Genomic DNA, 229,822 nt, shown 5'->3' with positions numbered 1-229,822 from the left:
AACACATAAAGGAAATCATGGTAAAAACATGAATTCGCTAAATATTTCAGTATAGAAGGGCAGAGTAGCCAACTATTCAATAAAAAAGAACCTTATTATCCAATAAGGTCCTCTTTACTCATTATGAAATAGCTTGTCTGCTTTCTACGTCTCGACCTAACTTTCTTTTGATACGCTGCAGTGCGTTGTCAATTGACTTGACGTGGGTGTTTAATTCTTTCGAAATTTCAGCGTATGAATGGCCGTCCATATACAGCGTCAATGCTTTTCTTTCCAATTCACTAAGTGTTTCCGCAATTTTTAACTCACGGTCTTCCACTTTTTCTTGATGAATCAGCACCGCTTCCGGATTAGCAATTTGATCGCCAGGAATCATATCCATCAGCGTATAGTTTGATTCTTCATCATACAGAGGCTTGTCCAATGAAATGTACGAATTTAACGGACCGTGCTTTTGACGAGTAGCCGTTTTAATCGCCGTAATAATTTGTCTTGTGATACATAACTCCGCAAAACCTTTAAAAGATGTTAGCTTGTCTTCATTAAAGTCGCGAATTGCTTTGTACAGTCCAATCATTCCTTCTTGGACGATATCTTCTTTTTCAGCCCCAATCAAAAAGTATTTTCTTGCTTTACCCCTCACAAGATTTTGATACTTGTTGATTAAATACTCCAATGATTTTTCGTCTCCACTATGAACCATTTCAACCAAAACATGATCTTCTAACATAGCATAATTTTGAACTTTTTCAATTACGATGCCTACGCTCACTCATATCCCCCCGTTACACTTAGTTGAGTTTTGATGTGTTCTAAACTGATGCATGATCTACTTACTACGACGCTACTGCAATACGGTCCAGAAACGTAAAAAGCGTACAGGTAAACTGTCGCTTTCCTCTCTCACTTTATGCTCCCCTGCATCTTTCTATAATCTATTATAAAGAAGTATAACCGATAAAAATCAAAAAGGTTGTCGAAATATGAAAGTGTTTGCAAAAAAAATCAATTTTTATAGAAAATTCACACAAATCACTTTATTGTTTCATATAGTGACAGCAATCTGTCAAAAAAACAATAAAAAAATAATTCCACATTAAATAAACTTACTCAAGCAGAGTAAGTCGAAGTTGCAGATGATACTGCGCATATAGGATTAGTTGCCTTCCGGCTTATCAGCATTTTTTGTTCCCTTGCTTTTATAAGGCTTTGCATTTTTCTTCTTTTTTGCACTCGCCTGCCAGCGGTTCCACCCTTTTTTTCCGGTGCCTCGCCCCGTGCCGCCTTTACCTTTTGCTTTACTCATACGTATTCCTCCGTTACCTGCGTGTTTGTTACAATAAAAAAAGACCCCGTCCAAAGTCGGAGTCTTTTTTGGATTGCATAAAATTATGCTTTTACAACGTTAGCAGCTTGTGCACCGCGTTGACCTTGCTCGATGTCGAAAGTCACTTTTTGACCTTCGTCTAAAGATTTGAATCCGTCGCCTTGAATTGCGCTGAAATGTACGAATACATCTTCTCCGCCTTCAATTTCGATGAAACCGAAACCTTTTTCTGCATTAAACCATTTTACTGTACCTTCAGTCATACTATTTCCTCCAGTGGTGGAATTATTCCACACATATATTACTACCCTTGCTCAATCGTACTATTTCCAGATAAAAATTTCTTTTGAAGAATATTTCTCTTCTTTCAATTTCATACCGAACAAAAATAATTAACCTTAGTGTAACATATCAATTTAGAAATAGCAAGTTTCTGTTCTAAGACAGGCTTTATGCTAATTATGTATCGGTTAAAACCCTCTGTGTAAGCTTTGAAGCTACCAACATTTCTGGATTGTGATGCGGCATAAAATTTTTTCATTCAGCAATATGTATCATCTGCACAAAAATAAATATTTCATATTCTGCTTTCTAAGACACTATGACACTTATAAATGGACATGTACATTTTTTATGAATTTATTTTCCACTCTCTTTCTTCCCGTGCAATAAAATAACCATTAATTACAAAAAAAGATAATAATAGTATATAATGATACGTGATTTATAGCTAAGGAGGAACAACATGATTCGTGAACGATCACTTTTGATAAAAGGACTCATCTTTTTACTAGCTGTTTTTATTTTAGACATCCCTTTCCCTAACTCAGCGCCGCTTATTAATTCTGTCTTTTCTTTTTTAGGTCTTCCCATTTATGGAAATGAAGAAACAATGACGGGATTCTATTATGCTAACAATGCGTGGGCAATCATGCTTTTAATAAGTCTTTTTTTACTTTATAAAAGTTTAAACCGTCATCGTTTAAAACTAACGATTTTAGCTGCATTCATCGTTACTTCCGGCCCTAGGTTCATGATTGAAGTAATGCAAAAGACCGTGTTGTCAGGAATGTATGCTGTTTCTTACGATGCTGAAAACAGCAATTGTACATTCGAGACTAATAAAAGAGAAACCATATTAAGGGGAAACTGCAAGCTTTCCTTTGAAAATAACCGTTCAAAGCCTGTTACATTTGAAGTCGCCATCGATAAGCGCGCTTTTTTTGAAGATGAACAGCCTTTTTTACAAATGATGAATAAGCCCAAACTTCATACCGTTACGCTAGAATCAAAGGGGTATCAAACTGTAGGAATTACTTCATCTATCAAAGTAGCTGATTTACCCTCTGAACTCTATATCGGGGAAATGAACGGCTTTCACGTCAACATTTATCAAAACGGGAAAAAGCGTTATTTATAAGCATAGAAAAAGCCCTTATAGGGCTTTTGAAATGAGTGAATTACCAGCCAAAGCCTCCGCCGTAGCAGCTGCAGCCGATGATCACTAATAAAATAAATAATACAACTAATAAAGCAAAACCAGATCCACATCCAGCGTTTCCAGACATACGAACACTTCCTTTTCTTTAGTTACTCTTTCCTCAAGAAAAACGCCGCTTGCATTTCGCTTGAGTTGGATTATCTTATGCCTGAACACGCCAATTTGACTCTGGTTTTTTCTTTTTTCTTTTTCCTTCTTGCCATGCACCTCATTAATAAAAGAAGAAAACAGCCTAAGAAAAGCGCTAACTTCGCTTCTTCTCCTCTGTTCAAAAGAGATTAAATCAATCCAATCTAAAGACGAACAAATAAGGTGCATGAGCTGAAACCTACGTTCACCATTCCAATAAAAAATCCGAACGCGTTACATTCATCGTTCGAATCTTCTTCTTAAACTAAAATGCTTTTCAGCCTCTCTTACAAAATCATTTATTTCACTAGCTTACGTCTTTCAGAAGACCGTACTTCCGTACGTTTTCCGATACCTAGTACATAGTAGCTCAGCACGACAATAGCTAAAAAGATAATGCCGACAATCAGCGATATGCGCGTTTCATCATTAAACCACATGCCTACAAGCACCATAAGTAAAAATACGATGGTTACGTAGTTCGTCACAGGAGCAAAAGGCATTTTAAATGGATGCTGGTCCATCGCCGCTCCTTTTGCTTTTCGAAAACGAATTTGACTGATAAGAATCACAAACCACGGAATCATACCTGGAAGCACGCTCGCACTGTACACGTACACAAAAACGTTTGGCGGTGCAATATAATTTAAAACAACGCCCGCAGCTAAGCCAATCATCACCGCAACGGTACTATAAATAGGCACACCGTTTCTAGAAACCTTTGTAAAAAAGGCCGGAGCCTGACCGTTTACACCTAGCGTGTAAAGCATACGTCCCGCACTGAAAATTCCGCTGTTACATCCAGACATTGCCGCTGTGATCACGACAAAGTTAATAATTCCCGCCGCTGCTGTAATTCCTACTTTAGCAAACGTAGAAACAAACGGACTGCCGAGTGAATCCAGCTCGTTCCACGGATACACCGTTACAATTACAAAGATGGCGCCGATATAAAAAATTAAAATACGCCAAATTAAGCTTTGAATTGCACTTGTTAACGTTTTTTTAGGATCTTTTGCTTCTCCTGCTGTAATTCCAATAAGCTCTACTCCTTGATAGGCAGCAATAACAAGCGACAATGCAAAGAAAAAGCCTGACCATCCGCCTGTAAAGAAACCGCCGTTTGCCCACAAATTTGACAGGCCAAGCGCTTCTCCGCCGTTTCCAAGACCGAAGAAAATAAGGCCCAGACCGGCAATAATCATGAGAACAATCGTCACGATTTTAATCATTGCAAACCAAAATTCAAACTCTCCAAACGATTTCACCGAAATTAAATTGGCCCCACCCAGAATAACCATGGCGACAATTCCCGGAACCCACGCCGGTAAATGAGGGAACCAGTACTGCATATAAGCTCCGACTGCAATAATCTCTGCCATGCCGACAATTACCCACTGAAACCAGTTGCTCCAAGCCGTGATATAACCAGCTAACGGATGAATATATTTATGACCGAATGTCGCAAATGAACCCGTACTTGGCTCTAAGTAAAGCATTTCTCCCATTGCACGCATAATAAAGAAAATAAAAACGCCGCAAATAGCATACGCAAGCAGGACGGATGGCCCCGTCCATTTAATGGTGCTTGCTGAACCCATGAATAACCCTACCCCAATCGTTCCTCCGAGAGCAATCATTTGAATATGACGAGATTCAAGCCCTCTTTTTAACTCTTTGTTTGCCAATTCACTTCCCCCTAGCCCCTCGTGATGATTTTCTCTTCTATTAAGAAATTCTTTTATTCCCCTGTCCTGATAGGGAACTATCATCTTTTTTCTTTTTCATAAAGAAGTACGAACATACCACAAATACAGCAATCAGCAGCGTGAGATAAAACTGAGTGCGAAGTGAATCAATAAATGCCATCGCAATAAAGATACTTGTAATTGCCGCAATCGTTCCATACGTTAAATAAGGAAACAGCCACATTCTGATTTTTAATGCTTCTGGATTTTCTTTCTCGTATTTCTTTCTCATGCGAAGCTGTGAAAAAGCAATAACAAGGTACACAAGAAGCGCTACGCCTCCCGATGCGTTTACTAAAAATAAAAAGATTTTATCAGGTGAAAGATAGTTAAAACCAACGCTGATGTAAGAAATCACGGTACATCCTACAATGGCATTAAACGGAATACCTTTTTTATTCACTTTCAAAAACATGCGCGGCGCGTCTCCTTTTTGCGCCATTGAGTAAAGCATACGAGAACTCGTGTATAGACCTGAATTTAAGCAAGAAAGAACAGCAGTCAGTACGATAAAGTTCATAATTTGAGCCGCTGCCGGAACGTTTACCAGCTCTAGTATCGAAACAAACGGACTTTTCATTAAGCTTGAAGAATCCCACGGAAGAATAGTCACTAAGATTAAAATAGACCCAAGATAAAAAAATAAAATACGATAAATAACAGTATTTGTTGCGATGGTGATCGCTCGCTCAGGCTGTGCCGATTCTCCAGCCGCTGTTGCGACAATTTCTGTTCCCATAAAAGAAAACATCACAATCGCCACCCCTAAAAAGACGGAGCTGATTCCATTTGGAAGAAATCCGCCTCTGTGAAGAAGGTTCGATGCTCCCGGAGACTCTACTCCCGGTATTAAACCGAGGATGATCGCTCCTCCTAAAAGTAAAAACAGCACTAAACTAACTACTTTAATAAGTGAAAACCAGTATTCAAATTCACCAAATGATTTAACAGAGTATAAGTTCGTTAACGTTAATAAAAACGTCAGGATCAGACTCACACCCCAAGACGGTAAAGACGGAAACCAATATTGAATAATCGTTGAACCCGCAATCGCTTCAACTGCAATAACAATTACCCAGAAAAACCAGTACAGCCAGCCGATTGTGTAGCCGGCCCACGGCCCAAGCGCTTCTCTTGCATATGTTGCGAACGAGCCGCTTGAAGGATTAGCTGTGGACATTTCTCCCAGCATTCGCATAACTAAAATGACAAGCAAACCGGCAAACGCGTACGAAAAAATGGAACCAGGACCCGCTGCGTTAATGAGTGATCCGCTTCCAATGAACAAACCGGCACCAATGATTCCTCCTAAAGAAATCATGGTTATGTGTCGAATTTTTAATTCTTTTTTTAACTCAGGCGGTTGATGACTCATGTTAAAATCCTCCTCATAGGAACCGTCATTTAAAGAATTACACGTTCTTCGCATCGCGCGTTAAATATGTAAGCCCTTACAATAATGTGGACAAATACCTGCCGTTTTCCTACCCTCCTTTTATCTGTGCATTCAAATGAAGCCTTCACTTGACGAAAAAGATAGCTTCATTCGACAAAAAATACTTTTCGAATTATATGATAATTTATATTAAACAACTTTGTCTATTGTTTTTTTGAAAGGAAGATCATTTTAATTTACTAACGATAAACTCTTTCCCCTATCGTAATTCTTTACTTCAAAACATCTTTTCTTATACTTTACCGACACTTCTTTCTTTTCGTTTTGTCAAAATCACTATAAAAACCATAGATTCATTGGTTCTTTAAACAAAAGTGTTTATTTTTAATTTTTTTGAACATTTTTGTTAAAAAACTATGTACAAAACGATAATAAAGTGATTATAATACAGGTATAGGGTGTTGGAATATTAATTATGTTGCAAATTTTCTAAAAAAGGGGTAATGAAAATGAACACAATGAATATCAACGAAATCAAACAATACAAACACGAGCCTTTCACAGACTTTACGATTGCACAAAACAAAGATGCATTTGAATCTGCATTAGAACTTGTACAATCAGAGCTTGGCAAAGACTATCCTCTTGTAATTGGCGGAGAATTAATTACAACAGAAGATCAAATTCAGTCCATTAACCCAGCAAATAAAACAGAAGTTATCGGCCGCGTGTCAAAAGCAGATCAAGACTTGGCTGAAAAAGCAATGCAAGCAGCACTTTCTACCTTTAACACGTGGAAAAAAGAAGCGCCGGAAGCACGAGCAGATATTCTTTTCCGCGCAGCGGACATTATTCGCCGCCGCAAGCATGAATTTTCAGCTTACCTTGTGAAAGAAGCCGGAAAACCGTGGAAAGAAGCAGATGCTGATACAGCAGAAGCAATTGACTTCCTTGAATACTACGCTCGCCAAATGGTTCAGCTAAAAGACGGCGCGCCTGTTGAGAGCCGCGAAGGTGAAGAAAATAAATTTAACTACATTCCGCTTGGTGTCGGCGTTATTATTTCACCGTTTAACTTCCCGTTAGCAATCATGGCTGGAACAGCTGCAGCAGCAATCGTAGCAGGAAATACGGTTCTATTAAAACCGGCTAACAACACGCCGGTTATCGCAGCAAAATTTGTAGAAGTAATGAAAGAAGCTGGCCTTCCAGACGGCGTACTGAACTACGTGCCGGGAAGCGGAAGCGAAATTGGCGACTATTTAGTAGATCATCCAAAAACACGCTTCGTTTCATTTACAGGTTCTCGTGAAGTAGGCTGCCGCATCTATGAACGCGCGGCAAAAGTACAGCCTGGTCAAATCTGGCTAAAACGTGTTATTGCTGAAATGGGCGGTAAAGATACGGTCGTTGTAGATAAAGATGCTGATTTAGATTTAGCTGCTTCTTCTATTGTGTATTCAGCATTTGGCTTCTCTGGACAAAAGTGTTCAGCAGGCTCTCGTGCAGTTGTTCACCAAGACGTATACGATATCGTTCTTGAAAAAGCAGTTGCGCTGACAAAAACATTAACAATGGGCAGTCCTGAAGATGTGAACACGTATATGGGACCTGTTATTGACCAGGCTTCTTTCAACAAAATTACAAAGTACATTGAAATCGGTAAAGAAGAAGGCCGTTTAATGATGGGCGGAGAAGCAGATGATTCAAAAGGCTACTTCATTCAGCCTACGATCATTGCAGATGTAGATGAAAAAGCACGTTTAATGCAAGAAGAAATCTTCGGCCCAGTCGTAGCATTCTGCAAAGCGCGCGACTTCGATCATATGATGGAAATTGCTAATAATACAGACTACGGCTTAACAGGTGCCCTTCTTTCAAATACGCCTGAACACATCGAGCGTGCAAAAGAAGAGTTCCACGTCGGAAACCTTTACTTCAACCGCGGTTGTACAGGTGCCATCGTTGGGTACCAGCCGTTTGGCGGGTTCAACATGTCAGGAACAGATTCAAAAGCTGGCGGCCCTGATTACTTGATTCTGCACCTGCAAGCAAAAACAACAAGCACAACGCTTTAATACTCAGTAGAGCAGCCATAGGCTGCTCTATCTTAAAACAACAAGGGATTTTTTCTATAGGGGGAGATATTTATGTTAGCAGAGGTATCTAAAAATGTGTTTCTTCACGCTTCCCAAAATAAAGCGCTAAACAAAGCGGCGAAAAAATGGGGTCTTCGCTTTGGTGCAGCTCAAGTGGTAGCTGGCGACACGATTGAACATGCGATCAAAAAAGTACGGGAACTGAATGAAAAAGGACTTGTTTGTACGCTTGATCATTTAGGGGAATTTGTTTCAAGCAGAGAAGAAGCCATCGAAGCAACACAATATAACGTCAGAACGCTGGAAGCTATGGGGCAAGCCGGTGTAACGTGCAACTTATCTGTCAAAATGACGCAGCTTGGTTTGGATATTGACCGCAGTTTTTGCGTTGAGAACATGTGCCGCATTCTTGAAACGGCGAAAAAATACGATAACTTTGTTCGAATCGACATGGAAGACTATGCGCACTGTCAAATGACGCTAGATATTTTACGAGAGCTTCGAGAGACGTTTGATAATGTTGGAACGGTTATTCAAGCTTACCTGTTCCGCGCTGAACAAGATGTAAAAGAGCTAAGAGGCATTCCTCTTCGATTGGTAAAAGGCGCGTATCAAGAATCACCAACCGTGGCGTTTCAAGATAAAGCCCAAATTGACGAGAACTATATGCGGATTATCGAAGAACATTTGCTCAGCGGAACATACACGGCGATTGCATCTCATGACCACAATATTATTGCAAAAGTAAAAGAGTTCGCTCACAAAAACAGCATCCCGCGCACCCAGTTTGAATTTCAAATGCTGTACGGATTCCGAACAGATATGCAGCTTAGCCTCGCAAAAGAAGGCTATACAATGCGCGTATACGTTCCCTTTGGCAACGACTGGTTTGGCTACTTTATGCGCCGCTTAGCGGAAAGACCGCAAAACGTCGCATTTGCTTTAAAAGGTTTCTTTTCTAAATAAGCATTAATTTAGCAAGTCTCATAATGAAAACGCTATCATTCTTTTGTGCCCTTTGCGGATGCTTCTGCAAAGGGCTTTTTTTATACGATTTCTCTTCCCTTTTCGTGTGTATTACGATAAAATATAAATACGAACAAATGTTCTTTTCATTTCAAACAAAAAGGAGAGTACATATGAATCCTCTATCAAAATTAGAACTGCCTCCTAAGCTAGAACCTTATCGAAAAGAAATTGAGCAAACATGTAAACCTTATATCCATCTCCATACGGTTATGAATAGTCCAAAATTATATGAAAGCAAGTTTGGCGGCAACCCTTACCTTCCTCTAGAAGCAAATCATCCTCTAGACTCCGAGGGCAAGCCGATGCTGCTGATGGCACAAATCAATTTTTCTGAAGTTCCTTCCTATGAAAACATGCCCTCTCAAGGCATGCTTCAATTTTTCATTTGCGGAGCTGATAACAAAAACACCGGTGATGTGTATGGTCTGGATTTTGACCACCCTGCGACTCAAAAAGACTTTCGCGTCGTTTTTTATGAAGATGTAACAACCGACGAAAACAAATTAACAATGGATTTTACGTATCTTGAAGACATTGACCGAGATATGTTCCCTATTCCTCAAGAAGTAGGTTTACAGTTTGAAATAAGAATCGAACCTGTTTCCCCTACTGACTATCGCTATAACGCTGTAGAACCAGGTTTTTTTGACGATGAAGAAATGGAAGAAATCTACTGGGATGAGCTTACGGGCGAGTATCACAAAATGGGCGGATACGCTTTTTTCACTCAAAGCGATCCTCGAGACTACGATGAAGCGCTGCGAGCATACAACATTCTGCTTCTTCAATTTGCCATGGACGACGACGCTGATATTATGTTTGGTGATGCAGGAGTGGCCAATTTCTTTATTAAAGAACAAGACCTTCGCAACCGTAACTTTAAAGATGTTTTGTACAACTGGGACTGCTGTTAAAAAACACCCTCTTAGAAAAGTATCTAAGAGGGCGTTTTTTATATGGCTTTTACTACTCAGCCTGTTTTCCTTGCAGCATTCAGCATTTCTTTAAACTGCTGTAACGCTTTTACATCTGCAAATGCGCTTGTAGGAATAACATATCCGCTCATTGCGCTAACAAGGATAAAGATATGTTCATCGGTTTCTCTAATTTGAGTGATGCTTGACCAAGGAGTCTTCACTTCTCCTTTTGAGCTTTTCTCTACCAAGGCCTCTTCCGTAACCATCATCGTATGCTCACCCGTCAGACTGCTGTTATCTCCTTCATTTATTACCTTTACGATGTTCTTTTTAATACTTCCGTAAAAATATTTCGGATAAAATAAAAACCACAGCACCGCAAGCAGCGCAAACGCTACGAACATGCCAAGTAAAAATTCTCCTTCAACCCACGAAACAAGCAAAGGAATAAGAACAAAAATAAGCGACATCCATCGCTGAACTCTCAGCACTTTTTGGACTCTTTCCGAATGTTGAGCGTGATGCATGTTAAAAGCTACGTAATCATCTTTGGTTAACGTATAGTGATATTCCATATTAATCTCCAATTCTACTAAATAACAACAAAATAAAATATACCTCATTTGGTGTTATATGTATATAAAATTGCACTTCTTTATAAGCTTTTCTTATGAAAAGCATCACCTTTTTGTCATTTATTTACACGTATACATCACGTAAACTTAACTAGTACTCTACTATTTAAGGAGGAATGTTCATGACTTTTACACTGACGCATATTGATCATATTCAGCTAGCTGCACCCCCGAATTCAGAAAGCGAAGCTCGACACTTTTTCGGAACCGTTCTTGGCTTAACAGAAGTCGAAAAGCCGGAAAGTCTAAAAAAGCGCGGCGGCGTGTGGTTTGAATTTGGTTCTTATCAGCTGCATATTGGTGTTGAACCTGCCTTTTCACCTGCAAAAAAAGCGCATCCGGGCTTTCACGTTAAAAATCTACCTGCGCTCAAAGATCATCTGACTAGCTTCGGTATTTCTTTTATAGAAGACCAAAACATTCCCGGCGTCGAAAGAATTTACGTGGCGGATCCTTTTGACAACCGAATAGAGTTCTTAGAGAAAGTGAATCTCCCTTTTTCTAACTGAATGTTCGACAAAACATGAGCTCTTATTTAAGAGCTCTTGTGTTCTTTTGGTCCTCCTTTTTGCTTTTCTTTCCACAGCATGTACAGCAACAGCCCCAGTACACAAAATGCCACGCCAAACATTGCTAAAGGAAATAAAAGTGTATTAATAAAATGATGATAAACCCATGAGTCGTTCATCTAACTAGTTCCAATACGCACCGTTTTTTTACAGTATGCCCTACTATAAACTTTTTTATGTTGTGTTAAATATGCTGGTTTCTATCATATTTCTTTTTCTTTTTAATAGAGTAAATAGTAGATACATAACATTCTTCTCTTAGAGCTCTCATCCGCTGATTTCAAAGTTTCATTAGAGGAGGTTTATTCTATGAAAAATAAGTTCACTGAAAAGCCTAAAAAGCTTTTTTGGATCCTTTCTTATAAATCATTAATTATCGCTATACTATTTGTTCTGTTAACATCTGCCGCTATTTTTACCGTCACGTATTCAACTCTTCAGCATACGCTCCGCTCAAACGTTGTCTATCAAGCACTATCAAATTATAAAGCTCAAAGTTTGTTCTACTTCATGCATACGGAAAACCATCATTTCTCTCATGCCTTTGAAGAAGATTTCTCTCCGCCTCCTCTTTCTTCTGTCGCTCTGCAGCTGGCGACGAATATCCGCGTGGCGGATACAAGAAGTCTCTTTGGATCAGAACTGCCCGGCTTTTCTATTTTTGATTCTCATATTCTACTAGCCGGTGAAGGAACGGATTATACGACGATTCCTCATGAGTCAGCTCCTCCGCTCGAAAGCATTTCTGGGGAGCGTGATTTGGATCCTGCTGAAAGCAAAACGTACGAAGAAAGTAAAAAACAGTCTCAAACACAGGCCAAGCAAAGTACGGGGGACAAAAAAGTTGTGTATATCTACCACACGCACAGCTGGGAATCTTATTTCCCTTTACTTGGTATGCAAGGTGAAGCGAACGAAAATAAAGCAGTTGATAACAAAACCAACATCACGCTCGTTGGTCAAATGCTAGGAATGGAATTAAAAGCAGACGGAATCGGCTCGGAAGTAGATACAACTAATATGACGCAAAAGCTGAATGAAAAAGGCTGGGGTACAGGACGAGCCTATGCGATGTCTCGAAGCGTAGTGGAAACAGCTCTTCAGCAAAACAAAGACGTTGATTATTTAATTGATATTCATCGTGATTCACTGCGTCAAGAAAAAACAACGGCTGCTATCAACGGAAAATCGTACGCTAAAATGATGATTGTATTAGGTGAAGCAAACCCGAAATTTGATGAAAATGTTAAAATGGCCAAAGCGATTCATGAAAAGCTAGAGGAAAAATATCCAGGCCTTAGCCGCGGAGTGTTAAGCAAAAAGAAAACTAGCGGCAATAATGGACTATATAATCAAGACTTATCCGACCGCTCCATTTTGATTGAAGTAGGCGGCGTCGATAACAATATGGAAGAACTCACAAATACCGTCAAAGCTTTTTCTGATGTGTTCAGCGAGTACTACTGGCAAGCTGAAAAAGTAAATGCGCAGTAAACAAAAACTAGCTACCCCAGGTAGCTAGTTTTTGTTTCTATAAGAGTCACGCTTCTCCTCTTCTTCACACGCAAAGCATACAAGCTTCCCTTCAACAACCACACCGTTCAAAAATCCTTCTAAGCAGTACACTTCCTTTTGACATACCGTGCAAATTCCAACGTATTCTTTCACGACTTTATCACTCCTTATATCATATTAAAAATCAAAAAAGAAGCTCTATTAAAGAGCTTCTTTCCGTATACATCATTCTCCTTCAATTCAACAAACGGCTCATTTCCTCAGGAGAAAGCGGCTTATCAAATATATAGCCTTGACCGATATGACAGCCTTGTTCCGTCACAAACTGCAGCTGTTCTTCGTTTTCTATTCCTTCTGCGGTGAGATCAAAATTAAGTTTTTTTCCCATTTGAATAATCGTTTCCACTAGCACTTTTCCAACTTCGTCTAAGTCGTCAATAAATGATTTATCAATTTTTAACGTATTAATCGGCAAGTGTTTCAAATAGCTAAGGGATGAATAGCACGTTCCGAAATCATCCATCGCCACTTTTATCCCTAGACTCCGCAGGCGGTTTAGCACTTTTTTCGATTCTTGACTGTTTTGAATGACGCTTTCAGTGATTTCAAGTTCCAGAAAGTGCGGCTCAAGGCCTGTTTTTTGCAAGATTTGCTCAATCTCCGCTACGAATCGTGAGGACTTCAGCTGAATAGGTGATACGTTTACTCCTATTTTGCTCGCTTTTGAATTCAGCTCCGTCCATGCTTTCATTTGCTTGCACGCTTCTTCTAACACCCACTTGCCAACGGGCACAATTAGACCTACTTCTTCTAAAATAGGCAAAAATTCATTTGGATAGACGGTACCAAATTTTGCACTATTCCAGCGGATAAGCGCTTCTGCCCCTATCACACCAGACGTTTTCAAATCGATTAACGGCTGATAAACCAGCTGAAACTCATTTCTTTCTAACGCATACTTTAACTCATTCTCCATGCTGATTGTTTTAATGATTCGTTCATTTGATGAAGATGAACTCATTTCATATGTGTTTCGTCCATTTCGTTTTGCTACATACATCGCAATATCTGCTTGCTTGATCAGCCGGTCAATTAGTTCATCTGCGTCTTTTGGGACAATTTTCTGCTGATATTTCTTTGAAAATAGGCTGATGCCAACGCTTGTAGAGGTTAGCACTTTATCTCCGTCTACATAAAAAGGAAGCGACATTTCTTTTACAATCTGCTCGGTCATTTCTTCAATTTCCTCAACAGTTTTTAGTGTATGCAGCACTAAAATAAACTCATCGCCCCCGTGCCGCGAGATAAAATCAGAGGACGGAATACATTTTTTTAATCTTTCTGCTACGCGCCTAAGCAGCACATCTCCGTGATGATGGCCAAGCGTATCATTTATTGATTTAAAGCGGTCTAAGTCTAAAAATAAAATGGCCAGCTGTTCAGGAGATTCTCCATCTAAAAGCAGTTTTTTCAGCTGCCTGTTTAACCAGTAGCGGTTAGGCAAATTGGTTAAAGGATCATAATAAGCCATTTGCTTAATTTTTTCTTCATATGCTTTTCGTTTTGTAATATCATTACGAATCGATACGTACTGATACGGCTTGCCCCGTTCATCTAAAAAAGGAACAATGGTTGTATCCACCCAGTAATATGAACCGTCTTTTGCCTTGTTTTTTATTTCTCCGTGCCATACCTTACCAGAGCTGATCATGCTCCACAACTCTTTAAAAAACAAGCTTGAATGATGTTTCGAATTAATAATGCGATGATCTTGACCGAGGAGCTCATGTCTTTCATACTTAGAAATTTCGCAGAATTTATCGTTCACGTGATTGATGAATCCGCGGCTATCCGTAATCGCTACAATCGATGATTCGTTTAACGCAAGTTCTATATCATTTAGTTTTTTCAGCGCTTCTTTAAATTTATATTCAAAATGCCTGTTTTCCATATCCTATACACCTTTATCAAAATTTTAACGATAAAACAAAACCCATGACGAAATGATAGAGAGGAATCGTGAATAATGAATACAATTTAATCAGCAATGGACAGCGAATTAGTTTGTCCGATTGCCTTACATTCGTAAAATAGTAAGCGTACAATTGCTGCTTTTCCTCTTTACACCTTTAAAAACTTCTTACACGCAGTTTGTAAAAGGATTGATAGATAGTTTCGTTTATCCATATCTTTTATCACAACTTTTCTATGGTACCATTAAAATGATTTTTATAGAAATGAAAGTGTACTTTCTTCACGTAATTGACATACCTTTTGATGGTAAAAAGAAAAAAAGCCTCTGCTTTAGACAGAGGCTTTTTTCACTTTCTTCTTACGAGCTTGTACGCGCCAGCCACGGAAGAACAAGGTCTTGAAAGGTTTTATTATACACAACAATTCGATTAAGATAATACGGATCGTTATCTTTTGTAATAAGGTGGGGAGCTAGGATAGCTGCTTGGTGAAAACCGGCATTTTTCACAATTTTAGCTACGTCATCATTTGCATTGCCATATGGATACGCAAAGTAAACAGGGTCTACCCCTAAATGTCGCTTAATCGTTTCTTTGCTTTTTCGTAAATCTTCAGCAAACGCGCTGTATTTAGCAGGCGTCAGAAATAAAGGCTTGCCTTCTTCTAAACGGTGCATATTATATGTATGCGAACCGATTGTCGCAAGGCCGCTGTCTTTCATTTCTTTTAGCTGACTCCACGAAGCCATGTTTAAATTTTGAAAGTCCTCTGCCCCCACTTGTCCTGCGATTACATATAGCGTAAACGGAATGTTTTCCTTTTTTAAAATTGGAAACGCGTTTTGATAAACGGTACGGTCAATATCATCAAATGAAATCCATACGCAGCGTTTTGGAAACGTGCCTTTTTGCTGATACGTTTCAATATCTTTTGGCGTAACGAACGTAGCGTCAAGTTCCTTCAGCTTTTTCAACTGATGTTCAAAATCATTGCTGTAGACGCTGTACTCTGTCAGTTCGTCAGACTTTGTAACTGAGCTGACAACTCGATTAAACCAATTATGCTTGCGCACGCGATGATAATTTAAACCTAAGCATCCGTTCGTCTCAAGCGCTGGCTCCACGGTCGTTGTTGCTTTCGCCTTGTCTTCCCAGTTCACTACTTTAAAGAAAATAAAGCCGACTACCGCTACCGCAATCAAAAGAAAGAATACATATTTCTTCATGCGTGCTTCCTCTCTTCAGTATGTTTTAACGGATTAACATCAAATTCGATGTACTGTGCACGCTGAAGCTCTTGAATTTGATCCTTCGATAAAAGCTCAAGACGCTCTAAATCTTTAACACTCGTATACGCCGGCTCTTTTCGTCGGTTTAAGCTTCCAAATCTCTTTTTATTGTAGGATCTCCATAAAAACAGAGCCAGGAAAAAGAAGCAAAAAATAGCGAGTCCAATTACTAAAAACGTTCGAATTTCGCCGTTCGTCGTTTTGAACGCAATTTTTAATACCCCGCTGTAACGGTCATTTACGCCGATAACAGCTGAAAGGAAAAACCAAAGAACAATAGCACAATAGAGCCAAAAAACAGATGAAACAATGATGCTTATCACGAATCGAGCAAGAGGCTGTTTGGCTTGAATCATGATTTGCTCTTCGTTAAGCCGCGGTCTGGACTGCTCCATGTAGCATAGCCTCCTTTCACTCTCGATCTGATAGCACGAGGAAATGCACCCACTACCACAATCGTATTCACAATCCAGTAAAGCGCTGGGTACCATGCAGCCCATACGTAATACCGCTTCACGTTGTCGTATTTTGAATCAATTTTCAGCGCAATAAACAGCTGAATTAAGCTCATAAACACAAGGGAAAATGACGTAAACGTAAACCAAAACAGCATGTCTTGAGGGCTGCTCGCCGTAACAAGCAGCATGATAGTCACAAACAGCCATGCGAATGACCAAAGAGTACTGATCCACTGCTCTAGGTATACAATCCAAATTCTGCGCTGCTTCCATTTTAATAACACTTTCCAGTGGCGAAGCATTACCTCTTGTCCGCCTTGAGCCCAGCGTACTCTCTGCTTCCAAATTCCTTTTAAGGTTTCAGGCACAAGCATCCAGCACAATGCCCGCGGTTCATAGCGGATATCCCAAAAGCGCTGCTGCAGCTTCCAGCTCACAGCGATATCTTCCGTAATCATGTCACGATCCCACAGCCCGACGTCCACAAGTGCTTTCTTTCGAAAAGCCACCACTACGCCTGAGACCGTCATTACTTTTCCTAAAATTCGCTGTGTTCGTTTAATAGAACCGATAATAGAAGAATACTCCACTAGCTGAATGCGACTCAGCAGTGTGTTACGGTTTCGAATGCGCGGATTTCCGGTAACGGCTCCCAGCCGTTCCCCTTTATGAAGAAAATGATGGATTAGATAATACGGAGCGTTTTGATCTAAAATAGCGTCGGAATCTAAGCAGATTAAAAACTCTGCTTTAGATGCGTGCGCACCTAAATGTAACGCATTGGCTTTTCCTTTATTTTCATAAAGCTGAATCACACGAACTTCAGGGTGATTTCTGCTGATGTCCTTTAATATATCAGCTGTTCCATCCGTGCTTCCATCGTTAATAAGGATGATTTCTTTAGACGGATAATCTAACGCCAAAAGGTGCTTAAGCGTTTCTTCAATCGTTTCTTCTTCATTATAGCAAGGCACTAAAAAGCTCACTAACGGCCAATCAATTGTTGAAAAATCAACTTTAGGATCTCGGTCGCGATAGCGTATGTAAATAAGCGTGCCTGCAATCCAAAATAAAGACATGATAAATGGATACCAGAAAACAAAGCTCGCAAGCTTTTCAAATCCAGGTATTAATACGTGTTGCATATTCATTTTTCTGACTCCTTCACTCCAATTAAAATTGCACAGAGTGACAATTTTATCACTAAATTGGTTAAATAGAACATAGTAATTTTAACCATCTAAAAAAAGATACTTTTAAACTACTCTTATTCCTATATTATACAACCCTTATATGTAAGTAAAAGGCACCAATAAAGGATGGGCAAGTTACCTACTTAAAGAAGTGAAATATAGTATCTTTGCAGATTATAAGCGTGATGGTTGCAGGTAATATATGAAAGAAACCCTTTCCCTAAGGAGGAATAACGAGTATGAACGAACAAATTCAAAAGCTGCTCAATAACTTAATTCAACTTGAACACGTCTCTTCGACTTTATACCTAGCTATGTTTAACTATATGAATCGATTAAACTATAAAGGAATGGGCAGCTGGCTGCGTCTGCAGTCTGAAGAAGAGCGCACTCATATGCTAAAACTCATTGACTGCTTAGTTGACCGCGGCGGAACGGTAGAATTAAGCTCTTTGCCTGCTCAGCCAAGTGAGTTTGGGACACCGTTAGAAACGTTTCAAAAAGTATTGGGGCATGAGATGTTCGTCACGAATTCTTATCGTCAAGCGCTTCAATTTATCAGCCAAGCGAATGACCTCAAACGTTAGTCATCATGCAGGACTTTTTACGAGAGCAAGTCGACGAAGAGGCCCAAGCTCAAACGATTGTAGACCGTCTAAAAATCTCCCAAAATAACCCTCCAGCTATTTTTATACTCGATCAAGAACTAGGACAGCGAAAAGCTGCACCAGCGGGTGAAGCAGCTGCGCAAGGTTAAAAGCACAGAAGAGTGTAGAACAATGTGCAGAACCAATAACACGACGCCCGTTTCCTTGTTTCGAGTTGGTATTCACCACGGCTATTATGGCTATCCGCCTAATGTGTATAACGCCATTCAAAGGCTTATGAATCAATATATGCATCAGCTTCACTATCATCGACCTCAATATGTTCACATCTACTACGTGCACCCTTCTCTTATTCACTACTACCTTCACTAAGTTAAGGAGAATAAGAACTTTGCTTCTTGAAGAAATTCACCGTTTCTCCACCCTAATTCAGGAATTCCAATCAAAAATATGGATATTTATGCTAATATAGATTTTGTTAATTAAATAAAGAAACAATTATTAGCGGGGTGTCATATGGATAATCAATACGTTGTAGGATGGGGAACGCTGGCTTTAATTAATGCCGGATTAGCGCAAGGTAAAAATCGAACGGGTCTGAACTGGTTCTTATTATCTCTTGCTTTAGGACCGCTTGCTACCTTCAGCTTACTGCTGGTAGAAAAACGATAAAAAATTGGTTCAAAGCTCATTGCTTTGAGCTTTTTTCTTTATTTTCTAACTATAACTGCTCTTCAAAACAAGTAAAAAAGCTCCGCTTGAAATTTTTTTCTCGACTTAATATGCATAAATCTATTCATCATTCAGCGTAAATCTGACTGCATTTTTTCAATAAAAAACCTACTCTTCAGAAAAGGAAGGAAGCTCCTTTTTAAACCTTTGTTTCTGACAATAAAATCAAAAGAAAGAAAAACGCTTATATTCTATGCTTTTCTAATTAACAGATTAACTGTTTTCTACAGATGATGACCATTTACACGGGACAGCTGTGCATCTACTGAACGAGGTCAAACTTCCTGTATTTCTCAATCTGTAGAATGAATAAATACTCATTTGCTTCATTTGACAAAGAAATAAATGCTGTGTAATTTAAGTAACATACCCCATCTAAAATGTTTTTAGAAAGGATTAAATAGCAAGATGCGTACAAAAAAAGAAGAGTGTATAATTGACGAAATGGGAAGAGTATCCCTTCCTTCTTTGTTTATGCAACTAACGAAACTCAAGACGAACGACAAAGTTTTTTTACGGAGCTGTGATGATTGGATTATTATCGATCATCATGATGAAAATGTCCCGGTTCCTTCTCATATCTTCATTCGAACAATTGACCACATGGGTAGAATAGTCATTCCGAGATCCCTGCGAAATGACTATGAACTTAAGCCCTTTGATTATGTAGAACTATACGTGGTAGAACAGCAAATTGTGATGAAAAAAAGAGACGAAAAATCGATAGCGCTTTCACAAAAACCTGCGGCGTCTCCTCCTTATTATGTAACATTAGCCGGCCGGCAGATTCAGCTCACTTCTGAACTTTTAACGTCCGTCGAACTGGATGCAAACATGGAGGTCCAATTTTTTATTAACAAAGAAAATAACATTGTGATTCAGAAATATGAAATGAATTTTGGTAAGAAAACGACTTTAACATTTACAGCTCAATCTCGAAAAATTGATGACCGTTTTCGACTTACTATTCCTAAAAAGCTGCGAGATGGTTTCTCCATCCACTCAGGTACGATGTTAAAAATCAAGACAGGTAATAAGCAGCTCATTTTAGAAAAAGTGGAGAATGAAAAAGAGATTAGCAGCGTATTATCTCAGCAAATAGAAGCAGCAATTGTTGAAAAATTACGGAAATAAGAACGACGCCAAAAACAAATGGTTTCCTACGACTTCAAAGCAAAAGCTAAGAGTTACGCATAGACTGATCCTTTCTATACTCAACTCTTAGCTTTTAGACTTATCTTCCATAAACCCGTTACTCCCCATGATAACGCCATCTCCAAAATAAAACATAATTTCTATATTCATCAAAACCCTTGTGAATAATTTCAAATTATACGTATAATAAGGTACCTTGCACAAAGGAGGCTGATTTAGTTGAAGATCTCAACAGGAACTGAATTTTACGATAATGACGAGACGTTTCTAGCCTATACAAAACGCCGGCAGCAAAAAGAAAATGCCAACGATACGATTGAAAAACCGGTCATTTTACAGCTTCTAGGTGACGTTACAGATGCAGACGTTTTAGACTTAGGGTGCGGAAATGCTGGATTTGGCGTGGAGCTTCTTGAACAGGGATGTTTCTCTTATACCGGAGTAGACGGCTCGATCAATATGATAAACGCAGCTCAGCAACAGCTTTCAAACTATCCAAATGCAAGAGCGCTCCATGAATCGATGGAGCATTATACTCCACCACGCACCGAATATGATTTGGTTACTGCAAGACTGTCTCTCCACTACATGGAAGACTTAGCCTCCATTTTCACTAAAGTGAATCAAGCGCTCAAACCTGAAGGAAGATTTATTTTTTCTGTGGAACATCCAGTCATTACTTCCACTTTGCAGCCCTCTTCTTTGCGCACAAACTGGACGGTGGATAACTATTTCTCAATGGGATTCCGTCAGCAGCACTGGATGGGCGGATACGTTCAAAAGTATCATCGCACGCTTGAAGAGTACTTTTCTTTAATGCAGAAAAGTGGATTTACCGTCACACATTTAAAGGAAGCATGCCCTCAAAAAGAACACTTCGACAGCGCTGAAACCTACGAACGTCGAATGCGCATTCCTTTGTTTTTGCTGATGAGCGGCGTCAAGAACAGATAAGCGCCTAGATGAAAAGAGCATCAAAGCCTTTGATGCTCTTTTACACTTACTCTTCACAATAGCAACATCCGCTATATTTCTGTTGTTTGGCGTCACTAAACCCCTCTTTCTTTCAAAAAACTATTTTAGTTAATCGTCTAACTTTTTATCAAAAACAAAAGTAGTCATCGCGACATCTTCTTCAATGTTAATGTCTGAAAAAACTCTTATAATTTTTGCATGGACAAGTTTTTCAAACTTATCTCTTATCTCTGAACAATCATAAATTTTTTTCACTAGTTCCGTGCGTGCCTCATGAACCATCCTTTTGCCTTCAGAAGAAGTTATCATAAACTTTTCTACATTCGTAAGATTGCCTTTCATTTCGCTAACAGCCCACGTATCTACAAAACGAGTAGTGATTTCTCTCGGTCCATTTCCAACCTGCTCTTTACGGATTTCGCGCACCAAGTTACTAAATTCATGCTCTCTATTTCTACTCATATTCAAATTCTCCTTTCATTATCTTCTAATCTTTTTTTCGTTAACATTAAGTAACTAATCGTTAAAGCAATAATTCCTAGCGATAAAAATAAACTTCCAATTTGATAATTGTTATTCACAATAATAAATCGTATTGTGGCAGTAATTCCAATATATAAGAGATAACTTAATGGGAAATGACAGCTTTCCTTAAAGTAAGTCATAATCATCGAAACAAAAGCAAAATATAAAAAGAAAACAAGTACTTTTCCAAGGATTTTATGAACGTTATTATTTCCTGTTAAGGCATCATTCATAATATAAAAAAGCTCTCTCAATAAAAAATAAACGAGTATAAATCCAAGGATAATCAGTGAGACATTTAAAATAAATTGATATGTCGTAATTAGATACTGCCTTTTTTTACGTAAAAATAGTTCCAACACCTTTGTATCCCTTCCTTTTATCTAATTTCCTTACATTGATTCTATTCATGTTAGCAAAAAGCTCAAAAACTATTAGCCTGTTTTAGAGCTTGCTGCTTTATTAGTTGTCTCCAACATATTCACTCCTCCACAAAAAAACCCATCATAAAGAGATTTGTGCATAGCTGTACAAATTTCTTTATGATGGGTTAACGACTCAGCATTTTTCAATACTTGTTATCCAGCCCTTCATATATCTACATATAGTCAAGTCACCAAAGATAAAAAAACATATATGATGAATTTCTATCAATAAGCTTCTTTACAATTAATTATAGCGCAATACGTCAAAACTTCAAATAAAGATTTACTTAGCGTTTACACTGATATAGTTTTTAACTACTTCTTCATTTAACATTGATTGGCAGCGGAGCATAAGAAGCTACAAGCTGCTGTTCACGCATTTCTTCCCAGAAGGCTGCCGGAATTACTGTATTTAATGCCGCTTTGTCTTCAGCAATACGCTCTGGACGACTGGCGCCAGGAATAACAGCAGCAACCGCTGGATTAGCCAGTGAAAATTGGACAGCAGCGGCTTTAATGCTGATCTGATGACGATCTGCAATCGCTTTGATTTTTTCTACTTTTATCATAATTTCTGAAGATGCTTTTTGATATTCAAAGTGCGTACCTCCAGCAAGAACGCCTGAGCTGTATGGTCCGCCGACAACAATGTCCATATTATGCTTTACGGCTTCGGGCATCACTCGCTGCAGCGCACGTTCATGATCTAACAGCGTGTATCGGCCCGCTAGCAATGATACATCCGGCTTTGCTTCTTCTAACTCCAGCATGATTTCAATTGGTTCTACTCGGTTTACTCCAAGTCCCCATCCTTTAATAACTCCTTCTTCACGCAAGCGCGTAAGCACACGAAATGCGCCCGTTCGAGCAGACTCAAATTGTCCTACCCACTCATCTCCATAAAAATCTTGCGCAACATCATGAATATACACAAAGTCCAAGCGATCTGTTTTCAAACGGTTTAAACTTTGCTCGATTGAACGAAGAGTTGCATCCGCGCTGTAGTCATTGATAATTTTATTTTTACGGCCGAATTCAAAAAGCCCGCCTTTTTCTCCCATGTCACGTGAAGATGTGTCTTCTAGTTCATCTGAAATGACGCGACCTACTTTTGTACTTAGCACATACTCATCGCGGTTTCTTTTTGATAGTGCTTCACCAAGGCGCATTTCTGCTAAGCCAGCTCCGTAAAGAGGGGCTGCGTCAAAGTAACGGATGCCGCTTTCCCAAGCAGCATCAACCGTTGCTATGGCCTCTTCTTCTGGAATATTACGATACATATTGCCCAGTGGTGCTGTTCCAAATCCTAGTTTCCCCTGCAGTATTTCTCTCATATTCATAAAACCTCCTGAAATTTTTATATCTCTATTTTAGAAATTAATTAGTATGAAGGCGAATCCAACGACCAATCGATTCATTAAATGTCTTGTTATTCCCTGACAAAATTCATTATGAAGCATGGAAACAAGAAAGAAAAGTACGCACTTTAAAGTAATATGGGAACTAAAAAGTAACCTACTAAGGAGCAAATGAGTTTTTCAGACTCTTCTTTTATTTATGTACTTTCTACTTCTTACTCATGCAAACAAACATTGTGCATACAATAAGCAGAAAGCTACTTTATAAATGAGGTGAGATTCTTGAGAGATGAATACTTCAAAAAAATTGAAGATAAGCTCGATAAGCTTGATGAAATGGACGATTCCACAATGAAAGAAGAACAAAAAGATGAGTATTTTCAAAGTTTGCTAGATGATATGGATGATTTGTTAAAAGACATGCGCCAGCGAGAAAAAGACTCGAATCATCTTGTCAGTGAACATATGAAGACGGTTAATGACATTTTTGATAATGCAATCAAAAATTTAAAAAAAGACCGAAGCTAGCGTGTAACACTTCTACTTCATTTAAATATACTGACTTTTCTGTTTTTTTGAGCATAAAAATATAGTATTTCATATGTGAAAATGGTATTTTCAGTATACGCAAAAAGTAAGAGTGAAAAAAGGAATGGAAAACATTCACTTTAAAGAACAAGTAAAAACGAAGGAAGAACTTCGCGGTATAATCGGCGCGCCTAACAAATTGGCACATCAAAAAATAATTTCTTATCTAGATCGACACTGCCGGGAATTTATTAAACATTCCCCTTTTGTCATCATTGCTACAGCTGATCATAAAGGAATTTGCGACAGTTCTCCGCGGGGTGATCATGCTGGTTTTGTACAAGTCGTTGATGAGAAAAGGCTATTGATTCCAGAGAGGAGTGGCAATCAAAAAGTAGATTCATTGGAAAATATTTTATCTAATCCTCAAATAGGGCTGCTTTTTTTGATTCCAGGCATAGAAGAAACGCTGAGGGTGAACGGCAAAGCTTGTATTGTCAAAGACAAAACGATGCTTGAAACAATGACGGTTCACAATAAAACTCCGCTGCTTGCTATCAGCGTCGAAGTACAAGAATGCTTTCTCCATTGCAGCAAAGCGTTCAAGCGATCAAAACTGTGGACTCCAGAATCTTGGGAAAGAGTCGAAACGCTTCCTTCTGCAGCTAAAATAGTCGCGGAACACGCAGGCTTTTCCAACCTAGAAAGCCGTACCAATCCCGAAGAAAGCAAAACTCAGCACCTCTATGACAAAAGCCGCTATAATGCGGCTTTTGTCATTTTACCATCAAAAAAGTATACCTCCGGCAATGATCAGAATTGGTAACAAAGCAAGAAGCACGCCTTTTTTTGAACCTCCTATGTATTCATGATCACCATAGGCGCGGCCTGTTCTGAAATCGACTTTCACCTGAGATTCTTCTTTTTTACGTTCTTTTTTCATTCACTTCGCCTCCTAGCGGCAGTTGAGCGTCAATTTGCTTAATATGATGCTCTAAATGAGCGATATAATCTTTAGCCAACCACTGGAGCGAAACGAACTTTCCATCTTCTAATTCAAATTGATACATATGCTTTTCTGTTGGTATATGAGAAAGAACGGAAGCAATTTGCTTATTTAAACTGCGCCATAGGGCAACTATTTCTTCCATGGACGTATCTTGATAGTGCTGCAGTTCTACCCATTCATTTTGTTTATAAGACATCAGGGCCAAAGGTGTTTTTTCATGCTGCACATTGATAAACTGCTGCAAATTGTGAATGGCTGAGTCACATAAGTGCCCCACAATTTCTTTTGGTGACCACTTCTTAGGAGCAGGACGGTTTGACGCCGCTACTTCAGAGAATACTTCAAGCTTTTTAGGAAGCTTTATCACCCATTCATTTAACTGAACAATCGTCATTTCCATGTTCATTTCTCCTTTAAGCACGTTTTTATCAAAAACCTTCCCCATATAGTATTCATCGGCTAAATCTCCGTCTACAACGAGTGAACATACTTTTTTCCCTTCTATTTCAAAACCCATCTTTTTATACAGCGAAATGGCCGGTTCATTGTGTGTCATCACCGTTAACTCCACTCGTTTAATGCCGCTCTGCGCTGCCCATCTCTCCATTTCTTTAAACAACGAAGTTCCTATTCCTCGGTTTCCGTAAGATTGAAGCACGCCAACAGCTAAGTATGCGCTGTGTTTTTTTCGGTTGACGCTTCCGCCAATCACAGATAAGTGACCAACAAGCCGTCCGTCTTGTTCCGCCACTAAAATGGTCGAGTTCGGCATCTTTAAAAAATTGGTAATCATTTTTTTCTGCTGTTCAAGTGTAGTTGCACGCTCATTTTCTTCGTACAGCATATATGCTGTTTCTTTATCAAGCTCTTTATTTAACGCTAAAAAAGCAGCTGCATCGGAAGCTAAAATTTCTCGAATCACATTTCCCCCTACTTTCGTCAATAGTAGTTAACTAGAAAAGAACGTTAATAAAAGAATGATATCCTTACACACGCGCTGAACGTTTTCCAAGAAACGCAGTGAAGATAAAACATATACTAAAAGCGACGGCGGAAACAAAAAAGCCAAGCATCCACCCTAAGGCTCGCATAAACGTATCTTCATTGGGATACAGAGGCTTAACGCTTAGCCACTGGATTACCATAATTAATGCCATTATTAAATAAAAGCTGCTTCCTGTTAAAGCCATTTTAAGACGGTCTTTAAATGGCCCTGTCCATGCTGCACTAAAAGTGCTCCACGTGAAAATACTTACAATCGTCGCTAAAAACATAAGAACAATATGTAGATAAGGGATATCTGTAAACATAAGAAAATAGAGTAAAAATATTGTAGTACCAAAATATAAAGCATTAATGCCAAACAAATAGCCTCCGCTTAGCCAGTGATTTTGAAACCACTTTTTCTTGCTGAGACGCTCTACCATTCCGCTGGGCACCCACAGCGTACGCGGAAAAATAATCATAACCAGCACAAATACCATGCCGGCCAAAAAGAATGTTAACACCTTTTCATCAGCCTTTCTATTCAAAATAAATATGGTTAATTATACTATTACTAACAAAATTAAACTATTGTTTTCTTTACTAATGAAGAGGCTGAGACATAACAAAATTACTCCAACCTAAGGACGAACAAATGAGATAAATAAGCTGGAATTCTTGTTACACCGCTGTTGATTTCCGTGCAAGGCTTCGCTTTCCGCGGGCGGCCGGTGAGCCTCCTCGTCGCTTGCGCTCCTGCGGGGTCTCAACTGTTCCGCTTTTCCCGCAGGAGTCTTCACCTTGTCCTCCAATCAACAGCTAGAAACTACTATATACATGACACCTACGTTCACCATACTAATAAAAAAACCGAACGAAGTTGATTCTGCATTAAGAATCTCGATTCATCATTCGGATCTTCTTTCACCGAAAATACTTTTGTCACAGTTTTTTTCTACGCCTATTTACACTCTTCCTCCGGTAAACGGATTGATTTCCCCTGTTAAATCACGTCCTGCTTTCTTTTCTTCGTGTGCAATGCGCTTGCCAATCGCAATTTTATTCCAAATTATTGGCACCCATATACACGCTCCGAATAAAATCATCCAAAAAAGTTCTTCCATTTCTTCCACCCTTTCATCATCTTCTCTTATTTTGAAGACAATAAGAAACGCCTATACGCTTTTTACTCTTGATTCGAATCCTTGATACCGTATGAAAAGAAATGAACTAGGATTGATAAAGCCATTCCGTAAGTGGTCCAAGCCGCTAGTAAAATGGCGTACTGATGATTGATAAAAAACACTCCGCTTGAAATCAGCAGCAGGATAAAACTAATCCATTTTATTTTTTTCATTACTCTATCCCCTTTACTTAACCTTTTACAGTAAGTTTCTTATTGTTTACTTGTTATTACGGACAAACTGTATAAAAGTTCCATATTTTTGAAATAAACGAAAAGTAATTTGATAAAACGTTAAGCTATCGATTATCATATACCTTAAAGTAAGCTTTACGATTCATGAGTGGGAGTGAACTATCTTGTCTTATAGCATGAAGGAAATGAATGAAAAAACCGGGCTTTCCGCACCGACTTTACGCTACTATGAAAAAGAAGGAATTCTTCCTTTTGTAGAGCGTGATGAAAATGGAAAGCGCCTCTATAATGATACGAATATTGAATGGATCCGTTTTATCTTAGCTCTGCGTTCAACGGGCATGCCGCTTGCAGAAATCAAGCGCTATGTAGAGCTCTATAAACAAGGCGAAAGCACGATTAAAGAACGAAAAAACATGATGCTTCAGCACAAAGAAGCGGTGGAAGAAGAAATGGCCAAAACCTTTAAATACCTTGAACAAATTAACTATAAGCTCACTTTGTACGACTCACTAGAAGCAAAATTAACGCAAAAAGAAATTAAAATTTAAACACAAAAGTCCGCAGGTGCACCTGCGGACTTTTTATCAATACAGTGAATTTACGGTATTCAACAGCTCTTCTGACCATGTCCAATCGCTAATTTCAACGGCATCTGTTACGTGGTGCAATTTACTAGCTCCGATAATGCTTGATGTTACAGCGGGTTGATTCAATACCCATGAAAGAGCAAACTGAGACAAGCTTACTTCATTTTTTTCTGCTAACTTGCGATACTGCTCCACCAGCTGAAAGTTTCGATCTGTAAAGTAGTTTCGCAGCAGCTTTTCACCATGCGCAGCGCGGCTTTCTGGCGGCACGTCATTTGATGTTTTATATTTTCCTGAAAGCATGCCGCGCGCTAACGGACTGTATACCATAACGCCTACACCTTCAGATTGACTAAACGGCAGCAGCTCTTGTTCAATTTCACGAGAGAGAAGATTATACTGAGGCTGAACGGAAATGAATTTTTCAAGATTCATTTTGTCACTAATATGATGAGACTTTGCGATTTGCCACGCGGCATAATTGGAGCAGCCAATATAACGAACTTTGCCTTGGCGAACTAAATCATCTAGCGTGCGAAGCGTTTCTTCCATAGGTGTATGGTGATCAAAAAGATGGACTTGATAAAGGTCAATGTAGTCTGTCTGCAGTCGTCGCAGCTGATTATCCACTTCTCTCATAATATGTGTGCGTGAAAGGCCTTTATCATTTTTGCCTTTCCCTACGGCAATGCCGACTTTTGTTGCAAGCACAACATCATCTCGTTTTCCTTTTAACGCGCGTCCAATAATTTCTTCAGATTCTCCTGTGCCATATCTAAACTCTTCATCCTGCCCTTTTCCATAATAGTTGGCTGTGTCAATGAAGTTAATTCCATTGTCAATGGCGCTATGTAAAATAGCTGCCGACGCTTTTTCGTCAATCCATCGCCCGAACGCCATAGTACCTAGACATAAATTTGATACTTCCAGACCTGTTGTTCCAAGCTTTCGATATTGCATCGATACCCTCTCCTTTTTATGGCTTTCTTTACTCTCTCTTATCATACACCTTAACGTCCACTTTAAGACAAGCCTTAAGCGTGCGTGCATATACAAAAAACGGCTAGGAACAGGCAGTGCTTCTAGCAATTTCCGGGTTCATTTTCCGTTTATTTTTTTGTAATTAGCTTCTTTATTATACATAATATGGTAAGATAAATCATAGCTTACTCGTTATCGAAATTCCATTAAGCTAACGCTGTTAAAATAACGGCAATTCCATTAAAACAAGCGTGAATGATCATACTTGGAAGCAGCGACTTTGTTTTTTCGTACACCCATGCAAACACGAGACCTGATAAAAAGTTAACGGGCAAGGTATTGTACGTTGGAATATGCACTAGCATAAAGATAAACGAACTTCCCGCCAATCCAAACACAATTCCTCCTTTACGTTTCAGCCACGTATAAAAAAATCCTCGGTAGATAATCTCTTCATAAAAAGGTGAGATTACAGCGGCTGAAACAAAAGCAAGTATAAATGAAAACAGCGACAGGTCCTGCTGTAAACTGGCTGTTTTTTTATTTTCATACGTCATACCAAACCATTCCATTAGCACAACAATTGCCACACTTCCTAAGATCAGCACAAAAAGCCAAAAAAGAATGCGCGGCCAGTGCCGTTTTGAAAACGATTGAAAACCAATTTTTCTATCACCAGTCTGAACCATCAGCCCATACAGAGCTGATAAAAACACAGCTGCCATAACAAACCCAGTAGCTGTTCCAGCATAAAGATCATTTTTAAACAGGGAATGTAAAGCATCCTGCAATATGCCTTCAATTAAGATAGGCACACCCACAAACGTGACGACCAGCATAATTACGAATGATTTTATCGTCCATAATCCTTGATTTTTTTGTTTCAATTTACTTCGCCTCCCTTTTACATATATTCACTGTAAAAGGTGACGTAACGTTACCTGCAAGCATTTTTTTGGAGGGATTAAACATGATTTATTTTTCTACGGGGCAAGCCGCTAAAAAATTAGGCCTCACGGTGCGTACGCTTCGTTACTACGATCAAATTGGCTTGCTTCATCCGTCGTCAAAAGCCGAAAATGGAAAGCGCTCTTACTCGGAAACGGACTTAGTCACATTAGAGAAAATTACCCTTTTAAAAAACTTAGCCGTTCCTTTGCGAGATATTGAACTTATTCTTCATCAAGTAAGTATTGATGAACTTCTAGGGATTCATCAGCAAAAACTTCAGCAAAATGCTTCAGAAATTCAGCGAGCTTTAGAACACACGCACACGCTTCGCAACAGTATAAAAATAGAAGGTGAATTGAATTGGAAGCAGCTCCTTCCTTTAGTTGACAATGAAACTAATGTCAAGAGCAGCTGGACGGATCTGCTTTCGCTTTCATTAGAAGAACGCGAGATTCTGCAGCATGATTTGCCGAAAATGGAGAATGCGAGTGCCGATAAATGGATTAGCATAATAAAGCGAATTCAGCTTTGCTTAAAGCATCAGCGTGCACCTCAATCTGAAGATGGGCAGCTGATTGCAGCAGATATTCTGCTTTTATCAGCTGAACTATTTGGGCAGCATACCGCTTTAGAAGAAACTTTTTGGGATATTCGCAAATCTCCTGAGGCATCAAGTTCACTTAATCTCTACCCTATTGACAGCGAAGTCCTTCAATTTATTGAAGATGCGATTATTTTTTACGAACAACACGTAAAGGAATGAAGGTATTGAAAAAAGAAAAGCTGTTTGCTAATTCTTCTTATAAAAGATTATTTATTTCAAGCACTGCAGCAAGCTTCGGAGATTTGTTCGATATGTTTGCGGTGATAACGCTTTTTACATACGTGTGGCACGCAAATTCCCTCTGGATTACGCTTATTCCAGTCGCGTACGCTTTGCCTAGCATCCTGCTAAGTCAAGCAGCAGGAAATTTAGCGGACCGCTGCGATAAAGTACAGCTGATGTTTCTGTCTGAACTAGTCCGTCTTCTGTTCACATGTCTATTATTTTTCACAAATGAACCGCTTTTGGCACTAGGAGTGCTGACGCTGCGCTCGATGAGTTCTGTTATGAAAGTGCCCGCACAGCTCGCTTACGTTCGAGAAGTGGTCAAAGAAGAACAGCTGCTTCAGGCCTCTACTTTACAAAACATTATGTTTCAAATTGCCAAAGTTGTGGGGCCGTTTCTCGGAGCCGCCGCGCTGACGTTTACAACGCCAAAAGCATGCATTTTAGTTAACGCCGCAGCTTGTATAATTTCTATCGGCGTGTTGTTTTCACTTAAAAAAGCAGGTAAAAACATTCAAGGGCAAGCTGCTCGTTCTTCCCATCAACCGAAAGAAACGTACTCAAACGGCTGGAAAATCGTCTTTCAGCACTCAATCCTTTTACGCGTCGTTATGCTGTTTCACCTTTCGTATTTTGTAGTCATGCTTGTTGACGCTCAAATTAGCATCTTCCTTCGAGATGTACTGCCTCACCATCCGGAAATACTCGGCTGGCTGCTTTCTGGAATCGGACTGGGAGCGCTAGCAACAGGAGTATATCTTAATAGAAAAAAACAGGTTCACCATCCATTTAGACTTTTATCACTCGGCCTGCTTCTATTTGGAGGGTCTTTATTTTTTATCAGCTGCTTTAATCCAGCCGTTATGTCACGCTATTTCATTTTGATTGCTGCACCTATTGGAGGGGCCGGAGTTGGGCTTAATTTACTGCTGTTTAACTATATCGTTCAAACATGCAGCGACAAGGAACACCTCGGAAAAGTGTACGGATTCATTAACACCTTAACGAGTGCCGTTTTACTTACTGCTCCTCTTCTTGGAGGCATGGTCGTAAAGCTTGCAGGTGCTCAGACGACTTTTTTAACGGCGGCAATCATCCGTAGTAGTCGTTGGATTTGTGAGTATACTGATGCCTCTGCGTGATAAACGGGAAGGAAACGTTCAGATTGACGCATAAAAAACAGCTTGAGGTTGTACCTCAAGCTGTTTTTATAGACTTCTGTTCATTAACCAGCGGCTACCTAAATCAAAGCAGCTAATACGTTCGGTACTGCAATAGCTCCAAAGCGTTTTGCATCTTCAACTCGGCTCACCTTGCGCGTCTTTTTGGCTGAAAAGAATGTGCCTGTACTTCCTAGCACGATACTGTCAATAAGGTATGCCAAAGCTAAAACGAGCGATACTGCCCCCATTGTGCCTGATACAAAATAGAGATAGCTCCACTTCCCTGTAAAAGCAGCAAGAGCAAGAACAATCCCGACCATCACGATTCCTGCTATAAATCCTTTTTTAATCATTGCATCCCTCTTCCCTTCCTACTCCTTAAATTTTACCATATACTTCTTTTTTTGTATGACACCTTACATTTCATTCTACTACACTCACATTTTATGGTAAAATTAGTAAGAGAGGTGGTACATATGAAAAAACGTCAAGGAATCACGCTGCTTTTATTTATACTCGGAGCAGCCTCTATTTCTTTTGGAATGGCTTTAAAAAATATCTTTCCTTATTCACCTGCAGCTGGCTGGATTCTAGGGACACTGCTTTTGCTAGGAAACTCATTTTATACGAGAAGATACTTACATAGAAGGTCAATTAAGAAGTAAATATCCGTCCCGAGCCGTATATACAAACCTTCATTCGGTTATGGTAAAATAGATAAGCAAAAACTGGATGTAAGGAGATTTTGAGTTTGAAAACAGGATTAATATCTGGCATTATATCTTTAATTATTGTGATTATCATTTCTATTACAGCAGGCAACTGGCAGTATATTTACTATATTTCAGGTCCTCTTGGCATATTACTTACAGCGATTGCACTCGTTACGCTTCTCGACGCATTTCGATTTGAAACGAGAGGTCCTTACTTTACACCCGTCCGGCAGCGAGAGGATACAGAGTGGATGAAACGTTTTATTATTGCAGCTGTTCCTCATTTAGTTGCTTCATGTATTTGTATTTTATTTTTATAGAAACCAAAAAGCCAATGAATGATATTCATTGGCTTTTCTCATTTACGAAATGCCGCGGGACATGCCGTAATAATCAATGCGGTAGTCCACAGATCCTTCTGCAAATACATTTACAGCTGATTTGGAATCTTTTTTCGGGAATACCCGGGAAGTGAAGACAATTTTGCCGCCGTTTATATAAATTTCGACGATGCTTTTGTCGACAAATACGCGAACATCGACTTCGTTTGACGCTGTCCATTTTTCAGAGCGAACCACACCGTATTCCGTTGCATATTGATGGTGGAATGAAGAGCGGTCGAGTCGCACTTCTTGCTTTTCTGTATCAAACAAGAGGCGAAGCTCTTCTTCTTTACTATTAAACAGCTCTAAACCAAACTGTTTGGCCCCTATCTCGCGGAACGTCATATTGATTTCATAGGCATTGTTTGTTGCTTCATCAATAATCACTTCTTCATTTTTTAGCGTTCCTCTAAAATGAACCGCTTGATCTCGAAGCTTATTTAACTCTTCTACAGGCTTTTGAACGAGTTCATTTCCTTCAAGCGAAAGCTCACGAGGAAGAGTTAATGCATGGGCCCATCCGTATTCGTCTGACGGATAGTCAACGTCCGGGTTTCCAATCCATGCAAATAGCAAGCGACGTCCGCTTTCATCTTGGAACGTTTGCGGTGCATAAAAGTCAAACCCTTTATCAATTTCACGGTAATACTCCATTTCAAACGTTAAACTTTCCACATCGAATGTTCCCACTGCGTAAATCACATTATAAATATTATGAAAATCGTGGCCATCCGTTTTGATTCCTTGCGGTGAAAAGACAAACACATCTTTTCCGTCCAGTTTAAAGTAATCCGGGCACTCCCACATATAGCCAAAGTCAGGAAGCGATGTTTTAACTTCGCCTTTAAATGACCACTGAAGCGCATCGCTTGATTCATATACAATTAATGCGCCCGTCTCGTTTTCACGCTGAGCGCCTAGCAGCATATAATATGTATCATTTTCTTTCCATACTTTCGGATCGCGCACATGTCCTGTATAGCCATCAGGAACACCTCGTACCGCTGGATTATTCGTGTATTTCTCTACACTTCCATCCCTGTCTAGCATCGCGATACATTGATTAGCTGAACGTGAGCCGTCTTCGTATTTTACATTCCCCGTATAAAACAGCAGCCCTTGACCATCTTTTTCAATCGCGCCGCCTGAGTATGCGCCGTGCGATTCATATTCTTCCGTTGGCGTTAACGCAACCGGAAGGCGTTCCCACGTTACTAAATCCGTAGATTTCACATGAGCCCAGTGCTTCATTCCATGCATCGCACCGTACGGATACCACTGATAAAACACGTGATATTCACCGTTTAATTGAATCAATCCGTTTGGATCATTCATCAGCCCGTACTGTGGATGAATATGATAAATCGGCTGCCAGCTGTCTTTGATTGCTTTGTCTTTTAATGCTTCTAACTCTCCAGATTTTGCTTCTAAAATCGTTCTGTACTTTGATTCAGCCATTTCTTCAATCCCTCCAGCATCTAAAAAAAGAGAACGTATTCTCCTTGCACTCTATGATATAAAATTTCAAGTGAAAATGCTACCAAAGAACGAATGTTGTCGTTTTCTTGTGTCGGATTTTATTGATAAGTTTTTTTCTGTTTTTATAGCAGAAAAGAAGGTTTTTCTGTCAGGTGGTTGAATACTATATACAATCAAATTTCACCAGCCTGTACGAGCGTCCGACGGCACTTGCAGATTTTTTTAGCGAATCATTTGCGTTTTACAGGAAGTATTCAACAAAATGGTAAACCCTTCATATTACATATTATAAAAGGAGGAAATGTCATGACAAAAGAAAACGTAAAAGAAACAGTAGGTAAAGAAACAAAAGGTGGAAGCAAAGAATTATTAGTCGGCACGCTAGTAGGTAGCGTAGTGGGTGTAACAACAGCTTTACTAGTAGCGCCAAAGTCAGGAAAAGAGCTGCGTGCTTCTATTCAAGACGGAGCGAATCAAGCACTTGCTAAAACAGGTCAAGTGAAAGAAACGGTATATGCAAAAGGCCAAGACCTCAAACAGCGCACGGCTCGTCTTTCACAAAAAGTCTCCGAACAGTCTTCGCAAGTTGTCAACAAAGTGAAATCTCTGCGCACTGCTAAAGAACAGCCGCTTGCAGAAACGGCTGTAGCAGAAGAGCTTGAAACGACAGAAATCGTTCAAGATCCTGTTCTTGAAGCTGAAGCGGTGCAAGAAGAATTAAATACAATTACGCAAGAAGTAAGTGACTTAGAACAATCTGTCGATGAAACAAGACGTTAATAACAAGCTGTAGAGATATCTCTACAGCTTTTATGTATATTCGCTACCCTTCCTTCCACCCTTCAAAAAAATAGCCTCCGTACGGACACGGCTCTGATTCCGGCAGTTCTTCATAACGCTGTCCGCTGTAATACTTCGCCAGCACAATCTTAGGCTTAAAAGCCGCTCCCCCTTCACTGTCTTCTTTTTCCGCTCCCCTTTCTCTCATCAAACAAAAAATATCTATTCCCGCAAACTCTCCGTACCCTTGATAGCACGACTCATAATAAACTTTACCAGGTGTCACCAAATAACACTCCCGCTGCCACGACGGCTGCTTACTGTAAACACTCGCAATACTTATTCCGCTCACTGAACACTTCCAGCTGCAAATTCCAACCATACAACGCCTCCAACGACTTGATAGTCTATTCATCTACAACTTTTGATAAAATCAAACATTCTTTAAAATGTACAGAATTCTCTTTTCCGCCTAAAAAACTATACTGCCAGATACCCCATCCTCTTAATTTCGCCCCAAACAAACTCCCTATTCTGTCTTCAGTCTAAAAGCCACACTCCCAGATTCCAGTCCCCTTGACTTCACCCCAAAAGGTTCACCTAAGCGTAAGTTGGCAGCCCGCAAGGGAGGGGGCAACTTACGCTTAGGCCTAGCTCTGTCTCCTTGGCTGCTCTTTAGCCAAGGAGACAGAGCTACATCGATAAAAATAAAAAATAAAAAAGGTCTGATAAATCGACCATTTCTGGTGATTATCAGACCTCAAGTTTTTCTGCATTTGAGCGGCTTATTTGCTGTTCAAGCGATTTAGCCAGCAGTACAATTTCATGATCTACATATTTTGTTTTGATTTCTTCAATTTCCATTAATGTTTTAGAAAAACTTTCTGCGTTATTTCCCTGTCTGTGCTGCACATCTTTAAAGAAATCAAGCAGTGCCTCGTTAGACTGCGTTGGACGGCTAAAATCAATCGTGTACATTTTGTACCCCAGTGTTAAATTTGTTGTAGTTGTCATCATTATTTCCCCCATTCTTCCTATAGTGATATATCTTCTACTCTTTACCCTTTAATTCCTTCTTTTTAACCTAAATTAATTAATTTTTTTAAAAAAACTTCCCATTATAAGAAAAAACACCCTTATAACAAGGATGTTAGAGTATTCTTCCCTTCGGTACAATTCCAGATGCAAAGTCATCTTTGAACTTAAAGCTAGCAGAATTGTTTTCCTCTAGAAAATGTATTTCCCATTTAAAGACGGGATATTCAGGCTTGTACATTTTGACTTTCTGATCGGGATTTTCTTCTAATCTTGCAATTACTCGTTTGAATCCTTCATATGCAATCCACCAGTCGCTCCCTGTTTCATCAGTAATAAAACAAATGGAACTGTCAATTAAATGAAGGTTTTGCTTGATATCATTAGCATTGGTAAAATACGCATTTCCAAAGGTTTGAAGACAACGATCGCAATACCCTGCTTTGCCTCCGTCTTTATAAATCCAGTGCGCAATTGGATCACTGCAGTCTTTACACGTATTCGTCACTTCTTGAAGGAATGTTTTGCCGCTCCACTGCTCTTTTTCATTTTCAAACACGGTCCATACTAAATAATTCTCCGTTTGTTCTGAAATAAAAAGGCGAAACGGCTCGTCTCGATGCCAAAAATGAATATTTTGTTCGTCTGATTCTTCAAAGTCAATGACAAAGTTATCTCGTTCTAATATATGTCGAATAACATTGGTTAAAAAGGTAACATCCATATAAGGACCTCCCGTACTATGCATGGCTGCTAGTAAAAATAGCATTTATGAGTTAAAACATATCACGAGCGCTGAAATAACGTCAACGATTACCTCTTGCTTTCTCTGAAAACTGGAAAAGAAATGGGCAAACGCGCTATAATGGTAGTCATGTTGAAACGGAAAGGAGATCTTATGAAGTTTACCGTTCAATCAGCTGCACTTTTTCTTCTCTTTTTTATTTGTTTAAGCGGTTGTTCTGAAAACACCGAGCAGTCAAAAAAACCAGCTGGCTATTTAGTTCAAGGGCGAATTTTAGAAGTGAAACAGAATGAAATTCTCATTGCAAACGTCATTCCTCGAGATACTGCGCTTGACTATACAACCAAAGAAATACTTGGCTCTAGCGATGTACAGCCTATTTATGTAAAAGTTTCGGATGATCAAACATACAAAAAAGGACAGCTCGTTAAAGCATGGCTCAAAAAAGACAAAAGCGTTCAGTATTCCGTTCCGGCAAAAGGCGAAGCTGTTGAAGTCAGCATTTTGAAACAGCCGTAGAAAAGCTCCTGTTACGGGAGCTTTCTTCTTGTCAGCTGCCGTCCGGTCCGATTCATTTTATGCTGTTCAAAATCCCATTTTTCTAAAAAGCGCTTGGCGGATGTATAACCAGATTCATATAAAAACTCAATTTCTTCTTCTTTTAATGCAAAATCCGTTGCCGTAATCACCCCCGTTGGAATTTGCACCGTTCGTTCTTTTGTCTCCGCGTTCAAATACCGCAAATCGTGAGCTTGTAGCATCGTCGTAAACATACTTTTAAATAAATGGACCGGGGTCGGAATAATAGCGGCTGTATCAATTTCTTCTTTTACAAATCGAAAGCCAAACGTCGGGAAACGCGGATGCTCCGTATCAAACAGCCAAATGGGAAAATTGCTTAAAAGCGCTCCATCGACAATATATGACCTCTTGAACCCGTTGGATTTCCAAATGACGGGACGAAAGAAAAAAGGAATGGACGCACTCATCATCACAGCTTGTGAAATTTTCATATCGCTTGGCTGCATTCCGTATCGGGGCAAATCGTCAGGCAGCACAAGCATCTGTCCGTTCGAAATATCTGAGGCAATAATTTTTAGCTTATCTGCCGGCAAATCCGCAAACGTTTCGATTCCTTTTTCACGCAGCAGACCGTACACCCATTTTTCCAAATAATCATTTTTATAAAAACCTAAATGAACCATCAGTTCAATCAAGTTGCCAATGAGAGGAATTCGGTTAATGATCGTTTTTCCGCGAAACTTGGCATAGTCCATGTTTTGAAGCTCTCTGCGAATTTCCCCGCTTTTATAGCCGCTCGCCAAAAGTGCCGCAATCAACGCTCCGGCTGACGTACCTGCTAGACGCTGCCATTCTACATTGCTTTCTTCCATCGCTTCAATCGCACCCGTAAATGCAATTCCTCGAACGCCTCCCCCTTCAAACACAGCATCTGCTTTCACATCTTTCCCCTCCTATACAACTCTCTAGTTTTTATATACCCTTTTTTATATTCAGGTTTTCGCTACTCCATACCTTTTATTTTTCCAACATAAAAAGACTGTTTCTTTGATCGAAACAGTCTTTTCTTTACAGTCGCTTTATTACCATTCGATAGTAATTCATTGTCAGCCAGTAGAAAATGAAATAAATAACCCCGTATACTGCATCCGCTATTAAAACAGGAACGATCAGACTTTCACCGGTTAGATTCGTAATGACCTTCAGCGCAAATAGACTGTGCAAGATGCCAATTACTAAAGGCAAACCAAACGTAAACAGCTGCTGCTTTCGAACGGCGCTCATCATTTGAGACACTGAAAACCCAAGCTTACGCAGAACTTCAAATCTTTTGCGCTCTTGTTCGGCTTCGGAGATTTGCTTAAAATAAATAATACTGCCCGTTGCCATCAAAAAGACGAGCCCCAAAAATCCTCCAATAAAAATAAACAATCCTTTACTCATTAAGCCTGCCTGAAACACATCATAGTATGAAGTATGGCTTTCTCCAGCTTCTTTTGCGATCTGATGATAGTTCTTAGTAAGTTCATTTTGTTTGTTTCCATCATCCGTATTAAATACGTACACCGCTTGCTTTTTTCCACCCTTTGAAAGGTTGATAAACGTGTCGTGATTGACTACAAACTGATAGCCGGCACTCTCAGAATCAAGAATAAGCGAAGGTTCTGATTTAATGACTTTTAAAGCAAGCTGTTCTGATTTGTTCAGCTGCACAGCTGCCGTTTTACCTGTACTAGGTTTAAACACTTTTCCTTTTGCCATCGAATCAAACACAACGGTTTCGTTTGCGTTTAACGCAGGAAGCGAAACGCCATTTTTCCGCACTTCCTCTTCATCTAAAAAGCTGATTCGCTCACCATCTCCATAGTAACTGGATGTAATAAATCGAAAGTCCGATAAATCAGCAGAATGCTTCACGATATGATAGACATACTGATTTGATTGGATATCTAACTCACGCAGTACATCCCTAAAGTCTTGCGCTGCGTTTTTGCTGTGCAGCGTATAGTCATAAGGCTGCATACTTCTGGCGTCGGCTTTTGTATTATAGTACGAGGAATACGTCACACCAACTGCTACAAGTGTAGTAGCCGACAAGATCGTAATTAATGTTAACACTCTTGCATTTGCTTTAATTCGATACATCATGGTAGAAACGCTTAGTATATTTGCAAACGAATAATAGCCGCTTGCATGCTCTCGGTAAAGTCCCATCAACCACTCAATTGTGGCTTTAAAAAGTAAAAATGTACCGAAAATGACCGAGAACAGTACAACTGCTACAATTAGAAAAAACCTAGGCGTCACAATGTTTCCTGATGAAAGGTAGTACCCGTAGCCAACGAGTAAAATACCCAGTCCTCCCACTACAATTGAGCGTTTCGAATTCATTTTATTTACGCGTTCACTTTTGCTTTCTGCTTGAAACAGATCTAATAGCGTATAGCGGTACATAATAAAATAGCCTTGAAACGATATAAAAACGGTAACAATCAAAAACACTACGGCTGTTTTTAAAACCGCTTGAAGAGAAAATGTTAGCGTAATAGAAAGCGACAGTCCCATAAGCTTTAGTAAAAACAGCACAAACAGCCTTGAAAACACGGTACCTAGTAAAATACCGACCACCAAAGAAAAAATCCCCAGCAGCATATTCTCGTAAAAAATCATTTTCCCAATCGTACGTTTTTCAATGCCGACTAAGTGATACAGCCCGAGCTCTCTCTTACGCTGTCTGATAAAAAATGAGTTTGTGTACCAAATAAAGACAACAATAAAGGTAAGCAGAACGTAATTTGAAGCATTAAAAATGCCCTGCAGCCTCATCTCTTCTCCAATAACCTTTGAAATCGATTGGTCGTACTGAAGCGTAGCAAACACATAGTACACAATAATACTAAAAATCATTGAAAAGAAATAAAGGCTGTACCGGCTAATATTTTTGCGCATATTCTTTTTAACAAGATCAAATACGGTCATAGCCTTCACCGCCTAATGCGCCTTGAATGTTCATAATGCGTTTAAAAAATGCTTGTCTCGTTTGTTCGCCTTTAAACAGCTCCGTGTAAATTTGTCCGTCTTTAATAAACAGCACGCGGCTGCAGTAGCTTGAAGCCAGCGGATCATGCGTCACCATAATAATGGTGGCACGGTCTTCTTGGTTTAATTGCGACAGCTTTTCAAGCAGGCTTGAAGCGGCTTTCGAATCAAGAGCTCCGGTAGGCTCATCGGCGAAAATAACGGCTGGATTCGTAATCATCGCTCTCGCTGCTGCAACGCGCTGTTTTTGTCCGCCAGAAATCTCATACGGATACTTATCCGCCAGCTCATTGATGCCTAGTCGCGTTGCGGTGTCTTTAAGCTTCGCTTCCATTTCTTTCTTAGACATTTTTGTAACCGTAAGCGGCAGAAGAATATTTTCTTTTACCGTTAACGTATCCAATAAGTTATAATCTTGAAAAATAAATCCTAGATGATTGCGTCTGAAAGCAGACAGCTTCTTATCTTTCACGAGCGCTACGTTTTCTCCTTGAATCCATACCTCGCCATCGGTGGGTTGGTCAATCGTTGAAAGAATGTTCATCAGCGTCGTTTTTCCCGCTCCGGATGGTCCCATAATACCGACAAACTCTCCTTCTTCAATTGTAAAATCAATTCCTTTTAGCACTTCGTATACGTTCCCTCTCGATCCAAACGTTTTGGTTACATTTTTCCCTTCAAGGACAATACTCATTTTCCTTCCCCCTTTCGTTCTTTTGTAGGCCACACGCTTTTCACCCGCTGCGGCAGCTCATTTTTTGTTATAATGTCATATTTCCGAACTTCGTTACCTCGAACGAAAAGGTCAATAACCGTTCCTTCTTTTAACTGTTTAATCGTTGTAAACGTTTGAAACGTTGTTTGTCCTTTTTCGTTTATTACTGAAATTGTATATTGAACTCGTCCATATTCTTCCACTTTTTTTGCTTCTTTTGGGATAATCCCGTATTGATGCTCCGTTGCGGCGTTTTGATAAATCTTTACTCCTCCTATACCTGCTCCCACGACAAAAAGCAGAGCTAAGAGAATAATCCATTTTCGCTTCATGTACGTTCCCTCCTTGTGTATAGCTCTATCTTACTTTGAAACAAGGAAAGATTCGTTTGAAGCAGATGACAATCTCAGCGTGCAATCTTACATTTTTGAAAGGTTATCAAAAGAATTCGGTTTGTAGAAGGTCAGAATCACCGTGGTTCCTTCGTGTAAAAGTGAATTCACCTCTATTCGATGGCCAAGAGCATCTGCAATTTTTTTTGAAAAATACAGCCCTAGTCCCGTAGCTCCTTTCGTTTTTCTTCCCGCATTTCCTGTGAATCCTTTTTCAAACACTCGGGGAAGATCTTGAGTTGGAATCCCTTTCCCTTGGTCAGCGATAAATAACTTCACATACTTCGGCGTTTCTTCACTAAAAAAAGAAAGCTTTCCTTCTAGAGGACTATATTTAATGGCGTTAGACAGTACTTGCCTCACAACAAACTGCATCCACTTTGGGTCAGTGTGCACCAGTATGTCTAGATTTTTTTCATCAATATGCAGTTTCTTTTCAATACACCATTTTGAGAAGTACGCAACGTTTGGAAAAACAAGTTCGCTTAGCGACACTGGCTGCACCTGATAATCTTTTTCTAAGTACTGCAGGCGTGCAGAATATAAATTCTGATCTACTAATCCGTCAATTTTCATCCACTCATCTTCAATATCCTTTAGCCAAGGCCATTTATAAAGCTCTGTACGATGAGCATTAATAAGCAGCTTCATCGCAGTAAGCGGCGTCTTAATCTCATGAACCCAAGTCGTTACATATTCCTGCTGCTCTCGCTGCTGTACGTGAAGAACATGAGTTTGTCTGCGATACACACGATCTATATGCTGCAGCAGACTCAGCATGTCTTCATCTGCTTTCGTTCGAACGTAGGAATGCATTTCTTGCAAATCATACGCATCATTCTTCAGCATTAAGCTTAGTTTTTTTAGGAATCTTCTTTCTTTTACTCCTCTCCATAAAAGGAACAAAATCAGCAGACACAGCGTTAAAAGATTCAAATACCAAAATGAAGTGGACGATACCTTAATCTCATACTCCAGCAGCAGCAGAGCGTCGATTATACTCAGCCATAGAAGAACAAATAAAATCCAGCTTAGTCTTTCTCTTAAAAAACTTTTCCACATTTTAATTCACCAAATATCCTTGGCCTTTTTTGGTCACAATTTTATCATTCAGCCCGATTTCTTCCAGTTTGGTGCGAATACGTGTGATGTTGACAGAAAGCGTATTGTCACTTACAAATTTCTCATCTTCCCATAACCTTCTCATAAGCTCTTCTCGCGATACAATCTTGCCTCGCTCTTCCAAAAGAAGCCGTAAAATAAAAAATTCATTTTTCGTTAAATGAATTTCTCGATCGTTATAATGCAAACTTCCTTTTTTTAAGTCTAGCACCGCGCCGTTCCACTCGATAACGTCTGAAATCGTATCTCCATATGAATACGTTCTGCGCAGAAGCGCCTGTACTTTAGCAACAAGAACATCCAAGTTAAACGGCTTTTGAATATAGTCATCTGCCCCAACATTCATTGCCATAACAATATCCATTGGGTGTTCACGAGAGGAAAGAAAGACGATAGGAGTTTTTGAAACCGTACGTATTTGCTGACACCAGTAAAACCCGTCATATACAGGCAAATTCACGTCTAAAATGACCAATTCTGGGCTTTCTGCAATAAATACTTCCATTACCTTTTGAAAGTCTTCTACTCCAGCCACTTCAAATGACCACTGTTCAAATTTCTCTTTCACTAATTCATATATTTTGCCATCGTCTTCTACAATTAAAATTTTCATACCTTCACCTCTGTATTTTCCTATATATTATGTATACCCGGCTATTGAGTATTTTTTTGAAAGCTCATCGAATCCATTAGCATGACAGCAATTTTCTTAAAAACAAACCATTTATTTCTGTAAAACGAAGAAGGAACGAGTATTATCGTAGTGTAAACTTGTATATGTTACAAGTTTCTCTGTTTAAATACTACAAAATAATGACAATATCGTTAATAAGTAATCTTTAAACTCCATTAAATGCTCATTTTTTGTTACTATAGTATATAAGATGAAAACTTAAACTAATTTGACATGTGGATATGTAAAAAGGAGCTAGTTATCAATGAGTGTACCCAACAAATTACGCGACAACGCAATGGTGATGTTAAAAGAGACAAGCCGAACATTTTTTATTCCAATTAGCCACTTGCCGGCAGAATTGCAGGATGCAGTAGGATCTGCTTATTTATGTATGAGGGCAATTGATGAAATTGAAGATCACCCTGAGCTAGAAGCCGGTGTAAAAAGCCGCTTGCTTTACGCCATTAGTGACCTGTTAAAAAAGTCTTTTAACGAAGACGAGTACATGGCATTAGTAGGTCCTTATCAAGCTGATTTACCTGACGTAACGCTTCAGCTCGGCAACTGGATTGCGCTTTGTCCGACTGGAGTTGCAGACCAAGTATTAGATGCAACTTCTATTATGGCCAAAGGAATGGCCGATTGGGTAGAAAAAGACTGGCATATTCAAAATGAAGCGGATTTAGATGACTATACGTTCTACGTAGCTGGTCTAGTAGGTGTGATGCTTAATGACATTTGGAAATGGTATGACGGCACGGAAACAGACAAAGAATTAGCTATTGCGTTTGGACGCGGCTTGCAGTCTGTTAATATCCTGCGCAACACCTCGGAAGATTCAGAGCGCGGAGTCAGCTTCTTTCCTAACAATTGGAGCAGAGAAGATATGTTTGCCTACGCTCGCCGCAATCTTTCACTAGGAAAGAAATATTTGGAAGACGTCAAATCGCTTCCGATCCTTCATTTCTGTAAAATTCCGTTAGCGCTTGCTGATGGAACATTAAACGCCTTGATGAAAGGAAAAGAAAAAATGACGCGTGACGATGTAAATAAAACGGTAAGTGAAGTTGTGGATATGTAAAAACAAAAGCACGGAGCCCCTGGGTTCCGTGCTTTTTATATTTCTACCTGCAAACTTTCATATAAAGCGGTTATTTCTCCTTGAATAATTGGGTAGTGTTTCAGGGTCGGAACATTTGAAAGCTTTGGCGCTCGTTTTTGCTCAGCAGCTGCAGCTAGCTGAGCAAATGTTTCCTTAAGCTCCCGTTTCTCCGTTTCTGACAGCTCATATCCTTCAAACGACGCAAGAAGCATATAACCTAACTGCTGCGTAGCGACAACGGCAGGCCACAGTCCTTCAAGTTTGACGGCCGTTTTAGAATATTCTCCAATCACATTATCGTACAGCGCCCGAAGATTAACGAGTTCGCCTTGAAGCTTATTTCTTTCTCGTTTAATTTTTTCTTCATCTTGTTCGGTGCTTAGCATTTCTAAAAACTGTCCTTCTTTTCGTATCACATCTCCAAGCAAATACGGCAGACGAAGCGAAGAAGCTCGTTTAAAAACTAATACTGTACCGACCACTCCGATAATAGAACCAATAACAATATCAATCACTCGAGCAGACGTAAAATAGCTAATCGCTTTATCCGGATGACCGCTTTCAGCAATTAAAAGAGCATTCGGTGTGATAAAGAGCGTGCCAAGCGCGTAGTTTTTGACAATTACAATTTCAATCGTCGACTGAAGCACAAAGACAATGAGCGCAATGACGATTCCCGTTGGCTCAAGCATCAGAATTCCAGTTCCAATTAAAATACCTAAAATGGTTCCGACAGAGCGCTGAATACCTCGCTGAACCGTTGCACGTACGGTTGCCCCAAGCATCACTCCTGCGCACGTAAGCGGAATCCAGTAAGACCTTGGAATATTTGTTGTGTAGGCAACCGCTGCCGCAACAATCATAATAATTCCGTAGCGCAAAGCATTTTTAAGTACATACGAACGTTTGTGAAAAGCAGATTTTAACCGTGTTTTTACGCTGCCTTGTGAAAATTGAATATACTCCGTTTCTTTTAATTCCTTCATTTGAAGAACGGCATTTACATCTAATAATAATGTGCGCAGCTCTTCTTTGATGGACAGCTCTTCAATTTCTTCTCTTACATCTCGAATTTTTTTATGCTTTTTTAATGTGGCCATTTCGGATGCGAACGTTTCAATTACCGCTTGTGCTTTTTTAGAAACAGCCGGATTAAAATCGTTTGCAGCGGCCATCACAAAGATAAACAGCCCTTCGGCTTTTTGATTTAATAAAAACAGCCGGTGCGCAAACGATGATTTCTTTCGATTAATTTTCGCTTGTTTCATCGCTGTTTCCGCTGCCCGGAGCTCGACAACCGTTTTATGCTGTTCCGCGTGAAACGATTCTGTACCGAGCGACCCGACAAATGAAGCTAGCTGCCTGTACGCTTTCGCTACAGCAGCAGTTTCAGGTCCGCGCGGGTTAATAAGCCAGCCGCTCATGCTAATACACCAAGACAGTGCTCCTCCTAAAAAAACGAGTCCGGCGTGTAAAAAAACAGCCTGCAAGTTCGGAGCTGGAATGCTCGTGCTCACAGCAAATGAAAGAACAAAAAACATGGCAGAAGGTCCCGGGATTTTTAACGCTCCAAAGACATAAACCGATACGGCTCCAATCACACCAAATAAAATGGTTTTCATCCAAGCCACGTCAGCAAATAACGAGCCGAGTGTAAAACAGAGCGTAACGCCCAGCAAAGCTAAAAATAACTTAACGGCCCGCTGCGCATAAGGCTCATCTTTTGTATATAAATATGTAAAGCCGCCAATGCTTGCAATGAGTCCGTACTGCAAATGATCAAACAAAATCCCTATCAAAATCGGCAGACTTGAAGACAATCCTGAGCTGATTCCTCTTACCCACGGAGAAGAAGCGTGGTTAAAGCGAAAAGCGGCTTTGATTCCCGGCGCTTTTGGAGAAGCCTCAATTTTATGATGAATTTCCGTATGATTATATGCTGGTGACTTTTTGTCATCACTCACCTTGATCTCCTCCTTTCTCTCCATATATCTTTCCTGTTCTTAAAACGAGATAAACCTAAAAAACCGCTGTTCCTATCCGTATTGTGTTTAGGAACAGCGGTTTTTATCCTTGTGAGCAGCATACAGTAAAAACAAAAAGCAGATGAAACGAATGTCTCATCTGCTTTTTACTAACAGCTCTACTGCTTCTTTTACTAAGTTTTCCGTATTCTCGCCTTTTTCAATGCTTTCTCTTACGCATTGCTCAAGATTGGTGCTGACAATAACACCCATCGTACGATCGATTGCGCTTCTAGCTGCTGAGAGCTGTGTCACGATGTCACGGCAATCTTTTCCTTGTTCCATCATATTTAACACGCCTTTTAACTGACCTTCAATACGTTTCAACCGATTTTTAACTTGCTTATCATATTCCATCATACTACTACCTCCGCTCATGCATGATTGCGTTTCTTGCTTTTAAGCTGTATGCAAGAAGTAAATGTATACACAACTTTATACCTGTTAGGGTATGATGTCAAGTAAAGGAAATTAACTCTTTTTTTCACCTAGGACCCACCCACATACAAATAGACACTTCACACTCCATTTAATCTGAATCGTAAGTAGATAAACACCAGAAAGTATAACCCCCGGAATATTATGGGGGCTTTTTGCATCTTACAGATGAGACGAAATGATCATTTTTACATAATTGTTAATACTTGTTTACACCGTATTTATTGTCTTGTAATCTAAACTTAGCAATCTGAGAGTATAGTTAAGCTGTAAAAATGACTACACTGGAGGTTTGAGATGGCTACATACGGGAAAAAATTAATAGCAAGTCTATTCGCTATATTTCATCTTCTGATAACCGCGGAGCCGGCTCATGGGTTGGAAATCAATTAGAACAATACTCACATGGTACGCGCGTACAATTTATCGTGCAATAATAGCTGAACAAGCTTTACTTTGAAGAGGTGAAACAATGAAAACAAAATGGAAAGAACAAGAGCTAACCATGTCTTATCATCAGTTTACGCTGTTTCAAAAAGGACAGCCAAAGCCCCATCACGACTGGAGTGATGAAGATATTCAAAAAGGATATGTCGCAGACGATAAAGCCATTTCGTTTGAAGCGGTGTCGAACACAAAAGCCATTATTGAAGTATGGGTAAACGAAGCTCCAGACGCATCACGGGCTGAAAAAACCACTCGCCTTCCTTTTCACGTTGAAAGCGATGGGATTGAAATCAAAAGCGTTCTATCTGAAACTTTAAGCTACGACATTCCAAAAGGGTATTATTACGTCACATGCCTGACCATTCCTCTTCAAGAAAAAACAAACTCAGGCCTTTATTTAGTGAAGTATTTACTGCATTTTGAAAGTCAATAAAAAGAAGGCAGCCTACTGTAAACAGTTCAGGTAATATAGAACAGTAATAACTCATAAAAAGCTCAGAGCGATATATAGCTCTGAGCTTTTTGGTGCAAGATACTAAAATATCCAGCCGTTAAAGACCATACCTAAATTAATAATAAAATGAAAAACTATGGCTGGGTATATGCTTTTTGTCTTTAAAACGACAAATGCATAGAAAAGTCCACCAAAAGAAAAAAGCAAACTCATGATTACAGGAATTCCTATTGATATGTGCAAAAGACCGAATCCAATACTCGTAATGAAAACAGCAGAAAAAGTGGAAAGATTACTTTTTAAATGAGATAACATGATCCCTCTCCAAAGCAACTCTTCTAAAATAGCGTGTATAACGGAGAATACTATACCGTATATGACGAATGATTTTGTATAGCTTATATCTTCAACGAACAGTAACGGTACAAAGATTGTAGCCGAACCAATTAGACCAAACATAAAAAAATACGTTAGCTTAATCGAATGATATGGCATCACTATACGTTTCTGCCAGTCTGGTAGTGATGCAAAAAGAAATACCTTTTGTTTGGACAACAAAACTGAAAGCAATAGTCCACCTATGATAAACAGAAGTAAAACTCTGTTTATCATGATTTTCATCTTTTTAGATAGATCCCATTCAATAAAATAATTGCTTCCTACTTGAAGCATACATATCCTACTAAAAAGAATAGAAACAGAGAAACCGTTGAACGATATTTAGAGGTTAAAGCATAGCTGAACAGCAAGGCTATGATGGGTAGCATGCCCCAAGCAAATAACTTATAAGAAAAAAGAATAATACCCGAGAAAAATAAACTTATTATAAGGATGAGTAATACATTTATTCGTAAATATTGGATATAAAACTCCTCCTGTTACTGTCCTTCTGATTCGCTTTATGGTAACTAGACTTTAACCAAACAATTTTTATTTAAGCAATGAAAATAAACTGAATACCTCCATAAAAATAAAAAATCGAGGGTAAAACCTTTGCGATTTCACCCTCGATTTTCCGTACTACTATTTCAGACACTCAAGATACTGACCGTTCTCTGTTTATTTACCATGGTATTCATAAGTTTCTTTATTTGATATAAACGGGCTGATTTCACCTAGTGAGAACAAGTGCAGCTCATGCATCGCTCTTGTACATGCCGTATAAAATAAATTTCGCTCATATTCATCCTGATAAGATTCACTCGACGCATTGTAAATGATGACGGCATCAAATTCAATTCCTTTTGCTAAGTAAGCTGGCAGAACAAGCATGCCTTTTTCAAATGAACTTGTTTCTTTTGTCAGCAGTCTTGCAGACATCGAAGCAGGCAGTGCTTGAAATGCTTCTCGGCTTTCTTCAGCAGTTTTGGCAATCACAGCGATCGTTTTATAGTTTTGTTGCTTCAATTTATTAATTTTGTCTATGATCGCCTCATGCAGGTCTTGGACGTTATCTGCAGCCGTAACGGTTGGCTTCGCACCGTCTCGATTAAACGGCTCAATTAAATGACCGTTTGCTACCATATCCCTTGAAAACTCGACAATTTGACGTGTTGATCGGTAGCTTCTTGTAAGAGTCAGCGTTTCTGCTTCTTTCTCTTCATACAGCTCGCTTGAAAGAATGGTCGGTGCGTTCAAGGCGTGCGCATAGATCGCTTGATTCAAGTCTCCAAGCAGCGTCATTCTGGCATGCGGAAACAGCTCTTTTAAGAACGCTAGCTGAAACGGTGAATAGTCTTGTGCTTCATCAATAAACAAATAGCGAATGACAGGATTCGCCTTGCGCCCTTCAATTTGATCTTTTATATACAAGTAAGGCGTTACGTCTTCATAAGACAGCTTCATGTTCATGACTCTTTCTACCGTATTTTTAGCTGTTTCGTCCCATCCTTCTACGTGGGAAAAAAGGTGATGTCTTTCAAACAGCTGCATATAGATACGGCGAATGTCGATAAATTTAAGCTGCTTGATGGCCTGCTTAATAAATTTCATTTTCTTAGCTACAACGGCTTTGGCTAAATACGCTTGTTCCCGGTCAAAGTCATCGAATGAACTTTCCGTATAGCCTTCCTTTTTCTGCAGATGCTGATAGGCCTCCACATAATCTTCTTTTTCTAAAAGCTGAATTTCTTCTTGAACCCAATCTTTTTTCCGCTCAAGTTTTTCAAGCTGGTTGATGAGCTTAAGCGCCCACTCCGCTACGAGCTGCATTCTGTTAGGAATAGAAATTCCTGTATCAAGTGAGTAGAAATAAGACAGCAAACGCCGAGCGGATAACACGATTTCGCCGCGAAACTTAATGTTTTTAAAAATGATGTCTTTAGTAGACAGCTCTTCGATATACGCATCTACTTGCTTTTTAAATTCACGGCTTGCTTTGTAGCGAATTTCCTGCATTCTTTGTTTTTTTGTCGCGGCATCTTTTTCCGTTAGTAAATATTCGATTTGAACAAACAAATCCTCCACTTCAAACTCGTTTCCTAACCGCCCATCGGCATATTGCTGAAACGTTGTTTGTTTCATATTGTCTTCTCCAAGCTCCGGAAGAACGGTTGAGACGTAGCTGTTAAAAAGCGGATTTGGTGAAAACAGCATCATGTTTTCTGCAGTCAGCTGCTTTCGGTGATGATAGAGAAGATAAGCCACGCGCTGAAGAGCCGCAGATGTTTTACCGCTCCCTGCTACTCCTTGAACGATCAGCACTTTATTTTTTTCATTTCGAATAATTTGGTTTTGTTCTTTTTGAATGGTTCCTACAATACTTTTCATTTGACTGCTTGCATTGTGTCCGAGCACTTCTTGAAGCAGCTCGTCTCGAATGGTAATTCCTGTATCAAACATGCTTTTAATTACGCTATTTTCGATAATAAACTGACGCTTTAGCTTCATCTCTCCTTTTATCGCTTCACCTGGCGTTTCGTACTGCGCTTTTCCCGGTGAATAATCATAATAAAGACTCGAAATAGGCGCACGCCAATCATAAATTAAAAACTCTTCATCTTTTTGATCCATTAAAGAGCCCACACCCACATAAATAGCTTCCGCTTCTTTTTCACCATTCTCTATAAAATCAAAACGTCCAAAATAAGGGGATTGCGTTAGCTTTTTTAATGTTTTTAATTGATCATACACTTGTCTATGGGTAATTTCACGTTCAGCTAAAAGTTCTGCCTGTTGCTTAATGCTCGTAAATGTCTCAATCACGTCATCCGGCTCATCCATATTAACCGTGACATCGTCCCAAAACGTGCTTCGCAAATCGACAATTTCACCTTTTACGCTTCCTACGCTTTTGCCTATTTTTTCAGCTTTTTGGCTGATTTCTTCGACTACCCAATCAACTCGCTGCTGTTCTTCTGTTAAATTTTTATCTTTCACTTATCCACACCCCTTACACACGTTACCCGATAACAAGACTTGTTACCGGGTAAAAGCGATCGTTGTTTATTTTTTCAGAGTCTACATACTTCCCTACTGAGTTCGTAAATCCCTGCTATGTAACCATATTATGTCTTAATTTCCACCGTTAGTATACTGAAAAATAATGAGCTCCACAACAAAAAGGGCTGAGAAAGTCTCAAGCCCCTTATCTTTATAAGTTGTTCCTCTACTTATTAGCTATTACTGTTTCCAAAAAGTTAGCAGATGAATGATGGCTGACACCACTTCTACCCCTTGAAACGCCAGTAAACCTGCTGCTGCCGCTGTAAACAATCCGACTACCGCTTCTTTAAAAATGAATGGCATTGATACCAGCTCCTTTGCTTATTTAAAATAAGTAGATTTGTTATCATTCTACTCCTTTTTTCAGAATTTTCAATACCTTTTTATCAACAAAATAAAATAAAAACGCTTTCACTTTATAAAAATAAAGTGAAAGCGTTTTTTAAGCTTCCTTTTCTAATGCATTCAGCGCAATCGAATAGTCCAATCCTTTTCCTTTTTGCACAATATGCTGCACTTTGCCCATATTACACGCTTCTTGCGCGCTAACGGTCATGCCGTTTGTTAACTTAAGCTGAACAGGTTCTTCCGCAATTCGTACGTCGCATGCTAAGGCTAACTCATACCCTCCGCCAAACGTAAAGTTTGTAAGAAGCGCAATCGTTTGTTTGGAGCTACATGAAATGCGCTGAAAAATAGCTCGGGCTGTTACTGCATGAATCGGCTGATAAAGTTTTCCTGTTTCTTCACGTAGGAAAGAAGTTGTTCTATGATCGCCGTTCATTTTATAGTACTCTCCCATAAATACAATAGACCCAACCGACGCATCGTGCTGAAGCTCATTCATCGTTTCCTGCAGCTCATACATAACTTCACTGTTCAAACGATTGAGCATCGACTGATTCATTCGTACAACCGCCACGTGATTTCTTTTTTCTACTTTTATAAATCTTTTCATCATTCCTCCGCCCTTTCCCCTGTCGTTCTTTATAAATAAAGCGCTTTCAAAAATTTTCGCTTTTTAATAGAAAAGTTATTTTCATAGTTTCATCATACAACAAACTCATAATTATTTCCATTACTTTTTTAATTTTCCGTCAATACTTCCATGAATCATTTCCATGTTTTTATCAAATAAGACGTGCTATAGTATAAACAGCACAAATGGAGCTGAACTCACGGATAAAAGGAGTAATTACTATGAAATACGACTTAACAAAATGGGAGCCTCACGGCTATTCTTGCCCTGTGGAAGCAGCTGTTGATGTAGTCGGAGGCAAATGGAAAAGCGTCATTTTATATCAATTATCGAAGGAACGCCGGCGCTTCAATGAACTGCGCAGACTCATTCCCGGCGTGACGCAGCGAATGCTCACGCTGCAGCTTCGCGAACTTGAGCGCGACGGAATTATCCACCGCGAAGTCTATAAACAAGTTCCGCCTAAAGTAGAATATTATTTAACACCTTTTGGAGAAACGCTCATCCCTATTATAGAGCTGATGTTTAAATGGGGATATGATCATACGGATAAAATTGCTGAAGCAAGAATTCAAGCAGAAAAAGAGTAAAAAGCACGCAAAGCGTGCTTTTTTATACATGTTTACGAATTAATAATTCTTTTAACCCGTACACAAACGTGCTTTCAATCGGCTTTAACTCAAATGCCGGGCTCCAGTCCATCTGCGGATAGCGGTCAATCAGCTCGGCCAGCATAATTTTTGCTTCTATTCGAGCCAGCGGTGCTCCTAAGCAAAAATGAATGCCTCTTCCAAATGCCATGTGCACATTTGGCTTTCGATCGATTTTAAATACATCTGGGTCTTCAAAATACTGCGCGTCTCGATGCGCAGATCCCATCCATGGAACGACGTGTTCGCCCGCTTTTAGTTTCTGACCGGCAAGAGTCACATCTTCTTTTACGATTCGGTGAAGAGCCTGAACGGGTGAACGATAGCGAAGAACTTCTTCAATCGCAGAAGGCAAAAGTTCTTTCTCTCGTTTGAGTCGTTCAAAAGAAGCTTTGTCTTCCATTAAACAATAAATCGTATTTGAAATTAAATTTGTGGTTGTTTCGTTTCCTGCAATCAGCAGTAAAATAGAAAAACCGACGATTTCTTCATCCGTTAGCTGTTTCCCTTCTTCTTTTGCCTGAAGAAGCACGGAAATAATATCATCTCCTGGCTGCGTGCGTTTTTCTTCAATAATTCGATAAAAGTAAGTTTCTAACTCATCGTTTGCTTTCATTTTCTCTTGCTGCAATTTTTCGAGCGTTTCACGTTCGTTATTAGAGGGGCCCGCTACGATAATATCCGACCAATCTTTAAACTGACGCTGATCTTCTATCGGCAGACCTAAAATATCGGCAATTACCATAACCGGAAGCGGATAGGACAGATGCTCGACTATATCAATATCTTCAAGATGCTCCACTTCTTGTAATAATTCAGCGGTAATACGCGCAATTTTAGGCTCCCATGCTTTCATTGCTTTAGGCGTAAAAGCTTTATTAACAAGCGCTCTCATTTCAGCATGCTTAGGCGGATCAATATTAATTAGGCTCGTTCCTAGAGCAGTTTGTCTTTGGTTTTGTGGAGGTCTTCGATCAGAAGAAAAAATATTTTTTTGTTCCAGCACTTCTTTGACCCCGTCATAGTGAAAAACATCCCATACCTGCCTTTCTTCATCCCATTGCACAGGCGCGCTGTTTCTCATCTCTTCATACCATGAAAAAGGATTAAAGCGCTCTTCTTTTGTTTGAATCGTATTCACTTGACGGACAATTCCGTTTTCTCTTTCGGTTTTCATGTTAAAACCTCCCCGTATCGTTCAAATAGAATGACTGTGTAGTCATCTATGACCAAATAGTACCATATATACGAATTTTCTTAAAAATGATAGCTGTATATTTTAGTAAAAATGAATCGATAGAAGGATATTTTTTACAAAAAAGGGTAGGCGCATAGCGCCTACCTTTTTAAGAATAATGTTCTTCTGGTTTTTGTAATCGGTTGTCTAACGCGTACGCGCCGCTTCCCGCTAGAATCATATGAAGCGAAACGACAAAAAGGGCAACCTCAAGCTCATAGCCGCCTGTAAAACCAGCACCGCTTTTCGCTGTAAAAATAGCGCCAATCATCACAATCGCAAACAGAACACCGATTAAACGCGTTTGAAATCCAAGAATCATAGCGGCTCCCCCTACGAATTCAATAACCGCAACCGCATAAGCGAAAAACGCAGGAATGCCCATGCTGTGGAAAAAACCGACCGTATTATCAATACCGCTTTGAAATTTGCCAAGGCCATGAATAAAAAACGTTAGCCCTAACATAAGACGAAGTAAAAACGTTCCAAGCTGATAGCTTTTCATTTCTTTCCCTCCTTTTTTACTTTTGTCTGCACATGTAACAATTTTAGTTACAACTGTGAACAAATTCAAGGGGTTAGAACAGAAAAACAAAATATCAGCAAATTTCTTTATCTCATTTTAAACGTTTCTTTTGGAAATAAGACAATACTCCCTGCTCAGTCACGCTGAAGATAAGAGAGAAAAGCAAAAATATGATCGTGAATAATGAGTTCTGCCGTAGGAGAATGACTCTTTAATGGCAGGTGCTCAGAATATCGAAACCGGTTGAATTTATTTACGTCAACATGGTGAACGGCCTGCACCTGAAAATCTTCTATTATCGCTTTTACTTGGGCAAAAGGCGGCATCACAAGAGATTCGGTTCCAATTTTTTGCAGGCACTCTCTGCTTATGGCATGAGGAACAGCGGTCATCGAGCTCATTAATAAGTCGTTTCTTCCTACCGTCTCATTTAACACGTACTTCCACCCTTGCACAACGTGCGTGAGCTTGGCTTCATCTTCACATACGTTTAAAGCTACATCAACACCGCTCGCTACTGCTGAGACAAACGGATACAACTCTTGAGCTGAAAGAACAAAATCCCCGTCTATAAAGAGAAGAATATCTCCTGTTGCTGCAAGTGCCCCCGCAGCTCTTCCGCAATCATGTCCCAACCGCTCATCGTAGACGAGGGTTTTGACGCCCTGTTCTTTGGCATACGCCTCCGACTGATCAGTAGAACCGTTAATTACGACAATGATTTCTAATGGCTCAAGTTTTCTTGCTTCTGCAATTACTTGTTTGATTGTTCCTTCTTCATTGCAAACTGGAATAATAACAGACAGCTGTTTGCCTCCATAAAAAGAAGATAATTTCCCCCAGCCGTGCTCCACGATTGGAATGGGCTGCGCAAGCATATCCACTCGCCTTTTACGATTTGACGCAAGCGTATAGTATGTTTGAAGAAGCTGCTGATAGGATTGAATTCGCTCTTTGCTGCGCAGCGGGCGATCAAACGGACGAAAGCTTCCTTTCCCCTCTGTTTCAATCGACATAGACATACTTACGCGGTACTGTGTTAAAAACGTCACAAATAAAGAAAGAGGAGACAGCTCCCAGTAGTTCTTCAAAACGCTTAACAGCACCCCGTAAGGCGCTTTTAAATAAGCGTTGGCATGATGAGGCTTCCCAATCGCATGATGTAAAACCGCACTCCACGTCAGCTCACTGCGGTTGCAAGCATTCATTTTCGTTTTCCCCCACTTGTTTAGCACAACTTCGCTATGTCCAAATAACAGCGGCTGAGCAAAACGTTCAAGCTCGGAAGCCGAAAGAATAATATCTCCGTCTACAAATAAGACAGCATCTCCTTTAGCAGCCTTTGCCCCTTCCATTCTGGCTTCATGTGGAGAAAGACGTTTTTCCATTACCTTTACCGTACATCCCTCTTCTTTTGCTATTTTCACTGAAGCATCGGTACAGCCATTTGCGACCACAATAATCTCAAGCACATTTACTTTTTTAATTTGCTTAAGTACGTTTTTTAGCGTTTCTTCTTCATTGTAAACGGGCAGAACGACAGAAAGAGTTTTCATTGACAATCCCCCTAAAAAAAGAACCACTGAACAATTCAGCGGCTTCATTCATTTAAAATACCTCTTGTATCCACAACTTTTTTTGCATATTTTACAATCGACCAATCGATTTGACTGTGATCGGTTAATACAAGTACAACATCGCTTTTTTCAACTTCTTCTTTTGTCAGCGGGACAGAGAAATACGTTTGCTTACTTAATATAGCGGAGTCAATGTAGGGGTCATGATACGTCAGCTCATATCCTTTTGCTAAAAGACCTTCACATACAGTCAGCGCCGGCGATTCACGCATATCATTTACGTCTTTTTTATACGCCATTCCTACAACAAACACGCGCTTTTCATTTGCGTCAAGCTGCTTTCCAACTCGCTTAATCACTTTATTTGGCATTTCTTCATTAATATGATGAGCCGCTTCAATAAGTTCGCTCGTTAATCCATTTTGCTTTAGTTTCCATAAAAAATAAAGCGGATCGACGGGTATGCAGTGTCCTCCAATTCCGGGACCTGGATAATACGGTGTGAACCCAAACGGCTTGGTAGATGCCGCCTGCAATACCTCATGAAAATCAATCCCCAATTCCTCGCACAGTTCATTTGTTTCATTCACCAACGAAATATTGACAAGACGCTGAATGTTTTCAAACAGCTTGCACATTTCCGCTACTTTTGGAGAAGAAACAGGTACGACCTGCTGAAAAACATTTTCATAAAACGTCTGCACGTGATGAAGGCAGTCTTTGCTGTAGCCGCTAATCACTTTTGGAATATATTCAATGTCGTACGACTTGTTTGCTGGATCGACTCGCTCTGGAGAGTAAGCTAAATAAAAATCAGCTCCTGCTTGCAAATCAGACTCCTTTAAAATAGGTAAAACGACTTCTTCAAGCGTGCCTGGATAGGTAGAGCTTTCATAAATAATGGTTTGTCCTTTTACCATATGTTCTTTCAAAAACGTAGAGGCGCTAATAACGGGTCCTAAGTCTGGATTATGTTTCTCTGTAATAGGAGTTGGCACAGTCACCACTACATAATCGCATGCTTGAAATGCAGAAATACCTTTTTTCAATTCATATGCTTGAAAGTTTTTCTGGCTTTGAATCGCATCATTACGTACATCTGGAATATAGCTTTTCCCTTGTGTTAGCGCTTCAATTTTCCGGACGTCAATATCAAGTCCAATCACGGTATAGTTTTTCTTAGCAAACAAAAGAGCAAGCGGCAGTCCCACATACCCTAGACCAATAACGGCAACTTTTTTATTCATTCTTCAACACCTCAAACAAAAGATCATGTCTTCGTATGTCCGGAAGAAATTCGCCTCTTTCGCTAGTTTGGCTAATATAGTACGCCATGGCCTCTACATAATCTCCTAGAATTCGCTGAGTTGATGCTGCTAGACCTTTGACTTTCATATGCTCTTTTCGGATCCGGTTCGTTCGTGCCACATCTACAAAATGAACAGGCTGGACATTAAAGCCGTACATGATACTTTTCAATTGAAATAAAGGGGGAATAATAAGAGAATCATAGCCCAATTTCTCCATTACATCCCGTTTAATTGCATGGGGAATAGCCGTCGTTGTATTAATCGTTAAATCAGGACGTTTGCAAACAAGATTAAGAAAATATTTCGCAGCACTTACTGAGTGAATAGGGTGCACTTCGTCAAGCAGACACTCTAAATTATTAAGCGCTACATCAATCCCTTGATCAGCAGCTTCTAAATACGGACGTAAATTCTCCGCAGAAATAACAATATCTCCATCTATGAACAAGCAAACTTCACCGCTGCTGTACATCGCACCAATTGCCCGAGGTACATTGTGTCCGAGCCGCTGCTTGTAATGAAGAACAGTAGCTCCGGCTTCAATTGCTCGCTTAACCGTTACTTCATCGGCTCCGTTGGCAACCACGATGATCTCTTCCACTCCGGCTTTTTTTACTTCTTTAATCACGCTTGAAATCGTTTCTTTTTCTTCCCCTACCGGGATAACAACGCTGTATTTAACGCCTGTTTTTCTCTTCACATTCGGTGTATAAGCAGAAACAATTTCCCGGTTTCGATCGCCGTCTGTTAGTCCGCCTCTTACTCCTTTTTCTTCAATAAGATGAGCTAATGCTTTAATGTGATCTCCAATGATATAGTTAGTGGAAATAGGAAAAGGGGAATTGGTAGGAATGGTTTTATGAGTGTTTCGAATCTTATTTGTATAAATAACGTCTGAAGAACACGGTGCAACAATTGACATTCCTTTTAAAAGAGCAATCGTATGAGCTAGGGGCGGATGAGCTAAGTTCTCGTACCCGATTTTAGCTGCTGATGTTTTTTTGATAGCATGAGGAATAGCTGTTAAAGCTTGAACGGATAAACCTTCGCGCTGTAAGCACAAGTTCAACATATATTTTGCAACAGAAACAGGATGAGGACGCACCTTTCGTTTCATAATCCACGTAAGGTCGTTTAATGCTATATCATGACCGGTTTCTATAGCTTGCGTATATTTTATCAGCTCTTGATGAGGAACCGCGATATCTCCATCCAAAAAAAGCAAAATATCTCCTTTTGCTTTTTTAGCCCCAATGGCTCTTCCGATATTAATGCCAAGAGCTTCCTCATAATAAACGACGCGACAGCCTGCATCCTCGGCTATTGCCTTCGTTGCATCACTAGATCCATTTACTACAACAATAATTTCAAACGGCTTTATTTTTCGAGCTTCGTTAAGCACAGGTAATAATAAATCTTCTTCGTTACAGACTGGAATAATCACTGATACTTTCAATATCACTCAACTCCGCTAAAAATTCGAACATACGTGATGGCTGCTAGTGGGATGGTTACGTCCGTGGGCTCACCATATGAGCTTGATGTACGCACAACAACCGCTGCGTCCGTAACAGCAAGCAGTGTTCCATTAATAACGTCGATAGCTGTGATGATTTGCACAAATGAGCCAACATTTTCTCGTAATGTATCTTGAAACATACTTTTCTCTCCTTTCGTTTAAGCGCTTTGAATAGTAACAATGCTTGTAAATGGAAGTAACACCGTTGATGTTGGAGACTCTACTAATTCTAAATAATCATCTCCTACAAATGTCACAACACCTTCTAGTGGACCAGCCGTTGTTTCAATCACAACTTCTTTCCCGATATACTGTTCGGCAATTTCTTTAAAAGGTGATTCTTGAGATTCTTTAATAATACTTATTACGTATTCTTTAAACGTGTCAGAATAAACGACTTCTTCTACTGCTTTTTTTGTGTTTTCCTGAATAAATTCGGCAAATCGATTTGAAAACAACAGGTGTTTTATCTTTTCTACATAGCGACGGTAACAACAAAAAAACATAAAGTTTGTTCCTCCTTTTTATACTGTTATCCCTTCAAATTACCTACAACAATTGGCGCAACCTAAGAGATTACTTTATCAATATATACAAGCTCTGACGTAAAGGTGACAGAACTTTTGTCGTATCTTCATACAAATACGCACATAACTAGCCCATTTTGCATAGGATTATTCTTTGTTACCTAGTCCTGCTGAAACGAAAACAAAAAAGACAAAGCCTTTAAGCTTTGCCTTTTTTATTTATTAAATTATGAATCAGTTGGCTGCAATACGCTTTGCTCCTATATAGCGTTCTTTCCAATAACTTGAATTTTTATCGCTAATCGTAACGCCTTTAGAAGACGATGCGTTAATAAACTTTCCGTCTCCAAGATAAATGCCTGCATGAGAAGGACCTTCTTTGTACGTTTCAAAGAAAACAAGATCTCCTACCTGCGGTTCACTTACATTTTCACCTGCTTTATAGATATCTTCAACCGTTCTTGGAATATCAACGCCTACGCTTTCTTTATATACATACTGAAGATATCCGCTGCAGTCAAATCCCGAAGGTGTGGTGCCGCCCCATTTGTACGGCGTGCCCATTAAGGATTTTGCTTTGCTGATTACTTTATCCGTATTCACTTCTGATTCGCCTTCTACAACGCCGCCTTTACCTAATGCATTGTATGTATTTTCTCCAACAATTCCATCTGCTTCTAGGTTATGTTTCTCTTGAAAAGCCATAACCGCTTTTTTTGTTTCATAATTAAAATAACGCGATACTTCACCTTTTAAAAATCCTTTATCTTTTAACACCGTTTTAACTTGTTCAACATCATCATTTGTCATCCCTTGTTTTAAAACCGTGTCGCCAAACGCAGCATGTCCCATTGCCGGACTTGCAAATAAAGCTCCTCCTACAAGAAGCGCCGATAGCATTTTTTTCATTTCGTTTCCTCCCCGAATCATGTTTTAAGCACCGTACAACCATACCATCTGCGGATAACAATTCAATTAATAGAAGATAACAATTTGATAACAATCTTCTTAAACAGCCTCAACTCTTGGATGTAAAACGCCGAAATATAAGAAGAAGAGAAAAACAACTATTCTAGCAAATAAGGGTGATAAACTTGAATTGGTTTAAACGAAACAACGTACACGCCGAAGCCGCCGCTGTCGAATCCATCACTGTAAAGCTTCATGTATCGGACCCGATGATAAAAAAGCAGATTAACATGATTTCCTTAACAGCAGAGGATCTCGAACGGATTGCCAGATTTCAAGTTCACGCGCTGAGCGCCATCGAAGAGATCGTGAATGATTTTTACAAAGCTATTGGCGAACAGGCTCATTTGGTTGCGATTATCGAAAAGCACAGCAGCGTTCATGCATTAAAACAAACGTTAAAACAGCACATCTTAGAAATGTTTGATGGTCAAATAGACGACGCTTTTGTGGTAAAACGTCAAAAAATTTCCAAGATGCACGTTAAAATTGGACTTGAGCCAAACTGGTATTTGTGCGCATTTCAAAATTTATTTACGTCGCTTCTTTCAGTATGTGAACGTACGATGGAATCAAAAGAAGAATGTCTTACTTTTATTGCAAGTATGACAAAGCTTATTAGTCTAGAACAGCAAATTGTGTTAAAAGCCTATGAGCTTGAATATGACGAGCAGCGCGCCGGACTTCAGACTCAAAAAGAGAAAATTCAGCTAGAAATCTCTCGTACATCATCTATCCTTTCTTCGTTATCTGAAGAAACGAAAAGATTTATGAATCAAATGCACAATCAGTCTTCTGACGTCGTTTCTTATGCAAACAAAAGCTCCCAATTGGCAGAAGTCATTGAGAAAGAATCCGTTACGAGTCAAGCAAAATTAAAAGAAGAACAAAACATGCTTGGAAGCATACAAAAAAATACGTCGCTCATTCAAAACAAAATGAAAACGCTCGAACATACATCACAGCAAATTCATCAAATCGTTTCGATTGTTACTTCTATTGCTGAGCAAACGAATTTATTAGCATTAAACGCTTCAATTGAGTCTGCTCGAGCAGGCGAGCATGGAAAAGGATTTGCAGTGGTGGCACAGGAAGTACGGAAGCTTGCAGAAGAAACGAAGAAATCTATTTCTAATATTTCTACTTTTATCGGAGACATTCAAAAACAAATCGAAAGCGTCTCGGCGTTAGGTGGAGAAGTCGCCACATTAACAAAAGATACGGCTGACAATATGAACAACATTACTTCTTTTTTCACGAACGTCCTTAGCATAACAACCAAGAACAAACAGCAAACCGTTTTAACAAAAAAAGAGCTTGATAAAATTGCTGACGTAATGAAGCAGCTATCTCTGCGGATTGAAAAGATGGCCCATTCCTCAGAAGAACTTGAACGGTTAACTGAAAAAAGTTGATATGCAAAAAAGCCTTCTCAGCTTGCACAAGAAGGCTTTTTTATTTTTTCAAGCTAGCGGGCTCTTGAGAAGAACGTTCGATAAATTGGACAAAATCCTCTCCGTATATGCTTCGAATCAGAGCCGTCAGCTCAACAAAGTCAGGCAGCTCTCCGTAAACATCTCGCAGCGGCATCGCTCCTTGAAACAAAGGATTTTCAAGAGGGTTATAATCCTCAATCGTTTTTAAAAACATCTTTTTTCCTTCTTCTGTGAGCTGTACGTATGTATTCCGCTTATCTTTCTCATTTTTAGAAAGGGTAAGATAGCCTCGCAAGTGCAATTTTTTTGCAAAGTTAAAAGCTGTGGATAAATGCATGACGCCTAGCTTTGAAATGTCGGTCATCGACGCAATTTCCAGCTGATAAGCAATCCCCAAAATGTGATGCTCATTAATGCTCAGATCGTACGGCTTAACCCACTGTTCCCAATCCTTTTCAGTAGACTTCCAAAGAGCTTTGCTTACTTGCATCACAAGCTGATTAAACAGCATGGCATCTTTAATCGTATCTTGATTTAACGTGCGTTTCACCTCTTCACTTCCTCTCTAGAAATGCAACCGTTCACATCATTTTCCCCTAAGACTTTATAAATAAAAAGAATGAAAATATATACAGAATATTATACATGATTGCTTATATATTTCAACTTTTTTGCATAAAAATAAATTAAATCGTTTCTTTATGTAAAAAAACAGGCATGAACGTTCAGCGTTCACGCCTGTTTTTTAATGAATATACCGTTTACCGACTAGAAGGTTTGAAATAACGCCCGTTGGAATTTCAAACTCAATGTTTCCCATATATCCTGGAGCGACTTTGTATTTATCAAATACAATTCTAAGCTTGTGATCTTTTGTAATGTAGAAGCTTTGATTTTCAGCAATCTCTTTAAAAGAATCCATATCTTCTTCAGTCAGCCAGTAGATTTTGCCTTCTTCATGCTTCATTTGATCTTTCATTTGCTGTTTAATATTTTCACTAATGACCTTTATATAGCTTTTATCTTTGAACAAACTTGGAAGCGTAACGAGCACTTCGTGTTTTTTATCAATCGTGTCGTACTGATTGACGCTCGACGTTGAAGCTCTCGATTCTTCCACATATCGATGAACCACAAGCAAATCATCGGTATCCGTTATAATATCATAGCCGCTGCTGACAGCCACGTTTCCTTTCTCTCCTTTTTGTAATGTTTTCATTTCTTTTTTAAACTGTTCATACAGCCTCTCATTTTCTTTTATATACTTTTCATTTAAGCTTGTTTGAAGACCTTTGTTTTCCAATCCTGAAATCGATGGTGTTTTCACGTCAATACGAGAATGATTTTCTTCTTGCTTTAGTTCATCAAATGTGATCACTTCTACTACTTTTCCAAGTACAGGAATTTTCGACATTGCATTTGCCGCATCTGGACTTACATTCACCGTTGTGATAAAAATCATCGCTGCTGCCGCAATCGCGCTCGGCCAAATGTAGGATTTCTTTTTACGAGGGTGTGAAGAAAGTGCCTGTGCAATAATATCATCTAATTCGTCTGGAATAGGAATGTCATAATACTGCTTCTTTAACTTTTCTATTTTTTCATTCATTGTTCTAAGTCCTCCTCCGTCATCGTAATCCGCAACAGGTTCAACGCTCTGTAGAGTCTTGTCTTTACCGTATTTACATTTTCCTCAATGATTTCCGCAATTTCATCCATTTTTAAATCTTCGAAAAACCGCAGAATAATAATGGTCTTATATTTAACCGGCAGCTGATCCATTGCTTGTTTTAAATCGATATCTTCATACTGATCTTCACGTCCGCTGCCCAGATACTCAAGCTCGTCATCGTTCACAAGCGTTAAACGTTTATGCTTACGCAGGAAATCGATTGCTGTTCGTACAACAATTTTATAAAGCCAGCTTTTAATCGATTGAATATCCTTGATACTGTCCATTGAAATGAGTGCTTTTTTAATCGATTCTTGCACAATATCAAGCGCATCTTCTTGATTTTTTACATAGCTAAAAGCAAGCCGGTAAAAATCTGCTTTATGCTCGGTTATGCACGCTACAAGCATCTGATGTGCATCATGTTTTTTCATTGTCTTTCATACCCCTTCTATTTTCTCTTGCTGAAGTACATCTATAAGGTAGACGGAATGAGTAGAAAAATAGTTTGGTTTTTTTCAAAAAAAGTAAAACTAAATGATGGTCTCATGCGTCTATTAGGTAGATATATACAAAAAGGGGAATATTACTACATGAAAACCATGGGCTACAAACGTATTTTGACACTGCTTGGATGCTGTATTTTGTTTCTTGGTACAGCAGGGTATATTGTCAAAGCAAACAGTACAGAGAAAAAAACGGCAAGTATTCAAACAGATCAAACCTATCCAAACGTTGAAATTCAAACGCTAGTTAAGGACCTTAGCGACGGAGGCTATGCCATTAGTTACCCTTCCTTTGGTAAAAAAGAAATCGATCAATCCATTCAAGCTTACGTAACAGATCAAGTGGCACACTATGAAAAAAAGCTGAAGAAGCAGTCAAAAAAGAAAAAATCTGAATTAACAATTACATATAAAATCGTCCATTACAGCAAGCAAACGCTAAGCGTTGTCTTTGATGAATATGAATCTGTAAATGGAGAGAAAGGAACGTCTTCTCTCAAAACCTTTACATTTGACCTACCTGCTCAAAAACAAATGACGTTAAAAGATTTATTTAATGAGGATGCAAACTATTTAGATCGCCTTTCGGCTATTTCATATGCTGAATTAAAAAAACAAATGAAAAAAGCTGATTTTGACCCGGACCTTCAAAAAGGAACTCAGGCAGCTGATCAAAATTTCAGTCAGTTTGCGCTGCTTGAAAACAGTATTGTGATCTACTTTAAGCCTTATCAGCTAGGTGCTGAACAAACGAAAACCAAAACAATCGCGATCCAAAAAGATTTATTTAAAGACATGCTGAGCGATGCCTACAAAGACGAAGCAGCAAATAAAAATAAAGTCAAAGAAACGCCTCCAAAACATATCGTTAACGAAATGCCGAAGCAAGGAGCGCCTATTGATCCAACTAAAAAAGTGGTTGCGATGACCTTTGATGATGGACCTAGCCCTTCATCTACCAATGTGATTCTAGATGGATTAAAAGAAGTGAACGGGCACGCTACCTTTTTTGTGTTAGGAAGCCGCGTTCAATATTACCCTGAAACAATCGAACGTATGGTCAAGGAAGGCAACGAAGTCGGAAATCACTCTTGGGATCACCCTCAGCTCACTCGTTTAAACGAAGCGCAGGTTAAACACCAAATAGGCGATACCCAAGCGCTCATTAAACAAGTCAGCGGATATGAACCACTGCATGTACGCCCTCCTTATGGAGCTGTGAACGCAAATGTAAGACGTTATATCGGAAATGTTGGCGTGACTCTATGGGATATCGATCCTGAAGATTGGAAATATAGAAACGTTCCTCACTCCGTTCAAGCGGTCATGAGTCAAGCCGGAGACGGGAAAGTTATTTTAATGCATGATATTTATCAAACAAGTGCCGAAGCAGCCGTTGAAATTATGAAGAAGCTTCATGCACAAGGATATCAGCTTGTTACGATTTCACAGCTAGAACAAGTAAAAAAAGAGCGGGAGCAGCTGCGTGCGCAGTAGCAGAAGAATGCGGTGCAATCATCATGATGGTTGCACCGCATTTGTTTTTTAGCTTTTTCCAAATAAATGCTTTGTATGCAATTTTTAATAGAGCAATCAAAGCGTAAGAAAAAAACAAAACCGGAGGGTGAGACATATGAAAATCGTTTGCATATCAGCTTTGCTGTTAGGATGCTTAATGGGATTTTCTATCAGTGTGGATATGATGCAAGGATTTAGTTTTTCCATGGCCTTGCAAAATGCCTACAGTCCGTTTCGTGTTATGGAGTTTGCTGAACTATTTGTCTTTTTTTCCTTTTGTTCTGTTTTGCAGTTGAAGTATTTTACCGCTCATTTAAAGTAAAAAAAGCAAAACAGCAACAAAAATAAAACTCCGTAAAAAACACATATTTCTCCTTTTTACCACCTATTCTCCTTTCCATTTAAATGTTATAATTTTCATAATCGGAGAAACTTTTACACGCCTTTCTCCATGGAAAGCTGTACGCTTAAACTACAAAATAAATATTAACTTTGAACTAAAAGGTGAAGAAATGATGAAAAAAAAATTAGCCGTTATTAGTACAGCTTGCTTACTTATTCTTGCAAGTGACCCCGTCTCTTCTTATGCTACTCCTGATTCCTCTTCGGACGTTTTGGATCAGCCAACAAGCGTTACAAATGAAGATGTAAAAGCTATTTTTGACTCTCTCTATCAAGAAGGCTATTCGCTCGGAGAAGAAGATGGATACGCAGAGAAAAAATTCGAGCAGTTTGATCAAACAACAGGACTGGACAAATCTTCTGAAGAATTCACGTGGTTTATGATGGGGTATACGGTAGGATATAAAAAAGGACAGCAGCAAAAAGAGGAAGAACTCAAGACTGAACAAGAAAATGAAATGGCTGCCGGCGAAGAGGAAGGCTATCAGCAAGGCATCCTTGATTACAAACATGCTACGATTCAATCAGAAATCGACCCTTTCCCTTCTAAGTCATCCGACTGGAATAAAGGGTATGTTCAAGGCTACAAAAAAGCTATTTCTTTAATGGATCTATCTGTTAAAGCAAAAAAAGAGGGCTATGACCAAGGTCTTGAAAATGACTCAATGAGCGTTCCGAGCATGTATGATGATGAGGATGTCACACGTCAGGCTTTTACAGAAGGCTTTGAAACCGCTCAAGCCGAAGTACTGAATCAGCAAAAAAAGCAGTTTGAAAAGCAGGGCTACGTACAAGGCTATCACGACCTTTCATTAGAAGTACCTGCAGAAGCAGAGGGCGAATTGCAAACAGCCTTTGAACAAGGATATGAAAAAGGACAGAAACAAAAACAAAAAGACGTAAAAACAGACGGATACGACTCAGCTTTCACTTATCAGACCTATAGAGCGCCTAAAAGTCTTCAAGACAAGCCTGAACTAGTAAAATGGTACAAAGCAGGTTTTTATTCGAATAAAGATGTGAAATCTTTACAGCAAAAAGCTTATAAAGACGGCTGGAAACTAGGAAAAGAAATGAGCGTTCCAAAAAAATACAAGCAAAATAAAGCTGCGGTGGCGATGTACAAGAAATATTTTGAACAAGGCCAAAAAAAGCAGGATAAAACAGTGAGTCATATCCTGCTCGGCAGCGGTATTGTTCTTACACTGGTTGCCCTTATCACGCTATGGAGACTTCGCCGCCGTAAAAATGAAGAGACAACACTAGATAGCTAAAGACGAGTACATAAAAAAACCCGGAAAATTACGATTTTCCGGGTTTTTTTGTTAAATAATCATTCGTTTATTTTCCGCAAGCTGAACTTCTTGCTCCTGTTTTGACTGATTTTGTTTTCGAATTTTCAAATAATAATAAACATAGCAGCCTATAAAGAAAATACCTCCGCAGTATAACGCCATTCGCTGCTCGGGATCAAACGCAAGACTGATCATAACGATACAGTTCGTAATAAGGGCTACAATAGGAAGAACCGGATAAAGAGGTGTTCTAAATTTTAGATCTTCTACTTTTCCACCTTTAGCCACGTAAGCACGACGGAACGCAAGCAGTGAAGCTGTAATCGCAATCCAGCCAATTTGAGCGCCAAGTCCAGCGAGTGAAATCAGCCATACGAACACGGTTTTAGCTGCCACTACGCTTGAAAGCAGCGAAAAACATGAAATCACAAGCGTAATTAATAATGCATTAAACGGAACCCCTCTTTTGTTGACTTTTCCAAGCGCAGGACTTGCCATTCCTTCTCTTGAAAGAGAATAAAGCATACGTGTAGCCGCGTAAAATCCAGAGTTTGCGACTGAAAGAAGAGCTGTTAAAATGATAAAGTTCATAATATCCGCCGCATAAGGTACACCTACACTGTCTAACACAACAACAAACGGGCTTTCTACGACGCCTGCTTTTTCACGAGGAATCATGCTTGCTAAGACAAACACGGATAAGACGAAAAAGAAAAGCGTACGCCAAACCGTTTGCTTGATCGCTTTTGGAATTGTTTTTTCCGGATTTTCACTTTCTCCTGCCGCAATTCCAATCAATTCTGTTCCTTGAAACGAAAAGTTCACCGTAATCATTGTAATCAGCAAAGCCGTTACGCCATTTGGAAACAGCCCTTCGGCAAAGAAGTTTGATAAAAGTGGTGCTTCCTGTCCGCTTTTCATATCAATGAGTCCAAACATTGCCGCTCCGCCTACAACAATAAACATAATGATGGCGAAAATTTTAACGCTTGAAAACCAAAATTCTGTTTCACCAAATGCTTTGGCTGAAAGTGCATTTAATGAAAAAATTAACGCTCCAAAAATGGCGCACCATAACCAAACGGGCGAGTCTGGGAACCACCTTTGCATTAATTGTCCGGCAGCTAAAAACTCAAGTGCAACCGTTACTGCCCATCCTAGCCAGTACAGCCATCCAATCGCAAAACCAGTTGCAGGGCCTATAAATTTCGTGGAGTACGTTTGAAACGATCCTGCAACTGGCATAGCAACGGATAATTCTCCAAGACACAGCATCGTTAGATACATAATGATCCCTCCTACTAAGTAGGAAATCATTGCTCCCATCGGACCTGCTTCATTGATGGTATAACCTGATCCAAGGAAAAAACCGGTACCAATACATCCCCCTAGTGATATCATAAAAAGATGCCTTGTTTTCATCGTTCTTTTTAATTCTCCTGGCTGTCCCTGTGGAATATTCATCCCATTTCCTCCCTTTGCTGCATAAAAATGAAATCGCTTTCATTTTTTTAGGTTTATTTTGTTTTTATATCCGCTTATTAGGTAGCTCTTCATGACTGAAGTCAATTGATGCCGGATGATTTTCAAATGGCGCCATCCCCGTAACGGGGATGGCAGCCGCTTAGTCCTGCATGACCGTTTCTTGGATCATCACAGATTTTCTCCACACGATACCTATAAGTAGCTTTTTCTTATAGAAGCTTATCGCCAAACAATGAACTCATTAACGCAACCGCTACTTCTGCAGTTTTGTTATGCTGATCTAAAATGGGGTTCACTTCTACAAATTCAGCGGATGTGACCATGTCTGCTTCCGCTAGCATTTCCATTGCTAAATGACTTTCTCGGTAGCTGATGCCGCCTTTTACAGGTGTACCTACGCCTGGTGCATCATCTGGATCTAAGCCGTCTAAGTCTAGCGACAGGTGCACGCCGTCTGTACCGCTTAAATAATCAATCGTTTCTTTCATCACTTGCGTCATACCTAAACGATCAATTTCATGCATGGTATACACTTTAATTCCTTTTTCTTTAATTAACTCTTTTTCACCATCATCCAATGAGCGCGCCCCGATAATAACTAGATTTTCAGGTTTAATTTTTGGCGTATACCCTCCAATATTTAAAAGCACAGGATGTCCAATACCCAGGCTCACCGCTAACGGCATGCCGTGAATGTTGCCTGATGGAGAGGTTTCAGCGGTGTTTAAATCGCCATGAGCATCATACCAAATAACGCCTAAATTTTCTGAACCTTTTGCGACTCCTGCAAGCGTTCCAATCGCAATGCTGTGGTCTCCGCCTAATATTAATGGAAAGCGGTCTTGCTTCTTCACTTCTTCAACTTTTGCAGCAAGCTGCTCATTGCCACTCGCTACGGCCGCTAAGTTTTTTAGATTCGTATTTTTATCCACGTCTGCCCGCTCTTTAATCTCTACTTTAATATCGCCTTCATCGTGTACGGTATAGCCAAGAGCTTCTAAGCGTGTATTCATGCCCGCATAGCGGATTGCGCTCGGCCCCATGTCTACACCCCTTCTTGTTTGCCCGTAATCCATTGGTACACCGATAATTGAAATTTCTTTTTTCATTTTCTATACCTCCGTTGCATTTTATTCTGTGTGAAGTAAACATAGGCGTTTATTTAACTATGTATTTTTTCATTGATACAGCCCCTCATCTATTTCTTATGCAAAAATGATGCCAACTTTGTTTGTAGCATTCTATCAGTCTTTTTATCACGATTTTTCTTACATACGCCAAAAAAACTGTCGATTTCTACAACTTTTTGGCAAATCATGCAAACTTTTTTGTCATTCGGCTTAAAATCGCCAACTTTATTTGCTTTCATAAAAAAAGATTGAGACATAACAAAATCCATTCAACAGCTAGAAGCCACTGCATCGACGAAAACTATGGTCACCATAGCAATAAAAAAATCCGAACGAGTAGGATTCCTCGTTCGGATTTTCATTCAACTAAACTACTTTTATCCCAGCAACTTTTTTAATTTGTAATAACGTCTCCGTCTTCATCATCGCCGGTATCGTTTTCACCAGGATCTTTTTCTAATGAGACTATTTTCTTTTCCTCATCCCATTTCACTTTGTAGCCAAGTGATTTGGCTACTTTGATAACTGATAAATAGGAGTGGTGATTTGGCTTATAAAGCTTTAAATCACTCGAATCAATGACGCCTAAGCCTAGCAGCAGGCGATCCGACTGAACGTAAGGCTTTCCATCAATCAGCTTCACTTGCTTATCAGTAAATGGATACACGGCACGGTTGACTTCAACCGTAAACTCTCCTTTTTTCTCTTCTTTAATTGGTTTTGGCTGTTTGGATACATATTTAATTGCGTCTACTCCTAATACCGTGCCTTGGCGCGTATTATCAGCACCTCCATACATTTTCCCCGTTTCATAGTCATAGATAACCGCTTGAACGTTTCCAATTTGCTCCGGCTTTTCTTCAAACGCATGTCCTTTAGCCATCATTTCAAGGAGTGTATCTTGGCTAAAGCCAGGTTCCCATCTTACGGTTGGATAGCCGCCTGAATAAATACGAGGCGTTAAAATCGCTTTTTGAATCGGCATCTTATGGTCAATAACATTCATAATCGTTTCTGCTACAGACGCAATAATGGTTGGGCCTCCCGGTGAACCAATTGCCATGAACGGCTTTCCGTCTTTTAACAACATCGTTGGAGACATGCTGCTTCGAGGACGTTTTTTAGGCTCAACCTGGTTCACGCCTCCCGGAGTGGCATCAAAATCCGTCATTTCATTGTTGAGCATAAATCCGTAGTCAGGAACCATAATTCCTGAACCAAAAACTTGTTCAATGGTAGTCGTGTAAGAAACCATGTTTCCCCACTTGTCTACAACAGAGAAATGAGTCGTTTGGCCGATTGGATTTTCTTCCTTTACCGTTGCTTTATTTGGATTTTCTTTTCCTTCATATTTCCAAGGGTCTCCTTCTTTAACATTAGGCGTTGCTTTGTTTGGATTAATTAATTTACGGCGTTCTTTAATATAATCTTCATCTAACAGTCCTTTTTTCGGCACTTCGTAAAAGTCTTCATCTGCCATATACGCCGCGCGGTCCGCGAAAGCTAAGTGCATCGCTTCCGTTAAATGCTGCAAATACTGAGGCGTATTGGAACCCATTTTTTCTACATCATAACCTTCCATTAGCTTTAAAATCTGTTGCACGGTTAATCCGCCGGAGCTAGGAGGAGCCGCACTAACTACATCGTAGCCTCGGTAAGTTGTTTTGACCGGCTCACGTTCTTTTACAACGTAATTTTTTAAATCATCCATGGTCATGCTTCCATCGCGTTTTTGAACTTCTTTAACAAGCGCTTTTCCAATTTCTCCTTTATAAAGAGCGTCTGACCCTTCTTTTTGAATAAGCTTTAATGTTTTAGCAAGATCCGGCTGAACAAGCTTATCTCCTTCTTTTAACGGCTTGCCATTCGGCACAAATACATTACCGGCCGTTTGGTATCTTTCAAGCTTGTCCACATTTTCATCGATATACTGAGCCATCGACCAATTTACTTTGATTCCTTGTTCCGCTTGAGTAATAGCAGGTTTAATAACATCTGATAAGTCCATTGTTCCATAATCTTTAAGGGCTGTTTCTACTCCTTTTAACGTGCCGGGAACTCCCACTGCTTTTCCTGTTATGTGACGCTTACTGAAAGGAATGACTTTTCCTCTTGAATCTAAAAACAGCTTAGGCGTGACATCAGCCGGTGCCATTTCACGGCTGTCTAGCATCGTAATTTTATCTTTCTTTTTTTCATAAATCATCATAAAACCGCCGCCGCCGATACCAGACATCATCGGTTCCACAACGTTTAGAGATAGCTGAATGGCCGCTGCCGCATCTACAGCGTTTCCGCCTTCAGCTAAGACTTTCCTCCCCGCTTCTGCAGCCAGAGGGTGAGATGCCGCTACAATTCCTTGTGTAGCACCCCGTTTCATTGAATGGTCGACACCCGGAACTTCAGCAGCAGCTGGTGTGACAATTAAACATAAACTAAATAACGCAATAGCCAACATCTTCATAACCTTCATCTGGGTCTCCTCCTTCAAATACATTATTTCACATCGTCTGAGACGATGGATTCCCCTAAGAATAAATTGGTTTATTATGATATTTTTTACATATGCGTATAAATAAAAAGCAAAGTAAATCATACCTTTGCTTTTTTAGTTAATCGCATGTTTAACTTTTCTCTCTATTCATTTATAATTATCTATATTTTCTAATAATTTATCCATAGGCTGATAGTTTCTTACTATTTTTGGAACTATGTAGACTGAACGCTCTAATAATGTAGAAAATCTAGCAGTTAAGAAGTCGTTCGACTTACATGCACTTCTTAAATTTTTTATAAATATTCTTATTGTTATATAAAAAGCAATCCTTTATGAAAATCAGCATACGTTTCCTGAAAACCAAAAATAAAACAGGACTTTTGATTCATCGTCCTGTTTGGAGCATGTTTTCGACTTTTTTAATGTCCGCGTGCGTAGGATTAATTCCCCGAGCATAGGCGATTTGTTCTTTCGCTTTTTCCATTTCTTTTAATTGAATATAGGTTTTGGCGAGTTCGAGCGGCAGCATAATCCCTTCAAAACCAAGATCTTGCGCCTTCTGCAAATAAGACAGCGATTTTTCGTAATTCCCTCCAAACATAAGCGGAGTTTCCCGGTATTTTATTCCTCGAACGAAGTGCGCCAAGCTTGAAGATGGATTTAATGTTAATGCCTGATGAAGAGCCCGGTCCATTTCTAAGTTTAATACCATTTTTTCAAAGATAATTGATTCTTCGATTTGCTTTGCTAAACAAACCGCTAAGTAACAGTACAAATCAGATGCTTGAGGTTTTTTCTTCATTTCTTGTTGAATTTCCCGTTTGATCTCTTTCCACTTTCCCTCTTCTAGCTGATTCATGACGTATTGTTCATGTATTCCCACCTGTTTGCCCTCCTTTTATTCCTATCATAAAGGATTTTTACGAAAATGAAAAAAGTAAGTGTTCTTCATTCTTCTCAAAAGATCGTTACTGTTAAAAAATAGGTAAATTTCTCAATCACTTAACCCAATTAGTACATAGGATATAGAGACTTTTATTAAAGGAGGTTACACATATGGGCGCAAAAGGCGGTTTTGGTTTTTCATTTATCGTTGTTTTATTTATTCTATTAGTAATCGTAGGGTGTTCTTGCTACTATTAATTTCTAGAGAGGATGAACATTATTCATCCTCTCCTATTTCAAAAAAAACCATGCTTTCGCATGGTTACATACCGATTAGATGAATGAGTAGAGGAACTCATTGTTCGGCAATATTGAAGAAATTTTTGGTTTTTACTTCCGCCTAGTATGCCCTTTTTTACGGGGGCTATGCGCAAATAAAGTTAACGTTTAAAAGCGAAAGCCAGACGCACCTACAATAACAAGTAAAACAAATAACACAACGATTAACGCAAAATTTTGTTTTCCCACGTACCATCCCTCACTTCCTGTTATCTGCTTTTAGTGTATGCAACAGCTTGGCAAAATGTTTAGGACAGGGGTGCAGATTTTTTCAACGAGAAAAACCTTCAAATTTCGCCAAAAAAAGTGAATCATATTTTTGTTTCTTTCGTTATATATAGTAAGAGATTTTTTTACTATAAAAAAGGGGGGCCTTTAATGCGCCGACATTCCAAATTGCCCATTGTTCTTGTCTTTGCCTTCTTTTTATTCATCGCAACTGTTTTGTGCGTAACCTCTTATATGTCTTGAACGTATAAATAATATAAAAAAATCGCCTCATAGAAGGCGATTTTTCTATCCTAGCATTATATCCTCGTTTGGATAACGAACGGCTTCACGCTTTTGTTTAGATAATGAAAACGCAAGCGTTAATGGCCCCACTTTACCTAAAAACATGATAAAGATAATAATCACGCGTCCAAAGTAAGAAAGTTCAGGAGTCGCTCCCATCGATAAACCTACTGTTCCAAACGCAGAAACAACTTCAAACATAATTTTTACAAACGGCAGGTTTTCCGAAATATTCAACAGAAAGATGGCCCCAAACACAAACATAATTGAAATCATCGTAATGGCTAGGGCCTTAAACACATGAAGAGGAAGAAGGCGTCTCTTTAATAGCACAATATCTTCCCTGCTTCGTAAAAATGCCCATACAGAAAAGACAATCACCACAAACGTCGTGAGTTTGATACCGCCTCCTGTTGACGCACTTCCTGCACCAATAAACATTAACAAAACCATTAAAAAGACCGTTGCGTCATGCAGGTGAGCTAAATCAATCGTATTAAAGCCAGCGGTTCTTGTTGTTACCGCTTGAAAATAAGAAGCCCATACTTTGTCTCCTAATGATAAACTTCCGAGTGTATGCGAATTGCTGTACTCTAAGAAAAAAATAAAAAGCATGGCAATCATGTTAATGGCGAAAGTGCTGATAATCATAATTTTTGAATGTAGCGTTAGTTTTTTATACGATTTTTTCACCCACATATCAGCAAGTACTGTAAACCCTAACCCACCAATGATGAACAAAAAAGAAATCGTTATGTTAATAATAGGATCTCCTACATACTGAACTAAGTTATCAGACAGTAGTCCAAACCCTGCGTTATTAAAAGCCGAAATTGAATGAAACAAGCTAAAGAACAGCCCCTTAGACCATCCGAATTCCGGAACCCAGCGTATCGCTAAAAAAATAAGTGCAATAAACTCAATTAAAAATGAAAAGATGAACAGCCTTTTAACTAGCAGGACAACTCCGCCGACGCTCGTTTGATTTAATGCTTGCTGAACGAGCATACGCTCTTTAAATCCAATTTTTTTACCTAGCATCATAAAAATCAGCACGGCAAATGACATAATGCCAAGACCGCCTATTTGAATTAACAGCATAATAATGGTTTGACCAATGACGGTAAAACGCGTACCTGTATCTACGACGGCTAAGCCGGTCACTGTCATAGCGGAAGTAGACGTAAAAAGGGCGTCTACCCAACGGATTGGCTCATTAGTAGAAAAAGGCATCATCAATAGAAGAGCACCGATAATAATTCCTCCGCCAAAAATGGAGACAAGCAGCTGCGGAGGGGTGAGTTTAATGATTTGTTTTTTCATAAGTTAAACTCCTTCTTCTTCAAAACGGTTCAAATCGCGATTATGTCCGATAACAATAAGCATATCTCCTTGTTCAATTATTTCATGCGCGGTAGGCGAAATCACCATTTCCCCGTCTTTTCGCTGAAAGCCGATAATGTTGCAGCCGTACTTGGCGCGGATATTTAAATCAAACAGCGTTTTATTATGAAGTTTTTTAGAGGCGACAATTTCGACAATACTATAATCCTTTGACAGTTCAATGTAATCAATGATTTTTTCTGACACCACGTGATGAGCAATCCGCTTAGCAATATCCCGCTCAGGGTGGATAACTTTGTCCGCTCCTATTTTCTCCAGCACCTTTTGATGATACATATTCACCGCTTTTACCCATACTTGCTTAACGCCCATATCTTTTAAAAGCATCGTTGCAAGAACGCTTGCTTCGATATCATCCCCAAACGAAATAAGAGCATGATCGACATTGCGAATACCTAGCCCTTTTAAGCTAGCTTCATCAATCGCGTTTGCCTGCACAACATATGTAGCTGAGTTGCTATATTTCTTTACTACCTCCTGATTGCGGTCAATAGCGAGCACATCCACATCCAGGTTAGCAAACTCTTCAACCAAACTTCCTCCAAAACGACCTAATCCCAATACAGCAAACTGTTTTTTCATAATGTATTTATTCCTTTCTTCAACTGCTGTGTGTTCTCTTAGCTTATACTTTTTCTAAAAAATTACATCTTTTTCTTAAAAAAAGCGCAAAAAAACACAGGAAGGCTCCTGTGTTTTTTCACACTCTTCCCCCTCAAAACGCTTGCGAAGTTAGCTGTCGGGTTCGGGTTTTAAGAGTAACCCTACCTTTTTAAGGATTCACCCCGGAGCACAATATGTGCGTAAATAATGGGTCCTCCGCTCCGTAATGGATTAAGCGATTTTTATTTAAATGTCTATGATCTATTTTTTAGAATAATGGATTCGATTCATGATACGTTTCACTTCACGAAAGCTATCTTACTCCTGTCGATTTTGTCTGTCAAGATATTTTTAAGAATGACATCACTTGCCCTGTAAGCTGCAAAAATCATATAAATCTAAACTGACAATGAGTTTGTGAAATTGATCAAACAAATTAATAACAGCCAAAAGCTCTAACAGCTGTGTATCACTGTAAAATTTCTTTAATTGATTCATATCAGCATCCGTCAAATCCCTTGGACTCACCCGGTACACATCAATGAATCGAAACAGCAGTCGATCTTTTTCTTCAATTTCTTCTTCTCTTAATACTTTTTGATTAAGCGTCTTATCACCTACATATGACATGCTCAAACACGTCTCACAGCCATTCACACCCGCTAGATAAAGCCTGATTTTTTCCTTTGTTTCCCTTTTTACTATATCGCTGTTCCAAAGCTTGTCGTATAGCTCATCATACAACCTTTTTACATGTGGAATTAAATTCAGTGCTTTTTCAAAATTTGTTCCCTCTTCGTTTGTTAACAAAACTCTTGCCATTTTTCACTCACTCCTTTTTAATTATTATAGTAAGAAAAATGGAGATTTTAGATAACATATAAAACATATTATCTTCTATTACTAATCAAATGAAATGTTAATAAGAAAGAAGGTTTTCAATTGAAAATTGATGAAATTGACTTATCGATTTTGCAGGCGCTGCAGCAAAACAGCCGTCTTTCCTTACGAGAGCTAGGAAAACAAATTAACCTGTCTCCTCCTTCAGTAGCAGAGCGAGTAAGGCAGCTAGAGAGCTTTGGTGTTATAAAAGGATATACAATCGATATTGATTATGAAAAGCTGCAGTTGCCCGTGTCGTGTTTTATTGAAGTAACCATGAAAAACGGAGAGCACGAGCGTTTTAAACGATTTATTTCTCAGTATCCCTATGCTTTATTCTGTGAACGTATCGCCGGGCAAGCCTGCTTCATTACAAAGCTTCAGCTTCCTCACCTGCACGTACTCGAACAATTTATTAATGAAATCACACCCTATGCCAAAACGATTTCACACATCGCCCTTTCCCATGTAGAGATGTCTTCTACATTATTGAGTCATATAAAAGATGAAAAGTGATTGAAACATATGTTCACCATACTAACGAAAAAATCCGAACGATTCATCGTTCGGATCTTCTTTCCACTAAACTACTTTTGTCCCAGCCTCTTTTATTCATCCAACAGCATAAAAAATAACCCTCCAAAACTGGAGGGTATAAATTTTCCGAATAATGAAAGTTTTACAACTTCATTTTATCAGGTGCCGACATTTCTGTCTACTTAAAAATGTAAAAGAACTCTCTATTAATAGAGAGCTCTTTTACCTGCTTGTTTTTTGAAAACAATCAATCTATATAAAAGGGAACTACCTAAGATTAAAAGTCACATGAAACCTTGGCAGTTCATCCTGGCTATACCGGTTGATATGATTCAAAACAAGTTCTTTCATCATTTCTTCTTTGGCTTCTGATTCCGTTTTTTTATCTTTTTGTTTTAAAATAAGAAGATAATAGACTTTACCCATTTTAATAGGCTCACTACTCTCTCCTATGTGCTGTTTTTTTAAAACATCTATAAAAGAGGGAGATAGACTTGAAAGCTTTAGATTATCATCATTCTCTATTTTGCTGATTATCTGAACATCAGCATATTTTTTTTGAACGTCTTGAAGCGATGTTCCCTTTTGCAGTTCAGCGGCAACAGCATCGGCATCATGTAAAGTGGAGAAAGCCAGCCGCGTAAAAGATACGCGCGTCAGATCGTTTTCAATACGTTTATAATAAGCAGTTAGTTCATCAGACGTAATTTGTTTACGGAAATATTCTTCTAATTTAAATTGATTCGTTAGCTGGCTGGTTACATCACTAGAACGAATATTTAACACTTCATAACCTTGTTTTCTTGTATCCTCGTCATATGAGCGTTTAATTTGCTTCCACATATCCTCGACTTGTTTTTGTACTTTATCGCTTGTCTTTAGATGCGAAATTAAAATTTTTTGCATAACAAGCTGCCGCAATAACTCTTTGCGGTAGCTTGTATCATTTAGCGGAGCATCCGGATTTAAGAACCCTTCAACGGCTAAAAAACGGTTGAATTCAGCTCCTGTCACCTTGCCTCCCTCATACGCTGCCAGTTCTTTGGCAGAAGATAGCTGACTAATTTCTACAGAAGGAAACATCGTGTTTGAATGCTTCCCTCCGCAGCCGGTTAAACATCCGAACGCTGTTAATACTGCTAGCAGCAGCTTTAACGGTGTTGAACTCATCCATTGTTATCCTGCTGCTCTGAAAGCTTCAGAGAAATGGTTTGTTTTTTTCCATTTCGGTACACGTCTAATTTTACCGTGTCTCCTACTTTGCGTTTTGTATATAGATATTGACGTAAATCACTGGATGTTTTGACTTCATTTCCATCGATGGCAACAATCACGTCTTTTGATTGTAAACCTGCATCAGAAGCAGAAGAGAACGGTTCAACCGTCGTTACGACAACTCCTTCAGATGTATCGCTTGTTAGGCCTAGCTGATCTTGTTTTGTTGCAGCTGAAAGCTGACCTACATCTTGAAGACCTACCCCCATATATGGACGCGTTATTTTTCCGTTTTTCATCAGCTGTTCAATCGTCGGCTGCACCTCATCACTTGGAAGAGCAAAGCCGATGCCTTCTACATTGTCTTCTGAAATTTTCATACTGTTGATGCCGACTACTTCACCGGAAGAATTGATAAGTGCACCGCCGCTGTTTCCGGGATTAATCGCCGCATCCGTTTGAATGGCGTCTACGTTCCAATTCTCTGAAATAGGGACAGAGCGTTTTGCTGCGCTCACGATACCTTGTGTGACCGTACGAGAAAATTGTTCACCAAGAGGATTTCCGATTGCAAGCACTGTTTCACCCGCTACTAAATCCGATGATTTTCCGAATTTCGCCACTTGTTCAACATTTTTATCGGACATTTCAAGCACCGCTAAATCCGTTAGCGCATCAGCTCCGACAATTTTAGCTTTTTCTTTTTGTCCGTTTGAAAGTGACACTTCTACTTCGCTTGCGCCGTCAATAACGTGGTTATTGGTCACAACGTATGCTTTTCCATTTTCTTTTTTGAAAATAACACCGGAACCCGTTCCTGCTTCTTGCGTTTGGGTATCTCCAGAAAATGGATTTGTTTGCTGCTGGATGTTGTTCACACCTACAACAGCGGCTGATACTTTATTTACAACTGAAACAAGATCTGACTGATTCACGGTTGTGCTTACTGTTCGAGGCGTTGTGCTCGTTGTTGTTGCCGTTTGAGTCTGCGTTGTTTGATTCGCTGTTTGCGTATCAGCTGAATCCATTAACCCTAGCTGCGGAGCGCCGTATAGCACAATTCCTCCCCCTAGCACTGCTCCGGCGATAGAAGATGCGATCACTGGAAATAAGCGTCTTTTTGGAGGCTGTGACGACGATGAAGGCTGATACTGATCATAGCGCTGCTGGCGGTTTTCATATTCTTCTTTTCGTTCTTCCTCTCTTTCATAATCACGTGGATCCATGAAAAACACTCCTTTTAACGTAGCAAATTTTATGTTATCTATACTATAAAATAAAAGTTTGGGATAAGTATCAAAACAATGTGTGAAATTGTGAAAAATTTCTTTATAACAGCAAACACGTAGTATAATAGCGGGTACATAAACCTTTAAAGAAACGCGCATAGATGGCGCAATATGCTTTATTTACCTTAATTTTCATATATTCAGAGGAAGGTGTCAAATTTGAGCTTTACACTATATTTAGTAGAGGATGAACAAAATTTAAACGAAGTTTTAACCCTTTATCTTCAAAAAGAAGGCTGGGACGTTCGCTCATTTTTTAACGGCACGGACGCAAAAGAAATGATTGCAACTCCTCCGCACCTGTGGATTTTAGATATTATGCTACCTGACATTGATGGGTATCAGCTTATTCGCGAAATCAAGCAGCAAACGCCACAGGTGCCTGTTATTTTCATTTCAGCACGCGATGCCGATATTGACCGAGTTCTTGGACTTGAAATGGGCAGCGACGACTATTTATCAAAACCCTTTTTGCCGCGTGAACTAGTTATTCGGACAAACAAACTGCTAAACCGCGTATACGGTTCCAATCAAAAGAAAACCGATACCATTACGCTGACTCCTTATGAAATCGATTTACATACGCGTACCGTCAGTGAAAATGGAAAACCGATTGATTTGACGTCTAAAGAATTTGATTTTCTTGTCACTATCTCAAAAGACCTTGGACAGGCTTTTTCACGGGAGCAGCTGCTGAATCTCATTTGGGGAGAAGATTATTTCGGCACAGACCGAGTGGTGGATGATTTAGTAAGGCGCGTGCGTAAAAAAATGCCGCAAGCACGAATTGAAACGATTTACGGATACGGATACCGGATGATGAAAGCATGAAAAACAAGTCGCTTGCATTTCAAATTTGGCTCGTCATCTCCGGTATTTTACTGCTTATTTCAATTTTGCTCGCTATTTTATTCCCAACGACGCTCAGGCAGTTCTTCACGAATGAAATTTATACCACTATTGAAAATGAACAGCATATTTTAAAAGAATACGGCCTGCCAAGCCGCTCAGGTGAATACTACTTTAGCAATGAAGATAGTGAACCAACACTTGGCAATCGAACCGTGGATCATATTTTATTGCCTGAACATGCGGATATCTCTTATTTTTCATCACGGGTGTTGCCTCAAGACTTTTTGAGAAAAGCACAGGAAGATGCAATCAGTCAGCGAAAAATCGTCGCTCGCTATGAAAAAGATCTCGGCAACCGGACGCTTTTTTATGTAATTCGAAAAGTAAGCGTAAACGGACAGCCTGCTTTTTTGCTTTCATTTTCGTGGGATACGTACCGAAATGCGCTCACTTCTACTCTGTTCAAACAGCTGCTTCTTGTAATTTCAATTGTATTTCTATTCAGCTGGCTTCCATCTATTTGGCTATCAAGATATTTAAGCAAGCCGCTTGTATCGCTTGAAAAAGATGTAAAAAAAATTGCCGAACAAAATTGGCATGAGCCTGTTACAGTGAACCGTTCCGATGAAATTGGCAAGCTAGGCGCCTCGATCGAGCAAATGCGCAAAAGGCTCGTATCTAAAGATGAAGCACAGCAAACGCTGCTTCAAAATATTTCACATGATTTAAAAACACCGGTTATGGTCATTCAAAGCTACGCTCAGTCGATTCAAGACGGCATTTATCCAAAAGGTGATTTATCTCAAACGGTAAAAGTTATTGAAGATGAATCCAAAAATCTCGAGAAAAAAATCCGCGATTTGCTTTATTTAACCAAGCTTGACTATATGTCCACTCATCAGCTTGCACAAGATACCTTTGATTTTACTGCACTTCTTCATGAAGTAGTGGATCGCTTGCGGTGGAGGCGTCCTGAAATACAGTGGGAATTTGACGACGCAAACGCAACAATTAAAGGAGACAAAGAACTGTGGACAAAAGTCCTTGAAAATGTACTCGACAATCAGCTGCGCTATGCTGATACCAAGGTTTCACTTTCAATTTCTAAACACCAAACGAACGTTCAATGTACAATCAGCAACGATGGCCCGCCAATTGATCAAAGCGTGCTTGAACACTTATTTGAACCGTTTAAAAAAGGAGAAAACGGTGAATTCGGTATTGGTTTAAGCATCGTAAAACGTATTGTTACGATGCACGATGCAGCAATTACGGCTGAAAACACAGAGACCGGAGTGACGTTTTCACTTACTATTCCTATATAAACTAAAAAAGAAAGGGAGTCGAATCCCTTTCTTTTTTATGAAAAAATCGATGTATACGCATAAAGAGCCGGTGAGCCCCCGGAGTGGATGAACACCACATTCTCATCTTTTTTAAAATAACCCTTTCGAATTAAATCAATCAGGCCGGCCATTGCTTTTCCCGTATACACAGGATCCAATAAAATTCCTTCCGTACCGGCCACAAGTTTGACTGCTTCCACCATCTCTTCTGTTGGAACAGCATAGCCTGGACCTACATATTCATCCATACAAACAATATCTTCTTTTTTAAAAGGCGTTTTGCTATGTAAATGATCATAAAGTTCGCTCGTTAGCTTGGCAACTTTCATTTCTTGCTCTTCTTTAGCACGACTCACATTCATTCCAATAACAGACACGTCACTTTGAAGACTTTGAAAGCCTGCCACTAACCCTGCATGCATGCCTCCGCTTCCGCTTGTGCAAACTACGTGACTAAGTTTTATTTGCTGCTCATAGCTTTGCATAAGCACCTCTTGTGCGCAGGCAGCGTAGCCTGTTGCACCGATAACATTTGAACCTCCTACTGGGATTAGGTATGGCTTATGACCTTTTTCACTTAGCTCGCCCGCTACTTTTTCCATTTCCGCTGTCAAATCCGAACCTTCAGCGACAAACCGCATGTCATGAGCGCCTAATAAATGATAAAGAAAATAGTTCCCCGTCGGCTGATCGCTTGCTTTATTTTCCCCTTCTTCTAATACGAGCACACATTTCATTTGTTCTTTTACAGCAGCAGCGAGCGTCAAACGACAGTGATTGGATTGTATCGCACCGCACGTTACAAGCACGTCTGCTCCTTGCGCTTTTGCATCAGCTACTAGATATTCAAGCTTACGCGTCTTATTTCCGCCCCCTGTCAGTCCAAGCATATCATCGCGCTTCATATAAATTGAAGGTCCATTTAACTGCTTTGATAAAACCGATAGCTTTTCTAAAGGTGTAGCGGAATCCGTATATTTTCTTCTAGAAAATTGCGTTAAGTTCATACTCTCATCCCCTCTTTCGTATTTGCTCTATTTTACCATATAGAAGCTTTTGAAGAGCTTTTTACGAAAGGGCTTTCTATAACTTGTATACATAAGAACAAGTAGTCAACATACATTAAACCATATAAACAGTTTGAAGGAGTGTTTTCAATGAGTGAAAAAGCAGTACTTTGCAGCGTCTCACGAGTAGTCAAATCACAGCACATTTTTCCAAATGACCTGAACAATCACCACACCCTTTTTGGCGGAAAAATTGTCGCTGATATGGACATGACGGCTTCTCTTTCAGCAGCTAAACATTCCAGAAAGTCGTGTGTTACAGCTTCCATTGATCACGTTGACTTTATCGAGCCCGTCACCGAAGAAGATTTTATTTCATATGAAGCATTCGTTGTTGTTACAGGAAAAAGCTCCATGATTATTTTTGTTAAAGTGATTGCCGAAAATTTGTTAACTGGCATTAAACGTATTGCTGCAACTTCTTTTCTCACCTTTGTTGCAATAGAAAATGGAAAACCTGCCCCCGTTCCTCAAGTTATTGCTCAAACCGAAGAAGAAAAAAGCCTTCAAAAAGTAGCTCTTGAACGAAAAGAGTCTAAAAAAACGCAGGTTGAGCACAGCAAAGCGATTGCGAGCATCTTATCTAAGTCTTTGCGCAGCAGTAATTAAGCTCTTCATCTAAAAAGCAGCTGTCTGCTTTTTAGACGAAGTTTTTTTAGTTTTCACATTGTTATTTAATGTAATATGCGATATATTGGTTTTATGAAAAATAACATTCAACCTCTCAAACGACTTTCTTTAAGAGAAGAAGTCTATCAAACACTTAAACGCAATATTGTCATGCTTGAATTTCAGCCGGAACAAAAGCTTCAGGATAAAGAACTGGCTGAGCAATTTGGAGTTAGCCGCACTCCTGTTCGAGAAGCATTAAAAAGGCTCGAAGATGAAGGCCTTGTACAAACGACACCTGGCTCTTCTACAAAAGTGGCTCCATTAAACCTTGAGGAGGCAAAACAATCTTTTATTGTCGTCGCAGCTCTTCATGCACTTGCTGCTAAGCTGGCCTGTACTTCGTTACAAGAAGAAGATATGGGCGAACTAATCAAATACAATCAATCTCTAGAACATGCAATCAAAACAAGAAATGTACTTGAAGCGATCGAAGCGGATGAAGCATTTCATTCTGTTTTTTTAAACCGGGCGAATAATGTAGAGCTAGAACGTGTTGTAAAACAAACAAGCGCCAAAATTCAACGTCTGGAAATCGCTCGTTTTTCTTCTCTTGGTAGTCTTGCTTCCGTTGATCAGCACAAAGAAATCATACACGCTTGCGGTCAAAAAGATGCCGCCCTGACATCACAGCTTGTCGAAACAAACTGGCTCACATTAGGTGAAGCGTTGACAAATGAGGAGGAATCAACGTGAAGCCTCTTTTATTAGGCATCGCTGCATCATTCTTTTTTGCTTTTACATTCGTTTTAAATCGAGCAATGGATTTATCTGGAGGCAGCTGGGCGTGGAGCGCATCTCTGCGCTATTTTTTTATGGTACCTCTTTTGCTTGTGCTTGTTTATTTTTGGGGTGGTATCAAACCTGTGATGGCAGAAATAAAAGCCCAGCCGCAAAAATGGCTGCTTTGGAGCACGGTCGGATTTGGTTTATTTTACGCTCCTCTTTGTTTTGCTTCAGCCTACGGCCCCGGCTGGCTTATTGCAGGAACTTGGCAAATTACGATTTTATCGGGGTCTCTCCTAGCTCCTTTGTTTTACAAGGAAGGAAAAAAGAGAGGAGCCATTCCTTTTAAACAGCTAGGTTTTTCGTTTATTATTTTAATAGGCGTTGTGCTCATGCAGCTTGAGCATGCGACTGAACTGTCGGCCGCTACTGCCTTGCTTTGTACCATTCCCATTTTGATTGCCTCTTTTGCGTACCCGCTTGGCAACCGTAAAATGATGGAGGTGTCGTCACTTAATACGTTTCAGCGCGTGCTTGGAATGACGCTTTCAAGCCTGCCGTTTTGGATTATTCTTTCTGTCTATGCCTACGTCACCGATGGACTGCCAAAAACAACTCAGATGTATCAAAGCAGTTTAGTTGCTTTACTTTCAGGAGTATGTGCAACGGTTTTATTTTTTGCAGCAACTGACCTTGTTAAAAAAGATTCTCACAAGTTAGGTGCAGTTGAAGCTACACAATCGATGGAAGTGTTATTTGCCCTGCTAGGAGAGGTCTTCCTTCTCTCAAGTCCTTTGCCATCGTTTCTTTCTTGGGTTGGAATGGGAGTTATCGTAGCAGGCATGGTGCTTCACAGCTACCAAACGAGTCATAAAAAAGCTATACCGCAAAAAGAATTGACCTACTAATCAATAACAAAAAAGAGCGTCTCAGTCGGCGCTCTTTTTGTTTATACAACAGATCTTCTTTCTAAATTGAAGACATTTACCTGCTCAGCATCAAAGCGGCTTAGCAACGAATCTACTCCGTACTCAAGTGCAAAAGCACGTTCATTTTCTGAAATCGGAACGGCCTGCAGGAACGTTACTTTTTTATCAGATAGTTCAATCGTTGAAAAATTATCCCATAAAAACGGCGGAATCAGCAAAATGTGCTGCATATGAAAGCTGTCATCAAGGACTGCAATAACGTCTTTATAAATAGCTCCTGGGAAGATGGAGACATGAGATTTCATCATATGGAAAATACAGTTTGCTAAAATAGCAGAATAAATACCGAATTCCTCATGACAAGCCCCAACGATTTCAATTCGAAGCGGGATCCCTCCAACCGTATAGCCTGTCGGACATTGATGTCCACCGAGCGTTGCATACGCGGTTACGTCTTGACGCGGATGATTTTCACACGCCACAACGTGAATACCATGCTTTTTTCGTTCATCTGAATAATCTTCAATTCGGTCCTTTTGACCAAATACATCTATTGCTTTATGTATAATTAATTCTTCATCTTTTGTAAAATTACTCATAAAAAACCTCCTTGCTTGCGACCTTAAAAAGTCCCCTACTGTACAGCATATACTACCGCACTCGCTTACGATATAGTTTTTAGAAAATGTGATAGAAATGTTATCGTTTCGTAACATACTATGAAATTGTCTCAAGAAGCAAACAAGAAACCTTAACCAATTTTTTCTTTTTCCATAAAAAAATAGAACCTGCACCATGGCAGCCTCTATTTTTTATGACATTATTATGAAATAATTTGTAATTCTTTTGGGTACTTCGTTAACGTTTCGTATCCATCTTTTGTAATGATTACATCATCTTCAATACGCACGCCTCCAAGTCCTGGAATATAGATACCCGGTTCAATCGTATACACCATGCCTTCTTGAAGCACATCATCATTGTTGCGGCTCATTGAAGGAAACTCATGCACGCTGATACCAAGGCCATGACCAAGACGATGCAAGAAATACTCTCCATACCCTGCTTCTGTAATAATATTACGTGCTACCATGTCCAAGTCGCCAATGCGAGTGCCGGGCTTGGAAGCTTCAAGAGCTGCCTGCTCCGCGCGCTTTACCGTTTCATAAATTTCTTTTTGCTTATCATTAATCGACTTGTAAGCCACTGTACGCGTAATATCTGAACAGTATCCATCTAGCACTACGCCTAAATCGAACAGAACCATATCTCCTGGCTTTAACGTACGAAGACCTGGGTTCCCGTGCGCTTCTCCAGTTTTTTCACCAAATAAAACCATCGTTGAAAACGACATCTCACGAATTCCTTTTCGCTTTAGCTCGTATTCAATTTTAGCCAGAACATCCATTTCCGTAACGCCTTCTTTTAAGGCAGCTACGCCTACTTCCACGCCAAAATCAGCTAATGCAGCTGCCTTTTGCAGAATCTCAACTTCACGCTCATCTTTAATTAAACGCAGCTGATTTAATTTCTCTTCTGCTCCGACTAGCTCAGCATTTGGATATAAATTAAGCAGTTCTTCAGCTCTCGCATACAGCAGCTGCTCTTTCTCTACAGCGACCTTTTTCACATCTATTACGTTTCGTTTATGTAAAGCTTCTTTAATAAGTTCCCAAGGATTTTGATGATCTTCATATCCAATCACATCAAATTTCCAGCCGGCTTCTTTTGCTTGACCCACTTCCATTGATGGACAAACAAGCATCGGCTCCGCTTCATTAAATAAAAATAAACCAAGCAGACGCTCATGCGGATCCGTGTGAAATCCAGTTAAATAAAATACGTTTTCAGTTGACGAAATAAAGGCCGTTTCTACATTCTTTTCCTTCAGCCATGATACGACTTTTTGCAAACGTGCTTCCATTAAAAAAACCCCTTTCATTGTACAATATTGCTATTATAACATAGTTATTTAGCAATATTGTACAATGAATAGAGGTTAAGACAAAGCCGCGTGAAGAGTAGTAAGCTGCTCTTTAATCGCTTTTCGCTGAATACTTACTTTCATCAGCCAGCCATTTTCTCCGTATCTATAAATAAATTCGTACGTACCTTTAGGAAAATATTCTTTTACCAGCATGTCTCGGTTTTCAACAAATCCCGGATCGCCAATAAAATAGTTACCTTCTTCAAGCGGAAGCTCATGAACTTTTTTTTCTAGCTGCTTCTCTTCATCTTCGTCATCATCTATCACAATGTGCAGACCACTTTCATCACGCACAACGTCAAATTCACCGTTTTGTTCAAGCTCAAGCACCGGCACCACTTGTCCATTTACCGTTAGCAGCTGCTTGGTTCCTTCAAGGACCTGGGACCAATGATCATCGTATAAAGTAGACGAATAAAAAATATAGCCCTGGGACTTATATAATAAAAGCAGCTGTTCAAAATGATTTTTCACTTGTTCTTTATCAAACAGAATAACAAAATGCTTTCGATAGAAAAAACTTGTAAAAGGCAGAATAGACGATTGATTAAGCTCTTTAATTATTTCAGCACTATCCTTACCTGAAATAATAGCTCCGGTCAATTCCCCTGCGCCATAAGGTTTCCAATGACTTAACGCCGCTTCTGGAATCAGCACAAGGTTCGAAGATGACACATATATACTCATTCGCTTCACTCCTTTTTTCTACATTTAGACCTATATTTGATTCTCAAAAAACAGAGACTTTTATCATATTCCATTCTTAAAAGACAGAACTTTTCCCCTAACTATGATAGATTATAACAAACATCCTTGAAAAAAATAACCTTTATTTCCTCTTTCTTCTATTTGTACCCTTCTCTTATTTTAGCTGTCTGCGCAGATTTACTAGTGAACGTACTTGCTAATCTAATTCCTTAGTGTTAATTTTATTATGTCGTTTTATAATTTTTTGCATAATTGGTTTCAAACAAAAAAGTATTAATATTTTTGAATGCGATGGTGAGACATTTGGAAGAACGTACAGAACGCAAACAACATAAAAGAAAAAAGCAAAGAAAAAAGAAACGCTTTAGAAAGCTACTTCTTTTCTTTCTCATTCTTGTAATCGCCGCTGGTGCATATGTGTATTATCAATACCAACAAGGGTTAGCAGAAGCAGACGGAGCTTTTGGGAAAGATGGACAGTTTAATTTTAATGGTGCAAGTGCCAATTTAGATAGCATGAATGTGCTGCTTCTTGGAATTGACTCTCGAGGTGAAGAACATTCGCGTGCCGATACAATCATGATTGCTCATTATGACAAAGACAGCAATCAGCCTAAAATTGTTTCTTTGATGCGTGATTCATATGTGGATATTCCTGGACATGGGAAAAACAAATTAAATTCAGCCTATGCATTTGGCGGGCCCGAATTAATGCGTAAGACAATTAAAGAAAATTTCGGCGTAGATGTAAACTATTATGCCGTTGTTGATTTTAAAGGTTTTTCTAAAGTTGCCGATACGATTGCCCCTGAGGGAATTACGGTTACCGTGCCGCACGAAATGTCATCAGGAATTGGCATGACGCTAAAACCAGGAAAACAAACTCTTCACGGAGATAAATTACTAGGATACGTGCGATTCCGACATGATAGCCAAAGTGATTTCGGGCGCGTGAAGCGTCAACAAGAAGTGATCGGTAAATTAATGGATGAAGCTCTTCAAGTAAAGACGCTGGCGAAAGCTCCTAAGCTATGGGGAGTCGTTGATCCATATGTGGATACAAATATTCCGCCAAAAACATTTATCGTGATAGGAAAAGATTTTTTAGTTGGAAATCAACCAGATTTAAAATCTCTTCGTCTACCGGTTGAAGGTTCCTATTCGAATGAACGAATATCCGGTATTGGTGCTGTTTTAAGCATTGACCTTGAAGAAAACAAACAAGCATTACAGTCATTTTTAAATTAGGAAAAGGTGTCCATTAGAGGACACCTTTTTTTATACTATTCAAAAAAACTTCTGTTTTTCCTCCCTATCCTTCAAAAAATTTTCAGCTTCGACAAAAAATGGAGATGAAATGGAGCTGTTTTCTAAGAAACAGCTGCTTACTTCGAGTTCTATTTTTTCTCCTGTATGCGTATATGAAAAGAGAAGGACTTCTTTTTTATATTTTTTAGCCAAGGAGATGAAATGATGAAATTATATGGTTTTCAATCTGAAGAAGAGCGTTCCTTTCTTCATTCTACCTATAAAGTAAACCCATTACTCTCTCATACTGGAGATGTCAAAATCAGCTTTTTATCTTTTCAAGAAAATGATTATACACCTCGTCAAGAAGCTACGATTCCACAGCTTCTTTTAGTCGTTCATGGGGAAGGCTGGGTAGCTGGCGATAACGGACTGAAAATTTATATCAAACAAGGTGAATCAGCATTTTGGAGAGCCGGGGAATCGTTTGAAGTCGGGAGTCTAACGGCTATGACGGGATTGCTAATTGAAGGATTAGATATTGCTCCTCAAAAGCTGCTTACTTCTTTTTCACGAACAAATGTAAATTAAAAAGCCGCTGTGACGCGGCTTTTTTTATTGTCTTAATAATTGAGCGTAGTTTTCTGCACTATCTTGAATGACTTTTTCGCTCAGTTCACCGCCTGCTCCTTGAAATAAAAACGGAGTTTGGAACTTCATGCCTGTTAAATTTGCCGTAGCCTGAAACGGAAGAAGCAGATTATTCATTGGATAACGGTTGTAGCCGCCTTCTTGATAAGCTTCTGCAGGTCCTCCTGTCGAAGTAGCTATGATAAACTCTTTTCCATGAAGTTTAGTGCCTTTGCTTCCATAAGCCCAGCCGTATGTTAAGACAACATCTTGCCACTCTTTTAAGAGTGCTGGTGAGCTGTACCAGTAAAATGGAAATTGAAACACAATGCGATCGAATTGAACAACTAACTCCTGCTCTTTTTCTACATCAATTTTAAAGTCAGGATAGTTTGCGTATAAATCATGAACGTGTACATTCTCTTCTTTCTTTAACCGCTCTGCCCACGCTTTATTAATGCGAGAAGATGCTAAATTTGGATGCGCTAAAATAACCAGTGTTTTCATTTTGATACTCTCCTTCTAATATCTATGCTTGCTTTTTTCTTTTCTATTTTTTACGTTTGCCTCTCACAGCTTGTTCAGTCATTCTTTCCTTTTCCTTCAGGAAATCCAAGTTCGTTTACACTTATAAACTACCAGTATTATCATTCTGCTTCAATAAAATTGACTTTACTTTTATCACCTTTACTTTTTTTATGTACCCAAAACGGCAGATAAAGGACAAGAAAGCTAAGAATCATGATTCCTTCAATCGATACTAAATACCAAGGGTGAGGTCCAAGAGCATCCAGCAAGGAAGCGTGCTCTGGCTTTTTCATCATGTATAAATAATTCGCACCGAGTAAACGGTTCATAACATAGATAAAACCTCCGTACAGATTAACAAATACTACGCTTACCCATAAAGAACGAAAGGCTGGCTCATATCTGCAGGCAGCAATTAGCATACAGCAAGCAAGTACCACACCGCCATGCGATACATAGAACTGTACATAGCGAAACTGGGCATACGCATAGCCGCCAAGGTCTGGGGTAATCATCGCTTGAACAGAGCTGCTGATTCCTGCGAAGTACACAAAATCGAAAAGAAACTTGCTTTTGGTTATCAGCACAACAGCAGCCAGCAGCACGACTATATCACTGAGCTGAAGAGGCAAGGAAGTTTCAACGGACCACTGATGACATCCGATTTCCCAAGCATGGTAGGCCGTTTCTGAAGCAATTAGAACGAATGAAAGCAAAACGAATACAAACCTCTTTTTTCGCAGCTGCTTTCGACATAAAAAAATAAATGCTCCTATGATTACGATAATGGCTAAAGTTACAAGATGTTCAACTGAAAAAAGCTGAAAAGAATGTTGCACAGGATGACACGTAAAAAATGAATTCATAACGGCGCCTCCTCTCCATCGGAAAACAAATTTGGTACCTTTAGCTTGTTCATAAGACTTCATTTTCATTAACGCTTCTCTCACATTAAAAAGAGATTGAGACATAACGAAATCATGCCCAAAAAAAGATCCGAACGATTTATCGTTCGGATCTTTTTTTAACTAAAATACTTTTGTACTGATCTTTTTGTCTTCATTTTTATTTTTTAATTAATCCTTTTTTCACTAAGAATTGATGAGCAACTTCTTCAGCTGGTTTTCCTTTTGCATTTACTTGATAGTTCATTTCACGCATTTCGCCGTCACTGATTTTACCGCCCAGTTGATTTAAGATTTTTTTCAGTTCAGGGTGCTCTTTTAGCGTATCTTCACGAAGCACAGGCGCTCCTTGATACGGAGGGAAGAACTGCTGGTCGTCTTTTAAGACTTTTAAACCAAACTGTTTGATTTCAGGATCCGTTGCGTAAGCATCAAGCATGTTAATATCGCCTTTTTCTACAGCGCGATAGCGAAGCTTCGGCTCCATCGTTTTAATATTCAGGAAGGTAAGGCCATATTCTTTTTGAAGGCCCACGTAGCCGTCTTCACGATCTTTAAACTCAAGCGTAAATCCTGCTTTTACTTTATCTGTTGCATTTGCCAAATCTGAAATGGTCGTTAGATTATTTTCTTTGGCAAATTCTTTTGTCACGGTCAATGTGTACGTATTATTAAACTTCATTGGATCTAAATAGACAAGGCCAAATTTCTTTTGAAATCCTTCTTTTGCCTGCTTGTACACCTGTGTTTCATCTTTGCTGTCCGGCTGTTCCTTTAGATGCGTCACAATGGCTGTACCCGTATATTCAGGGTATAAATCAATTTCCTTATTACGCAGAGCCTCAAATACAAATACCGTTTTCCCAAGCGACGCACGAAGATTTACTTTCATATCGGTTTGATCTTCAATTAATTCTTTGTACATATTAATTAAAATATCTTGTTCTGCGCCAATTTTCCCTCCGATAACAAGGTCTGGTTTTGTTGCGCTCATCGCTGCAAACGGAGAAACAAGAATGAGTATTAATACGATAATCATAATGAACGAGCGTTTTTTGGATCCTTTTTTAGCTGAGTGTTCAATCGTTCTCAGAATTCCATCAAAAATAAGTGCTAATAATGCTGCTGGAATAGCTCCTAATAAAATCAAACTATTATCGCTTCGGTCAATACCAAGCAAAATTAAGCTTCCGAGTCCGCCCGCTCCGATAAGAGCCACGATTGTCGCTGTACCAATAATGAGTACCATTGCTGTACGAATTCCGGCCATAATGACAGGAAGCGCTAGAGGAAGTTCTACTTTAATTAATCGTCTCCACGAGTTCATTCCCATGGCTTTGGCTGCTTCAATTAAAGATGGATCCACTTCTTTAATTCCGGTATATGTATTTCGTACAATAGGAAGAAGCGAATATAAAAACAGTGCAATAACCGCGGGAAAGGTTCCAATTCCGACAAGAGGAATCAGTAATCCTAATAAAGCGAGTGAAGGAATGGTTTGCAGTACGGCTGTTACGCCAATAATCGGTTCAGCAATGCGCTCATGCCTCGTTAAGTACAGTCCGAGCGGCACTGAAATTAATACGGCAATAACAAGAGCCAGTACTGAAATTTGAATGTGTTCAAAAAGAGCTTGAAACAGTGCATCTCCTCGTTGATCTAATAATGTGCTTAGTGCATTCATTACAGCGTTCCTCCTTCTTTCGTTTTATCAGAAAGAAACGCTAATAGAGTTTTGCGCGTTACAACGCCAATGCGTTTGCTCCCTTTTTTCACGGCTATTGCTTCATGGTCGTAAAGGGCGTCCATTGCCTGCTGAACAGTGGCGGTTGAAGCTAGCTCTTCGGTAGGTTCTACGTCTGGCTGTTCACTTTCTTTGACAAACGTATCCAATGTCTCAAATAAAGCACTTCCTTGATTTCCAATAAATGTTTTTACGAATTCATTTTTAGGCTTTTGAATGAATTCCTCCGGGGTTCCAACTTGAACAATTTCCCCATCTTTCATTAGACAGATACGATCTCCAAGCGTCATCGCTTCGCTCATATCGTGCGTAACAAACACAAATGTTTTTTTGATTTTTTCTTTTAAGCTAATAACATCTTGCTGAAGCTGTTCGCGGCTTAACGGATCTAGGGCACTAAAGGGTTCGTCCATTAAAATAACGGGGGGATCAGCTGCGAGGGCACGTGCTACACCTACACGTTGCTGCTGGCCACCTGAGAGCTCAGACGGCTTTCGGTTTCGATACTGCTTTGGGTCTAGTCCTACCAAGGTAAGCAGTTCATCAATGCGCGTTTTGATTTTGTTTTTCTTCCAATGCTTCATCTCCGGTACAATGGCTATATTTTCAGCAATGGTCATATGAGGAAAAAGAGCAATCTGCTGCAGGACATAACCAATGTTCCAGCGTAGCTCATGTATGTTGTGGTCCGATACGAGCTTATCTTTTATGTATAGTTCTCCTTCGGTAATATCATGAAGACGGTTAATCATTTTTAAGGTGGTTGTTTTCCCACACCCACTCGGACCAATTAAAACGAAAAACTCTCCTTCTTTAATTTCTAGATTAATATTTTTCACGGCGGTCGTACCATCTGGATATTGCTTTGACACATTCGTAAAGGTAATCAAATTATCGTTCACACTCCCTGTTGAAATTTAACCCCTAGTTTCGTGTACCCAATATTTAGAAACAATAAACATTCTTTTAAGAATATTTTTAAATACGATTCATAAGACATAGCAGAAAAGATACATATTTTTTCCACATCCTCCTAACAAGGCTATCAAACTGTTAAAGTTTTCACAAGGCGGGGAAGAATAATTAGGAGAATAATTTTAAAGCCAACGCAAATAAAAAAACCTTCTTTCAACAAGAAAGAAGGTTTTTAGTATGCTAGCGACAGGGATCGAACCTGCGACCTCTTGCTTACCATGCAAGTGCTCTACCTACTGAGCTACACCAGCGTCTTGGAAAATTATATCACGTTTAAATTTATTTAGGAAGCGCTTTTTTAAATTTTTTTATTGTTATATTCTCTAATTGGCGTCTTTTGAAATTCGCACTTTCTACAAAGTTCCATATTTTATGTTAGAACTTCTCACATAAATTGTGTGAATTTTCTTTTTTTATATTACCCTTAGTAAAAGAGCTTACAAAAGAAAGGAAGAAAATAGATGGAACAACAACCAACCATGACCAAATCAAAAACGGCAACTCCCTACCCAAGAGACTGCACGTTCAGCCTGGAAGATTGGACGACGCTCGCTAAGTATTGGTACCCCGTCGCACGCTGCAGTGATGTAACTGAGAAACCAACGTCTGTAAAACTGCTAGATGTAAATCTAGTTCTATACCGCACCACACACAAAGTTGTAGTGGCACGCGATTTATGCGTTCACCGAGGCACCCCGCTTAGCATGGGCTGGGTGGAAGATGATGAAATTGTCTGTCCTTACCACGGCTTCCGCTACGCAACGGACGGCGCATGCACGTCGATTCCAGCTCACCCTGACGCCAACATTTCTCCCCGCCTGTGTATGGCCGTCTATCCAGTTATTGAACGATTTGGATTAGTTTGGACTTCCCTGACAGGAGAACAAGATAACCTGCCTTACTTCGATGCGTGGGAGGACCCTGATTTTCAGCAAATTGTTTGTCCGAGCTTTGATATCATGGGTTCAGCCGGTCGTCAAATGGAAGGCTTTTTAGACGTAGCTCATTTTGCTTGGGTTCACACGGACACATTTGGTGATCGAAACAACGCCTTTGTGCCTAAATATAAAGTAAGCGATACAGACTATGGGCTTCATGTAGAATATACGAGCACCATGAGCAATTATTCCAAAGAACAGCAGCATTTAAATCCACCTGATTTTAAATGGCTTCGCGTCTTTGATGTTTATCCGCCGTTTACAGCTACGCTAAAAGTATACTTCCCAGAAGGGGCAGAGCTGTGGATTATGAATGCAGTCTCTCCTATTTCAGCCCGCGAAACACGTTTATTCGCGCCAATCGCTCGAAACTTTGACAAAGATTCTCCCGTTGAAGGTGTGTATGACTTTAACCTTCGCGTCTTTGACGAAGACCGTGAAATGGTTGAAAATCAAAAACCTGAAGACTTGCCTTTGGATCTGCAGATGGAAGCGCATATTATGGCTGATCAAACGTCTATCGGCTACCGGAAATTATTAAAGAAAATGGGCTTAAGCTTTAGATATACAAGCTGAAAAAATCCCCGCTGTCTCAGCGGGGATTTCTTTTTTATTTAGCAAATTTATTTAGCAAACTGCTCGCGTCCTGCTTTTTCCTTTATCACTTCATCTTCACTTGCCGGCGTTGCTCGTTTCATAAACAATGAAAGAATTAAGGCAACCACCACTAGTACTACAGAGATAGCAAACGCATCGTTAATCCCCTGTACCATTGCCTGCATCCCAATCTGCTCTTTCATTTGAGCTGCCCCGGCTGCAGTTGCATTAGCTGCTCCTGCTCCGCTCATTGCATCTTGAGCGAGCTCTTTTGCATGAGTAGCTGTACGGTTTGACATCACCGTTACTAAAAGAGCCGAACCAATAGCTCCCGATACTTGTTGAAGCGTATTGTTCATGGCAGTACCATGCGGATTAAAGCGCTGCGGCAGCTGATTTAATCCGTTTGTCATAACCGGCATCATCACCATAGACATTCCGAACATACGAAGCGTGTAAAGCGTAATGAGCGTTGTATACGTCGTATCAAGCTCTAAGTTACTGAAGAAATACGTCGTAACAGCTGTAATCGTTAGACCCGTTACAGCCAGTGCACGCGCTCCGAATTTATCAAATAATTTTCCGGTAATCGGTGACATCACACCCATTAGCAGCGCACCTGGAAGCATTAGTAATCCTGAATGAAGCGGAGAGATGCCTCGTACCGTTTGAACATAAATTGGCATTAGCAGCATGGCTGAGAATAGTGCCATTGTGATCACCATCGAAATCGTTGATGATAAAGCAAACATTGGATATTTAAAAATGCGGAATTCAAGCATCGGTGTTTTAAGCTTGAACTGACGCGTAATAAATAAAATCAGAGCCACAGCTCCTACGATAATGGTGCCGTATACTTCCACAGAATCCCAGCCTTTATCCCCTGCTGAGCTAAACCCGTATAGAAGTCCGCCAAACCCAATTGTAGATAACAAAAGGGATAAAAAATCCAAATTGATTTCCACTTTTTCTTTTTTGTCTTTTAATAGGAAGAAAGCGCCTATTAATACAATGGCTGCGATTGGCGTAACAAGGTGGAACAGCATTCTCCACTCATAGTGTTCAATTAGCCACCCTGATAATGTAGGACCAATTGCTGGAGCAAAAATCATAACTAAACCGAAAATCCCCATCGCAGCTCCGCGTTTTTCTAATGGAAAACTTGTGAGCAATACGTTCATTAAAAGCGGCATCATAATGGCTGCGCCTGATGCTTGAATAATACGAGCGGTTAACAAGACCGAAAATACGGGCGAAGCACCGGCAAGTATTGTTCCTGCTGTAAATAAAGTCATCGCCGTTAAAAATAAGCCCCTGACAGAATAGCGCTGAATTAAAAAAGCGGTAGTTGGAATCATAATACCATTCACTAACATATAACCAGTAGAAAGCCACTGGACAGTTGACGTTGTCACATCTAAGTCTTTCATAATAGACGGCAGCGCCACATTTAGTAACGTTTCATTCAACAATGAGATAAAAGCGCCAATTAATAAAATAGCAATTATGCCATAAGGCGGCTTTTCCATTTGATTTATCGATTGACTCATTATTGTACCTCCTTATACTTTAGGTTCATTTTTTTAGACACATGTTCTACATAGAGTATATTATACTGTGAGTTCAATTTATGCAAGTGAAAAATCTTACGTTCACGTCCTTTATTTCCTCAACTTTTTTAGTCCTGCAATCCTCTTATATCAATATATTGTCGGGATATCGTTATTTTTTCGAAAAGAACATTTGTGTAAACGCTTTAAATCATGTATCATAAAGTTGGACCATGAGTCTAATTTTATATTTAGGTGATAATAATGAATAACCGAAAACAGCAAGTTGTAAAAAACGCACACCATCTCTTCGTTGAAAAAGGATTTCAAGCTACATCCATTCAAGACATCATTGATTATAGCGGAATTTCAAAAGGAACATTCTACAACTATTTTTCTTCAAAAAATGAATTATTAATCGCTGTTTTTACCTGGCTTCACACAACAATTGAACAAGAGCGCAATCAGCTGCTGGTTGGTAAAAGTCTGACCGATGTAGATGTATTTATTAAACAGATTGATGCACAGATGAAAAACCATCACGAACATAAATTTTTTACGTTACTTGAAGAAGTATTTGTTTCCAATGATCCTGATTTAAAAGCATACATAAAAAAAACCCAGTTCATCGAAGTAAACTGGATTTATAAACGGTTTATTGATTTATTTGGGCAAGAAAAGAAACCGTACCTGCTAGATTGTGCAATTATGTTTCTTGGCATGCTTCACCGCAACTTTCACTATAATTTTATGATCAACGGCACAAATACTGATCCTCATCAGATTATAACTTACAGCGTTAAGCGTCTGCTTCCTCTTGTAGACGAAGTAGCAAGTTCAGGAGACATTTTGCTCGATCCGCAAACGATCAAAGAATGGCTTCCATCCTGCCTGAATACTAAAAATCAAATAGGACAGGACATTTCTACAGCACTTATCGATTTAAAAAAACAAGTTCACAAACAATTTACGGATGAATTCGAACGTCAAAAATGCACAGAGCTTATTAGTTTTATTGAAGAAGAGCTGTTTAAACAATCAAAGCCCCGCAAGTTTGTTGTGGATAGTGCTCTTCATTCATTAAAGCAGCTGCCTGTTAACAACAGTAAAACGAACCTAGAGGAACTGCAGGCGATGATTGATCAGTATGCGAGTGAACTGCATTAAAAAATCCGAATACGTTTGATTCTCCCTCAAGAATCAAACGCATTCGGATCTTCCTTCAACTAAATAACTTTTGTCCCAGCCTTTTTATTCACACAGCGGAAATTCAAGTGAAAAACACGTTTCTTTTCCTTTTACGCTAGACACACTCACTTTTCCCTTCATATAATGAATAATACTGAAAGATACCATCGTTCCAAGCCCGGTACCTTTTTCTTTTGTTGTAAAATACGGTTCACCTAGCCGGTTGATTTGTTCTTGCGTCATGCCGCAGCCCGTATCAATAATATCCACAATAACAGCTCCGCCTTCTTTTCCTACTTTAATAGTTAACGTGCCTCCGTCTTGCATCGCTTCAATACTATTTTTAAATAAATTGATTAGGCACTGCTGAAGCTTTCTTCTTTCTCCCATTACGAAGAACTTCACTTCTTCATCGAATGTAAAATCAATCGCGACTCCATTCATATTGGCAAGAGGCGTCATAATATGGGTGACGTGATGAATTTCTTCTGAAATATTCATTTTTTCATTTCGTTCTGGAGCGGAATTCGCAAATAGCAAGTAATCATCGATGATTTCTTTTGCGCGGTCTAGTTCATTAATGGCAATTGAAATATAGCGTTTTTTAGCAGGTTCTTTTTCATCTTCTTGCAGCATTTGCATAAATCCTCTGCTTGCCGTTAGAGGATTTCGCACTTCATGAGAGATGCTGGCAGCTAAATGACTGACAATTTCTAGTTTCTCTGCTTTCATCAAGCGCTGCAGCACTAGTAAATTTGCCCGTATCGCTTCCCACAGTATAGTAATTACAAACATGCCTGCTACATCTAAAATCGCGAATTGAACCCACACGCTAATAGGAATGCTTGTTACGTGCAAGACAAAAACAGATACAAGCATAGCTAATAAAGAACCGATTATACTAAGACAGGTGCTCACGATAATTCTATTTTTTAATGAGAAATGTAAAAAGTATTTTGTTATGAAAAATAAAGGAATGGATAAAATCGGAAGAGCGATTAATGTTGATAAAAACCCTACATCGTACCCGCCAATTAGCAAGCGCAGCAGTAAAATAAAGACAAAAAGCAAGCTCCCTAGCGGCCAGCCTCCATATAACGTTCCTAAAATATAAGGAATTCTTCGTAAATCCATTCGATAGTCATCCGGGACATAAGCTCCGTTAACCGGAAACAAAAGGCAAAAGGTAATAGCTAAAATCGGAAATACCGCGATATAACCATCTTTCCACCAATGAATTTTTTTAGCATACTTGATTAAATAAAACATCTGCACTAAAAACAGCGCCAATAAAATAAATAAAAAATTAATTAACAAATCTTTCGTAACAAAACTCATGTATTCACCGGTCTTTCAAATGAGATAAAAATAAACTCTTTTATTGCATTTACATTTGTAACACAAATTAGAGCGTAATCATAGATAAATAAACGTATTCTATTTACTTTTTTATAACTTCCTATCACTTTATCGTCCGTTCCCTAAAATAATGAAGGCGAAGAAAACCTTTTCAACTTCGCTAAAAATATTCAGAATTTTATTTACATATGAGTTATAATGCTCTATAATCAGATCAATGTACTTGGTTTTGAGAGTAGGAGGACGAAATATGGAACTATCAATTACCTTAATGGGATTATTCGTTGGAACCCTTGTAGGCTTAACCGGGGTTGGAGGTGCCGCTTTATTAACACCTTTACTGATTGTACTCGGCATTAACCCTTCCATTGCCGTAGGAACAGATCTTGTCTACAATTCTATCACAAAATTATTCGGAGTCGCTCAGCACTACAAACAGCGAACCATTAACTTTAAATTAGCAAAATATTTAGCCTTCGGAAGTATTCCGAGCGCTGTGCTGGCTATTGTCACACTTCATGCATTCCCCTCTTTTCACGAGCATCAAGAAACGATTATTAAGCACGCTCTTGGATATGTCATGACGCTGGTTGCCATTTCAATTATCTTTCGTGTCTTTTTTGATAAATTAATTCGCCCAAATCGGTTTCAGGAAATGGACTTAAATCAGAAAAAAGGATTAACAATCGGAATTGGCGTAGTCTTTGGATTCATTGTCGGACTAACATCGATTGGTTCGGGCTCATTATTTGCGATTGCGATGCTGTACTTATTTAAGCTCAAAACATCTGAGCTGGTTGGAACTGATATTGCACATGCATTTCTTCTCGTTACGGTGGCGGGCATTTTAAATGCAAGCTTTGGAAGCGTTGATTATATGTTGACTGCTAACCTATTAACTGGATCTATTCCAGGTGTGTTACTCGGAAGCCGTTTATCGACTAAAGTGCCATCAAGACCGCTTCAAGCCATTATGGCGACCATCATTTTAATTAGCGGAATTAAACTTATTTAATAAATAAAAAGCATATGCCTCTGCATGTGCTTTTTATTAGTTTTTTTAAAGATCTACATTAAAAATAATAATGTTTTAAACCACTTCTTTCCTCTTCTTATACACTTCAACTAATATTTTTATTGAATTTTAGTCAAAGAGACCAATGACACCTCAAACAACCTTACGTTAAAATGTAAAAAAACATAACATCTATTGTGATATCCAAAAAATTGTACGACGAAGGGAGAACATATGACACAAACAGCGGCAAAAAGTAAGCAAAAACCTTTTTATAAAGGTCTTTTCTTTCAAATTATGATGGCAATTGTACTTGGCATAGCCGCAGGATATCTATGGCCAAGCTTTGGAAATGCTGTGAAACCGATTGGAGACGGTTTTATTAAGCTCATCAAAATGCTGATTGCTCCTCTTATTTTTGGAGTAGTCGTTGTCGGAATTGCCAAGGTCGGAAACATAAAAACAGTTGGGCGTATCGGTGGAAAAACCATTCTTTACTTCGAAATTGTCACAACATTCGCTCTACTTATCGGTCTATTAGTAGCAAACATAATGAATCCCGGCGCAGGTATGAATGTTGATCCTTCAAGCTTAAGCACAACTGAAGTGGACGCGAAGACAAATGGCTCCGAACTTCCGAGTGAAGGTGATTTTTTTCTTAACATGATTCCAGACAGTGCAGTTGGTGCTTTTTCAAACAACTCCATGCTTCAAGTGCTTTTAATTTCTTGTTTGTTCGGCATCGCGCTTGTCCATATAGGTGGAAAAACAGCGGAGACCCTTCTACACGTATTAGAAAAAGTAAATGATGTGTTATTTAAAATTATGGGATATATCATGAAGTTAACAGCTCTTGCTACGTTTAGCGCCATGGCATTTGCTGTTAGTCAGTACGGCCTTGGAACACTTGCTGCATTTGGAAAGCTATTTATCGCTATGACAATTGCTTGTCTAGCATTTGTTCTTGTTTTAGCTGTTATTTTACGAATCTATTTAAAATTAAGTTTGTGGAAAGTCATTCTATATATACGAGAAGAAATTATGCTGGCATTTGCTACGGGTTCCACTGAAGCCGTTATGCCGCAGCTCATGGATAAATTCGAACAAGCAGGATGCAACAAAGCAGTCGTTGGCCTTGTCGTACCTACAGGCTATTCATTTAATCTAGACGGTGCTTCTATCTACCTGTCTCTTGCCCTCGTCTTTTTAGCACAAGCAACGGGCGTGGATTTGAGCCTCACTGATCAGCTTTTAATGCTTGGTGTTCTTCTTCTTACGTCTAAAGGAATGGCTGGTATTCCAGGATCAGCTTTTGTTGCTCTCTCCGCTACCGCAGCAGCAACCGGATCCATTCCGGTAGCTGCCGTTGCTCTGATGCTCGCTCCTGATCGCTTTATGGGTAATTACCGGACCACAGTTAATATTATTGGTTATGCGGTAGCTGCTTTTATTATCGCGAGATGGGAAAATTTACTAGACCTACAAAAAGCAAATGATGTGCTGGACGGAAAAATTGCGTATCAGCCCAAAAATGCTGAAATTTCTCTCCCAGAGAGTATTTCAGCAGCCAATGAAAAAGCATTTTAATAACAAAATTTCCTGGCCGAGACAAGTCTATTTTGCTTGGTTTTCGGGCAGGAATTTAATTTTTACATGAAAGGCCTTTTGCTGAAACTTATTTTCTTCCAGTATTTTATATACCATTTGTTTAATCGTTTCTTGCGTTTTGGCATCAGCTGAAACGGAAGGCTCCATATACACATCCAGCTCTACTCTGTCTTTTGAGTAAAGGGAAGAATTCACGCCCCTTGATTCATAGCCTGCCTCCGTTAACCCTCTGCTGATTTTATGCCAAATATCCAGTTTGTCCATTTGTTTAATAACAGGCTTTGCTTCTTCGTACACTTGCGCTTGCTGAGTCTTGGAAACCTCTTCTTTTTTAGTGAAAACTGCATACCCTGAACCTACTACTAAAAACGTCATAATAGCAAATGCTCGCATTCTTTTCATTCTCTCACCTCGTTTAGAGATATAGATTATAAATATGCGAATAATTGCTGCAGTATGACGGCTTGTATCTCTACTTCTTTTCCACTATACTCAGCAGTCGTTTAGAACCGGCGTGCACTTCTTCTATCATACTGTCAAACAGCTCTTGTACCGTTGGAATACTATCAATCAGTCCAACGACTTGGCCTGCCCACCCATAGCCTTCATCGGTTTTATTTTCATAAATATACCGGCAGTTTGCCCCTCCGCTAATGACGTCTTTTAACTCTTCGTACCTCTCTCCTTGCTGCTCACGCTCAACAATGTCAAGAGTGTAGCGGGACTTCAATACGCGTCCAGGTGCTCCGAACGAACGTTTAATAACCACAGTATCGGTTTCTTTTGCTTCTACAATAGCTTGTTTATACGCATCATGGGCATCTACGCATTCTTTTGTCGCGATAAAACGTGTTCCCATTTCAATCCCTTCAGCTCCTAATGATAACGCTGCCAATAATCCTTGTCCGTTTCCAATCCCTCCGCTGGCAAGGACCGGAATTGACACAGCCGCGGCTACTCGGGGAATTAACACCATCGTGCCCAGATCCTCACGTCCAATATGCCCTCCTGCTTCTTGTCCCACTGCCATGACGGCATCTGCTCCTAACTTCTCAGCTTTTTGAGCTTGACGCACGTTGGCTACCAGCACGAGCGTTTTAATTCCCGTTCCTTTTAATCTTTCAAAAATAGGTGCGGGATTTGCTCCTGTTATGGAAATAACCGGAACACCTTCTTCTACTGCTACGTCGAGAAGTTCTTTATAAGAACCTTCCGTTTGACCCCCAACGGCAAAATTAACGCCAAAGGGACGCTCAGTTAAAGAATATACTTTCTTAATTTCAGCTCGAAGTTTCTCAGGTGTTCGGAGCGTCATAGCTGTAATTTGTCCAAGTCCTCCTGCATTTGAGACGGCAGCAGCAAGTTCTGCGTACGCTAAATACGCTAGACCTCCTTGTACAATTGGATATTGAATTCCTAATAAATCTGTTACCCGTGTTTTCATCTATGTATCCCCTCTCCTTTTAATTTCTTATTTATGAATACTTATTCATAATCATAACAAGAAAATAACGGATTTCCTACGAAAAAATTCCAACATTTCTGTTTGCATCAACTTTTGATAGGGTACACATTTTGTAATGATTATTAACTGAAGATCAAGGAGGAAGACATGTATGACAAAAAAGCACCCTGTAAATGAAAAAAGCAAGCAAGAACAGCTCGAGCAGTTTAAAACAGATGATCGAAACCAAGCGCTCACAACCAATCAAGGGTTAAAGCTTTCCGAAGATGAATTTTCTTTAAAAGCAGGCGAACGTGGTCCAACCCTTATGGAAGACTTTCATTTCCGTGAAAAAATGACGCATTTTGACCACGAGCGCATTCCTGAACGCATCGTTCATGCACGCGGCTTCGCTGCTCACGGAGAATTTGAACTGTATGACTCTCTCAGAGAATATACAAAAGCTAAATTTTTACAGAATCCGTCTGTAAAAACACCTGTATTTGTCCGTTTTTCTACTGTAGCAGGTTCTAAAGGTTCAGCTGAAACGGTGCGCGACGCCCGTGGTTTTGCAACAAAATTTTATACAGAAGAAGGAAACTATGACTTAGTTGGAAATAACATTCCCGTGTTCTTTATCCAAGATGCGATTAAATTCCCAGATTTAATTCACGCTGTTAAGCCTGAGCCACACAACGAAATGCCGCAGGCGGCTTCAGCACATGATACGTTTTGGGATTTCGTCGCCAATAACCAAGAGTCTGCTCACATGGTCATGTGGTCAATGTCAGACCGTGCAATTCCACGCAGCTTGCGTATGATGGAAGGCTTCGGCGTACATACTTTTCGCTTAGTTAATGCAGAAGGAAAAGCTCATTTTGTCAAATTCCACTGGAAGCCTGTGCTCGGAACGCATTCCCTTGTTTGGGACGAAGCTCAAACAATTTCTGGGAAAGACCCTGATTTTCATCGCCGCGATTTATGGGAGTCAATTGAAAACGGAGACTATCCTGAATATGAGCTAGGCCTTCAACTCATAGCTGAGGAAGATGAATTTAAGTTCGACTTTGACATTCTCGATCCAACTAAGCTTTGGCCAGAAGAAGAAATTCCCGTCAAATTGGTTGGAAAAATGACCTTAAATCGAAATGTAGACAACGTATTTGCCGAAACGGAACAAGTCGCATTCCATCCGGGGCATGTAGTACCGGGAATTGATTTTTCCAACGATCCTCTCTTACAGGGAAGATTGTTTTCATACACGGATACCCAGCTTATTCGTCTTGGCGGCCCTAATTTCCATGAAATCCCAATCAATCGTCCGGTATGCCCGTTTCATAACAATCAACGAGACGGTTACGGACGTCAAACAATTAACAAAGGACCTGTCAGCTATCACAGAAACTCTCTTGCAGCTAATACGCCGGCTCCTGTCCCAGAGTCAGAGGGCGGTTATGCTCACTATCAAGAAAAAGTGGAAGGAAGAAAAGTTCGAAGTCGAAGCGAAAGTTTTAAAGACCACTTTTCACAGGCAACGCTATTTTGGAATAGCATGAGCGACCCTGAAAAAGAGCATATTATCAGTGCTTTCAGCTTTGAGCTTGGAAAAGTGAAAAGCAAGTCTGTTCAGCAGCAGGTCGTTGATATGTTTGCCAACGTCAGTACAGTGCTAGCTAAACAAGTAGCACAAGCGATTGGTGCGACGCCTCCACCAGGACAAGACGCGCCAGTGACCAAGTCATCTCCAGCTCTTAGTCAGGAACAGACAATTAAAAAGCCAAATACGCGTAAAGTAGCTGTCATTGTAGCTAATGACTTTAGCGGTGACCTACCACAAGTGTTAAACAGTTTAAAACAACAGGGCATTCAGCCTGAAATTGTCAGCACAACCCTCCAAAACGTAAAAGGAACAGATGGGTCAGAACTTGAAGTACAGCACACGTTCTTGACAAGTGATTCTGTCCTATTCGATGCGGTTTATGTTGTCGGAAGTTCGTCAGCTGATGAGAAGTTTCGTAAAGAAGCACTGACGTTTGCTCAAGAAGCATTCGAGCATTTTAAACCAATTGGCGCCACGGATGAAGGTGTTAAGTGGCTAAAAGCCGCTGGCTTAGATAGTAGTCCCGGTGTCGTAACTGGAGAAACTACGCGCTTTACAGATGAATTTATTGAAGCTATTTCAGCTCACCGCCACTGGAATCGTCACGTTATATAAATTACAAAAAAGATAGGGATCTACCCTATCTTTTTTATATGAAATCGCAGTAATTGAAGAAAAGCTTCTTTTTTGCTTATACTAGATAATGCACCTTAGATTTTCAGGAGGCAAAAGGAAGACATGCTCACAAACAAATCATCTTACTTTTTACAATTAACGAAACGATTCAAAAAAGCTGCAACGGCAAATTCAGTTATCCTTGGAATTTTGCTAGCTATTGTGGGAGGTTTTCTTGATGCTTATACGTATATAAGCAGAAACGGAGTATTCGCAAATGCACAAAGTGGAAATATCGTCTTATTAGGTGTAAAGGCAGCGCAAGGTCAATGGACAGAAGCTTTTCTTCATATCCCCCCTATTGTAGCCTTTATCCTAGGCGTTGCTGTAACTGAAACATTTAAGCAACCGCGATTTGTATCTGTACTCCCTGATACTTCTCGTATCATATTGCTTTTAGAAATTGTCGTACTCATTATCGTTGGTTTTTTACCGTCTAGTGTTCCTAATATGTTGGTTACAGTAACAATTTCATTTGTTGCTGCTCTTCAAGTTTCTTCATTTAGAACTTTGATAAAATGGTCATATAATACAACCATGACGACCGGAAACCTTCGTACTGCTTCTCAAGCAGCATACTATGCTATATTCAAACGTGATGAAAACGCTACTTATCAGTGCCTTCGTTTTACCGCCATTATCCTCTCTTTTTTGAGCGGGGCATTGTTAGGTTCTATTTCTACTTTCACCCTGGGAACAAAAGCAGTTTGGCTAGCTTCTGCTATTCTTTTTCTCGCTTTTGTCATTTTAAATTCAGAATCTCAAAAAAGCCTTTGAAATCAATGACTTCAAAGACTTTTTTTATTAAACTGATTTTCTAAATGCCATGACGTGCAAATCTTTTACCGGATAAAAATCGTTATCTGGGAAGCGGACGTAACCTCTTTTAGTGTAAAGCTTAATGGCATGTTCCATTGAATGATCTGTATGTAAACCTAAATAAGAACATCCTAGCTCCCGAGATTTTTTTTCACACGCTTCAAGAAGCGCATTGGCGACTCCTTTTCGGCGATGAGACGGAGCGACTGCCAGCAGACGAATTTCAGCCCATGGAAATGGCTTTAACAACCCTCCGTATACATCGGTATTCGGCGGATAAAATAAAACGCTTCCTGCCATTTCTCCATCGATTTCAGCTATAATGCACTCAAATTTCTTTTCTTCACTCAGGGTATGTAAAATTCCCTTTCGATATCTTTTCCAGTGTGCTTCTGATTTTACAGCTGCATATTGCTCATAAGCAGCGAGCGTCACTGTTTCAATAGATAATGTTTCTTCTTCTCTAGCTTTTCGAACGATCAATTTTTTCTCCTCCATTTACCTTCTTCGTTAGTTCTTATTGTCTATGGTGAATCATGTTTATGCAACACATTTGCATTTTAAAACAGCTTCCTTTGCATATATTTAATCCGTTCATTATAGTTTCTGAAGCGGTCTTTGTGCTGAAACTCTGCTTGTCTTCATATACATATAAAGAGATTCATAGACAAGGATGAGACAGCATGTATAAAAAATTGATTGCAATTGGAATTGGCAGTGTGTTTGTTAGTATCGGAATTAACGTTTTTATTCTTCCGCTTCAGCTTGTAACAGGAGGCATTACGGGAATTAGCTTAATCATTAATTATTTACTTGGCTATAAAGTAGGCGTGATGATTTTTTGCTTAAACTTACCGATTTACCTTCTCGCCCTAGGCTTTAACCGCTCTTATTTTTTAAATGCTATCTATGGAATGGTTCTCTCAGCTGTGATGATTGATTTGCTGTTTCCGCTTCATGGGATTTTTCACCTTCCCATTATCTTAAGCGCTTGCCTTGGAGGTGTTTTTAACGGAATCGGAACCGGCATCATGCTCCGGCAGCACGCAAGTCAAGGCGGGGTCGACTTATTTTCTCTGATACTTGCAAAATGGTTATCTTTAAACCCCGGCATCATCATTTTAGTGATTGACGCATCTATTATTATTTCAGGTATTTTACTGCTTCAAAACGATACAGCTATTTATTCATTATTCATTGTTGTATGCTCCGGTATAGTCACCAGTTTAATTACATCATTCAAACGCATCATCGTCTATATATAAGGAAAAAGCCTCGAGACAAGCGTCTCAAGGCTTTTCTTTATTTGTCATTTAAGAATTCTTGCAGTGCTTCTTTATTTTTATCTAAATCAATATCAAGCACCATACCAACGCCGCTATACGTTTTGTTTTCAAATGATCCGTCTAACGGCAGTCGCAGGCTTTGAACATCTTTCATGTTTCCTGTTACCACATCTTTAGCCAGAAGCATCATGCTTTTTGTATCTAAATTTGTATCGATGTAAGGATCCATTACCCCGAGAAGCTTCGGTATTTTAAACACGCTGTTTAGGTTTGCTACTTCATCTTTAAGCTTTAAAACGACTTCTTGCTGGCGCTGAACGCGTCCAAAATCACTCATGTTATCATGGCGAAAACGTACGTAGCCAAGCAGCTGTTCACCGTGTAAAACTTGGGTACCTTTGTGAAGCGTCATACCAATTCCCGAAGACATATCGTGAGGCACGGTTACTTCAATGCCATCAGGCGCAATCGTATCTACAATTTTTGAAAATCCTTCGAAGTCCACAACTGCATAATAGTTAATATCAATATCAAAATTTTGCTTGATCGTTTGGCGCAGCAGCTCAGGACCTCCGAACGCGTAAGCAGCATTCAGCTTTTGCTTGCCGTGTCCTGGAATATCCACATACATATCCCTCATAAGGGAAACAATTTTCGGGTGTTTGCTTTTAGAATCGTAGTGAGCAATTAAAATAGAGTCTGTACGAGAATGCTTTTCCCCGCGCGAGTCACTTCCTAACAGCAGCATATTTACTTCTCCGTTATTCGGGAGACTGCCTTGAAACTGTTCAAATGTCGTGCCGTCATCCGCAAATTTACCATCGCTTGCCATCGATAGCCCTTGCTTATATTGGAAATAGCTGTATATGCCTCCAACGATAATAAAAAGGAACAACAAAGCAAAGAACACTCTGCCCCATCGAACTCTTCTTCTTCTTTTGCGTCTTGTTCGCTCCACGTTTCCGTCACCAGCTTTCTTTTCAATGAAGTTCTCATAAAACAAGCAAGTAGCTAAGCTTTTAAAAAGCTCCTCTACTTGCTTGTTTGGATTGTATGGTGTGAAAGCTTACATTACTTTTCTGTTTCTTGGTCTTTTCCATACATGTATTTTGATGGATCGACCGGTTTAAAGTCATCTAATTTATTAAATCGTAATAAATCACCGTATAACACTTTATCAGAAAGTTCTAGCTCTCTTCCAACTTTCTTTTTATAAGCTTTCGCTTCGTCTGTTGCTGTGATTCTTTCTCCTGTGTTTGTATCGTAATACTTGCCGTCAATTGACGTGTATTTCGGAGAAACATAATCACCGTTTCTAAATGCTACTACCTGATCATGGTCTTTTGATAATAAATCTGTACCGAATTGAACATACTCTTTACTATCAATTCCCACTAAGTGAAGAAGCGTAGGTACTACGTCAATTTCACCGCCGTACGTATGGTTCACTCCACCTTTTACACCTGGTACGTGAAGGAAGAACGGTACGCGTTGAAGCTGAGCGTTTTTATATGGCGTAATTTTCTCGCCAAGAACTTTTTCCATTGCTTTGTTATGATTTTCAGAAATACCGTAGTGGTCACCGTAAATCATAATAACTGAGTTGTCGTATAAGCCTGAAGCTTTTAGCTCTGTAAAGAATTCTTGCAGTGATTCATCCAAATAACGAGCCGTTTGGAAATAACGGTCTACCGTTCCATCTCCTGTGTTTGCCGGCTCAATGCTAGCATCGCCTTTATCAAGAACGAATGGGAAATGGTTTGTTAATGTAATCATATGTGCATAGAACGGCTGCTTCAATGACTGCAGCATTGGCATCGATTCTTTAAAGAATGGCTTATCTTTTAATCCATAGTTTACTTTGTTATCACCAGTCATATTGTAATAACTTGCGTCAAAGAATTTATCCACACCGAACTGTTTGTAAATTTCATTACGGTTCCAGAACGTTTTATAATCTCCGTGTAACACAGCACTTGTATAGCCGCCCTCTTGATCTAAGATCGCTGGTGCTGCTTGGTACGTGTTGCGGCCTTTTAAGCTAAATGCTGACCCTTGAGGCAAGCCGTATAATGACGTATCCATCATAAGCTCTGCATCAGCTGTTTTACCTTGTCCTGTTTGATGGAAGAAGTTATCAAAATACATAAACTCATTTCCATTTGCTAATGAATTTAAAAACGGCGTTACTTCTTGTCCGTTTAACTTGTAATTAATTAGGAATGACTGAAATGATTCTAGATGAATTTTAATAATATTTTTTCCTTTTGCTTTACCGGCATACTCAATATTTGGAGCTGCATAGTGACTTGTACTGAAGTTTTTCACTGTTGTTAAGTCATCACTGCTTGCGAATGCTCGCTGCTTTGAGTTTTGAAACGTTTGAACTGCATCATACACCGTGTAGTTGTATGCTCCTAAGTATTTCACTAGGTAGTTGCGATCAAATGTTCTTGTTAATAGTTCAGGGCGATCTTTTTCAGCATAGTGCAAGTTAATTGCAAATGCGATAGCTCCTGCCGCTAAAACCATGAACGTATAGCGGAATTTAAGACGTGCTTTTGGCCATTCAATTTTTCTAACAAACAATAGCGCAATCAGTAAAATGATATCTACAAAATATAGAATATCATGCGCTTTTACTAAATCAGCGATACTGCCTCCCATATGACCCACATTGCTTGTTTGCGTTAAAGTAGGCAATGTCACAAAGTCATTGAAGAATCGATAATATAAAATATTGCTGTACAAAATGACCGTCATAATTGTGCTAAGAATAAGCGTCCAAACGATGGCTCTTTTTCCTTTTGCAAACAATGCTAACCCTAAAAAGATCAAAGTTGAACTAATTGGATTAATAAACAATAACGTTTTTTGCATTGAGTCACTTATATCTAAGTTGAACTCCACTTTGTAAGACATGTAAGACTTGATCCACATGAATAAAACCGCTATAAAAAAGTAAAACAACGGCTTTGAAAATAGTTTTTTCATTTTCAAATTCCTTTCACTAAAAAGTAGAGATTTCATGTTCAGCTAACCTCAGGAAAGTCCCCTACATTAAATCGTAACGGTTACGTCCTGCAAAAGATTACCTGAAAATGATTCAATTTGTCAAACAATATCATCTTCATCTCTTTTTTTAGTCATCTACAAAATTTACATTTCCAACTGGCAATCTCTTATTTTTTTATCGTGATGGTATTATTACACAATTGTTAATTTGTAAATTTTGTTCTCCCTATATTGCATACATATTAATTTACCACATTTCTGCTCTGCAATAAAAGTATTTTTATTTTATTGATCATAATATTTCACTCACTGAATGAAAAGGGACGATTGTACTGGTCGGTATTCTTCGGTTACTGTTAGAACTAGTAAAAATAGACTTGTCTATGCTTAGTTTTCGTCTTCATCAACAGCTATGCGGTCTCCCTGTGCAAAGGGCTGTGAAATAACAAGAAACTCAATCTCTTCGCTCCAACGATTCATCATTTGATGAGGAATGGACGGAAGCACTTCTACTCCTTCATGTGCTTTTACATCATAAATAGTTCCGTCTACTTCTAAAGCAGCTGTTCCTTTTAGCACAAAGAAAAATTGATACGCTCTCGTGTGATAATGCCTTACCTCTTTCGTATGAGGGGGCATGCTCTCATGAATAATACTTACGTCTTTATTTTTCACTAGGTGCCACCCATCGCATTTCCCTCCCCACGCGTAGTGTTCTGCGTTTTGCTTACTGACTTTCATGACTAGCTCCCCTTTTTCCAATAAATGAAGACCTGCAGATGAAATAGAAATTCTATGTGATCTTTTTAATCTTGCTATTGAAAATACTTTTTTTAGATGAAGGTTTTGGCTTCAAAGTAAAAAGCATTCCTAAAAAGATTAAAACAATGCCTGCAAGCTGAAAAAGCGTCGGGCGAAATCCCGTGAATGCTGTATCTAATAAAATAGCAACGGCTGGATCTAAAAACACTAGAACCGAAATCACCTGAGTTTTTAAATAGCGCAGGCTGTCGAAAAACAAATAATACACTAAACCAGTATGTACAAAGCCCGTTACCAAAATAGCTGTCCAATTGGCCGCTGTTAAGAAATGAAAATCACTAAAATGAACAAACGGCAATAATAAAAAAATCCCTAAAAAAGTCTGAATAAATGTAACAGCATAAGCACTCGTATGAATAATTCCTTTGCCAAGAAGCGTCGTGCATGCATAAAACAAAGCGGCTAAAAGCGCCCACATTATTCCTGACGACATGAAGCCATCAATCGTAAGTTCCTTCACTCCAATAATCAGAAGTGTTCCCACACAACAAATAAAAATAGACATAACGCCAAGAACCGTTAATTTTTCCTTAAAGATAAAGCTTCCCAGAAGCAATACTAAAACGGGCGCAAGATGATAAATAGAAATAGCTACCGTAACGGACATCATTTCAAATGCTTTAAATAGAAACACCCAGTTAAACACAAGGAATATGCCGCACAGTAAAATTTGCTTGATTTCTTTGGCATTCCATTTCTCCCTTTTATATTCACCCGTTACAAACCAGCACATTCCGAGAAAAAGCGTTGCACAAATACAGCGAACAAATACTAAATCAAAAGAAGGCAGTCCAGTTTGTGTGGAGAAAAAGCCAATTGAACCAAAAATACTCATTGAAACCATCATTTTTACCATTGGGCCTGCTTTCATTTTCCCACCTCACTTTCAGAAAACTATTATTATTCAAACATAAAGAAGTCTATTTGTAAATTAATGGTTCATAAGCTTTGTTCCATGAAAAAGCAAAAAACGCAAAGAGATGGGATCAGTCCCATCGTCTTTGCGCTTTTCTGCTTTTTTTTAATCTTCAACCGGGAACCAGCCTGGCGTGTTAATAACGGCTTGCCACAGCGGGTCAGGAATCACAAGCTTTTCCTGATCTTTTTTGCTTAATGTTGTCACAATGTCATGTTCGCGGCCTTCTTTGACTTTTTGAACCCAGTCTGGATCCATAATTAATTCGCGGCCAATCGCAAGCAGTGGAATGCCCGTTTCAAGAGCTGCTGCTGCTTCGTCTGCTGTATGAATAGAACCTACGCCCATCACAGGCACACGGCTTCCTACTCTCTCTTGAATAATTTCAATACGTGAACGAGTATCTTCCACGCCTCGACGCGGTTTTGACCAGAATTCCATTAGCGATACGTGAAGGTAATCAAGGTCTTTTTCTGCTAGTGCATCAACTAATTTCAACGTATCGGCCATTGTAATTCCAGGCGTTTCAGGCTCTTCTGGCGAGAAGCGATAGCCTACTAAAAATGGCTCTTTTGCATGTTTAGAAATGGCTTGCTTTACTTCGTCTACGATTGCTAGTGGGAATGTTAAACGTTTTTCTACGCTGCCACCCCATTTATCTTCGCGGCGATTAGAATGCGGAGAAAAGAACTGCTGAATTAAATAGTTATTTGCTCCGTGGATCTCAACTCCGTCAAATCCTGCTTCAATGGCACGGCGCGTCATCTCACCAAAATCATGAATAATGCCTTCGATTTCTTCATTTGTTAACTCTCGAGGCACCGGTGCTCCTTCTTGTTCTGCAGCAACAGCACTTGCGCTAACAACCTCTCCATTTGGAACAAGCTCAGGCGGACACATGCGGCCTCCGTGGAAAATTTGAAGAACTGCTTTTGCTCCTTGATCTTTAATTGCTGTTGCTAAGCGGCGCAGGCTAGGAATCATTTCATCGCTGTCTGCAGCAAACTCTCCGTGAAACCCTTTGCCATTCGGCGTTCCGTATGTACATGCTGTAATGACCATGCTAACACCTTTTGAACGTCGTACATAGTAGTCTACTTCTGCACTTGATACTGTTCCATCTTCATTTGATGAAAAATTTGTCATAGGCGCAAGAATAACGCGGTTATCTAATTTGATGCCATTTGAAAAAGTAAATGGCTGTAAAAGCGGCTCATACTTTTTATTTGTCATTTTATTTCCCTCCAAAAATGATACGGTCAAAAATAGTGGCGTATTATAGGTAGAAACTATTTCCCTCCCTATAATATGTGTCATTTAAAACTGTAACTTTAAAATATACTGTTATTTTAATCTGTACAGTTTTGCCTGTCAAAGAATAAGACTTTCTCATATAAAAAAGCACTCATATACTGAGTGCTTTTTTATCATTGCGAAAGAGGTTCCTGATTATACATAAATGATTTTACTTTTACATATTGAGCTTCTAACTCTTGAAGTGTCAGTTCGTATAGATGCCGATTTCCTTTTTTATAAATACCAAAATTCAATAGCGCATTAATAAACCAATTTTTCTTATGTTCCGTTTCAGGCTGTGTGTGTTGTTTCACGATTTCCACCACCTAAGGTTCTCTCATTTTAATTTTGCAAAGCATTCGCTTTTACATAAATGATTTTACTTCTGTACGATGAAAAAACGGTGAAATAGAAAGCTTTTTTATTTTAAATTCCCGCAGCCGGACCCGCCATTTTTTTGCGTCTTTTTACTCCTGTTAATATTTTTTCAATATAATAAATAACGATAATAAAAACCGACATAATAGCAAAATAAGTACCGATTACATCAAAAGGATTCGGACGTTCAAAACCGCCTTCTTTTCCTTTCACCCCTCTTTCCAAACCTTCGCCATCGTGATCAAAGTTCGGACGTTTGTGACCAGCAGATGCCGTCGCAGAAGATTTATTCTCGCTAAATGAACGGCGATCAAAATCCGGCTTCCCACCGCCTTTTTGCGGCATATCTGAGGAACTTAAATTCAGCACTCTCGCTACTCCTCCAAGCTTTCCAAGAAAACCCGTCTCATTTATTTCATATATGCCAACGACTAACAGTGCAGCGGTTGCGAGCTTAGCTGCTATGCTCAAGCTTTTCTTTGACTTTTTGAATTTCGTCATATTTTTACATACATTTATAACCCATTGCCAATGAAGACCTATGTGAGCGGCTACTAAAATTAACACTAAGAATGATACCGAAATATGCGAAACCTTAAACCACTGTTCGTTCCCAACATTAATATTCGGAAATACTACTCTTGAAATAAAAATACCGCTAATCATAATAAATGACATCGTAATCAACAGCATGATATTTAAAAAATAACCGAACTTTGTTCTGCGCGGAAGCTTGCGGTCAAATAATTTAACCGTAACTTTCTTTACCCACTGCCAGTTTAGCAGCACGTGGGTAAAAAAGGCGACGGCAATCGCTAGACCCGCAATTTCATGAAACGTTAACCCTCCCAATACTTGTTTGTTAAAAAATAAAACAAACGCAACGGCCATTAAAAGATCCAGTCCAAACCGGACGTACATCATCTTTTTCACTCTATTCATTCTCCTCAGCTATGTATTTGTCAAAACAACCTTTTTTCATATTTCTTAATGTAAGCAGAGTTGGTGAAAATTAGGTGAAACGACTGATTTTTTTACCAAAATAATCAGTCCTGAGTTCTATAAAAAAACAAAGTCCCATCATTTTATTTTTTAGAAAATAGCTGTTGACAAAGAAAAAAGAAGCACGTATAGTAATGTTTATTCATCAAGAACTTTCAGATTTTAATCAAAAACACAGCGATTGGGAGTAGTAGAAGCTTATTATTCGGTCAAGAGAGCTACGGGTTGGTGTAACGTAGTCCAATAATACTTTGAACTCGCCCAGGAGTGGTAATTCAGAAAGAATGCAGAAGTATTCTCTAAGTTTTAACGTCTAACCTTCGTTATCAGGTTTTAAGCAGGGTTCTTTAAGAGCCAACAAGAGTGGTACCGCGGTTAGCTAAAGCTTATCGTCTCTTCTCTCATTTGATAATGAGGTAGGAGACGATAAGCTTTTTTTATTTTATAAAAAAGTGGAGGGAAAAGTCATGAAGAAGGACAACCAAGGTTTGCAGCGAACAATGACTTCACGTCACATTATGATGATGGCGCTAGGTGGAGCAATTGGCGCTGGTTTATTTAAAGGAAGCAGCTCAGCTATTGATATGGCAGGACCATCAGTTATCATTGCTTATTTAATTGGCGGAATTATTTTACTATTCATCATGCAAGGTCTTGCTGAAATGGCGGTTCGAAACAGTGACGCACGAACGTTTCGTGATTTAGTTCAGTCGATTTTAGGAAGCTACCCCGCTTATTTTTTAGACTGGATTTACTGGAAAATGTGGGTGTTAAACATTGCAGCTGAAGCCGTTGTAGCAGCTATTTTTATTCAGTACTGGCTTCCTGATTATCCAATTTGGATGCTTGCTTTAGGCGTATCCGTTATTGTCACAGCTATTAACTTGCTTTCGGTTAAAGCATTTGCTGAAACGGAATACTGGTTAGCCTTAATTAAAATTACGGTCATTGTGATCTTTATCATCGCTGGACTTCTATTACTATTTGTATCATTTGGTCACCATACCGCAGCAGGTTTTTCAAATTTAAGCAATCACGGCGGTTTCTTTCCAAAAGGACCAACTGGGTTAATTACGGCGATGCTAGTTGTCATCTACTCTTACGGTGGAACTGAAATCATCGGGGTAACGCTAGCTGAAACAAAAAACCCTGAAAAAGTAGTACCAAAAGCCGTGCGCAGCACATTAACGCGCATCATTGCTTTTTATCTGTTCCCGTTTTTTATCATCGTGAGCTTGATTCCTTGGAATGAAGTGAACGGCGTTTCTCAAAGCCCTTTTGTGATGGTATTTAAAATGATTGGAATTCCTGGAGCAGATCATATTATGAATACCGTAATCTTGTTAGCCGTTATTTCTTCTATGAACTCAGGACTTTACGGTTCATCACGTATTTTGTATACGCAAGCAGTAGACGGTCGAGTACCACAGATATTTTCAAAACTTTCTGTTAACAAAGTTCCTGTCTATGCAATCTTAATGTGTACATCATCCCTTTATGTGGGCGTGTTGATTTCCTTATTTGCAGGAAGTAAAACATTTGATTATTTGATGGGATCTTTAGGATATACCGTGTTGTTTATTTGGTTGATTATTGCGATCGCACACTTAAAGTCTCGCAAAGTTCACCCAGAAGCATCGAGCAGCTACTCTGTTAAGTGGTTTCCTTATACAACGTGGACTGCCCTTATTGCACTAAGCGCTATTTTAATTGGTGTTATCTGCACAACATCCGTTGTTATTACGACTATTACACTAGCTATCTATTTATTTATTACAGCTACGTATATCTTTAAAGGTCGCTTTTATCAATCTTCAGCAGTCAAGCACGCTAAATAAAAAAACGCCTCCTTTGAGTCATCAGAGGAGGCGTTTTTTTATTTAAAATGTTAAGTACCAATAGCCAAGTGCAAAGCCGATATAGTTACCAATAATATAACCAAGCGTTCCTACTACCAAGATAGGACCAACCAAACTTCCCCATCCTTTAGCAATCGCCATTGCACTTGCTGTCGTAGGTCTCCCTACCGTTGCATTACTCGCCAGTAAAATATGTTCCAAATCAATTTTAAATACTTTTCCTAAAAGCAGCCCCACTATTAAATTACTCAGTCCCACAATGAGCACAAATAGAATCAAGAGAGGTGCTTTTTCAACAATTAATGGAATGGAAGCCGGCACTCCAATGACAACAAAGAAAATATAAATGAAGTACGTGCCGATTTCTTGGCTTCCGCTAATGTTTTTAAAATAAGAAGGAAACAGATAAATGACAAGAAACGTAAGTGTGGAAAGCAATAAGTATTTTTCGCTCAAAATAGTATGTAATAACGTTTGAACTACTGAAACATTTGGGCCGGTTGGAATGATTGTTCCAAACCATTCGGCTAATTTAAACGATGCAACCACTAGAAAAAATGATGTACCAATTGAAGCCGCCACGTCTTTTAATGAAATTTCTTTTTTTACCCAATATTTTTCTGCAAGCGTATGACGATCATTTTCTTCATATTGCCCAGCCTCTACTTCTTGAATATGAGGAGTCTTAAAATGTTTTCTAAAAAACTTCATAGAAGGAACAAACATATACACAGCAAACAGCAAAGCCATGACCATATTATCAGCAACCACCGTCGCGGAAACCATTTGACTTGATGGTTCAAATTTAGCCGCAACGGTAGCAAAGTTAACCCCTCCGCCTACATAAGAAGCGCCAATAGCAGCTGCAATTTTTGCTAGTTCAGGAATATAATCTTTTAATAACAAGAAGCCTGCTGTGCTCCCTATGACCGTTCCTACCGCACAGATTAAGAAAATAAAAAGCAGTTTCCGGCTTTCTTGGAATAATTCTTTCATATTGACTTGAAATAACAATAATGGAATGGCAAGCGGTACTAGATACGCCCAAACCGCATCATAAACCGGAGACTCTGTAGGAATGATTTTTAAATTTGATAGGATAAGCGCTCCTGCTAGCGCAATAATAGCTCCTGACAGAAAAGAAGCCCACTTATACTTTTGTTCGAGAAAAATACTAACAGAAGCCCAAATCGCCAGAATTCCCCATAGTGCCCACGTATCATCAGCTTGAATAATAGTAAAAATCACAAGCTACTCCTTTCTTTCTCTTTGTAAGAAATAGAATTTTCAGAAAACACAATTTAAATTTTATCAATATATGCCAAATTCCGTCAATCCATAAAAAAAGCTTTCCACTCTAAAAGTGAAAAGCTTTTTTTTATTTGCGAATCAGAACTGGAATCTGCTGCTGAATCTGCTGCAAAGGAGCGCTTGTTTTCTCTGTTAACGAACGCAAGATTCCTCCTTCGATCATACAGTTAATCACAACTGCGAGCTCTCCTGCCTGCTTTTCTTGAAATCCGCTCTCTATCATTTTTTCTCTAAAAAGTTTTTCCCAATCTTGAAACGCTGCGTAGCAGACTTCACGCAGCGGTTCATTAATAAGCGCCGTTTCTCCAGCCAGCAGTCCAACAGGCATACCGGCAATACTTTCTTCGTGTTCAAACTGCTTGGACAATTCTTCAATAAAATACTGAATAGCCTTCGATGCGTCAGAAGATTTATTTAGACTTTCTTTAATTTGAACTTGGACGTATTTATTCGTATATTGAACAGCGTGAATCGCCAGTTCTTCTTTCCCTTTTGGAAAATAATAATAAAGAGACCCTTTTGGCGACCCACTCTCTTTAATAATTTGATTTAATCCTGTTGCATGATAGCCTTGCAGCTGAAAAAGCCGCGATGCTGTTTCTAAAATCTTATCGCGTGCATTTGCTTTCTTCACAAAACGATGCCTCCCCTATATAATAAGTGGTTTCTATAACACTACTTATCATATAAGTAAATGAAATTTTTGTCAAAATAAAGTGAATATTTTACCATTTATTTTTTCTTATTTTTATTTCTTATGACCTAATAATTATTTTTCTTACTTCTTCGGCTAACGGTTGAAGAGGCGTAATAATACGGTCGCTTACCTCCGCCGCCGCTTCTACCATCGAGAGCTGCGCCACTGAAACAACGGTGTTATGCTCTTTTATTAGCTCATGTAAGACATGCTTCACCTTCTGTTTATACTCTTTTAAGTTTCCAGTCATTACTAGTTCAAAAGCACCTTCTATCACAACAGAGCGAACTTTTATCTTTACATTTTGATGAAATGCAAAATCGTCTAGGCGCTTCATTGTTCCTTCTACGGTCTCCGGATTTGTAAACACGATAAGCTGCGGTTCTTCTATTTCACATATTCGGCGAAAATAAGGCTCATCAATTTTAATAATTGGAATATCGCTTGTAAATGCTTCTGGTAAAAGAGCAATGTAATTCGTACACGTAAGTAAAATGACATCCGCTGAACATTCTTCCATCCACTTTAACTGCTTCTCTACTTTTGCAGGTGCTGACTCCGCTGCAAACTTAGGGTCGGTTGTTACCCGATGTACAAGGCCGGGGTCTACGAAATGCATACAGTTCGTAAATGGCAGCGCTTTTTCTATATAAGAGATGTTCGAATGATGAGCGTGCAGGCAAGCAATTTTCTTCATCGTTTTCCTCCTGTATGATGGTCTTTGAAATACTGAATTAAAAATTCCTGGAACTTTTTCGCAACAGGAGTTAAATATTTATCCTTGTTCCACGCAACCCCAATAACCCTTGAAGCAGTGTCTTCCTTGAGTTTTATTTTTTTAATACCTCGCAAGTCCACTCCCTTTATTTCAGGAAGCAAGGCAACCCCTAAATGAGCCGCTACAAAACCAATCACCGTCAAAAATTCTTCTCCTTCAAACGTAATATTTGGGACAATTTCGGCTTCTTCAAACAGCTGATCAAAAATTGTTCGGCTTCCGTATCCTTTTTTTAACGCGATAAACGATTCATGAGCCAACTCTGAAATCGAAAGCACTTGCCTTGAGGCAAAAGAATGCGTATCAGGGACATACGCGTACAGCTCGTCTTTCCATAAATATTCCCACTGAATTCCTGCCCTAGATTCCGTTACAGAAGACATACAAAAATCAATTTCCCCCGTTTGAAGCTGATTGAGCATGATGTTCGTAGCGTTCTCAAAAATTTGAAATTGAACGTTCGGATACTCTTGTAAAAAAGCATGAACTAGTTTTGGGACGGACGAAGCGCCTAACGATTTTAAAAAAGCAAACGAAATACTGCCGCGATGAGGATGAATCAAATCCGAAAGCTCACGTTTAGCTTCTTCCATTTCATTTAATACTTTGGCCGTTCGTTCGTAAAAAAGCCGGCCGTATCGATTTAAAATAACTTGCCTTCCTTTTCGTTCAAATAGCGGCACGCCAAGCTCTGATTCTAATTTAGAAATTGAGCGGCTGAGCGTAGGCTGCGCGATTGATAATCGTTCCGCTGCCTTTGTGAAATGTTCCGTTTGAGCTACTATATTAAAATATTCGAGCTGCTGCCATTCCATTTTTTCACATCCTTTACTTATTACATAATACTATCAATTTCATATAAATTATACATTGGACGTCATAAAAAATTCATGTTTAAATGAAGAACGTAGCACTTGCTAAAAATGTTATGTGCCTGCATAGAATAAGTGTTGAAAGAAGGAATTAGTTTATGGATGTTTCAATTGTTTTAACAATGTTAGCCGTCGGACTGATCTTAGGATTTGTCGGAGCAGGCGGATCAGGTTTTATTATTTCAATTTTAACGCTGCTGTACGGCGTATCTGTACACGTTGCACTCGCAACGGCTCTTACCGCAATGATTTTCTCTTCTTTATCTGGCGCAGTCAGTCATTACCGCGAAGGTAACGTATCTTTAAAATCCGGTATCTCTGTTGGTATCCTCGGTGCATTAGGCGCTTGGATTGGGTCTAACCTTTCATCCTTTATCCCAGAAGGCGAGCTAAAATGGCTAACAGCCGGCATGCTTTTATTATCTGGTGTTTTACTTTGGCTGCGAATGTTTTTATTTTCCCGTCAGCAAAAAGAACGTGTGATTCCAACAGGAGCTAAATTTGTCGTCTACTCTTTACTAATTGGCTTAATTACCGGCGCTCTATCAGGAATGTTCGGAATTGGATCAACTCCATTTATCCAGCTTGGCCTTATGATGGTGTTAGGCTTGTCTATTCGTCAGTCAGCCGGAACGACAATGCTCGTTATTATTCCAATTGCCATCGGCGGAGGAATGGGCTATTATCAGCAGGGCTTTTTAGATATTCCACTGTTGATTCAAGTTGTTGTCGGCACAATGGTCGGTTCATATATTGGAGCAAAGTTTACAAATCGCGTACCTGCTCCAGTATTAAAAACGTCTCTTGTAGCTCTCCCTATTTGCTCTAGCTTCCTCCTTGTTATATAAGAAAAAAGCTTGAACTCTTGTTCAAGCTTTTTTTATGTTCATCTGATAAACAAACTGCTTTCCTTGGCTTCCAAAAATATACCGGTCTGTATCAACAAAGCCGCTTCGTTTATACAGATGCTGTGCGGCCGTGTTTTTATGGTTCACCCCTAGCACCACTTTATTTTTAGTCGGAAAGTGATAATTGATAAAAGAAGGGAGAAGCTTTAATGACTTTTTGCCAACTCCCTTTCCTTGATAATCAGGATGAATGGAATAAGACCGTATTAAAAGCGTGCTGGAGCTCTCGGTATATTCTTTAACGGCTTCCCCTGCGTCGAGCACGAAAAAGCCGGCTAGTTTGTTTTCTGCCAAAATCAAAACAGGCGTTCTGTCCTTTTCCTGCTCACACTTAGCTAAGGCTTCAGCAGGAAGTGCCGTATAAATGAGCTGCTCTTCAGGCAGCGTATAGCTATGTATAGATGACTCATAGGCTTCACTATAAAACGTTAGTGCTACGTTTACTGTATTATCCATTCTATACCTTACTCCTTTTTCTATAGTATAACATGCACAAAAAAAGCCGCATAAAGCGGCTTTTCCTTTATCTAGCGTCGGATACAACGGTAAAGCGTTCGTTTACATGCTCTCCCCGCTCAATCTCATCAATGACAGCAATGGCGTAATCAGCATAGCTGACATGGCTGTTTCCTTCTGAATTTAAAATAACATGATCTTTCCCAGTTTTATAAGCATCCGTTCGTTTTCCTGAAGGATTAAAAAATGCTGCTGGGCTAATAAACGTCCAATTAATATCGCTTGTACTTTCTAAGTCTTTTAAATTTTGAGCTTGATTGTCAGCTGTCGCCTTATACTCTTTTGGAAAATCAGGCGTATCCGCTAGACGCGTCGTTTTCTCCTCATCAACAAACAAACTGCCTGCTCCTCCTACAACAACAAGACGCACGTCCGGAGCTTGTTTAAATACGTGAATTAACGACTGCCCCGCTTCTACATGCAGGTGTTCTTTTCCTTCAGGAGCTCCAAACGCATTCACTACTGCATCCAGGCCTTCGATATCTTTTGCCGTGATATCAAAGATGTCTTTTTCCAGTGTACGAACATCTCGTTCATCTACTTTGCTTGCATCACGTACGATTGCCGTTACATCGTGCCCGCGATTTAAAGCTTCTTTCACGATAAAACTTCCTGCTTTTCCTGTAGCACCTACGACTCCAATTTTCATTTTATAACCTCCAATAAAATTCTCTATATTTAGGTAATAGCCTTTTTTTGCTATGCTAAAACACTGCGAAACGGTTTAAGCAAGATAGAGAACGAATAAAGAGGCTGAAGCGAAAGTTTTTTAGTTGAAGAAAGATCCGAACGTAGGTTTCATATATATGGAGGTGCTTCCAGCGGTTGATTGGAGAGCAAGGCGAAGACTCCTGCGGGAAAAACGGAACAGGTGAGACCCCGCAGGAGTGCAAACGACGATGAAGCTCACCGGCCGCCCGCGGAAAGCGAAGCCTTGCACGGAAATCAACCGCGGTGTCCTAAACGATCCATACTGGCCCCTTTATCCATTTGTTCGATTTTAGATTAATTTAGTTATGTCTTAATCTCTTTGACAAAAAATAAATAAGTGCCTATTCAATTTCAATAAATAACACGTGAGCCATAGAGTGAATGGATTTAATCAATTCTACTTTATTCCCTTTCTTTTTTGCCTTTCCTTTTATTTCTACAAAATAGAGCAGCTCACCTTGATGATGATCTTGGTGAATTTCGTAAGATGAAATCATAATATTTTCTCTTTCAATCTTATCAAGCAGCTCATAAATATCTTCTTGATTTGCTGCACGAAACTTAATTAAAATGGAATGAGTAGAAAGAGATGTAAACATCACGTTCAATATTTCTAAGCCAATCAGCACCAATATAGTTGCACTAATGCCGACTGTATACATACCCGCCCCAATGGTTAAACCAATTCCCGATGTTGCCCATACGCCTGCGGCTGTTGTGAGCCCTCTAATATGCTGCTTTTGAATAATAATCATACCTGCCCCTAAAAAACCAATACCGCTTACTACTTGTGCCGCAACCCGGCTCGGATCAAGAGCCATATGATCTTGATGAAGCACATCTGAAAAGCCATATTTCGAAATCAGCATAATCAGCGTGCTACCGACAGCAACTAAAAAATGAGTGCGAAACCCTGCTTCTTTTGCTCTGAATTCTCTTTCTAATCCAACCAAAGCCCCTAACAGACCTGATAGGGCTAGACGACTAATAAAAGCTGCGGTCATTTTTTCTCCTCCTTTCCCTTCCTCTTCATTTTTTCATAAACGCACCTATTAACTATTTCTATTTTTGTTATAATTTACTATAACTTTTTTTTGAATAGGAGGCTCTTTAAAATGGATAAAGTCATCGATTATTACAGCAAATTTGATGAATGGGGACGATTAGAACGAGAACCTATTGAGTTTCAAGTAAACTGGCATTTTATTAATAAGCACCTTCCCCCTAGCGGACATATTTTAGATAACGGTGCCGGACCGGGAAGGTATGCTTTGAAACTAGCAGAAAACGGCTATGAAGTAACTTTAACCGATTTGACGCCGCAGCTAGTTGAAAAAGCCAAAGAAAAAGCTTTAGAACAGCAAGTATATAATGCATTTCGTAATTTCCATGTGGCAGATGCACGAAACCTTCACTGTTGTTCAGATGAACAATTTCATGCGTCACTAATGCTTGGACCAATGTATCATTTACAGAAGAAGCAAGATCGTATTCAAGCCGTTCGAGAGCTGTATCGAGTCACAAAGCCAGGCGGAACTGTTTTTATTTCGTTTATGCCGCGTGTTCAGCACATGATTTCTTCTTTAACATCACGGGAACGTTTAAAACCAAACAACACGGCAAAAGCGCTTCATGATTTTTATGAATCAGGCTGCTTTGATCATGCAGAAGAAGGCCGATTTACCCACGCTTATTACACTAAAATTGAGGATATTATTCCTTTTTTAGCGAACTATGGATTCCAATGTGTTGAGCTAATTGCCTCTAACATTGCTTCGTCAGTTAATTCAAAGGAATGGACGTACTGGCAGGAAACTTCTTCTGAAGAAATGAACAGCATCGTTCAGCTCCTTATTCAACAAGCATCAAGTTCTTATCACCTTGGACTGTCTTCTCATTTACTTTATATCGGGCAGAAATACTAATAATCACCTCTATTTATCATAGGATAAATAGAGGTGATTATTAATGAACCGTTTATTCAAATGGAGTACAAGCATTTTGTTGTCCTTGATGTACTGCTTTTTGATTCTCCCTCCCTCTTATGCAAGCGGTGACTATTATTCCTCTTATGCAGAACTGCAGCAGCACGAAATTCTTCACCAAGACTACGATATTCGCTATGAACAGCGCTTTAGCTACCTATCCATTATGGCCATTCACGGCGGAGGAATTGAACCGGGTACATCAGAAGTTGCCAAAGAACTCGCTGATCGCTTTTCCGCTTCTTATTATTTATTCGAAGGCATCAAGTCCACTAACAACGGAGTTCTGCACATAACCTCAGAAAACTTTGACGAACCGATTGCTGGAGGAATGGCTCAGCAAAGTATGTCCGTCATGACGATTCACGGCTACAGTGGCAGCCAGCCTATCGTATATGTAGGGGGAAAAAATCAGCTTTATAAAGAGCTGGTAAAGCAATCGCTGCGCAAACACGGCTTTACAGTCCGTGACGCCCCTTCTGATATAGCCGGAACAAGCGAGCAAAATATTGTGAACGATAATCTGCTAAAAGCCGGAGTACAGCTTGAACTCACAGCCGAACTAAGAAAATCATTTTTCGTAAACCACGACTGGTCGAGAAACAACCGCATGAATGTAACGCCGCTTTTCCATACATTTATCACTTCCTTACAAGAAGCATCTTCTTCCTATCAAACTTTCCTTTACTTTCAAGTTCACTAACTTATTAACCCTTGCCTGTTCCTTGATTTCCAGACAAAAAAGCCAGCGCAGTCTGTATAACCAAACGCGCTGGTTCTTATCTATTTCTCTCGCTAAAATAGACCGTTTAAAGTCTTTTTGTTTAAAAAACTCTTTAATTTCACTTCTTATTGGACGAACCAAGCTTTAAACAGCGAATCTATGCCCATTTTTATCTCTTCGTCAGACAGTCCCGCAAATCCAAGCAGTACATATGGCGTCTGGTTTTTATTAGCAGTATGATAATAAATAGACGTTGGATAAATCGTTATTTTTTGCTCGGCAGCTGCTTCAATTAGTTTCTGTTCACTCATTCCGTTTTTTACCTTAAGAAGAATATGCAAGCCAGAATGTTCTCCAACAATATCTACACTTTCTCCCATAGTAGTAGTCAAACAATCTAGCAGCAGCGCTTGTTTTTTGCGGTATGCTGTTCTCATTTTATTCAAGTGACGTTCCCAGTGTCCTTCTTTCATAAAAAGAAAAAGCGTATGCTGATGAAGTCTTGAAACAGGCTGTTTAAAAAGTCCACAGTGCTTCACATATCTTGTAAGAAGCCGGTGTGGCAGCACGGCATAACTTATTCGAAGAGAAGGCATCAACGATTTTGAAAACGTCCCCGTATAAATAACGCGATCGTCTTGATCTAATCCTTGAAGTGCCGGAATCGGTTTTCCTTTATAGCGAAATTCTCCGTCATAGTCATCTTCTATAATATAGCCGTTCGCTTCCTTCGCCCACTCTAGTAGTTCAAGCCTTCTTGCTATCGGCATGACCATACCAATAGGAAATTGATGAGACGGCGTAATGTACACCGCATCCGCTTCGCTTTCTTTCAGTTCCTTGACTTTCAAGCCAGAACTATCAAGAGAAATAGGGACGACCGACATGCCTTGTTCTTGAAAAACGTGCCTTGTTCGGTGAAAACCTGGGTTTTCGAACCCAATTATCTTTTCTTTTCCTAGAATGACAGAAAGCAGCCACATGAGGTACTGTGTACCTGCACCTATCACAATTTGCTCCGCTGTGCAGCGCACTCCTCTTGAGTGGTAAAGGTATGACGCAATTTCTTGGCGAAGAAGCAGTTCGCCCTGCGGATGTCCGCTATAAAAAAGCTGGCTTTCATCATGATAAATAGCTTGAACCGTTAGCTTTTTCCACGTATTATACGGAAATTTTTCTACGTCTATCTTTCCATGGCTAAAATCAAGTGCAGTTGATTTTTGATCTTCTTGTTGCAGAGACACAGAGATAGGAGGCAGTTCTTGAAGCACGACTTCATTTTTTATCTCTTTTACAAATGCTCCTTTCCTGGCTAGTATCTCAACATAGCCCTCTGCTTCTAACTGTATATAAGCTGCTTCAACCGTATTTTGGCTAATGCTTAAATGAAGAGCTAACTTTCGTTTAGAAGGCAGTTTTTCATGAGGCGGAATGGTACCTTTTTGAATTTGTTTTTTTATGTAAGTATAAAGCTGCATGTATAAGGGATCTGCTTTTCTTTTATCGAGCAAAGGCATTAACTCTAACATGATGTTCTTTCCTTTCTAACTGGCACTATCAAATTTACTGTTTCTGACACTTATTCTCAGTTCAGTTTCTTCATATACTGGACTATATCTTATAACTCAAGGAGATGACACAATGACCATTACTTATAAAACCAACGTCTCAATCCGTGCCGAACAAGCTGCTGAAGTGTTTGTACATTCAGGTATTAAACGTCCTGCACAAGATCTTGATCGGATTCAAAGAATGCTTGATCATGCTTCCCTTACCATTACCGCTTGGAAAGACAGCGAACTCATTGGCATAGCCAGAGCGTTAACAGATTTTAGCTACTGCTGCTATTTATCGGATTTAGCTGTCGTAAAAGACTATCAAAATCAAGGAATCGGCACACAGCTCATCAAGCACGTTCAATCAGAAATCGGTGAAGAAACCGCGCTCATTTTGCTTTCCGCTCCTTCTGCTATGAACTACTATCCAAAAGTCGGCTTTCATCAGATTGATAATGGGTTTAAGATTGAGAGAATTCGATAGGTAAAAAAGATAAAAAATTCCCTTTCTTACTAAACTATTATTATTTTACATCTTTTCAATATGATGGTACACTATTCAAAGATTAAGGCTATGATACTTCTTCCTTCTCATCCAACTCTTAGAATTTAGAGGTATCCCTTTCCTTAATCCATTAACTTAACTATACATATATTCAAAGTCAGGAAGCAAAGCGCCTGGCTTTTTCTGTGCAAATCATACATGGTGGTGTTTGAATGAAAAACGATATTTTTTTAAGAAGACAGTCTAAAGTAATTGTGAAGCAAGGCTCAGATATATTACCCCCTGCTTATGTAGCTTCCATGTTAAAAAACATTGAGGCATTAGGATTTACAGCTTCAACTTCTTTAATTGACCGGTTACTCACTCTTCCGTTCTACGAATTTATGTCTTTTTATGAGCAGCTTCTCTTATCTTTAAAAAGGCTTGTTGGCGCTCATGTTAAATATAAACCGATGTATCCTAACTTTCCAAACGAAGTCATGCAAGCGTCCAAAGCAGAACTATACATAAATGCTGTGGTTCACTATCTGACTGGGATTTTACCAAACAGTGAAAAACAAGATGTTTTTCCACTGTTTGATACTACAGATTTACGGATTATTGACCTCGGAACGGATGAAGAATTTGACCTTATGATGCGCCAATTAATTGGTGCCAATACCTCATTATCGCAAACGGATCGAGCAGACATCGAATGGTCTCTTATCAATTTACCGGCATTAGACCTACTTCCAGCAGTCATTCCTCAAAAAGAAAATGCTGCATTTGTTAGCTCAGTTTTAATTAAAACAAAAAAACTACCTGTTGATGTCTTGTCTTCTTATTTTAAAACAGCAACAGACGTCTTACGTTTGGCAACCGCTTTATCTGATGGCGATATTAGCCTTTCATCACCCACTTTATTTAAAAAGTTTAGTCGTTTTGAACGCCGAAGCTTGTTGCAGCTGCTAGAAAGCACTCCAAATGTAGAAGAAGATATGTTTCGTTATAAAGTAAAGTGGATTCGTTTAGGTGAGATTTTACATCCTGGAGAATACAAACATCGATTTCCTCACGCTGCTAAAGGATTCGATGCTGTTCGAAACCATAAAAGACCGTTGACGTTCTATAGTAAATTAGAGAAAGCACTCGAGCAACAAGACATCTCAAAAGCAGTTTCACTTTTAGAAAAACGTCCAGGTGACTTTGCTAGACGAATTGACCATTTACTGCGCTTATCTACTGGGGAACAAGAAGCTGCTTCTATTATTGTAGCATTTGCAACGGTCGCTCATCATGTCTCTACGCCAGTACTGCTTCAGCTCTATTCACATATGAAGCATCGATATCATAGACAAGATATGCGCGTTGTGTTTCCAAAAGGGAATGTGTCCAAAGTAATGGCGCTTGATAATCCCTTACCTTCTCTTCGTAAAAATCTTTGTGATGATGTAATAAATGCATGCAAAGATGCTTTACATGACCGTTTTGCTAAGTTGCCACCTCTTGGAAATGTATGGCTTGATGATCGTTTGCGTGAACAAACTATACCATTTTCACAGCGTTCAAACAGCAAAACATTAAAAACAATTAGTAGGGGCAGTAAATTAACAATTCCTGAAGGCAATACGCTTCGTTTTTTTATTTGGTGGAAAGAAGGCTTTGTAAATGGTGAACACACCGGTAGTGTAGATATTGATTTGTCTGCCGGAATTTACGATGAAAACTGGCAGTATAAAGAGCATATTTCTTATACAAACTTATCTTCAAAAAGCTTCAAAGCTTTTCACAGCGGAGATATTACATCTGCTCCTAACGGGGCATGTGAATTTATTGACTTGCATATCCCTACGATTCTAAAAAAAGGCGGCCGTTATATATTGATGAACGTTTATTCATTTTCTGTCCAGCCTTTTGTTATGCTTCCCGAATGTTTTGGAGGATGGATGATGAGACAGCACATAGAGTCCGGCGAGATATTCGAACCTTCTACCGTACAAAACAAAATAGATCTTGCTAGTGATTCTACCATCTCCATCCCTTTGATTTTTGATTTACAAGAGCGAAAATTAATCTGGACGGATATTTCACTGCATCATCATGTTGCATTTGAAAATAATCTCGAACAAAACAATGGATCCGTCTCTCTTATAGGAAAAGCTATGACAAAGCTGTTGAAGCCAACGCTTTATGACCTTTTTTCATTTCACGCAGAAGCTAGAGGAACACTTATCTACGACAAGCAAAAAGCTGACACTATTTATTCTCTTGATGAAGGTGTTACCCCTTATGATATTGAAACAATTATCGAAACCTACCTAACCTAATTACTTATAGGAAATTAAGAACAAATAAAAGAAAAAACCTCTTTCCAAGAAAGAGGTTTTTTCTTTTATTTCACTAGCTTTTGCTCAGTTGCAGCTGAACTATGACTTCGTTTATGAAATCCTTTTGCATAGTACGCGATAATAAGACCGATAAACCATAATGGTCCGATGACAACTGCAATTCTTGTGTCTGGATTGTACGCCATAAGCACAACAACAAGCGCTAGGAACGCAAGTGACACATAAGACGTTAACGGAAATAAAGGCATTTTATATTTTAGCTTTGCCTCTTCACCTGTTTTTAACGTTTTGCGATACTTAATTTGAGAAAGCAAAATAATTCCCCACGTCCAAATCGCGCCGAATGTTGCAATGCTTGTTACCCACGTAAATACTTTTGCAGGCACAATGTAGTTTAACGCTACTCCCACTAATAAAGCACCCGCTGATGCTAAAACAGCTTTTCCTGGTACGCCGCCTTTTGTAAGCTGGCCGTACCCTTTTGGCGCTTCTCCGTGTTCTGCTAAGTTGAACAGCATACGGCCTGTACTAAAAATACCGCTGTTACAAGAAGAAAGAGCTGCTGTTAGCACGACAAAGTTAATAATGCCTGCCGCTGCTGGAATCCCGATTTTTTCAAATGTTAATACAAACGGGCTTCCTTGTGAACCGATTTCTTGCCACGGATAAATTGACATAATGACAAATAATGCACCCACGTAGAAAATAAGAATACGCCAAAAGACAGAATCAATTGCTCTTGCTAGAGATTTTTCCGGATTTTTCACTTCTCCCGCGGTAACGCCGATCATTTCAATTCCTAAATACGCAAACATGACCATTTGCAGCGACAGTAAAATACCTTTGAATCCGTGCGGGAACAGTCCGCCGTTGTCCCACAAGTTTTTAATACCCGTCGCAACGCCGCCGTTTCCGATTCCAAACACAATCATTAATACCCCAACGGCAATCATTAACACAATCGCTAAAATTTTAATAAGTGCAAACCAAAATTCCAGTTCACCATATGCCTTAACAGCTAAGAAGTTAACTGTTGTCATGATGACAAGCGCCGATAACGCCCAAATCCAGTTTGGTACATCCGGATACCAATATCCCATATAAATACCAACGGCTGTAATTTCAGCCATACATGTTACAACCCATAAAAACCAGTAGTTCCAACCTGTTAAATAACCAGCAAGCGGCCCTAAATAGTCGCGCGCGTACTTGCTGAATGAACCTGCAACAGGTTTTTGAATCGCCATTTCCCCAAGTGCTCTCATAATAAAAAACATAATCATTCCGCTAAATCCGTACGCCAATAATATTCCCGGCCCTGCTAATTTAATAGCAGATGCAGATCCAAGAAACAGCCCTACCCCTATGGCTGCTCCTAAGGACATCAGCGTCACATGTCTTTCTTCTAACCCGCGTTTCAATTCTTTCCCCTGAGTTTTCCCCTGCATAAACGTCTCCCCTTTTTCCAATCTGTCAAAACGAGATGAATACAGCCTCTTTGTTAGCGCTTTCATATAGGCTTATGCTAAAAGTGAGCTAGGCTGTATATTTGTATTCTATCACCTTTCTCTCACTTTTCTTTTGTCAAAAAACAAAAAAATTATCGTATCATTTTGTTTAAACACACAATTAGACGTAGACACTGCTTTTTTACTATGTATTTATTATTGCACCTAAGTAATAGTATTTTTTTAAAAATAGAAAAACGCCGACTCAATTCCGTCAGCGCATCGTTCATTTTATGCTTTTTTATAAAAACTAGCATTTATCTCGCGGGTTCAAAAGTTTTACAGCCAGGTTCTTCCGTTTCAGAAACATGGTGACTACTTTCAGGACTCACAACGTAAATGGACTCTGCACTGCATTTATTTCCGGATTTCCAATACATGCACTCATTCACTTCACATAATACACCTTGAGCCACTGTTATCCCTCCTTTTTTTGTCTTATCTATTTACTACCCGAAATATAACGCTTCTAACATTTACACGTAAAAAAACCGCTTGTTTATCAAGCGGATCTTTTTATTGGGTGTGTTCAACATACTGTTTTTTAGCTAGATATAACTCGCGACTCAGCGTAATCCGTCGTTCTCGCAGGTGCCTTAATTTAGCCTGAAACTGCTCATTAGTTGGCTCTTCTTGAATTAAGCGATACACAAAAGAAATATCTTCATTTAACTGTTTAAAATCTTCCCATATTTCTTGAACGAGTGCGGATTGTTTGTCTTCAAATGAACGATTTTGCTGCATTTTTAGCGCGGATAAAATTTCCTGCTGCCACGTTTCGTCTTTTAGTTCTTTTGCTAACAAGTATAGATCTAAATAATCATCAACGCTTAGCGCCTTTTGTATATTTTTCAATGTCATCACCTTTTCTATACGAAATGTTTCTTCCTAAGAAGAGGATTTCATCATAGAAAAAGATTCCTCTTCTTATCTGTCAGAGCTAGGCTATGCTGGAATTAGCACCATTCAATAATTGTGGTTGCTGAGGCTTCAAAGGGCCAGTCCCTCCACCTCTCTAGATAAGAATATTTCGCTTTTAAATTATTTCTGACTATTCTAATATGTTTTGTAGGTTACGTCAATAGCTTTTCAATAAAAAGAAAAAAGAAGTAAAATATGGTATGCTGTCATAAAGGATGGTGAGCACATGAAACGATATATGTTATCTGCTTTTTTGGGAAGCTTGCTGCTGCTTCTAAGCATTGCCTTTTCATCTACTTTCCATATTGCACTTGTCAAAATAACCGGAAGCATTGGAGGGATTATTTTAGCAGCAGCGGCTTTGATTATGAACACGCTTGAAGATCCCCCCGCCTCAGATCATACAGGTGGAAGAGCTGTTGAAGTACTAGATAAAGGCGCCGTTTGGGCTACTTATTTACTTTTACTTTCACTACCAAACCTCATCGCATGTATAACATCTTATGTTTTATGGACTCGCTGACATTCACCAACGTTACGGACGTTTTACCACCTGCAGGCTCATTGATATTTGTTTATCTACAAATCCAAGTTCGCGATACACGTGCTGTGCAAAATTCCCAGCATGAACGCTGAGCCTGATTTCAGGGTATCCTTTGATAGACAATTCATCAATTGCTTTTTGCATCAACGGCTTGGCTAGACCTTGCCCGCGGTATTCTGGTAAAACATATAACTCGTAGATAAAGCCAATTTCTGCTTTTGAAAAGAAGTCGGCAGATGTACCGACAAAAACCCATCCTGCGAGTTTATTTTCTTGTCTAGATACTAAATAATAACATCCTTTTTGAAGGGCATTATCAATTAATTCATTTACACGTTCAGTTGACGGTTGAAACTGATGCGTTGTTCCTTCAAACAGCGCATCAGCAGATTTCGTCCGAATTTCCTGTATTTCTTCTTCAGTAGCTTTTGCAATCATTACGATCTCTCCTTTCGTGTTCGTTTTCCACATGCGAGGATAAATTCCTGCAAAAAAAGTCTTCGCCTAAGCGAAGACTTTTATTTAAATTCAAAATGTTCTTGATGATTGCCCTGTTCATCCGTCCAGTTAATCATGATGTCTAAGCCTGCCGCTTTTCCAGGAACAGCAAAATTCGCATAGCGAAAACGCTGACCGCTTTTGCTTAAGTTAGATCTTTCAATAGGAGAAAACAAGCTGTATTTCGTCTTATTTTTTCCTTCGTGCCGAAAAGCTTGGACCTGCACGCGCTCTACGTCTTTTCCAATGTTTTCAACGGTTAATCCATATGTATGATAGACGTTATTTTTCCACTTTAGCTGATTATCTCCCGTCATGCTCGCTTTGGTCAGTTCAACCGACCATTGTTCAGATGATTTCTTCATTGGAAGCTTTTCAATCGAAAGAGCACTAACATGAATAGTTGCAAAAGCAAGCCAAACAAAACAAAAAGTGCTAGCTGTATAAAATAGTCTTTTCATAGATTTTAATCTCCTTAGAAATTTTAGTAGTAGCATTTCCTGTTACCTTAAAAATTATGATATGCGTTTTAACAAAAAAAGCCTCTCCATCCAGGAGAAGCTTCTTAATTAATGCATGAGCAAATCTTTTTGTTTGTCTAATGAGTGTTTTGTATATAAATCTCTTTCAATCGCATATTTAGGGCGCTGTTTCACTTCGTTAAAAATCTTGCCAATATATTCTCCGACAAGCCCTATTCCCATTAGCTGCAGGCCGCCTACAAGCCAAATTGATAAAATAAGAGACGTCCAGCCAATTTGCGTATGATCTAAATATTTTTGAATCAGCGCATAAATGCCAAACGCAACACTAAAGAGAAAAGAAGCTCCTCCAAGCAGCGTTAATAACCGTATAGGCGCTACGCTAAAAGATGTAATCCCGTCAAATGCAAAAGCGAGCATTTTCTTTAACGGATATTTTGATTCGCCCGCGGTCCGTTCTTTGCGGTCATATGTGACCTCCGTGGAGCGAAATCCTACTAATGGTACAAGGCCTCGTAAAAAGACGTTTCCTTCTTTGTATTTCATGAGTTCACCAAGAGCACGTTTGCTCATGAGACGAAAATCAGCGTGATTTTGAACGAGCTGAATTCCTAGCTTATTCATAAAACGGTAAAATCCTACTGCCGTAGTTCGTTTGAAAAGTGTATCGGTTTCTCTGCTGTCTCGAACACCATATACAACTTCATACCCGAGCCAATACTTCTCTACAAAAGTACGAATGACGCTGATATCATCTTGCAAATCCGCGTCAATGGAAATGACGCAGTCAGATTGTTGGTATGCTGCTTCTAGTCCTGCAAGCAAAGCATTTTGATGTCCTACATTTCGCGCTAGCTTTAACCCTTTTACAAACAAATTGCTGCAGCTTTCTTTTTCAATAAGCGACCACGTTCTGTCTTTGCTTCCATCGTCTACAAATAAAATGGTACTTTCACTTGATACAAGTCGTTCATTTATCAGTTCTTTTACTACGGTAGTTAATTGAAAAGATGTCTCTGTAAATACTTCTTCTTCGTTGTAACATGGAACAACAATCGTTAAAATAGGTCTGTTCATGTTATTGCCCCCTTACTTTGCTTCATATACATACACTTTCCAAGCGGACTGTTTATCATTAAATGCTTTTAAAAAGTGCAAACCATCACTTTCAGCATTTTCGATTGGAACGGCTGAAAAAATATAGCGACCGTCCATTTTTTTAAATTGGCTGATATTAAGCTGCAAATGATGGATTTTTTTCGTTGAGTCTTTTCGATAATCATATTTTTTCCCTAGCTCGCTAACAAACACATAGCAGCGGTTGCCCCAATGATCATAGTAGCTTTCTAGTTTTTTATTTTTATCAAGCTCTTTTGCAATAATTTTGCGAAACTCATGCTTATACGTTAACGGATAGAAGTTGTTATACGTATCTAGCGTATAAAAGCCATTATACTGAGCAATGGATGGATGAAGCCCTATGCTTGCTACGCGATAAGATGATTTAGGTTTTCCAATATACCTGCTGATTTCATCAAATTGATGAACAGCATAAAATTCTTTGACTGAAGGCTCGTGATTATAGCGATAGTAAAGTTCAGGATTCGCTATAAATAACACAAGCAGCTGCAAAATCAAACACACCCACACAAATTTTTTCCACGCCTTGCTCCTTTTCCATAAAACATAGCCGCCAACGGCAAACATCAAATAAATAATGAGCGGGCGTAAAAAATGAAATCTAGCAAAGTTGAACGTATTAAAAAGCTGATATTTTTCTTTTAGCGGCTCCCATCCTTTATAAAACCAAAACGCATACCAAATCGACAGTAGTAGATTAAGAATAAATAACTGCAAAAACGTTTTTTCAAGCTTTTCCTTGCGATTTCGAGCAACAAACCACAATACGATAAAAGAAAGCGGTAAAATGACAAAGGTATGAAGCGTCATTACATGCGTATGCCCGAGCGTATAGTTCTTCAAAGCAAGGCGAACGGAATGGCCAAAGCTTAGAGTAGAGCTTAAAAATTCATTTCGACTCGTCGGGGCCTCCGGAAATAAAAGCGAATCAACAAGCCGGTATTCAATGAGCAGAAAGACAGCGGTCATCGCTGCAATACTGCTTAAAAAAGGAATGTTCCACGCTCGCTTTTTAACTGCATCTCTTAGCCACAGCATTCCCATCGCGGTTAAAAAGAAGAAAAACCCTAGCACGAAGCTCGCGTAAAACGGAAGCAATAATAGAGTAAGCCATTCCTTCCACGTTCCTTCGCGGTTTCGAATGGTTAAAAACGCCCACAGTGCCAGCGGCTGTCCTAATGTACTCAGCATCCCCGAAGGCCAAAAAGGCGTAAGTGCAAAAGCAAGTGATACAAGCACTCGAATCGCATAAGCATCCTTGCTTTTAATAAAATGCTTTTTTAATAATAAATACATTCCAATTAAAGCAAATACGCGCGTAATCGTTTGGCTGAGGCTGTACGCAAGCATGGTAGGAAACAAACCATACAGCCACTGAATACCGCTAAATTCTGTTCCAAACGTATTCCTTGGCAATCCGTTAATAATTTGAGGTAATACGGCATGACTGGAGCCAAACAGCTCTCCGCTTCGATGCAGAACTTTATACCACGTAATATTTGAGTCTAAATTATCATGCACGCGTATATGCGAATTTTCCCCAAGCAAAAACATAGGAGATACATACGCAAGCAGCAAAAGGAAAGCGATAATAAGCAATGTTTTTTCTTTATTCATAGCTGTTTCTTTCTTCATCTGTTAACACCTATTTCCATTTCATAATTACTAAAAGCTAATCGTGTACGACGACTGCTTCTTTTTTTGCATTAAATACAAAGTATTTTTGACCCGTATAATTTAAAAGCGTATACAGACCTGTTCCGATTAATATACCGACGTCTTTTTTGAACGGACGCACAGCAGTAGGAAGTTGGTGCAATAACCAGCTGGAAAACTGCAGTCCAATATAGTAAGACAATCCGTAGCAAACGCCAATAACCAAAATAAACCGCAGTATGCTTTTGGATAAATGAACTCCGCTTTTAAACGTAAATATTCGATTTAACACGTAGCTGACGACTGCTCCTACTGCGTTTCCGATAAACGTTGCTGCCCAGTAGTGATGAAAAATATGAAGCAGCACATACATAATGGAAAGGCCTACTGCTGTATTGACCAGCCCTACTACTAAAAAACGTACAAAAGATCCTTTCATACAAACTCCTTTTGATTTTGATACTTTCATTAAAATTACATATTATGACTTTAAATACAGTTTCAGTGTAGCAACTCCATTTAAAAATCTAATGAAAATAACATTAAAAACAGATGAAAAAAACTAAAAGAATCAATAAAAATCAGGATTCTTTTAGCTATTTAGTAGAGCCTTCAATGATTAATTTTTGGTCGCTTTGATTGTCAAACGCATCCACTGCCGCTACTTCTATTTGATACGCAGTATGAGGCTGCAGACCCGATAATGGAAGACTTAGAACATCCGGAACAGGATCGCTGTAATATTGAGAAAATGCATTGTATGTTTTGACCACTTTTCCAGTTTCTTTACTTTTGACGGTAATGCGATAAGAGTGAACCATCAGATTATCCACAGCCTGCGTAAACTGAATATAAAGCTGATTCGATGAAGCTTTTTCTTGTATAACAGAAATAGTAGAGCTTGGAAGAAAAATCGGTTTTACTAAATCTCGTTCATTCGTGTAGTGAAACTTTTTTGCATCTGCAGGTATGTCAATTTTCCACGCTTCTCCCGTCCACTTATTTGCATGAAAATCCCGCCTTTTAACGACTACTTTTCGATTATAAACCTCTACAAGAAGACCTTGACTCACATCTCGGTAGCCAGGAGGAAGTTCACCTTGTAAATATCCAGCACCAGGCCATATATACCGAACAGAAGACGTTGCAAGAGATGTAAAATCTCTTTGAAAAATAGTACGAGGATCGTCCAACGGATGGTGGGTATGTCCAGAAAATGTAATGACTTGCGGATAAGATTTTAACGTATTGTAAAGAAGCAGTTCATTCACTTCTATCCCCCATCTGTTTTTCCCGTACAGTGTATTGTTAATAGGCTGATGAATAAAGACAAAAATCGGTTTTTTAGGATTATCTCGCTTTGCTATCTTCAGCTGTTCAGCAAGCCAGTTAATTTGTTTGATTGAATAATCACCGGCGGTCAGACGGCTTTCTGTTCCAAGCATGATAAAATGATATCCTTTTATCACTTGATGAAAATAAAGAGCCTTCATTTTGGTTTTAGATAAAAAACGCTGCTGCGCTTGCTGATTAGTTACGCTGTCCCGGTATTCATGATTACCAATCGTAAAAAGAGATACGGCCTGCGGCTGTTTATTTTGATTATAAATAGAAAAAAAGCGGTCGTATTCTTTTAACGCGCCTGTATCAGCCAAATCTCCTACGACTACAAATGCATCTTGTTTCGGTGCCTGTTCATTTAACTGCGTTAATGCATGTTGAAAAGTACGCAAATCAAGCGTTCCTGTTTCCTTAATATGAACATCACTGATCACAGGAAAAACTAGCTTTGGTTCGATGTATCCGCTTCGTCCGCTCTTCTCTTCAGCTCGTACGTTTAAGGTAATACCGCATATAAGAACACTTATTAATACTAAAGCGAGCCAGTCTTTTTTCAGCGTTTCCATAAAACCGCCGAGCATGATGCTTCCTCCTTTCTTCACTGCTGCGTCTCAGTCATTTTCTCTACGTGTATGAGCTTTTATTTTATGTAATTTCAAAATATCTAATCGTATAGTTTCAATATTTCTTTTCGTGTTTGCACACACTATGTTCACAATCAATTCATTACACTTTTCCTAGTCATAGTGGTATGATTTTCGTATATTACAGACTAATTGTTGAAAATGTAGGAGTGAATACTTTGAAAACGGTCGCTGTTATTGGAGGAGGAATTACGGGCTTAACCACTCTGTACTATTTGCAGAAACTAAAACAAGAACGTAACCTTCCGCTTAAATTATTATTACTAGAGCAAGATTCCCATCTAGGAGGAAAAATTAATACGCGTGAAGCTGGGGAATTTATTATGGAAACAGGAGCGGATTCTATTGTAGCTCGAAAAGAAAACGTTATGCCTCTGCTAGAAGAGCTGTACTTAACAAACGATTTAGTCTATAACGAAACGGGCAAATCGTTTATTTACTTTGCTAATGAGCTGCTTCCAATTCCTGAAGATACCATGTTCGGTATTCCAACAAGCGTGGAATCTCTTTTTAAAAGCGAGCTGATTTCTTCAAAAGCTAAAATTACAGCTTTAAAAGATTTAATCACTAAAAATACAACGTTTACGAAAGACAGCTCAATTGGACTCTTTTTAAAACATTTTTTAGGACAAGAGCTAGTAGAAAAGCAAATTGCACCTATTTTATCCGGCGTCTACTCTGGCGATTTAGACAAACTCACGATTTCTTCGACTCTCCCGTATCTGCTCGACTACAAAAACACGTACGGCAGCATCATCAAAGGAATGGGAGCCAATGAAAAAAAATTTAAAACGGCAGGAAATAAAAAATTCATTTCGTTTAAACAAGGTTTATCAACAATTATTCACCGCTTAGAAGAAGAGCTTTCTGATGTAACGATTTTAAAAGATACGCCAACCACCAGCATAAAACAGTACGGTGAGCGCTATCAAATCACTACGCTGGGGCAAGCCTATTCAGCGGATTACGTTGTGTTAGCTACACCGCACACGGCTGCTCAGCATCTGTTGAACGATCCCGAATTAAACGAAGACTTTGAGCAGTTAAAAGATTCTTCTCTCATTAGCGTGTACATCGGCTATGACGTTCCAGACGAATACCTTCCCGCTGAAGGCACCGGGTTTATTGCCTCTCAATCAAGCAACTTAACTGCCAATGCCTGCACGTGGACGAGCAAAAAATGGGCTCACACTTCTAAGCGAGGGAATTTGTTAGTTCGCCTGTTTTATAAAAGCACGAGTCACCACTTTGACAGCCTGCGGACGATGTCAAAAGAAGAGCTGCTAGCAGTGGCACAAACCGACATTGAAAACAGCTTAGGGATCAAAGAGCAGCCCATTGAAAGCGACGTAACAAATTGGGATAAATTGATGCCTACCTATCACCTTAAACACGGTGAACTCGTACGCAGCTTGACCCGAAAATTGCATGACAAGCACCCCGCTATTACATTAGCCGGCTGTTCTTATTATGGAGTAGGCATTGCAGCTTGTATAACAAACGGCAAACAAACGGCCGAAGCTATCTCTCAACAGTTGACTTGAACAAGGTTTGAAAACAATAAAAGGCCTGAAAATAAATATATTATTTTCAGGCCTTTTATTACCTTTTCGTTAGCATATAAAGCTACTTTCCTTACTATTAACAACTCTTTTATCGCTTTTCTTTTTGCAAAGCAGCAGTAGCAAACAATACAAGATAGCGCTCGTCTGAAGTTAATCTAAGCCAATGTTTCACTTTATATCTCACAGGTTTCCGCTCCCTTCCTTCAAGGTTTTATATGAAAAGACTTTATATAAAAATTCAATAACGATAAGAAATGATGCTTGATATGTATTTTATTCCCACGCCCGCTTGTTTACAAACTTTTTTAAACGTAAGACTCTTCGTTTATTTCCCTGAAAATAACACCGTTTTCGTCATTATCCTCTTAATATTTGAGAAAAAATGTACACTTCTTGTCTATTTTGACGAACATTGCGATAAATAAAAGCTGCCAATTGCGGCAGCTTTTATGTTAAAGGACTAATCTAATTATATTGCCTGATGGATCTTTTGTGAAAAAATCTTGGTTTTCTTTAGAAACAGCTGCTCCGATTTCACGAAGCTGATTTATTGCCTGCTCCCTTGCTTCTTCAGATGGAAAAACAAGTGTAAATGACTCTAAACCAACGCTGTTTTCAAGAGGACTAGGCGCTCCGATTCCATTCCAAACGTTTAGTCCGATGTGATGATGATAGTGCCCAGTTGAAATAAACAATGCTTGATTATGGTAATTGCTCACAACCTCAAAACCTAATCCATTTTGATAAAAGTTTTCTGTTTGCTCTAATTCAGAAACATGAAGGTGAATATGTCCCATTAAGGTAGCTGAAGGTAATCCTGTCCATGGTTTACCGTTTCCTTCAGATAATACCGCTTCTGCATCTAAAGGTTTTGTAGCCATTACTACTTCACCGTCATTCCATTCCCATGTACTTGACGGACGATCTCGATAAATCTCTATGCCGTTTCCATCTGGATCTGCCAAGTACAGCGCTTCGCTCACTAGATGATCAGACGCCCCTTGAAGCGGATAACCGCTATTTAACAGATGCTGCAGAATACTTCCTAAATCAGAACGAGTCGGCAACAATAGAGCAAAATGATATAAGCCTGTTGTACGAGGCTGTTTTGCTTTAACGTTTTCCGGCTGTTCAATCGATAAAAGCGCCGTGCGTCCATCAGCTGTTAACAAAGCTTTGTTCTCTTTTCTACCTAAAAGTTTAAACCCGATTATTTGCTGATAAAAAGCAAGTGAACGCTCTAAATTTTCTACTTTTAAATTTACTTTCCCAACAAATACATGGGGTGCACGGTGAAAGTTCATGATTATTTCTCCTTTTGAATATATCATTTTTTAGTTAACTTACTTTATGTAACTCATTATATTTTTATAACTTTGTTTCGTCAAGTTATTTATTTTACTATCATAACTTAAAACTTATATCACAGCACAACCAATTGAATAAGCCCGCCTGCTCATACTATAGTATGAACAGGCGGGCTTATTTACCATTATGCACAAACTATCAAAACAGTTCTCTGCTTTTACGTTTGACATTTCCATTAACAAAATACTGTATTCTCTCTTTTTGCTCATTTGTTGGCTTCTTATACGTTTCACATTCAAACTGAAAACATGCTTTTTCTAAATCGACTTCATTTCCTACAATTTCTCCAATCGCACTCAATTGATTTAAATCTCGCCAAAGTTCCTCAGAAGTTTCAGGGTCAAAATGAGATGAAAGATAATACTGCGCATCATATGTTTGAAGTTCTCTTTGAATCCGCTCAAGGTCTTCTTTATCATAACTCCAGTCACCGCTATAAAAATCTGGACATAGACAATCACCTAAAAACACGACTTTTTCTTGGGGTATGTAGACAATGGACGAGTCCTGCGCGTGTACCCCTCCAATATGCTGAATGCAACAAGTTATTCCACCCAGGTCAACTTCCATATGATGATGAAACGTTACGTCCGGCTCCTGTAAAATTAACGCCTCTCGACACGGCATTTCTTTCTTTATCATATCCCGGCAAAACTCGATTTCTTCCCCCTCCTGAACGCGTTTATCCAAGGAATCATCGTCCCAGCGCAGTGTCTTTAAATAGGCCAGCTTTTTCTTCGTTAAATGATGGCTGATTGTATACTTGTTCATTGCATGAATGCCAAATGTATGATCCCAGTGCCAATGCGTAATAGCTACTCCTTTGATTGGAGGAGCTCCCATTTTTTCCACTTCTTCTAAAAATGATGATGCATGCGCAGGGGAATTCCCAGCATCTACGACGAAACTATACTTATCCCCGCATATAAGCCCGAGTACCGGTCGATCCGTTTCTTTAGAGTGAGGAAAGTAATAAACGTGGTCCGTTAGTTTTTTCAGCATATTTACACCTGCTTTATGTAGTTTAATAAAAACCGCTTCACTAAATGGTAAATAATGATAAATAAACTGTATCATACTCGGTTCTGCTTGCCTATCCCATTAAGTGATATTCGACTTCTCTTGAAGAGCTATGACTTTTTCCGGCTCTGCTGCTTTGTACTTTAAGAAGATCATCACACTAATCATCACAATCATTCCTCCCACTAGCTGAGAAGCGGTTGTCATTTCTCCAAGCAAGAAATAAGCTAGAATGATGGCACCAATTGGCTCTCCTAAAATAGCCATTGAAATCGTTGTAGCACCTACATACTTTAACAGCCAGTTAAATAAGGCATGACCAAAAATATTAGGAATAAGCGCTAAAAGCAAAAAAATCCACCAATCTTTTGAGTCATACTGAGTGAGCGATACATGTGTCCAAACATTGTAGAAAAATAGCACCAGGCCACCGATTAAAAAAACGGCGAAGCTATAGATGATTGAAGGCATTTTCCTGCATAATTCTTGCCCTGCCAGCATATGAACAGAAACGGCCACTGTACCTAAAACAGAAAGCAAGTCTCCATAAAGAGCCGTTTTAGATATTCCGATATCTCCCGATGCAATAATTACCGAGCCGCTAACAGCAATTAGAATACTGATGATTCCTACTTTGCTTGTTTTTTCTTTAAATAAAAAATAAGCTCCTATCACTACGAAGACCGGCTCAAGCGCAGTCAAAATCATAGCGCTAGCAACTGTTGTATGTGAAAAAGACTCCATCCAAAACAGAAAGTGAAGCCCTAAAAACACGCCTGATACAGCTAGCATTAGCCATTCTTTTACCGTGCTGTTTTTAAAAAGAATTTTCATTTTCCTCCATGGTAAAAACGGTAAAAATAAAAGGACCGTAAACAGCAGTCTATACATTCCTAAAATAGAAGCAGGGGCGTCCGACCATTTAATTAAAATAGAAGAAAAAGAAACGGCTAATACACCGATTAAAAGAAAGACAGGAGGCGGTAAAGAAAGAGTTGATTTATTCATGCCATTACTCCTTTTAGAATCTCTTTTTTCATATTTACTACAGGAATATCCACTCCGTCTCTATGTACGATTTCTTTTTCCTCTATGTAAAAGCCGATTGATTCATACAAAGCTATATTACGAGAAACACTCATTCTCACCTTGCATGATAAACTTTCCTTGCCACACTCTTTGGCGTATATCTCTAACCATTGAATAAGCTGTTTAGCCATTCCTTTTCCTTGAAAAACAGGAATAACAGACAGGCGGTAAAAATATAAGCTCGTTTCTTCTAGCTTAAAACGCGCCATCGCTACCGGCTTATTTTCGACGTATAAAATGACAGCTTCTTTTCCGTGTTTTAACGATTGCATAATAGATTCCGTTGTTTCATCAAGAGCACTGGATGGTGGAACAGAATCGCGATAGACGGAGAAGGCTTGCAGCATAAGATCGTGAACTGTAGCAGCGTCCTCTGGCTGTGCTAAACAGTACTTCATAAATTTTACCCTCTTTCTATAAAAATTAAGTATATCGGATTATTATACAGCACCACCTATTTTTTTCCTACATCTTTTATTGATTTTCATTAGGATAATAACCTCTTTTTATACTTTTATGCCTTCTTAACTTTACTCCATTAATCTATTAATTCATTAGCACACACTCTTGAGAACTTTTTGTCGAAATGGTTAAAATTCTGTTGGGAGGGAATCATCATGACATTTTCTTGGCTTATACCTTACATAGCCGTGTCACTTATCATTGTCTTAATACCAGGACAAGACATGATTTTTGTAATGACACAAAGTATTGCTTCAGGCGTCAAAGCAGGCATCAAAACCGTATTGGGATCTATTACGGGAACATTTGTACATACTCTTTTAGCCGCAGTGGGGCTATCTATTATCTTTCAGAAATCAATTATTGCCTTTACGATTCTAAAGGTTGTAGGTGTTCTGTACCTGCTGTTTTTAGCATACCAATCGTTTCGAGAGAAAAGCGGTCCGCTGGAATTAACAGAAAACGTTCAGCAGCACCATCACTTTAGAAAAGGATTTGTTAGCAACTTAACCAATCCAAAAGTAGCTATTTTCTTCATTACGTTCTTACCGCAGTTTGTTAATTCGTCTCTTGGACATGTAAGTTTGCAAATGATTTTGTTTGGTATCATCTTTATCGCCGAAACGCTCATCATCTTTTCACTTATTGCACTATTTGCTTCAGGCCTTGGGAAAAAAGTCAAAAAAAGCCGTATCTTTCAGCACACATTAAAATATGTAAAAGGAACGGTTTTTGGCGTACTTGGCCTAAAACTTTTATTTTCTAGCAACAATTAAGTAAAACAAAATGAAAATTCTTTCATCCCTGCTGTTATCGCCTTTTCATACCCGCTTCATTTGTCATATCACCCTATTTTTCCATGTGAGGTTAGTTGACAAAAGACCAAAATTATTATTTTATATATATATAAGGTTCAGATTTAGCAACAAGATTCGACAAGGATAATGAAGAAAAACAGCGGGGAAATAGGGAGATCTATCTAAATAGAGGGAAAATTCTATAAATTCACGTTTTTTATTATTATTCTACTATAATTCATGAAGAGGTGAAACTATGCAAGAAGTAGTTCAAGGTTTTGTTAGTTCAATCAACGAATTTCTTTGGTCCTACTTACTGATTGCGATGCTGATTGCATTTGGTTTGTTTTTTACATTCAGGTCAAAGTTTTTACAAATTCGGTTATTAAGAGAAATGGTTCGTGTATTAAAAGAAGGTGCGGATAGCTCTTCTAAAGACGGAATTTCGCCATTCCAAGCGTTTTGTATCAGTATGGCAGCCCGCGTTGGTACGGGGAACATTACAGGTATTGCGATTGCGATCGCTTTAGGGGGACCTGGTGCTGTATTTTGGATGTGGGTGCTTGCCGTTATTGGTTCAGCTTCAGCATTTATCGAAAGTACGTTAGCACAAATATACAAAGTAAAAGACAAAGACGGTGGCTTCCGAGGCGGACCGGCTTACTATATGGAAAAAGGGTTAAAAAAGCGCTGGATGGGCGGACTGTTTGCTGTCTTAATCACTTTATCCTTCGGCTTAATTTTTAATGCTGTACAATCGAACACGATTACTCTTGCGTTTGAAAATGCGTTCGGAACGAATCGCCTAGTGTTAGGAATTATTATGACAGTGGCTTTCGCTGCCATTATTTTTGGCGGAGTTAAGCGTATTGCAAAAATGTCAGAATACATTGTTGTGGTACTAGCCGTTGCCTACATTGCAGTAGCACTCTTCATTATTATTATGAACATTCAAGAAATGCCTTCTCTTATTGCGTTAATCGTTAAAAATGCCTTTGGTTTCGAGCAAATTGCTGGCGGTTCTCTTGGAGCAGCTCTTATGCAAGGAATTAAACGCGGATTATTCTCAAACGAAGCAGGTATGGGTAGTGCGCCAAATGCAGCCGCAGCTGCAACAACAAGCCACCCGGTAAAACAAGGATTAATTCAAGCCTTTGGTGTATTAACAGATACGCTTATTATTTGTAGTAGTACTGCCTTTATCATTTTGCTTTCAGGTACTTATACAAATAAAAATTTAAGCGGTATTGAATTAACACAAGCTGCTTTAAGCACTCACATTGGTTCTTGGGCAACAGGTGCTCTTGCAATTATGATTTTCCTATTTGCTTTTAGTACATTAATTGGTAACTACTACTACGGAGAAACAAATATTGAGTTCTTGAACACAAATAAAGCTTGGCTGATGACTTATCGTGTTGCTGTACTTGCCATGATCGTGTTCGGTTCTATTTCTCAAATTCAGCTTGTATGGGATTTAGCAGACCTGTTTATGGGCTTTATGGTAGTAGTCAACTTAATCGCCATTCTCTTGCTCTCAAAAGTGGCCTTTGCCGCACTCAAAGATTATCTTGCCCAAAAGAAAGCTGGAAAAGACCCTGTCTTCTATCAAGACAGCATTTCTGGACTTGATAATATTGATGCATGGGATCATTCAAAAGATAAATCTAGCTCGAAAGAAGCGATCTAATAAAAAAAGCCGTGAATATTCACGGCTTTTTTATTGTGCAAATTTACTTCTTTTTTCTTTTAATGAAGCAGTCTAAGACTAACCAAATACCTATAGTATAAATAAATCACGCCGTACGGAATCCAGTAGGAAAAAAATGTCCAGCCTAGATTCCATCCGTTTCCGTATGTAACTTTTTCCACATACACATACGTTCCTTCTAAAAATGTTGTAAACAGCGTAATAAGAAAAATAAAAAAATGCGGTTTTCCAATTCGCTGGATTAAAAAAATCATATAGCTCGCCAATACAGGATAGACGCCTAAATTAAAAGGCAGCGCTTCTAATGCTTCATTTTCTAAAGAAGTCCGGAGTTTCCAAAAGCCATAATAGCTCCCTAATTCATTGATAACGATTGCTAAAATACAAAAAGCAGTTCCTACTAAAGGCAGTAAACGACGATTTTTTGGATGTAAATAGAGGGTGCCAAAAACCCAAGGTAAAACAAATACCAGCGCTATATTGATAAGCAAGAATATCCGACCTTTTTCTTTCTAGTATGCCACACCGTACCTTTTTCTAATCATCTCATCATCCTGAACGCAACAAGTGTAAAAGCACCTTATCTCTGATCGTTAAAACAGAGTGCTTACTTTATGATTACTGCGGTTCGTCTTTTACTTCTTCCATTTATTTCAATGAAACAAATTCAGCGTCTTTTTTCTGGTAATAGTTTTGAACTAAACGCCCTGATAAAGCAGCCAATACCTGCTGAAATAACATCCCTAATACGACGGGTACAGCAACGGGAGCTGGAAAATAAGATACGGCTAATACAGCTCCAGCGCTAATATTTCTCATGCCTCCGCAAAACGTAAGCGTCACAACTTTTGCTCGGTCCCATCTTAGCCATTTGCCAATCATCCAGCTGAAGAAATAGCCAGCTGAACTCATTAAAAAGACGATCACGATAATAAACAGCAGTTTTTTATCAATATGTTTTAAATAAGGTGCAATCACTCCCCCATTTATCATAACCATCACACTTAACCCTATTTTCGAAACAGGTGCCAGCTTTGGTCCTAATGTCTGCTTAATTGTTCCTTTTGTATATTGATTTAAGCACATGCCTAACAGAGATGGTAGGACAATCATAAAACATAAATCTTTGACTAACTTTAGCGCTTCCAAATGCACGGTGTCTCCAACCACCAATAAAAGCGTATAAGGAACGATAAGCGGCGCTAAAAGAGTATCAATTAAAATAATGGATAGCGCAAGAGGAATGCTTCCTTTGTAAATCGAGACCCATATAAAACTAGTCACTCCTGTTGGAATAATCGCTGCTAGTAAAAGGCCCGTGCTTGTAAATACATCATGCGGAAAAATCACTTGACCAACGCTCCAAGCCCACGCTGGCATAAAAATATGTAAAACAAACAGGGCCATAAAGATTGGAAATGGACGGTGTATGGTGGCGTTTAACTGCTGAAAATTTGAGTTTAAACTTCCTGCAAACGTCATTAATGCAAAAAGCCATGGAATTAAAAAAGTATACTGACTTAATGACGAACCGATAAGAACTCCTATGAGCAAGCTGACCGGCGTAATAAACGGCATCAATTTTTCTAGCATTTTATTTAATTGACTTAACAAAGCTTCTCCCTCCAACGAACGTTTTAAATAAATAATAAGATAAATTAACGTTTATAATATCACCTATTTATTATACAACTTATGTTCAGACTATTGTCTGTCTCTTTTACTAAAAAGAGATATATTCATAATTATCACTTAAATAGATTTACGGGTATTTTTATGCTATTTTAATAGGGAAGAAGCTTTTAAAAAGCATGAATTTAGGGTACAGTACATTCTACATAGACATGCTTCAATTGACGGATATAAATGAACTGTAGCACAGTTTTGGTAATTAGGAGGATTGTATGGATTTTTTAAAGTCTCTGTCATCGTTGGATGATTGGAAAAAAATCGTGATTGCGATTGGGATCTTTCTGATCTTTTTGATTCTTCGCAAGCTGTTCACGACTTATTTGTTTAAGTTTATTATTGGTTTTGCCAAAAATAAAAAAATCAATTTAATTACGAGCGTTTTAGAAGCTTTTGAAAAGCCGCTGCGCTGGATTTTTGTGATTATTGGTTTCAAGCTTGCTCTTCCCTATCTTCCCTTTGATGTTTTAACAGCTGATACGGAAAGACATTTAGTTCGTTCAGCTTCTGTTGGCCTTGCAGGATGGGGCTTGTATAATTTAGCTGCTTCTACCAATTTATTTTTTGCAACGTTTGCCAAAAATTTTGATATCCAAGTGGATCGAATCATCATTCCTTTTATTGAAAAGTTCATCCGCATCGTTGTTGTTATGCTTTCTATCTCCATCATCGCAGAAGAATGGGGTTTTAACGTAAACGGCTTTGTAGCAGGTCTTGGCTTAGGTGGTCTTGCTTTTGCCCTAGCCGCAAAAGACACCGTTAGTAATTTATTCGGCGGAATTGTGATTATTACCGAAAAGCCTTTTACCATTGGAGATTGGATTAAAACACCGAGTGTTGAAGGCGTTGTAGAAGATATTACATTTCGAAGTACCAAAGTTCGAACGTTCGCTCAAGCAGTCGTAACGGTTCCAAATGCTACTCTTTCTAATGAGCCTATTATCAACTGGGCTAAAATGGGGAAACGTCAAATTGCCTTTCATTTAAACTTGAATTATAATACACCAAAAGAAAAGTTAGAAACCGTAGTGTCAAGAATTAAAAAGATGCTGACTGAGCACGAAGAAATTCACAATGAAACGATTCTGGTTAACTTTGACGGTTTTTATGAATCCAGTCTAAATATCTATCTGTATTTCTTTACAAATACAACCGTTTTTGCTGATTATTTAGATGTAAAAGAAAATATAAACTTCGAAATTATGGACATTCTCGAAGAAGAAGGCGTAGAATTTGCTTTCCCTACGCGCACACTCATCGTTGAACAGGACGGAAAGCTCTCTGGCAATCCAAAAGAATTTCTAGAAAGTGCTCGAAGTTAAAAAAAGCTGACTTAGTAGTCAGCTTTTTTTCCTTTCTTTTTTAGTTTGAAATGAACATTTGAGTCCAGTAATGACCGTAGCTTCCGCCTTTAGCGTAACCTACTCCGATTTCGGTAAATTGACTTGATAGTATGTTTTTACGGTGACCTTCGCTATTCATCCATGCGTTAACCACTTCTTTTGGAGTTGCTTGTCCAGCAGCGATATTTTCACCTGCTGTACTGTATGTAATACCAAATTTTTTCATCATGTCGAACGGACTTCCATATGTAGGCGATGTATGACTGAAATAGTTTTTATCAATCATATCCTGCGATTTATAGCGAGCAACGCGAGCTACTTCCCAATTAGATTTTAAAGGTTTAAGCCCTACTTTAGCACGTTCTTGATTCACTAGCTGAACCACTTGCTCTTCGTATGAACTTCCCGCTTTATCTGTTGGTATGGTAATTTTTTGTCCTGGGTAGATAGAATTAGGATTTTTAATAACAGAGTTCGCTTCAATCAGCTCGGAAACGCCAACCTGATATTTTACTGCTATTTTCCACATCGTATCGCCCGATTGAACGGTATGTACGGTTGCTGCTTGCGCAGTGTTATTAAGACCAAAAGCTAGAGTGACAGACAACAATGTTACTAATAAAAGTTTTGATAGAGTTTTCATACTTTTATTAAAGCAAATTGATTTCAAGATTCATAGCGGTAATATTATCCCATAGTTCCATCATATTACTTTGTCATCTTCCCTCAACATTTTCTTTATAAAAAAGGCGCACTGCTCTTTCGCAATGCGCCTTCTTATTATGAAGATAAAGCCTGTGACTGGTTCATGTCCGACACATTAACCGCTTCATCCGTACTTTGATGCACCTGGCGTTTTTTGATCACATCAATATATTGAATGTGATGGCCTTCCATTTTCGTAACGGTAAAGTCATACTGATCAAAGCTAAGGCTTTCTCCTTGCTTGACGTCATATTTTTCCGTCAAGACCCAGCCTCCAATTGTATCAACATCCGTATCATCAATTGTTGTGCCAAGCAGCTCGTTAAGCTCACTTACTAATAGCTTTCCATCTACAATATAATGATCGGGTTTGACTTTCTGAATTAATGGAAGTTCATCCGCATCAAATTCATCCCGAATTTCACCGACAATTTCCTCTAAAATATCCTCTACTGTTACAATCCCTGCAGTTCCTCCGTATTCATCAATTAAAATAGCCATATGGATGCGTTCACGCTGCATCTTAAGCAATAAATCATGAATAGGAATCGATTCAATTACTTCAATAACAGGACGGATATACTGTTTTAAATTTATTTTTTCCTTGCTGTTGTTCATAACAATCTCGGTTAAAATCTCTTTCATATTGACCATTCCAATAATATGGTCTTTATCTCCATCAATGACCGGATAGCGGGTAAACCGCTCTTCTTGGACCATCTCAAGGATGTATTCGACCGTATCTTCCTGGTCAATCGAAACGACTTCCGTACGCGGCACCATAATCTCCTTGGCAACGCGATCATCAAAGTCAAAAATTTTACTTACATATTTAAACTCCGATTGATTGATTTCACCGCTTTTATAGCTTTCTGATAACAAGATGCGAAGCTCTTCTTCACTGTGTGCAAGCTCATTTTCTGAAGCAGGCTTTAGACCAAATAACCCTGTTATTAAACGAGAAGAACTGTTTAATAGCCAAATGAAAGGATAGGTTACTTTATAAAAAAGTATAAGCGGACGAACAAATAATAAAGTGACTTTCTCTGCTTTTTGAATTGCAAATGTTTTCGGAGCAAGCTCTCCGACCACAACGTTTATAAATGTAACAACCGCAAAAGAAATCGCAACAGATAGTACTTTTGTTAAAGCTCCGCTTATCCCTAGTTGATCAAGTAATGGTGACAGGAGATGCGAAATTGTAGGCTCTCCTAACCAACCAATTCCCAGCGCAGTAATCGTAATACCAAGCTGACACGCAGATAAGTATTCATCTAAATTTGAAATAACTTGCTTCGCAGCTTTTGCATTGCTGCTCCCTTCTGCTATAAGCTGATCCACTTTGGAACTCCTCACGCGAATAATCGCAAACTCGGTAGCAACGAAAAAAGCAGTTAATGCAATCAGTACCGCTAGTAAAATCAAGTTAAATATGTCCAATCAAGTTCCTTAGCTCGTTTAAAAACGAGTAAGGACTCACCTCCTAAAAAATAAAAAATTTGGATAAAGAACTCTATCCCTGTACTGATCACTTGGAAAAGTGCATATAAGGAGGAATCACATGATAAATGTATAAACATTTTTATATGGAGCAAAACTGCCAGTCTTTCTTCCTTATCTCACGTTTCACTCGTTAATGTAGCAGGTCATTCTTTATTCAGCTGTTCTAGATGTGAAGCAATGGCTCACATCGCTTCATTTCATGATGTTGCTTCAGCGCTGATTCTCTCTTCCATTCATTTATAAAAAATTTAGTAGTTTACAATCTTTATAAAGTTAAAGTCTGTTAACGTCTTAAAAGAGCGATTATGTGATAAAGAGCGATATGCGTGAAGCAAATGTAGGTTTATATAATACTGTATTGTACGCTTTGACACTGGTGCATATAATGCTACTTCGCCAACGTGGTACACTGCCCCATCCAATCACCTCTATTTCCGTATATCTAAAAAGAATAAGGAATAATTATCCTATTTCTTTTTAAACTTATTGACTTTATTTTAAATGTTAAAAACTTTTCAGTCAAACGTTTTAGTTAGTCTCCTGCCCTTGCTATTTACTGGTGCGGCGATTTTTAGCAGGTAAATAAAAGCTTGCTGCTACACAAAAAAAACCAAGGACAAAACAGATAATTGGGAGTTTCATACCTATCGCTTCAGCATAATAAGTGAGACTCCTTCCGTGGATAGGGACAAGATTCATTTCAAAAATCAAAGTCAAAACAGCTGTCACTTTGAGTGCAATACCAACAATGAAGAGACAAACTCTCAAGCCTCCACTCATATGCACAAACATCCCTTCTATCCATTAGCGAATGGATGATGTACTACACCATATGATACATCCCTACACTTTATCACTAAATGCTAAAAAAGCGCTATGTCCATGCATAGACGCTTATAAATTTGCGACCACTTGTCCAATGGAATCATAGATAACCAAATCAAACAAATAATCGTAATGCGTAGGTTCTTTATTAATCATCACCATGTTTGTACGGTTGTACCGGCTTACAAGCAGCGGAATCTGATTAATCGGTGCTACTTCAAGCGATGAACCAAGCACGATGAATAAATCAGATGAGAGCGCTGCTGTAACTGCTTCATCGAACTGATGAATGGCATCTCCAAAAAGAACAACATTTGGCTTTAAAAGGCGCTCACACGCTGTACATTGCGGGAGAGCTGACTGATTTAAATATGCTAAGTCATACTCTTCTTTACAGTTCGGACAATGAGCTCGTTTAATGGACCCATGAATTTCAAAAACGTTTGTGCTTCCTGCATCTTGGTGCAAGCCATCAATATTTTGCGTAATTACATGCACGGTTTTGGCTTCTTCTAGTTCAGCAATAAAGCGATGGCCTGTATTTGCTTTATACTGATGCAGCATTTTAATATGAAAAATCTCTTTAAACAGCGGCCAAAATTCATGAGGATACTGTTCATAAAAGTCAGCAGCTACTACGTCCACAAAGCTTTTGTTTTGGCGATATAAGCCATTTTGAGAGCGAAAGTCCGGTATGCCTGACTCTGTGCTCATTCCTGCTCCTGTGAAGAAACAAATGTGTTTAGCATCATCAATGAGCTGTTTTAATTCTTTGTACTGTTTTGACATTGCGTTTCTCTCCTATTTAACAATTAGCACAGGAATGGTTACTTGCTGTGCAATTTTAGAACTCACGCTTCCAAGCAACATGCCTTTTACAGGATTTAACCCTCTGCTTCCTATTACCACAAGGTCAAATGAATTTTGATTAGCAAATTGAATCACTGTTTTAGCTGCGTCTCCATGCATAAAGGTAATCTCATACTCCACGTTTCCTTGCTTTAAGATTTCATCCGTTGTATGTATCCGACTTTCCCGTTCCTCGTCGCGGCTAAGTGATTTTAACCTTGAATCACCCTCTACTGCATAAATAACTTGAATAAAACTGTTTTCCGTCAGCTGAGCCAGCTGAACGGCTTTTTCTGTTGCTTTAGCTGCATGCTCTGAGCCATCTGAGGCAAGTAAAATTCGTTTAAACATCACGCTTCCTCTCCTCTTTTATAAAATGGTCTTCTCTCTTTACTATATCACTCGCTGTTCAAATGTAATCATTTTTTTGATTATTTCTATAATTTTTAAAATTATTTGTCTACTTTTATGATAAACTGAAAGAAAACGTGTACAGAGGGGATGAACCAATGTTTGGTTTTGAATTAATTTGCACTTTTTGCAAAGGACTCGGAAAGCTAGCCGTTATTCCTGGTATCGGTTACATGAAAACATGCAAATACTGCGAAGGGACAGGCATGCAATCAAAAAAAGACGAAACTCCTTCTATATAAGAAGTTTCGCCTCATCAGCAATACTGTGATTAGATTGAAAGTTCTTTAGATAAACGGTACATATCAGCATTGATATGGTGAGGTTCACCTAAAATTTCCATAATATCGTAATCTACAATTTCATTTTTACGGATACCGATTGCACGGCCGCCTTTACCTTCTAGCAGAAGCTCGACTGCACGACCGCCGAAACGGCTTCCTAGCACACGATCTTGAGCAGTTGGGGAACCGCCGCGCTGAATGTGTCCTAATACTGTTACACGTGTTTCAATACCTGCAGCTTCATGAAGCTGTTTCGCTACTTCATTACCATTGGCTACACCTTCAGCTACCACGATAATGCTATGCTTTTTACCGCGCTCTTGTCCTTTTCTCAAACGATCAACCATTTCTTGGAACTCATCTTTTGCTTCTGGAATAAGGATTGTTTCCGCACCGCCAGCAAGACCTGACCAAAGAGCAATGTCTCCTGCATTACGACCCATAACTTCAATAATAAACGTACGTTCATGAGAAGTCGCCGTGTCACGGATTTTATCAATTGCATCGATAACCGTATGAAGAGCCGTATCAAATCCTAATGTAAAATCTGTTCCTGGAATGTCGTTATCAATTGTTCCTGGGATACCGATACAAGGGAAACCAAGCTCTGTTAGTTTTACAGCTCCCATATATGATCCGTCTCCACCAATAACTACTAAGCCTTCAATACCGTGCTTCTTAAGGTTTTCAATACCTTTTAAACGCCCTTCTTCTGTTTTGAATTCTGGACATCTTGCAGAATAAAGCATAGTTCCGCCGCGTTGAATGATGTCACCGACATCTCCAACTTCTAGCTTTTTAATATTTCCTTCTATTAACCCTTGATATCCTTGATAGATACCGTAAACTTCCATACCTTCATGAATTGCTTTACGCACAACAGCACGAACCGCAGGATTCATACCTGGAGAATCTCCGCCGCTTGTTAATACACCTATTCTTTTCATTACTTTCACCTCATCAAAGTCACATACATGACTACTATATTATAGTTCTACATTTTACCCGAGTTCGAACTTTTTGTGTAGTAATTCACAACATATTTCTTTGTTAAATTTTAAATGTACATACTTTTTCATATCTTTTAGTTATTTACCGTCAAATATTCAAAGTTTTTCTAGCAATATTGCACATCCAAAGAACCCTTTTAGTTACAGCTTTTATAAGACTATATTCACCTTTATATTTCATTTTTTTCATATATGTAATGAAATTGTAACGTAGAACACTGTCGAAAGATGATATGATGAATTTACTCAAATCAGGAAAAATTTTCAGGGGGTACTAGTTTTATGAAAAAAGTAATAGCAGCTCTTACGCTTGCTGGCGTTATTGTTTCTACTAGCCCGATTGTCAGCCAAGCGGCTCTAGGCGACCAAACGCTTCGCCAAGGCATGAATCACCAAGATGTTAAACAACTACAACAAACGTTGAAAAATAAAGGTTATTTTAAAGGGAATACGACTACATACTTTGGGACTGTTACAACTTCTGCTGTAAAATCATTTCAGCGCAAAAATGGACTAGCAGCAGATGGTATTGTCGGAAAAGGAACGTATGCTAAACTAGGCGTTTCAGCAAAGGGCAAATCGCCTTCTAGCTCAGCGCGCTATAACCCTAACGCAGTGATTAACAAAGGAAAACAGTATATGGGCGTTCGATATCGCTGGGGCGGAACAACGCCAAGCGGCTTTGACTGCAGCGGTTTTATTGGCTATGCGTTCAAACATGGCGGCGGTGTTCAGCTTCCTCGAACAGTAGCTCAAATTTATCAAAAAGGAACGCGCGTCTCAAGTCCAAAAGCTGGGGATATTGTGTTTTTCCAAACCTATACAAAAGGGCCTTCTCATGCAGGAATTTATTTAGGAAATAACCAGTTTCTTCACTGCTCTTCATCTAAAGGTGTGAGCATCTCTTCTCTGAAAGAGAGCTATTGGAGCAAACGATATTTAGGTGCTAAAAGAATGTAGTTTCGATAAAAAGGGTAGGCTGTGCGATTTTGATGCGGCTTGCTCTTTTTCTGCATGTAAAAGATTTGGTATAGTAGAAGCAGCACATTATATTGCAGTACCAAGCGTGTAGATGAATACTGTAAAGGAAGTTGAATAAATGCACACCCTTTTAATTGACATGGATTCTGTCATTTGTGATCTTATGACGGATTGGCATAACCAATATAACAAAGATTATGGCGACAGCTTATCGGTTGAAAAGTTAAAATGCTGGGAATCAGAAAAGTATGTAAAGCCGGAATGCGGGACAAAAATTTATGACTACCTCGATCAGCCGGGGCTTTTTTTACATTTAAAACCCCTGCCTCATGCTGTTGAGGTTCTTAAACGACTTTATGAAAGGTTTTCCATTTTAATTGTCACAAGCAGCCGGACCTATGCTTATACAGAAAAAGAGCAGTGGGTTGAAAAACACCTTCCGTTTATCGGGAAATACAATATCGTGTTTACACACCAAAAAGATAAAATATACGGAGACTTGCTGTTTGATGATGCACCGCATAATTTGAAGGCTTTTCAAGCTACAGGTCGCCATGCTGTTGCCATGAGCTACCCGTATAACGAAGAAGTAAAGGTCCCTCGCGTGTACGATTGGCTTCAGTTTGAACAGTACGTAAATACTTATTTTAACGAATATTAAGCTAAAAACACGTGGACTTTGTCATCAGAGAATGAATGCAGTACGTTTGTTAGCACTGTTATAAGCATAAAAAAACCGCCTTTTGGGCGGTTTTTGACGGATAGCCCCTGAAGGTTATCCGCTTTTTATTTAAAAAAGATATCATTTTTTAGTACTTATCAGCTGATGAGAAAAAGTCCATAATGGCATGGATAATTTCAACGGACTGAAAAGAAAACAATGATATGGCTGTTAATGAAAAGAAACCAATCATGGCCATACGTACAAGTAACATAGACTAATCGCCTCCCTGTTTTGAACTAAATGAACGCACCCAAAACAATTCGCTATCTGTCTTTGTTTGTACGACGTTTTCGCCAAGCAAAGGCAGCTCATTCACTGCGTGTAACAATGACAATGAATCTTCATCTTTATCTTAAAGACTAAGCGTATAGTTAGTATATCAAATGAAGCTTTTTCTTCAAGGTTATACTAGCGGTAAAAAAGGAAATAGTATGAAACGATGCGTTTTATCTTTATTTCATACAATTCAGTACCCTAATATTTATTATATTAAACCTTTTAGGAAAATTGCTACTATTATATCTTTTTATTATAAAAAAAGTTATTGAGACATAGCTAAATCAATTCAATACAAAGACGAGCAAATGAGATAAATGATCTCGACTGCTTGTTACATCGCTGTTGATTTCCGTATAAGACTTTGCTTTCCGCGGACGGCCCATGAGCCTCCTCGTCTACATATATGAAATCTACGTTCACCATATGAATGAAAAAATCCGAATGCGTTTGATTCTCAAGCAAGAATCAAACGCGTTCGGATCTTCCTTCAACTAAAATAATTTCGCTCCAGCTTCTTCAGATTATCGACACGTACTGTAATACTCATTGACAATCTCTAAAATAGTTGGGTATTCTTCCACCCATGTAAAATTTGTTTTTTCATTTTCTTTTTTCGCTGTTTCTTGTTCTGCACCGATCTTTTCCATTGTTCAATCTCTCCCTTTAACTGTTATATAACATTTATATTAAATTAACTTTGTTTTATAACAATTTTCAAAAAAAAGTTGGACAATGAGTATGAAAAAAAGTTATTGAACAGATACAATTTTTACATAATACGTACGAGTCCTAGGTCCATCAAACTCGCAAAAATAAACTCCTTGCCACGTCCCTAGCAGCAGCTGCCCATCGTGAATGATTATATGCTGAGAGGAGCCGACCGTGCTCGCTTTGAGATGCGCCGCCGTATTCCCTTCCATATGAAGATCTAACTTATGTTCCCAAGGATATACTTCTTCGAAGCGTCGCATCATATCCGTTTTTACATCCGGATCCGCATTTTCATTAATTGTTATACCCGCGGTTGTATGAGGACAGTAAACCACTACAGCCCCTTCTTTTAATCCTTCTGTTCTTATCACTGCTTGTACCTGACTTGTTACGTCAATCATTTCGTCACGCTTGTTCGTTTTTAACGTAAATGAATGTAGCATACCATCACCTCTTTTCTTTACCATAACATATCTTTTCTATTCTTCCACATTTTTCGCATAACTCGTTTTTACATCGTAAACACTAAACTCATTAACACAACAGGCGGTGAGTTTATTTATGCTCGATTCAAAATTTCAGCCCAATGCAGACTACACCGTTCAAACGTTTCTAGATTTGGTGGGTCAAAATACAGATGTTGGTTCCAAAAAATTATGGCTGTCTCCCACAAAATATATATGCATTATTTATCTCCAAGGACTAGTCGACGGAGAAAAACTTGATAATCTTACTCAGCATATTGTTGAGACCAAAGCAAAAAGTGAAACGCAAACAATCGATGACATCGACTCATTTATTTCTGTCATTAAAGATAAAGAAGTCTATACATACAAGCAAGCGATCTCGTGTTTTTTTAAAGGTCAGCCCCTGCTGTTTATGAGCGAAAGCACCACGGCATACTCACTGAATATGTCTATGACCAAACAGCGCTCTTTAAGTGAACCTACAACAGAAAAAGTAGTGCGCGGTCCTAAAATTGCTCTTATCGAAAACTTAGATGAAAACCTTGGTCTTTTAAGGCAGCGTTCTACCGAAGAAGAAATGGTTATTGAAGACATTTATATTGGAAATACAAAGGAACATCGAACAAGTATCGTTTTTCATAATAAACACTGTCAAACTCATATCGTAAATCAAGTCAGAGAGAAATTATTAGACATTCCTTTAGATAACATTCAAGACTCAGGAATGATTGAAGAATTTTTAGAAGAAGCACCTTACTCACCGTTCCCTCAAGTACAAAATACAGAAAGACCGGATCGTGTTCTTGCTGCGGTGAATGAAGGGCGAGTAGCCATTTTAGTAGATGGCTCTCCTTTCGCTCTTTTAGTGCCTACAACTTTCGATATGATTATGAAATCACCCGATGATTATTACGAAAGATGGATAGCGGGTTCGTTGCTAAGATTACTAAGGTACTTGTCTATTTTTATTACCCTATTCTTTTCAGCTATTTATATTTCACTCGTTTCGTTTAACCAAGGCCTTCTTCCGACGGAGCTGGCTATTACTATTGCGGCCACACGAGAAAACGTTCCTTTTTCTCCTTTTATCGAAGCAGTGGTCATGGAAGTGACGCTTGAATTATTGCGCGAAGCCGGGCTGCGTCTCCCTACTCCTGTTGGACAAACAGTTGGACTTGTAGGTGGGGTTGTGATTGGTCAAGCAGCGGTGGAAGCCCATATCGTTAGCTCCGTTATGATTATTGTTGTATCTGTATCGGCAATTGCATCCTTTACCGTTCCTCAGTACGGAATTGGCCTTTCGTTTCGAATTTTGCGTTTCGTCTCTATGATGATTGCAGCAATCTTTGGATTATACGGAGTTACCATGTTTTTTCTTGTTCTCGTCATTCATCTAACCAAACTCGAAAGTTTTGGTATGGCTTACTTCAAACCGTTTTTTGCGTTAAATAAAAAAGCGTGGAAAGATTCTTATATTCGTCTGCCAAACAAAAGTCTAAAACAATCTAAAAATAAATCTCAACAAAACTGACAAAAGGAGGACCATATGGAACAATCACAGTCACAATCAAGCAAGCTTCTTTCAGACTTTTATGCCATTTCAATTATCTCTTCAACCATGCTGGGCGTCGGTTTGTTAACACTGCCAAGCAGCATTACAAACCAGACAAATAATGCAGACGGATGGATTGTACTTATTATGGACGGCCTTTTGTTTATTGGAATTGTTCTTTTTTTAGTCTGGATGGTTAAATATTTTACGATTAGCTGTATGTTTGACTTCACGCAAGAAGTAACCGGCAAGTTGATTGGAAATATCTTCAACTTCGCTATAGTCGTTTATTTCACATCTGTGGCAAGTTTTGAAGTAAGAGCTATGGCAGAAATGATTCATTTTTATTTACTGGAAACGATGCCCATTGAGTTAATTATCCTTTCGTTTATTTTGACAGGCGTCTATTTAATCACTGGCGGTATTAATTCTATTGGAAAAGTAATGGCCCTATGTTTTCCTGTAACGGTCATCATTCTTCTTATCTTATATCTTCTTAGTATCGGAATGGTCGATTTAAAAAACTTACAGCCCGTGTTAGCCGATGGATTCAGCCCGCTTCTTTCTGCTTTTACAACCGTCTCTGTTTCCTTTTTAGGAATTGAAACAATTGTATTTCTTCCAAAGCATATGAAAAACAAAAATCATTTACGAAAAGTTTCTATCATCGGATTTTCAATTCCTTTACTTTTATATATTATCACTTACGTATTAGTTGTCGGCGCGTTATCCGTTCCGGAGGTAAAAACGACCGTCTGGCCTACGATTGAATTTGTTCAGACGCATGAAGTAAAAGGAATTTTCTTTGAGAGGCTTGAATTATTTTTACTTATTGTCTGGCTTCTTCAGTTTTTTTTAACCTTTGTAATGTATTTCTTTTTAGCTGTTTCAGGATTTAAAACGATTTTCAAAAACCGATCAACTACCAATATTATCTTTCTTGTGCCCATTTTATTTATGAGCTCGTTAGCGCCGAAAACAGCAAGCGATGTGTCACATTTTTCCACGGTATTAGGCTGGGCATTTTTAGTGACATTTTTGGTGATTCCTCTTTTTTTCAGCATGTTAATGAAAATAAAAAAGGTTGTGTTCAAATGACGAAAAAATGTCTTCCTGTCATGATGACCATTTTTTTATTATGCGGCTGTATGAGCCATCGGAATATTGAACAACTTGCTCTTGTTATAGGAGTGGCAATGGATATCACACCAAAAATCGAACCAAAAACAGGAAAAAATCAGCTTGTGCTGACTCATCAAACGTTAACCGAAACGGAATCCGGAAATATGTCTTCTTCCATTCCATACAAGAACATTACAACAGCTGGTCCTACTATTCATGAAATCACGCGAAATATTTCGCTGAAATCTGATCCTATATACAGCCAGCATCAGCGAGCGCTTTTAATAGGAGAAAAAGCGAGCAAGACCATCCCTCTGGATGCGCTTATCAATCAGTTTGTCCGTGATAATGAAATACGGCGCAGCAGCCTTGCGTTTGTTACAAAAGGCGATGCTAAAAACGTTTTAACAATTCAAGGAATGTCTGTACCGCCTGTAAACTTAATTTACGAGCTTGTTTACAATAAATTCAAAACGAATAAAATTTTAAATCCCCTAACAATGGGAGAGCTATCAGCCAAGTTAAAAACCGATCAAAGCTTTTTAATACAGCGGCTTTCTAAAATTAAAAATAGCGTTGAACTAGACGGTGCGGCAATCATAAAAAATAAAAAAGCAAAATTCATCTTAACTCAGCACCAAGTGGAGGCTTTAACGTGGTTAACGGGGAATATTAAAGGCGGAATTATTTACGGCAAACACGGGCCATACCCCTTCTCATATGAAATTGGCGATGTTCAGCAAGATGTGAAGGCCCGGATTGATTCAAATCACTCCGTTCATTTTGACATCAATGTTCAAACAAGCGGCAGGCTATCAGAAGATTGGGAGACTTCAAAACAGGCTCTTGCCGCCTCTAATGTAAAGAACACCGAAAAAAAAATAGAAAAAATCATTCGAAAAGACGCGGAAAAAACACTCGGCTTACTGCAAAACAACTACAAAGCTGATGTGATTGACCTGCATGATTACGTACGAATTCATTATCCTCATTTTTGGAAAAAACATCAGCATGAATGGGATGAAATATTTAGCCAGTCGACTATCGACTATCATGTTCATGTTCAAATTAAAGATTTTGGGACACAGGGCAGGGATTAGCTCTTATTACTCAACGCCAGCTTCAGTTAGCTCTTTTTTCTTTAGTTCCATAATCGTGAACTTATCGGTATAGTTTTTGCTGACGAACAGCTGGCGTTCATTGTCGTTATTAAAATAAAATTTTTTATCATCTTGATATTGAAAATTCACTTTTTTCTTTTTCATTTGTTTAATAAACGTTAAGTAGTCATCTGAATGAATGAGATACCTTTTAGGCTTATCCGATATTTGCACAACGTCTTCGCCCGAAGACTTTAATTTTACAATACTCCATGCAATAGGAAGAGGATTACCTTCTTGAAAGATCGTTTTGTGAAAAATGAGAACAAAGAAAGCAGCTGTAATAATTGAAATAAGAACAAGCTGTTTTTTCACCGTATATCATCCTTTCTTCACGTCGTTACTACGTTAAGTAATACGACAGGCGTATAAAAAAACCTGTTCATCCGCAAAGGTTGTGTAAAGAAATAATGCAAAATCAACAAAATATAACAGTTTGGTTACCTTTTGATTAAATAACATTACTTCTTTACAAATTTAGCTAATCACGTGATAGACTAAACTCAACATATTAAGTCAGGACTAAACTAAATGAGGTGTTGCGTATGACTACAATGCGGCTTCAATCATACTTAACAACAATGTTTCCAAATGTTCAAATGAAAAGACCTCTTTTTTATAACGCGCCCGCAGGTATCCGCTTTACGCTTACCAATCAAAAAGGCGTGTGGGAACGAGAATACATGAAAAATGTGTACGCACGCGCTTATGAAATTTTTGAGACACTCCATGAAAAAAATGATGAGCTCTTACTTGTTTTCAAAGCGAATGCTGCACAGGATGATTTACTTTTAAAAAAGAAAAAAGAAACAGCTATTAAAAAATTCATTCGCTCTCGCCTGAAGAAACAGGAAGTTCAATCCGTAGCATTATTAAATAACGCTGAGTATATTATTGCTTGTAAAACAAATGATGTGAAAGAAAAGTTTCTTTTGCAATCAATTGCCAACCGCGACCTTCATATTCATCCGGCTATTGAAGAAGAGTGTTACATTGTGAATTTGAATAAAGAAACCATCTTCCACCTATACGATGAGCGTGGACTGGACATTGTATCGAACAATCAGTCTTCTCTTCAACTCCTTCAGCAAAAGTTTCACGACTGGATTCTAGATATTGATGCAGCTTGCTCTAAAAAAGTACAATAAAAAAAGCAATCATTCAGTAAAGAAATGATTGCTTTTTTATTAGGCTTGATGGACAGGAGACGCTTTTTTTAAAAACAGCCAGTTGATAAGAAAGAATAGGAAGCTTGCGATAACCATTGTTCCGAATGTAAGTAACAACGACCCGTTCGAAAAGCTTTTTATAAAATGAATAACCGGTTCTTTTGTCACTGGAATCGTAAACAATAAAATTAAAACAGCACCTGTGATCATCCCTCCTGTTTGCCCGAATTTATAAACGATGCTGCCGAGCAAACACGATGCTGCTGTAATAAAAAAGATAAATACAGCGTCCGTTAAAAAGTGAACAGTGACAGTGGAGCCATGAAAGATAAAATCGCTCGCATAATAAAGTTGAATATTCATTAAATTCAAACTATTAATCACCTTTATTGAAATGCTCATGATGACAACATTGATAAGGGACATTACAATTGCAAATAAAGCAAAAACACAGGTCATCGTTAAAAGATATGCTTTACGAGTAGCTCCTAACTTTAAGCAAAAGGAAAAACTTTTTCGAATGATAATAAAACTTACAATACCTGAAAAGATGTACTGCGGCATACTTGTTACTAATAGAAGATGCTCATTCACCTGACTGAAAACTAAAATATCTACTACAACAAAGGCTAACAGAATCGTCCAAAAGCGAATCATTAAATACTTTAGTTCAACGTAGAGCGAATAACTAATGGCGGCAAACTGTCCTTTCATTACGCTACACCTCCACGATTTGCTGTAAGATAAATCATAATATCCTGTATATGAACAACTTCTATATGAAATGAACTGTCGACAAGCTCCTCAGCATAAATATCTTCATTAAAGAGCACTATTTTTTTCTCTCCTCCGAATACTTGTTCATGGATTACTTGCTTTCCTTTTTCATATTCTTCAATTTGACTTTTAGGTCCTTTCACACTTACACAGCGCTGCTGCAAATTTTCTGCCGTATCCTGAAGAATCAGCTTTCCTTTTTGCATAATGAGTACTTCTTCAAATAAATTACTTACCTCATCAATTAGATGCGTTGAAATAATGAACGTGCGTGGATATTCTTCATATTCATCCAATAGAAGCTCATAAAAACGCGCTCGCATCGCAGCATCAAGTCCAATATAAGGTTCATCAAAGATTGTGATGCTCGTTCGGGAAGATAGCCCAACAATAATTCCTAATGCTGATTCCATACCTTTAGATAATGCTTTCACTTTCATATTACAATCTAAATCGAACTCTTCCATAAGCCTCTCAGCAGCTTCTTCGCTCCAGTAAGGATAAAAAAGTGACGCAATTTTTAACACGTCTTTGACTTTTAATGTTTTTTTGAAATTTCCGCTTTCGTTAATTAAGCAGATGTTTTGCAAAACAGAGCGGTTTTCAAATGGAGATTGATTGCCCACTTTTACCTCTCCTGTCGTAACTGGAATATGCCCGGCTACAATTTGCATCAAAGTCGTTTTGCCCGCTCCGTTTCTACCTAGCAACCCGTATATCTTATTTTTTGCTAGTGTAAGTGAAATGTCTTTTAATACGTGTTTAGATCCATAGCATTTATTTAACAGCTGCGCTTCTATATTCATTTTATTTCCCCCTTGTCTAACAGCTCTTTTAACTCGGTTACCGTAATTCCTAAATGCTGTGCTTCTTTTTTCAGCGGAACGATAAAACGGTTATAAAATTCTTCTTTTCTTTGTGTAAGCAATACTTCTTTGGCACCCGCACATACAAACATCCCTATCCCTCTCTTTTTATACAATATTCCATGGTCCACTAGCTGATTAATTCCTTTAGCTGCCGTTGCAGGGTTAATGCGATACATTTTGGCAAATTCATTCGTAGACGGTACTCTTTCTTCTTCTGGAAAAGCATCATTCAAAATATTCTCTTCGATCGTTTCTTTGATTTGTTGAAAAATTGGTCGCTGATGATCTAATGATTGTTTCATTTTGACTACCTCACTTAAGTGGTTCATTACTCGTGTAACTAACTATATAACTAGTTGGTTATTTTTTCAAGTTTTATTTTCAAAAAAAGAAAAAAAGTCCATCAGTTAGTTACTGACGGACTTTTTCATTTGACTGTTTACCCACTTGATCGTTCTTTTTACTAGCTCATCCTGCTGCTCTTTAGGAGAAATACTGGCTTTATTGTCGCCTTTTTGTTTCCCGTACATTCCAAACTGTGCGTGATTCGCTCCTTTTACTTGGACCAGCTCCGTATTTTTTGAAAGTAAATGCTTGGTTTCTTTAATTTTTTCAGGCGTCGACAAACCATCTCTCTCACCGGTTAAAGACAAAATAGGATAAGTGGAGGTTGAAAAATCATTTTTATTCATCGGATACGATGCTAAAAGAACTAAACCTTTTATTGAGTTTTGATGATCATACGCATAAGAGGCTGCACTAACTCCTCCAAGGGAATGCCCTCCGATAAACCATGCGGAAATCTTCGGGTAGCTCTTCACAATATCCGTCGCTTTGTTTTGACTAAAGAAGCTCATATTAAACGGAGCATCTACAACAGCAACAAGATATCCCTCATTTGCAATTTGCTGAGCATAATAGCCATATGCTAACGGCTCTACTTTAGCACCTTGATAAATAATATAGCCGGCTTTTATCTCTTTGTTCGTTTGAGGCTTAAATACGTAATAATCGTCTTTTTCCACTACTTTTTTCTCATCTACCAGTGAGTGAAGCTGCTTGGAAGGTTCATAATCAAAACCTGACCATATAACAAAAAAAGCAGCGGTTACTGCAACAAGAACGGCAAGACCGACTCCTAGTATTTTTAACGTTTTTTTCATGTCACTCCCTCTTCCTGTTTTTTTACTATGTACTCTTTTTATACCTTTTAGACATTTTACATGTTTGTTTTAAAGATATACAAGAAAAAAGAGGGGTTCGATATGCCCAAAGCAGGACGCAGCAGAAATGACATAAACCATTCCATATACTCAAAACAAAGAGAGAAAATTAAAAAGCCTGCTGCATGTAATAACGGGACAGCCTCATTAGCAGACAACCTTCATTAATGAATATCTCGTTTCTTAAACCTTCCTCCCCTGACTTCAGCAATAGCTGCTACAGCAAAAAAAGCAGATGGATCTATCTCATCGATAATCGCTTTTAACTTTGCTTCTTCAAGCCTGGTAATAACACAAAAAATCACTTTTTTATCATCTCCCGTATACGCTCCTTCCCCATTTAAATACGTGACGCCCCTCCCTAAACGAGCAAGGATTGCTTCACCAATTTGTTCATATTGTTCGCTAATAATCCAAGCTGACTTGGACTCATCTAAACCTTGAATCACAATATCAATCGTTTTAAAAGCAATGAAGTAAGCCATTAAAGAATACATAGCGCGGTCCCAGCCAAATACAAAACCGGCACTTCCCAAAATAAATAAATTAAAAAACATAATCGTCTCACCTACGGAGAAAGGCGTACGTTTATTAAATAAAATAGCTAATATCTCGGTGCCGTCTAAAGAACCTCCGTATCGAATAACAATTCCTACTCCCACACCGAGAACAATTCCGCCAAAAACAGTTGCTAAAAGAGGGTCGCCTGTTAAGACCGGCAAGTCGTGAAAAATAGAGGTAGCAATGGATAGAATGATAACACCTAAAAGTGTAGATAGCGCAAATGTTTTTCCGATTTGCTTGTATCCAATAAAAAAGAATGGAAGATTTAATACGAAGATATAAAAGCCGATTTGAACATCCGTTAAGTGGGATAAAATAATAGATATACCTACAATTCCACCGTCAATAACCTCATTAGGGACAAGAAAAAATTCTAGTCCTACGGCCATTAAAAGAGCCCCCACTAAAATAAACAGCATACGCTTTACAATCATTTTAGCTGATAGCGAACGATGAACAACCTTTTTTATTTCATGATTCGTTTGCAGCACATAACTTCCCCTCCTTTTTGTGATCGAGACATCAATTACTAACTAAACGCTCTATTTTAATATTATCACAAAATTCAAACTATTTATCTGCTCTTTTACAAAAATTTCATCTAACGAAATAAATTATGCATATATTGGATAAAATTGTAGATGATAACAAGTGAATAAATGCCCGAGTATGTTCAAAAGTGAATGCATCCCCACCACTTTTCATACGGGATTAACAGGACAAACTTAGATTAAAAGGAGAGTAAAACGTTATGAACCGTGTAAAGATTATTGCTGCTTCTTTACTCGCAGTTTTATTGCTAGCTTTTTCAGATAATTTCACTTCTGCAGCTGTGCAGGAGGCAATGATACGAGTTGTGCATGCATCACCTGATGCACCTGAAGTAGATATATATGTGGACAATCAAAGCATCGTAGTCGGCGCATCGTTTAAAGATGTGACAGATTACCTTAAGGTACCTGCGGGGTCTCATAAAGTAGAGGTATATGCTATAGGTACAAAAGGAAAAGAAAAACCTGTCATTTCCACTAATGTAACCGTCGAAGCAAACAAAGCCTATACCCTTGCTGCCATTAACCAAGTTTCACACTTAGAATTAAAAGTAGCTCAAGATGATATGAACGTAGCTAAAGGAAAGAGTAAAATACGAATTGCTCACTTTTCTCCAGATGCTCCCGCTGTTAATGTAGGTATTAATCATGGCCCTACTTTGTTTAAAGACACTGCTTTTAAACAAATGACAAATTATTCTGAAGTAGATGCCGGAACCTATGATTTAACCATCGCAACTAGTCAAGACAATAAAAAAGTACTGGAGATTCCAAATCTTAATTTAGAAGCCAACACAGTCTACACGGTGCTCGCTATTAACAAAGCCGACAGCCTTGAAACGCTGTTATTAAAAGATAATACAGCTATGCCTTCCGAAATGCCAAAAACAGGTATGGGCGGTGCTTCAGAGGAGAATTATAATTCAATTGTTCCGGTTCTTACTTTATTAGGAATTGGAGCGGTCGCTATATTTGTTGTTCGTCGTCACAGAGGATACGAAAGCGAATGAAATGGATAGGAGGGGTTTTCACCTTTTCTTTTATACTATTCATGAGCAGCTGGTTTGCCCAATCAGCAATTGCAAACGGCTCGACGGATTTTGTTGTAAAGATGGCTGAAACAAAATCGGCTCAATCCTTGAAATCTTCAGGGACTGCTTCTACGCCTCTTCCATCTCAGCTTATTATTCCGAAGCTTCATATCAAGGCTTTTATAAAAGGAATGGGCCTTACTAATCAAGGTGAAATGAGCGTTCCTGATAATGGTCATGATGTAGCTTGGTTTAAGCTTGGAGCAAGACCCGGAGAGGAAGGAAATGCTGTCATTGCAGGACATGTTGATGACCAAAAAGGACCCGCTATCTTCTATCATCTCGACAAGCTCACAAAAGGAGATGAAATTTTTGTAACCGATCAGCAAGGTCAGCAGCTGGTCTTTGTTGTTACCAATAAAGCTTCTTACCCCCGAGATTCTGCTCCTATCAGAGAGATTTTCGGGCCAACTTTTCAACATCAGCTTAATTTAATCACCTGTACGGGAACATTTGATCATAAACAGAAAACTCATGAGCGCAGACTCGTTATTTATACAAGCCTCCGCCCGGAAAAAACAGCCGATGTTTCTCACTGACCATCGGCCTTTATTACTTTTAATTACACACTGGTTCGTTTTATTTAAATATTTACATAGCCTTAATATGAACACAACATCTCACTAGTAAACTAATGCACGACCCCTCAATAAAAAGGAGTTTTGATATGAGACTAAAATGGTGGTTTGTAAGCTCACTCACTCTTTGTTTATGCGGTATTTTTATATTTATACATACGCAGGCAGCTTCTACTCAAGCAGAAAAAGTAGCAATTATTGCTCATCGAGGCGCATCAGGATATGAGCCAGAGCATACGATGCAATCTTATCTCACCGCCGTACAGCAAAAAGCAGATTATCTTGAACTTGATCTTCATATGTCTAAAGATCAGCAGCTTGTAGCAATTCATGACTACAAAGTTGACCGCACAACAAATGGAACAGGATATGTAAAACAGTATACAGTGAAGCAGCTTCAGCGTTTGAACGCAGGAAAAGGTAGTAAAAAAGCCGTCATTCCAACCTTAGAAGAAATATTCCGTACGTTTAGCAATCGAACAAACTATTATATTGAAACAAAATCTCCTCATGAATATCCAGGTATGGAAAAAGAATTGTTAACGCTGATGGCTAAGTACAACATTCATACTGATCATGTTATTGTACAATCATTTAGTCCTGAAAGCTTAAAAACCGTCCATCGATACCGACCTACTATGAAACTAATTCAACTGATTCGTTCCAAGCAAACCAATATGTTAACAGATCAGCAGTTCAGACAAATTAAAACGTACGCGAACGGCATCGGTCCTAACGCAAACACGCTGACAAAACCATATGTACAAAAAGCTCGCTCGTATGATTTAGACGTCCATCCGTATACAGTAAATGATGAAAAACAAATGAGAACACTTATCAAGTGGGGCGTAACCGGCATGTTTACTAATTACCCGGATCGTCTTTATAACGTGCTTCATAATAAATAAACACTTGCCGCGGCAAGTGTTTATTCTTTATACATCTCTTCTATTCGCTCTCCACAAGTACAGGCTAATTAATGCTATGGCATAAAGCAAAGCCCAGCCAAACACTAAAAATTTGTTTAATCCATCGTTAATAAATTGAATGATTGCAGATACGGGCGGCAATACATACAGCAGCAGTCCCCCTCCTTGATACGGAAATGAAACGCCTGCCGCTGCAAGCGTAATGATTAAAATAAATAGAGGTCCAAACCACGATAAGCTGCCTTCTCTTACAACATCTCTTGTAAAAACAAGACCTATGCTCATACCAAGCAAACTAAACGTCCAGTGAATAATAAACCCAAACAACATTTGCTTAGTGGATATATCCACTTCAAACATATCAAGCAGCACGGGATAAGCAATGGAAACCGCTGATAAAAACGTAAACAGCAGCATACAGCTAATAAGCTTGCTCATAAAGTACTTGTTCTTTTTCCCTACATGAAGTTTTGTAATAACTTCTTGACTGGAATCTTCCGCGTGAAACAGCGACATCGTAAACCAAGTAGTTAGAAAAAAGAGGAAAAGTGCCGTATTAAAAAAGCTATCAAGCACCGGGTTCGGTCTATATGTATAGTTCATACACAGCGAAATAATATAAAGTGCAAGCGGCGGAATATATCGATACGATTTAATGTATGTAATAAAATGATAGCGAATCAATGCACCCATCTTAAATTTCTTCCCTTTCCATATGATATAGCTTTACAACTTCAGCTTGAACAGCAAGCAATTCTGCAAGAAACTCATTTACATACTTTTTATCAATATAAAAAATCCAGTAGTTTCCGTGCTGTTCAATTTTCGTGCACTTTTCTTTTAATAAACGAAGCGGCTTATTGAGAATGACATTTGCCTCAATAACCGTTAAATGCTCAATGAGTTGAACGCGCTCATTTTTTAAAATGCGCTGTGAGCCAATAGTGATAACACGATCCGCTACAGCATGAATGAGCCTTTCTTCATGACACGTAAATACAATGGTCATCCCTCGTTCTTTGAGCTTTGTAAAAATCCGTTCTACTTCTAGCTGAGCACGAGCATCCAATCCTGATAGAGGTTCATCAAGCAATAGCAGCTTAGAAGAACTCAGCAGCGCTTGCATCATGTTGACTTTTTGCTTCATTCCTTTTGAAAAAGAAATGATCTCTTCATGTCTAAACTCTACCATTTCGAAAGTTTCGAGCAGCTCTTCAATTCGAGAGGTGCGCTTTTTCTTAGACAATCCTTGAATTCGTCCCATGTGCTGCAAATAACCTGCTAGCGTAAAACGCAGCTCCTGAGGAAATTGTTCCACCACAAATCCAGGCGTACCGGTTTCTTTATGAAGGTTAATTGTTCCTTTAGTCGGTTTCGATAATCCGCCAATTAGCTTTAAAAACGTACTTTTTCCCGCACCGTTTTTTCCAACAATCGCGACAGTCTCTCCTTTATAAAGGGTCGTATGAATGTTTTCTAATACGGTATGTTTTTTGTATACTTTTGCAACATTTTTTAATTCAATCAGTTTTTCCATCTGCTGCCTCGCCTCTCCATAATCCTATATGTTAAATCATAGCATATTTAGGGGGAATGTGCTTCCATCTCTATACGTTTCAGCTAAATTTTTCCCGCACAAAAAAGCCTTTGACATGATCAAAGGCTTTTCATAGACAATACCATATGCTCTTCATCAATAAATTCACCATCCACTTGAAGAGCTCTTTTTTCATACGCATAAGAAGTAAAACCGAGGCTTTTGTATAGGGCTTTTGCTCCTTCATTTTTAGCAGCGACAGCTAGATAGATTTGTAAAACATTCGTTTTGGAAAAAGCTTGTTCAACAGCGGCTTTTAACAGCTTCTTTCCAAGACCTTTTCCCCTTGCTTCAGGGGCTACGTACATGCCCCAAATATCTCCTTTATGCTGAACTTTTAAAGGCTTTTGCTGCTGAAACCCTACAATCCCTACAAGCTGTTTTTCCATAAAAGCTCCTACTACAAATTCTGATTGGCTGCTGGGAAAATAATTTCGAATATCAGCAATTTCTTTTTCATATTCTTCTTCATAACTTAAAATAAAACTTTCGGGATGATCTTTTAAAGCACGAAGACGGAGTTCAAAGTACACGTCAGCGTCTTCTTTTGCCAACAATCGTATATTCATATTTTCACCTTAGTTTCTTATGTTTTAATTAGCTATTAAGGACTGTACACGCTAAATACTTCATTCCACCGATACAGCTCATAATAATTTCCCGGCAGGTCTAAATTTGAAATGAGTACCTTGTCATTTTTCGTATCTTTTACGCGGGTTAAAAGATTTGCTTGTTTTCGATTTGTGCGAATCCACATCGTTTGATTTGTTGCTTTATGATAAACAGGCGCGTAATCTCCCAAGCCTTTTTGTGGAAATGTGAACTGACTTTGCTTATTGGTCTTTACATTCATGCTATACAAAAAAGGCAGTGGCCTCTTTTTTTCATCATTCGACCACCCTGCTTCGGGCACACGTGAAATGATGATGTTATCTTTTTCTGTCCAAGTGAAATCCCAATCTGCGAAGCCTTTTGGAGTAAACACATGTTCTTTAAAAACCGGCATCTCTTTTAAAGTGAACTTTTTATTTTCGGTGGCAAACCTTCCTTCCCCATTAATAAATGCCAGTACTTGCTCTTCATTACTCCACTTAAACCAATTGGGTACATTAAGTATATCTCCCACTACTTGAAAAGCTTTTCCTTCTTTTGTAATAATGCACAGCTTATTTGCATCTGCAGACATCGAAGCCGTTGGAATAGCGATAAAACTAATCCATTGACCGCTAGGAGACCATTTGAAGCTGCTTGTTGTATACGCAAAAAACGAATCATTTTCTGCTGGCAGCGTCGTAAAAGCCTCTACTTTTTTTACATCTAACCCTGCATATTTGCTCACTGTATATAGCTTTACAGGTCCCCATCCCGTGGGTGCCAGCGCAGCAGCCGACGTAATTAAAAATCGATTCCCTTCTGGAAACCATGAAAACTGATCAACCCCTACGGCTACACGCTTCTTTTCATGCGTTTTAACGTTGTAATATACTAAGATTCCATTCGAAATATATGCAAGTTCCTCAGCAACCGGTGACCATTGATAATGAGTCACATCATGTTCAACAAGTAGCGGTTTTCCTTTTAACGGTGCAATCATTAAAGAATCATTTTCTGCATAAGCAACTATATCTCCATGTGATGACCATTGAGGCATAAAGGCATGACGGGCATAGGATAACTGTCTTTCGGTACCGTTATCATATACCCATAGGTTTCCTTGCCGTATAAAACTTATCTTCACTGTATTGGCAGCATTTATTTGCATAGGGAACAATATAAGAAAAAGCAGACATAACGCTATTTTTTTCACCATGTTCACTCCTGTCTTTTTTTATAGCGTTACACAAATCTCCTCATCTCATCACATTTTTGAAAAAATAAAAAAGCGCAGCGAATAGCTGCGCTTTTTGTATATTATGATTTTGACTTAGATTTTGGTGATGGCTTTGTTTTAGCTTGTGCTGTATTATTAGCCGCATCTTTTTCTTTTAATAAACTCATACGTTTTTTCAAATAGTAACCTTGTCCAATTCCGAATAAGTTACCGATTACCCAGTATAATGCAAGAGCAGATGGAAGTGAAATCCCTGCTACTAAAATGAAGATTGGCATAATGTTCATCATCATTTTCATTGGAGGTTGAATTTCATCCGTCATACTTACACGAATTTGTAAGAATGTCGTAATCGCTGCAACTACCGGTAAAATGAAGTAAGGATCGGGTTTTCCTAAACTTACCCATAAGAATGAGTGCTGAGCAATTTCATGCGTTCTTGCAATGGCATTATAAAATGCGATAATAATAGGCATTTGAATAAAGATTGGCAAACATCCGCCAACCGGATTAATTTTATGCGTTTGGTAAAGCTGCATCATTTCTTTTTGCTGCTTTTGCTGTGTTTCTGGATCTTTTTTACCAGCATATTTCTTTTGAATCTTTTCCATTTCTGGACGAAGTGCTTGCATAGCCATCGTGCTCTTTTGCTGTTTTAAAATAAGCGGCAATAGAACTAAACGAATGATAACCGTCGCAATGATAATAGAAAGACCATAGCTTCCGCCTGCCCATTCAGCAATTTTCGTTAATGCCATAGATAAAGGGTAAACAAAATAATGATCCCAGAATCCACCGCTTGTTGCGGTTACTGGTGTTTTTGTGCTGCTACAGCCGGCTAGAGCTAAAAGAAGCGCTCCCATTAAACCAAGCAATAATAATTTTTTATTTCTTTTCATATTCTTTCCTCCTAATAATGACTAAATGTATGAAGTGTTTTTCAGAAGGAAAGGATCTTCTTCATCATTATTCTTCTCTTTAACTGGTGTTTTTCTATACACGTGTATAAATACATTTCGTCTTTTCCATATTGTTAATACTGAAGGATCAATCCCTGCATTCACATGGTCGGTGACAGGTTCCGCATGAAAAGCCGTAAACCTAGCTTCACGAAGCATATAATAACAAAGGATATATAAAACGAAAGCAGATAAATACGGCGCATATAGAAAAAGATCGTGATAAAATTCCATGTGCCAGCTCTCTTTCTGACTATAATAGTACAATCCAATATATGTAGTGTAGCATTTACATTCCTGTTACACAACATCAACTTATCTCTTTGACTGTTCTACGTATTACTTTTTAAAAAGTTTCATATTTACGACACAAAATTTGCTCACCATAAAATATGATGAGCAAATCTAATAGCATTTCCTATTCTCCTATGCTTACCGCTGGTTCTCAGTCTTCTTTTAGTTTCATAAACCACGTAACGCCGAATGCAACACCTACAGAAATAATCATACCGATGATATAGTGAATTAAATTGCTCATACCAAGCGGTGCAGCAATGGCCATCATTGGAATGCCTGTGAGTCCGTATGCGTTAGCTACTACGTGCATAAGTACAACGTAGCCTCCCCCGGCTGCTCCGCCTATAGCCGCAGCAATAAACGGCTTGCGAAGTCGTAAGTTAACCCCGAAAATAATCGGTTCTGTAATTCCTAAAAAGGAAGAAATAGCTGCTGGAATCGCAATTTTTTTCGTTTTAGCATTTTTCGTCTTAAAGTAAACAGCCAGCCCTGCTCCTCCTTGCGCTACATTCGCGCAGGCCCAAATAGGAAGTAAGAAGTTAACCCCAATCTTCGGATTAGCAAGCAGTCCTGCTTCAATAGCATGAAAACTATGCTGCAAGCCTGTTAATACAATAGTTGAATATAAGCCACCAAACAAAATTCCTGCAAACACTCCGGCTACATCGTATAGAGACTGAAGGCTGATCGAAATTAAATCTCCAATATAGCGACCGAAAGGACCGATAAACACAAGTGACACAAAGCCTGTGATAATAACAGTTAAAAAAGGCGTAACAAGTAAATCAACCGAATTCGGCACAATTTTTCGGAGTCCCTTTTCAATTTTGCTCATAACGTAGATAGCCAATAAAATCGGAACGACCGTACCTTGATAGCCAATCAGCGGAATACTTAAGCCAAACAAATCCATATATTCTGGCTTAGCATCTGCTAATGTCCACGGATTTAATAACATTGGATGCGTCAAAATCCCTCCGATAACCGCTCCTAGATAAGGATTTGAACCAAATTCTTTTGCAGCTGAAAACCCGATTAAAATCGGTAAAATGATAAATGCTGCGCCTGAGAACATATCCAATAAGACAAATAACGCACTATCTTCTGAGACCCAGTGGAACGCTTTCATCATCCCGAGCAGCCCCATTAGTAAACCACTGGCTACAATGGCTGGAATAATGGGAACAAAAATGTTGGAAAGCATGCGGGCAAAACGGGCAAATGGGTTCATTTTCTTTTTCATTTCTTCTTGATGATCCGCTGGGGCAGCAGCTTCTTCAGCACCTAGTTCTTTCATAAAAGCAGCGTGGATTTTATTAACGAGACCGGTTCCAAAAATGATTTGAAACTGTCCTGAATTTGAAAAAGCCCCTTTTACATCTTCTATTTCATCTAAACCTTTTTGATTGATTTTGCTTTCATCTCGAATAACGAGGCGCAAACGCGTAGCACAGTGCTGCGCACTAGCAATATTTTCTTTTCCTCCTAAAAGCGGAACAAGCTTTTTAGCAATTTCTTTTACGTCCATCTTACTTCCTCCTTGTTGTATGTCATAAAAAAAGCAAGACCTAAAATACGCTTACAAAAGACATAGTTGTCCTTCATGCGCATTCTAGGTCTTGCCTGCTTTACCAGTCACAATCCCGATTATTCAATTAATACGCTTTCATTGTACTCAAAGCAACAATATTCGTCAATGTTTTTTTCTATATTCTTTGCTCTATTCGGCAAATGTGAAGCGTAATATATCCTAACTCCGCTTCTGGAAAATTAATTTCGTACTCATCTTTGACAAATTGCTTTATCGTTTCAGCACACTGATACGATTTTCTATATTTGACTTTTAATACGTCGAGCATTTCTTCATCCATCTCATGAAAGGGTTCATTTTGCGCTAAGCGATTTAACGCAAAGCGCAAGTGAGTCAGCAGACGCTGATAGGACATGCTGTTTTCATCAATCTCCGTATTCAGCTCTTTTTTTATAATCGTAACCATTTCATTAATAATCGTTGTATTCATCATTAGCTGCTGCATGCCCGGTGAATTCAGTTTCGCCGTATGAATATGAAGCGCAATATATCCCGCTTCGTCAATCGGCATCGTAATTCCTAGCCTCTTTTTAATATGCTGAAGAGCCCACACTCCAATTGCATACTCAGGCTGATAGAGAGATTTAATTTCATTAAGTAATTTATTTTGGATGGAAATACCGCGAGCTATTCTTTCGACAGCAAAGGATAAATGATCGCTCAAAGCAATATGCACATGATGACTTAGCGTAGCAGAAAGCTGCTGCTCCGCATACGAAATGATTTCTTCCGCCACTTGAATATGCTCTTCAGGAAGGTTTTTTAATAGTTCTTGAAACTTTTCCTGTTCTTCTTTCATGACAAAGACTTTCTCCACTTTCGCAGCATTAATAAGATCATTTTTGCCTTTTTGAAAAGCGATACCAGGACCCATCGCAATTTTTTCAACTCCGCCTTCTTTAAAGACAACGGCATTGTTATTTAATACTTTTAAAATCTTCAAATGCGCTCTCCTTTCTTAAAGGAAAAGGCCTTGCTTATTACTTCATCGTTACTTTTGCACAAGCCGTTTCGCCTTTTTGAACCGTCCCTTGAGCCAAAATTTCGAAACTTTCACTTGTATCACTGTTTGTAATAACGATTGGTGTGATAATGCTTTTCGCTTTTTCTTGAATAAGCGCTAAATCAAATGTGATAAGAGGTGTTCCTACACTTACTTTGTCACCTTGTGTTACGTGAGCTTCGAATCCTTCGCCTTCCATTGCCACTGTTTCAAGGCCGATATGTATTAATACTTCCGTACCGGCTTCTGTTTTTAAGCCTACCGCGTGCTTTGTATGGAAAAGCTGAACGACTTCTCCAGCAACAGGTGAAACAACTTGTCCTTCTGAAGGTTCGATTGCAAAACCGTCTCCCATCATCTTCTGTGCGAACACTGGATCTGGTACTTCACTGATTGGCAGGATATTACCTGAAAGCGGAGCTAGAACAGTTGTTTCTTTTGATTTTGTCTTATTACCAAATAATTTTTTAAACATCTCAATCACCCTTTTTTAGATTGTACTTGTAGCATACCCCAATGATTCTGCAGAAAAACTTCCCCTATCCCGTGTTACGTTAACATGGTCATTATTTAACCATGCTTTTTTTGTCTTGTAAATAAAAATGTATGAGCGTTTTCATAAGAAGTGCGTTCTCTATGCCGCACTTCATGTAACCCTTTATACATCTTTTGAAGGGTGGATATTGAATTTTAAACCTAAAAAAAGAGGTTGAGACATAAAAAAAATGAATCCGATCTAAAGACGAACAGCTCTTATACATGAACCGAACGGCTTTTGACACCGCAGTTGATTTCCGTGCAAGACTTCGCTTTCCGCGGGCGGATGCTGAGCCTCCTCGTCGCATACGCTCCTGTGGGGTCTCACCTATTTCGCTTTTCCCGCAGGAATCTTCGGCTTGCCCTCCAATCAACTGCTAGAAAGACTTACAAACATGAAACCTACGTTCGCCGTAACAAAAAAACGAACCACTAATCAAATATCTTGATCAGTGGTTCGTTTTTCACTTCGTCTAAAATCCTTTTGTCTCCGCCTTTTGAGATTAGAACGTTGACGCAACTTCTTTTGCTTTTTCAGATGCTTTTGCTAGAATATTGTCTGCTTCTGCTGGTGTGTAAGCCATGCCTTCTGCAACAACCAGTTGGAAATCTTGAACCCCAATGAAGCCCATCACTGTACGTAAATAGCTTTGAGTAAATTCTAGCTCTGCCGCAGGGCCTTCTGAATAAACGCCTCCACGAGCTTCTAGTAATACTACTTTTTTATCTGAAGCTAATCCTACTGGACCATTTTCAGTATATTTAAACGTTTTTCCTGCAATTAAAATGTTATCAATATATGCTTTCATTAGTGGAGGAAAGCTTAAGTTCCACATTGGAGCTGAGAAAATAACTTTGTCAGCTTGTAAAAACTGCTCTACTAATTCACCCATACGCGTTACTTTTTCTAATTCAACAGCTGATAATTCTTCACCAGCTCCAGCTTTTCCCCATGCTGCTAAAACATCTCCATCAATGAACGGCACTGTTTCTTTATACAGATCAAGCGTTGTCACTGTATCAGTAGGGTTTGCTGTTTTATACTCATCTAAGAAAACCTGTGCTAAACGAGTTGAAAATGATGCTTCATCAACCTGCGGATTTACTTTTACATATAATACATTTGCCATAAATGTCATCTCCTAAAAAGTGTATATTATTATCAATTCGAGATATTACTAAACAAATTATCTTTAATTCGAGATTTATTATATAACGTCATTTTTTATGCGTCAACCTTTTCGCACAAAAAAACTCCGCAAGCGGAGTTTTATACACATTGAAATTCTCGAATTTGATTTACATCTACCCCAGCATACACCCAGAAAGATCCTGTCCAGCGATATCCTGCAACTGAGCGTCTGCCTACAAAGGTTGGGTAAAACCAGTAAGGTCGACCATTTCTCGGCCATATATAAGTATATCGGTATAAGCATCCTGAAATAGCGCCTGGATCAACAGCATAAAGTGATGGACCTCCTGAACCTAGCTTTGGTGCAGGTGTAAAAGCTGGCGGTGGACTTGAAGGCGGCTGAGCCCCTTCCTGTGGCGGAAACCCTTGGCCCCCTCCTCCAGGTGGTGGCGGTGGAAATCCTTGACCTCCTCCTCCAGGTGGAAACGATGGAAACCCTTGGCCTCCTCCAGGTGGAAACAAATTTTGAAAACGTGGATCGTATTGATATGGATACATACGCACCCCCCCTTTATAATGCTTGCTACGTTACAATATGCATCATAATGAAGATAGGTGAATGTCTACTTTTACCTTCTATAGGCTAATTGAACGATGTCAAACTTGGTAAACTTAAGAGGAGCCTTATCAGAGGAAATAATAAATCCAACACGGAAACTACTTGCGTGTTGGATCTGCTTGCGGAAAATATTTTTCAATAAAATTATACAGCCAAAATACGGTAATCAAAATAGGAGCTATCAGAAAAGGATGTTGAACCCACATTTTCACCAGTACCTTTTCAAATGACGGAATCGATTTTAACACTTGAAATAACGAGCTTCCGCTAAAAATAACGCTCGTTCCTATCAATAAAAAAGATAGCCAGTTAAATTGATCCATCCACATGCTCATAGAGATATAAAAACTAACACCGGTTCCTATGCCCCCCATTATTCCACTTAAAATACTTTTTACCGAAAAAGGAATCCCTACAAACCATCCGGCTCCTAGTCCTGCACACCCTGCTAAAATACTAGAAAAAAGCAGCGGCTGCTCAAGCCAGAGACATGCATTCACTCCAACCACTAAGGTGACATGTATTCCTACGTGAAGGGAAATTCTTTTGCCAACAGGCTCTGAAACATAATGATAGTAGCGCCCGCTATAAAAAATTGTCCACCATAATAATAAAAATGCTGTCACACTTGCCCCTATAATCATAAACACACCTCTCTACGTTATGATTCTATTAATCTCTATCTATTATTTTCCTAATATCCTATGTCTCTTATCCGGTAATCTATCCGTATACCTTCCATACGTTCGTTCATCAGCAAGAAAGTAGAATATAACTGTATTCTTGTCTCAACTGTTTACTCGTAGGGGTGCTAAGAAGTTGAATGTCTGCATGTAGAAAAAAATAGTGTAGAACACTTTCTCTTATCTTTACTATTATTCATATGTATAGCTTGCTAGATTTAGTCCTCGCAGTTTAGAATTTTTCAGTCGTTCATATGAAACTATTTGCCTTTCCTTTCGTTATATATATACACGTTTCTTTATCTTTTCACGTGCAAAAAAAGATAAATTCCTATAATATGTTTTCATATTAACCTTTAAGGAGATAAAGAAGATGAATTGAATAAATCCCTACAAATAGAGTTTTTAGAAAAAAGAAATTGTTATCATTTCTCCTATTTATGTTATAGAATAATTCATGTATAATAAAAGGCTGTATGGTAACGCAGCTTGCGACATATCTTTTCTTACTTTTAGCAAGTCTATATCCAAAGCAAAAACTGCAAAGCGGGGTTAGTGCGACTCTTCATTAATCGACTTTGCATTAAAAACCAGCATTTTTCTTTTATCATAAAGAAAGAATCAGATTTAATAGTGACAGGTGAATAATATGGGTGAAAATCAAAGAAATGTTAGTAGATTTGACTGGAACTTGGCTTTCCTAATCTTCCTATTGTTTTGCGTAAGCGTTGTGGCAATCCATAGTGCTGAAAAAATTGGGCAGTATGATAAGAACTTCGTAGCGCAACAAGTTGTTTTTTATATTATTGGAATGGTGATTATAGGATTTGTCATGCGTTTTGACTCCGATCAGCTTCAAAAGCTAACGTGGGTTTTTTATGGATTTGGGAACTTTTTATTGCTTCTTTTACTAGTGGCTCCTTCAAGTATTGCCAGAGAAATTAACGGGGCAAAAAGTTGGTTCACACTTCCCGGCTTCTCGTTGCAGCCATCAGAGTTTATGAAAGTGTTTTTGATTATCACGCTGAGTACGGTCATTGTTAAACACAATGAAAAATATCGTATCCGAACAGTAAGAGAAGACTTCTTACTGCTTGGTAAATTAGGCGCTGTACTTGCTTTACCTTTATTGTTAATCATGCAGCAGCCTGACTTAGGTACCGCACTTGTGTTCTTAGCAATCACGGTTGGACTTGTATTTGTTTCAGGCGTAAGCTGGAAAATCATCGCGCCTGCATTTTTAGGTATTACAGCGGTTGGTTCTGTCATTTTGGGACTTGTTGTTTATGCACCTAGCCTATTAGAAAAGTATCTAGGGGTTAAGCAATACCAATTTGGACGTATTTATTCTTGGCTTGATCCTGAGTCGTATAGTTCGGGAGAGGGCTATCATTTAAAGAAATCATTAGATGCGATTGGATCAGGAATGGTAAACGGTAAAGGAATCGGTAATGGAGTTGTCTATTTGCCAGAGGGACAGACCGACTTTATTTTTGCGGTTATTGGAGAAGAGTTTGGCTTTATAGGCGCCAGTATTGTTATTAGTCTTTTCTTCGTACTCGTTTATTACTTGATCAAGCTAGGCCTTGAAACAAAAAATGAATTCAATTCTTACTTATGTGTAGGCGTTATTTCAATGCTTACGTTCCACGTATTTCAAAATATCGGTATGACCATTCAAGTCTTGCCTATTACCGGAATTCCACTTCCTTTTATTTCATATGGAGGTAGTTCACTGATGGGGAACATGTTTGCAATGGGTCTGATGTTTGGAATCTCATGGCATCACAAACGCTATATGTTTGGAAATGATTAAAGAGAGACGATGGTCTCTCTTTTTTCTTTTATCTCCCTATTAAGCATGCTACAATAAAGAAAACGCTTTCAAAACCTGTTTTAAAAGGAGTAGATATGCATGCTTGATTACCAATATCGGCGCAAAGCCTATGCTATTTTGTTAAAACAGACATCCGTACCTTCATCTACAACTTCTTTTTTTACCTGGCTCATACAGCTACTAAAACGAAAGGCATAAAAAAAGGTGTGCAATTGCACACCTTTTATTTATGCGTCAGCGACGTTAAGCCAATTTGCCTTACGATTTTTTTACTCTCTTCATTTAGTCCTTTTACAATAACCTTTTTATTCAATCGCTCGTACTTATCGATAATTTTCGAGATGCCAATCACGGCCGATTGATCCCATATATGAGAAGAACTAAAATCAATAATGATCGTATCTGGGTCTGTTTCATACTGAAATTCATCCATAAAGAAACTGATGGTGGCAAAAAATAATTGCCCTGAAACCTTGTATTGTTTCATATTGCCTTCTGTTTGTGAAGTTGTTTTGATTTTAGCCATCTTCCAGCCAAATACAATGGTACTTAAAACAATACCTACCATTACTCCTAGTGCTAAGTTATGTGTAAACAATACGATAACCACCGTAACAACCATTACAATAGCATCCGATAGCGGATATTTCGTTAAGTCTTTAAGGGACTGCCAATCAAATGTACCAGCAGCTACCATAAACATAACGCCTACAAGAGCAGCCATTGGAATTTGTTTAACAACATCGCCAAGCACCATAATTAAGAACAATAAAAAGACTCCCGCGAATAAGGTAGATAACCTTCCTCGTCCCCCTGATTTTACATTAATCATAGATTGTCCAATCATGGCACAGCCAGCCATTCCTCCAAAGAAGCCTGTTACAATATTAGCGATGCCTTGACCGCGCGCTTCTTTATTTTTATTCGAAGGCGTATCTGTAATTTCGTCCAGTACTGTTGCCGTTAGCATAGACTCAAGCAGCCCTACAATCGCTAAAGGAAGCGAATAAGGTAAAATGATAAGCAGTGTCTCCACTGATAAATCAACCTTTGGAAAGTGAAGAACCGGCAGTGAACGCGTAATATTCCCCATATCTCCTACCGTTTTTAAATCTAAATGAAAGACAATCGCTACAATCGTCATCAAGACAATGGCAACAAGCGGAGATGGTATTGCTTTGGTCATGAGCGGAAACAAATAGACGATGAGCAGCGTTCCGGCTACCATTGCGTACATCATCCAATTTGCTCCTTGAAAATGCGGAAGCTGTGCTGTAAAAATTAAAATACCTAGCGCATTTACAAATCCAATCATAACTGTTTGAGGAAGAAATGATAAAAACCTTCCTACTTTCAAAACACCAAGTAAAATTTGAATAATTCCGGTTAAAACAGTAGCTGCAAATAAATACTCAATGCCGTGATCTTTGACTAAGTTAATCATTAATAAAGACATTGCTCCTGTTGCAGCTGAAATCATAGCTGGTCTTCCGCCTGTAAAAGCAATCACAATTGCCATACAAAAAGATGCATACAGGCCAACCATGGGATCGACACCGGCGATAATGGAAAAAGCAAGGGCTTCCGGAATAAGCGCAAGAGCAACTGTCATCCCAGACAAAATATCTGCTCGAACGTTTGAAAACCACTGCTGTTTAATACTTGCCATCATGATGGTTTATCACCTCTTATTAATTTTTTATACGATTTTCGACTTTCACGAAAACCAAAGCCGTTTTTAACGTATCAAATCGTACCATACAATTTCCTGTTTGGAAACAATTAATTTTCACAAATAAAAAGACGAGAAGCCTGATTGCTTCTCGTCTTTTTATTTGTGACGCCGCAGCTTTTCGCTGCCATTCAGCAAATAAATGAATTTATGTTCATTCATTAATTGCTGCTTCAAGCGCAACAACAATCATATCGTTAAACGTCGTTTGACGCTCTTCTGACGTTGTTTCTTCACCAGTGAAAATGTGATCACTTACTGTTAAAACCGATAAAGCATTACGGCCGTATTTAGCAGCTAGCGTATACAAAGCCGTTGTTTCCATTTCAACTGCCAATACGCCGTGAGCTGCCAATTTTTCTAGCTGGCCGTCTTCATTGTAAAATTGATCAGATGTAAATACACTTCCTACTTTTAACTGAAGGCCTTTTTCAACACCTGCATCGTAAGCGCGCTTTAATAAATCAAAGTTAGCTGTCGGTGCATAGTCGATAGGACCAAATTTAACGCGGTTCATTTGTGAATCACTTGACGAAGACATGGCTAAAATAACGTCACGTACTTTTACATCTTTTTGAATTGCTCCGCATGTACCAACCCGAATTAGGTTTTGAACACCATATTCATTCATTAGTTCATTTACATAAATAGCAATTGATGGTACACCCATTCCTGTTCCTTGAACAGAAACGCGCTTTCCTTTATATGTTCCTGTGAATCCAAGCATACCGCGCACTTCGTTATAGCAAGTTACATCTTCTAAAAACGTTTCTGCAATGTATTTTGCACGAAGTGGATCACCTGGAAGTAAAATCGTTTCTGCAATATCACCTTGTTTTGCTCCAATATGTACGCTCATTTCGTACCTCCTATATGTAAAAAATCTTACGCTTTCACTATACCATATTGTATCCCTTGCTTGTCTATTTACTTCTAACATTATGCGTCAAAAATAAAAAGACATACGGCCCAAAAAATGGCGTAGTATGTCTTTTTATATAAGGGTACGCTAATAGCGCAAGGGATTTACTAACGTTAGCTGAGGTGATATGTATGGGAAAAAAACATCGCAACCGAATTAATTCGCCTAAAAAGAATAATCATATTCCAAAGGAAGCAATTATAGCAGAACATGAAGCACATGGAGATGAATATTCAGCAACAAACCGAAAAAATGGCCCTGGCCATCATACTCGTGATTACTAAGAGTCGACATATAAATAAAAAGCGGCCAGATAGGTCGCTTTTACCTTATGTTTAACGTACGTGCAGGCGATTCACTTTTTGCCAGCCGTCTGTCCATAGCTTGTAGTAGTACTTCCCCCGAGTACCTTCATCAATTAACAAAATATCGCCTGTGCTGATAAACCTCGCATCACAATCTTTTGGCAAATTATCAGCAATATTAAACATCTGAAATACTTGTGTTGCTGCGTCTTGATGATCGAATGCTGTAATCGTTAGACGATGGACAGGCTTATATCCGCGCTTTTCGCCTTTTTCTTCTGTTTGCATAATGGTTACATCATATTCTGTGCTAATATTAAATTGTTTTTTTATTGTGGTCCACACACTCAACATTCTTCCCTCCACCCAAAAGCAAGTATTTACTCTTTTACGTCATGTATTCTTATATAATTAGTGATAAAATCCGAAAACCCTTTATCGAATCAAAACGTTTTTTGTCGAAATTACTAGTTTTTTCTTATTAAACATGTACATAAAATATTTGTTTTTCATTTTATCATTAGTTGTTTTTGAATGGATGAATCAATAGGCCTACTTAAACAAAATGAAATATTAACGAAAAAAATGTAACCATTGCTCCTATTTTTGGTTATATAGGCGTTTAGAAAGGAGGTAGACCCCTAAGGACCAAGCAAGTCCTAAACAATATCCTGCTAGTATATCCGTTAAAAAGTGTACACCTAAATACAAACGGCTAAATCCAATTAATAAAATAACAATAGCAATTACCCATGCAGCTGCCGTTTTGATAGCCCTGCTTCTTGTATACATCCATATTAACAAAAGTACTCCGCTGTAAAACGCCATTGAGTTCATGGCATGTCCGCTCGGAAAACTATAGTGAGAGGCGGGAACGACTTGACTCCAATCAGGTCTTGGTCTTGCAAAAATCTCCTTCAACCCCCAATTTAAAGCGCGAACTCCCCAAAAAACGAGCGTGATATATAAAACGAGCAACCCTTTTCGTTTATAAAGAAGAAATACTATAATTGCAAACCAGATTGGCGCAGTGACATACCAAGATCCTACGGTTGTTATAAATATGATGATAGGTGTTAACGTGTCCGTCCTCCATCCTTCAATAGTATGAAGTACATTAAAGTCAAGCTGTTTCACCCAAGGTGTATTAAACGTAAATAAAATGAGTAAAAAGAAAGCTAAAAGCGATACAATAAATAGAGAATATTTTGTAGTGCGATTTACCATTTTTTATTTCCTCCAACCTATTAAAAGAAAAAGCATGTAGCGTTCTACATGCTTTACTTATTCACACGTTTTGGCTGAATATAGTCTTCTGGCTTAGGAGCTTGATGAACGACAAATTCAGCCGAAAATTCCTCTTTTGCATTTATTTTTTTCGTTTGCTTTGATTGCGGCATATACCTCTCTCCTTTCTTTTTACTGTCTTTAATATACGAAAAATAAAGGAGAGCTATGCACGTTAGCTATAGCGTGAAATAATATTGGTTAATCTATTTTTCAACTGAGAAATTTCTTTTTCAGAAACATGAACATGAACGAGCGACTCATCTGCATCCAGCATTTCAGATAGAAAGCCGCCAAATCCTCTGGCTCGTCGATCTACTTCTATAAATAAATCGTAGTCATGTAAGCCGCTTGGCTGCACGATGATTTCAATTTCATCTACTTTCCCAGCGTACACTCCACCGCTTGGAACAAATTCAAATTCTTGAACAAAAGGAAGTCTTTTTCTCATCCTGCGAGGAGCTTCTTCGCACTCGACTTGGCGCAAGCGAAAGCCAAGCTGTTCCATAGCTTCAATTGTGCTTGTTACCATCTGATTAGGAAGCACTTTTACATGATCAATATCCGACGGATCAACCGCATCTTTAATGTCGAGGCTCGTCGCCACCCACACCCGGGTTCTCCCTAATGTAACGGGCGTATCATCAGGCAGCTGAAAGGTAAAAGGAATAGACTTCGTCTCAGATGGTTGAATCGTAAACGGGTCGTTAATCTTAAACGTATTAAGCTCAATATCCTGCTTGTATTTTTTATCGTCTCTTTCTTTTACATAAGTTGTGAATAGACGCAGATAGATGCTGTCAATTTTCTGCTCCACATTGCCTCCGTACACTTCAACAATCCCTTCAATCTTTTCACCAGCACGAAATTCATCATTGACAAGCTTAGCGTCGACTCGCGCTGCGCCAATTCCAATGCGGGCTAACGCTTTATTAAATAGCGCCATACTTTCCCCTCCCTGAGTTCTTACTATTTATATAGTCATAAATATCTTTTTGTAAACTTTTAATGCTTTCATACGATTCATCTGCGCTCAGCATTTTTTGAATAATGGTCTTAATTGGTGTCGCCAAACTTAGCTCTTGTTCCCAGCTTTTTTCTTGTTTCTCCGTCGGCTCATAACCAGAGTATAATAAAAATAAAAGAAAATGACCAAGCGCATAGATATCGCTTGCAGCAGATGTTTGTCTCATAAACTGCTGTTCTTCTATAAGGGTGCTTGTTTCTTCATGGTCCCCTAAAAATCTAGCAAGGCCAAAGTCAATAACATAGATGGTCTCGTTAACATCAATAATATTCGGAATACGAAGATCACGGTGAACGATTCCTTGCTCATGAAGAGAAGAAACTACGTTTAGAATATCAAGTAAAATATCAAGCGCTTGTTCTTCCGTATACACGCACTTCTCTTCAAAAATTAAATCTTCAAACGTTTTCCCTTGAATCAACTCCATCACTAAGAAACAGCCTTCATCTGTTTCGATAGCTTCATACAGTGAAGGAATTTGAGGGTGATTTAACTGAGACAGCAATTTCGCTTCATAATGATAAGACTTCAGCCCCTGGGACGTGCGCTGCTTCGTTTTACGGAGCTGCTTTACTACTACCTTTTTTTGTTGCACAATGTCGTTAGCGACATATGTTATACCATAGCTTCCCATTCCCAGTACATCTATGATTTCATATCGCCCGCAAATGACTTTTCCTTTTTTGAAAGGACGGTCAACTAGCCAGCGATGAAAGTGTTTGAACATTCGATTTTTCATCATAAATCAACTTGAGAAAAAGCTTGAAAAGAAACTTCCGCTTTTACGTTTGCGCTTGTAATGGTGATGGCCATATTTTGAATGACTGTGGCTGTCATAATATTTGCTTCGCTTATAATCGCTACTGCTGCTATGATGGCGTGGACGTTTGTAATGATGATCACTGCTGCTGTAATGACGAGGACGTCTGTAGTGTCGATCACTGCTACTGTAGCGGCGATGTTTAGATCCAGTTAATGATTCAAATATTTTTCTGAACATAAAGAAAACCTCTTTTCTTAACATTTGTTACCCTTTATACGTACGAAATGTTATAAAGGTTTCAAAAAGTCCCTTACCCTTTTTTTAAATAGTTAAACGTTTCAAAGGAGGCCTAACATGACTTCTACTGACACCAATTCTCTCGTTAAATTGGAGGATGTTCTTCGTCTGCAGCAAACCATGCAGCACAAACCTCCCGCTATTCGCCCGCTCTCTTTTATCGGAGAAGATGTAAAATGGATTAAAGAAATTCGAAGAAAAGTAAAAAAAGCTAATCAAAACAATGTTACACGTACACAAGCTTATTTGGACTATTATCAAAAACACCCTGAAATTCATTGGGCTCTTTTAGCACACTTAGTTTCACGAAACGGCGGCTATTATATGACAGATCTCTCCACTACCTTAATAAAATCCCTGCTTTCATCAGAAAAACAGCACGCATACTTCTTGTTTTTAGAACACTCCAACTCGGCCATTTTTCATGATGCTTACGCTCAGCTGTTACTCTATGAAAAAAGCAAAGAGCAAAACAGCAATCTGTTTCATTTACTCCCCGCTTTTCACATATCGTCTTTTATGATAGCTGTTTGGAATGACTTTTGGCAGCATAGAAACAAAACGCTCTTATCAATAGCTCTGATTGTGAACGAACAGTATCATATCGAAAAAAATGTTCTCTTTAAAAGAGAGTTTCAGCGTGATGTTCTTCACTCTTGGCAGTTTCACACTCAAAACTTTCTCGGTATGACTCAAATCGTCTTTCCCTATTATTCAGGTAATAAGATTGAGTTAAGTGGAACGAAAGTGTATCATTTTGAGTCTGTCTTAAGACGGATTGAAGTGGGAAAAACTTTATACGTTCTTCTTTTTTATTCAAACTTGTATGATGCTATTTATACCTTTAGCCTTAAACACCCTCATACAGGGTCTCGAAGCGATTATAATTCAGATATATTTACAAATGACAGAACTCATTCCAAAAAGCTCTATAGCCCGACTTTAACTATGAGCTGGGGAGACCGCGTACATCTTTTTTTAAGAAAAGAAGATTGGTTTGAAGACGAAAGCATATTTTCTCTTCTTGACTCTATTCCCGCTTCTTCAGTTAAAAAAATTCCCCTTCAGCATCATATAAAAGTACAATCCGCTATAAAAGCTGCTAATCCTTTTTCATAACCGCTGTCTCATAAACAAAACGACGAGTTTCCCCGTCGTTACAGATGTATCTATCTTTTTATTCTTCATCTTGCTCATCAATAATACATTTATCAATGAGATAATCAAAAGTTATATCCGCTAATTCGCCTAGCTCTTCTTCAGCGGGAACATAGCCTCGCTTGACTAGTTCATTGTAAAAGAACTCCGCAATTTCTTCCGTATCAATGACCACTTCGATTTCTTTCACAATATCACTCCTTATCCCGTTTGAACGGATTAGCGTACCTTATTTTTCTTAAAAATAGGTTCACTCCATCTTCTGCTTGAAGTTTTACCTTATACACATTTATGAACAATTTGGCAATAGTATGTCTAAAATTTCAGCAGTTTAAATAGAGAGGTAATTATACCCATTCTTTTTTCATTACCATCGCCGTATACACAATAAAAGATAGCTAAGAGAGATGTGATGATCTATCTAGGCTATCTTTTATTTATTAGGCATCTACCTGCTATTTTCCTTGTTCGGATTTTGCTATCTTTTTTAAATGTTTCAGCACTAAGTTCATGACTTCAGCGTATTCTTCATCTTCAAAAAGCTCATACAAAAATTTATAATCATTATACACATCTAAAAGACCGTTTATAATCTCATGCTTTTCTTTAGTTAACCTCACTTCTTCTTTTTCAGAACCGTTTTGTTTTTTCATCTTTGGTAGCAACTCCGTCTTTTTAATTTCTTTACCTAAATACAACATATCAACACTTTGAGCGTAATTTTCTGTTTCCTCATGAGGAGTTACGAGAATGAGTTCTTCTTCACTAGCCTCAAGCCATTCTCCATCTGTTACACGTGACAATTCATAGACAATATCTTCCCATGAATCCTCTTTATAACGCCATATTTCTGTTCGAATACCAATGATTTTAAATAACTCTTTTCCATAATTAAAAACCTGGACGATATCGCCGAAGAAAAATTTATATTCAAGCTCTACTCTTTCCTGTACTAATATTTGACCTTCATATTCTTCTAGAAGCTCAATTGTATCTTCTAAAAAAAGACCTTCACTATGGTTGATTTCGTATACAAAAATCCCATCCATCACTTTTATATCGGTAATAGTGCCAACGGTCCCGTATATTGTTACAACGACTGTTTCACCAATTCCGTATTTAGGTTTTTTCTTCCCTGCCATCGTCGCACCTCCTTAGTAAACATACACCTACTGAAAAGTTACAATATTATATGCAGTAACTAAAAAAGGGGAAGTATAACATCTTTAGAACCAAGCCTTTATTATCTATTGCCCTCTATCATTTTTCCTCCTGCTTAGTGCATGAGCTAAAGAAAATAAAAAAGCAGGCTGATGGATATCCATCAGCCCGCTTTTTTATTTCTCACGCATTATTTTGATAAAGCTCCCATGCTTCATCAAATACGGTCATACTTGATAAATAATGTCCGTTAAGCTCTAAATAAGAACTCAGTTCGTCATAATCTGTTGAAGATTTCGGGAAGCTGTGATCATCATAAGCACTTCGCGCAAACTCTCCCATTCGATCATGTTTTTTATTTGATCGGAATTTCATTATATAGTGATAAAAGGATTTCATCGTACTCCCCCTCCAGCGGTATGTGTATCTTTTCTATCATTTTTTTAAGAAATCTACAACTTCTTCTGTGATATGTAGATGTCGAACACTGCAATATAAGTGTTTTACTGGACAAAAAATATTAAATTCATGTTACAGTTGCAAAACAAATTTCACTATTAGCGTAACGAATAAATATTGTTATATCAATATTTTTCTTTTTTCAAAAAGACATTTGTAACAAAAACACATCGTTTTTATAACAAAAGCGTTGAATCGACAGGTTTCTCAAGCCTTTATGTAATTGCAAAAAAGAAGAATTCATGTTTTAATTCCGTAGTGAAAGGTTATTCTAACAATAATCGCCATTTAAATAAATCTTGTTGGTGGGAGGTTTACATCAGCATATGTTGAGGAAAAATAATACTATGAATACTCGAAATGCTTACTTTGATAATGCTAAATTCGTATTAATTTTTTTAGTTGTATTTGGACACATGATTTCTCCGTACCGAACAGATAGCAACGGAATGCTGTCCATTTATCACTTTATCTTTATTTTCCATATGCCTGTCTTTATTTTACTAGCAGGTTATTTCTCAAAAAATTTCCATAAAAAAGGATATTACAAAAAAATATTTACAAAGGTGGCTCTTCCTTATTTAGCTTTCCAAACTATCTATACCCTTTATTATAGTGTGCTTTATACAGATGAAACGTACACGCTTCAATATTTGGTTCCTAGATGGGCAATGTGGTTTCTACTGAGCTTAATTTTTTGGAAATTAATGCTTCCTTTCTTTGCAAAATTCCCGATGTGGATTAGCTTAACTGTCTCTATTTCGCTTGGACTTGCAATGGGCTTCATTGATATTGACGGATTTGATAAAATTCTAAGCATTAGCCGAATGTTTGTCTTTTTCCCGTTTTTCCTTTTAGGCTACTATTTGTCACAGCGACAAGAGCCTTTTACAAATCTTTTGACAGCGCGAAATCGAATCATTGCATCCATCGTATTACTAGTTACATTAATTGGAAGCTATTCTTTCTTGGACGACACGGCTTACACAGATATGCTGTATGGAACGAACACGTACGACAATGTGGCCGAATTTTTAATGCGCGTTTCTCACTATGGAATTGCTTTTCTTGTATCTTTTGCCTTTATGGCTTTAATTCCAACGCGCGGTTTTGCTTTAACAAGCATTGGACAGCGATCGCTATACGTGTATTTATTGCACGGCTTCATTTTAAAATGGTTCTTTACAACTGACTTCTCAAAAAGTCTAGAGCCAACGTCTTGGGGTATTATCGTCTTAATCGCCTTATCCATTTTAGTAACGATGCTTCTCGGCAGCCGTATTGTCGATTGGTTCATCACCGGTACCAAGCTCATCGTTCAGTTTGTTACACCTAAAAAAGCCATTCAGAAATTTTCATTAGCATTCAAACGTACGTTTTCATAAAAGTCATACTCCTAAAGGAGTATGACTTTTTTCATTTTCTTCGAAGAAACCAAGTAAATAATTTCATTTTGCTGAATTTTATGTTAACGTTTTAATATCTAAAGGAAGGGAGTTTTTCAAGATGGAATTAGCATATTATGCTGGAGAGTTTAGAGATATTAATGAGGCTGTTATTCCAATTGATGAACGCGGTCACCAGTTCGGAGACGGTGTTTATGAATTTATTCGCGTATACAAAGGGATTCCGTTTTCAATTGAACGTCACTTAGACCGCTTAGAAAGAAGTGCAAAGGCAATCTTTATCGAACTGCCGGTTTCAAGACAAGAGCTAAAGGACATCATTGATCAAGCAATGGAAAAGTCAACGTTAAAAGACGCCGATATTTATATTCAAGTTACGCGCGGGATTGCTCCTCGAAATCATTTATTTCCCGATGTACCTGCACAATTAGCACTCACAATACGCCACCCTCGCCAAACACCTGAAGAAGCCTATGAAAAAGGCATTTCCACGCTTCTTTTGGAAGACGAACGATGGGCTAATTGCTATATCAAATCATTAAACCTACTTCCTAACCTTCTGGCCAAACAAGCCGCGGCTTCTAAAGGATGTAAAGAAGCTATTTTAGTAAAAGCCGGATACATAACCGAAGGGTCGAGCAGCAATGTATTTGCGATAAAAGACAACGTCTTGTTCACGACTCCTGCAACAAGAAAAATTCTATCCGGTATTACGCGCGCTAACGTACTGGAATGTGCTCAAGAACAAGCCATTCAAATCCGAGAACAAAATATGACACCTTCCTTTTTAAAAGAAGCTGATGAAGTTTTTATTACGAGCACATCTGTTGGTCTGTTGCCCGTTTCGAAAATAGACGAAGTCGAACTTCCAACTTTCCGTCCTGTTACAGTAGCTTTAAAACATGCCTATAGCCTGCGTACTGCTGGAACAAAGGCTTATCAATAAGCAAAGCCGCCCCTTACAAAATAAGGGGCGGCTTTTTAGAATTTAAAGTAGTTCCGTTTTAATAATCTTGGCACTTTTAATAGCTCATCATACCGAATGGATTCATCAAGTTTTTTTGTATCGACAAGAAGCAGCTGTGTTTCCACTTCTTCTATGATATCTTCTTCTTGATATGACATCCCGCAACCTGAACAGCTGATACATGGCATATGAGTAATTTCAATACTTCTCGTTCCGTCTGGCAATTCCCAGTATGCGGTATTGGTTGTTTCTACCGCTTTTTCTTCTTCGCACCATGCGCATTGAACAGTCATATTACAGGACCTCCTTAAGATGATGGAGCATCGTCGCTTTTACCGTCTTTTTTTAATTGAGCTTTAAACTTTTTATCTTTTAATTCATCTCTTTTTTCACGTTTATCTTTTAGACTTTCGTGAGCACTGTCACTTTCATACGTTTTACGTCTTTTTACTCTCCCTAATCCTTCCGGTACAAGATTGAATTGAGCATCATTCATAAGACCCGAGATGCCGATGGAAGAATCTTTAGCATCCGATGATGGATAAACAGCTCGAAAATAATCATCTGCACGCCCAGGCACATAGCTTTCTGGCTCTGGATACGTCGTAATCACGCCTTCAAAGTTTCGCAGAACAACTTTACTTGCGCTTTGACTAATAATATAGTTTGGCTGAACCGCAATCTTTCCTCCACCTCCTGGAGCATCAATAACAAACGTTGGAACGGCATATCCAGACGTATGACCTCGCAGCCCTTCCATAATTTCAAGCCCTTTGGAAACAGGTGCGCGGAAATGCCCAATTCCTTCTGATAAATCACATTGATAAATATAGTAAGGACGAACGCGTATTTTCACTAAATCGTGCATAAGCTTTTTCATGATAGCTACACTGTCATTAATCCCAGCTAAAATAACCGCTTGATTGCCAACTGGAACGCCTGCATCGACAAGCATTTCACATGCTTTTTTTGTCTCTTCCGTAATTTCAATGGATGTATTAAAGTGAGTATTTAACCACACTGGATGATATTTTCTTAAAAGGGCACATAAATTTTCCGTTATTCGCTGCGGAAACACAACGGGTGCTCTTGTGCCAATTCGAATAATTTCCACATGGGGAATAGCTCTTAAATTCTTCAAAATATATTCTAAAATGTTGTCATTAATTAGCAAGCCATCACCGCCTGAAATGAGTACGTCTCGTACTTCAGGTGTTTTGGCGATATAAGCAATCGCAGCATCTAACTGCTTTTTTGGAACACCCATTCCAATTTGTCCTGAAAATCTTCTTCGAGTACAGTATCTGCAGTACATGGAGCATTGATTGGTCACTAAGAACAAAACGCGATCAGGATAGCGATGAGTCAACCCTGGCACTGGAGAATCTTCGTCTTCATCTAAGGGATCTTCTAGATCGTATTTTGTTTTATGAAGTTCTTTGCCAACCGGAACAGACTGCATACGAACGGGGCAGCGAGGATCATCTGGATTCATTAAAGATGCATAGTAAGGCGTAATATTGAGCGGAATTGTTTTGGTTGAAATGCGTACTCCTTCTTCTTCTTCAGGAGTTAAGTTAATGACTTTTTTTAAATCATCTAGCGTTCGAATTGTGTTTGTTAATTGCCAAATCCAGTCATTCCATTTTTCTTCAGGAATATCTTTCCATAACTCAATATCTTTCCAATGTCGGGACGGCTTATATAAATCATATAACATACAATCGCTCCTTTATGAAGATTTACTATTGTTATATGTTACAGCCCATAAATTGGTTAATTATTTCTCACCTTTTACTTTTTGACAAATCCTTCACCCATACGTTCATATCTTCTAACGATTTATAAATGTAACAATTATTCGTTAACCGTCCCGTATAGATATACCCAAGCTGATGAAAAGCGGCATTCATCCCAAATGAAAGCGCTCTCGCTATTGTGTATGCACAAAAAATATGCCGCTGTTTTAACTCCGCCTCTAGTGCGCTTAATAAATGCTTCATAAATCCATACTTTCGGTAAGCAGGGAGAGTCGCACAATCCGTTAGTTCAGCATTGTGGTAGACATAGTCAATTTCAGCAGAAGCAGCGCTAACGATATCGTTCTTGTCAACTATGATATAAAACAAACTATCTTCTTGAAGCAAACTAAAGAGATACTCTTCTTCGTAGAGGGGCGTAGGATACACTGTGAAGATTTGACGGTAGAGCTGAGAAAGTTGTTTAGCGTCAGATGAAATGGCTCGGCGCATAATCAGTTGATTTGATAAAGGAGAATAATCAGATGTCGGCAAATTCAAAACATCTTGAAGCAGCTCTGTTTCTTTTAACGTCTCCCCGCTGTCTCGGCGGGATTGAGACGTATAGTAGCATAAAAGATACGCGTCGCTTCCATTAAAATAGTAGGGAACAGTTGCTTCTAAAGAAAATCCCAAGCTCATCCAGTCCAACAGATGTTCAGCACGTGCTTTTATAATCCACTTTTCGTACGTTGCCTTATCAATTTCTTTATATATATAGCTGTAAATATCGTTCACATTTCCCCGGTAATCATCTATTCTCAGACGCTTGTTACATTCATCTAAAAAAAGAGTCATAGCAAAGGTTGGTTGACAAATATTTTCTTGTTTCGCCATTTGTTTGTATCCTCTCCCTTTTTAGCTTAGTCCGCAATACTGCACCAGTCTGCTACGGTGAGAGCAATAATTTCTGCTGCATCAAGCATCGTTTGAATACAAATATACTCATTCGGAAAGTGGGCTACTTCTGTTACTCCTGGTCCAAACACAACTGTTGGAATATCTCCAACTTGTGACAATATCCCGCCGTCCGTTCCCCAAGGAGATGCTTCAACGACCGGCTGAGTCTGTTTCACTTGATAAAAAGAGGACGAAAGAGAGGTCATAAGCGGATGCTCTAATTCAATTTCACCGGGAAGCCAGTGGGCCCCAAACCATTCCAAGTCGACAGGATGATTAGCAAACCACTCATCACACTGAGGCAAAAGTTCAAGCCACGATTTCATTTCCGCTCTAACATTTTTCATTTTTTCATGCGGAGCAACTCCTATCCTGCCTTCTAATACTACTTGATCAGCAACTGAAGAAGGCCACGTTCCTCCTTGTATATTTCCGATATTAATTGGCACGGGAATAGGAATTTTATTATAGAGCGGGTCTGTAATTCGGCTGTTTCTCTCTTTTTCAAGACCCTCAATATGTTTAAGCACAACAGCTGCTTTTTCAATGGCGCTCACCCCTTCATACCGAGTCCCTCCATGTGCTGCTACTCCATGTACGATCACGCGAAACCACATCGAGCCTTGCTGTTTAGGGAAGATCTTCATGTTGGTTGGTTCTGGAATAATGGCACCATCTGCTTTATACCCTCTAAGCACGCAGGAAAGTGTTCCTGCACCTCCGCTTTCTTCTTCTACTACGCTTTGAAAAATAACATCTCCTTTTAATGAAATGCCTAGCTCTTTTAATGCTTGAATCGCTAAAAGTAACGACACATTCCCTCCTTTCATATCCGTTGCACCGCGCCCATATAGGTTTCCATCTTTTACAACGGCCGTATAAGGATCTTCCTTCCACTGTGAAAGATCGCCGGGAGGCACGACATCAATATGTCCATTTAAAATGATGGATCTCCCTCCACCTTTTCCTTTTAACACGCCTACCACATTCGGGCTATCTCGGAAACTAGAACGGTTGGAGGCAAAAGCTTCATGGGTACGAAGTTTTTTTTCGTCTGGCTCCCATATATCAATATCTAACTGCAGCTGTCGAAGGCGTTCAATGACAATTGCCTGGGCATGCTTTTCAGAACCCTGTACGCTTGCTTCTTCTACGAAACGCTTGAGTAAACGCACTGCGCTTTGACGATGCTCTGTCATCCAGTTATGAATAGATTGCTGTATGTTCATGTAATGGTCCTCCTTATGGTATCGTAATCAATTGATCACTCAGGCGAACGGTCGCTTCTGTTGAACTCAAAATATCTTCTACGGTATAAGGAGACATTAACTCGGTTAGAAGAAGGGCATCTTTTTCTACTTTAAAAACTGCCCGATCCGTAATAACTAATCCCACGCAGCCCGAAGCAGTAAGAGGTAAAGAGCACGTCTTAACCAGTTTTGGTTCTCCTGTCTTACTCGTATGATTCATTAGCACAATGACTTTTTTCGCTTTTTGAGCTAATTCCATCGCTCCTCCCATCCCAGGAACTCGCTTACCTGGCACAATCCAATTAGCTAAATCCCCTTTTTCACTCACTTCTAACGCACCAAGAATGGTCATATCGACGTATCCTTTTCGAATCATCGCGAAGGCTGTAGCACTATCACAGTATGAAGCCCCTTGAACAGTAGTTGTTGGATAGCCTGCTGCATTGCAGACATTCTCATCTTCTTCACCTAAAGGAGGCGAAGATCCTAACCCTAAAATTCCGTTTTCAGCATGAAACATCACATGAACAGCGCTTGGTACATAATTAGGAATAAGAGAAGGAATGCCGATCCCTAAGTTAACAATCATGCCGTTTTTGATTTCAGCCGCAGCGCGTCTCGCAATACGATGACGAATATCTATTCCCAAACCCATTTCCAATTCACTCCTTTTGAAGGCACAATATAATTCACAAATACACCTGACGTCATCACGTTCTCTGGGTCAATGTCGCCGAGAGGGACGATTTCATCCACTTCAGCAATAGTTATACGACCTGCCATAGCCATTAAGGGATTAGTGTTTCGAGCGCTTTTATCATAAAGCAAGTTGCCGAATGGATCTGCTTTTTTTGCATATACAAAAGCCACATCGGCTGTGAGCGGTTTTTCAACTAAAAATGTCTTGCCGTCTATTTCCACTTTTTCTTTTCCAAATTGAATAATGTCATTTTCTATTCCTACATCAATCAGTACTCCTCCAAGTCCAACTCCTCCCGCTCGAATCCGCTCAGCAAGCGTTCCTTGAGGAGAAAACTCAACTTTCAGCTTTTCTTCTGTCATCAGCGTTCCAGCCACTGGGTTCGATCCAATGTGAGAAGCGATCAGCTTCTGAATTCTTCCTTGACTTACTAATTTTCCCGCACCAATATGAGGAAAGCCCGAATCATTACATATCAGTGTAAAATTTGATTTTCCGCTTTCAATAAGACCGTCAATAAGAGAAGGTGGACTGCCTACTCCTCCAAACCCTCCTATCATCAGCGTAGCAGCATGATCCACGTATTCAATCGCTTGTTCCACAGTTGTCATCTTTTGAAATGAGTTTTCGACCTTTGTCACTTATTTCACCTCATTTCCCTGTTTTTCATTTTGTACTTCATACAATGTTTTCGAAAGCAGCTCGACCGCTTCATCTAGTTGACGATGAGTAATTGTAAATGGCGGCGAAATAATAATACCGTCTCCTTCGACTCCGTCTGTTCCTGCTTGCGAAGGATAAAGGAGAAGACCATTTTTCTGGGCCTTACTTATTACGCGCGCCGTCATATTTTCGGAGGATGAAAAAGGCTCCTTCGTTTTTGGATTTTGCACAAGCTCAAGACCAACTAATAAGCCTTTACCACGTATATCACCAATGATAGGGTAAAGAAGTTGAAGCTCCTTTAATTTTTTTACTAAATAGTCGCCTTTCAGCGCTACTTCTTGAACAAGATCATTCTTTTCAATATAAGTTAAGACAGCCAGCCCTACAGCGGATGACAGCGGATTAGCACTTAGCGTATGTCCACTCATAATTAATTTGGAGCCGTTCATGATAGGTTCAATCGTTTTGCTGCTAGCCAACGTAACGGCTATTGGTGTATATCCTGCTCCCACTCCTTTTCCAAGCGTCATGATGTCTGGTTTAGCTCCCCAGTGCTCATACGCAAACATCACGCCCGTACGCCCAACGCCAGTCATGACTTCATCGGCTATCCATAACACATCATATTTATCACAAATTTCTCTTATCGCTTCATAATAACCGGGAGGAGGTGTAAGCGCTGCTCCAGCTGCTCCTACAATGGGCTCTGTAATAAAAGCAGCAATATGTTCAGGGCCGGTTCGTTTGATAACTGTTTCCAATTCGTGAGCACAAGCAAGATTACAGGATGGATAGGTTTGATGAAACGGACATCGATAGCAATAAGGAGGCGAAACCGAAGGATAATCTTCAAGCAAAGACGAGAAGCGTTTTCGTCTTCCAACGTGCCCTGACATAGACAGAGCTCCTATTGTAATACCGTGATAGCTCATCCAGCGTGACAAAACCTTTGTTTTGGTTGGCTTCCCTTGCTCTTGAAAATGCTGAATTGCCGTTTTCATAGCCGTTTCAGTCGCTTCTGTCCCGCTGTTAACAAAAAAGCTCCACTGGAAATGATTGCTGCTTAATTCACATAGTTTCTTAGCTAAGGCTTCTGTTGGATCACTTGTAAACTGCGACCGATATACAAACGCAACTTTCTGTGCCTGATCGGTCATCGCATCAATAATTTCTTTTACGCCGTGTCCGATACTTGCTGTAACTGCCCCCGACGAAGCATCTATGTACCTTTTTCCATCTTGGTCGTACAAATAAATTCCTTTTCCATATGAAATAACTGGGTAGTCGTCGTCGAGCAGCGGCTTTATTACATGAGTTTTATTCATTTCCGCACTCTCCTTTCAAACATACACTCTTATTAAACTGTATGCTGAAACGAAGAGTTTCTTGCCAATAAAAAAAGCCCTAGCATATAGCTAGAGCTTTTACGCTTATTAAGCTGATTGCGTTACAGATTTATCGATACGTTTTGCTTCTGACTCAGCCACAATAACGGCACACGCAGCGTCTCCCGTAATATTTACAGATGTACGAAGCATGTCAAGCAAGCGATCAATTCCAATAATCAATCCGATACCTGCTACAGGCAAGCCAACCGAACTCAATACCATTGCTAGCATAATGAGACCAACTCCCGGCACACCTGCTGTACCAATACTAGCAAGCACCGCTGTCAATACAACCGTCACAAGAGCACCCAGCGACAGGTCAACGCCGTATACTTGTGCAATAAAAATAGTCGCGACACCTTGCATAATTGCCGTTCCATCCATGTTAATGGTAGCACCTAATGGCTGGACAAAACTGCTGATGGACTCCGGGACACGAAGATTTTTTTGAGCCACATTCATTGAAATCGGAAGCGTTGCATTACTGCTTGATGTACTGAATCCAACTGTCATCGCAGGAGCAAAACCTTTAAAAAATTCAATAGGATTACGTCTGGCCATAAGAGCGACTGATCCCCCATATGTTACAATCGAATGGATAAACAGTGCGAGCACGACTACAATCATGTACAGCCCCATCGCTTTAATTGCCTCCCAGCCTTGACTTCCAACCGCGGTTGCAAGAAGCCCAAATGTTCCGTAAGGAGCAAACTTCATCACTAGATTTACAAGATACATCATCAATTCATTGCCTTGCTCAAGTAAATTGTAAAGCCCTTTTGTTTTACTTCCAAGCATCGTAATACCAAAACCGATAAAGATAGAGAAAACGATAAGTTGAAGCATATTCCCTTCAGCCATCGCTTGAATTGGGTTGACTGGAATCATATTTAAGAATGTCTCTCCAACCGGCGGTGCTTTTTCGGCTTCAAAAGAAGCGTTTTTTGTATCAAAAGATCCAAACGTACCCGGTTTAATTGCATATGCTAAAATTAAACCAATAATAATCGCAACGGTTGTTGTAACTAGGAAGTAGGAAACTGTTTTAGCCCCGATTCTTCCTAGTTTTTTAGGATCTCCTAAACCTGCTACACCTAACGTGATAGAGAAAAACACAATTGGTACAACAAGCATTTTAATTAAGCTTAAGAAAATTTGGCCAAGCGGTGTAAACAAGTACTTGTCCAGCGGAGCAAAAGCACTTGGAGCAAAAGCATTGATCAACACTCCTACAACAGCACCAGCAATTAGCGCGATAATAATCTTTGTCGATAGCTTCATAGATTTACCTCCCATAAATAAATTATATTAGAATGATTCTAACTACCATACTTATTTTACCATGCATTGAGAGCGATAACACTCGAAATATACAATATATTAAAAATTTTCAGATTAATAGTTTAGGAATATTTTTAGCTATACAAAAAACCATGAGAATATCATGGTTTCATAGACCTGTTATTCCCTCACTGAATGCTTACGGAGTTAGCTGTCGGATTCGGGTACGTGAGTTACCCTACTTGATTTATTCAAGATTCACCCCAAGTACACTACGTACAAATATGGGTCCCCCGTTCTCTTATAAAACAAAAGAGATTAAGCAAATAATTTTCTTTAATATTTTTGCATGATAATAATTCTTACTTTAATTAAAATTCATTTTATATGTTTCTGTCAAGTTTTTATTCAAAAATAATGCAGGATTTTATCATAAAAAGTTGAGAATTGTTATATTTTAAAATATTTACATCATATTTCAATAAACCACAAACAGTTATTTAACAAGACTTAAAATCTAATGGATAAAAAATTAATTCAAAAAATAGTTTGTAAAGTGAACTTTCTCCTCATTAAATTACATTCATAAATTTGCATAATTATTCTAACACCCGCGTACTTTACTGCTTTCATAAATATTTTACTCAACAAAAAATAACTCTTTCCAACTGTTGATTTTATCCTTGTATTGCTTGATATACCCTCCCTAAAATTTCACTGAATTTATTGATGCAAAGAAATGGACATTGTCAATTCGCCTTATTCTATTTAATTCTGCTCACGATAGAAGGATGTATTCCGTCATACTTTTTAAAAAAGAGCGGGTAATTATCATATAAAACTATCGGAGTTGGAGCCGTACAAGTTCTTTATCTTTTACTTAGTCGCTTTCGTTATTTAACACATAAAAAAAAGAGGCCCTGACGGCCTCTTTTTTTATACAGTAACAGGTTCAGAACTTGCTTTGCGATTCTTTAATTTTTCAACAATGTCACGTGCTACCCACACACCGCACGCACTTGCCTGCGCGAGTCCTCGCGTAATACCAGCTCCGTCTCCTCCCACGTATAAACCGGAAATTTCAGTTTCAAACTTATCATTTAACTTCGGACGGGCGGAGTAAAATTTCGCTTCCACACCGTAAAACAGCGTATGTTCAGATGCTAACCCAGGCGTTACATGATCCAGTGCTTCTGTCATTTCAATTAAGCTTTTCATCGTATTGTAAGGAAGCACTAAGCCTAAGTCACCCGGTACAGCTTCTTTTAACGTTGGTTCTAAAAAGCCCTCTTTAATTCGAGTTGCTGTTGAACGACGGCCCTTTAAAATATCTCCATACTTTTGAACAACCAGGCCCCCGTTTGACAGCATATTAGCTAATCTTGATACTTCGTGCGCATATTCGTTCGGCTGATCAAATGGATCCGAAAATTTATGAGAGACAAGCAGCGCAAAGTTCGTATTTTGACTTCCAAGCTTCGGATCTTTGTATGCGTGTCCATTTGCTAACATAATACCTGAATGATTCTCTACTACCACATGTCCTGAAGGATTGCTGCAGAACGTTCTGACTCTTGTACCTACAGACGTATTATAAATGAATTTCCCTTCGTACAAGTGCTTGTTGATTTCTTCCATAACAACGTTAGATGTTTCGACTCGAACTCCGATGTCCACTTGATTGTTAATCATTTTTAAACGGCGTTTTTTTAGTAAGTCGCTCATCCACTTCGAGCCGTCTCGACCTGGTGAAACAACCACTTTATCAGCCGTAATTCTTTCACCATTCTTCAATTCGATACCGCGCACGATATGCTGACCATCTTCTTTTTCTGTTATTAAATCGGCTACTTCCGTTTTATACTGCATATCAATTTTTTCTTTTAAGTATTCATAAATGCTTTTTAAAATTTCTAAATTTTGCTCTGTTCCTAAATGACGCACCTGGGCACGCAATAGCTTTAATCCTGCTGCGTATCCGCGTTTTTCAATTTCACGAACTTTATCAGTTAACGGATCCGTAATCGTATCGGTTGCTCCGTGTTTTAAATTAATTTCATCCACATATTTAATTAAATCTACCACCTGTGATTCAGACAGATAATCCGTCATCCAACCTCCAAATTCACTGGTGATATTAAATTTCCCGTCTGAATATGCGCCGGCTCCGCCGAAACCATTTGTAATAGAACAAGCGGGCAAACAGCCAGCAAACTCTTTTTTGCCAACCGCAGGCGGACATTTTTCAATTTTTTTCTGAAGAATCGGACAATTACGTCGATAGATATCGTGTCCTTTATCGATTAATAAAATAGTTGCTTCCGGTAATTTTAACGTTAACTCATAGCAAGTAAAAATCCCAGCGGGTCCTGCCCCTACCACAATAACATCATAATTTGAGTTCATTGTACATTCTCCCATCATCTTTTTTTCTTTGGGTAAAAGATAAAAGTTATTGACCGAATTTTCTTTTTTTATTATCATTCGGTTATTTTCTAGCCATTTGATAATATATCAAAAACAAACCCTTTAGTCAACAATATACACGAACATTAAAATAAAATTTTTAAAAAACATTCGTTTTTATTCTAAGTAAATAAAAACCAGTGAACGAATAGCAAGCGCTATGAAATGTTCACTGGTTCTTTAATGTACGGAAGAGCAATTTCTACTTTTGTTCCTACTCCTACTTTACTCGCAAATGAAATATGCCCTTGATGCTGTTCGATTATTCGGTAGCTAATCATTAACCCTAGCCCCGTTCCTGTTTGTTTAGTGGAATAAAACGGTTCACCTAGCCGAGCTAAAGATTGCTCATCAATTCCACAGCCTTCATCCTCGATAATGACCATGCCGTATTCATTTCTTTTCTCAACGGTGACTTTAACTGTCCCTTTGCTCATTGACTCAAGCGCATTTTGAATTAAATTAATAAAAACTTGTTTAAGCGCATTTTCTTCACAAAAGATTGTAATCTCATCACTAATCTCATTAATAATACGACAGTTTTTATAATTGGCGTGTGTATCTAATAATAATGTCACATGACGTATGATTTGATTGAGACTTTTAGGGTGGTATGAATTTTCAATTTTAGGCTTGGCCAGCGTTAAAAATTCTTGAATAATGGATTCGACGCGATTCAATTCTTCAAGCATAATATCATTGTATTCTTCATTATACTGTTTCGATGCTTTTAACAGCTGAATAAACCCTTTAATCGCCGTCATTGGATTACGAATTTCATGTGCTACTCCTGCCGCTAACTTGCTCACCATTGTAAGCTTTTCAGATTTGCTGGCCATTTCATCATATTTTTTTCGGTCCGTTACGTCGCGAATAATATACTGAATGGCATCCTGTCCTTCAAACTTAATTTTGGTGGCCGAAGATTCAATAATGACGACCCCTTTTTTAGTCAATAGTTTCACATCAACACGCGGCCTTACGGACATTCCATTCATCAGCTGAACCATTCGTTCTTTTACGATTTCTAAATGTTCGGGGTGAATAAAGTGAAGCCAAGGACGTCCGATATACTCTTCTTTTTTCTCGCCGCCAAGAAGTTTAACACCAGCGGGATTCAAATATTGAATTCTGCCTTCTCTTGTTACAATAAATGCATCTTGGCTTTGCTGGACAAACTGCTTATATTGCTTCATTTTCCGAATGACTTCCTCTTGCTTTTCAATACTTGAGGAAAACTCTTTCCACTGAACAACTAAGAGCGGAATATCCTCTTCCGTGCGCTGAATATGAATGTGCATCGGAAATTGCTGATCTACTTTTTTCTTAAGTAAAACAACTTCTTCCTCTTGCTTTCTTAACGGTTCCACTTCATGCTTTTCGATAAAAAAGCGATTTGGTTCTTCAAATACATTACAGGAAAGAAGTCGTTCCTCCGTCGTTTTAAAAAGGTGGCAGCACGCTTCATTTAAAATTTGAATATCTCCATCCATATTCATTACGAGCATTGGTGTAAATGACATTGAAAATAGCTGTTGAAATACTTTTTCCTTTTCCATATATTCACCTTCGCTTATTGAGTTACTAGCTATAGTATAATATGGTAAATGTTGATTTGGCAAAATTTTTTTATTATTTAAACAATTTATATGTAAGTTTGTCCTTTTCCACCTGTTATAAAAAGCTCGCACATGCGAGCAAATGAGACCTAATCAGCAAAAACAGGTACAGCCAATTATGATTAATAAAATAAATAGCACAACAATTAATGCAAATGACTGGCCTGTTCCGCAATGATAATAACCGCCAATAGGATAGCTAATCGGATAGTGGCAAGTATCGTATAGGTGGTGATAGCCTCCGTGATGGCATGGGTCGTAACAATTGTAGTTATACATAGCAATCTCTCCTCTTGTTTTTTTCATTTCGTACACTGTACTTTATATGCGCTAGTTGATTGTCCTGTATGTGCATTCGCCCATTTTTTACTTTCTCTTACGCCATATTCGCCTTTTAGGCTGCAGCGTATACGAAAACAACAAAAGTAAAATACTTCCCATCACCAGTAACGTAGTAAAATCTTTCATAAACTCAATAATGATCCCTATATACGGAAGATGGTATGCGTAGCTTCCAATTACTTTAAAAGAAGCAGGCAAAGAATCTCTTTGAGCTGTAATCAGTACATCATGCTCTTGATTATGGGCCAGTACAAGTTCATTCTTTGAAGAAGATGATTCGTCTCTAAAGACAACTATATCTCCGCGATGCAGGTGGTGATAATCCGTTTCTTGAACGGTGACGGTGAAACCAAACAGGCTTGGAACTGTACTAACAAATAAAAATGTAAAGCAAATTGCATAAAGAACAAGTACATATCGAAACGCAGAAAACATACATTTATTGATCATAGGTAATCAGCTCAATTCGCTCGGTTACTTTATTTAGCGCGGGAGTAATGTGATTAAATGAAGTAGAGCGCTCTGTAAATTGAATTAAAAGTAGCAGCAGTAAAAAACTTAACATAATTAACCGTAGCATCCGAGCATAAAAATCGCGCATGCTCTCACTCCTTTTTTCTATACTAAATTCGGTCGTACAATAAGCCTTCAGTCAATAATTTGATTCAGTATATGCACATAGAGGGCATTTGGCTCATTGTTTCTCCTTGAAGGTCTCGGGAGTGATCAGTGATCGGCATAAATTATGAGTTTTAGCATATGTTTGGTTACGTATGGAAATGTTTTTATACTCCGACAATAAGGGAGCTGAACATATGGCTAATTATTCCTTTGATCAATATATTAAAAAAGCAATGAAATACGATTTTCTAGCTAACTACTATAAGTATAGTGATCCATCTAAGCATATTCATTATTATCAAAAGCATTTGTACTATATTCAGCAGGCCGTCTTAACTTCTTCTGAAAATACGAATTTACGCGTAAATCCGCCGCAAATTCGTATACTTCATGCTTCTCCAGATTCTCCATCTGTAGATATTTATATTAACAACAAACGAGTGATTCGCAACTTAACTTATAAACAAGAAACAGATTATATTGAATTACAAGAACCTGGAAGATATACAATTTCTATTTATCCCGCTGGAGAAACGGGAAGACCTGTTTTAACGGAATCATTTACATTTAAAGCAAACCAAAATTACACGGTAGCGGCGGTAGATGAGCTAAATAAACTTGATTTATTATTTATCTATGACAATACGGATGTACCAAGTGGAGAAACAAAGCTTCGGTTTGTACATCTTTCTCCTGATGCTCCTGCTGTAGATATTGCGGCTAGAGGCGGAGACGTTATTTTTTCTGGCGTGCAGTTTAAAGAAGTCACAAAATATTTGCCTTTGTCCCCTATGCATGTTCAACTTAGTGTGCGCATAGCAGGAACCAAAAATGTAGTACTCGAAATCCCGGCACTGAACCTTCGTCCGAATCGAACATATACGGTATATGCCGTCGGATTTGCTAAGAACCGTCCTGCATTAGAAGCACTGATTTCCCAAGATCGTTAACAAAAAAAACCTTCCAATTTGGAAGGTTTTTTTATTCACTGCGCGAAATTAAACGTACGCGAATATCATCATTTTTCAAATCAAACTTTTGTACTTTTACAGCAAAATCACTCTCTAACTTCATCTGCTGTAACGCTACGTATACTGATTCATTCTTTGGATCAATCGTTACCCATTCTGGTAGCGCAAAGTTATTATTTACGTATCGAAGCACTGTGCGGACAGGAAGCTGCAGCTTTCCAACAGAAAGCGACTGCTGTTCAAGCACAATATCTCCATTTTTTTGTACGATTGGATCAAATGTCATCCGAATATTAATATCATCGCCGAATACTTGAATCGTACCGTCTACTCTTACTACATCGGTAAGAGTAATTTTGTAGTTAAGCGGCTGATTCTTAAATTCTTTTTTTAAATATTTATCAATCAGTACATTTAAGTCCGCTTTTTTAGCCAAAATAGTTAGTTCTGCGTCTCCTTCTACTTTTTCAGAGGGAGTTGGATTGGCCTTGTCAACCGGTTGAAAAATAAACGCAATAATAAGGATAGCCCCTAGAACATTAATCCCTAGTAACGCGATAAATAGGGTTTTCCACATCTTCATATAACAATCTCCTTACTCGTTCCCACTCTCTTTCGTGTTTTTCTCTTTTTCATCAGATGTAACTTCTTCTGCTGTTTCCTTTTTCTGGTCCCCAACGAGAGGATCTTCTTCCTCCATTGATTTACTAATGCGCTCAGCCATTAGTTTGTACCCTTTTTTATTAGGGTGAAACTCGTCTTTTCCTAATAAATTTACGTCAGAATCATAAAAAATATCATCAATTTTTACATAACTTACATTATCATATCGAGAAGCAATTTTCTCGCTTGCCGCATTCCATTCATTAATAACGACATTAATTTCTTTCACATCACTTAACGATTTAAAGAATGGATTATAAAAACCAATTAAATAAATATGAGCATTAGGATTAAGCTTACGTATACGTGAAAACACGTCATTTAGACGTTTTTCATATTTGGACTGCTGTGATTCAAACGTCTTAATTGAGATATTGTAAAAGTAATCCCTTACCACTTTCATCACGTCATTGCCGCCAATCGTCAAGAAAACGATGTCTGCTCTTGATACTTCAGCTGCTACTCCCGGCTGATTTAACCTCGCTAATAGCTGATCCGTCCGGTTTCCCCTTTTGCCTAGGTTCTCTGTTCGTACATTTTGCACTTCATTTTGTTTAGAAAGGTATTTAGTTAAGTATGGTACATAACCGCCTTTTTTAGACTCATCTCCTACTCCTTCTGTTAATGAGTCACCAATGGCTACAATATCTAAATCTACAGGAAAAAAGCCTTTCGGAATATGCTTTTTAGGTGTTAAATCCACTTCTTTTTGAACGGCTTCTTCTTTATTGTCCGCCGGCAAAAAAGTCGTTGTCGAACAGCTCGCTAACACCACCGCACTCATACTGCTTATCACTATACTTTTCCATTTTCTCATCATAACACCTACTAACTATGCTGTATTCTCGCTGTCACAAGCAATACTGCTTACCGCTCTGAATAACTATATCTTTATATCTTATCATACTATGTCAAGTTGATATTTTACTACGTTTTCTATATATAGTATATGTAAAAAAAAGGATAACCATGTTTCTTTCATAAAAATATCCGCTAACACATCACTATAAAGATAGCTGTGTTTGGCGGATAGATTTGACGATTTTATAACTCTTACTGAAGGGTTTTGATATCTTTGATCATATCATTATAAGGAGGATCAGTCACTCCCTGATAAGATTTTTGAACCACTCCATCTTTGTCAATCAGAAAAAAATACGTACCGTGAATAACCTGCGGATTTTCTTGCGGCTTTTTCACAATCATCTTAAATTGATCCAGCGCAAACTTTTCAATTTCCGCCTGTTTATAACCGGTTAAGAAATCCCAATTCGAAAAATCAGCGCCAAATTTAGTCCCATAGTCCTTCATTTTCTGGGGAGTGTCCACTTCAGGGTCTACGCTAAATGAAACAAAGCGAACGTCCAGCCCTTCATCCTTAGCCATTTTTTGTAATTTAGCCATATGAGCCGTCATTGGGGGACATACGGTTTCGCAGCTTGTGAAGATAAAGTTAGCTATCCAAACGTTTCCTTTCAGCTGACTTAGCCCTACTTTCTTTTGATCTTGGTTAACATAAGAAAAAGAGTCCATCTTCCAATTAAGCGGATTTTCTATTTTGGAACCACAGGCTGTTAACATCATGCAACTAATGAGCAGTAAAAAAAACAATTTATAAGACCAGCTTTTCATATGTTCCTCCTGCACGGTTAAAGTTTAGTCATAGCTAGGGAAAATCAAGGTAAACGTTGAACCTTTTCCTGGTATGCTTTCCACTTCAATTCTTCCATTCATTTGTTCGACCAGTTGATAAGAAACCATCAGACCAATCCCTGTTCCTTTTTCTTTTAAAGAATAAAACGCTGTTCCCAGCCGGTTCACTTGTTCACTGGTCATGCCTATACCAGTATCTTCAATTTGAATATGTACATGCCCTTCTCGCTTGTAAAGCCCTACTCGAAGCGTTCCTCCAGCTCTCATGGCTTCAATTCCATTTTTCATAATATTAAGCAGAACTTGATTCAATTCGTTTCGGCTGCCGCGAACATACATCTCTTCTTTTGCGTCTAATTCTATGAGTATATTGTTTGTTAACAAAGCATAAGAAGATAATAAGTCTACTAAGCTTGTAATACACTCTAAGCAGTTAATAAAACGATGCTGATGAACATCCGGCTTGGCTAAAGATAAATAGTCATGAATAATGGCTTCCGCTCTGTCCATTTCGTTAATCATAAGATGAATGTAACTTAATTCAGTGTTTGAAAGCTTTGTATTATCTTGAAACAGCTGCAAAAAACCTTTTACCACCGTCATAGGATTTCGAATTTCATGCGCTACAGAAGCAGCTAATTGACCAATTGCATTCATTTTCTCTGCTCGCTGCAATTCCTTTTGCATCCTCGTTTTTTCCATAATAACTTCCAATTCATCAATCGCTTTGGTAATTCCGTCTTTTGTATGACTGAGATCTGTTTCTACATTCAGGTGTTCTTTTGTTACTGACACTTGATGAAAAAGCTGCTGCAGCCGCTCGGTCATTTCATTAAATCTTGTGTGTACATTCCCTAACTCAGAATCATCTTCGTGTGTCAGCTTCACGTCAAATTCCCCTTGACTCACCGCTTGAATTCCTTCTATTAATTCCCCAAGGGGCGACATTAATCGTCTTAGTCCCCAGTCTTGAATAACAATAATGAAGGTAAACAGAAGCGTAAACGCAACGACCAAAGACACAATTAAACGTTTTTGGTAGACATAGATAGCGCTTGCATCTATATCTACACCAAGAATGGCCACAACTTTTCCAGAGCTGTTTACAATAGGCGATAAAACGGTTATCCACGTCCCGAATTCGTCTTTGTATGTAGATGTTACGATATTTTTCTTTTCTTGTTCTGCTTGCTTAAATGATTTGTAAAATTCTTCTCCCCCATAATAAATCATAGACGGCTCTAGCGATTGTTTAATTTTCTTATTCGCTGTTACGATAATCTTATTTCCATGAGATTTGAATTTTTCGGTCGTCATAATGTATCCCTGCAAGTATGACGGATGCAATTCATAAATCTTTCTGAACTGCTTTTCTAGCTCGTCTTTTTCAGGAATCGTCCCGTTCCTTGAATCCACTGCTGCTATTACGTCTTGTTTAGATAAAGACTCCCTCCATAAATCGGCCATGATTAACACGTGCTGCGTTAACGTCTCTTTTGCCATTTTTTTTTGAACTTGATAGCTAATGGCTAAAGAAATGACTCCAAGGGCAACTACAATTAAAGTAGAAAATAAAACCGTTTTGTTAAACACACTCAAATTTCGAATATATTTTTTCATCGGTATACTCCGGATTCAAAAGAATAGTAACCAGCACAGCATTGGCTGGTAGAAAGTTGATTCTATTATATCACACGTTCGTCCACTTCTCTTTCTCCTTTTTCCAGAAAAGAGAAAGCAAAAAAAGTGACTTGCAAAAAGCAACTCACTTTATTCAGCAAAATACATAAAACCAATTGCACCAATACCCGTATGCGTCGAGATAATAGGCGTCGTATCTTCAATCGAAAAATGCGTATAGCCTCTTGCCTTCACGATTGATTCTTTTAACTTAGAAGCGAGCCCAAGTCCATCTGCATGTACAAGCCCTATTCCTTTAATACTTTTTCCTTCTGTATGCTCTTCGAACTGCTTCGTTAAAAACTTAACAATTTGAGAATGACTGCGCACTTTAGCAACAGGAGTATATACTCCGTCAGCTAGAGAAGCAATGGGCTTAATATTTAAAAGAGAACCGATTAACCCTTTTCCACGTCCAATACGTCCACCTTTAACCAAATTTTCAAGCGTATCGACTACGACAAAAAGATTCGTATTTTGACGCACCTCTTCCAAGCGCGCGACAATTTCTTCTACCATATGCCCTTCTTCAATCATTTTCACCGCTTCAAAGACTTGAAACGAAAGAGCTTTTGTAATGTACATAGAATCGACAACGGTGATATTTCCTGCTACCATTTGCGCCGCGCTTTCAGCTGCTCGAACGGTTCCGCTCATTCCTCCAGTCATATGAATGGAAATCACGTCATACCCTTCACTCACTAATCGTTCATATACTTCAACAAAAGAACCAATAGCCGGCTGAGAGCTTTTTGGTAATTCTTTTGAATTTTTCATTTTTTCAATAAAATCTACCGGCGTTAATTCCACGCGATCCAAATATGTTTCATTATCAATATTAATACATAAAGGTATCATCTCAATACCGTATTTTTCAGCTTCTTCCAACGTTAAATCAATTGTTGAATCCGTTACCACTTTAATTTTCGACATGTGTTCACCCCTATAAGATGCATTGCAGACTAGTATAACATGAACGCTTACAACAATATAGTTATAATAGAATGCAAGTTTTGCTAATTCGTAAAGCGCGTGTTCAACCTTTTAAATCAACAAAAAAAGTTGACTCTGCTGAAATATTCAGAAAAGTCAACTTTTACGTTTATGCATTATGCTTTAATACATGAGACTTAAAGAGCTGTTCGTAATCTTTCCATTTCAGCACGCGTTTTAAATATTCTTGAAACGAGTAGGTTTGCTTCGGAACTGATTCGTTCGTGATTTGTCTAATAAATAAATCAAGTTTTGCAGATAACATGAACCGAAACGTGCTATTTTCCTCTAAAACTGGAATTTCAGTAATTTTTACTTTTTGACCACTGACATGTTTGAATTCAAGGCTTTTTAATAGCAAGGCGATCAACCCTCTTTTTACCCGTTTATTTTATTATAATGCTTGAGGCACTTTCTGTCTTGATAAAATAAAAAGAAAAAACAAATATTTTTTAAAATAAAAATGCTTCATCAACTTATTCGACAGTTGATGAAGCATTCCTTTTTAAAACGACCTTCTATTTAAATAAATAAGTGAAACAAGTTGCTTTCTTTATTAATTTCTGTGTAGGGAAATCCTTTTTTATCCATACGATTAATCAGTGGATAATAATCTTCTTTATGCTTAAGCTCGATTCCCACAAGTGCCGGCCCGCTGTCTTTGTTATTCTTTTTCGTATACTCAAAGCGCGAAATATCGTCTGTCGGTCCAAGCACTTCATCTAAAAATTCACGAAGAGCTCCTGCGCGCTGAGGGAAATTAACGATAAAATAATGCTGTAACCCTTCATAAATCATCGAACGTTCTTTGATTTCTTGCATACGTCCAATGTCATTGTTGCCTCCGCTGATGACGCAAACAACCGTTTTTCCTTTAATTTGCTCACGGTATGAGTCAAGAGCAGCAATCGAAAGAGCTCCTGCTGGTTCTGCTACAATCGCATTTTCATTGTATAGAGATAAAATGGTTGTGCAAACCTTGCCTTCAGGAACAACTACAATATCGTCCACAAGCTCTTTACTGATGTCATACGGAAGCGTTCCAACTGTTTTAACAGCCGCTCCGTCTACAAATGGATCGATTGCCGGTAGCGTCACTACATTTCCATTTGCTAAAGATGTTTGCATGCCAGGCGCGCCTGCTGGTTCTACCCCAATCACAGCTGTTTGAGGCGAGATGCTTTTTACGTATGTGCCGACACCGGAAATTAATCCGCCCCCGCCGATACCCGCAAATACGTAGTCAATTTCATCTTCACAGTCATTGAACATTTCAACGGCTACTGTACCCTGTCCTGCAATAACGTCTACATCATTAAATGGGTGAATAAATGTTCGATGTTCCTCTTCACTGCATGCAATAGCTTGTTCATAAGAATCATCAAACGTATCTCCGATTAGTACGACCTTTACGTTATCTTTGCCCAGAAATTTTACTTGATTAATTTTTTGGCGCGGCGTTGTGCTCGGCATAAAGATTTTACCATCGATATTTAAATGACGGCACGCATAGGCTACACCTTGTGCGTGATTTCCTGCACTTGCACAGGCAATTCCATTTTCTAATTCTTCTGGGGATAACTTTTTGATTCGATTGTACGCGCCGCGGATTTTAAATGAGCGCACCACCTGTAAATCCTCACGTTTTAAATAGATATTACATTCATATCGTTCAGACAAAACGTCATTACGCTGTAGTGGTGTATGCACAACAACATCTTTAATCAATTGATTTGCAATCATGATGTCCTCTAAATGTACGTGTTTTGTTCGATTATCTACTTGTTGTTTCATAACCAACTTCCTTCCTCTTCTACCATTATTAATTTGTACATTATATCACATAAAATTTAGAAAAATCATTATTTTTCATTAATAATGACTAAAAAAACTTTTCCAACTATTTTACTGTCCACATACTTTACATATGTTTAGCAAACGCTAAATAGACTTACAAAATTGCCCATACTTTCTACATGCAGCTGATGCGATAACAAGTATAAATTAAGAAAGGTTGTGGAATAAATGGAGTTTTCACTTCAAAGTCATGAAAGTGCCGTTCCGTGCGAAGTAGTTGCAGATGAGGAAAACGGTAGATATATGCTTCGCAAAGCAGATACAAGCGGAGAAGTTTTTAATACACCAAGCGAGCTGATTCAGTGGATTGAAGCAAACTGGAGCGCTGAACAGTTTGTTAGCACCGCCGCTTTTCACGAAATGATGAAGCAGTTAAAATCCATATAAAAAGAGATTGAGACATAACGAAATCCATCTCATCTAAAGACGTCTAATATGAATCCCTTTTTACACCGCTGTCGATTTCCGTGCAAGACTTCTCCTTGCCCTCCAATCAACCGCTAAAAGCAACTACATACAGTAAACCTAGGTTCACCGTCACAAAGAAAAGATCCGAACGATTCATCGTTCGGATCTTTCTTCAACTGAAATATTTTTGTCCCAGACTCGCGTTTTTTTATTAATAAGAGAAATTAGCTTCGGTCGTATACGGTAAAATAATACGTGTAGGGATTTTTTTCATTTTGAATTCCTTGTGTTTTTGAAACAACTTTCCATTCGCTTAGGTTAACCGCAGGAAAATGTGTATCTCCTTCAAAGGATTCTTCAATATGCGTAATATAAAGTCGGTTTGCAACGTCTAACGTTTGCTCATATAGAGTAGCTCCACCTATCACAAACAGCTCGTCTTCTTTTTGAGCATCTAATGCTTCTAGTTCCTCAACTGAATGAATAACGGTTGCTCCTTCTTGCTGATAATCTTTTTGACGTGTAAGAACCACATTTTCACGATTAGGAAGCGGTCGTCCAATTGATTCAAATGTTTTTCTTCCCATCACGACCGTATGACCCGTTGTGACGCTCTTGAAATACTTCAAATCTTCCGGAAGGCGCCATGGCAAATCATTATCTTTGCCGATAAGCCCGTTTTGATCCATTGCGACAATCAGAGAAATCATACGCTTACAGCTCCCTTGATATGAGGATGCGCATTATAGTCCACTAATTCAAAGTCTTCAAATTTAAAGTCAAAGATAGACTTTACATCTGGATTGATTTTCATTTTTGGTAATGCATGAGGCTCACGCGTTAACTGCAGGTTTACTTGTTCGATGTGATTGCTGTAAATATGCGCATCACCAAACGTATGAACAAAATCACCTGGCTCTAAATCACACACTTGTGCCACCATCATTGTCAGCAGCGCATATGAAGCAATATTAAACGGTACGCCTAGGAAAATATCAGCTGAGCGCTGATACAATTGACAAGACAATTTGCCGTCCGCTACATAAAACTGAAATAAGCAGTGACAAGGCGGCAAAGCCATATTGTCTACATCAGATACATTCCAGGCGCTTACCATTAAGCGGCGGGAATCAGGATTGTTTTTGATTTGATTAATAACATTTGTAATTTGATCAATTTTTTCTCCGTCCGGCGTTGGCCATGAACGCCACTGATGACCATACACAGGACCAAGCTCGCCGTTTTCATCCGCCCATTCATTCCAAATGCGCACGCCGTTATCCTGTAAATACTTAACGTTTGTATCTCCTTGTAAAAACCAAAGCAGTTCATGAATAATTGATTTCAAATGAAGTTTTTTTGTCGTTAATACCGGGAAACCTTCTTGTAAATTAAAACGCATTTGATAGCCAAATGTGCTAATTGTACCTGTTCCTGTCCGATCTTCTTTTTTTGTTCCATTTGCTAACACATGCTCGCAAAGTTCAAGATATTGTTTCACTTCCGACACTTCCTTTATTAAAAAGTCCTTTTCTATTGTATAAGTGTTCACAGGCTAAGTAAACAACTAAATCTCAGCTCATACAGAAAAGTTCTTTATCATTTAGATAAGCGATTCGCTCAGAAAAAACGAGACTGAGACATAACGAAATCAATTAAATAATCGAGTATAAATTGCTTATGAGACCGCGGTTGATCTCCGTGAAAGCGCTAGAAGCAACTAAACAGATGAAGCCTACTTTTACTATGACCATAAAAAAATCCGAACGAATTTCATTCTCTCACAAGAATCTCGATTCATCGTTCGGATCTTTCTTCGGCTAAACTACTTCTTTAACAGCTTAGTATTTGTTAATTAAATACAATTGTGCGGTTTTCATGAACTAAAATGCGGTCTTCTAAGTGCCATTTCACAGCGCGTGCAAGCACCGTACGTTCAATTAAGCGTCCTTTTTTCTTTAAGTCATCCGCATCATCACGGTGGTTCACGCGTTCAATATCTTGTTCAATAATTGGTCCTTCATCCAAGTCGTCCGTTACATAATGAGACGTGGCCCCAATTAATTTTACGCCTCGTTGATATGCGCGTTCATATGGACGTGCTCCAATGAATGCCGGTAAGAATGAATGATGAATATTAATGATGCGATATGGGTTTTCAGCCACAAAAGTCGGCGTTAAAATTTGCATATAACGCGCCAAGATAATTACGTCAATATCATAATCTTTTAATACTTGAAGCTGCTTTGCTTCTGCTTCTTGACGTATGTCTTTTGTCGCTGGTATATGCTTAAACGGAATGCCAAACGATTCAACTACTTCGCGTGCATCTTCGTGATTGCTTACAACGACCGCGATGTCTGTCATCAAGTCTCCGCTTTCCCAAGCCCACAGCAGCTCTAGCAGACAATGAGGCTCTTTTGAGACAAAAATAGCTGTTTTTTTCAAATTATGAGCATATGTAAACTGCCAGTTCATTGAAAATGTATTGGCAATCTTTTTGAAGCTTTCTTCTAGTTTTACTTCTTTAGCTAATAAATCCTCACATTCAAATTCGAAACGGATAAAAAACATGCCGCCTTCATGGTTCGTTGAATGTTGACTTGATTCTACAATATTTGCACCGTGCTCATGTAAAAACGTAGAAACAGCCGCTACAATGCCAGGCTGATCCGGACAACTAATTAGCAGGCGACCACGATTTTTATATTTCTCTTTATATGAAGTTAAATGTTTTTGAATATGCGATTTCATGTAATTCCCTCTCTTTTTTTAAATATACAGACAATTGTACCATTATCCTTGCAGCGATGCGACATTGAAATAAAGCTGTGACAAAAGAAAACCGAAACGTTTGCTTCAGCTTGTGTGCCTGTTGTTCTGAAATCTACTCCAATTAAATCGTTCATTTACTCACCTTTATATTCTATACATACCTAAAATGAGTGTTTCCTAAAGTACTGTAGCTCATCCTCTTCTCTTGCTGCTTTTGAATCAAACATAAAAAAGCGGCTAGCACAACACCAGCAGCTTTTCCTTATTATTGCACAGCTTTTTCACTAACTTCATGCAAGGCATTTCTCACCGTACCATATTCGCTTGCGTGAGGGCGATCTCCGTCATCTTCGTATCCGTAATCAAACATTCGATTTCGATTTAACGTTAATTTCGTAATGGTTGGGCGTAATAAATCAAACAGTTCAAATCGTTTTTTCAAATGTGGAAATGATGCTTGATAATGTAAAATTTCTGCTCGTACACTTTTCCAAAAGTCCGCTTCTTCTACGCCTTCATGCTCTTCTAAAATAGTCGCTAAATAGCGGAAGTGACAAACAAATAGCCCTGTTAAAATAAATTGCGTCAGTCCTTCCGGCTCTTCGCTGCGCAGCACTTCTTTTAATTCAAAAGATAGCTGCTGAATCTCTTCAAAGGGCTGATCGCTAATATTCACGTCGTCTACAAAATCTTTCATAATAATTCGAACCGGCTTGTTGTTTTTAAGAACCAGTACTGTATTTTGTCCGTGCGGGGAAAATACGGTACCGTATTGATATAAGTAATGAAGAAGCGGCGGCAGGACAGCGCTGGTTAACTCATCAATCCACTCTTTAGGAGTTAATCCTGACTTTTCAATATATGATGAAACAAAAGCTTTCCCTTCACCGTCAACATGTAACAGCGCAGCTAGCGTAATCGCATGCTCTCCTTCTTCTAACTCTTGATAAATACTTTCACGCCAAACGACTCCAAGCATTTCTAAATACTGATAAGGCGCGTTTCTAATAGAAGCAAACGTCGGCTGAGTTACGTTTAACGTAGCCACTTCACCTAAAAGCCCTACTTTGCACGTATCTTTTAAAAACGCATCGCGATCTCGTATACCTTTTATGTGCTGAGTGACTTGAGGAGCAATGACCGTCCGCTCACTTGGAAGGCCTCTGTACACAAGCGTATTTAATATACTCATTGGAAGCTTTACGTGATACTTGTCTCGATTTGTTGCATTCACAAATGTACGAATCGACTGCTGAGGCAAGTATTGATCCTTTCCTTCCCCTAAAGGAACAATTAAATCATTTGCAATGTATTCAGCGAATAAAGGAACAATCACGTTCATCCACTGCCATTCATGGACCGGAATATAGTAATAGTCCGCTGCTAAAAGGTCTTGGCTTGTTAATTCTTTTTCAAATTCAGCTAGCGTCTCACCGCTTAGCTCCTGCTTCATGACATCATCAAAACCGAGGGTATCTAATGAATGAAACGAAGCAATTTGCTTCGCAACAGCAATCCATGAAAGCTGAATTTTTTGTTTTTGCTCAGGTGCAAACCGCAGATAATCATCATAGCCAAATCCAATGCGCCCTTTGTTGTATGTAATCCAAGGATGTCCCGTCATTTCACCTTCTAGCTCTGCATAATCCATATCTGCTAATTCATCCGCTGATTTACGATTTTGCAAATGCAAATCTGCTACTAATGTATGAAAATATTCTTTTGCTAAGTGACCTGCAGTTGAGCTAGACATTCCTTTGTCTTCAGATAAGCTAATTAACAGCTGCAGGGCTTCGGAAAATGTGGGCGTTAACGTTTTAGATGCTAGCTCAATACTTTCTGGCAGTACTGAAAAACTATCAAACATTCGCTGTTTCGCTTGATATGTATACGTAACGCCTCGGTGATCTTCCCATTGATACGTAGCAATCGCACCCTGTTTTTGCAGTTGTTTCGGCTCAATAATATGTTCATACATGAATTCCTGCAGCATTTTAGCTAAAAGCTGCCGATTTGCTTTCTCCCATGATTGCTTATTAAATACGGAAAGATTCGTTTCTTTGATTTTCATCCTTCATTCTCCTTTACTTGTCTTAGAATAGGAATTGTTTTATTTCGCAGCGGCATCACAGCGCTAGCGGCTAGCAGAGCCACCGCTCCCGTTACTAAAGGAAATGCTAAATCCAGTTTGCTGATTTCTAATGCTAAAATCGGTGCAATTAGCAGGGCGATATTTTGAATAGCAATAAGCCAGCTGTAATGGTAAGCAGCCTCTTCTTTACTTTTTCGAAATAAATAGATATCCAGTATAACCATGCTGAGATAAAACCCGGCTCCATATAAAATTCGGCTGATAATAAACACGCTGAGATGATCAGCATATGCTTGCAAACACAGCAGCAAAACACTAGCACCCGTTATACTATAAAAAAGCGGTATAACTTTGCCGTTCAATAGTTTAATAGGTACCGTAAGCTTTAAGACAATCGCCATAATGCTCGGCATCGCGTATAACAAAGCGCTGCCTTGACTACTCATGCCATATGTTTCATGTGTAAACAATGTAAAATAAGGACGAATGACATTGTGTCCAAGGTGAAAAAAGAAAATAGCCAGCAAATAAAAGAAGATTGGCTCGTTTATGCTTTGAATGGACGGTGTTTTCTCTGTTTTTAAAGTTGATGCTTTTCCTGTTAAGAGCCATACGGCCAGTACCATATCAGCTAAAGCAAAGTATTGATATACTTTAAGCGGCATTTCCCATGCAATAACCGTACTTCCAAACAAGCTAGCGACAATAATAGCCGTATGAACAATAAATACATAGGTTGTTGCAGCACTTGCCTTTTTCCGTCCTTTTTTCATGCCTCCTACTAAATATGGGTATAAAAGATATAAACTGCTTTGAAATACAAGCAGCACTAGGGAAGTAGCTAAAAATCCATAAAAAGTAGAAACCTCGCTCAAAATGACTTTAATTAAGGCCGTCATTAGAAGTGACGTTACAACTACATATTTTACGTTCCATTTCTTAAACAGCATTCCCCATAAAGGTGTCATGACAATGACCACAATCCGGCAGCAAATAATGAAAAAAGACGTCATCATCACTCCATCTACATGAAATGCATGTGTAAAATACTGTGGATAAAATGGTGATAATAATACTTCTGACGTCATCGTCATAAACAAGCAGATAAAAACAAAACGCGCAGAAATCATTTCTTAAAATCCAAACTTTTGGAAAACAGTATTTTTAGATATTTTGTACACGCTTTTGCCTGCAATTTGGTTAATCAAAACAGCATTGCGATAAGCGCCTAAACCTAAGTCTGGTGCTCCAACCCCGTGTGTATGAAGCTCTCCGTTTTGAACAAATAGCGGAGCGCCTTTTTTCTTCATCTCAACTTGATAGAATTCGCTAATTTTCAGCTGTCCTTTTTCATCAAACTGCAAATGTTCTTTTAAATCTTCCATAAAAGCAGGCTCTTTTGCATAATAGCCCGTAGCCATAATGACAATTTCACTTTCTTCTTTTTCAAATGAGTCCTGCTCGTATTGGTGAAGAGTCAGAAGATGTGTATCGTTTGTCTTTTCAACGTCTGTAAGTTCCGTAAGCGCGCGCATCGTTAGCGGCACTTCTTTTCCGCCAATTGTTCGTTCGTAAATCAAATCATAAATATTCCCGATTGTTTCAAAGCTTATTCCTTTATAGAGAAGCGCTTGATTTCGTAAAACGCTCTCTTTTTTCTCTTCGGGCAATCTGTAAAAATAGCGGGTATAATCAGGTGAAAAATGTTCAAGGCCAAGCTTTGAATATTCCATCGGATAAAATCCTTTTGAGCGCGTATACCAATTCAGCTTGTAATCAAATTCAGGCTGCTGTTGAAGTAAATCATAGACAATTTCAGCTGCGCTTTGACCAGAGCCAATTACGGTTATACTTTTAGCCTGCAGCGTTTGCTGACGCTTCATTTTATAATGAGCGGAGTGATAAAACGTATCGCTTGCCACTGTTTGAAAGTCTCTTGGCACCACAGGCTGAGTACCTACTCCAGTAACAAGATGATAGCTGTAAAAGGTATGAAGTCTCCCTTCTTTTTCAACCGTTACTTCGTAGTAAGGTTTAGCATCTTCATGCATTTTCACTTCTTTTACTGTGCTGCTAAACTCAAGCCCACTCAGCTGGCTCGCTACCCAGCGGCAATAGTGATTGTATTCATTTCTCGGAATATGAAACTTCTCAAAAAAATAAAACTGATACAAGCGCTCATGCTCGTGCAAATAATTCAAGAAGGTGTATGGATTCTTCGGATCCACCATCGTGACCACATCTGCCATAAACGGCACTTGAAGAGTTGTTCCTTCCAAAAGCATTCCTGGATGCCAATTAAACTCATTCTTTTGATCAAAACATTTATATGTACAATCTGTTTTATCAATTAAAGCTGCTAATCCTAAATTAAATGGACCAACTCCTACTCCAATTACGTCCAAAATGTCCCGTTGTTCCATTCGCTCCACCTTCTTTCAAATTCTTCTCTTTCACATTTCAGCAGTACACCTGTTTTATCAGGCAGCGACACTTCTTTTATAAATTGAAAGCCGCATTTTTTAAATACTGAAATCATTTTTTCATTTCGTATATCTGGCTCCGCTATTACTTTAGCAGTGTCTGCTACGTTAAACTTGTGCTTTAGCAAACTAAGAAGGAGCGGATAAATATAGCCTTTTCCTAAAAAAGCAGGTTCTCCAATCAATAAATGAATTCCTTGATCCCCTTTTTCATAAGGATAATAGTTACTGATAATATCGCCTTCAACCGTATAAGATTCCCAGTAGCTCATAGGTACACCGTCAATTTCTCCAATTAGCAGCTTTTGATGGGAATCTGCTAAAAATGTTTTTAAATGCTGCTCGTACGCCTGTTTTGAAATATTTAAATTCCAATACGGAATAACATGCGGTTCATGCATCCACTTGTACAGCCGTTCGAAATCTTTTGCAAAAGAAACAGAGCGAAAGGTAATGCTCTGCTCCTTTTGCTGAATCATAAATGGATACTGCGTTTGTAAGGCTGATTTCATACACGTACACCTGCAGATTCGTACAATGGATTCTCGACATTTACATAAACAGACTGTGTTTCAAGAGAGCCTACCAGCTCATCCATATCATGAACGCGCGTTAAGAAATTGGCTTTGCAAGGAAGCACTTTCTCTTCTAACATTGATGAAACAAGCCCTGTATGATCTTTTTCTTTGTACATCTCGATCTCTTGTCGCAAAATCAATAGCAGATCTGACTCTTGAACGAGGCCAGCTGCACCAAAAGCGTTAACTAATCCTAAAATATGATTAAAAAATACGTAATAACGAAATCTTTCTTCTGCTACAGTGTCATCACATACCGTATCGCTTTCTACATTTAAGGAAGGAAGCAGCTTGCGAAGCTCTTGTTCCTTTGATTTCATAAAGTAATAGCCTTGGTTGTCGCGGTAGTAAAACACCGATGGATATCCGTTTTTATCAAATTTAATAACGGAATTTTGCTGATGAGCTTCCAGTGCAATTCCTTTTTGAGTGTAAAGCCACATCATAGGATGAAAAGAGACATCTAAATAACGTTTAAACCAGCGTTTGCTTACGTCTTCAGTCGTGCTATTTTCATTTGCAGCAATATGGTTAATAATATTATCAATTTGAGAAGCCTCTCCAAACACGTGATCTTGACACAAACTGGCTAGAAGTGTGGTACGATCCCCTTGCTTGCCTTGAAAAGGATTGCTTCGAATCATGACTTCAAATCCAAGCTCCTTTTCTCCAAGCGTGATGTAAGCAGGGTCTTCAATTACTTGAAAATCCGGGTAATTTTCTTGAAGCTCCGCCTGTAATCCTTTTTGCAACAAACGGCTAACTTCTACCCCTCTGCTTAATTCTTTGCGTTTATTCACTCTCAGTGAATTAGTAATCTTCACCGGAATAGAAAATTTGTACATCACATCTGCATCTTCACTGTATACGGTTCGAACAGATGAAGTCGGGTAAAACGGCTGACCGTGTGGCCCTAGATAAGCAAGCCTGCCTTTTTGAATCCAGTCACACACTTCTTCTTTTCCTAAAAGATAACGAGCTTGCAGCGGATGCATAGGTATAAGTGAATAACCGTCCGCTTGGCAATGAGACTGTATGAATTCTTCAGAAACCGCCTTATCTTTTTTGAGCTGCTCTTTAATAAGATGTGCAGCAGTTTGGCTCCCGGCGGACTGTTCTGCAACGAGAGATGCATGTGCTTTAAAATAATGAAGCTGAAATTTGCCGTTCACTTCAGGCCCAAATACCTCTTCTTCTTCAGGCAATATCCCTTGACGGCTTTTAGGTGTTGGATGAAGCTGATGCCCAATAAGCAATGACTGCTCAGATTCTAAGAACGTTTTGTCCCATTTATAGCACGTTTCTAACTCTTTCTGTCTTTTTTCAATGAACAATTTCATATTTTCGTAGCTTAATAGCACACGTACAATTAGCTCATTCACCTGTAGTAAATGATCTGTTACTTCTTTTAAAAGAAAGGCTAAAAGAGTGACGACATCTAACTCCTTGAGCTCCTCTTTCTGAATGCGGTAATAAAAGACCGGAAAGAACAAGTGACGTCCGGTAGCTGAGCGGTACTTTACTGGAAAGTAAAGAGTTACCGGCTGTTTTTCTAGCCTAAGAACGAGCGTTTCTTCGCTTTTTATTTCTGAAACGGACTGCCATGCTCCCTTACCTGTTTCTCGAATATAGCAATTAATAATATTTTGCATCGTAATAAAATTAGCCGATAACTGAGCGTTCACGTAATCGCTCCTCCTTTTTCTCCAACTCTTTTCCTAAAGCCACGACTTCCTCTAACTGAGTGGCAACAGAATCAACTGTAATCATAGGATTTAACATCGTTAGCTTTAAATAAGCTTGCTCTTTATGCTTTGTTTTTGCCATGATAAAAGTGCCTTTTTCATATAAATGCTGCTGGATACGCTGATTTAACTTATTTTCATAGTGCTGCTGTTTTTGACAATCACTATATAAAGTATCTGGCACATAGCGAAATACAACCGCGTTCATATAAGGATCATTTAACACCGTAATATTCCTCTGCTTTCGTAAATGTTCAGCTGTCTGCTTAGCCGTTTCAATCGTATGATCAACCATTTTTCCATACTCATTTGTACCTACTGCACGGAAAGTCAGCCATAGCTTCAAGGCGTCAAATCGTTTGGTCGTTTGAATACTGCGATCTACCAAATGTACATGCTCATCTTCTTCAGGATTTAAATAATCTGCATGAAGCTGAATGTGTTTGAACATAGCTGAATTCTTCAGCAAAAATGCCCCGCAGCTTACTGGCTGATAAAACCACTTATGAAAATCCATCGTAATAGAATCTGCTCGTTCAAGAGCTTTTAAGCGTTCACGATATTTATGTGAAAATAGCAGCGCTCCTCCATAAGCGGCGTCAGCATGAAGCCAAAGCCCTTCTTTTTTAGCTAGCTCACTTATTTCAAAAAGAGGGTCTACGCTTCCAAAATCCGTCGTACCTGCCGTTGCTACAACAGCAAAAGGAAGGTTTCCCTGTGCTTTGACTTCCCGTATTGCTTCTTTTAAATTTTCTATATCCATCTCGTGCTTCTCATTGCACTTTACACTCACCACCGCATTCATGCCCAGTCCAAGCTGAGCTGCAGATTGCTGCACCGTAAAGTGGGCTTTTTCGGAGCATAAAATCCGCAGTTTTTTAGCTTGGAACGGCAAGCCTTCTTCACTGACATCAATTGAAAATACAGAATGACAATATTCATTAAGAGCAAGCAGAAGTCCCATATAATTCGACTGCGTACCTCCGCTTGTAAAAACACCCGACGAAGAGCTTGGATAACCAATTTGTTTTGTTAACTCATCAATCACTCGATCTTCTATATAAGTAGCTGCCGGACTTTGATCCCACGAGTCCATAGATTGATTCAAAGCAGAAATCATCACTTCCGCAGCAAGGGCCGGTATAATCGGAGGACAATGCAAGTGCGCCATTGCCCCGGGATGCGAAATATGAAGCGAATGATTCATCACTAAGGCTTTTACGTCATCAAAGAGATCTTCTAGCGGCTGTTCATGCTCGTTAAAATAGACGGACCGATTGACTAAGTTTGATAACTCGTTAACATCAATGTGAGTGTAGGGAATTTTTAATTGATAGTAGTGACGTTTAATCATCTCAGTCATTCCGCCTATCATCGCTTCATAATTCTCGAGGCTTTCTTTTGATGATGATAAAAACCACTTTTCAAACGGCGCCATTCTATTTATTCACCCACTTCTCTTCTGCTGCTTTTACCGCTTCTTCAAATCTCGTCAATATTTCATCCGTTTGTTGTTTCGTTAAAATTAATGGAGGAAGCAAACGAATAACAGCACCATGCCTTCCACCGACTTCTAAAATGACGCCTCTGTCAAAACATTCTCTTTGAATCAGCTTAGCTAGCTCACCGTTTGCAGGATGACTGCCGATTTTATTAGCCGGCTTTGTTGCGTCTATGATTTCAATGCCCAGCATCAAACCTCTTCCGCGTACATCGCCAATCGACAATACTTGCTTTTGAATATGTCTTAGCTGACTTTGAATATAGGCTCCCAACTCATGAGCATGTGCAGGTAAGTTTTCTTGTTTTATAAATTGCAGAGTAGCTCGTCCTGTAGCCATCGCAAGCTGATTTCCTCTAAATGTGCCGATATGTGCACCTGCTTCCCATTGATCAAGCTTTTTATCATATAGAACAACGGATAAAGGCAAGCTTCCTCCAATCGCTTTAGATAGTACTAATACATCCGGTTCAATATCAGCGTGCTCGAATGCATAAAGCTTTCCTGTTCGCCCGATTCCAGTTTGAACTTCATCGACAATAAGCGGAATATTTCGTTCTTTTGTAATTCTGCGAAGCTCTTTTAACCATGGAATCGGCGCTGGAACAGAGCCTCCTTCTCCTTGTACAATTTCTACCACAACACCCGCTGGAGTCACAATTCCGCTTTCCGGGTCATCCAGCATATTTTCAATATATGTACTAATGTACGTGTGACCTTCACAACCTACGCCAAACGGGCAGCGGTATTCATATGGATAAGGTAAAAAATGTGTATCAGGTACTAGCGCATGAATGTGCTTTTTGGGACTCGTTGTACCGCTGATGCTTAACGTTCCGTGCGTGGAGCCGTGATATCCCCCTTGAAAAGACAAAATCGTTCGGTTGCCTGTTGCTGTTTTTACAAGCTTCAAAGCCGCTTCAATTGCGTCTCCTCCAGTTGGACCGCAAAACTGGATTTTCGCTTTATTTGCAAAGTTTTCTGGTAAACTAGCGAATACTTCATCAACAAAAGCTTCTTTTACAGGCGTTGTTAAATCTAATGTATGTAAAGGAATAGATTTTGCTAAAACGTCTTGAATTGCTTCATGAACTACGGGATGGTTATGACCTAGAGCAAGCGTGCCGGCTCCGGCTAAACAATCAATATACTCTTTTCCATCCATATCCGTGATCACGGCGCCCTTTGCTTGCTTAATCGCAATAGGAAGGCGTCTCGGATAAGATCTTGCATTAGATTCTCGTTCATTTTGCATAGCAAGCAGCATTTCATTTGATGTAAGTTGTTTCGTTGACGTTGACATATCATATCCTCCTGTTTATTCAATTGATAATGATTTTCATTAACAATTACAACAATAAATGATAATGATTATCACTGTCAATGATTATTCTGAAAATATGAAATTATTCCTATTCCACTCCAGACGTTTAAAAATATAGCATTCTCATACGTATCAAGGGTTTGATAGAGTTTGTGATGTTTTCCAATTAGGGAAAACTATGTCATAAGTCCTTTTTTATTTGCAAATAAAAAAGTGCTACAATTTCTTGTAGCACTTCTGTTACTTTTGTTTATTCATCGTCTCTTTTGCAGCTTTTACACTCCTTGGGTCAAGCGGTTTCGTATATTGACAATTCACTCGAACTCCTGAACCAATACGAATTTCTTTCACGGGAGTAACGGATAAGAACGCTTGAAGATTTTCAGGTTTCAGCCCTTTTGTCCCGATTAAAATAATATCTTTATCTTTCATTCTTCTTAACAGTTTTTTAATATGAGGAATACCGTTTAGTGCACTTTTATCCGCTCCTGAAGTCATGACACGCTGAATTTGCTTATAGCTTAAAAGCGTTTCAAGCGCCTTTTCTTGATCACTGATTTCATCAAATGCTAAGTGGAACGTTACATTCATTTCTCCTGCCGCATCCAGCAGTCGCTTTAAAGCTTGCTCATCAATATTTTTGTCTTCTGTTAAACAGCCAATTTCAATTCCATCAATGCCAATTTCTCTCGCATAGCGAATATCTTCAATCATTGTTTGCAAATCATCTTCATCATATTGAAAAGATTGATTATGTGGACGAATCATCACAAATATTGGGATATGTATCGTTTCTTTCACTTTTTTCATCAAACCGTAGCTTGGGGTTAAGCCGCCTTCACCGATTCCAGTTACAAGGCTTATACGATCGGCACCATGTTCCTGGGCAACTTTAGCATCATGTAAGGTTGCAGCTGTGACTTCTAATATCATTCTAAAAACACCCTTTCCCCTTTAATATAGAGCTTTTGCCTTCTTTTCCCTGTATTTATACTTAAAAAACTCTACCAAACTCTCTTATGTAAGAAAACACCCAAAAGATGTGATTAATATTTTCAAAAAATTGAATGTCATGGAAAAAGAGTAAGAACTATTCTTTTTCTCATGACGTTTCAATTAATAAAATTCTATATTTATACTAAAGATTCAAAAATACATCCCTTTTATCTAGGGTAAAGGGTTTATTAAAAAGAACGTGGATTTGTTTGCTGCATGAACATCCACTCATTTAAAGAATGAGGCTGCTGATGACCAACTGGTGCTGAGAAATCGCGGCATCCGCAATCATGCATCGGCATTTGACCCATTCCTCCGTGCATTGACGGCATTCCTCCCTGCATCGGCATCTGACCCATTCCGTGCATTGGCGGCATTCCTCCTTGCATCGGTATCTGACCCATTCCGTGCATTGGCGGCATTCCTCCTTGCATCGG

The 229,822-nt window shown here is 38.9% G+C and carries 243 protein-coding genes, 1 tRNA gene, 5 pseudogenes, 3 riboswitches and 1 other annotated feature; of the genes and pseudogenes, 72 read left to right on the top strand and 177 right to left on the bottom strand.

What is annotated here, in order from left to right:
* Positions 1–121: 121 nt before the first annotated feature.
* The 3 genes from sigH to SB717_RS18270 form a co-directional block, all read right to left on the bottom strand.
* Positions 122–772, bottom strand: coding sequence for an RNA polymerase sporulation sigma factor SigH (gene sigH / locus SB717_RS18280; RefSeq protein WP_013058500.1), 651 nt, complete (start codon positions 770–772; stop codon positions 122–124).
* Between the two features lie 384 nt (positions 773–1,156).
* The gene (locus tag SB717_RS18275) at positions 1,157–1,312 is read right to left on the bottom strand and encodes a DUF3934 family protein (RefSeq protein WP_162837669.1); all 156 of its coding nucleotides are present in this window, start codon (positions 1,310–1,312) and stop codon (positions 1,157–1,159) included.
* Positions 1,313–1,389: 77 nt separating this feature from the next.
* On the bottom strand, positions 1,390–1,590 hold the full coding sequence (locus tag SB717_RS18270) for a cold-shock protein (protein WP_013058502.1): 201 nt from the start codon (positions 1,588–1,590) through the stop codon (positions 1,390–1,392).
* A gap of 482 nt (positions 1,591–2,072) precedes the next feature.
* Between SB717_RS18270 and SB717_RS18265 the strand changes: the two genes are divergently transcribed.
* On the top strand, positions 2,073–2,747 hold the full coding sequence (locus tag SB717_RS18265) for a hypothetical protein (RefSeq protein ID WP_410904388.1): 675 nt from the start codon (positions 2,073–2,075) through the stop codon (positions 2,745–2,747).
* Positions 2,748–2,787: 40 nt separating this feature from the next.
* Here the strand turns inward: SB717_RS18265 and SB717_RS18260 are convergent, their stop codons facing one another.
* The 3 genes from SB717_RS18260 to SB717_RS18250 all read right to left on the bottom strand — a co-directional run bounded on the left by SB717_RS18260 (position 2,788) and on the right by SB717_RS18250 (position 6,080).
* Positions 2,788–2,895 carry a YjcZ family sporulation protein gene (locus SB717_RS18260; RefSeq protein ID WP_410904387.1) on the bottom strand — a complete coding sequence of 36 codons (108 nt, stop codon included), beginning with the start codon at positions 2,893–2,895 and terminating at the stop codon, positions 2,788–2,790.
* 361 nt (positions 2,896–3,256) lie between these two features.
* Positions 3,257–4,645: an amino acid permease gene (locus SB717_RS18255; protein WP_144644087.1), complete on the bottom strand. Its 1,389-nt coding sequence runs from the start codon at positions 4,643–4,645 to the stop codon at positions 3,257–3,259.
* A gap of 40 nt (positions 4,646–4,685) precedes the next feature.
* On the bottom strand, positions 4,686–6,080 hold the full coding sequence (locus SB717_RS18250) for an amino acid permease (RefSeq protein WP_410904386.1): 1,395 nt from the start codon (positions 6,078–6,080) through the stop codon (positions 4,686–4,688).
* A gap of 530 nt (positions 6,081–6,610) precedes the next feature.
* On the opposite strand from SB717_RS18250, the gene pruA reads away from it, so the two are divergent.
* The 3 genes from pruA (at position 6,611) to SB717_RS18235 (ending at position 10,143) form a co-directional block, all read left to right on the top strand.
* Positions 6,611–8,179, top strand: a complete 1,569-nt coding sequence (gene pruA / locus SB717_RS18245) for an L-glutamate gamma-semialdehyde dehydrogenase (protein WP_410904385.1) — start codon at positions 6,611–6,613, stop codon at positions 8,177–8,179.
* Between the two features lie 72 nt (positions 8,180–8,251).
* Positions 8,252–9,166, top strand: coding sequence for a proline dehydrogenase family protein (locus SB717_RS18240; protein WP_410904384.1), 915 nt, complete (start codon positions 8,252–8,254; stop codon positions 9,164–9,166).
* A gap of 173 nt (positions 9,167–9,339) precedes the next feature.
* The gene (locus SB717_RS18235; RefSeq protein ID WP_410904383.1) at positions 9,340–10,143 is read left to right on the top strand and encodes a YwqG family protein; all 804 of its coding nucleotides are present in this window, start codon (positions 9,340–9,342) and stop codon (positions 10,141–10,143) included.
* A 56-nt stretch (positions 10,144–10,199) separates the two neighbouring features.
* Here the strand turns inward: SB717_RS18235 and SB717_RS18230 are convergent, their stop codons facing one another.
* Entirely contained in the window at positions 10,200–10,721 is a 522-nt protein-coding gene (locus tag SB717_RS18230) for a YcxB family protein (protein WP_074676821.1), read from the bottom strand.
* Between the two features lie 182 nt (positions 10,722–10,903).
* On the opposite strand from SB717_RS18230, the gene SB717_RS18225 reads away from it, so the two are divergent.
* Complete coding sequence (locus SB717_RS18225; RefSeq protein WP_074676822.1) at positions 10,904–11,290, top strand: VOC family protein; 387 nt, start codon at positions 10,904–10,906, stop codon at positions 11,288–11,290.
* Between the two features lie 26 nt (positions 11,291–11,316).
* Here SB717_RS18225 and SB717_RS18220 read toward each other — a convergent pair whose 3' ends face one another.
* Entirely contained in the window at positions 11,317–11,469 is a 153-nt protein-coding gene (locus SB717_RS18220; protein ID WP_410904382.1) for a hypothetical protein, read from the bottom strand.
* A 190-nt stretch (positions 11,470–11,659) separates the two neighbouring features.
* On the opposite strand from SB717_RS18220, the gene spoIIP reads away from it, so the two are divergent.
* Positions 11,660–12,844, top strand: coding sequence for a stage II sporulation protein P (gene spoIIP / locus SB717_RS18215; protein WP_013058514.1), 1,185 nt, complete (start codon positions 11,660–11,662; stop codon positions 12,842–12,844).
* A 24-nt stretch (positions 12,845–12,868) separates the two neighbouring features.
* On the opposite strand, the gene SB717_RS18210 is transcribed toward spoIIP, so the two are convergent.
* From SB717_RS18210 to pgaC, 5 genes are all read right to left on the bottom strand, one after another.
* Positions 12,869–13,018 carry a hypothetical protein gene (locus SB717_RS18210; protein ID WP_176547848.1) on the bottom strand — a complete coding sequence of 50 codons (150 nt, stop codon included), beginning with the start codon at positions 13,016–13,018 and terminating at the stop codon, positions 12,869–12,871.
* An 82-nt stretch (positions 13,019–13,100) separates the two neighbouring features.
* Entirely contained in the window at positions 13,101–14,816 is a 1,716-nt protein-coding gene (locus SB717_RS18205) for a putative bifunctional diguanylate cyclase/phosphodiesterase (RefSeq protein ID WP_410904381.1), read from the bottom strand.
* Positions 14,817–15,197: 381 nt separating this feature from the next.
* Entirely contained in the window at positions 15,198–16,064 is an 867-nt protein-coding gene (locus SB717_RS18200; protein ID WP_410904380.1) for a polysaccharide deacetylase family protein, read from the bottom strand.
* Positions 16,061–16,522, bottom strand: a complete 462-nt coding sequence (gene pgaD, locus SB717_RS18195) for a poly-beta-1,6-N-acetyl-D-glucosamine biosynthesis protein PgaD (RefSeq protein WP_074676825.1) — start codon at positions 16,520–16,522, stop codon at positions 16,061–16,063. Before pgaD ends, SB717_RS18200 begins: the two co-directional genes overlap by 4 nt.
* A complete protein-coding gene (pgaC, locus tag SB717_RS18190; protein ID WP_074676826.1) occupies positions 16,480–17,736 on the bottom strand; it encodes a poly-beta-1,6-N-acetyl-D-glucosamine synthase in 1,257 nt (418 codons plus the stop codon). The genes pgaD and pgaC overlap by 43 nt, the downstream gene beginning before the upstream one ends.
* Before the next feature lie 281 nt (positions 17,737–18,017).
* Between pgaC and SB717_RS18185 the strand changes: the two are divergent.
* The 5 genes and pseudogenes from SB717_RS18185 (at position 18,018) to SB717_RS18165 (ending at position 21,227) form a co-directional block, all read left to right on the top strand.
* Positions 18,018–18,535, top strand: a pseudogene (locus SB717_RS18185) (ferritin).
* A gap of 22 nt (positions 18,536–18,557) precedes the next feature.
* On the top strand, positions 18,558–18,758 hold the full coding sequence (locus tag SB717_RS18180) for a hypothetical protein (protein ID WP_200508516.1): 201 nt from the start codon (positions 18,558–18,560) through the stop codon (positions 18,756–18,758).
* Between the two features lie 144 nt (positions 18,759–18,902).
* Complete coding sequence (locus tag SB717_RS18175; protein ID WP_169305187.1) at positions 18,903–19,058, top strand: hypothetical protein; 156 nt, start codon at positions 18,903–18,905, stop codon at positions 19,056–19,058.
* A gap of 468 nt (positions 19,059–19,526) precedes the next feature.
* On the top strand, positions 19,527–20,252 hold the full coding sequence (locus SB717_RS18170; protein WP_410904379.1) for an AbrB/MazE/SpoVT family DNA-binding domain-containing protein: 726 nt from the start codon (positions 19,527–19,529) through the stop codon (positions 20,250–20,252).
* A 240-nt stretch (positions 20,253–20,492) separates the two neighbouring features.
* Positions 20,493–21,227, top strand: coding sequence for a class I SAM-dependent DNA methyltransferase (locus SB717_RS18165; RefSeq protein WP_410904378.1), 735 nt, complete (start codon positions 20,493–20,495; stop codon positions 21,225–21,227).
* Between the two features lie 129 nt (positions 21,228–21,356).
* Here the strand turns inward: SB717_RS18165 and SB717_RS18160 are convergent, their stop codons facing one another.
* The 3 genes from SB717_RS18160 to SB717_RS18150 form a co-directional block, all read right to left on the bottom strand.
* Positions 21,357–21,710, bottom strand: coding sequence for a Na-translocating system protein MpsC family protein (locus SB717_RS18160; protein ID WP_410904377.1), 354 nt, complete (start codon positions 21,708–21,710; stop codon positions 21,357–21,359).
* 2 nt (positions 21,711–21,712) lie between these two features.
* Entirely contained in the window at positions 21,713–22,135 is a 423-nt protein-coding gene (locus SB717_RS18155; protein ID WP_045293689.1) for a phosphate-starvation-inducible protein PsiE, read from the bottom strand.
* 386 nt (positions 22,136–22,521) lie between these two features.
* A complete protein-coding gene (locus SB717_RS18150) occupies positions 22,522–23,532 on the bottom strand; it encodes an aldo/keto reductase (RefSeq protein ID WP_410904375.1) in 1,011 nt (336 codons plus the stop codon).
* 306 nt (positions 23,533–23,838) lie between these two features.
* Here SB717_RS18150 and SB717_RS18145 point away from each other — a divergent pair, with 306 nt between their 5' ends.
* Together SB717_RS18145 and SB717_RS18140 are read left to right on the top strand one after the other, a co-directional pair.
* Positions 23,839–24,084 carry a hypothetical protein gene (locus SB717_RS18145; RefSeq protein WP_013058531.1) on the top strand — a complete coding sequence of 82 codons (246 nt, stop codon included), beginning with the start codon at positions 23,839–23,841 and terminating at the stop codon, positions 24,082–24,084.
* Positions 24,085–24,208: 124 nt separating this feature from the next.
* Positions 24,209–24,910, top strand: coding sequence for an MSMEG_1061 family FMN-dependent PPOX-type flavoprotein (locus SB717_RS18140; RefSeq protein WP_410904374.1), 702 nt, complete (start codon positions 24,209–24,211; stop codon positions 24,908–24,910).
* Here SB717_RS18140 and SB717_RS18135 read toward each other — a convergent pair.
* From SB717_RS18135 to SB717_RS18105, 7 genes and pseudogenes are all read right to left on the bottom strand, one after another.
* Entirely contained in the window at positions 24,872–25,027 is a 156-nt protein-coding gene (locus SB717_RS18135; RefSeq protein WP_410904373.1) for a hypothetical protein, read from the bottom strand. The two genes, SB717_RS18140 and SB717_RS18135, sit on opposite strands and share 39 nt — an antisense overlap.
* A pseudogene (locus SB717_RS18130) lies at positions 25,011–25,415 on the bottom strand (DinB family protein); the annotation flags it as partial. The pseudogene SB717_RS18130 and the gene SB717_RS18135, both read right to left, overlap by 17 nt.
* Before the next feature lie 108 nt (positions 25,416–25,523).
* Positions 25,524–26,015 (bottom strand): annotated as a pseudogene (locus SB717_RS18125) (GNAT family N-acetyltransferase); the annotation flags it as partial.
* A 64-nt stretch (positions 26,016–26,079) separates the two neighbouring features.
* Positions 26,080–26,577: a hypothetical protein gene (locus SB717_RS18120; protein WP_410904485.1), complete on the bottom strand. Its 498-nt coding sequence runs from the start codon at positions 26,575–26,577 to the stop codon at positions 26,080–26,082.
* 181 nt (positions 26,578–26,758) lie between these two features.
* Positions 26,759–26,893 (bottom strand): hypothetical protein, encoded by a 135-nt coding sequence (locus SB717_RS18115; RefSeq protein ID WP_312035962.1) that lies wholly within the window; start codon positions 26,891–26,893, stop codon positions 26,759–26,761.
* Positions 26,894–27,042: 149 nt separating this feature from the next.
* Positions 27,043–27,201: a hypothetical protein gene (locus tag SB717_RS18110; protein WP_410904372.1), complete on the bottom strand. Its 159-nt coding sequence runs from the start codon at positions 27,199–27,201 to the stop codon at positions 27,043–27,045.
* 62 nt (positions 27,202–27,263) lie between these two features.
* The gene (locus SB717_RS18105; RefSeq protein WP_410904371.1) at positions 27,264–27,434 is read right to left on the bottom strand and encodes a hypothetical protein; all 171 of its coding nucleotides are present in this window, start codon (positions 27,432–27,434) and stop codon (positions 27,264–27,266) included.
* A gap of 185 nt (positions 27,435–27,619) precedes the next feature.
* On the opposite strand from SB717_RS18105, the gene SB717_RS18100 reads away from it, so the two are divergent.
* Positions 27,620–28,006, top strand: coding sequence for a MerR family transcriptional regulator (locus SB717_RS18100; protein ID WP_075419305.1), 387 nt, complete (start codon positions 27,620–27,622; stop codon positions 28,004–28,006).
* Positions 28,007–28,042: 36 nt separating this feature from the next.
* Here SB717_RS18100 and SB717_RS18095 read toward each other — a convergent pair whose 3' ends face one another.
* Together SB717_RS18095 and SB717_RS18090 are read right to left on the bottom strand one after the other, a co-directional pair.
* Positions 28,043–29,005 carry an aldo/keto reductase gene (locus SB717_RS18095; RefSeq protein ID WP_074676847.1) on the bottom strand — a complete coding sequence of 321 codons (963 nt, stop codon included), beginning with the start codon at positions 29,003–29,005 and terminating at the stop codon, positions 28,043–28,045.
* A gap of 227 nt (positions 29,006–29,232) precedes the next feature.
* Complete coding sequence (locus SB717_RS18090) at positions 29,233–29,913, bottom strand: CPBP family intramembrane glutamic endopeptidase (RefSeq protein ID WP_410904370.1); 681 nt, start codon at positions 29,911–29,913, stop codon at positions 29,233–29,235.
* 83 nt (positions 29,914–29,996) lie between these two features.
* Here SB717_RS18090 and SB717_RS18085 point away from each other — a divergent pair, with 83 nt between their 5' ends.
* Both SB717_RS18085 and SB717_RS18080 read left to right on the top strand, forming a co-directional pair.
* A complete protein-coding gene (locus SB717_RS18085; RefSeq protein ID WP_410904369.1) occupies positions 29,997–30,740 on the top strand; it encodes a MerR family transcriptional regulator in 744 nt (247 codons plus the stop codon).
* Positions 30,741–30,745: 5 nt separating this feature from the next.
* Complete coding sequence (locus SB717_RS18080; protein ID WP_410904368.1) at positions 30,746–31,948, top strand: MFS transporter; 1,203 nt, start codon at positions 30,746–30,748, stop codon at positions 31,946–31,948.
* A gap of 98 nt (positions 31,949–32,046) precedes the next feature.
* Here the strand turns inward: SB717_RS18080 and SB717_RS18075 are convergent, their stop codons facing one another.
* Positions 32,047–32,322 carry a hypothetical protein gene (locus tag SB717_RS18075; protein WP_410904367.1) on the bottom strand — a complete coding sequence of 92 codons (276 nt, stop codon included), beginning with the start codon at positions 32,320–32,322 and terminating at the stop codon, positions 32,047–32,049.
* Between the two features lie 123 nt (positions 32,323–32,445).
* Between SB717_RS18075 and SB717_RS18070 the strand changes: the two genes are divergently transcribed.
* Positions 32,446–32,634, top strand: a complete 189-nt coding sequence (locus SB717_RS18070; protein ID WP_013058545.1) for a hypothetical protein — start codon at positions 32,446–32,448, stop codon at positions 32,632–32,634.
* A gap of 86 nt (positions 32,635–32,720) precedes the next feature.
* On the top strand, positions 32,721–33,002 hold the full coding sequence (locus tag SB717_RS18065) for a hypothetical protein (RefSeq protein WP_013058546.1): 282 nt from the start codon (positions 32,721–32,723) through the stop codon (positions 33,000–33,002).
* A gap of 42 nt (positions 33,003–33,044) precedes the next feature.
* Here the strand turns inward: SB717_RS18065 and SB717_RS18060 are convergent, their stop codons facing one another.
* The gene (locus SB717_RS18060) at positions 33,045–34,523 is read right to left on the bottom strand and encodes a glycoside hydrolase family 32 protein (RefSeq protein WP_410904366.1); all 1,479 of its coding nucleotides are present in this window, start codon (positions 34,521–34,523) and stop codon (positions 33,045–33,047) included.
* Between the two features lie 327 nt (positions 34,524–34,850).
* Between SB717_RS18060 and SB717_RS18055 the strand changes: the two genes are divergently transcribed.
* A complete protein-coding gene (locus SB717_RS18055; RefSeq protein ID WP_098786974.1) occupies positions 34,851–35,324 on the top strand; it encodes a YtxH domain-containing protein in 474 nt (157 codons plus the stop codon).
* Between the two features lie 43 nt (positions 35,325–35,367).
* Here the strand turns inward: SB717_RS18055 and SB717_RS18050 are convergent, their stop codons facing one another.
* From SB717_RS18050 to SB717_RS18040, 3 genes are all read right to left on the bottom strand, one after another.
* A complete protein-coding gene (locus SB717_RS18050) occupies positions 35,368–35,706 on the bottom strand; it encodes a hypothetical protein (RefSeq protein ID WP_074676861.1) in 339 nt (112 codons plus the stop codon).
* A 371-nt stretch (positions 35,707–36,077) separates the two neighbouring features.
* Complete coding sequence (locus SB717_RS18045) at positions 36,078–36,341, bottom strand: hypothetical protein (RefSeq protein ID WP_234483771.1); 264 nt, start codon at positions 36,339–36,341, stop codon at positions 36,078–36,080.
* Positions 36,342–36,474: 133 nt separating this feature from the next.
* Positions 36,475–37,083 carry a hypothetical protein gene (locus SB717_RS18040; protein ID WP_098621082.1) on the bottom strand — a complete coding sequence of 203 codons (609 nt, stop codon included), beginning with the start codon at positions 37,081–37,083 and terminating at the stop codon, positions 36,475–36,477.
* 174 nt (positions 37,084–37,257) lie between these two features.
* Between SB717_RS18040 and SB717_RS18035 the strand changes: the two genes are divergently transcribed.
* Entirely contained in the window at positions 37,258–37,623 is a 366-nt protein-coding gene (locus SB717_RS18035; RefSeq protein ID WP_098621083.1) for a DUF3221 domain-containing protein, read from the top strand.
* 11 nt (positions 37,624–37,634) lie between these two features.
* Here SB717_RS18035 and SB717_RS18030 read toward each other — a convergent pair whose 3' ends face one another.
* The 6 genes from SB717_RS18030 to SB717_RS18005 all read right to left on the bottom strand — a co-directional run bounded on the left by SB717_RS18030 (position 37,635) and on the right by SB717_RS18005 (position 43,507).
* Complete coding sequence (locus SB717_RS18030; RefSeq protein ID WP_144644063.1) at positions 37,635–38,567, bottom strand: patatin-like phospholipase family protein; 933 nt, start codon at positions 38,565–38,567, stop codon at positions 37,635–37,637.
* Positions 38,568–38,694: 127 nt separating this feature from the next.
* On the bottom strand, positions 38,695–40,605 hold the full coding sequence (locus SB717_RS18025; protein WP_410904365.1) for an FtsX-like permease family protein: 1,911 nt from the start codon (positions 40,603–40,605) through the stop codon (positions 38,695–38,697).
* A complete protein-coding gene (locus SB717_RS18020; RefSeq protein ID WP_410904364.1) occupies positions 40,592–41,359 on the bottom strand; it encodes an ABC transporter ATP-binding protein in 768 nt (255 codons plus the stop codon). Before SB717_RS18020 ends, SB717_RS18025 begins: the two co-directional genes overlap by 14 nt.
* Positions 41,356–41,712, bottom strand: coding sequence for a YxeA family protein (locus SB717_RS18015; RefSeq protein ID WP_410904363.1), 357 nt, complete (start codon positions 41,710–41,712; stop codon positions 41,356–41,358). The genes SB717_RS18020 and SB717_RS18015 overlap by 4 nt, the downstream gene beginning before the upstream one ends.
* Positions 41,713–41,799: 87 nt before the next feature.
* Positions 41,800–42,834, bottom strand: a complete 1,035-nt coding sequence (locus tag SB717_RS18010; RefSeq protein ID WP_410904362.1) for a sensor histidine kinase — start codon at positions 42,832–42,834, stop codon at positions 41,800–41,802.
* 1 nt (position 42,835) lies between these two features.
* A complete protein-coding gene (locus tag SB717_RS18005; protein ID WP_074676878.1) occupies positions 42,836–43,507 on the bottom strand; it encodes a response regulator transcription factor in 672 nt (223 codons plus the stop codon).
* Between the two features lie 325 nt (positions 43,508–43,832).
* Between SB717_RS18005 and SB717_RS18000 the strand changes: the two genes are divergently transcribed.
* Positions 43,833–44,651: a squalene/phytoene synthase family protein gene (locus SB717_RS18000; RefSeq protein WP_014458697.1), complete on the top strand. Its 819-nt coding sequence runs from the start codon at positions 43,833–43,835 to the stop codon at positions 44,649–44,651.
* Positions 44,652–44,686: 35 nt separating this feature from the next.
* Here the strand turns inward: SB717_RS18000 and SB717_RS17995 are convergent, their stop codons facing one another.
* Entirely contained in the window at positions 44,687–46,636 is a 1,950-nt protein-coding gene (locus SB717_RS17995) for an FUSC family protein (RefSeq protein ID WP_074676880.1), read from the bottom strand.
* A 156-nt stretch (positions 46,637–46,792) separates the two neighbouring features.
* Positions 46,793–47,053, bottom strand: coding sequence for a metal-sensitive transcriptional regulator (locus tag SB717_RS17990; RefSeq protein ID WP_013058561.1), 261 nt, complete (start codon positions 47,051–47,053; stop codon positions 46,793–46,795).
* Between the two features lie 413 nt (positions 47,054–47,466).
* Here SB717_RS17990 and SB717_RS17985 point away from each other — a divergent pair.
* Positions 47,467–47,571 (top strand): annotated as a pseudogene (locus SB717_RS17985) (NucA/NucB deoxyribonuclease domain-containing protein); the annotation flags it as partial.
* A gap of 35 nt (positions 47,572–47,606) precedes the next feature.
* On the top strand, positions 47,607–48,014 hold the full coding sequence (comJ, locus tag SB717_RS17980) for a competence protein ComJ (protein WP_410904361.1): 408 nt from the start codon (positions 47,607–47,609) through the stop codon (positions 48,012–48,014).
* Positions 48,015–48,116: 102 nt separating this feature from the next.
* On the opposite strand, the gene SB717_RS17975 is transcribed toward comJ, so the two are convergent.
* The 4 genes from SB717_RS17975 to SB717_RS17960 all read right to left on the bottom strand — a co-directional run bounded on the left by SB717_RS17975 (position 48,117) and on the right by SB717_RS17960 (position 52,440).
* The gene (locus tag SB717_RS17975; RefSeq protein ID WP_410904360.1) at positions 48,117–48,707 is read right to left on the bottom strand and encodes a CPBP family intramembrane glutamic endopeptidase; all 591 of its coding nucleotides are present in this window, start codon (positions 48,705–48,707) and stop codon (positions 48,117–48,119) included.
* A 387-nt stretch (positions 48,708–49,094) separates the two neighbouring features.
* Entirely contained in the window at positions 49,095–51,413 is a 2,319-nt protein-coding gene (helD, locus tag SB717_RS17970) for an RNA polymerase recycling motor HelD (RefSeq protein ID WP_410904359.1), read from the bottom strand.
* Between the two features lie 243 nt (positions 51,414–51,656).
* Complete coding sequence (locus SB717_RS17965; protein ID WP_016765178.1) at positions 51,657–51,782, bottom strand: hypothetical protein; 126 nt, start codon at positions 51,780–51,782, stop codon at positions 51,657–51,659.
* A gap of 139 nt (positions 51,783–51,921) precedes the next feature.
* On the bottom strand, positions 51,922–52,440 hold the full coding sequence (locus SB717_RS17960) for an enoyl-CoA hydratase/isomerase family protein (protein WP_410904358.1): 519 nt from the start codon (positions 52,438–52,440) through the stop codon (positions 51,922–51,924).
* Between the two features lie 239 nt (positions 52,441–52,679).
* On the opposite strand from SB717_RS17960, the gene SB717_RS17955 reads away from it, so the two are divergent.
* On the top strand, positions 52,680–53,048 hold the full coding sequence (locus tag SB717_RS17955) for a winged helix-turn-helix transcriptional regulator (RefSeq protein WP_013084552.1): 369 nt from the start codon (positions 52,680–52,682) through the stop codon (positions 53,046–53,048).
* 22 nt (positions 53,049–53,070) lie between these two features.
* Here the strand turns inward: SB717_RS17955 and SB717_RS17950 are convergent, their stop codons facing one another.
* The 8 genes from SB717_RS17950 to SB717_RS17915 all read right to left on the bottom strand — a co-directional run bounded on the left by SB717_RS17950 (position 53,071) and on the right by SB717_RS17915 (position 60,713).
* Positions 53,071–54,285: a cytochrome P450 gene (locus SB717_RS17950; RefSeq protein WP_410904357.1), complete on the bottom strand. Its 1,215-nt coding sequence runs from the start codon at positions 54,283–54,285 to the stop codon at positions 53,071–53,073.
* A 169-nt stretch (positions 54,286–54,454) separates the two neighbouring features.
* On the bottom strand, positions 54,455–54,850 hold the full coding sequence (locus tag SB717_RS17945; protein WP_013058570.1) for a DoxX family protein: 396 nt from the start codon (positions 54,848–54,850) through the stop codon (positions 54,455–54,457).
* Between the two features lie 155 nt (positions 54,851–55,005).
* Positions 55,006–56,427, bottom strand: coding sequence for a glycosyltransferase family 2 protein (locus SB717_RS17940; RefSeq protein ID WP_410904356.1), 1,422 nt, complete (start codon positions 56,425–56,427; stop codon positions 55,006–55,008).
* A 44-nt stretch (positions 56,428–56,471) separates the two neighbouring features.
* The gene (locus tag SB717_RS17935) at positions 56,472–57,695 is read right to left on the bottom strand and encodes a nucleotide sugar dehydrogenase (protein ID WP_410904355.1); all 1,224 of its coding nucleotides are present in this window, start codon (positions 57,693–57,695) and stop codon (positions 56,472–56,474) included.
* The gene (locus SB717_RS17930) at positions 57,688–59,214 is read right to left on the bottom strand and encodes a glycosyltransferase family 2 protein (RefSeq protein ID WP_410904354.1); all 1,527 of its coding nucleotides are present in this window, start codon (positions 59,212–59,214) and stop codon (positions 57,688–57,690) included. The genes SB717_RS17935 and SB717_RS17930 overlap by 8 nt, the downstream gene beginning before the upstream one ends.
* A gap of 2 nt (positions 59,215–59,216) precedes the next feature.
* A complete protein-coding gene (locus SB717_RS17925) occupies positions 59,217–59,417 on the bottom strand; it encodes a hypothetical protein (protein ID WP_074676897.1) in 201 nt (66 codons plus the stop codon).
* A gap of 18 nt (positions 59,418–59,435) precedes the next feature.
* Complete coding sequence (locus tag SB717_RS17920) at positions 59,436–59,783, bottom strand: DUF2642 domain-containing protein (RefSeq protein WP_074676899.1); 348 nt, start codon at positions 59,781–59,783, stop codon at positions 59,436–59,438.
* A 255-nt stretch (positions 59,784–60,038) separates the two neighbouring features.
* Entirely contained in the window at positions 60,039–60,713 is a 675-nt protein-coding gene (locus SB717_RS17915; RefSeq protein ID WP_014458683.1) for a C40 family peptidase, read from the bottom strand.
* Positions 60,714–60,898: 185 nt separating this feature from the next.
* Between SB717_RS17915 and SB717_RS17910 the strand changes: the two genes are divergently transcribed.
* The gene (locus SB717_RS17910) at positions 60,899–62,188 is read left to right on the top strand and encodes a protoglobin domain-containing protein (protein ID WP_410904353.1); all 1,290 of its coding nucleotides are present in this window, start codon (positions 60,899–60,901) and stop codon (positions 62,186–62,188) included.
* A 40-nt stretch (positions 62,189–62,228) separates the two neighbouring features.
* On the opposite strand, the gene SB717_RS17905 is transcribed toward SB717_RS17910, so the two are convergent.
* From SB717_RS17905 to sigV, 3 genes are all read right to left on the bottom strand, one after another.
* Positions 62,229–62,759, bottom strand: coding sequence for an HTH-type transcriptional regulator Hpr (locus tag SB717_RS17905; RefSeq protein WP_045294984.1), 531 nt, complete (start codon positions 62,757–62,759; stop codon positions 62,229–62,231).
* 195 nt (positions 62,760–62,954) lie between these two features.
* Positions 62,955–63,818 carry an anti-sigma-V factor RsiV gene (gene rsiV / locus SB717_RS17900; RefSeq protein ID WP_410904352.1) on the bottom strand — a complete coding sequence of 288 codons (864 nt, stop codon included), beginning with the start codon at positions 63,816–63,818 and terminating at the stop codon, positions 62,955–62,957.
* Positions 63,815–64,315: an RNA polymerase sigma factor SigV gene (gene sigV, locus SB717_RS17895; protein ID WP_098621100.1), complete on the bottom strand. Its 501-nt coding sequence runs from the start codon at positions 64,313–64,315 to the stop codon at positions 63,815–63,817. Before sigV ends, rsiV begins: the two co-directional genes overlap by 4 nt.
* Before the next feature lie 159 nt (positions 64,316–64,474).
* On the opposite strand from sigV, the gene SB717_RS17890 reads away from it, so the two are divergent.
* The 3 genes from SB717_RS17890 (at position 64,475) to SB717_RS17880 (ending at position 67,581) form a co-directional block, all read left to right on the top strand.
* A complete protein-coding gene (locus SB717_RS17890) occupies positions 64,475–65,884 on the top strand; it encodes a polysaccharide deacetylase family protein (protein ID WP_410904351.1) in 1,410 nt (469 codons plus the stop codon).
* A 136-nt stretch (positions 65,885–66,020) separates the two neighbouring features.
* Entirely contained in the window at positions 66,021–66,227 is a 207-nt protein-coding gene (locus tag SB717_RS17885; RefSeq protein ID WP_410904350.1) for a YczF family membrane protein, read from the top strand.
* A 190-nt stretch (positions 66,228–66,417) separates the two neighbouring features.
* Complete coding sequence (locus SB717_RS17880) at positions 66,418–67,581, top strand: hypothetical protein (RefSeq protein ID WP_410904349.1); 1,164 nt, start codon at positions 66,418–66,420, stop codon at positions 67,579–67,581.
* Between the two features lie 51 nt (positions 67,582–67,632).
* Here SB717_RS17880 and SB717_RS17875 read toward each other — a convergent pair whose 3' ends face one another.
* The 4 genes from SB717_RS17875 to SB717_RS17860 all read right to left on the bottom strand — a co-directional run bounded on the left by SB717_RS17875 (position 67,633) and on the right by SB717_RS17860 (position 73,597).
* Positions 67,633–69,066: an amino acid permease gene (locus SB717_RS17875; protein ID WP_043978423.1), complete on the bottom strand. Its 1,434-nt coding sequence runs from the start codon at positions 69,064–69,066 to the stop codon at positions 67,633–67,635.
* A 230-nt stretch (positions 69,067–69,296) separates the two neighbouring features.
* The gene (rocF, locus tag SB717_RS17870) at positions 69,297–70,196 is read right to left on the bottom strand and encodes an arginase (protein WP_074676911.1); all 900 of its coding nucleotides are present in this window, start codon (positions 70,194–70,196) and stop codon (positions 69,297–69,299) included.
* A 415-nt stretch (positions 70,197–70,611) separates the two neighbouring features.
* Positions 70,612–72,690, bottom strand: a complete 2,079-nt coding sequence (ggt, locus tag SB717_RS17865) for a gamma-glutamyltransferase (protein ID WP_410904348.1) — start codon at positions 72,688–72,690, stop codon at positions 70,612–70,614.
* Between the two features lie 409 nt (positions 72,691–73,099).
* A complete protein-coding gene (locus SB717_RS17860) occupies positions 73,100–73,597 on the bottom strand; it encodes a tetratricopeptide repeat protein (RefSeq protein WP_410904347.1) in 498 nt (165 codons plus the stop codon).
* Between the two features lie 173 nt (positions 73,598–73,770).
* Here SB717_RS17860 and SB717_RS17855 point away from each other — a divergent pair, with 173 nt between their 5' ends.
* The gene (locus SB717_RS17855) at positions 73,771–73,857 is read left to right on the top strand and encodes a YjcZ family sporulation protein (RefSeq protein ID WP_016765201.1); all 87 of its coding nucleotides are present in this window, start codon (positions 73,771–73,773) and stop codon (positions 73,855–73,857) included.
* A gap of 189 nt (positions 73,858–74,046) precedes the next feature.
* Here SB717_RS17855 and SB717_RS17850 read toward each other — a convergent pair whose 3' ends face one another.
* The 4 genes from SB717_RS17850 to SB717_RS17835 all read right to left on the bottom strand — a co-directional run bounded on the left by SB717_RS17850 (position 74,047) and on the right by SB717_RS17835 (position 77,280).
* Complete coding sequence (locus SB717_RS17850; RefSeq protein WP_016765202.1) at positions 74,047–74,127, bottom strand: YjcZ family sporulation protein; 81 nt, start codon at positions 74,125–74,127, stop codon at positions 74,047–74,049.
* Positions 74,128–74,454: 327 nt separating this feature from the next.
* Entirely contained in the window at positions 74,455–75,774 is a 1,320-nt protein-coding gene (locus tag SB717_RS17845) for a TrkH family potassium uptake protein (protein WP_410904346.1), read from the bottom strand.
* Positions 75,775–75,777: 3 nt separating this feature from the next.
* Positions 75,778–76,437, bottom strand: a complete 660-nt coding sequence (locus SB717_RS17840) for a potassium channel family protein (RefSeq protein WP_028415014.1) — start codon at positions 76,435–76,437, stop codon at positions 75,778–75,780.
* Positions 76,438–76,561: 124 nt separating this feature from the next.
* Positions 76,562–76,706, bottom strand: a riboswitch (cyclic di-AMP (ydaO/yuaA leader).
* A 115-nt stretch (positions 76,707–76,821) separates the two neighbouring features.
* Positions 76,822–77,280 carry a carboxymuconolactone decarboxylase family protein gene (locus SB717_RS17835; RefSeq protein ID WP_410904345.1) on the bottom strand — a complete coding sequence of 153 codons (459 nt, stop codon included), beginning with the start codon at positions 77,278–77,280 and terminating at the stop codon, positions 76,822–76,824.
* 120 nt (positions 77,281–77,400) lie between these two features.
* Between SB717_RS17835 and SB717_RS17830 the strand changes: the two genes are divergently transcribed.
* Positions 77,401–77,856: an Lrp/AsnC family transcriptional regulator gene (locus tag SB717_RS17830; RefSeq protein ID WP_410904344.1), complete on the top strand. Its 456-nt coding sequence runs from the start codon at positions 77,401–77,403 to the stop codon at positions 77,854–77,856.
* 288 nt (positions 77,857–78,144) lie between these two features.
* On the opposite strand, the gene SB717_RS17825 is transcribed toward SB717_RS17830, so the two are convergent.
* Both SB717_RS17825 and SB717_RS17820 read right to left on the bottom strand, forming a co-directional pair.
* Entirely contained in the window at positions 78,145–79,047 is a 903-nt protein-coding gene (locus SB717_RS17825) for a peptidyl-prolyl cis-trans isomerase (protein ID WP_410904343.1), read from the bottom strand.
* The gene (locus tag SB717_RS17820; RefSeq protein WP_410904342.1) at positions 79,044–80,318 is read right to left on the bottom strand and encodes a S1C family serine protease; all 1,275 of its coding nucleotides are present in this window, start codon (positions 80,316–80,318) and stop codon (positions 79,044–79,046) included. Before SB717_RS17820 ends, SB717_RS17825 begins: the two co-directional genes overlap by 4 nt.
* A 222-nt stretch (positions 80,319–80,540) precedes the next feature.
* Here SB717_RS17820 and SB717_RS17815 point away from each other — a divergent pair, with 222 nt between their 5' ends.
* Both SB717_RS17815 and SB717_RS17810 read left to right on the top strand, forming a co-directional pair.
* Positions 80,541–81,212, top strand: a complete 672-nt coding sequence (locus SB717_RS17815; protein ID WP_410904341.1) for a response regulator transcription factor — start codon at positions 80,541–80,543, stop codon at positions 81,210–81,212.
* Positions 81,209–82,558 (top strand): sensor histidine kinase, encoded by a 1,350-nt coding sequence (locus tag SB717_RS17810; protein WP_410904340.1) that lies wholly within the window; start codon positions 81,209–81,211, stop codon positions 82,556–82,558. Before SB717_RS17815 ends, SB717_RS17810 begins: the two co-directional genes overlap by 4 nt.
* A 35-nt stretch (positions 82,559–82,593) precedes the next feature.
* On the opposite strand, the gene cuyA is transcribed toward SB717_RS17810, so the two are convergent.
* Positions 82,594–83,586 carry a D-cysteate sulfo-lyase gene (cuyA, locus tag SB717_RS17805; protein ID WP_074676937.1) on the bottom strand — a complete coding sequence of 331 codons (993 nt, stop codon included), beginning with the start codon at positions 83,584–83,586 and terminating at the stop codon, positions 82,594–82,596.
* A gap of 150 nt (positions 83,587–83,736) precedes the next feature.
* On the opposite strand from cuyA, the gene SB717_RS17800 reads away from it, so the two are divergent.
* From SB717_RS17800 to SB717_RS17790, 3 genes are all read left to right on the top strand, one after another.
* Positions 83,737–84,255 carry an acyl-CoA thioesterase gene (locus tag SB717_RS17800; protein WP_074676939.1) on the top strand — a complete coding sequence of 173 codons (519 nt, stop codon included), beginning with the start codon at positions 83,737–83,739 and terminating at the stop codon, positions 84,253–84,255.
* A 75-nt stretch (positions 84,256–84,330) separates the two neighbouring features.
* Entirely contained in the window at positions 84,331–85,011 is a 681-nt protein-coding gene (locus SB717_RS17795) for a GntR family transcriptional regulator (protein WP_410904339.1), read from the top strand.
* Positions 85,008–85,949 (top strand): DMT family transporter, encoded by a 942-nt coding sequence (locus SB717_RS17790; protein WP_410904338.1) that lies wholly within the window; start codon positions 85,008–85,010, stop codon positions 85,947–85,949. The genes SB717_RS17795 and SB717_RS17790 overlap by 4 nt, the downstream gene beginning before the upstream one ends.
* A gap of 41 nt (positions 85,950–85,990) precedes the next feature.
* Here SB717_RS17790 and SB717_RS17785 read toward each other — a convergent pair whose 3' ends face one another.
* From SB717_RS17785 to SB717_RS17775, 3 genes are all read right to left on the bottom strand, one after another.
* Entirely contained in the window at positions 85,991–86,569 is a 579-nt protein-coding gene (locus tag SB717_RS17785; protein ID WP_013084584.1) for a suppressor of fused domain protein, read from the bottom strand.
* A gap of 224 nt (positions 86,570–86,793) precedes the next feature.
* Positions 86,794–87,894, bottom strand: coding sequence for a M24 family metallopeptidase (locus SB717_RS17780; protein WP_098621115.1), 1,101 nt, complete (start codon positions 87,892–87,894; stop codon positions 86,794–86,796).
* Positions 87,895–87,969: 75 nt separating this feature from the next.
* Entirely contained in the window at positions 87,970–88,644 is a 675-nt protein-coding gene (locus SB717_RS17775) for a hypothetical protein (protein WP_071271495.1), read from the bottom strand.
* A 312-nt stretch (positions 88,645–88,956) separates the two neighbouring features.
* Between SB717_RS17775 and SB717_RS17770 the strand changes: the two genes are divergently transcribed.
* Both SB717_RS17770 and SB717_RS17765 read left to right on the top strand, forming a co-directional pair.
* On the top strand, positions 88,957–89,913 hold the full coding sequence (locus SB717_RS17770) for an LCP family protein (RefSeq protein ID WP_372491350.1): 957 nt from the start codon (positions 88,957–88,959) through the stop codon (positions 89,911–89,913).
* A gap of 222 nt (positions 89,914–90,135) precedes the next feature.
* Positions 90,136–90,504, top strand: coding sequence for a cupin (locus tag SB717_RS17765; protein ID WP_234483765.1), 369 nt, complete (start codon positions 90,136–90,138; stop codon positions 90,502–90,504).
* A 24-nt stretch (positions 90,505–90,528) separates the two neighbouring features.
* On the opposite strand, the gene SB717_RS17760 is transcribed toward SB717_RS17765, so the two are convergent.
* The 5 genes from SB717_RS17760 to SB717_RS17740 all read right to left on the bottom strand — a co-directional run bounded on the left by SB717_RS17760 (position 90,529) and on the right by SB717_RS17740 (position 94,946).
* Positions 90,529–91,050, bottom strand: a complete 522-nt coding sequence (locus SB717_RS17760) for an NAD(P)H-dependent oxidoreductase (RefSeq protein ID WP_098621116.1) — start codon at positions 91,048–91,050, stop codon at positions 90,529–90,531.
* Positions 91,051–91,190: 140 nt separating this feature from the next.
* Positions 91,191–91,937, bottom strand: coding sequence for a YwaF family protein (locus SB717_RS17755; protein WP_410904337.1), 747 nt, complete (start codon positions 91,935–91,937; stop codon positions 91,191–91,193).
* Between the two features lie 199 nt (positions 91,938–92,136).
* A complete protein-coding gene (locus tag SB717_RS17750) occupies positions 92,137–93,660 on the bottom strand; it encodes an ABC transporter permease/substrate-binding protein (protein WP_074676953.1) in 1,524 nt (507 codons plus the stop codon).
* Positions 93,660–94,610, bottom strand: a complete 951-nt coding sequence (locus SB717_RS17745) for an ABC transporter ATP-binding protein (RefSeq protein ID WP_074676955.1) — start codon at positions 94,608–94,610, stop codon at positions 93,660–93,662. Before SB717_RS17745 ends, SB717_RS17750 begins: the two co-directional genes overlap by 1 nt.
* Before the next feature lie 263 nt (positions 94,611–94,873).
* Positions 94,874–94,946: transfer RNA gene (locus tag SB717_RS17740), tRNA-Thr, on the bottom strand.
* A gap of 210 nt (positions 94,947–95,156) precedes the next feature.
* Between SB717_RS17740 and SB717_RS17735 the strand changes: the two genes are divergently transcribed.
* Positions 95,157–96,209, top strand: coding sequence for a Rieske 2Fe-2S domain-containing protein (locus SB717_RS17735; protein ID WP_410904335.1), 1,053 nt, complete (start codon positions 95,157–95,159; stop codon positions 96,207–96,209).
* Between the two features lie 47 nt (positions 96,210–96,256).
* On the opposite strand, the gene SB717_RS17730 is transcribed toward SB717_RS17735, so the two are convergent.
* Positions 96,257–97,780 (bottom strand): DHA2 family efflux MFS transporter permease subunit, encoded by a 1,524-nt coding sequence (locus tag SB717_RS17730; RefSeq protein ID WP_074676959.1) that lies wholly within the window; start codon positions 97,778–97,780, stop codon positions 96,257–96,259.
* 264 nt (positions 97,781–98,044) lie between these two features.
* Here SB717_RS17730 and SB717_RS17725 point away from each other — a divergent pair, with 264 nt between their 5' ends.
* Positions 98,045–98,947: a TetR/AcrR family transcriptional regulator gene (locus SB717_RS17725; protein WP_074676961.1), complete on the top strand. Its 903-nt coding sequence runs from the start codon at positions 98,045–98,047 to the stop codon at positions 98,945–98,947.
* 84 nt (positions 98,948–99,031) lie between these two features.
* On the opposite strand, the gene SB717_RS17720 is transcribed toward SB717_RS17725, so the two are convergent.
* A complete protein-coding gene (locus tag SB717_RS17720) occupies positions 99,032–100,306 on the bottom strand; it encodes an ATP-binding protein (protein ID WP_074676963.1) in 1,275 nt (424 codons plus the stop codon).
* 271 nt (positions 100,307–100,577) lie between these two features.
* Between SB717_RS17720 and SB717_RS17715 the strand changes: the two genes are divergently transcribed.
* Positions 100,578–101,342 carry a sulfite exporter TauE/SafE family protein gene (locus SB717_RS17715; RefSeq protein WP_028415040.1) on the top strand — a complete coding sequence of 255 codons (765 nt, stop codon included), beginning with the start codon at positions 100,578–100,580 and terminating at the stop codon, positions 101,340–101,342.
* A gap of 234 nt (positions 101,343–101,576) precedes the next feature.
* Entirely contained in the window at positions 101,577–102,929 is a 1,353-nt protein-coding gene (locus tag SB717_RS17710) for a cation:dicarboxylate symporter family transporter (protein WP_098621121.1), read from the top strand.
* A 27-nt stretch (positions 102,930–102,956) separates the two neighbouring features.
* Here SB717_RS17710 and SB717_RS17705 read toward each other — a convergent pair whose 3' ends face one another.
* Both SB717_RS17705 and SB717_RS17700 read right to left on the bottom strand, forming a co-directional pair.
* A complete protein-coding gene (locus SB717_RS17705) occupies positions 102,957–103,352 on the bottom strand; it encodes a hypothetical protein (RefSeq protein ID WP_060747153.1) in 396 nt (131 codons plus the stop codon).
* Positions 103,353–103,422: 70 nt separating this feature from the next.
* Entirely contained in the window at positions 103,423–104,394 is a 972-nt protein-coding gene (locus tag SB717_RS17700; RefSeq protein WP_060747152.1) for an NAD(P)H-dependent flavin oxidoreductase, read from the bottom strand.
* A gap of 172 nt (positions 104,395–104,566) precedes the next feature.
* Here SB717_RS17700 and SB717_RS17695 point away from each other — a divergent pair, with 172 nt between their 5' ends.
* Together SB717_RS17695 and SB717_RS17690 are read left to right on the top strand one after the other, a co-directional pair.
* Complete coding sequence (locus SB717_RS17695) at positions 104,567–106,609, top strand: catalase (RefSeq protein ID WP_410904334.1); 2,043 nt, start codon at positions 104,567–104,569, stop codon at positions 106,607–106,609.
* 123 nt (positions 106,610–106,732) lie between these two features.
* Positions 106,733–107,446, top strand: coding sequence for a YoaK family protein (locus tag SB717_RS17690; RefSeq protein WP_410904333.1), 714 nt, complete (start codon positions 106,733–106,735; stop codon positions 107,444–107,446).
* A 27-nt stretch (positions 107,447–107,473) separates the two neighbouring features.
* Here SB717_RS17690 and SB717_RS17685 read toward each other — a convergent pair whose 3' ends face one another.
* A complete protein-coding gene (locus SB717_RS17685) occupies positions 107,474–107,971 on the bottom strand; it encodes a GNAT family N-acetyltransferase (RefSeq protein WP_074676976.1) in 498 nt (165 codons plus the stop codon).
* Between the two features lie 200 nt (positions 107,972–108,171).
* On the opposite strand from SB717_RS17685, the gene SB717_RS17680 reads away from it, so the two are divergent.
* Entirely contained in the window at positions 108,172–108,753 is a 582-nt protein-coding gene (locus tag SB717_RS17680; protein ID WP_410904332.1) for a YitT family protein, read from the top strand.
* A gap of 37 nt (positions 108,754–108,790) precedes the next feature.
* Here the strand turns inward: SB717_RS17680 and SB717_RS17675 are convergent, their stop codons facing one another.
* From SB717_RS17675 to SB717_RS17645, 7 genes are all read right to left on the bottom strand, one after another.
* Positions 108,791–109,759: an LCP family protein gene (locus SB717_RS17675; protein WP_410904484.1), complete on the bottom strand. Its 969-nt coding sequence runs from the start codon at positions 109,757–109,759 to the stop codon at positions 108,791–108,793.
* 86 nt (positions 109,760–109,845) lie between these two features.
* The gene (gene ltaS / locus SB717_RS17670; protein ID WP_074676978.1) at positions 109,846–111,768 is read right to left on the bottom strand and encodes a lipoteichoic acid synthase; all 1,923 of its coding nucleotides are present in this window, start codon (positions 111,766–111,768) and stop codon (positions 109,846–109,848) included.
* Positions 111,769–112,176: 408 nt separating this feature from the next.
* Positions 112,177–112,530 (bottom strand): cupin domain-containing protein, encoded by a 354-nt coding sequence (locus SB717_RS17665; RefSeq protein WP_410904331.1) that lies wholly within the window; start codon positions 112,528–112,530, stop codon positions 112,177–112,179.
* Positions 112,531–112,582: 52 nt separating this feature from the next.
* Positions 112,583–113,482, bottom strand: coding sequence for a DMT family transporter (locus tag SB717_RS17660; RefSeq protein WP_410904330.1), 900 nt, complete (start codon positions 113,480–113,482; stop codon positions 112,583–112,585).
* A gap of 150 nt (positions 113,483–113,632) precedes the next feature.
* Complete coding sequence (locus SB717_RS17655; RefSeq protein WP_335443505.1) at positions 113,633–114,760, bottom strand: NADH-dependent flavin oxidoreductase; 1,128 nt, start codon at positions 114,758–114,760, stop codon at positions 113,633–113,635.
* Between the two features lie 194 nt (positions 114,761–114,954).
* Positions 114,955–115,140 (bottom strand): Fur-regulated basic protein FbpA, encoded by a 186-nt coding sequence (locus SB717_RS17650; protein WP_033580328.1) that lies wholly within the window; start codon positions 115,138–115,140, stop codon positions 114,955–114,957.
* A 109-nt stretch (positions 115,141–115,249) separates the two neighbouring features.
* On the bottom strand, positions 115,250–116,134 hold the full coding sequence (locus SB717_RS17645; protein WP_410904329.1) for a DUF4405 domain-containing protein: 885 nt from the start codon (positions 116,132–116,134) through the stop codon (positions 115,250–115,252).
* Positions 116,135–116,371: 237 nt separating this feature from the next.
* Positions 116,372–116,603: a binding site (T-box leader), on the top strand.
* Between the two features lie 67 nt (positions 116,604–116,670).
* Between SB717_RS17645 and SB717_RS17640 the strand changes: the two genes are divergently transcribed.
* Positions 116,671–118,041, top strand: a complete 1,371-nt coding sequence (locus SB717_RS17640; protein WP_410904328.1) for an amino acid permease — start codon at positions 116,671–116,673, stop codon at positions 118,039–118,041.
* Between the two features lie 42 nt (positions 118,042–118,083).
* Here SB717_RS17640 and SB717_RS17635 read toward each other — a convergent pair whose 3' ends face one another.
* From SB717_RS17635 to SB717_RS17620, 4 genes are all read right to left on the bottom strand, one after another.
* On the bottom strand, positions 118,084–119,310 hold the full coding sequence (locus SB717_RS17635) for a DUF819 family protein (protein ID WP_410904327.1): 1,227 nt from the start codon (positions 119,308–119,310) through the stop codon (positions 118,084–118,086).
* Positions 119,311–119,440: 130 nt separating this feature from the next.
* The gene (locus SB717_RS17630) at positions 119,441–120,007 is read right to left on the bottom strand and encodes a TetR/AcrR family transcriptional regulator (RefSeq protein ID WP_074676991.1); all 567 of its coding nucleotides are present in this window, start codon (positions 120,005–120,007) and stop codon (positions 119,441–119,443) included.
* 121 nt (positions 120,008–120,128) lie between these two features.
* Positions 120,129–120,767, bottom strand: a complete 639-nt coding sequence (locus SB717_RS17625) for a hypothetical protein (RefSeq protein WP_410904326.1) — start codon at positions 120,765–120,767, stop codon at positions 120,129–120,131.
* Positions 120,764–121,663, bottom strand: a complete 900-nt coding sequence (locus SB717_RS17620) for a LysR family transcriptional regulator (protein ID WP_410904325.1) — start codon at positions 121,661–121,663, stop codon at positions 120,764–120,766. Before SB717_RS17620 ends, SB717_RS17625 begins: the two co-directional genes overlap by 4 nt.
* Before the next feature lie 155 nt (positions 121,664–121,818).
* Here SB717_RS17620 and SB717_RS17615 point away from each other — a divergent pair, with 155 nt between their 5' ends.
* Positions 121,819–122,568, top strand: a complete 750-nt coding sequence (locus SB717_RS17615; RefSeq protein WP_410904324.1) for a sulfite exporter TauE/SafE family protein — start codon at positions 121,819–121,821, stop codon at positions 122,566–122,568.
* Positions 122,569–122,589: 21 nt separating this feature from the next.
* Here SB717_RS17615 and SB717_RS17610 read toward each other — a convergent pair whose 3' ends face one another.
* The 3 genes from SB717_RS17610 to SB717_RS17600 all read right to left on the bottom strand — a co-directional run bounded on the left by SB717_RS17610 (position 122,590) and on the right by SB717_RS17600 (position 124,859).
* The gene (locus SB717_RS17610; RefSeq protein WP_074676995.1) at positions 122,590–123,084 is read right to left on the bottom strand and encodes a GNAT family N-acetyltransferase; all 495 of its coding nucleotides are present in this window, start codon (positions 123,082–123,084) and stop codon (positions 122,590–122,592) included.
* 67 nt (positions 123,085–123,151) lie between these two features.
* Positions 123,152–123,793 carry an NAD(P)-dependent oxidoreductase gene (locus SB717_RS17605; RefSeq protein WP_074676996.1) on the bottom strand — a complete coding sequence of 214 codons (642 nt, stop codon included), beginning with the start codon at positions 123,791–123,793 and terminating at the stop codon, positions 123,152–123,154.
* A gap of 403 nt (positions 123,794–124,196) precedes the next feature.
* Positions 124,197–124,859, bottom strand: coding sequence for an MgtC/SapB family protein (locus SB717_RS17600; RefSeq protein WP_098621133.1), 663 nt, complete (start codon positions 124,857–124,859; stop codon positions 124,197–124,199).
* A gap of 111 nt (positions 124,860–124,970) precedes the next feature.
* Here SB717_RS17600 and SB717_RS17595 point away from each other — a divergent pair, with 111 nt between their 5' ends.
* Positions 124,971–125,780 (top strand): class I SAM-dependent methyltransferase, encoded by an 810-nt coding sequence (locus tag SB717_RS17595; protein ID WP_410904323.1) that lies wholly within the window; start codon positions 124,971–124,973, stop codon positions 125,778–125,780.
* Positions 125,781–125,823: 43 nt separating this feature from the next.
* Positions 125,824–126,543, top strand: coding sequence for a poly-gamma-glutamate hydrolase family protein (locus SB717_RS17590; RefSeq protein ID WP_410904322.1), 720 nt, complete (start codon positions 125,824–125,826; stop codon positions 126,541–126,543).
* 146 nt (positions 126,544–126,689) lie between these two features.
* Here SB717_RS17590 and pdxR read toward each other — a convergent pair whose 3' ends face one another.
* The gene (pdxR, locus tag SB717_RS17585; RefSeq protein WP_074677000.1) at positions 126,690–128,093 is read right to left on the bottom strand and encodes a MocR-like pyridoxine biosynthesis transcription factor PdxR; all 1,404 of its coding nucleotides are present in this window, start codon (positions 128,091–128,093) and stop codon (positions 126,690–126,692) included.
* Between the two features lie 112 nt (positions 128,094–128,205).
* Between pdxR and SB717_RS17580 the strand changes: the two genes are divergently transcribed.
* Together SB717_RS17580 and SB717_RS17575 are read left to right on the top strand one after the other, a co-directional pair.
* A complete protein-coding gene (locus SB717_RS17580; RefSeq protein ID WP_410904321.1) occupies positions 128,206–128,604 on the top strand; it encodes a GNAT family N-acetyltransferase in 399 nt (132 codons plus the stop codon).
* A 233-nt stretch (positions 128,605–128,837) separates the two neighbouring features.
* Positions 128,838–130,931: a TerD family protein gene (locus tag SB717_RS17575; RefSeq protein ID WP_410904320.1), complete on the top strand. Its 2,094-nt coding sequence runs from the start codon at positions 128,838–128,840 to the stop codon at positions 130,929–130,931.
* A 65-nt stretch (positions 130,932–130,996) separates the two neighbouring features.
* Here the strand turns inward: SB717_RS17575 and alaP are convergent, their stop codons facing one another.
* The 3 genes from alaP to SB717_RS17560 all read right to left on the bottom strand — a co-directional run bounded on the left by alaP (position 130,997) and on the right by SB717_RS17560 (position 133,321).
* The gene (alaP, locus tag SB717_RS17570; protein WP_410904319.1) at positions 130,997–132,400 is read right to left on the bottom strand and encodes an alanine permease AlaP; all 1,404 of its coding nucleotides are present in this window, start codon (positions 132,398–132,400) and stop codon (positions 130,997–130,999) included.
* A gap of 317 nt (positions 132,401–132,717) precedes the next feature.
* Positions 132,718–132,876, bottom strand: a complete 159-nt coding sequence (locus SB717_RS17565) for a DUF1540 domain-containing protein (RefSeq protein ID WP_016765258.1) — start codon at positions 132,874–132,876, stop codon at positions 132,718–132,720.
* Positions 132,877–132,976: 100 nt separating this feature from the next.
* A complete protein-coding gene (locus SB717_RS17560) occupies positions 132,977–133,321 on the bottom strand; it encodes a hypothetical protein (RefSeq protein ID WP_410904318.1) in 345 nt (114 codons plus the stop codon).
* Positions 133,322–133,384: 63 nt separating this feature from the next.
* Positions 133,385–133,486, bottom strand: a riboswitch (SAM riboswitch).
* 121 nt (positions 133,487–133,607) lie between these two features.
* On the opposite strand from SB717_RS17560, the gene SB717_RS17555 reads away from it, so the two are divergent.
* A complete protein-coding gene (locus tag SB717_RS17555) occupies positions 133,608–133,904 on the top strand; it encodes a hypothetical protein (protein WP_098621136.1) in 297 nt (98 codons plus the stop codon).
* Positions 133,905–133,916: 12 nt separating this feature from the next.
* Here the strand turns inward: SB717_RS17555 and SB717_RS17550 are convergent, their stop codons facing one another.
* The 6 genes from SB717_RS17550 to SB717_RS17525 form a co-directional block, all read right to left on the bottom strand.
* Positions 133,917–134,363, bottom strand: a complete 447-nt coding sequence (locus tag SB717_RS17550) for a GNAT family N-acetyltransferase (protein ID WP_410904317.1) — start codon at positions 134,361–134,363, stop codon at positions 133,917–133,919.
* Between the two features lie 80 nt (positions 134,364–134,443).
* Positions 134,444–134,884, bottom strand: coding sequence for a hypothetical protein (locus tag SB717_RS17545; RefSeq protein WP_074677012.1), 441 nt, complete (start codon positions 134,882–134,884; stop codon positions 134,444–134,446).
* Between the two features lie 108 nt (positions 134,885–134,992).
* On the bottom strand, positions 134,993–135,982 hold the full coding sequence (locus tag SB717_RS17540) for a glycosyltransferase family 2 protein (RefSeq protein ID WP_098621139.1): 990 nt from the start codon (positions 135,980–135,982) through the stop codon (positions 134,993–134,995).
* A 12-nt stretch (positions 135,983–135,994) separates the two neighbouring features.
* Positions 135,995–137,680, bottom strand: a complete 1,686-nt coding sequence (locus SB717_RS17535) for a DUF6044 family protein (protein WP_410904316.1) — start codon at positions 137,678–137,680, stop codon at positions 135,995–135,997.
* Between the two features lie 37 nt (positions 137,681–137,717).
* Complete coding sequence (locus tag SB717_RS17530) at positions 137,718–138,140, bottom strand: GtrA family protein (RefSeq protein ID WP_074677018.1); 423 nt, start codon at positions 138,138–138,140, stop codon at positions 137,718–137,720.
* Between the two features lie 157 nt (positions 138,141–138,297).
* Entirely contained in the window at positions 138,298–139,623 is a 1,326-nt protein-coding gene (locus tag SB717_RS17525) for a metallophosphoesterase (protein WP_410904314.1), read from the bottom strand.
* Between the two features lie 221 nt (positions 139,624–139,844).
* Here SB717_RS17525 and SB717_RS17520 point away from each other — a divergent pair, with 221 nt between their 5' ends.
* Positions 139,845–141,230 (top strand): protoporphyrinogen oxidase, encoded by a 1,386-nt coding sequence (locus tag SB717_RS17520; RefSeq protein WP_410904312.1) that lies wholly within the window; start codon positions 139,845–139,847, stop codon positions 141,228–141,230.
* Positions 141,231–141,703: 473 nt separating this feature from the next.
* Here SB717_RS17520 and SB717_RS17515 read toward each other — a convergent pair whose 3' ends face one another.
* The 4 genes from SB717_RS17515 to SB717_RS17500 form a co-directional block, all read right to left on the bottom strand.
* Positions 141,704–142,555 (bottom strand): VOC family protein, encoded by an 852-nt coding sequence (locus SB717_RS17515; RefSeq protein WP_074677024.1) that lies wholly within the window; start codon positions 142,553–142,555, stop codon positions 141,704–141,706.
* Between the two features lie 202 nt (positions 142,556–142,757).
* Complete coding sequence (locus SB717_RS17510; RefSeq protein ID WP_410904311.1) at positions 142,758–143,696, bottom strand: MBL fold metallo-hydrolase; 939 nt, start codon at positions 143,694–143,696, stop codon at positions 142,758–142,760.
* Between the two features lie 24 nt (positions 143,697–143,720).
* Positions 143,721–144,647, bottom strand: coding sequence for a DMT family transporter (locus tag SB717_RS17505; RefSeq protein WP_410904310.1), 927 nt, complete (start codon positions 144,645–144,647; stop codon positions 143,721–143,723).
* Positions 144,644–145,126, bottom strand: coding sequence for a GNAT family N-acetyltransferase (locus SB717_RS17500; protein ID WP_410904309.1), 483 nt, complete (start codon positions 145,124–145,126; stop codon positions 144,644–144,646). Before SB717_RS17500 ends, SB717_RS17505 begins: the two co-directional genes overlap by 4 nt.
* 219 nt (positions 145,127–145,345) lie before the next feature.
* Between SB717_RS17500 and SB717_RS17495 the strand changes: the two genes are divergently transcribed.
* Together SB717_RS17495 and SB717_RS17490 are read left to right on the top strand one after the other, a co-directional pair.
* Positions 145,346–145,966, top strand: a complete 621-nt coding sequence (locus SB717_RS17495) for a LysE family translocator (RefSeq protein WP_013058667.1) — start codon at positions 145,346–145,348, stop codon at positions 145,964–145,966.
* A 277-nt stretch (positions 145,967–146,243) separates the two neighbouring features.
* Positions 146,244–147,677, top strand: coding sequence for an alanine/glycine:cation symporter family protein (locus SB717_RS17490; RefSeq protein WP_074677033.1), 1,434 nt, complete (start codon positions 146,244–146,246; stop codon positions 147,675–147,677).
* A 59-nt stretch (positions 147,678–147,736) separates the two neighbouring features.
* On the opposite strand, the gene SB717_RS17485 is transcribed toward SB717_RS17490, so the two are convergent.
* Both SB717_RS17485 and SB717_RS17480 read right to left on the bottom strand, forming a co-directional pair.
* Positions 147,737–148,189, bottom strand: a complete 453-nt coding sequence (locus tag SB717_RS17485; protein ID WP_074677035.1) for a CBO0543 family protein — start codon at positions 148,187–148,189, stop codon at positions 147,737–147,739.
* A 157-nt stretch (positions 148,190–148,346) separates the two neighbouring features.
* On the bottom strand, positions 148,347–149,312 hold the full coding sequence (locus tag SB717_RS17480) for a bile acid:sodium symporter family protein (RefSeq protein WP_074677037.1): 966 nt from the start codon (positions 149,310–149,312) through the stop codon (positions 148,347–148,349).
* A 290-nt stretch (positions 149,313–149,602) separates the two neighbouring features.
* Here SB717_RS17480 and SB717_RS17475 point away from each other — a divergent pair, with 290 nt between their 5' ends.
* Positions 149,603–150,709: a mechanosensitive ion channel family protein gene (locus tag SB717_RS17475; protein ID WP_074677039.1), complete on the top strand. Its 1,107-nt coding sequence runs from the start codon at positions 149,603–149,605 to the stop codon at positions 150,707–150,709.
* A 40-nt stretch (positions 150,710–150,749) separates the two neighbouring features.
* Here SB717_RS17475 and safA read toward each other — a convergent pair whose 3' ends face one another.
* From safA to SB717_RS17450, 5 genes are all read right to left on the bottom strand, one after another.
* On the bottom strand, positions 150,750–151,373 hold the full coding sequence (gene safA, locus SB717_RS17470; RefSeq protein WP_410904308.1) for a SafA/ExsA family spore coat assembly protein: 624 nt from the start codon (positions 151,371–151,373) through the stop codon (positions 150,750–150,752).
* Positions 151,374–151,510: 137 nt separating this feature from the next.
* A complete protein-coding gene (locus SB717_RS17465; RefSeq protein WP_048019911.1) occupies positions 151,511–152,875 on the bottom strand; it encodes a hemolysin family protein in 1,365 nt (454 codons plus the stop codon).
* 612 nt (positions 152,876–153,487) lie between these two features.
* Positions 153,488–153,718, bottom strand: a complete 231-nt coding sequence (locus tag SB717_RS17460; protein WP_016765278.1) for a YuzI family membrane protein — start codon at positions 153,716–153,718, stop codon at positions 153,488–153,490.
* Between the two features lie 114 nt (positions 153,719–153,832).
* Positions 153,833–154,552 (bottom strand): NAD-dependent protein deacylase, encoded by a 720-nt coding sequence (locus SB717_RS17455; RefSeq protein WP_074677044.1) that lies wholly within the window; start codon positions 154,550–154,552, stop codon positions 153,833–153,835.
* 12 nt (positions 154,553–154,564) lie between these two features.
* The gene (locus SB717_RS17450; RefSeq protein ID WP_013058676.1) at positions 154,565–154,963 is read right to left on the bottom strand and encodes a universal stress protein; all 399 of its coding nucleotides are present in this window, start codon (positions 154,961–154,963) and stop codon (positions 154,565–154,567) included.
* A gap of 158 nt (positions 154,964–155,121) precedes the next feature.
* Here SB717_RS17450 and SB717_RS17445 point away from each other — a divergent pair, with 158 nt between their 5' ends.
* Entirely contained in the window at positions 155,122–155,265 is a 144-nt protein-coding gene (locus SB717_RS17445; protein ID WP_176524066.1) for a hypothetical protein, read from the top strand.
* Between the two features lie 29 nt (positions 155,266–155,294).
* Here the strand turns inward: SB717_RS17445 and pfkA are convergent, their stop codons facing one another.
* Complete coding sequence (gene pfkA / locus SB717_RS17440; RefSeq protein ID WP_013058678.1) at positions 155,295–156,254, bottom strand: 6-phosphofructokinase; 960 nt, start codon at positions 156,252–156,254, stop codon at positions 155,295–155,297.
* A gap of 345 nt (positions 156,255–156,599) precedes the next feature.
* Here pfkA and SB717_RS17435 point away from each other — a divergent pair, with 345 nt between their 5' ends.
* Both SB717_RS17435 and SB717_RS17430 read left to right on the top strand, forming a co-directional pair.
* Positions 156,600–157,277 carry a C40 family peptidase gene (locus SB717_RS17435; RefSeq protein WP_016765281.1) on the top strand — a complete coding sequence of 226 codons (678 nt, stop codon included), beginning with the start codon at positions 156,600–156,602 and terminating at the stop codon, positions 157,275–157,277.
* A 139-nt stretch (positions 157,278–157,416) separates the two neighbouring features.
* Positions 157,417–157,959 carry a 5' nucleotidase, NT5C type gene (locus tag SB717_RS17430; protein ID WP_074677046.1) on the top strand — a complete coding sequence of 181 codons (543 nt, stop codon included), beginning with the start codon at positions 157,417–157,419 and terminating at the stop codon, positions 157,957–157,959.
* A 148-nt stretch (positions 157,960–158,107) separates the two neighbouring features.
* Here the strand turns inward: SB717_RS17430 and SB717_RS17425 are convergent, their stop codons facing one another.
* From SB717_RS17425 to SB717_RS17415, 3 genes are all read right to left on the bottom strand, one after another.
* On the bottom strand, positions 158,108–158,233 hold the full coding sequence (locus SB717_RS17425; RefSeq protein ID WP_013058681.1) for a hypothetical protein: 126 nt from the start codon (positions 158,231–158,233) through the stop codon (positions 158,108–158,110).
* A 589-nt stretch (positions 158,234–158,822) separates the two neighbouring features.
* The gene (locus SB717_RS17420; protein ID WP_268965253.1) at positions 158,823–158,948 is read right to left on the bottom strand and encodes a hypothetical protein; all 126 of its coding nucleotides are present in this window, start codon (positions 158,946–158,948) and stop codon (positions 158,823–158,825) included.
* A gap of 102 nt (positions 158,949–159,050) precedes the next feature.
* The gene (locus SB717_RS17415) at positions 159,051–159,455 is read right to left on the bottom strand and encodes a secondary thiamine-phosphate synthase enzyme YjbQ (RefSeq protein WP_410904307.1); all 405 of its coding nucleotides are present in this window, start codon (positions 159,453–159,455) and stop codon (positions 159,051–159,053) included.
* Positions 159,456–159,573: 118 nt separating this feature from the next.
* Here SB717_RS17415 and SB717_RS17410 point away from each other — a divergent pair, with 118 nt between their 5' ends.
* From SB717_RS17410 to SB717_RS17400, 3 genes are read left to right on the top strand one after another with little or no spacing between them, the layout of a single operon-like run.
* Positions 159,574–161,010 carry a spore germination protein gene (locus tag SB717_RS17410; protein ID WP_074677050.1) on the top strand — a complete coding sequence of 479 codons (1,437 nt, stop codon included), beginning with the start codon at positions 159,574–159,576 and terminating at the stop codon, positions 161,008–161,010.
* A 15-nt stretch (positions 161,011–161,025) separates the two neighbouring features.
* Positions 161,026–162,129: a GerAB/ArcD/ProY family transporter gene (locus SB717_RS17405; protein WP_074677052.1), complete on the top strand. Its 1,104-nt coding sequence runs from the start codon at positions 161,026–161,028 to the stop codon at positions 162,127–162,129.
* Positions 162,126–163,253 carry a Ger(x)C family spore germination protein gene (locus SB717_RS17400; protein ID WP_098621151.1) on the top strand — a complete coding sequence of 376 codons (1,128 nt, stop codon included), beginning with the start codon at positions 162,126–162,128 and terminating at the stop codon, positions 163,251–163,253. The genes SB717_RS17405 and SB717_RS17400 overlap by 4 nt, the downstream gene beginning before the upstream one ends.
* A 6-nt stretch (positions 163,254–163,259) precedes the next feature.
* Here the strand turns inward: SB717_RS17400 and SB717_RS17395 are convergent, their stop codons facing one another.
* Positions 163,260–163,628, bottom strand: coding sequence for a hypothetical protein (locus SB717_RS17395; RefSeq protein ID WP_013084654.1), 369 nt, complete (start codon positions 163,626–163,628; stop codon positions 163,260–163,262).
* 230 nt (positions 163,629–163,858) lie between these two features.
* Between SB717_RS17395 and SB717_RS17390 the strand changes: the two genes are divergently transcribed.
* Entirely contained in the window at positions 163,859–164,461 is a 603-nt protein-coding gene (locus SB717_RS17390; protein WP_410904306.1) for a DUF3885 domain-containing protein, read from the top strand.
* Positions 164,462–164,500: 39 nt separating this feature from the next.
* Here SB717_RS17390 and SB717_RS17385 read toward each other — a convergent pair whose 3' ends face one another.
* The 5 genes from SB717_RS17385 to SB717_RS17365 all read right to left on the bottom strand — a co-directional run bounded on the left by SB717_RS17385 (position 164,501) and on the right by SB717_RS17365 (position 168,406).
* The gene (locus tag SB717_RS17385) at positions 164,501–165,196 is read right to left on the bottom strand and encodes a hypothetical protein (protein ID WP_095378678.1); all 696 of its coding nucleotides are present in this window, start codon (positions 165,194–165,196) and stop codon (positions 164,501–164,503) included.
* The gene (locus SB717_RS17380) at positions 165,196–166,065 is read right to left on the bottom strand and encodes an ABC transporter ATP-binding protein (RefSeq protein WP_410904305.1); all 870 of its coding nucleotides are present in this window, start codon (positions 166,063–166,065) and stop codon (positions 165,196–165,198) included. The genes SB717_RS17385 and SB717_RS17380 overlap by 1 nt, the downstream gene beginning before the upstream one ends.
* Entirely contained in the window at positions 166,062–166,430 is a 369-nt protein-coding gene (locus tag SB717_RS17375; protein ID WP_028410922.1) for a GntR family transcriptional regulator, read from the bottom strand. Before SB717_RS17375 ends, SB717_RS17380 begins: the two co-directional genes overlap by 4 nt.
* 105 nt (positions 166,431–166,535) lie before the next feature.
* Complete coding sequence (locus tag SB717_RS17370; protein WP_144644017.1) at positions 166,536–167,291, bottom strand: alpha/beta family hydrolase; 756 nt, start codon at positions 167,289–167,291, stop codon at positions 166,536–166,538.
* Between the two features lie 224 nt (positions 167,292–167,515).
* Positions 167,516–168,406, bottom strand: a complete 891-nt coding sequence (locus SB717_RS17365) for a YitT family protein (protein WP_013058693.1) — start codon at positions 168,404–168,406, stop codon at positions 167,516–167,518.
* Positions 168,407–168,666: 260 nt separating this feature from the next.
* Between SB717_RS17365 and SB717_RS17360 the strand changes: the two genes are divergently transcribed.
* The 3 genes from SB717_RS17360 to SB717_RS17350 all read left to right on the top strand — a co-directional run bounded on the left by SB717_RS17360 (position 168,667) and on the right by SB717_RS17350 (position 171,043).
* Positions 168,667–169,476 (top strand): DUF4397 domain-containing protein, encoded by an 810-nt coding sequence (locus tag SB717_RS17360; protein WP_074677062.1) that lies wholly within the window; start codon positions 168,667–168,669, stop codon positions 169,474–169,476.
* Positions 169,473–170,096 (top strand): class F sortase, encoded by a 624-nt coding sequence (locus tag SB717_RS17355; protein ID WP_098622534.1) that lies wholly within the window; start codon positions 169,473–169,475, stop codon positions 170,094–170,096. Before SB717_RS17360 ends, SB717_RS17355 begins: the two co-directional genes overlap by 4 nt.
* A 128-nt stretch (positions 170,097–170,224) precedes the next feature.
* Positions 170,225–171,043 carry a glycerophosphodiester phosphodiesterase family protein gene (locus SB717_RS17350; RefSeq protein WP_410904304.1) on the top strand — a complete coding sequence of 273 codons (819 nt, stop codon included), beginning with the start codon at positions 170,225–170,227 and terminating at the stop codon, positions 171,041–171,043.
* A 27-nt stretch (positions 171,044–171,070) separates the two neighbouring features.
* On the opposite strand, the gene SB717_RS17345 is transcribed toward SB717_RS17350, so the two are convergent.
* From SB717_RS17345 to SB717_RS17290, 12 genes are all read right to left on the bottom strand, one after another.
* On the bottom strand, positions 171,071–171,757 hold the full coding sequence (locus tag SB717_RS17345) for an ABC transporter permease (protein ID WP_074677068.1): 687 nt from the start codon (positions 171,755–171,757) through the stop codon (positions 171,071–171,073).
* Between the two features lies 1 nt (position 171,758).
* The gene (locus SB717_RS17340) at positions 171,759–172,601 is read right to left on the bottom strand and encodes an ATP-binding cassette domain-containing protein (RefSeq protein ID WP_074677070.1); all 843 of its coding nucleotides are present in this window, start codon (positions 172,599–172,601) and stop codon (positions 171,759–171,761) included.
* A 119-nt stretch (positions 172,602–172,720) separates the two neighbouring features.
* Complete coding sequence (locus SB717_RS17335; protein WP_074677072.1) at positions 172,721–173,230, bottom strand: GNAT family N-acetyltransferase; 510 nt, start codon at positions 173,228–173,230, stop codon at positions 172,721–172,723.
* Between the two features lie 35 nt (positions 173,231–173,265).
* Positions 173,266–174,471 carry a TolB family protein gene (locus SB717_RS17330; RefSeq protein WP_074677074.1) on the bottom strand — a complete coding sequence of 402 codons (1,206 nt, stop codon included), beginning with the start codon at positions 174,469–174,471 and terminating at the stop codon, positions 173,266–173,268.
* Between the two features lie 101 nt (positions 174,472–174,572).
* On the bottom strand, positions 174,573–175,391 hold the full coding sequence (gene yidC, locus SB717_RS17325) for a membrane protein insertase YidC (RefSeq protein ID WP_013058701.1): 819 nt from the start codon (positions 175,389–175,391) through the stop codon (positions 174,573–174,575).
* Between the two features lie 21 nt (positions 175,392–175,412).
* The gene (locus SB717_RS17320) at positions 175,413–175,685 is read right to left on the bottom strand and encodes a hypothetical protein (RefSeq protein WP_013058702.1); all 273 of its coding nucleotides are present in this window, start codon (positions 175,683–175,685) and stop codon (positions 175,413–175,415) included.
* 211 nt (positions 175,686–175,896) lie between these two features.
* Positions 175,897–177,276 (bottom strand): sucrose-specific PTS transporter subunit IIBC, encoded by a 1,380-nt coding sequence (locus SB717_RS17315; RefSeq protein ID WP_114896547.1) that lies wholly within the window; start codon positions 177,274–177,276, stop codon positions 175,897–175,899.
* A gap of 178 nt (positions 177,277–177,454) precedes the next feature.
* A complete protein-coding gene (locus tag SB717_RS17310; protein ID WP_074677080.1) occupies positions 177,455–178,282 on the bottom strand; it encodes a PRD domain-containing protein in 828 nt (275 codons plus the stop codon).
* Positions 178,283–178,319: 37 nt separating this feature from the next.
* Positions 178,320–178,817, bottom strand: a complete 498-nt coding sequence (locus tag SB717_RS17305; RefSeq protein ID WP_410904303.1) for a PTS sugar transporter subunit IIA — start codon at positions 178,815–178,817, stop codon at positions 178,320–178,322.
* A gap of 565 nt (positions 178,818–179,382) precedes the next feature.
* Complete coding sequence (locus tag SB717_RS17300) at positions 179,383–180,009, bottom strand: FMN-dependent NADH-azoreductase (RefSeq protein WP_014458563.1); 627 nt, start codon at positions 180,007–180,009, stop codon at positions 179,383–179,385.
* 140 nt (positions 180,010–180,149) lie between these two features.
* Positions 180,150–180,569 carry a transporter gene (locus SB717_RS17295; RefSeq protein WP_410904302.1) on the bottom strand — a complete coding sequence of 140 codons (420 nt, stop codon included), beginning with the start codon at positions 180,567–180,569 and terminating at the stop codon, positions 180,150–180,152.
* Positions 180,570–180,728: 159 nt separating this feature from the next.
* Positions 180,729–181,274 (bottom strand): hypothetical protein, encoded by a 546-nt coding sequence (locus SB717_RS17290; RefSeq protein ID WP_050691585.1) that lies wholly within the window; start codon positions 181,272–181,274, stop codon positions 180,729–180,731.
* 688 nt (positions 181,275–181,962) lie between these two features.
* Here SB717_RS17290 and SB717_RS17285 point away from each other — a divergent pair.
* Entirely contained in the window at positions 181,963–183,129 is a 1,167-nt protein-coding gene (locus tag SB717_RS17285) for an FtsW/RodA/SpoVE family cell cycle protein (protein WP_013084672.1), read from the top strand.
* A gap of 244 nt (positions 183,130–183,373) precedes the next feature.
* On the opposite strand, the gene SB717_RS17280 is transcribed toward SB717_RS17285, so the two are convergent.
* A complete protein-coding gene (locus SB717_RS17280; protein WP_410904301.1) occupies positions 183,374–184,822 on the bottom strand; it encodes a SulP family inorganic anion transporter in 1,449 nt (482 codons plus the stop codon).
* A gap of 214 nt (positions 184,823–185,036) precedes the next feature.
* A complete protein-coding gene (deoD, locus tag SB717_RS17275) occupies positions 185,037–185,741 on the bottom strand; it encodes a purine-nucleoside phosphorylase (protein WP_013058711.1) in 705 nt (234 codons plus the stop codon).
* Between the two features lie 194 nt (positions 185,742–185,935).
* Between deoD and SB717_RS17270 the strand changes: the two genes are divergently transcribed.
* Entirely contained in the window at positions 185,936–186,088 is a 153-nt protein-coding gene (locus tag SB717_RS17270) for a hypothetical protein (RefSeq protein WP_013058712.1), read from the top strand.
* A gap of 51 nt (positions 186,089–186,139) precedes the next feature.
* On the opposite strand, the gene SB717_RS17265 is transcribed toward SB717_RS17270, so the two are convergent.
* The 5 genes from SB717_RS17265 to SB717_RS17245 all read right to left on the bottom strand — a co-directional run bounded on the left by SB717_RS17265 (position 186,140) and on the right by SB717_RS17245 (position 189,423).
* The gene (locus tag SB717_RS17265) at positions 186,140–186,463 is read right to left on the bottom strand and encodes a hypothetical protein (RefSeq protein ID WP_013058713.1); all 324 of its coding nucleotides are present in this window, start codon (positions 186,461–186,463) and stop codon (positions 186,140–186,142) included.
* A 246-nt stretch (positions 186,464–186,709) separates the two neighbouring features.
* Positions 186,710–187,336, bottom strand: a complete 627-nt coding sequence (locus SB717_RS17260) for a phosphatase PAP2 family protein (protein ID WP_410904300.1) — start codon at positions 187,334–187,336, stop codon at positions 186,710–186,712.
* 235 nt (positions 187,337–187,571) lie between these two features.
* Positions 187,572–188,342, bottom strand: a complete 771-nt coding sequence (locus tag SB717_RS17255; RefSeq protein WP_098622434.1) for a sporulation protein — start codon at positions 188,340–188,342, stop codon at positions 187,572–187,574.
* Positions 188,329–189,165, bottom strand: coding sequence for a serine/threonine protein kinase (locus SB717_RS17250; protein ID WP_410904299.1), 837 nt, complete (start codon positions 189,163–189,165; stop codon positions 188,329–188,331). Before SB717_RS17250 ends, SB717_RS17255 begins: the two co-directional genes overlap by 14 nt.
* Positions 189,166–189,168: 3 nt before the next feature.
* Complete coding sequence (locus tag SB717_RS17245; protein WP_074677094.1) at positions 189,169–189,423, bottom strand: hypothetical protein; 255 nt, start codon at positions 189,421–189,423, stop codon at positions 189,169–189,171.
* Between the two features lie 117 nt (positions 189,424–189,540).
* Between SB717_RS17245 and SB717_RS17240 the strand changes: the two genes are divergently transcribed.
* Positions 189,541–190,602: a DUF2515 family protein gene (locus SB717_RS17240; protein WP_098622432.1), complete on the top strand. Its 1,062-nt coding sequence runs from the start codon at positions 189,541–189,543 to the stop codon at positions 190,600–190,602.
* A gap of 58 nt (positions 190,603–190,660) precedes the next feature.
* On the opposite strand, the gene SB717_RS17235 is transcribed toward SB717_RS17240, so the two are convergent.
* From SB717_RS17235 to SB717_RS17225, 3 genes are all read right to left on the bottom strand, one after another.
* A complete protein-coding gene (locus SB717_RS17235; RefSeq protein WP_013058720.1) occupies positions 190,661–190,831 on the bottom strand; it encodes a YozD family protein in 171 nt (56 codons plus the stop codon).
* A gap of 265 nt (positions 190,832–191,096) precedes the next feature.
* Complete coding sequence (locus SB717_RS17230) at positions 191,097–191,783, bottom strand: hypothetical protein (RefSeq protein ID WP_013058721.1); 687 nt, start codon at positions 191,781–191,783, stop codon at positions 191,097–191,099.
* A 202-nt stretch (positions 191,784–191,985) separates the two neighbouring features.
* Entirely contained in the window at positions 191,986–192,201 is a 216-nt protein-coding gene (locus SB717_RS17225) for a YozE family protein (protein WP_013058722.1), read from the bottom strand.
* A gap of 407 nt (positions 192,202–192,608) precedes the next feature.
* Here SB717_RS17225 and SB717_RS17220 point away from each other — a divergent pair, with 407 nt between their 5' ends.
* Positions 192,609–193,646: an acyltransferase family protein gene (locus SB717_RS17220; protein WP_074677098.1), complete on the top strand. Its 1,038-nt coding sequence runs from the start codon at positions 192,609–192,611 to the stop codon at positions 193,644–193,646.
* A 121-nt stretch (positions 193,647–193,767) separates the two neighbouring features.
* Positions 193,768–194,613 carry a D-amino-acid transaminase gene (dat, locus tag SB717_RS17215; RefSeq protein ID WP_410904298.1) on the top strand — a complete coding sequence of 282 codons (846 nt, stop codon included), beginning with the start codon at positions 193,768–193,770 and terminating at the stop codon, positions 194,611–194,613.
* A gap of 35 nt (positions 194,614–194,648) precedes the next feature.
* Here dat and SB717_RS17210 read toward each other — a convergent pair whose 3' ends face one another.
* The 13 genes from SB717_RS17210 to SB717_RS17150 form a co-directional block, all read right to left on the bottom strand.
* Entirely contained in the window at positions 194,649–194,927 is a 279-nt protein-coding gene (locus SB717_RS17210) for a YokU family protein (protein WP_074677102.1), read from the bottom strand.
* Between the two features lie 14 nt (positions 194,928–194,941).
* Positions 194,942–196,354 carry a lysine 2,3-aminomutase gene (gene kamA / locus SB717_RS17205; RefSeq protein ID WP_410904297.1) on the bottom strand — a complete coding sequence of 471 codons (1,413 nt, stop codon included), beginning with the start codon at positions 196,352–196,354 and terminating at the stop codon, positions 194,942–194,944.
* 67 nt (positions 196,355–196,421) lie between these two features.
* Positions 196,422–197,270: a putative beta-lysine N-acetyltransferase gene (gene ablB, locus SB717_RS17200; RefSeq protein WP_410904296.1), complete on the bottom strand. Its 849-nt coding sequence runs from the start codon at positions 197,268–197,270 to the stop codon at positions 196,422–196,424.
* Positions 197,271–197,296: 26 nt separating this feature from the next.
* On the bottom strand, positions 197,297–198,562 hold the full coding sequence (locus tag SB717_RS17195) for a peptidase (protein ID WP_410904295.1): 1,266 nt from the start codon (positions 198,560–198,562) through the stop codon (positions 197,297–197,299).
* A gap of 13 nt (positions 198,563–198,575) precedes the next feature.
* Positions 198,576–199,238 (bottom strand): 3-oxoacid CoA-transferase subunit B, encoded by a 663-nt coding sequence (locus tag SB717_RS17190; protein WP_029715086.1) that lies wholly within the window; start codon positions 199,236–199,238, stop codon positions 198,576–198,578.
* On the bottom strand, positions 199,223–199,924 hold the full coding sequence (locus SB717_RS17185) for a CoA transferase subunit A (RefSeq protein WP_182005759.1): 702 nt from the start codon (positions 199,922–199,924) through the stop codon (positions 199,223–199,225). Before SB717_RS17185 ends, SB717_RS17190 begins: the two co-directional genes overlap by 16 nt.
* Positions 199,925–201,274, bottom strand: coding sequence for an aspartate aminotransferase family protein (locus tag SB717_RS17180; protein WP_410904294.1), 1,350 nt, complete (start codon positions 201,272–201,274; stop codon positions 199,925–199,927).
* A gap of 108 nt (positions 201,275–201,382) precedes the next feature.
* On the bottom strand, positions 201,383–202,618 hold the full coding sequence (locus tag SB717_RS17175; protein WP_014458546.1) for a dicarboxylate/amino acid:cation symporter: 1,236 nt from the start codon (positions 202,616–202,618) through the stop codon (positions 201,383–201,385).
* Between the two features lie 180 nt (positions 202,619–202,798).
* Positions 202,799–202,953: riboswitch (cyclic di-AMP (ydaO/yuaA leader) on the bottom strand.
* A gap of 601 nt (positions 202,954–203,554) precedes the next feature.
* Positions 203,555–205,024 (bottom strand): NAD(P)/FAD-dependent oxidoreductase, encoded by a 1,470-nt coding sequence (locus SB717_RS17170; protein ID WP_013084690.1) that lies wholly within the window; start codon positions 205,022–205,024, stop codon positions 203,555–203,557.
* A 218-nt stretch (positions 205,025–205,242) separates the two neighbouring features.
* The gene (locus tag SB717_RS17165) at positions 205,243–206,643 is read right to left on the bottom strand and encodes an ATP-binding protein (protein WP_028415123.1); all 1,401 of its coding nucleotides are present in this window, start codon (positions 206,641–206,643) and stop codon (positions 205,243–205,245) included.
* A gap of 153 nt (positions 206,644–206,796) precedes the next feature.
* Positions 206,797–206,982, bottom strand: coding sequence for a YjcZ family sporulation protein (locus SB717_RS17160; RefSeq protein WP_410904293.1), 186 nt, complete (start codon positions 206,980–206,982; stop codon positions 206,797–206,799).
* Positions 206,983–207,069: 87 nt separating this feature from the next.
* Positions 207,070–207,495 (bottom strand): hypothetical protein, encoded by a 426-nt coding sequence (locus tag SB717_RS17155; RefSeq protein ID WP_410904292.1) that lies wholly within the window; start codon positions 207,493–207,495, stop codon positions 207,070–207,072.
* Entirely contained in the window at positions 207,485–207,646 is a 162-nt protein-coding gene (locus SB717_RS17150) for a hypothetical protein (RefSeq protein ID WP_165573653.1), read from the bottom strand. Before SB717_RS17150 ends, SB717_RS17155 begins: the two co-directional genes overlap by 11 nt.
* Positions 207,647–207,860: 214 nt before the next feature.
* Here SB717_RS17150 and SB717_RS17145 point away from each other — a divergent pair, with 214 nt between their 5' ends.
* Positions 207,861–208,616, top strand: coding sequence for a DUF4397 domain-containing protein (locus SB717_RS17145; protein WP_410904291.1), 756 nt, complete (start codon positions 207,861–207,863; stop codon positions 208,614–208,616).
* Between the two features lie 31 nt (positions 208,617–208,647).
* Here SB717_RS17145 and SB717_RS17140 read toward each other — a convergent pair whose 3' ends face one another.
* The 7 genes from SB717_RS17140 to ilvA all read right to left on the bottom strand — a co-directional run bounded on the left by SB717_RS17140 (position 208,648) and on the right by ilvA (position 215,420).
* Complete coding sequence (locus tag SB717_RS17140) at positions 208,648–209,220, bottom strand: YpmS family protein (protein ID WP_074677120.1); 573 nt, start codon at positions 209,218–209,220, stop codon at positions 208,648–208,650.
* A gap of 12 nt (positions 209,221–209,232) precedes the next feature.
* The gene (locus tag SB717_RS17135) at positions 209,233–210,120 is read right to left on the bottom strand and encodes an SGNH/GDSL hydrolase family protein (RefSeq protein ID WP_235915069.1); all 888 of its coding nucleotides are present in this window, start codon (positions 210,118–210,120) and stop codon (positions 209,233–209,235) included.
* Between the two features lie 233 nt (positions 210,121–210,353).
* Positions 210,354–210,932: an SCO family protein gene (locus tag SB717_RS17130; RefSeq protein ID WP_074677124.1), complete on the bottom strand. Its 579-nt coding sequence runs from the start codon at positions 210,930–210,932 to the stop codon at positions 210,354–210,356.
* Between the two features lie 24 nt (positions 210,933–210,956).
* Entirely contained in the window at positions 210,957–212,573 is a 1,617-nt protein-coding gene (locus tag SB717_RS17125; RefSeq protein ID WP_410904290.1) for an ATP-binding protein, read from the bottom strand.
* Positions 212,574–212,723: 150 nt separating this feature from the next.
* The gene (locus tag SB717_RS17120) at positions 212,724–213,566 is read right to left on the bottom strand and encodes a DegV family protein (protein WP_410904289.1); all 843 of its coding nucleotides are present in this window, start codon (positions 213,564–213,566) and stop codon (positions 212,724–212,726) included.
* A gap of 169 nt (positions 213,567–213,735) precedes the next feature.
* The gene (locus SB717_RS17115) at positions 213,736–213,987 is read right to left on the bottom strand and encodes a YpmP family protein (RefSeq protein WP_013058743.1); all 252 of its coding nucleotides are present in this window, start codon (positions 213,985–213,987) and stop codon (positions 213,736–213,738) included.
* A 161-nt stretch (positions 213,988–214,148) separates the two neighbouring features.
* A complete protein-coding gene (gene ilvA, locus SB717_RS17110; RefSeq protein ID WP_013084697.1) occupies positions 214,149–215,420 on the bottom strand; it encodes a threonine ammonia-lyase IlvA in 1,272 nt (423 codons plus the stop codon).
* 231 nt (positions 215,421–215,651) lie between these two features.
* Between ilvA and SB717_RS17105 the strand changes: the two genes are divergently transcribed.
* Positions 215,652–215,870 carry a hypothetical protein gene (locus tag SB717_RS17105; protein WP_074677133.1) on the top strand — a complete coding sequence of 73 codons (219 nt, stop codon included), beginning with the start codon at positions 215,652–215,654 and terminating at the stop codon, positions 215,868–215,870.
* 245 nt (positions 215,871–216,115) lie between these two features.
* Here the strand turns inward: SB717_RS17105 and SB717_RS17100 are convergent, their stop codons facing one another.
* From SB717_RS17100 to SB717_RS17040, 13 genes and pseudogenes are all read right to left on the bottom strand, one after another.
* A complete protein-coding gene (locus SB717_RS17100) occupies positions 216,116–216,601 on the bottom strand; it encodes a dihydrofolate reductase (protein ID WP_074677135.1) in 486 nt (161 codons plus the stop codon).
* Positions 216,598–217,392 carry a thymidylate synthase gene (locus tag SB717_RS17095; protein WP_013058746.1) on the bottom strand — a complete coding sequence of 265 codons (795 nt, stop codon included), beginning with the start codon at positions 217,390–217,392 and terminating at the stop codon, positions 216,598–216,600. The genes SB717_RS17100 and SB717_RS17095 overlap by 4 nt, the downstream gene beginning before the upstream one ends.
* 350 nt (positions 217,393–217,742) lie before the next feature.
* Positions 217,743–218,645, bottom strand: coding sequence for a formyltetrahydrofolate deformylase (gene purU, locus SB717_RS17090; RefSeq protein WP_098622426.1), 903 nt, complete (start codon positions 218,643–218,645; stop codon positions 217,743–217,745).
* Positions 218,642–218,800: a hypothetical protein gene (locus SB717_RS17085; protein WP_182005749.1), complete on the bottom strand. Its 159-nt coding sequence runs from the start codon at positions 218,798–218,800 to the stop codon at positions 218,642–218,644. Before SB717_RS17085 ends, purU begins: the two co-directional genes overlap by 4 nt.
* A 131-nt stretch (positions 218,801–218,931) precedes the next feature.
* On the bottom strand, positions 218,932–220,737 hold the full coding sequence (locus SB717_RS17080; protein ID WP_410904287.1) for an IucA/IucC family protein: 1,806 nt from the start codon (positions 220,735–220,737) through the stop codon (positions 218,932–218,934).
* A complete protein-coding gene (locus SB717_RS17075) occupies positions 220,734–221,888 on the bottom strand; it encodes an MFS transporter (protein ID WP_074677143.1) in 1,155 nt (384 codons plus the stop codon). The genes SB717_RS17080 and SB717_RS17075 overlap by 4 nt, the downstream gene beginning before the upstream one ends.
* Before the next feature lie 3 nt (positions 221,889–221,891).
* Positions 221,892–223,181, bottom strand: a complete 1,290-nt coding sequence (locus SB717_RS17070) for a lysine N(6)-hydroxylase/L-ornithine N(5)-oxygenase family protein (protein ID WP_410904285.1) — start codon at positions 223,179–223,181, stop codon at positions 221,892–221,894.
* Positions 223,154–223,753: a GNAT family N-acetyltransferase gene (locus SB717_RS17065; protein WP_074677147.1), complete on the bottom strand. Its 600-nt coding sequence runs from the start codon at positions 223,751–223,753 to the stop codon at positions 223,154–223,156. Before SB717_RS17065 ends, SB717_RS17070 begins: the two co-directional genes overlap by 28 nt.
* Positions 223,750–225,504: an IucA/IucC family protein gene (locus tag SB717_RS17060; RefSeq protein ID WP_410904283.1), complete on the bottom strand. Its 1,755-nt coding sequence runs from the start codon at positions 225,502–225,504 to the stop codon at positions 223,750–223,752. The genes SB717_RS17065 and SB717_RS17060 overlap by 4 nt, the downstream gene beginning before the upstream one ends.
* Positions 225,482–227,002, bottom strand: coding sequence for a pyridoxal phosphate-dependent decarboxylase family protein (locus SB717_RS17055; RefSeq protein WP_410904281.1), 1,521 nt, complete (start codon positions 227,000–227,002; stop codon positions 225,482–225,484). Before SB717_RS17055 ends, SB717_RS17060 begins: the two co-directional genes overlap by 23 nt.
* 1 nt (position 227,003) lies before the next feature.
* Positions 227,004–228,368: an aspartate aminotransferase family protein gene (locus SB717_RS17050; RefSeq protein WP_410904280.1), complete on the bottom strand. Its 1,365-nt coding sequence runs from the start codon at positions 228,366–228,368 to the stop codon at positions 227,004–227,006.
* A 261-nt stretch (positions 228,369–228,629) separates the two neighbouring features.
* Entirely contained in the window at positions 228,630–229,322 is a 693-nt protein-coding gene (locus SB717_RS17045) for a copper homeostasis protein CutC (RefSeq protein ID WP_410904278.1), read from the bottom strand.
* Positions 229,323–229,573: 251 nt separating this feature from the next.
* Positions 229,574–229,822 (bottom strand): annotated as a pseudogene (locus SB717_RS17040) (hypothetical protein); the annotation flags it as partial.

Origin of the sequence: Priestia sp. SIMBA_032 (assembly GCF_046535215.1) — a bacterium.
GTDB classification, from domain to species: Bacteria; Bacillota; Bacilli; order Bacillales; family Bacillaceae_H; genus Priestia; species Priestia aryabhattai.
Note: the sequence above shows the minus strand (reverse complement) of the source record. Positions and strands in the feature narration are given on the sequence as shown.

What these genes read in the sequence shown, in the direction of transcription:
- SB717_RS17655 (WP_335443505.1), bottom strand. Translation starts at nt 114,760, where the DNA reads ATGACAAATAAAAAGTATGAGCCGCTTTTACAGCCATTTACTTTTTCA.
- SB717_RS17265 (WP_013058713.1), bottom strand. Translation starts at nt 186,463, where the DNA reads ATGTTGAGTGTGTGGACCACAATAAAAAAACAATTTAATATTAGCACA.
- pgaD (WP_074676825.1), bottom strand. Translation starts at nt 16,522, where the DNA reads ATGGAGCAGTCCAGACCGCGGCTTAACGAAGAGCAAATCATGATTCAA.
- SB717_RS17785 (WP_013084584.1), bottom strand. Translation starts at nt 86,569, where the DNA reads ATGAGTAATTTTACAAAAGATGAAGAATTAATTATACATAAAGCAATA.
- SB717_RS18110 (WP_410904372.1), bottom strand. Translation starts at nt 27,201, where the DNA reads ATGGAAGAACTTTTTTGGATGATTTTATTCGGAGCGTGTATATGGGTG.
- SB717_RS17725 (WP_074676961.1), top strand. Translation starts at nt 98,045, where the DNA reads ATGAATAACCGAAAACAGCAAGTTGTAAAAAACGCACACCATCTCTTC.
- SB717_RS17780 (WP_098621115.1), bottom strand. Translation starts at nt 87,894, where the DNA reads ATGGAAGCACGTTTGCAAAAAGTCGTATCATGGCTGAAGGAAAAGAAT.
- SB717_RS18150 (WP_410904375.1), bottom strand. Translation starts at nt 23,532, where the DNA reads ATGAGAGAAATACTGCAGGGGAAACTAGGATTTGGAACAGCACCACTG.
- SB717_RS17880 (WP_410904349.1), top strand. Translation starts at nt 66,418, where the DNA reads ATGATGAAAAAAAAATTAGCCGTTATTAGTACAGCTTGCTTACTTATT.
- SB717_RS18265 (WP_410904388.1), top strand. Translation starts at nt 2,073, where the DNA reads ATGATTCGTGAACGATCACTTTTGATAAAAGGACTCATCTTTTTACTA.
- SB717_RS18170 (WP_410904379.1), top strand. Translation starts at nt 19,527, where the DNA reads ATGCGTACAAAAAAAGAAGAGTGTATAATTGACGAAATGGGAAGAGTA.
- SB717_RS17810 (WP_410904340.1), top strand. Translation starts at nt 81,209, where the DNA reads ATGAAAAACAAGTCGCTTGCATTTCAAATTTGGCTCGTCATCTCCGGT.
- SB717_RS18035 (WP_098621083.1), top strand. Translation starts at nt 37,258, where the DNA reads ATGAAGTTTACCGTTCAATCAGCTGCACTTTTTCTTCTCTTTTTTATT.
- SB717_RS17695 (WP_410904334.1), top strand. Translation starts at nt 104,567, where the DNA reads ATGACAAAAAAGCACCCTGTAAATGAAAAAAGCAAGCAAGAACAGCTC.
- SB717_RS17590 (WP_410904322.1), top strand. Translation starts at nt 125,824, where the DNA reads ATGAACCGTTTATTCAAATGGAGTACAAGCATTTTGTTGTCCTTGATG.
- SB717_RS17550 (WP_410904317.1), bottom strand. Translation starts at nt 134,363, where the DNA reads ATGATTGCAAAAGCTACTGAAGAAGAAATACAGGAAATTCGGACGAAA.
- SB717_RS17505 (WP_410904310.1), bottom strand. Translation starts at nt 144,647, where the DNA reads ATGAATAAATCAACTCTTTCTTTACCGCCTCCTGTCTTTCTTTTAATC.
- SB717_RS17360 (WP_074677062.1), top strand. Translation starts at nt 168,667, where the DNA reads ATGAACCGTGTAAAGATTATTGCTGCTTCTTTACTCGCAGTTTTATTG.
- SB717_RS17545 (WP_074677012.1), bottom strand. Translation starts at nt 134,884, where the DNA reads ATGAAAAGACTATTTTATACAGCTAGCACTTTTTGTTTTGTTTGGCTT.
- SB717_RS17750 (WP_074676953.1), bottom strand. Translation starts at nt 93,660, where the DNA reads ATGAATGCACTAAGCACATTATTAGATCAACGAGGAGATGCACTGTTT.
- alaP (WP_410904319.1), bottom strand. Translation starts at nt 132,400, where the DNA reads ATGCAGGGGAAAACTCAGGGGAAAGAATTGAAACGCGGGTTAGAAGAA.
- SB717_RS17950 (WP_410904357.1), bottom strand. Translation starts at nt 54,285, where the DNA reads ATGAAAACCGAAAGAGAAAACGGAATTGTCCGTCAAGTGAATACGATT.
- SB717_RS17165 (WP_028415123.1), bottom strand. Translation starts at nt 206,643, where the DNA reads ATGGAAAAGGAAAAAGTATTTCAACAGCTATTTTCAATGTCATTTACA.
- SB717_RS17280 (WP_410904301.1), bottom strand. Translation starts at nt 184,822, where the DNA reads ATGATGGCAAGTATTAAACAGCAGTGGTTTTCAAACGTTCGAGCAGAT.
- SB717_RS17885 (WP_410904350.1), top strand. Translation starts at nt 66,021, where the DNA reads ATGAAAATCGTTTGCATATCAGCTTTGCTGTTAGGATGCTTAATGGGA.
- SB717_RS18270 (WP_013058502.1), bottom strand. Translation starts at nt 1,590, where the DNA reads ATGACTGAAGGTACAGTAAAATGGTTTAATGCAGAAAAAGGTTTCGGT.
- SB717_RS17075 (WP_074677143.1), bottom strand. Translation starts at nt 221,888, where the DNA reads ATGATTTCTGCGCGTTTTGTTTTTATCTGCTTGTTTATGACGATGACG.
- pgaC (WP_074676826.1), bottom strand. Translation starts at nt 17,736, where the DNA reads ATGAATATGCAACACGTATTAATACCTGGATTTGAAAAGCTTGCGAGC.
- SB717_RS18025 (WP_410904365.1), bottom strand. Translation starts at nt 40,605, where the DNA reads ATGACCGTATTTGATCTTGTTAAAAAGAATATGCGCAAAAATATTAGC.
- SB717_RS18140 (WP_410904374.1), top strand. Translation starts at nt 24,209, where the DNA reads ATGGAAAACATTCACTTTAAAGAACAAGTAAAAACGAAGGAAGAACTT.
- SB717_RS17875 (WP_043978423.1), bottom strand. Translation starts at nt 69,066, where the DNA reads ATGAATATTCCACAGGGACAGCCAGGAGAATTAAAAAGAACGATGAAA.
- SB717_RS17560 (WP_410904318.1), bottom strand. Translation starts at nt 133,321, where the DNA reads ATGACATTGAAAAATATACAAAAGGCGCTAAGCGTTGATGATTATTTA.
- SB717_RS17820 (WP_410904342.1), bottom strand. Translation starts at nt 80,318, where the DNA reads ATGGATCCACGTGATTATGAAAGAGAGGAAGAACGAAAAGAAGAATAT.
- rsiV (WP_410904352.1), bottom strand. Translation starts at nt 63,818, where the DNA reads ATGAATGAAAAAATAGAAAAGTTAAAGAAGCAGTATTATGACATTCCT.
- purU (WP_098622426.1), bottom strand. Translation starts at nt 218,645, where the DNA reads ATGAAATCGCATATTCAAAAACATTTAACTTCATATAAAGAGAAATAT.
- SB717_RS18230 (WP_074676821.1), bottom strand. Translation starts at nt 10,721, where the DNA reads ATGGAATATCACTATACGTTAACCAAAGATGATTACGTAGCTTTTAAC.
- SB717_RS18000 (WP_014458697.1), top strand. Translation starts at nt 43,833, where the DNA reads ATGAGTGTACCCAACAAATTACGCGACAACGCAATGGTGATGTTAAAA.
- SB717_RS18205 (WP_410904381.1), bottom strand. Translation starts at nt 14,816, where the DNA reads ATGGAAAACAGGCATTTTGAATATAAATTTAAAGAAGCGCTGAAAAAA.
- SB717_RS17555 (WP_098621136.1), top strand. Translation starts at nt 133,608, where the DNA reads ATGAAACGATATATGTTATCTGCTTTTTTGGGAAGCTTGCTGCTGCTT.
- SB717_RS17920 (WP_074676899.1), bottom strand. Translation starts at nt 59,783, where the DNA reads ATGTTTTTTTGTTGTTACCGTCGCTATGTAGAAAAGATAAAACACCTG.
- SB717_RS17605 (WP_074676996.1), bottom strand. Translation starts at nt 123,793, where the DNA reads ATGAAAATTGGAGTCGTAGGTGCTACAGGAAAAGCAGGAAGTTTTATC.
- SB717_RS18175 (WP_169305187.1), top strand. Translation starts at nt 18,903, where the DNA reads ATGGATAATCAATACGTTGTAGGATGGGGAACGCTGGCTTTAATTAAT.
- SB717_RS18085 (WP_410904369.1), top strand. Translation starts at nt 29,997, where the DNA reads ATGATTTATTTTTCTACGGGGCAAGCCGCTAAAAAATTAGGCCTCACG.
- SB717_RS17690 (WP_410904333.1), top strand. Translation starts at nt 106,733, where the DNA reads ATGCTCACAAACAAATCATCTTACTTTTTACAATTAACGAAACGATTC.
- SB717_RS17245 (WP_074677094.1), bottom strand. Translation starts at nt 189,423, where the DNA reads ATGTTCAGAAAAATATTTGAATCATTAACTGGATCTAAACATCGCCGC.
- SB717_RS17665 (WP_410904331.1), bottom strand. Translation starts at nt 112,530, where the DNA reads ATGAAAGTCAGTAAGCAAAACGCAGAACACTACGCGTGGGGAGGGAAA.
- pruA (WP_410904385.1), top strand. Translation starts at nt 6,611, where the DNA reads ATGAACACAATGAATATCAACGAAATCAAACAATACAAACACGAGCCT.
- SB717_RS17140 (WP_074677120.1), bottom strand. Translation starts at nt 209,220, where the DNA reads ATGAAGATGTGGAAAACCCTATTTATCGCGTTACTAGGGATTAATGTT.
- SB717_RS17730 (WP_074676959.1), bottom strand. Translation starts at nt 97,780, where the DNA reads ATGAGTCAATCGATAAATCAAATGGAAAAGCCGCCTTATGGCATAATT.
- SB717_RS17990 (WP_013058561.1), bottom strand. Translation starts at nt 47,053, where the DNA reads ATGGAATATGATAAGCAAGTTAAAAATCGGTTGAAACGTATTGAAGGT.
- SB717_RS17355 (WP_098622534.1), top strand. Translation starts at nt 169,473, where the DNA reads ATGAAATGGATAGGAGGGGTTTTCACCTTTTCTTTTATACTATTCATG.
- SB717_RS17345 (WP_074677068.1), bottom strand. Translation starts at nt 171,757, where the DNA reads ATGGGTGCATTGATTCGCTATCATTTTATTACATACATTAAATCGTAT.
- SB717_RS17765 (WP_234483765.1), top strand. Translation starts at nt 90,136, where the DNA reads ATGATGAAATTATATGGTTTTCAATCTGAAGAAGAGCGTTCCTTTCTT.
- SB717_RS17775 (WP_071271495.1), bottom strand. Translation starts at nt 88,644, where the DNA reads ATGAGTATATATGTGTCATCTTCGAACCTTGTGCTGATTCCAGAAGCG.
- SB717_RS17425 (WP_013058681.1), bottom strand. Translation starts at nt 158,233, where the DNA reads ATGTTACTTGTACGTATGGCCATGATTGGTTTCTTTTCATTAACAGCC.
- SB717_RS18075 (WP_410904367.1), bottom strand. Translation starts at nt 32,322, where the DNA reads ATGATTAAAAAAGGATTTATAGCAGGAATCGTGATGGTCGGGATTGTT.
- SB717_RS17155 (WP_410904292.1), bottom strand. Translation starts at nt 207,495, where the DNA reads ATGATCAATAAATGTATGTTTTCTGCGTTTCGATATGTACTTGTTCTT.
- SB717_RS17935 (WP_410904355.1), bottom strand. Translation starts at nt 57,695, where the DNA reads ATGAATAAAAAAGTTGCCGTTATTGGTCTAGGGTATGTGGGACTGCCG.
- ltaS (WP_074676978.1), bottom strand. Translation starts at nt 111,768, where the DNA reads ATGAAAAAACTATTTTCAAAGCCGTTGTTTTACTTTTTTATAGCGGTT.
- SB717_RS18060 (WP_410904366.1), bottom strand. Translation starts at nt 34,523, where the DNA reads ATGGCTGAATCAAAGTACAGAACGATTTTAGAAGCAAAATCTGGAGAG.
- SB717_RS17415 (WP_410904307.1), bottom strand. Translation starts at nt 159,455, where the DNA reads ATGCTACATTCATTTACGTTAAAAACGAACAAGCGTGACGAAATGATT.
- SB717_RS17210 (WP_074677102.1), bottom strand. Translation starts at nt 194,927, where the DNA reads ATGACTGTTCAATGCGCATGGTGCGAAGAAGAAAAAGCGGTAGAAACA.
- SB717_RS17070 (WP_410904285.1), bottom strand. Translation starts at nt 223,181, where the DNA reads ATGGAACAACGGGACATTTTGGACGTAATTGGAGTAGGAGTTGGTCCA.
- SB717_RS18015 (WP_410904363.1), bottom strand. Translation starts at nt 41,712, where the DNA reads ATGAAGCGAAAATGGATTATTCTCTTAGCTCTGCTTTTTGTCGTGGGA.
- SB717_RS17225 (WP_013058722.1), bottom strand. Translation starts at nt 192,201, where the DNA reads ATGAAATCCTTTTATCACTATATAATGAAATTCCGATCAAATAAAAAA.
- SB717_RS17890 (WP_410904351.1), top strand. Translation starts at nt 64,475, where the DNA reads ATGAAAACCATGGGCTACAAACGTATTTTGACACTGCTTGGATGCTGT.
- SB717_RS17260 (WP_410904300.1), bottom strand. Translation starts at nt 187,336, where the DNA reads ATGGTAAATCGCACTACAAAATATTCTCTATTTATTGTATCGCTTTTA.
- SB717_RS17270 (WP_013058712.1), top strand. Translation starts at nt 185,936, where the DNA reads ATGGGAAAAAAACATCGCAACCGAATTAATTCGCCTAAAAAGAATAAT.
- SB717_RS18225 (WP_074676822.1), top strand. Translation starts at nt 10,904, where the DNA reads ATGACTTTTACACTGACGCATATTGATCATATTCAGCTAGCTGCACCC.
- SB717_RS17460 (WP_016765278.1), bottom strand. Translation starts at nt 153,718, where the DNA reads ATGAGTGGAGGCTTGAGAGTTTGTCTCTTCATTGTTGGTATTGCACTC.
- SB717_RS17510 (WP_410904311.1), bottom strand. Translation starts at nt 143,696, where the DNA reads ATGATACAGTTTATTTATCATTATTTACCATTTAGTGAAGCGGTTTTT.
- safA (WP_410904308.1), bottom strand. Translation starts at nt 151,373, where the DNA reads ATGAAAACTCTATCAAAACTTTTATTAGTAACATTGTTGTCTGTCACT.
- SB717_RS17145 (WP_410904291.1), top strand. Translation starts at nt 207,861, where the DNA reads ATGGCTAATTATTCCTTTGATCAATATATTAAAAAAGCAATGAAATAC.
- SB717_RS17705 (WP_060747153.1), bottom strand. Translation starts at nt 103,352, where the DNA reads ATGAAAAGAATGCGAGCATTTGCTATTATGACGTTTTTAGTAGTAGGT.
- SB717_RS17220 (WP_074677098.1), top strand. Translation starts at nt 192,609, where the DNA reads ATGAATACTCGAAATGCTTACTTTGATAATGCTAAATTCGTATTAATT.
- SB717_RS18200 (WP_410904380.1), bottom strand. Translation starts at nt 16,064, where the DNA reads ATGAAGAAATATGTATTCTTTCTTTTGATTGCGGTAGCGGTAGTCGGC.
- SB717_RS17535 (WP_410904316.1), bottom strand. Translation starts at nt 137,680, where the DNA reads ATGAAGAAAGAAACAGCTATGAATAAAGAAAAAACATTGCTTATTATC.
- ablB (WP_410904296.1), bottom strand. Translation starts at nt 197,270, where the DNA reads ATGGCGAAACAAGAAAATATTTGTCAACCAACCTTTGCTATGACTCTT.
- SB717_RS17305 (WP_410904303.1), bottom strand. Translation starts at nt 178,817, where the DNA reads ATGTTTAAAAAATTATTTGGTAATAAGACAAAATCAAAAGAAACAACT.
- comJ (WP_410904361.1), top strand. Translation starts at nt 47,607, where the DNA reads ATGAAAACAAAATGGAAAGAACAAGAGCTAACCATGTCTTATCATCAG.
- spoIIP (WP_013058514.1), top strand. Translation starts at nt 11,660, where the DNA reads ATGAAAAATAAGTTCACTGAAAAGCCTAAAAAGCTTTTTTGGATCCTT.
- SB717_RS17575 (WP_410904320.1), top strand. Translation starts at nt 128,838, where the DNA reads ATGAAAAACGATATTTTTTTAAGAAGACAGTCTAAAGTAATTGTGAAG.
- SB717_RS17420 (WP_268965253.1), bottom strand. Translation starts at nt 158,948, where the DNA reads ATGGAAAAGATCGGTGCAGAACAAGAAACAGCGAAAAAAGAAAATGAA.
- SB717_RS18120 (WP_410904485.1), bottom strand. Translation starts at nt 26,577, where the DNA reads ATGGTATTTGTGCTGGTTATGATTATTTTTCCGCGTACGCTGTGGGTG.
- SB717_RS18235 (WP_410904383.1), top strand. Translation starts at nt 9,340, where the DNA reads ATGAATCCTCTATCAAAATTAGAACTGCCTCCTAAGCTAGAACCTTAT.
- SB717_RS17105 (WP_074677133.1), top strand. Translation starts at nt 215,652, where the DNA reads ATGGAGTTTTCACTTCAAAGTCATGAAAGTGCCGTTCCGTGCGAAGTA.
- SB717_RS18160 (WP_410904377.1), bottom strand. Translation starts at nt 21,710, where the DNA reads ATGAGTAGAAATAGAGAGCATGAATTTAGTAACTTGGTGCGCGAAATC.
- pfkA (WP_013058678.1), bottom strand. Translation starts at nt 156,254, where the DNA reads ATGAAAAGAATAGGTGTATTAACAAGCGGCGGAGATTCTCCAGGTATG.
- ggt (WP_410904348.1), bottom strand. Translation starts at nt 72,690, where the DNA reads ATGAAGGTTATGAAGATGTTGGCTATTGCGTTATTTAGTTTATGTTTA.
- SB717_RS17755 (WP_410904337.1), bottom strand. Translation starts at nt 91,937, where the DNA reads ATGAATTCATTTTTTACGTGTCATCCTGTGCAACATTCTTTTCAGCTT.
- SB717_RS17055 (WP_410904281.1), bottom strand. Translation starts at nt 227,002, where the DNA reads ATGGCGCCGTTTGAAAAGTGGTTTTTATCATCATCAAAAGAAAGCCTC.
- SB717_RS17085 (WP_182005749.1), bottom strand. Translation starts at nt 218,800, where the DNA reads ATGAACGATTTAATTGGAGTAGATTTCAGAACAACAGGCACACAAGCT.
- SB717_RS17120 (WP_410904289.1), bottom strand. Translation starts at nt 213,566, where the DNA reads ATGTCGAAAATTAAAGTGGTAACGGATTCAACAATTGATTTAACGTTG.
- SB717_RS18135 (WP_410904373.1), bottom strand. Translation starts at nt 25,027, where the DNA reads ATGAAAAAAGAACGTAAAAAAGAAGAATCTCAGGTGAAAGTCGATTTC.
- SB717_RS17525 (WP_410904314.1), bottom strand. Translation starts at nt 139,623, where the DNA reads ATGCTCGGCGGTTTTATGGAAACGCTGAAAAAAGACTGGCTCGCTTTA.
- deoD (WP_013058711.1), bottom strand. Translation starts at nt 185,741, where the DNA reads ATGAGCGTACATATTGGAGCAAAACAAGGTGATATTGCAGAAACGATT.
- SB717_RS17135 (WP_235915069.1), bottom strand. Translation starts at nt 210,120, where the DNA reads ATGATGAGAAAATGGAAAAGTATAGTGATAAGCAGTATGAGTGCGGTG.
- SB717_RS17925 (WP_074676897.1), bottom strand. Translation starts at nt 59,417, where the DNA reads ATGTTTCAAGATACATTACGAGAAAATGTTGGCTCATTTGTGCAAATC.
- SB717_RS17405 (WP_074677052.1), top strand. Translation starts at nt 161,026, where the DNA reads ATGGAACAATCACAGTCACAATCAAGCAAGCTTCTTTCAGACTTTTAT.
- SB717_RS18020 (WP_410904364.1), bottom strand. Translation starts at nt 41,359, where the DNA reads ATGAGTATTGTCCTTGAAGGGAAAAATGTAACCAAAACGTTTGGATCG.
- SB717_RS17250 (WP_410904299.1), bottom strand. Translation starts at nt 189,165, where the DNA reads ATGATGAAAAATCGAATGTTCAAACACTTTCATCGCTGGCTAGTTGAC.
- SB717_RS17580 (WP_410904321.1), top strand. Translation starts at nt 128,206, where the DNA reads ATGACCATTACTTATAAAACCAACGTCTCAATCCGTGCCGAACAAGCT.
- SB717_RS17680 (WP_410904332.1), top strand. Translation starts at nt 108,172, where the DNA reads ATGTATAAAAAATTGATTGCAATTGGAATTGGCAGTGTGTTTGTTAGT.
- SB717_RS17350 (WP_410904304.1), top strand. Translation starts at nt 170,225, where the DNA reads ATGAGACTAAAATGGTGGTTTGTAAGCTCACTCACTCTTTGTTTATGC.
- SB717_RS17340 (WP_074677070.1), bottom strand. Translation starts at nt 172,601, where the DNA reads ATGGAAAAACTGATTGAATTAAAAAATGTTGCAAAAGTATACAAAAAA.
- cuyA (WP_074676937.1), bottom strand. Translation starts at nt 83,586, where the DNA reads ATGAACTTAACGCAATTTTCTAGAAGAAAATATACGGATTCCGCTACA.
- SB717_RS17285 (WP_013084672.1), top strand. Translation starts at nt 181,963, where the DNA reads ATGGGTGAAAATCAAAGAAATGTTAGTAGATTTGACTGGAACTTGGCT.
- SB717_RS18240 (WP_410904384.1), top strand. Translation starts at nt 8,252, where the DNA reads ATGTTAGCAGAGGTATCTAAAAATGTGTTTCTTCACGCTTCCCAAAAT.
- SB717_RS17065 (WP_074677147.1), bottom strand. Translation starts at nt 223,753, where the DNA reads ATGAAATCAGCCTTACAAACGCAGTATCCATTTATGATTCAGCAAAAG.
- rocF (WP_074676911.1), bottom strand. Translation starts at nt 70,196, where the DNA reads ATGAAAAAAGAAATTTCAATTATCGGTGTACCAATGGATTACGGGCAA.
- SB717_RS17640 (WP_410904328.1), top strand. Translation starts at nt 116,671, where the DNA reads ATGAAGAAGGACAACCAAGGTTTGCAGCGAACAATGACTTCACGTCAC.
- SB717_RS17610 (WP_074676995.1), bottom strand. Translation starts at nt 123,084, where the DNA reads ATGGATAATACAGTAAACGTAGCACTAACGTTTTATAGTGAAGCCTAT.
- SB717_RS17490 (WP_074677033.1), top strand. Translation starts at nt 146,244, where the DNA reads ATGCAAGAAGTAGTTCAAGGTTTTGTTAGTTCAATCAACGAATTTCTT.
- SB717_RS17430 (WP_074677046.1), top strand. Translation starts at nt 157,417, where the DNA reads ATGCACACCCTTTTAATTGACATGGATTCTGTCATTTGTGATCTTATG.
- SB717_RS17760 (WP_098621116.1), bottom strand. Translation starts at nt 91,050, where the DNA reads ATGAAAACACTGGTTATTTTAGCGCATCCAAATTTAGCATCTTCTCGC.
- SB717_RS18250 (WP_410904386.1), bottom strand. Translation starts at nt 6,080, where the DNA reads ATGAGTCATCAACCGCCTGAGTTAAAAAAAGAATTAAAAATTCGACAC.
- SB717_RS17290 (WP_050691585.1), bottom strand. Translation starts at nt 181,274, where the DNA reads ATGATTATAGGGGCAAGTGTGACAGCATTTTTATTATTATGGTGGACA.
- SB717_RS17840 (WP_028415014.1), bottom strand. Translation starts at nt 76,437, where the DNA reads ATGAAAAAACAGTTTGCTGTATTGGGATTAGGTCGTTTTGGAGGAAGT.
- kamA (WP_410904297.1), bottom strand. Translation starts at nt 196,354, where the DNA reads ATGTTATATGATTTATATAAGCCGTCCCGACATTGGAAAGATATTGAG.
- SB717_RS17595 (WP_410904323.1), top strand. Translation starts at nt 124,971, where the DNA reads ATGGATAAAGTCATCGATTATTACAGCAAATTTGATGAATGGGGACGA.
- sigV (WP_098621100.1), bottom strand. Translation starts at nt 64,315, where the DNA reads ATGAAAAAACATGATGCACATCAGATGCTTGTAGCGTGCATAACCGAG.
- SB717_RS18055 (WP_098786974.1), top strand. Translation starts at nt 34,851, where the DNA reads ATGACAAAAGAAAACGTAAAAGAAACAGTAGGTAAAGAAACAAAAGGT.
- SB717_RS17530 (WP_074677018.1), bottom strand. Translation starts at nt 138,140, where the DNA reads ATGAAAGGATCTTTTGTACGTTTTTTAGTAGTAGGGCTGGTCAATACA.
- SB717_RS18040 (WP_098621082.1), bottom strand. Translation starts at nt 37,083, where the DNA reads ATGGATGTTACCTTTTTAACCAATGTTATTCGACATATATTAGAACGA.
- pdxR (WP_074677000.1), bottom strand. Translation starts at nt 128,093, where the DNA reads ATGTTAGAGTTAATGCCTTTGCTCGATAAAAGAAAAGCAGATCCCTTA.
- SB717_RS17445 (WP_176524066.1), top strand. Translation starts at nt 155,122, where the DNA reads ATGTTTGGTTTTGAATTAATTTGCACTTTTTGCAAAGGACTCGGAAAG.
- SB717_RS17955 (WP_013084552.1), top strand. Translation starts at nt 52,680, where the DNA reads ATGAAATACGACTTAACAAAATGGGAGCCTCACGGCTATTCTTGCCCT.
- SB717_RS17825 (WP_410904343.1), bottom strand. Translation starts at nt 79,047, where the DNA reads ATGAGTTCAACACCGTTAAAGCTGCTGCTAGCAGTATTAACAGCGTTC.
- SB717_RS17370 (WP_144644017.1), bottom strand. Translation starts at nt 167,291, where the DNA reads ATGAAAAAAACGTTAAAAATACTAGGAGTCGGTCTTGCCGTTCTTGTT.
- SB717_RS17660 (WP_410904330.1), bottom strand. Translation starts at nt 113,482, where the DNA reads ATGAAAGCAGGCCCAATGGTAAAAATGATGGTTTCAATGAGTATTTTT.
- SB717_RS17375 (WP_028410922.1), bottom strand. Translation starts at nt 166,430, where the DNA reads ATGAAACAATCATTAGATCATCAGCGACCAATTTTTCAACAAATCAAA.
- SB717_RS17845 (WP_410904346.1), bottom strand. Translation starts at nt 75,774, where the DNA reads ATGAAAAAACAAATCATTAAACTCACCCCTCCGCAGCTGCTTGTCTCC.
- SB717_RS18050 (WP_074676861.1), bottom strand. Translation starts at nt 35,706, where the DNA reads ATGGTTGGAATTTGCAGCTGGAAGTGTTCAGTGAGCGGAATAAGTATT.
- SB717_RS17175 (WP_014458546.1), bottom strand. Translation starts at nt 202,618, where the DNA reads ATGAAGCTATCGACAAAGATTATTATCGCGCTAATTGCTGGTGCTGTT.
- SB717_RS17700 (WP_060747152.1), bottom strand. Translation starts at nt 104,394, where the DNA reads ATGAAAACACGGGTAACAGATTTATTAGGAATTCAATATCCAATTGTA.
- SB717_RS18010 (WP_410904362.1), bottom strand. Translation starts at nt 42,834, where the DNA reads ATGTGGAAAAGTTTTTTAAGAGAAAGACTAAGCTGGATTTTATTTGTT.
- SB717_RS17455 (WP_074677044.1), bottom strand. Translation starts at nt 154,552, where the DNA reads ATGTCAAAACAGTACAAAGAATTAAAACAGCTCATTGATGATGCTAAA.
- SB717_RS18070 (WP_013058545.1), top strand. Translation starts at nt 32,446, where the DNA reads ATGAAAAAACGTCAAGGAATCACGCTGCTTTTATTTATACTCGGAGCA.
- SB717_RS17600 (WP_098621133.1), bottom strand. Translation starts at nt 124,859, where the DNA reads ATGACCGCAGCTTTTATTAGTCGTCTAGCCCTATCAGGTCTGTTAGGG.
- SB717_RS17335 (WP_074677072.1), bottom strand. Translation starts at nt 173,230, where the DNA reads ATGAATATACGATTGTTGGCAAAAGAAGACGCTGACGTGTACTTTGAA.
- SB717_RS17050 (WP_410904280.1), bottom strand. Translation starts at nt 228,368, where the DNA reads ATGTCAACGTCAACGAAACAACTTACATCAAATGAAATGCTGCTTGCT.
- SB717_RS17515 (WP_074677024.1), bottom strand. Translation starts at nt 142,555, where the DNA reads ATGAACTTTCACCGTGCACCCCATGTATTTGTTGGGAAAGTAAATTTA.
- SB717_RS17915 (WP_014458683.1), bottom strand. Translation starts at nt 60,713, where the DNA reads ATGAAAAAAATGCTATCGGCGCTTCTTGTAGGAGGAGCTTTATTTGCA.
- SB717_RS17855 (WP_016765201.1), top strand. Translation starts at nt 73,771, where the DNA reads ATGGGCGCAAAAGGCGGTTTTGGTTTTTCATTTATCGTTGTTTTATTT.
- SB717_RS18045 (WP_234483771.1), bottom strand. Translation starts at nt 36,341, where the DNA reads ATGATGACAACTACAACAAATTTAACACTGGGGTACAAAATGTACACG.
- SB717_RS18105 (WP_410904371.1), bottom strand. Translation starts at nt 27,434, where the DNA reads ATGAAAAAAATAAAATGGATTAGTTTTATCCTGCTGCTGATTTCAAGC.
- SB717_RS17170 (WP_013084690.1), bottom strand. Translation starts at nt 205,024, where the DNA reads ATGAACTCAAATTATGATGTTATTGTGGTAGGGGCAGGACCCGCTGGG.
- SB717_RS17295 (WP_410904302.1), bottom strand. Translation starts at nt 180,569, where the DNA reads ATGTATCCATATCAATACGATCCACGTTTTCAAAATTTGTTTCCACCT.
- SB717_RS17045 (WP_410904278.1), bottom strand. Translation starts at nt 229,322, where the DNA reads ATGATATTAGAAGTCACAGCTGCAACCTTACATGATGCTAAAGTTGCC.
- SB717_RS17190 (WP_029715086.1), bottom strand. Translation starts at nt 199,238, where the DNA reads ATGGGTTTGGGAATAGATATTCGTCATCGTATTGCGAGACGCGCTGCG.
- SB717_RS18260 (WP_410904387.1), bottom strand. Translation starts at nt 2,895, where the DNA reads ATGTCTGGAAACGCTGGATGTGGATCTGGTTTTGCTTTATTAGTTGTA.
- SB717_RS17960 (WP_410904358.1), bottom strand. Translation starts at nt 52,440, where the DNA reads ATGATGAAAAGATTTATAAAAGTAGAAAAAAGAAATCACGTGGCGGTT.
- SB717_RS17385 (WP_095378678.1), bottom strand. Translation starts at nt 165,196, where the DNA reads ATGAAAGGACAGTTTGCCGCCATTAGTTATTCGCTCTACGTTGAACTA.
- SB717_RS17410 (WP_074677050.1), top strand. Translation starts at nt 159,574, where the DNA reads ATGCTCGATTCAAAATTTCAGCCCAATGCAGACTACACCGTTCAAACG.
- SB717_RS17735 (WP_410904335.1), top strand. Translation starts at nt 95,157, where the DNA reads ATGGAACAACAACCAACCATGACCAAATCAAAAACGGCAACTCCCTAC.
- SB717_RS17620 (WP_410904325.1), bottom strand. Translation starts at nt 121,663, where the DNA reads ATGGAATGGCAGCAGCTCGAATATTTTAATATAGTAGCTCAAACGGAA.
- SB717_RS17495 (WP_013058667.1), top strand. Translation starts at nt 145,346, where the DNA reads ATGACATTTTCTTGGCTTATACCTTACATAGCCGTGTCACTTATCATT.
- yidC (WP_013058701.1), bottom strand. Translation starts at nt 175,391, where the DNA reads ATGAAAAGAAATAAAAAATTATTATTGCTTGGTTTAATGGGAGCGCTT.
- ilvA (WP_013084697.1), bottom strand. Translation starts at nt 215,420, where the DNA reads ATGAAACAACAAGTAGATAATCGAACAAAACACGTACATTTAGAGGAC.
- SB717_RS17240 (WP_098622432.1), top strand. Translation starts at nt 189,541, where the DNA reads ATGACTTCTACTGACACCAATTCTCTCGTTAAATTGGAGGATGTTCTT.
- SB717_RS18180 (WP_200508516.1), top strand. Translation starts at nt 18,558, where the DNA reads ATGTGCAGAACCAATAACACGACGCCCGTTTCCTTGTTTCGAGTTGGT.
- SB717_RS17380 (WP_410904305.1), bottom strand. Translation starts at nt 166,065, where the DNA reads ATGAATATAGAAGCGCAGCTGTTAAATAAATGCTATGGATCTAAACAC.
- SB717_RS17180 (WP_410904294.1), bottom strand. Translation starts at nt 201,274, where the DNA reads ATGAATAAAACTCATGTAATAAAGCCGCTGCTCGACGACGACTACCCA.
- SB717_RS17975 (WP_410904360.1), bottom strand. Translation starts at nt 48,707, where the DNA reads ATGCTTCAAGTAGGAAGCAATTATTTTATTGAATGGGATCTATCTAAA.
- SB717_RS17150 (WP_165573653.1), bottom strand. Translation starts at nt 207,646, where the DNA reads ATGCGCGATTTTTATGCTCGGATGCTACGGTTAATTATGTTAAGTTTT.
- SB717_RS17795 (WP_410904339.1), top strand. Translation starts at nt 84,331, where the DNA reads ATGCGATATATTGGTTTTATGAAAAATAACATTCAACCTCTCAAACGA.
- SB717_RS17710 (WP_098621121.1), top strand. Translation starts at nt 101,577, where the DNA reads ATGACACAAACAGCGGCAAAAAGTAAGCAAAAACCTTTTTATAAAGGT.
- SB717_RS17315 (WP_114896547.1), bottom strand. Translation starts at nt 177,276, where the DNA reads ATGGACGTAAAAGAAATTGCTAAAAAGCTTGTTCCGCTTTTAGGAGGA.
- SB717_RS17625 (WP_410904326.1), bottom strand. Translation starts at nt 120,767, where the DNA reads ATGAAGAAAATTGCTTGCCTGCACGCTCATCATTCGAACATCTCTTAT.
- SB717_RS17945 (WP_013058570.1), bottom strand. Translation starts at nt 54,850, where the DNA reads ATGAAAAGCTATCAGCTTGGAACGTTTTTACTTCGTCTTATGTTAGGG.
- SB717_RS17475 (WP_074677039.1), top strand. Translation starts at nt 149,603, where the DNA reads ATGGATTTTTTAAAGTCTCTGTCATCGTTGGATGATTGGAAAAAAATC.
- SB717_RS17770 (WP_372491350.1), top strand. Translation starts at nt 88,957, where the DNA reads ATGGTGAGACATTTGGAAGAACGTACAGAACGCAAACAACATAAAAGA.
- SB717_RS17080 (WP_410904287.1), bottom strand. Translation starts at nt 220,737, where the DNA reads ATGAAAATCAAAGAAACGAATCTTTCCGTATTTAATAAGCAATCATGG.
- SB717_RS17435 (WP_016765281.1), top strand. Translation starts at nt 156,600, where the DNA reads ATGAAAAAAGTAATAGCAGCTCTTACGCTTGCTGGCGTTATTGTTTCT.
- SB717_RS17130 (WP_074677124.1), bottom strand. Translation starts at nt 210,932, where the DNA reads ATGAAAAGCTGGTCTTATAAATTGTTTTTTTTACTGCTCATTAGTTGC.
- SB717_RS17195 (WP_410904295.1), bottom strand. Translation starts at nt 198,562, where the DNA reads ATGAACATACAGCAATCTATTCATAACTGGATGACAGAGCATCGTCAA.
- SB717_RS17320 (WP_013058702.1), bottom strand. Translation starts at nt 175,685, where the DNA reads ATGGAATTTTATCACGATCTTTTTCTATATGCGCCGTATTTATCTGCT.
- SB717_RS18095 (WP_074676847.1), bottom strand. Translation starts at nt 29,005, where the DNA reads ATGCAATATCGAAAGCTTGGAACAACAGGTCTGGAAGTATCAAATTTA.
- SB717_RS17715 (WP_028415040.1), top strand. Translation starts at nt 100,578, where the DNA reads ATGGAACTATCAATTACCTTAATGGGATTATTCGTTGGAACCCTTGTA.
- SB717_RS17965 (WP_016765178.1), bottom strand. Translation starts at nt 51,782, where the DNA reads ATGCCATTCATTTTTAAAGAAGCGGTAGTCGGATTGTTTACAGCGGCA.
- SB717_RS17540 (WP_098621139.1), bottom strand. Translation starts at nt 135,982, where the DNA reads ATGAACAGACCTATTTTAACGATTGTTGTTCCATGTTACAACGAAGAA.
- SB717_RS17800 (WP_074676939.1), top strand. Translation starts at nt 83,737, where the DNA reads ATGAGTGAAAAAGCAGTACTTTGCAGCGTCTCACGAGTAGTCAAATCA.
- SB717_RS17390 (WP_410904306.1), top strand. Translation starts at nt 163,859, where the DNA reads ATGACTACAATGCGGCTTCAATCATACTTAACAACAATGTTTCCAAAT.
- SB717_RS17720 (WP_074676963.1), bottom strand. Translation starts at nt 100,306, where the DNA reads ATGAGTTTTGTTACGAAAGATTTGTTAATTAATTTTTTATTTATTTTA.
- SB717_RS17230 (WP_013058721.1), bottom strand. Translation starts at nt 191,783, where the DNA reads ATGGCAGGGAAGAAAAAACCTAAATACGGAATTGGTGAAACAGTCGTT.
- SB717_RS18220 (WP_410904382.1), bottom strand. Translation starts at nt 11,469, where the DNA reads ATGAACGACTCATGGGTTTATCATCATTTTATTAATACACTTTTATTT.
- SB717_RS17450 (WP_013058676.1), bottom strand. Translation starts at nt 154,963, where the DNA reads ATGTTTAAACGAATTTTACTTGCCTCAGATGGCTCAGAGCATGCAGCT.
- SB717_RS17330 (WP_074677074.1), bottom strand. Translation starts at nt 174,471, where the DNA reads ATGGTGAAAAAAATAGCGTTATGTCTGCTTTTTCTTATATTGTTCCCT.
- dat (WP_410904298.1), top strand. Translation starts at nt 193,768, where the DNA reads ATGGAATTAGCATATTATGCTGGAGAGTTTAGAGATATTAATGAGGCT.
- SB717_RS17100 (WP_074677135.1), bottom strand. Translation starts at nt 216,601, where the DNA reads ATGATTTCTCTGATTGTCGCAATGGATCAAAACGGGCTTATCGGCAAA.
- SB717_RS17615 (WP_410904324.1), top strand. Translation starts at nt 121,819, where the DNA reads ATGGATGTTTCAATTGTTTTAACAATGTTAGCCGTCGGACTGATCTTA.
- SB717_RS17255 (WP_098622434.1), bottom strand. Translation starts at nt 188,342, where the DNA reads ATGGCGCTATTTAATAAAGCGTTAGCCCGCATTGGAATTGGCGCAGCG.
- SB717_RS17300 (WP_014458563.1), bottom strand. Translation starts at nt 180,009, where the DNA reads ATGGCAAATGTATTATATGTAAAAGTAAATCCGCAGGTTGATGAAGCA.
- SB717_RS17125 (WP_410904290.1), bottom strand. Translation starts at nt 212,573, where the DNA reads ATGAAAAAATATATTCGAAATTTGAGTGTGTTTAACAAAACGGTTTTA.
- SB717_RS17500 (WP_410904309.1), bottom strand. Translation starts at nt 145,126, where the DNA reads ATGAAGTACTGTTTAGCACAGCCAGAGGACGCTGCTACAGTTCACGAT.
- SB717_RS18005 (WP_074676878.1), bottom strand. Translation starts at nt 43,507, where the DNA reads ATGAAAATTTTAATTGTAGAAGACGATGGCAAAATATATGAATTAGTG.
- SB717_RS17940 (WP_410904356.1), bottom strand. Translation starts at nt 56,427, where the DNA reads ATGAAAACTCTTTCTGTCGTTCTGCCCGTTTACAATGAAGAAGAAACG.
- SB717_RS17835 (WP_410904345.1), bottom strand. Translation starts at nt 77,280, where the DNA reads ATGGCAAGAGTTTTGTTAACAAACGAAGAGGGAACAAATTTTGAAAAA.
- SB717_RS17160 (WP_410904293.1), bottom strand. Translation starts at nt 206,982, where the DNA reads ATGTATAACTACAATTGTTACGACCCATGCCATCACGGAGGCTATCAC.
- SB717_RS17400 (WP_098621151.1), top strand. Translation starts at nt 162,126, where the DNA reads ATGACGAAAAAATGTCTTCCTGTCATGATGACCATTTTTTTATTATGC.